This is a genomic window from Nocardioides sp. AX2bis (genome assembly GCF_902506435.1).
Classification (GTDB): domain Bacteria; phylum Actinomycetota; class Actinomycetes; order Propionibacteriales; family Nocardioidaceae; genus Nocardioides.
The window spans coordinates 1,504,544-1,732,600 of sequence record NZ_LR733215.1; the positions used below are offsets into that span (position 1 = coordinate 1,504,544).

General features: G+C 73.4%; 221 protein-coding genes, 7 tRNA genes, 1 rRNA gene, 1 other RNA gene and 2 pseudogenes (1 of these 232 running past the window's edge). 145 read left to right on the forward strand and 87 right to left on the reverse strand.

Annotation, left to right across the window (positions count from 1 at the left end):
* The first annotated feature begins 43 nt into the window (after nt 1-43).
* Nucleotides 44-1,228, forward strand: a complete 1,185-nt coding sequence (locus tag GV155_RS07150; RefSeq protein WP_160006547.1) for a zinc-dependent alcohol dehydrogenase — start codon at nt 44-46, stop codon at nt 1,226-1,228.
* Nucleotides 1,225-2,154 carry an SDR family NAD(P)-dependent oxidoreductase gene (locus GV155_RS07155; protein ID WP_160006549.1) on the forward strand — a complete coding sequence of 310 codons (930 nt, stop codon included), beginning with the start codon at nt 1,225-1,227 and terminating at the stop codon, nt 2,152-2,154. Before GV155_RS07150 ends, GV155_RS07155 begins: the two co-directional genes overlap by 4 nt.
* A 163-nt stretch (nt 2,155-2,317) precedes the next feature.
* Here the strand turns inward: GV155_RS07155 and GV155_RS07160 are convergent, their stop codons facing one another.
* Complete coding sequence (locus GV155_RS07160) at nt 2,318-2,977, reverse strand: response regulator transcription factor (protein WP_160006551.1); 660 nt, start codon at nt 2,975-2,977, stop codon at nt 2,318-2,320.
* Between the two features lie 202 nt (nt 2,978-3,179).
* Nucleotides 3,180-5,393, reverse strand: a complete 2,214-nt coding sequence (locus GV155_RS07165; RefSeq protein WP_160006553.1) for a catalase — start codon at nt 5,391-5,393, stop codon at nt 3,180-3,182.
* 380 nt (nt 5,394-5,773) lie between these two features.
* On the opposite strand from GV155_RS07165, the gene GV155_RS07170 reads away from it, so the two are divergent.
* Nucleotides 5,774-7,045 (forward strand): HNH endonuclease signature motif containing protein, encoded by a 1,272-nt coding sequence (locus GV155_RS07170; protein ID WP_160006555.1) that lies wholly within the window; start codon nt 5,774-5,776, stop codon nt 7,043-7,045.
* A 293-nt stretch (nt 7,046-7,338) separates the two neighbouring features.
* Here GV155_RS07170 and GV155_RS07175 read toward each other — a convergent pair whose 3' ends face one another.
* Nucleotides 7,339-8,004 carry a response regulator transcription factor gene (locus GV155_RS07175; protein WP_160006557.1) on the reverse strand — a complete coding sequence of 222 codons (666 nt, stop codon included), beginning with the start codon at nt 8,002-8,004 and terminating at the stop codon, nt 7,339-7,341.
* A 169-nt stretch (nt 8,005-8,173) separates the two neighbouring features.
* On the opposite strand from GV155_RS07175, the gene GV155_RS07180 reads away from it, so the two are divergent.
* The 3 genes from GV155_RS07180 to GV155_RS07190 are packed head-to-tail and all read left to right on the forward strand — an operon-like array spanning nt 8,174 to nt 10,582.
* Nucleotides 8,174-8,608, forward strand: a complete 435-nt coding sequence (locus GV155_RS07180) for an SRPBCC family protein (protein WP_160006559.1) — start codon at nt 8,174-8,176, stop codon at nt 8,606-8,608.
* Nucleotides 8,605-10,251 carry a phytoene desaturase family protein gene (locus GV155_RS07185; protein WP_160006561.1) on the forward strand — a complete coding sequence of 549 codons (1,647 nt, stop codon included), beginning with the start codon at nt 8,605-8,607 and terminating at the stop codon, nt 10,249-10,251. The genes GV155_RS07180 and GV155_RS07185 overlap by 4 nt, the downstream gene beginning before the upstream one ends.
* A 34-nt stretch (nt 10,252-10,285) precedes the next feature.
* A complete protein-coding gene (locus tag GV155_RS07190) occupies nt 10,286-10,582 on the forward strand; it encodes a hypothetical protein (RefSeq protein ID WP_160006563.1) in 297 nt (98 codons plus the stop codon).
* Between the two features lie 12 nt (nt 10,583-10,594).
* On the opposite strand, the gene GV155_RS07195 is transcribed toward GV155_RS07190, so the two are convergent.
* Both GV155_RS07195 and GV155_RS07200 read right to left on the reverse strand, forming a co-directional pair.
* Nucleotides 10,595-11,689 (reverse strand): NAD-dependent epimerase/dehydratase family protein, encoded by a 1,095-nt coding sequence (locus GV155_RS07195; protein WP_160006565.1) that lies wholly within the window; start codon nt 11,687-11,689, stop codon nt 10,595-10,597.
* Nucleotides 11,686-12,099, reverse strand: coding sequence for a Rieske (2Fe-2S) protein (locus tag GV155_RS07200; RefSeq protein ID WP_201300097.1), 414 nt, complete (start codon nt 12,097-12,099; stop codon nt 11,686-11,688). Before GV155_RS07200 ends, GV155_RS07195 begins: the two co-directional genes overlap by 4 nt.
* A gap of 154 nt (nt 12,100-12,253) precedes the next feature.
* On the opposite strand from GV155_RS07200, the gene GV155_RS07205 reads away from it, so the two are divergent.
* On the forward strand, nt 12,254-12,976 hold the full coding sequence (locus tag GV155_RS07205; protein ID WP_160006567.1) for a GAF domain-containing protein: 723 nt from the start codon (nt 12,254-12,256) through the stop codon (nt 12,974-12,976).
* On the opposite strand, the gene GV155_RS07210 is transcribed toward GV155_RS07205, so the two are convergent.
* Nucleotides 12,969-14,117, reverse strand: coding sequence for a sensor histidine kinase (locus GV155_RS07210; protein WP_160006569.1), 1,149 nt, complete (start codon nt 14,115-14,117; stop codon nt 12,969-12,971). The genes GV155_RS07205 and GV155_RS07210 overlap by 8 nt on opposite strands.
* A 125-nt stretch (nt 14,118-14,242) precedes the next feature.
* Between GV155_RS07210 and GV155_RS07215 the strand changes: the two genes are divergently transcribed.
* Nucleotides 14,243-15,661 carry a sensor histidine kinase gene (locus GV155_RS07215; protein WP_160006571.1) on the forward strand — a complete coding sequence of 473 codons (1,419 nt, stop codon included), beginning with the start codon at nt 14,243-14,245 and terminating at the stop codon, nt 15,659-15,661.
* A gap of 6 nt (nt 15,662-15,667) precedes the next feature.
* On the opposite strand, the gene GV155_RS07220 is transcribed toward GV155_RS07215, so the two are convergent.
* From GV155_RS07220 to GV155_RS20960, 4 genes and pseudogenes are all read right to left on the reverse strand, one after another.
* On the reverse strand, nt 15,668-16,537 hold the full coding sequence (locus GV155_RS07220; protein WP_160006573.1) for an SGNH/GDSL hydrolase family protein: 870 nt from the start codon (nt 16,535-16,537) through the stop codon (nt 15,668-15,670).
* 32 nt (nt 16,538-16,569) lie between these two features.
* Nucleotides 16,570-18,234, reverse strand: coding sequence for a sensor histidine kinase (locus tag GV155_RS07225; RefSeq protein WP_160006575.1), 1,665 nt, complete (start codon nt 18,232-18,234; stop codon nt 16,570-16,572).
* A 222-nt stretch (nt 18,235-18,456) separates the two neighbouring features.
* Entirely contained in the window at nt 18,457-18,708 is a 252-nt protein-coding gene (locus tag GV155_RS20685; RefSeq protein WP_236554464.1) for a fibronectin type III domain-containing protein, read from the reverse strand.
* Nucleotides 18,709-18,750: 42 nt separating this feature from the next.
* Nucleotides 18,751-18,975 (reverse strand): annotated as a pseudogene (locus GV155_RS20960) (fibronectin type III domain-containing protein); the annotation flags it as partial.
* A gap of 99 nt (nt 18,976-19,074) precedes the next feature.
* Here GV155_RS20960 and dnaJ point away from each other — a divergent pair.
* Nucleotides 19,075-20,268 (forward strand): molecular chaperone DnaJ, encoded by a 1,194-nt coding sequence (gene dnaJ, locus GV155_RS07235; RefSeq protein ID WP_160006579.1) that lies wholly within the window; start codon nt 19,075-19,077, stop codon nt 20,266-20,268.
* 11 nt (nt 20,269-20,279) lie between these two features.
* Complete coding sequence (locus GV155_RS07240) at nt 20,280-21,047, forward strand: 16S rRNA (uracil(1498)-N(3))-methyltransferase (RefSeq protein ID WP_160006581.1); 768 nt, start codon at nt 20,280-20,282, stop codon at nt 21,045-21,047.
* Between the two features lie 40 nt (nt 21,048-21,087).
* Here the strand turns inward: GV155_RS07240 and GV155_RS07245 are convergent, their stop codons facing one another.
* A complete protein-coding gene (locus GV155_RS07245; RefSeq protein WP_160006583.1) occupies nt 21,088-22,062 on the reverse strand; it encodes a Gmad2 immunoglobulin-like domain-containing protein in 975 nt (324 codons plus the stop codon).
* Between the two features lie 149 nt (nt 22,063-22,211).
* Here GV155_RS07245 and GV155_RS07250 point away from each other — a divergent pair, with 149 nt between their 5' ends.
* Entirely contained in the window at nt 22,212-22,553 is a 342-nt protein-coding gene (locus GV155_RS07250; protein WP_160006585.1) for an HIT domain-containing protein, read from the forward strand.
* 79 nt (nt 22,554-22,632) lie between these two features.
* Here the strand turns inward: GV155_RS07250 and GV155_RS07255 are convergent, their stop codons facing one another.
* On the reverse strand, nt 22,633-22,929 hold the full coding sequence (locus GV155_RS07255) for a hypothetical protein (RefSeq protein ID WP_160006587.1): 297 nt from the start codon (nt 22,927-22,929) through the stop codon (nt 22,633-22,635).
* A 140-nt stretch (nt 22,930-23,069) separates the two neighbouring features.
* Between GV155_RS07255 and GV155_RS07260 the strand changes: the two genes are divergently transcribed.
* The 8 genes from GV155_RS07260 to era all read left to right on the forward strand — a co-directional run bounded on the left by GV155_RS07260 (nt 23,070) and on the right by era (nt 30,873).
* A complete protein-coding gene (locus GV155_RS07260) occupies nt 23,070-24,110 on the forward strand; it encodes a PhoH family protein (RefSeq protein ID WP_160006589.1) in 1,041 nt (346 codons plus the stop codon).
* Between the two features lie 13 nt (nt 24,111-24,123).
* Nucleotides 24,124-24,609 (forward strand): rRNA maturation RNase YbeY, encoded by a 486-nt coding sequence (ybeY, locus tag GV155_RS07265; protein ID WP_160006591.1) that lies wholly within the window; start codon nt 24,124-24,126, stop codon nt 24,607-24,609.
* Complete coding sequence (locus GV155_RS07270; protein WP_201300098.1) at nt 24,606-25,931, forward strand: hemolysin family protein; 1,326 nt, start codon at nt 24,606-24,608, stop codon at nt 25,929-25,931. Before ybeY ends, GV155_RS07270 begins: the two co-directional genes overlap by 4 nt.
* Nucleotides 25,924-26,313 (forward strand): cytidine deaminase, encoded by a 390-nt coding sequence (locus GV155_RS07275; RefSeq protein ID WP_236554128.1) that lies wholly within the window; start codon nt 25,924-25,926, stop codon nt 26,311-26,313. Before GV155_RS07270 ends, GV155_RS07275 begins: the two co-directional genes overlap by 8 nt.
* Nucleotides 26,314-26,405: 92 nt before the next feature.
* Nucleotides 26,406-27,800, forward strand: a complete 1,395-nt coding sequence (locus GV155_RS07280) for an FAD-binding oxidoreductase (RefSeq protein WP_236554130.1) — start codon at nt 26,406-26,408, stop codon at nt 27,798-27,800.
* Nucleotides 27,797-29,065 (forward strand): class I SAM-dependent methyltransferase, encoded by a 1,269-nt coding sequence (locus GV155_RS07285; RefSeq protein WP_160006593.1) that lies wholly within the window; start codon nt 27,797-27,799, stop codon nt 29,063-29,065. Before GV155_RS07280 ends, GV155_RS07285 begins: the two co-directional genes overlap by 4 nt.
* Before the next feature lie 31 nt (nt 29,066-29,096).
* Nucleotides 29,097-29,906 (forward strand): siderophore-interacting protein, encoded by an 810-nt coding sequence (locus tag GV155_RS07290; protein ID WP_160006595.1) that lies wholly within the window; start codon nt 29,097-29,099, stop codon nt 29,904-29,906.
* Between the two features lie 34 nt (nt 29,907-29,940).
* Nucleotides 29,941-30,873 (forward strand): GTPase Era, encoded by a 933-nt coding sequence (era, locus tag GV155_RS07295; RefSeq protein WP_201300284.1) that lies wholly within the window; start codon nt 29,941-29,943, stop codon nt 30,871-30,873.
* A 22-nt stretch (nt 30,874-30,895) separates the two neighbouring features.
* On the opposite strand, the gene GV155_RS07300 is transcribed toward era, so the two are convergent.
* The 3 genes from GV155_RS07300 to GV155_RS07310 all read right to left on the reverse strand — a co-directional run bounded on the left by GV155_RS07300 (nt 30,896) and on the right by GV155_RS07310 (nt 33,133).
* Entirely contained in the window at nt 30,896-31,744 is an 849-nt protein-coding gene (locus GV155_RS07300; protein WP_160006598.1) for a septum formation family protein, read from the reverse strand.
* The gene (locus GV155_RS07305) at nt 31,744-32,559 is read right to left on the reverse strand and encodes a septum formation family protein (protein WP_236554132.1); all 816 of its coding nucleotides are present in this window, start codon (nt 32,557-32,559) and stop codon (nt 31,744-31,746) included. Before GV155_RS07305 ends, GV155_RS07300 begins: the two co-directional genes overlap by 1 nt.
* Before the next feature lie 85 nt (nt 32,560-32,644).
* Nucleotides 32,645-33,133, reverse strand: a complete 489-nt coding sequence (locus GV155_RS07310; RefSeq protein ID WP_160006600.1) for a flavodoxin family protein — start codon at nt 33,131-33,133, stop codon at nt 32,645-32,647.
* Nucleotides 33,134-33,469: 336 nt separating this feature from the next.
* Here GV155_RS07310 and leuA point away from each other — a divergent pair, with 336 nt between their 5' ends.
* The 4 genes from leuA to GV155_RS07330 all read left to right on the forward strand — a co-directional run bounded on the left by leuA (nt 33,470) and on the right by GV155_RS07330 (nt 37,775).
* Nucleotides 33,470-35,221, forward strand: a complete 1,752-nt coding sequence (gene leuA / locus GV155_RS07315) for a 2-isopropylmalate synthase (RefSeq protein ID WP_236554134.1) — start codon at nt 33,470-33,472, stop codon at nt 35,219-35,221.
* Complete coding sequence (locus GV155_RS07320) at nt 35,214-36,092, forward strand: alpha/beta fold hydrolase (RefSeq protein ID WP_236554136.1); 879 nt, start codon at nt 35,214-35,216, stop codon at nt 36,090-36,092. The genes leuA and GV155_RS07320 overlap by 8 nt, the downstream gene beginning before the upstream one ends.
* 170 nt (nt 36,093-36,262) lie before the next feature.
* Nucleotides 36,263-36,988, forward strand: coding sequence for a DNA repair protein RecO (recO, locus tag GV155_RS07325; protein WP_160006602.1), 726 nt, complete (start codon nt 36,263-36,265; stop codon nt 36,986-36,988).
* Between the two features lie 19 nt (nt 36,989-37,007).
* Nucleotides 37,008-37,775 (forward strand): isoprenyl transferase, encoded by a 768-nt coding sequence (locus tag GV155_RS07330; protein WP_160006604.1) that lies wholly within the window; start codon nt 37,008-37,010, stop codon nt 37,773-37,775.
* Between the two features lie 36 nt (nt 37,776-37,811).
* Here the strand turns inward: GV155_RS07330 and GV155_RS07335 are convergent, their stop codons facing one another.
* The 10 genes from GV155_RS07335 to GV155_RS07380 all read right to left on the reverse strand — a co-directional run bounded on the left by GV155_RS07335 (nt 37,812) and on the right by GV155_RS07380 (nt 46,707).
* Nucleotides 37,812-38,234, reverse strand: coding sequence for a hypothetical protein (locus tag GV155_RS07335; RefSeq protein WP_160006606.1), 423 nt, complete (start codon nt 38,232-38,234; stop codon nt 37,812-37,814).
* A gap of 10 nt (nt 38,235-38,244) precedes the next feature.
* Nucleotides 38,245-39,225: a quinone oxidoreductase family protein gene (locus tag GV155_RS07340; protein WP_160006608.1), complete on the reverse strand. Its 981-nt coding sequence runs from the start codon at nt 39,223-39,225 to the stop codon at nt 38,245-38,247.
* An 80-nt stretch (nt 39,226-39,305) separates the two neighbouring features.
* Nucleotides 39,306-40,868, reverse strand: a complete 1,563-nt coding sequence (locus GV155_RS07345; RefSeq protein ID WP_160006610.1) for an HNH endonuclease signature motif containing protein — start codon at nt 40,866-40,868, stop codon at nt 39,306-39,308.
* Between the two features lie 45 nt (nt 40,869-40,913).
* The gene (locus GV155_RS07350) at nt 40,914-41,321 is read right to left on the reverse strand and encodes a hypothetical protein (protein ID WP_160006612.1); all 408 of its coding nucleotides are present in this window, start codon (nt 41,319-41,321) and stop codon (nt 40,914-40,916) included.
* Between the two features lie 74 nt (nt 41,322-41,395).
* Entirely contained in the window at nt 41,396-42,823 is a 1,428-nt protein-coding gene (locus GV155_RS07355) for a GntP family permease (protein WP_160006614.1), read from the reverse strand.
* A 39-nt stretch (nt 42,824-42,862) separates the two neighbouring features.
* The gene (locus GV155_RS07360; protein WP_160006616.1) at nt 42,863-43,378 is read right to left on the reverse strand and encodes a gluconokinase; all 516 of its coding nucleotides are present in this window, start codon (nt 43,376-43,378) and stop codon (nt 42,863-42,865) included.
* A gap of 60 nt (nt 43,379-43,438) precedes the next feature.
* Nucleotides 43,439-43,867, reverse strand: a complete 429-nt coding sequence (locus GV155_RS07365) for a Fur family transcriptional regulator (protein WP_160006618.1) — start codon at nt 43,865-43,867, stop codon at nt 43,439-43,441.
* Complete coding sequence (locus tag GV155_RS07370) at nt 43,854-44,861, reverse strand: metal ABC transporter permease (RefSeq protein WP_160006620.1); 1,008 nt, start codon at nt 44,859-44,861, stop codon at nt 43,854-43,856. Before GV155_RS07370 ends, GV155_RS07365 begins: the two co-directional genes overlap by 14 nt.
* Nucleotides 44,858-45,727: a metal ABC transporter ATP-binding protein gene (locus GV155_RS07375; RefSeq protein ID WP_236554138.1), complete on the reverse strand. Its 870-nt coding sequence runs from the start codon at nt 45,725-45,727 to the stop codon at nt 44,858-44,860. The genes GV155_RS07370 and GV155_RS07375 overlap by 4 nt, the downstream gene beginning before the upstream one ends.
* A complete protein-coding gene (locus GV155_RS07380; protein WP_160006622.1) occupies nt 45,724-46,707 on the reverse strand; it encodes a metal ABC transporter substrate-binding protein in 984 nt (327 codons plus the stop codon). The genes GV155_RS07375 and GV155_RS07380 overlap by 4 nt, the downstream gene beginning before the upstream one ends.
* A gap of 74 nt (nt 46,708-46,781) precedes the next feature.
* Here GV155_RS07380 and GV155_RS07385 point away from each other — a divergent pair, with 74 nt between their 5' ends.
* The 6 genes from GV155_RS07385 to GV155_RS07410 all read left to right on the forward strand — a co-directional run bounded on the left by GV155_RS07385 (nt 46,782) and on the right by GV155_RS07410 (nt 52,987).
* Entirely contained in the window at nt 46,782-47,102 is a 321-nt protein-coding gene (locus tag GV155_RS07385) for an antibiotic biosynthesis monooxygenase family protein (protein ID WP_160006624.1), read from the forward strand.
* 54 nt (nt 47,103-47,156) lie between these two features.
* Nucleotides 47,157-48,554: a glycine--tRNA ligase gene (locus tag GV155_RS07390; protein WP_160006626.1), complete on the forward strand. Its 1,398-nt coding sequence runs from the start codon at nt 47,157-47,159 to the stop codon at nt 48,552-48,554.
* Between the two features lie 17 nt (nt 48,555-48,571).
* Nucleotides 48,572-49,339, forward strand: coding sequence for a hypothetical protein (locus GV155_RS07395; RefSeq protein ID WP_160006628.1), 768 nt, complete (start codon nt 48,572-48,574; stop codon nt 49,337-49,339).
* Nucleotides 49,340-49,341: 2 nt separating this feature from the next.
* Nucleotides 49,342-50,493: a tRNA dihydrouridine synthase DusB gene (gene dusB, locus GV155_RS07400; RefSeq protein ID WP_160006630.1), complete on the forward strand. Its 1,152-nt coding sequence runs from the start codon at nt 49,342-49,344 to the stop codon at nt 50,491-50,493.
* Nucleotides 50,494-50,723: 230 nt separating this feature from the next.
* Nucleotides 50,724-51,665 carry a hypothetical protein gene (locus tag GV155_RS07405; protein ID WP_160006632.1) on the forward strand — a complete coding sequence of 314 codons (942 nt, stop codon included), beginning with the start codon at nt 50,724-50,726 and terminating at the stop codon, nt 51,663-51,665.
* 68 nt (nt 51,666-51,733) lie between these two features.
* A complete protein-coding gene (locus GV155_RS07410) occupies nt 51,734-52,987 on the forward strand; it encodes a deoxyguanosinetriphosphate triphosphohydrolase (RefSeq protein WP_160006634.1) in 1,254 nt (417 codons plus the stop codon).
* Between the two features lie 10 nt (nt 52,988-52,997).
* Here GV155_RS07410 and GV155_RS07415 read toward each other — a convergent pair whose 3' ends face one another.
* Nucleotides 52,998-53,579, reverse strand: coding sequence for a dienelactone hydrolase family protein (locus tag GV155_RS07415; protein ID WP_160006636.1), 582 nt, complete (start codon nt 53,577-53,579; stop codon nt 52,998-53,000).
* A 56-nt stretch (nt 53,580-53,635) separates the two neighbouring features.
* Between GV155_RS07415 and GV155_RS07420 the strand changes: the two genes are divergently transcribed.
* The 5 genes and pseudogenes from GV155_RS07420 (at nt 53,636) to GV155_RS07435 (ending at nt 58,278) form a co-directional block, all read left to right on the forward strand.
* The gene (locus tag GV155_RS07420; protein WP_160006638.1) at nt 53,636-54,550 is read left to right on the forward strand and encodes a 2-hydroxyacid dehydrogenase; all 915 of its coding nucleotides are present in this window, start codon (nt 53,636-53,638) and stop codon (nt 54,548-54,550) included.
* Between the two features lie 232 nt (nt 54,551-54,782).
* A pseudogene (locus tag GV155_RS21120) lies at nt 54,783-54,968 on the forward strand (CHC2 zinc finger domain-containing protein); the annotation flags it as partial.
* 417 nt (nt 54,969-55,385) lie between these two features.
* Nucleotides 55,386-57,620, forward strand: a complete 2,235-nt coding sequence (gene dnaG, locus GV155_RS07425; protein WP_442938863.1) for a DNA primase — start codon at nt 55,386-55,388, stop codon at nt 57,618-57,620.
* Nucleotides 57,617-58,120 carry a hypothetical protein gene (locus tag GV155_RS07430; protein WP_160006641.1) on the forward strand — a complete coding sequence of 168 codons (504 nt, stop codon included), beginning with the start codon at nt 57,617-57,619 and terminating at the stop codon, nt 58,118-58,120. The genes dnaG and GV155_RS07430 overlap by 4 nt, the downstream gene beginning before the upstream one ends.
* Nucleotides 58,121-58,205: 85 nt before the next feature.
* A tRNA-Asn gene (locus GV155_RS07435) sits at nt 58,206-58,278 on the forward strand.
* 112 nt (nt 58,279-58,390) lie between these two features.
* Here GV155_RS07435 and GV155_RS07440 read toward each other — a convergent pair.
* Complete coding sequence (locus GV155_RS07440) at nt 58,391-63,382, reverse strand: peroxidase family protein (RefSeq protein ID WP_201300099.1); 4,992 nt, start codon at nt 63,380-63,382, stop codon at nt 58,391-58,393.
* A gap of 378 nt (nt 63,383-63,760) precedes the next feature.
* Here GV155_RS07440 and GV155_RS07445 point away from each other — a divergent pair, with 378 nt between their 5' ends.
* Entirely contained in the window at nt 63,761-64,417 is a 657-nt protein-coding gene (locus GV155_RS07445; RefSeq protein WP_160006643.1) for a pentapeptide repeat-containing protein, read from the forward strand.
* A 55-nt stretch (nt 64,418-64,472) separates the two neighbouring features.
* Here GV155_RS07445 and GV155_RS07450 read toward each other — a convergent pair whose 3' ends face one another.
* Both GV155_RS07450 and GV155_RS07455 read right to left on the reverse strand, forming a co-directional pair.
* On the reverse strand, nt 64,473-65,936 hold the full coding sequence (locus GV155_RS07450; protein WP_160006645.1) for a sensor histidine kinase: 1,464 nt from the start codon (nt 65,934-65,936) through the stop codon (nt 64,473-64,475).
* Entirely contained in the window at nt 65,929-66,636 is a 708-nt protein-coding gene (locus GV155_RS07455) for a response regulator transcription factor (protein WP_160006647.1), read from the reverse strand. Before GV155_RS07455 ends, GV155_RS07450 begins: the two co-directional genes overlap by 8 nt.
* A 205-nt stretch (nt 66,637-66,841) precedes the next feature.
* Here GV155_RS07455 and GV155_RS07460 point away from each other — a divergent pair, with 205 nt between their 5' ends.
* Nucleotides 66,842-67,330 carry a hypothetical protein gene (locus tag GV155_RS07460; protein WP_160006649.1) on the forward strand — a complete coding sequence of 163 codons (489 nt, stop codon included), beginning with the start codon at nt 66,842-66,844 and terminating at the stop codon, nt 67,328-67,330.
* Between the two features lie 28 nt (nt 67,331-67,358).
* Here GV155_RS07460 and GV155_RS07465 read toward each other — a convergent pair whose 3' ends face one another.
* A complete protein-coding gene (locus GV155_RS07465) occupies nt 67,359-68,117 on the reverse strand; it encodes a PIG-L deacetylase family protein (RefSeq protein ID WP_160006651.1) in 759 nt (252 codons plus the stop codon).
* 90 nt (nt 68,118-68,207) lie between these two features.
* Between GV155_RS07465 and GV155_RS07470 the strand changes: the two genes are divergently transcribed.
* A complete protein-coding gene (locus GV155_RS07470; RefSeq protein ID WP_160006653.1) occupies nt 68,208-68,582 on the forward strand; it encodes a hypothetical protein in 375 nt (124 codons plus the stop codon).
* A gap of 90 nt (nt 68,583-68,672) precedes the next feature.
* Nucleotides 68,673-68,746: transfer RNA gene (locus GV155_RS07475), tRNA-Ile, on the forward strand.
* Between the two features lie 25 nt (nt 68,747-68,771).
* Here GV155_RS07475 and GV155_RS07480 read toward each other — a convergent pair.
* Nucleotides 68,772-69,362 (reverse strand): DoxX family protein, encoded by a 591-nt coding sequence (locus GV155_RS07480; protein WP_160006655.1) that lies wholly within the window; start codon nt 69,360-69,362, stop codon nt 68,772-68,774.
* A 290-nt stretch (nt 69,363-69,652) separates the two neighbouring features.
* Here GV155_RS07480 and rrf point away from each other — a divergent pair.
* Nucleotides 69,653-69,769: ribosomal RNA gene (gene rrf, locus GV155_RS07485) — 5S ribosomal RNA — on the forward strand.
* Nucleotides 69,770-69,862: 93 nt separating this feature from the next.
* Nucleotides 69,863-70,810 carry a tetratricopeptide repeat protein gene (locus GV155_RS07490; RefSeq protein ID WP_236554140.1) on the forward strand — a complete coding sequence of 316 codons (948 nt, stop codon included), beginning with the start codon at nt 69,863-69,865 and terminating at the stop codon, nt 70,808-70,810.
* Nucleotides 70,811-70,817: 7 nt separating this feature from the next.
* Here GV155_RS07490 and GV155_RS07495 read toward each other — a convergent pair whose 3' ends face one another.
* Nucleotides 70,818-71,342 (reverse strand): hypothetical protein, encoded by a 525-nt coding sequence (locus GV155_RS07495; RefSeq protein WP_160006658.1) that lies wholly within the window; start codon nt 71,340-71,342, stop codon nt 70,818-70,820.
* A gap of 204 nt (nt 71,343-71,546) precedes the next feature.
* On the opposite strand from GV155_RS07495, the gene GV155_RS07500 reads away from it, so the two are divergent.
* Nucleotides 71,547-72,065, forward strand: a complete 519-nt coding sequence (locus GV155_RS07500; protein ID WP_160006660.1) for a DUF3145 domain-containing protein — start codon at nt 71,547-71,549, stop codon at nt 72,063-72,065.
* 46 nt (nt 72,066-72,111) lie between these two features.
* Here the strand turns inward: GV155_RS07500 and GV155_RS07505 are convergent, their stop codons facing one another.
* From GV155_RS07505 to GV155_RS07530, 6 genes are all read right to left on the reverse strand, one after another.
* Nucleotides 72,112-73,563 carry a carboxyl transferase domain-containing protein gene (locus tag GV155_RS07505; RefSeq protein WP_160006662.1) on the reverse strand — a complete coding sequence of 484 codons (1,452 nt, stop codon included), beginning with the start codon at nt 73,561-73,563 and terminating at the stop codon, nt 72,112-72,114.
* Nucleotides 73,563-74,801, reverse strand: coding sequence for a beta-ketoacyl-ACP synthase II (fabF, locus tag GV155_RS07510; RefSeq protein WP_160006664.1), 1,239 nt, complete (start codon nt 74,799-74,801; stop codon nt 73,563-73,565). Before fabF ends, GV155_RS07505 begins: the two co-directional genes overlap by 1 nt.
* Before the next feature lie 63 nt (nt 74,802-74,864).
* Nucleotides 74,865-75,110, reverse strand: coding sequence for an acyl carrier protein (locus tag GV155_RS07515; protein ID WP_160006666.1), 246 nt, complete (start codon nt 75,108-75,110; stop codon nt 74,865-74,867).
* Between the two features lie 83 nt (nt 75,111-75,193).
* Nucleotides 75,194-76,204, reverse strand: a complete 1,011-nt coding sequence (locus GV155_RS07520; protein WP_442938827.1) for a beta-ketoacyl-ACP synthase III — start codon at nt 76,202-76,204, stop codon at nt 75,194-75,196.
* Nucleotides 76,201-77,394: an acyltransferase domain-containing protein gene (locus GV155_RS07525; RefSeq protein ID WP_328820788.1), complete on the reverse strand. Its 1,194-nt coding sequence runs from the start codon at nt 77,392-77,394 to the stop codon at nt 76,201-76,203. Before GV155_RS07525 ends, GV155_RS07520 begins: the two co-directional genes overlap by 4 nt.
* A 101-nt stretch (nt 77,395-77,495) precedes the next feature.
* Nucleotides 77,496-78,722: a PucR family transcriptional regulator gene (locus GV155_RS07530; protein WP_236554142.1), complete on the reverse strand. Its 1,227-nt coding sequence runs from the start codon at nt 78,720-78,722 to the stop codon at nt 77,496-77,498.
* 159 nt (nt 78,723-78,881) lie between these two features.
* Here GV155_RS07530 and GV155_RS07535 point away from each other — a divergent pair, with 159 nt between their 5' ends.
* Nucleotides 78,882-79,841, forward strand: coding sequence for an alpha/beta fold hydrolase (locus GV155_RS07535; protein ID WP_236554144.1), 960 nt, complete (start codon nt 78,882-78,884; stop codon nt 79,839-79,841).
* A 111-nt stretch (nt 79,842-79,952) separates the two neighbouring features.
* On the opposite strand, the gene aceE is transcribed toward GV155_RS07535, so the two are convergent.
* The gene (gene aceE, locus GV155_RS07540) at nt 79,953-82,763 is read right to left on the reverse strand and encodes a pyruvate dehydrogenase (acetyl-transferring), homodimeric type (protein ID WP_160006668.1); all 2,811 of its coding nucleotides are present in this window, start codon (nt 82,761-82,763) and stop codon (nt 79,953-79,955) included.
* 240 nt (nt 82,764-83,003) lie between these two features.
* On the opposite strand from aceE, the gene GV155_RS07545 reads away from it, so the two are divergent.
* The 10 genes from GV155_RS07545 (at nt 83,004) to GV155_RS07590 (ending at nt 90,681) form a co-directional block, all read left to right on the forward strand.
* Nucleotides 83,004-83,444, forward strand: coding sequence for a DUF3052 domain-containing protein (locus tag GV155_RS07545; RefSeq protein WP_160006670.1), 441 nt, complete (start codon nt 83,004-83,006; stop codon nt 83,442-83,444).
* Nucleotides 83,445-83,553: 109 nt separating this feature from the next.
* Nucleotides 83,554-85,194 carry an AMP-binding protein gene (locus GV155_RS07550; protein ID WP_160006672.1) on the forward strand — a complete coding sequence of 547 codons (1,641 nt, stop codon included), beginning with the start codon at nt 83,554-83,556 and terminating at the stop codon, nt 85,192-85,194.
* The gene (locus tag GV155_RS07555) at nt 85,191-85,661 is read left to right on the forward strand and encodes a peroxiredoxin (protein WP_201300101.1); all 471 of its coding nucleotides are present in this window, start codon (nt 85,191-85,193) and stop codon (nt 85,659-85,661) included. Before GV155_RS07550 ends, GV155_RS07555 begins: the two co-directional genes overlap by 4 nt.
* Before the next feature lie 164 nt (nt 85,662-85,825).
* Nucleotides 85,826-85,897: transfer RNA gene (locus tag GV155_RS07560), tRNA-Val, on the forward strand.
* A gap of 106 nt (nt 85,898-86,003) precedes the next feature.
* Nucleotides 86,004-86,258 carry a twin-arginine translocation signal domain-containing protein gene (locus tag GV155_RS07565; RefSeq protein ID WP_160006674.1) on the forward strand — a complete coding sequence of 85 codons (255 nt, stop codon included), beginning with the start codon at nt 86,004-86,006 and terminating at the stop codon, nt 86,256-86,258.
* Entirely contained in the window at nt 86,255-87,682 is a 1,428-nt protein-coding gene (locus GV155_RS07570; RefSeq protein WP_160006676.1) for a DUF4331 domain-containing protein, read from the forward strand. The genes GV155_RS07565 and GV155_RS07570 overlap by 4 nt, the downstream gene beginning before the upstream one ends.
* Nucleotides 87,679-88,086 carry a hypothetical protein gene (locus GV155_RS07575; RefSeq protein WP_160006678.1) on the forward strand — a complete coding sequence of 136 codons (408 nt, stop codon included), beginning with the start codon at nt 87,679-87,681 and terminating at the stop codon, nt 88,084-88,086. The genes GV155_RS07570 and GV155_RS07575 overlap by 4 nt, the downstream gene beginning before the upstream one ends.
* Before the next feature lie 165 nt (nt 88,087-88,251).
* Nucleotides 88,252-88,704, forward strand: a complete 453-nt coding sequence (locus tag GV155_RS07580) for a hypothetical protein (protein WP_160006680.1) — start codon at nt 88,252-88,254, stop codon at nt 88,702-88,704.
* Between the two features lie 28 nt (nt 88,705-88,732).
* A complete protein-coding gene (locus GV155_RS07585; protein ID WP_160006682.1) occupies nt 88,733-89,614 on the forward strand; it encodes a serine/threonine-protein kinase in 882 nt (293 codons plus the stop codon).
* A gap of 539 nt (nt 89,615-90,153) precedes the next feature.
* Complete coding sequence (locus GV155_RS07590; RefSeq protein ID WP_160006685.1) at nt 90,154-90,681, forward strand: HNH endonuclease signature motif containing protein; 528 nt, start codon at nt 90,154-90,156, stop codon at nt 90,679-90,681.
* Nucleotides 90,682-91,041: 360 nt separating this feature from the next.
* Here GV155_RS07590 and GV155_RS07595 read toward each other — a convergent pair whose 3' ends face one another.
* The 3 genes from GV155_RS07595 to GV155_RS07605 form a co-directional block, all read right to left on the reverse strand.
* Entirely contained in the window at nt 91,042-91,713 is a 672-nt protein-coding gene (locus tag GV155_RS07595; protein ID WP_160006688.1) for a response regulator transcription factor, read from the reverse strand.
* A complete protein-coding gene (locus tag GV155_RS07600; protein ID WP_160006691.1) occupies nt 91,698-93,257 on the reverse strand; it encodes a sensor histidine kinase in 1,560 nt (519 codons plus the stop codon). Before GV155_RS07600 ends, GV155_RS07595 begins: the two co-directional genes overlap by 16 nt.
* An 87-nt stretch (nt 93,258-93,344) precedes the next feature.
* Nucleotides 93,345-93,707 (reverse strand): hypothetical protein, encoded by a 363-nt coding sequence (locus GV155_RS07605; RefSeq protein ID WP_160006694.1) that lies wholly within the window; start codon nt 93,705-93,707, stop codon nt 93,345-93,347.
* Between the two features lie 160 nt (nt 93,708-93,867).
* Here GV155_RS07605 and GV155_RS07610 point away from each other — a divergent pair, with 160 nt between their 5' ends.
* On the forward strand, nt 93,868-95,424 hold the full coding sequence (locus GV155_RS07610) for an AMP-binding protein (RefSeq protein WP_160006697.1): 1,557 nt from the start codon (nt 93,868-93,870) through the stop codon (nt 95,422-95,424).
* A 23-nt stretch (nt 95,425-95,447) separates the two neighbouring features.
* Here GV155_RS07610 and GV155_RS07615 read toward each other — a convergent pair whose 3' ends face one another.
* Nucleotides 95,448-95,684 (reverse strand): zinc-ribbon domain-containing protein, encoded by a 237-nt coding sequence (locus GV155_RS07615; RefSeq protein ID WP_160006700.1) that lies wholly within the window; start codon nt 95,682-95,684, stop codon nt 95,448-95,450.
* A gap of 43 nt (nt 95,685-95,727) precedes the next feature.
* Here GV155_RS07615 and GV155_RS07620 point away from each other — a divergent pair, with 43 nt between their 5' ends.
* The 3 genes from GV155_RS07620 (at nt 95,728) to GV155_RS07630 (ending at nt 98,859) form a co-directional block, all read left to right on the forward strand.
* Entirely contained in the window at nt 95,728-96,858 is a 1,131-nt protein-coding gene (locus tag GV155_RS07620) for a Nif3-like dinuclear metal center hexameric protein (RefSeq protein ID WP_160006703.1), read from the forward strand.
* 154 nt (nt 96,859-97,012) lie between these two features.
* Nucleotides 97,013-97,654, forward strand: a complete 642-nt coding sequence (locus GV155_RS07625; protein ID WP_442938864.1) for a zinc ribbon domain-containing protein — start codon at nt 97,013-97,015, stop codon at nt 97,652-97,654.
* Nucleotides 97,651-98,859, forward strand: coding sequence for a bifunctional RNase H/acid phosphatase (locus GV155_RS07630; RefSeq protein WP_160006706.1), 1,209 nt, complete (start codon nt 97,651-97,653; stop codon nt 98,857-98,859). The genes GV155_RS07625 and GV155_RS07630 overlap by 4 nt, the downstream gene beginning before the upstream one ends.
* A gap of 3 nt (nt 98,860-98,862) precedes the next feature.
* Here GV155_RS07630 and yaaA read toward each other — a convergent pair whose 3' ends face one another.
* On the reverse strand, nt 98,863-99,642 hold the full coding sequence (gene yaaA / locus GV155_RS07635) for a peroxide stress protein YaaA (RefSeq protein ID WP_160006709.1): 780 nt from the start codon (nt 99,640-99,642) through the stop codon (nt 98,863-98,865).
* Nucleotides 99,643-99,659: 17 nt separating this feature from the next.
* Between yaaA and GV155_RS07640 the strand changes: the two genes are divergently transcribed.
* Nucleotides 99,660-101,114: an RNB domain-containing ribonuclease gene (locus GV155_RS07640; protein ID WP_160006712.1), complete on the forward strand. Its 1,455-nt coding sequence runs from the start codon at nt 99,660-99,662 to the stop codon at nt 101,112-101,114.
* A 59-nt stretch (nt 101,115-101,173) separates the two neighbouring features.
* Here GV155_RS07640 and idi read toward each other — a convergent pair whose 3' ends face one another.
* Genes idi through GV155_RS07675 form a run of 7 tightly spaced genes read right to left on the reverse strand, consistent with a single transcriptional unit; the run spans nt 101,174 to nt 107,668 of the window.
* Nucleotides 101,174-101,773: an isopentenyl-diphosphate Delta-isomerase gene (idi, locus tag GV155_RS07645; protein WP_160006715.1), complete on the reverse strand. Its 600-nt coding sequence runs from the start codon at nt 101,771-101,773 to the stop codon at nt 101,174-101,176.
* Entirely contained in the window at nt 101,770-102,795 is a 1,026-nt protein-coding gene (locus GV155_RS07650) for an NAD(P)/FAD-dependent oxidoreductase (protein ID WP_160006718.1), read from the reverse strand. Before GV155_RS07650 ends, idi begins: the two co-directional genes overlap by 4 nt.
* A complete protein-coding gene (locus GV155_RS07655; protein WP_160006721.1) occupies nt 102,788-103,348 on the reverse strand; it encodes an isoprenylcysteine carboxyl methyltransferase family protein in 561 nt (186 codons plus the stop codon). Before GV155_RS07655 ends, GV155_RS07650 begins: the two co-directional genes overlap by 8 nt.
* Entirely contained in the window at nt 103,345-104,415 is a 1,071-nt protein-coding gene (locus GV155_RS07660) for a type III polyketide synthase (protein WP_160006724.1), read from the reverse strand. The genes GV155_RS07655 and GV155_RS07660 overlap by 4 nt, the downstream gene beginning before the upstream one ends.
* A 37-nt stretch (nt 104,416-104,452) precedes the next feature.
* On the reverse strand, nt 104,453-105,646 hold the full coding sequence (locus tag GV155_RS07665) for an NAD(P)/FAD-dependent oxidoreductase (RefSeq protein WP_160006727.1): 1,194 nt from the start codon (nt 105,644-105,646) through the stop codon (nt 104,453-104,455).
* An 8-nt stretch (nt 105,647-105,654) separates the two neighbouring features.
* The gene (locus GV155_RS07670) at nt 105,655-106,575 is read right to left on the reverse strand and encodes a UbiA family prenyltransferase (RefSeq protein WP_201300102.1); all 921 of its coding nucleotides are present in this window, start codon (nt 106,573-106,575) and stop codon (nt 105,655-105,657) included.
* The gene (locus GV155_RS07675) at nt 106,565-107,668 is read right to left on the reverse strand and encodes a fatty acid desaturase family protein (protein WP_160006730.1); all 1,104 of its coding nucleotides are present in this window, start codon (nt 107,666-107,668) and stop codon (nt 106,565-106,567) included. The genes GV155_RS07670 and GV155_RS07675 overlap by 11 nt, the downstream gene beginning before the upstream one ends.
* A 276-nt stretch (nt 107,669-107,944) precedes the next feature.
* On the opposite strand from GV155_RS07675, the gene GV155_RS07680 reads away from it, so the two are divergent.
* From GV155_RS07680 to GV155_RS07700, 5 genes are all read left to right on the forward strand, one after another.
* Nucleotides 107,945-109,504 (forward strand): BCCT family transporter, encoded by a 1,560-nt coding sequence (locus GV155_RS07680; protein WP_160006732.1) that lies wholly within the window; start codon nt 107,945-107,947, stop codon nt 109,502-109,504.
* Nucleotides 109,501-110,448 (forward strand): ABC transporter substrate-binding protein, encoded by a 948-nt coding sequence (locus GV155_RS07685; RefSeq protein WP_160006735.1) that lies wholly within the window; start codon nt 109,501-109,503, stop codon nt 110,446-110,448. Before GV155_RS07680 ends, GV155_RS07685 begins: the two co-directional genes overlap by 4 nt.
* Before the next feature lie 28 nt (nt 110,449-110,476).
* The gene (locus GV155_RS07690; RefSeq protein WP_201300103.1) at nt 110,477-110,962 is read left to right on the forward strand and encodes an Hsp20/alpha crystallin family protein; all 486 of its coding nucleotides are present in this window, start codon (nt 110,477-110,479) and stop codon (nt 110,960-110,962) included.
* A 156-nt stretch (nt 110,963-111,118) separates the two neighbouring features.
* Nucleotides 111,119-111,517 carry a VOC family protein gene (locus GV155_RS07695; protein ID WP_160006738.1) on the forward strand — a complete coding sequence of 133 codons (399 nt, stop codon included), beginning with the start codon at nt 111,119-111,121 and terminating at the stop codon, nt 111,515-111,517.
* Nucleotides 111,518-112,126: 609 nt separating this feature from the next.
* Entirely contained in the window at nt 112,127-112,375 is a 249-nt protein-coding gene (locus GV155_RS07700) for an acyl-CoA dehydrogenase family protein (RefSeq protein WP_442938828.1), read from the forward strand.
* 409 nt (nt 112,376-112,784) lie between these two features.
* Here the strand turns inward: GV155_RS07700 and rnpB are convergent.
* Nucleotides 112,785-113,181: RNase P RNA component class A (gene rnpB, locus GV155_RS07705), an RNA gene on the reverse strand.
* Between the two features lie 116 nt (nt 113,182-113,297).
* Here rnpB and GV155_RS07710 point away from each other — a divergent pair.
* A complete protein-coding gene (locus GV155_RS07710) occupies nt 113,298-113,495 on the forward strand; it encodes a hypothetical protein (RefSeq protein ID WP_160006741.1) in 198 nt (65 codons plus the stop codon).
* Nucleotides 113,496-113,503: 8 nt separating this feature from the next.
* Nucleotides 113,504-113,830, forward strand: a complete 327-nt coding sequence (locus GV155_RS07715; RefSeq protein WP_160006743.1) for a hypothetical protein — start codon at nt 113,504-113,506, stop codon at nt 113,828-113,830.
* A 33-nt stretch (nt 113,831-113,863) separates the two neighbouring features.
* On the opposite strand, the gene GV155_RS07720 is transcribed toward GV155_RS07715, so the two are convergent.
* Together GV155_RS07720 and panB are read right to left on the reverse strand one after the other, a co-directional pair.
* Nucleotides 113,864-115,105, reverse strand: a complete 1,242-nt coding sequence (locus GV155_RS07720; protein WP_160006745.1) for a PQQ-dependent sugar dehydrogenase — start codon at nt 115,103-115,105, stop codon at nt 113,864-113,866.
* Nucleotides 115,106-115,159: 54 nt separating this feature from the next.
* The gene (gene panB, locus GV155_RS07725) at nt 115,160-116,053 is read right to left on the reverse strand and encodes a 3-methyl-2-oxobutanoate hydroxymethyltransferase (RefSeq protein ID WP_160006747.1); all 894 of its coding nucleotides are present in this window, start codon (nt 116,051-116,053) and stop codon (nt 115,160-115,162) included.
* A 146-nt stretch (nt 116,054-116,199) separates the two neighbouring features.
* On the opposite strand from panB, the gene fdhA reads away from it, so the two are divergent.
* On the forward strand, nt 116,200-117,411 hold the full coding sequence (gene fdhA / locus GV155_RS07730; protein WP_160006749.1) for a formaldehyde dehydrogenase, glutathione-independent: 1,212 nt from the start codon (nt 116,200-116,202) through the stop codon (nt 117,409-117,411).
* Nucleotides 117,412-117,448: 37 nt separating this feature from the next.
* Here fdhA and GV155_RS07735 read toward each other — a convergent pair whose 3' ends face one another.
* Complete coding sequence (locus GV155_RS07735) at nt 117,449-118,744, reverse strand: competence/damage-inducible protein A (RefSeq protein WP_160006751.1); 1,296 nt, start codon at nt 118,742-118,744, stop codon at nt 117,449-117,451.
* A gap of 41 nt (nt 118,745-118,785) precedes the next feature.
* Nucleotides 118,786-119,259 carry a VOC family protein gene (locus tag GV155_RS07740; RefSeq protein ID WP_201300104.1) on the reverse strand — a complete coding sequence of 158 codons (474 nt, stop codon included), beginning with the start codon at nt 119,257-119,259 and terminating at the stop codon, nt 118,786-118,788.
* A 70-nt stretch (nt 119,260-119,329) separates the two neighbouring features.
* Between GV155_RS07740 and GV155_RS07745 the strand changes: the two genes are divergently transcribed.
* Together GV155_RS07745 and GV155_RS07750 are read left to right on the forward strand one after the other, a co-directional pair.
* Complete coding sequence (locus GV155_RS07745) at nt 119,330-121,381, forward strand: NAD(+) synthase (RefSeq protein ID WP_160006753.1); 2,052 nt, start codon at nt 119,330-119,332, stop codon at nt 121,379-121,381.
* A complete protein-coding gene (locus GV155_RS07750) occupies nt 121,378-122,100 on the forward strand; it encodes a type 1 glutamine amidotransferase (protein WP_160006754.1) in 723 nt (240 codons plus the stop codon). Before GV155_RS07745 ends, GV155_RS07750 begins: the two co-directional genes overlap by 4 nt.
* A 74-nt stretch (nt 122,101-122,174) precedes the next feature.
* Here GV155_RS07750 and GV155_RS07755 read toward each other — a convergent pair whose 3' ends face one another.
* Together GV155_RS07755 and GV155_RS07760 are read right to left on the reverse strand one after the other, a co-directional pair.
* Nucleotides 122,175-122,663: a hypothetical protein gene (locus GV155_RS07755; protein ID WP_160006755.1), complete on the reverse strand. Its 489-nt coding sequence runs from the start codon at nt 122,661-122,663 to the stop codon at nt 122,175-122,177.
* Nucleotides 122,664-122,844: 181 nt separating this feature from the next.
* Entirely contained in the window at nt 122,845-123,063 is a 219-nt protein-coding gene (locus tag GV155_RS07760) for a hypothetical protein (RefSeq protein WP_160006756.1), read from the reverse strand.
* A 190-nt stretch (nt 123,064-123,253) separates the two neighbouring features.
* Here GV155_RS07760 and GV155_RS07765 point away from each other — a divergent pair, with 190 nt between their 5' ends.
* From GV155_RS07765 to GV155_RS07800, 8 genes are all read left to right on the forward strand, one after another.
* Nucleotides 123,254-123,913, forward strand: a complete 660-nt coding sequence (locus GV155_RS07765; RefSeq protein WP_160006757.1) for a Crp/Fnr family transcriptional regulator — start codon at nt 123,254-123,256, stop codon at nt 123,911-123,913.
* Between the two features lie 225 nt (nt 123,914-124,138).
* The gene (locus GV155_RS07770) at nt 124,139-125,086 is read left to right on the forward strand and encodes a hypothetical protein (protein WP_160006759.1); all 948 of its coding nucleotides are present in this window, start codon (nt 124,139-124,141) and stop codon (nt 125,084-125,086) included.
* A 46-nt stretch (nt 125,087-125,132) separates the two neighbouring features.
* Complete coding sequence (locus GV155_RS07775) at nt 125,133-129,038, forward strand: AAA family ATPase (RefSeq protein ID WP_160006761.1); 3,906 nt, start codon at nt 125,133-125,135, stop codon at nt 129,036-129,038.
* 449 nt (nt 129,039-129,487) lie between these two features.
* Complete coding sequence (locus GV155_RS07780; RefSeq protein ID WP_160006763.1) at nt 129,488-130,759, forward strand: HNH endonuclease signature motif containing protein; 1,272 nt, start codon at nt 129,488-129,490, stop codon at nt 130,757-130,759.
* A 406-nt stretch (nt 130,760-131,165) separates the two neighbouring features.
* Nucleotides 131,166-132,503 carry a glutamine synthetase family protein gene (locus GV155_RS07785; RefSeq protein ID WP_160006765.1) on the forward strand — a complete coding sequence of 446 codons (1,338 nt, stop codon included), beginning with the start codon at nt 131,166-131,168 and terminating at the stop codon, nt 132,501-132,503.
* Nucleotides 132,504-132,513: 10 nt separating this feature from the next.
* Nucleotides 132,514-135,528 carry a bifunctional [glutamine synthetase] adenylyltransferase/[glutamine synthetase]-adenylyl-L-tyrosine phosphorylase gene (locus GV155_RS07790; protein WP_160006767.1) on the forward strand — a complete coding sequence of 1,005 codons (3,015 nt, stop codon included), beginning with the start codon at nt 132,514-132,516 and terminating at the stop codon, nt 135,526-135,528.
* Between the two features lie 40 nt (nt 135,529-135,568).
* Nucleotides 135,569-136,252, forward strand: coding sequence for a response regulator (locus GV155_RS07795; protein WP_160006769.1), 684 nt, complete (start codon nt 135,569-135,571; stop codon nt 136,250-136,252).
* A gap of 55 nt (nt 136,253-136,307) precedes the next feature.
* Nucleotides 136,308-137,822, forward strand: coding sequence for a GAF domain-containing sensor histidine kinase (locus GV155_RS07800; RefSeq protein ID WP_160006771.1), 1,515 nt, complete (start codon nt 136,308-136,310; stop codon nt 137,820-137,822).
* 25 nt (nt 137,823-137,847) lie between these two features.
* Here the strand turns inward: GV155_RS07800 and GV155_RS07805 are convergent, their stop codons facing one another.
* On the reverse strand, nt 137,848-138,528 hold the full coding sequence (locus GV155_RS07805; protein WP_160006773.1) for a thymidine kinase: 681 nt from the start codon (nt 138,526-138,528) through the stop codon (nt 137,848-137,850).
* Nucleotides 138,529-138,583: 55 nt separating this feature from the next.
* Here GV155_RS07805 and GV155_RS07810 point away from each other — a divergent pair, with 55 nt between their 5' ends.
* Complete coding sequence (locus tag GV155_RS07810) at nt 138,584-139,681, forward strand: sulfurtransferase (RefSeq protein WP_236554153.1); 1,098 nt, start codon at nt 138,584-138,586, stop codon at nt 139,679-139,681.
* Between the two features lie 421 nt (nt 139,682-140,102).
* On the opposite strand, the gene GV155_RS07815 is transcribed toward GV155_RS07810, so the two are convergent.
* From GV155_RS07815 to GV155_RS07895, 17 genes are all read right to left on the reverse strand, one after another.
* Nucleotides 140,103-140,342, reverse strand: coding sequence for a hypothetical protein (locus tag GV155_RS07815; RefSeq protein ID WP_160006775.1), 240 nt, complete (start codon nt 140,340-140,342; stop codon nt 140,103-140,105).
* Nucleotides 140,342-140,815, reverse strand: coding sequence for a RusA family crossover junction endodeoxyribonuclease (locus GV155_RS07820; RefSeq protein WP_160006778.1), 474 nt, complete (start codon nt 140,813-140,815; stop codon nt 140,342-140,344). The genes GV155_RS07815 and GV155_RS07820 overlap by 1 nt, the downstream gene beginning before the upstream one ends.
* The gene (locus GV155_RS07825; RefSeq protein ID WP_160006781.1) at nt 140,812-141,018 is read right to left on the reverse strand and encodes a hypothetical protein; all 207 of its coding nucleotides are present in this window, start codon (nt 141,016-141,018) and stop codon (nt 140,812-140,814) included. Before GV155_RS07825 ends, GV155_RS07820 begins: the two co-directional genes overlap by 4 nt.
* Entirely contained in the window at nt 141,015-141,152 is a 138-nt protein-coding gene (locus tag GV155_RS07830; protein WP_160006784.1) for a hypothetical protein, read from the reverse strand. Before GV155_RS07830 ends, GV155_RS07825 begins: the two co-directional genes overlap by 4 nt.
* Nucleotides 141,149-141,787 carry a molecular chaperone DnaJ gene (locus GV155_RS07835; protein ID WP_160006787.1) on the reverse strand — a complete coding sequence of 213 codons (639 nt, stop codon included), beginning with the start codon at nt 141,785-141,787 and terminating at the stop codon, nt 141,149-141,151. Before GV155_RS07835 ends, GV155_RS07830 begins: the two co-directional genes overlap by 4 nt.
* Nucleotides 141,784-142,080, reverse strand: a complete 297-nt coding sequence (locus GV155_RS07840) for a hypothetical protein (protein ID WP_160006790.1) — start codon at nt 142,078-142,080, stop codon at nt 141,784-141,786. The genes GV155_RS07835 and GV155_RS07840 overlap by 4 nt, the downstream gene beginning before the upstream one ends.
* Complete coding sequence (locus tag GV155_RS07845) at nt 142,077-142,934, reverse strand: hypothetical protein (protein ID WP_160006793.1); 858 nt, start codon at nt 142,932-142,934, stop codon at nt 142,077-142,079. The genes GV155_RS07840 and GV155_RS07845 overlap by 4 nt, the downstream gene beginning before the upstream one ends.
* Entirely contained in the window at nt 142,931-143,335 is a 405-nt protein-coding gene (locus tag GV155_RS07850; protein ID WP_160006796.1) for a hypothetical protein, read from the reverse strand. The genes GV155_RS07845 and GV155_RS07850 overlap by 4 nt, the downstream gene beginning before the upstream one ends.
* The gene (locus GV155_RS07855; RefSeq protein WP_160006799.1) at nt 143,332-143,505 is read right to left on the reverse strand and encodes a hypothetical protein; all 174 of its coding nucleotides are present in this window, start codon (nt 143,503-143,505) and stop codon (nt 143,332-143,334) included. Before GV155_RS07855 ends, GV155_RS07850 begins: the two co-directional genes overlap by 4 nt.
* A complete protein-coding gene (locus GV155_RS07860; protein WP_160006801.1) occupies nt 143,502-144,698 on the reverse strand; it encodes a recombination directionality factor in 1,197 nt (398 codons plus the stop codon). The genes GV155_RS07855 and GV155_RS07860 overlap by 4 nt, the downstream gene beginning before the upstream one ends.
* Nucleotides 144,699-144,700: 2 nt before the next feature.
* Complete coding sequence (locus GV155_RS07865) at nt 144,701-144,850, reverse strand: hypothetical protein (RefSeq protein ID WP_160006804.1); 150 nt, start codon at nt 144,848-144,850, stop codon at nt 144,701-144,703.
* Nucleotides 144,850-145,788 carry a hypothetical protein gene (locus tag GV155_RS07870; protein ID WP_160006807.1) on the reverse strand — a complete coding sequence of 313 codons (939 nt, stop codon included), beginning with the start codon at nt 145,786-145,788 and terminating at the stop codon, nt 144,850-144,852. The genes GV155_RS07865 and GV155_RS07870 overlap by 1 nt, the downstream gene beginning before the upstream one ends.
* Nucleotides 145,785-146,105: a hypothetical protein gene (locus GV155_RS07875; RefSeq protein ID WP_160006810.1), complete on the reverse strand. Its 321-nt coding sequence runs from the start codon at nt 146,103-146,105 to the stop codon at nt 145,785-145,787. Before GV155_RS07875 ends, GV155_RS07870 begins: the two co-directional genes overlap by 4 nt.
* Nucleotides 146,102-146,260: a hypothetical protein gene (locus GV155_RS07880; RefSeq protein ID WP_160006813.1), complete on the reverse strand. Its 159-nt coding sequence runs from the start codon at nt 146,258-146,260 to the stop codon at nt 146,102-146,104. The genes GV155_RS07875 and GV155_RS07880 overlap by 4 nt, the downstream gene beginning before the upstream one ends.
* Nucleotides 146,257-146,718, reverse strand: a complete 462-nt coding sequence (locus GV155_RS07885; protein ID WP_160006816.1) for a hypothetical protein — start codon at nt 146,716-146,718, stop codon at nt 146,257-146,259. Before GV155_RS07885 ends, GV155_RS07880 begins: the two co-directional genes overlap by 4 nt.
* Nucleotides 146,719-146,806: 88 nt before the next feature.
* Nucleotides 146,807-147,031, reverse strand: a complete 225-nt coding sequence (locus GV155_RS07890) for a helix-turn-helix domain-containing protein (protein ID WP_160006819.1) — start codon at nt 147,029-147,031, stop codon at nt 146,807-146,809.
* Nucleotides 147,028-147,336, reverse strand: coding sequence for a helix-turn-helix transcriptional regulator (locus tag GV155_RS07895; protein ID WP_160006822.1), 309 nt, complete (start codon nt 147,334-147,336; stop codon nt 147,028-147,030). The genes GV155_RS07890 and GV155_RS07895 overlap by 4 nt, the downstream gene beginning before the upstream one ends.
* Before the next feature lie 251 nt (nt 147,337-147,587).
* On the opposite strand from GV155_RS07895, the gene GV155_RS07900 reads away from it, so the two are divergent.
* The 5 genes from GV155_RS07900 to GV155_RS07920 are packed head-to-tail and all read left to right on the forward strand — an operon-like array spanning nt 147,588 to nt 150,366.
* Nucleotides 147,588-148,058 carry a hypothetical protein gene (locus tag GV155_RS07900; protein WP_160006825.1) on the forward strand — a complete coding sequence of 157 codons (471 nt, stop codon included), beginning with the start codon at nt 147,588-147,590 and terminating at the stop codon, nt 148,056-148,058.
* On the forward strand, nt 148,055-148,474 hold the full coding sequence (locus tag GV155_RS07905) for a hypothetical protein (RefSeq protein WP_160006827.1): 420 nt from the start codon (nt 148,055-148,057) through the stop codon (nt 148,472-148,474). Before GV155_RS07900 ends, GV155_RS07905 begins: the two co-directional genes overlap by 4 nt.
* Before the next feature lie 42 nt (nt 148,475-148,516).
* On the forward strand, nt 148,517-148,921 hold the full coding sequence (locus GV155_RS07910; protein WP_160006829.1) for an ImmA/IrrE family metallo-endopeptidase: 405 nt from the start codon (nt 148,517-148,519) through the stop codon (nt 148,919-148,921).
* The gene (locus tag GV155_RS07915) at nt 148,918-149,190 is read left to right on the forward strand and encodes a DUF3263 domain-containing protein (protein ID WP_160006831.1); all 273 of its coding nucleotides are present in this window, start codon (nt 148,918-148,920) and stop codon (nt 149,188-149,190) included. The genes GV155_RS07910 and GV155_RS07915 overlap by 4 nt, the downstream gene beginning before the upstream one ends.
* 51 nt (nt 149,191-149,241) lie before the next feature.
* Nucleotides 149,242-150,366, forward strand: coding sequence for a tyrosine-type recombinase/integrase (locus tag GV155_RS07920; RefSeq protein ID WP_160006834.1), 1,125 nt, complete (start codon nt 149,242-149,244; stop codon nt 150,364-150,366).
* Nucleotides 150,367-150,380: 14 nt separating this feature from the next.
* On the opposite strand, the gene GV155_RS07925 is transcribed toward GV155_RS07920, so the two are convergent.
* The 3 genes from GV155_RS07925 to GV155_RS07935 form a co-directional block, all read right to left on the reverse strand.
* Nucleotides 150,381-150,455 (reverse strand) — tRNA-Val (locus tag GV155_RS07925).
* A gap of 26 nt (nt 150,456-150,481) precedes the next feature.
* A tRNA-Cys gene (locus GV155_RS07930) sits at nt 150,482-150,552 on the reverse strand.
* A gap of 30 nt (nt 150,553-150,582) precedes the next feature.
* Nucleotides 150,583-150,655 (reverse strand) — tRNA-Gly (locus GV155_RS07935).
* Nucleotides 150,656-150,747: 92 nt separating this feature from the next.
* Between GV155_RS07935 and GV155_RS07940 the strand changes: the two genes are divergently transcribed.
* Both GV155_RS07940 and GV155_RS07945 read left to right on the forward strand, forming a co-directional pair.
* Nucleotides 150,748-151,569 carry an aminotransferase class IV gene (locus GV155_RS07940; protein ID WP_160006836.1) on the forward strand — a complete coding sequence of 274 codons (822 nt, stop codon included), beginning with the start codon at nt 150,748-150,750 and terminating at the stop codon, nt 151,567-151,569.
* A gap of 81 nt (nt 151,570-151,650) precedes the next feature.
* Nucleotides 151,651-151,722, forward strand: a tRNA-Val gene (locus GV155_RS07945).
* Nucleotides 151,723-151,759: 37 nt separating this feature from the next.
* Here the strand turns inward: GV155_RS07945 and GV155_RS07950 are convergent.
* Complete coding sequence (locus tag GV155_RS07950; RefSeq protein WP_160006839.1) at nt 151,760-152,479, reverse strand: GOLPH3/VPS74 family protein; 720 nt, start codon at nt 152,477-152,479, stop codon at nt 151,760-151,762.
* Between the two features lie 194 nt (nt 152,480-152,673).
* On the opposite strand from GV155_RS07950, the gene GV155_RS07955 reads away from it, so the two are divergent.
* From GV155_RS07955 to GV155_RS07970, 4 genes are all read left to right on the forward strand, one after another.
* Nucleotides 152,674-156,144 (forward strand): TM0106 family RecB-like putative nuclease, encoded by a 3,471-nt coding sequence (locus GV155_RS07955; protein WP_160006842.1) that lies wholly within the window; start codon nt 152,674-152,676, stop codon nt 156,142-156,144.
* Nucleotides 156,141-156,536 (forward strand): VOC family protein, encoded by a 396-nt coding sequence (locus GV155_RS07960; RefSeq protein WP_160006845.1) that lies wholly within the window; start codon nt 156,141-156,143, stop codon nt 156,534-156,536. The genes GV155_RS07955 and GV155_RS07960 overlap by 4 nt, the downstream gene beginning before the upstream one ends.
* A gap of 85 nt (nt 156,537-156,621) precedes the next feature.
* Entirely contained in the window at nt 156,622-157,506 is an 885-nt protein-coding gene (locus GV155_RS07965) for an alpha/beta fold hydrolase (protein WP_160006848.1), read from the forward strand.
* Nucleotides 157,507-157,636: 130 nt separating this feature from the next.
* On the forward strand, nt 157,637-158,506 hold the full coding sequence (locus tag GV155_RS07970; protein ID WP_160006851.1) for a hypothetical protein: 870 nt from the start codon (nt 157,637-157,639) through the stop codon (nt 158,504-158,506).
* A gap of 11 nt (nt 158,507-158,517) precedes the next feature.
* Here GV155_RS07970 and GV155_RS07975 read toward each other — a convergent pair whose 3' ends face one another.
* Nucleotides 158,518-160,158, reverse strand: a complete 1,641-nt coding sequence (locus tag GV155_RS07975; RefSeq protein ID WP_160006854.1) for an ATP-binding protein — start codon at nt 160,156-160,158, stop codon at nt 158,518-158,520.
* 156 nt (nt 160,159-160,314) lie between these two features.
* On the opposite strand from GV155_RS07975, the gene GV155_RS07980 reads away from it, so the two are divergent.
* The 8 genes from GV155_RS07980 (at nt 160,315) to GV155_RS08015 (ending at nt 165,952) form a co-directional block, all read left to right on the forward strand.
* Nucleotides 160,315-160,473 (forward strand): Ltp family lipoprotein, encoded by a 159-nt coding sequence (locus tag GV155_RS07980; RefSeq protein WP_160006857.1) that lies wholly within the window; start codon nt 160,315-160,317, stop codon nt 160,471-160,473.
* 56 nt (nt 160,474-160,529) lie between these two features.
* Entirely contained in the window at nt 160,530-160,733 is a 204-nt protein-coding gene (locus GV155_RS07985; protein WP_160006860.1) for a DUF2945 domain-containing protein, read from the forward strand.
* A 5-nt stretch (nt 160,734-160,738) separates the two neighbouring features.
* Complete coding sequence (locus GV155_RS07990) at nt 160,739-161,056, forward strand: hypothetical protein (protein WP_160006863.1); 318 nt, start codon at nt 160,739-160,741, stop codon at nt 161,054-161,056.
* A gap of 28 nt (nt 161,057-161,084) precedes the next feature.
* A complete protein-coding gene (locus GV155_RS07995; RefSeq protein ID WP_201300105.1) occupies nt 161,085-161,423 on the forward strand; it encodes a gamma-glutamylcyclotransferase family protein in 339 nt (112 codons plus the stop codon).
* Between the two features lie 78 nt (nt 161,424-161,501).
* Nucleotides 161,502-161,840 (forward strand): hypothetical protein, encoded by a 339-nt coding sequence (locus GV155_RS08000; RefSeq protein ID WP_160006867.1) that lies wholly within the window; start codon nt 161,502-161,504, stop codon nt 161,838-161,840.
* A 294-nt stretch (nt 161,841-162,134) separates the two neighbouring features.
* The gene (locus tag GV155_RS08005) at nt 162,135-162,818 is read left to right on the forward strand and encodes an NADPH-dependent F420 reductase (RefSeq protein WP_160006870.1); all 684 of its coding nucleotides are present in this window, start codon (nt 162,135-162,137) and stop codon (nt 162,816-162,818) included.
* Between the two features lie 123 nt (nt 162,819-162,941).
* On the forward strand, nt 162,942-164,936 hold the full coding sequence (gene thrS, locus GV155_RS08010; RefSeq protein ID WP_160011005.1) for a threonine--tRNA ligase: 1,995 nt from the start codon (nt 162,942-162,944) through the stop codon (nt 164,934-164,936).
* A gap of 14 nt (nt 164,937-164,950) precedes the next feature.
* Nucleotides 164,951-165,952, forward strand: a complete 1,002-nt coding sequence (locus GV155_RS08015; RefSeq protein ID WP_160006873.1) for a hypothetical protein — start codon at nt 164,951-164,953, stop codon at nt 165,950-165,952.
* Here GV155_RS08015 and GV155_RS08020 read toward each other — a convergent pair.
* A complete protein-coding gene (locus tag GV155_RS08020) occupies nt 165,914-167,107 on the reverse strand; it encodes an MFS transporter (RefSeq protein ID WP_160006876.1) in 1,194 nt (397 codons plus the stop codon). The genes GV155_RS08015 and GV155_RS08020 overlap by 39 nt on opposite strands.
* Before the next feature lie 23 nt (nt 167,108-167,130).
* On the opposite strand from GV155_RS08020, the gene GV155_RS08025 reads away from it, so the two are divergent.
* The 6 genes from GV155_RS08025 to GV155_RS08050 all read left to right on the forward strand — a co-directional run bounded on the left by GV155_RS08025 (nt 167,131) and on the right by GV155_RS08050 (nt 172,963).
* Nucleotides 167,131-167,703: a TetR/AcrR family transcriptional regulator gene (locus tag GV155_RS08025; RefSeq protein WP_160006879.1), complete on the forward strand. Its 573-nt coding sequence runs from the start codon at nt 167,131-167,133 to the stop codon at nt 167,701-167,703.
* Nucleotides 167,704-168,146: 443 nt separating this feature from the next.
* On the forward strand, nt 168,147-169,154 hold the full coding sequence (locus GV155_RS08030; RefSeq protein ID WP_160006882.1) for an AurF N-oxygenase family protein: 1,008 nt from the start codon (nt 168,147-168,149) through the stop codon (nt 169,152-169,154).
* A 1-nt stretch (nt 169,155) separates the two neighbouring features.
* Nucleotides 169,156-170,883: an FAD-dependent oxidoreductase gene (locus GV155_RS08035; protein WP_160006885.1), complete on the forward strand. Its 1,728-nt coding sequence runs from the start codon at nt 169,156-169,158 to the stop codon at nt 170,881-170,883.
* 1 nt (nt 170,884) lies between these two features.
* Nucleotides 170,885-171,649: a TetR/AcrR family transcriptional regulator gene (locus GV155_RS08040; protein WP_160006888.1), complete on the forward strand. Its 765-nt coding sequence runs from the start codon at nt 170,885-170,887 to the stop codon at nt 171,647-171,649.
* A complete protein-coding gene (locus GV155_RS08045; RefSeq protein ID WP_236554155.1) occupies nt 171,646-172,215 on the forward strand; it encodes an HIT family protein in 570 nt (189 codons plus the stop codon). The genes GV155_RS08040 and GV155_RS08045 overlap by 4 nt, the downstream gene beginning before the upstream one ends.
* A 55-nt stretch (nt 172,216-172,270) precedes the next feature.
* Entirely contained in the window at nt 172,271-172,963 is a 693-nt protein-coding gene (locus GV155_RS08050) for an HAD family hydrolase (protein ID WP_160006891.1), read from the forward strand.
* A 73-nt stretch (nt 172,964-173,036) separates the two neighbouring features.
* Here the strand turns inward: GV155_RS08050 and GV155_RS20435 are convergent, their stop codons facing one another.
* On the reverse strand, nt 173,037-173,183 hold the full coding sequence (locus GV155_RS20435) for a hypothetical protein (RefSeq protein ID WP_201300106.1): 147 nt from the start codon (nt 173,181-173,183) through the stop codon (nt 173,037-173,039).
* Nucleotides 173,184-173,371: 188 nt separating this feature from the next.
* On the opposite strand from GV155_RS20435, the gene pgsA reads away from it, so the two are divergent.
* From pgsA to GV155_RS08110, 12 genes are all read left to right on the forward strand, one after another.
* Nucleotides 173,372-174,001: a phosphatidylinositol phosphate synthase gene (gene pgsA, locus GV155_RS08055; protein ID WP_160006894.1), complete on the forward strand. Its 630-nt coding sequence runs from the start codon at nt 173,372-173,374 to the stop codon at nt 173,999-174,001.
* Between the two features lie 96 nt (nt 174,002-174,097).
* The gene (pdxS, locus tag GV155_RS08060; RefSeq protein WP_160006897.1) at nt 174,098-175,015 is read left to right on the forward strand and encodes a pyridoxal 5'-phosphate synthase lyase subunit PdxS; all 918 of its coding nucleotides are present in this window, start codon (nt 174,098-174,100) and stop codon (nt 175,013-175,015) included.
* A 130-nt stretch (nt 175,016-175,145) separates the two neighbouring features.
* On the forward strand, nt 175,146-175,760 hold the full coding sequence (gene pdxT, locus GV155_RS08065; RefSeq protein ID WP_236554156.1) for a pyridoxal 5'-phosphate synthase glutaminase subunit PdxT: 615 nt from the start codon (nt 175,146-175,148) through the stop codon (nt 175,758-175,760).
* 101 nt (nt 175,761-175,861) lie between these two features.
* Nucleotides 175,862-176,629, forward strand: coding sequence for a YebC/PmpR family DNA-binding transcriptional regulator (locus GV155_RS08070; RefSeq protein ID WP_160006899.1), 768 nt, complete (start codon nt 175,862-175,864; stop codon nt 176,627-176,629).
* A 166-nt stretch (nt 176,630-176,795) separates the two neighbouring features.
* Nucleotides 176,796-177,335: a crossover junction endodeoxyribonuclease RuvC gene (locus GV155_RS08075; RefSeq protein ID WP_236554469.1), complete on the forward strand. Its 540-nt coding sequence runs from the start codon at nt 176,796-176,798 to the stop codon at nt 177,333-177,335.
* Nucleotides 177,332-177,928 carry a Holliday junction branch migration protein RuvA gene (ruvA, locus tag GV155_RS08080; RefSeq protein ID WP_160006905.1) on the forward strand — a complete coding sequence of 199 codons (597 nt, stop codon included), beginning with the start codon at nt 177,332-177,334 and terminating at the stop codon, nt 177,926-177,928. Before GV155_RS08075 ends, ruvA begins: the two co-directional genes overlap by 4 nt.
* A 49-nt stretch (nt 177,929-177,977) precedes the next feature.
* Nucleotides 177,978-179,063, forward strand: coding sequence for a Holliday junction branch migration DNA helicase RuvB (ruvB, locus tag GV155_RS08085; RefSeq protein ID WP_160011011.1), 1,086 nt, complete (start codon nt 177,978-177,980; stop codon nt 179,061-179,063).
* Nucleotides 179,064-179,167: 104 nt separating this feature from the next.
* Nucleotides 179,168-179,488, forward strand: coding sequence for a preprotein translocase subunit YajC (yajC, locus tag GV155_RS08090; protein ID WP_160006908.1), 321 nt, complete (start codon nt 179,168-179,170; stop codon nt 179,486-179,488).
* Nucleotide 179,489: 1 nt separating this feature from the next.
* A complete protein-coding gene (gene secD / locus GV155_RS08095) occupies nt 179,490-181,370 on the forward strand; it encodes a protein translocase subunit SecD (RefSeq protein ID WP_160006910.1) in 1,881 nt (626 codons plus the stop codon).
* Nucleotides 181,370-182,620 (forward strand): protein translocase subunit SecF, encoded by a 1,251-nt coding sequence (gene secF, locus GV155_RS08100; protein ID WP_160006913.1) that lies wholly within the window; start codon nt 181,370-181,372, stop codon nt 182,618-182,620. Before secD ends, secF begins: the two co-directional genes overlap by 1 nt.
* Nucleotides 182,617-183,165 carry an adenine phosphoribosyltransferase gene (locus GV155_RS08105; RefSeq protein ID WP_160006916.1) on the forward strand — a complete coding sequence of 183 codons (549 nt, stop codon included), beginning with the start codon at nt 182,617-182,619 and terminating at the stop codon, nt 183,163-183,165. Before secF ends, GV155_RS08105 begins: the two co-directional genes overlap by 4 nt.
* Nucleotides 183,166-183,316: 151 nt before the next feature.
* Complete coding sequence (locus tag GV155_RS08110) at nt 183,317-185,554, forward strand: RelA/SpoT family protein (protein ID WP_201300289.1); 2,238 nt, start codon at nt 183,317-183,319, stop codon at nt 185,552-185,554.
* A gap of 268 nt (nt 185,555-185,822) precedes the next feature.
* On the opposite strand, the gene GV155_RS08115 is transcribed toward GV155_RS08110, so the two are convergent.
* Nucleotides 185,823-187,055 (reverse strand): DUF349 domain-containing protein, encoded by a 1,233-nt coding sequence (locus GV155_RS08115; protein WP_160006922.1) that lies wholly within the window; start codon nt 187,053-187,055, stop codon nt 185,823-185,825.
* A 106-nt stretch (nt 187,056-187,161) separates the two neighbouring features.
* Here GV155_RS08115 and GV155_RS08120 point away from each other — a divergent pair, with 106 nt between their 5' ends.
* The 32 genes from GV155_RS08120 to coaE all read left to right on the forward strand — a co-directional run bounded on the left by GV155_RS08120 (nt 187,162) and on the right by coaE (nt 224,022).
* Nucleotides 187,162-187,842, forward strand: a complete 681-nt coding sequence (locus GV155_RS08120; protein ID WP_160006925.1) for an MBL fold metallo-hydrolase — start codon at nt 187,162-187,164, stop codon at nt 187,840-187,842.
* 5 nt (nt 187,843-187,847) lie between these two features.
* The gene (hisS, locus tag GV155_RS08125; RefSeq protein ID WP_160006928.1) at nt 187,848-189,311 is read left to right on the forward strand and encodes a histidine--tRNA ligase; all 1,464 of its coding nucleotides are present in this window, start codon (nt 187,848-187,850) and stop codon (nt 189,309-189,311) included.
* Nucleotides 189,308-191,092, forward strand: coding sequence for an aspartate--tRNA ligase (gene aspS, locus GV155_RS08130; RefSeq protein ID WP_160006930.1), 1,785 nt, complete (start codon nt 189,308-189,310; stop codon nt 191,090-191,092). The genes hisS and aspS overlap by 4 nt, the downstream gene beginning before the upstream one ends.
* Nucleotides 191,093-191,308: 216 nt before the next feature.
* Nucleotides 191,309-192,340: an ABC transporter permease gene (locus tag GV155_RS08135; protein ID WP_160006933.1), complete on the forward strand. Its 1,032-nt coding sequence runs from the start codon at nt 191,309-191,311 to the stop codon at nt 192,338-192,340.
* An 80-nt stretch (nt 192,341-192,420) separates the two neighbouring features.
* Nucleotides 192,421-194,190, forward strand: a complete 1,770-nt coding sequence (locus GV155_RS08140) for an ABC transporter substrate-binding protein (RefSeq protein ID WP_160006935.1) — start codon at nt 192,421-192,423, stop codon at nt 194,188-194,190.
* A gap of 176 nt (nt 194,191-194,366) precedes the next feature.
* Nucleotides 194,367-195,368, forward strand: coding sequence for an ABC transporter permease (locus tag GV155_RS08145; protein WP_160006938.1), 1,002 nt, complete (start codon nt 194,367-194,369; stop codon nt 195,366-195,368).
* A complete protein-coding gene (locus GV155_RS08150; protein WP_160006941.1) occupies nt 195,365-196,474 on the forward strand; it encodes an ABC transporter ATP-binding protein in 1,110 nt (369 codons plus the stop codon). Before GV155_RS08145 ends, GV155_RS08150 begins: the two co-directional genes overlap by 4 nt.
* A complete protein-coding gene (locus GV155_RS08155; RefSeq protein ID WP_160006944.1) occupies nt 196,471-197,715 on the forward strand; it encodes an ABC transporter ATP-binding protein in 1,245 nt (414 codons plus the stop codon). The genes GV155_RS08150 and GV155_RS08155 overlap by 4 nt, the downstream gene beginning before the upstream one ends.
* Before the next feature lie 65 nt (nt 197,716-197,780).
* Nucleotides 197,781-199,148, forward strand: coding sequence for a replication-associated recombination protein A (locus GV155_RS08160; protein ID WP_442938865.1), 1,368 nt, complete (start codon nt 197,781-197,783; stop codon nt 199,146-199,148).
* A 41-nt stretch (nt 199,149-199,189) separates the two neighbouring features.
* The gene (locus tag GV155_RS08165) at nt 199,190-199,768 is read left to right on the forward strand and encodes a hypothetical protein (protein ID WP_160006947.1); all 579 of its coding nucleotides are present in this window, start codon (nt 199,190-199,192) and stop codon (nt 199,766-199,768) included.
* Nucleotides 199,765-200,064 (forward strand): DUF6167 family protein, encoded by a 300-nt coding sequence (locus GV155_RS08170; protein WP_160006950.1) that lies wholly within the window; start codon nt 199,765-199,767, stop codon nt 200,062-200,064. Before GV155_RS08165 ends, GV155_RS08170 begins: the two co-directional genes overlap by 4 nt.
* A gap of 6 nt (nt 200,065-200,070) precedes the next feature.
* Entirely contained in the window at nt 200,071-202,770 is a 2,700-nt protein-coding gene (gene alaS / locus GV155_RS08175) for an alanine--tRNA ligase (protein ID WP_160006952.1), read from the forward strand.
* Nucleotides 202,771-202,774: 4 nt separating this feature from the next.
* Nucleotides 202,775-203,296 (forward strand): Holliday junction resolvase RuvX, encoded by a 522-nt coding sequence (gene ruvX, locus GV155_RS08180; protein ID WP_160006955.1) that lies wholly within the window; start codon nt 202,775-202,777, stop codon nt 203,294-203,296.
* Complete coding sequence (gene mltG / locus GV155_RS08185) at nt 203,293-204,456, forward strand: endolytic transglycosylase MltG (protein WP_160006958.1); 1,164 nt, start codon at nt 203,293-203,295, stop codon at nt 204,454-204,456. Before ruvX ends, mltG begins: the two co-directional genes overlap by 4 nt.
* 11 nt (nt 204,457-204,467) lie before the next feature.
* Entirely contained in the window at nt 204,468-205,319 is an 852-nt protein-coding gene (locus GV155_RS08190; protein WP_160006961.1) for a shikimate dehydrogenase, read from the forward strand.
* Nucleotides 205,316-206,044, forward strand: coding sequence for a prepilin peptidase (locus GV155_RS08195; protein WP_160006964.1), 729 nt, complete (start codon nt 205,316-205,318; stop codon nt 206,042-206,044). Before GV155_RS08190 ends, GV155_RS08195 begins: the two co-directional genes overlap by 4 nt.
* Before the next feature lie 576 nt (nt 206,045-206,620).
* A complete protein-coding gene (aroC, locus tag GV155_RS08200) occupies nt 206,621-207,799 on the forward strand; it encodes a chorismate synthase (RefSeq protein WP_160006967.1) in 1,179 nt (392 codons plus the stop codon).
* A complete protein-coding gene (locus tag GV155_RS08205; RefSeq protein WP_442938831.1) occupies nt 207,796-208,338 on the forward strand; it encodes a shikimate kinase in 543 nt (180 codons plus the stop codon). The genes aroC and GV155_RS08205 overlap by 4 nt, the downstream gene beginning before the upstream one ends.
* Nucleotides 208,335-209,510 carry a 3-dehydroquinate synthase gene (gene aroB, locus GV155_RS08210; protein WP_160006970.1) on the forward strand — a complete coding sequence of 392 codons (1,176 nt, stop codon included), beginning with the start codon at nt 208,335-208,337 and terminating at the stop codon, nt 209,508-209,510. The genes GV155_RS08205 and aroB overlap by 4 nt, the downstream gene beginning before the upstream one ends.
* Nucleotides 209,507-209,935 carry a type II 3-dehydroquinate dehydratase gene (locus tag GV155_RS08215; protein WP_160006973.1) on the forward strand — a complete coding sequence of 143 codons (429 nt, stop codon included), beginning with the start codon at nt 209,507-209,509 and terminating at the stop codon, nt 209,933-209,935. The genes aroB and GV155_RS08215 overlap by 4 nt, the downstream gene beginning before the upstream one ends.
* A gap of 93 nt (nt 209,936-210,028) precedes the next feature.
* Complete coding sequence (gene efp, locus GV155_RS08220; RefSeq protein ID WP_160006975.1) at nt 210,029-210,592, forward strand: elongation factor P; 564 nt, start codon at nt 210,029-210,031, stop codon at nt 210,590-210,592.
* Nucleotides 210,593-210,603: 11 nt separating this feature from the next.
* A complete protein-coding gene (gene nusB, locus GV155_RS08225; protein WP_160006976.1) occupies nt 210,604-211,014 on the forward strand; it encodes a transcription antitermination factor NusB in 411 nt (136 codons plus the stop codon).
* 45 nt (nt 211,015-211,059) lie between these two features.
* Complete coding sequence (locus GV155_RS08230; RefSeq protein WP_160006978.1) at nt 211,060-212,529, forward strand: dihydrolipoyl dehydrogenase family protein; 1,470 nt, start codon at nt 211,060-211,062, stop codon at nt 212,527-212,529.
* 72 nt (nt 212,530-212,601) lie between these two features.
* Nucleotides 212,602-213,435, forward strand: coding sequence for a DUF1206 domain-containing protein (locus tag GV155_RS08235; protein ID WP_160006980.1), 834 nt, complete (start codon nt 212,602-212,604; stop codon nt 213,433-213,435).
* 101 nt (nt 213,436-213,536) lie between these two features.
* Nucleotides 213,537-214,670, forward strand: a complete 1,134-nt coding sequence (locus GV155_RS08240) for a MinD/ParA family ATP-binding protein (protein WP_201300107.1) — start codon at nt 213,537-213,539, stop codon at nt 214,668-214,670.
* A gap of 116 nt (nt 214,671-214,786) precedes the next feature.
* Nucleotides 214,787-215,797, forward strand: a complete 1,011-nt coding sequence (locus tag GV155_RS20965; RefSeq protein ID WP_160006982.1) for an NADPH:quinone reductase — start codon at nt 214,787-214,789, stop codon at nt 215,795-215,797.
* A 277-nt stretch (nt 215,798-216,074) separates the two neighbouring features.
* Complete coding sequence (gene pyrR / locus GV155_RS08250; RefSeq protein WP_160011017.1) at nt 216,075-216,650, forward strand: bifunctional pyr operon transcriptional regulator/uracil phosphoribosyltransferase PyrR; 576 nt, start codon at nt 216,075-216,077, stop codon at nt 216,648-216,650.
* Nucleotides 216,650-217,579, forward strand: coding sequence for an aspartate carbamoyltransferase catalytic subunit (locus GV155_RS08255; RefSeq protein ID WP_160006984.1), 930 nt, complete (start codon nt 216,650-216,652; stop codon nt 217,577-217,579). The genes pyrR and GV155_RS08255 overlap by 1 nt, the downstream gene beginning before the upstream one ends.
* On the forward strand, nt 217,579-218,904 hold the full coding sequence (locus GV155_RS08260; protein ID WP_160006986.1) for a dihydroorotase: 1,326 nt from the start codon (nt 217,579-217,581) through the stop codon (nt 218,902-218,904). The genes GV155_RS08255 and GV155_RS08260 overlap by 1 nt, the downstream gene beginning before the upstream one ends.
* On the forward strand, nt 218,901-221,822 hold the full coding sequence (hrpB, locus tag GV155_RS08265) for an ATP-dependent helicase HrpB (RefSeq protein WP_160006988.1): 2,922 nt from the start codon (nt 218,901-218,903) through the stop codon (nt 221,820-221,822). The genes GV155_RS08260 and hrpB overlap by 4 nt, the downstream gene beginning before the upstream one ends.
* A complete protein-coding gene (gene rpsA, locus GV155_RS08270) occupies nt 221,819-223,324 on the forward strand; it encodes a 30S ribosomal protein S1 (protein WP_160006990.1) in 1,506 nt (501 codons plus the stop codon). Before hrpB ends, rpsA begins: the two co-directional genes overlap by 4 nt.
* 110 nt (nt 223,325-223,434) lie before the next feature.
* On the forward strand, nt 223,435-224,022 hold the full coding sequence (coaE, locus tag GV155_RS08275; protein ID WP_160006992.1) for a dephospho-CoA kinase: 588 nt from the start codon (nt 223,435-223,437) through the stop codon (nt 224,020-224,022).
* 31 nt (nt 224,023-224,053) lie between these two features.
* On the opposite strand, the gene GV155_RS08280 is transcribed toward coaE, so the two are convergent.
* The 3 genes from GV155_RS08280 to GV155_RS08290 form a co-directional block, all read right to left on the reverse strand.
* Complete coding sequence (locus GV155_RS08280; protein WP_160006994.1) at nt 224,054-224,593, reverse strand: GNAT family N-acetyltransferase; 540 nt, start codon at nt 224,591-224,593, stop codon at nt 224,054-224,056.
* Between the two features lie 148 nt (nt 224,594-224,741).
* Nucleotides 224,742-225,716, reverse strand: coding sequence for a sigma-70 family RNA polymerase sigma factor (locus GV155_RS08285; protein ID WP_160006996.1), 975 nt, complete (start codon nt 225,714-225,716; stop codon nt 224,742-224,744).
* Between the two features lie 251 nt (nt 225,717-225,967).
* A protein-coding gene (locus GV155_RS08290; protein WP_160006998.1) for a S9 family peptidase crosses the window boundary here: on the reverse strand, nt 225,968-228,057 show its 3' portion. It continues 49 nt past the right edge of the window; the window shows 2,090 of its 2,139 coding nt (coding positions 50-2,139); the start codon falls outside the window, past its right edge; it ends in the stop codon at nt 225,968-225,970.

Below are 228,057 nucleotides of genomic sequence, written 5' to 3' on the forward strand. Positions count from 1 at the left end.
CCCCCTGACCCGCTCCACCCATCCCCACACCGGAGGCACCCCCATGCGAGCACTCACCTTCCACGGCAAGCGCGACCTGCGCGTCGAGGACGTCCCCGACCCGCGCATCGAGCAGCCCACCGACGCCATCGTCGAGATCACCTCGACCGCGATCTGCGGCTCCGACCTGCACCTGATGGAGGTGCTCGGCCCGTTCATCAACACCGGCGACGTCCTCGGCCACGAGCCGATGGGCCGCGTGGTCGAGGTCGGCCCCGAGGCCGGGAACCTCAAGGTCGGCGACCGCGTCGTCGTGCCGTTCAACATCTCCTGCGGGCACTGCTGGATGTGCCGCAAGGGCCTCTTCGCGCAGTGCGAGACCACCCAGAACAAGGCCACCGGCAAGGGCGCGAGCCTGTTCGGCTACACCCAGCTCTACGGCGGCGTGCCCGGCGGCCAGGCCGAGCTCCTCCGCGTGCCGCAGGCGCAGTTCGGGCCGATCGTGGTGCCCTCCGACGCGCCGGACGAGAAGTTCCTCTTCCTCTCCGACATCATCCCCACCGCCTGGCAGGCCGTGAAGTGGGCCGACGTCGAGGCCGGCAGCACCGTCGTGGTGCTCGGGCTCGGCCCGGTCGGCCAGTTCGCCGCCCGGATCGCGCGCCACCTCGGCGCGGCGCGGGTGGTCGGCGTCGACCGGGTGCCCGAGCGGCTGGCGATGGCCCAGCGCCACGGCATCGAGACCTTCGACGACTCCCGCGTCGACGACGTCGCCCCGGCGCTGCTCGACCTCTTCGACGGCCGCGGACCCGACGCGGTGGTCGAGGCCGTCGGCATGGAGGCGCACGGCTCGCCCTTTGGCAAGGCCGCCCACGCCGTCGTCGGCGCCCTGCCGGACGCGCTCGCCGCGCCGATGGCCGACAAGATGGCGCTGGACCGGATGGGGGCGCTGCACACCGCGATCAAGGCCGTACGCCGCGGCGGCACGGTGTCGGTCAGCGGCGTCTACGGCGGCGAGGTCGACCCGATGCCGATGATGGAGATGTTCGACCGGGGCATCACGATGCGCTTCGGGCAGTGCCACGTGCGGCGCTGGATCGACGACATCATGCCGGTCGTGCTCGACGACGCCGACCCGCTCGGCACCCTCGACATGACCACGCACCACGTGCCGCTCGAGCAGGCGCCGGCGGCGTACGACATGTTCCAGAAGAAGGAGGACGGCTGCATCAAGGTCGTCCTGAAGCCGTGACGGGCCCGCACCCGTCGCCGGGGTCGCGCCGCGACCCCGGTCCCGAGGGCCGGCGGGTCCTGGTGACCGGGGCGTCCTCCGGGATCGGGCGGGCCACCGCGCACCAGCTCGCCGCCCGTGGTGACCGGCTCCTGCTGGCCTCCCGCTCCGAGGACGTGCTGGGCGAGGTCGCCCGGGAGTGCACCGCCCGCGGGGCCGCCGACGTCCTGGTCGTGGCCACCGACGTGGCCGACCGGGCCCAGGTCGAGGCGGCGTTCCGCGCCGCCCACGAGCGGTGGAGCGGTCTCGACGGTGTCGTGCACGCCGCGGCCGTCGTGGCCTACGGCCGCTTCCACGACGTGCCGGCCGACGTCTTCGACGCGGTGATGACCACCAACGTGCTCGGCACCGCCAACGTCGCCCGCGAGTCGCTGCGGCTCTTCGAGGACCAGCGGTCCGGGTCGCTGGTGCTGCTCGGGTCGGTGCTGGCCAAGATCGCCGCCCCGCTGATCAGCCCGTACGGCTCGAGCAAGGCCGCGGTGCACGCCCTGGCCCGCGCGATCCAGGTCGAGGCGCGCCGGATGCCCGGCGTCGAGGTCAGCATCGTCTCGCCGGGCGGGGTGGACACGCCGATCTACGACCAGGCCGCGAGCTACACCGGGCACCCCGGCCACCCGCCGCCGCCGGTCACCACGCCGGAACGGGTCGCCGCGGCGTGCGTACGCGCGCTGGAGCGGCCCCGGCGCGACGTCAACGTCGGCGCCGCCAACGCGGTGATGGTGACCGGGTTCCGGGTGATGGCGCCGGTCTACGACCGGCTGGTCGGTCCGATGATGTCGCTGCTCGGCCAGGGCCGAGGGAGCGTGGCACCGGGTCCCGGCAACGTGCTGGAGCCGCGGCCCGCGCAGGAGACCGTACGCGGCCGCTGGCCGCACGTGTGGGGCTGAGCCCGAGCGAGACCCCGAGCGCGTGGGGGTTGCCCGGGGCCTCGCAGCACCGGCCCCGATGGGGGTGGGACACGGCGCCGTCGAGGATCTTGCGGCACCGCCCGGCCCGGGTCAACTACCGCCCGGCGTGTCCTGGGTCTCGGGACCCTCGGACCGGCACGGGTCAGCGGTCCCGGGCGTCCGAGCGGTCCAGGACGCGGTGCTCGGTCCGGCCCTCGAAGCCGTTCGACATCGCCCAGATCACGGCCTGGGGCCGGGTGGTGACGCCGATCTTGCGGTAGGCCGAGCGGATGTAGGTCTTGACGGTGTTGATGCCGATGTAGGCGCGCTGGGAGATCTCGACGTTGCTCAGGCCCTCGCAGATCAGCGCCAGCACCTCGGACTCGCGCGGGCTCAGGCCGTGCTCGTCGCCGGGCCAGCGACCCAGGACCGGGGCGTCCTCCGGGTCCTCCGCCCCCTCGGGCAGGACGCGCTCGCCGCGGTGGACCCGCTCGATGGCCTCGACCAGCTCGTCGGCGGAGACCGTCTTGGCGACGTAGCCGTCGGCGCCGGCCTCCACCGCGGCCCGGACCTGACGGGGGTCGGTGTCCCAGCTGAAGACCACGCGCCGGGGCGCTCCCGGTCCGCGGTGGGGGCGCGGGTCGCCCATCGGCTGCTCCGGGTTGCCGAAGGTGTCGTGCAGGACGACGTCGACGCCGCCGGTCACCGAGGAGCCGAGCGCCACCTCGGTCACCCGCACCCGGTCGGCGTACGGCTCCAGGACCGCACGCACGCCGGCGACCACCAGCGGGTAGTCGTTGACGACGGCCAGGGTGACGGGCATGGGTGAACCTCTCGGGTCGTGCCCCCAGGGACCGAGATGTCCTGCGGGCGGCCCGATCCTAGATCGCCGGGTCGCACGACGACATCGTGCGCCGGAGGCGGCGCTGGCCGGACGCGACGGTGGTCGGACGCAGCGGTGGCCGGCCCCTGCGTGAGGGACCGGCCACCGGTCTGCGGGGAGCGGGCCCGCGGCCCGCCCGGTGTCACAGCGTCGAGGGGAACCGGTCCCAGCTGCGGTGCCCGGCGAGCCCGACGAGGGTCTGCTCGACCACCGCGTCGGGGGCGTCGTCGACGACGACGCCCGGGCCGGCCCCGATCCCGACGAGGTCGAGGACGGTCGCCCCCGCGCCCCAGGCGCCGATCGACTTGCAGTGCCGGTACGCCTCCTGGACCAGCTGCACCACGCGCGGGTCGACGGACTCGGCGGTGCCACCGGCCGTGGTGCCGGTGCCCGCGAGCAGGTCGGCGCCGGGCGCGGGGCAGCCGACGAGCAGGACGGCGTCGAGCTCGACCGAGCGGACCGTGGCGAAGGTGCGCTGCACCACCAGGCCGTCGCCGACCTGCCCGCCGTGCTCGGCGATCACGAACGCGTTGAGGCCGGCCGAGACGAGCGCGTCCTGGACGAGCCCGGCCTGGCGCAGCGCCTCCGGCTCGCCGGTGGCGTCGACGACCAGGCCCACGATCCGGCCGTCGACCGGCCACTGGCCGCCGACCTGCGACAGCGCCGGGCTGGGGTCGACGTCGGCGACGTCGACCGTGGCGGCCGGCGCGGGCAGGCCCAGGCCGTTCGCCACGATCTGGCAGAGCTCGGTGTCGATGTTGGCCAGCGCCAGCAGCTGACGCTCCTTGATGACCTGCTCAAAGACCTTGCCGAGCTCGAAGGCGTACGCCTGCGCGGTGTGGTGCTGCTCGACCGGGCTCAGGCTGCGCCAGAACATCCGCGCCTGGCTGTAGTGGTCGTCGAACGAGGCAGGGTTCTCCCGCACCTTGCGCGTCGCCGGGATCGTGACCGCGAGGTCCTCGTACGCCGACATGTCGGCGCCGGCCATGAAGGGGCAGCCGCCGTCGATCGTGTTGGGCTGGTACGCCGCCACGCCCCGGTGGTCGGCGCTCTGGTGCATGCCGTCGCGCAGCATGTCGTTGACCGGGACGTGCGGGCGGTTGATCGGCAGCTGGTCGAAGTTCGGGCCGCCGAGCCGCGAGAGCTGGGTGTCGAGGTAGGAGAAGTTCCGCGCCTGCAGCAGCGGGTCGTCCGTACCGTCGATCCCGGGCACGAGGTGGCCGGTGTGGAAGGCGACCTGCTCGGTCTCGGCGAAGTAGTTCGACGCGTTCTTGTGCAGCACCATCTCGCCGACGGGCTGCACGGGGGCGAGCTCCTCGGGGACGAGCTTGGTCGGGTCGAGCAGGTCGATGCCCTCGAAGAACTGCTCGTCGGTGTCGGGGAAGACCTGCAGCCCGAGCTCCCACGAGGGGTAGGCGCCGGCCTCGATGGCGTCGGCCAGGTCGCGGCGGTGGAAGTCGGGGTCGATGCCGTTGGTCAGCAGCGCCTCCTCCCACACCAGCGAGTGCACGCCGAGCTTGGGCTTCCAGTGCAGCTTGACCAGGGAGGTCGCGCCGTCGGCGTCGACCATCCGGAAGGTGTGGACGCCGAAGCCCTCCATCATCCGGTAGCTGCGGGCGATGCCGCGGTCGGACATGTTCCAGATGGTGTGGTGCTGGGCCTCGGTGTGCAGCGAGACGAAGTCCCAGAACGTGTCGTGGGCGCTCTGGGCCTGCGGGATCTCCCGGTCGGGGTGCGGCTTGCCGGCGTGGATGACGTCGGGGAACTTGATGCCGTCCTGGATGAAGAACACCGGGATGTTGTTGCCGACGAGGTCGAAGTTGCCCTCGGAGGTGTAGAACTTCGTGGCGAACCCGCGGGTGTCGCGCACGGTGTCGGCCGAGCCGCGCGAGCCGAGCACGGTCGAGAAGCGGACGAAGACCGGCGTCTCGGCGCCCTTGGCGAGGAAGGCCGCGCGGCTGATGTTGTCGGCGGTGCCGTAGGACGTGAACGTGCCGTGCGCGGCCGCGCCGCGGGCGTGCACCACGCGCTCGGGGATGCGCTCGTGGTCGAAGTGCATCATCTTCTCGCGCAGGTGGTGGTCCTGCAGCAGCGTCGGGCCGCGGGGGCCGGCCTTGAGCGAGTGGTCGGTGTCGCGGACGCGGGTGCCGGTGGCGGTGGTGAGGTACGCGCCGCCCTGCTGGTTCACCTCGGCCGGGTTGCCGGTCTCCTGGCCCGTGGGGCTGACCGTGCGCGGGCCGGCCTGGTCGGGCTTCGGCGGCGGCGTCTCGCGCGGGGTGGTCGGCTGCTCCAGCGTCGGCGGCTCGCTGGCCGGGGCGCCGGGGACGGGCCTGGAATTCTTCTGGTCCGAGGTCATCGGGCTCCTTGTGTGGGGGCGCCAAGGACACCGCCGGGCGGCCGTGCGGGCGCGCTGCGGTGTCGGTGGGCAGGGTGGGGACGGAGGTCGCCGGGCGCGCCGTGGAACGGGTGCGCGGGGGGCGTACGCCTCACTGTGCCCGGCCCGAGGGGGGCTCGTGATCCCTCCCCGGGGGTGGCAGCCTCCCGCCGAGGTGGCGCTTGCGGACAGCCGAGATGACGCTTGCGGCGCATCGAGATGACAGTTGCGGACAGGTACGTCGGGAGGCCGCTCGATGTTACTGAACGTTTGATCGAATGTATCTGTCCTGGGTGGGGATAACCGCCTCTGACCTGTGGAAACAGTCCAGGGCTGTCGGTGGCGAGTGCTTGGATTGATCCATGGCCACCATCAAGGACACCACCACCGGGCACCCCGTCCCGTGCGGTGTCCGCGCGCTGTCGGCGAGCGTGACGGCGTTGGCGGAGAGGTCGTTGTTCGCGTTGGACGCCGCCACCACCCGCGACACCATCCATGCGCAGGCGGTCCTGGAATCCAAGGTCGCCTCTTACAAGCTCGCCGTCCTCGCCCACGCCGACCAGGTCACCGTCGGCGCTGACACCGGGTGCACCTCGACCGGTGTCTGGGCCGCCAACGCCACCCGGTCCCGCAAGAATGTGTGTGCGGCCCAGGTGAAGCTAGCGACCGCGTTGGGGTCCCGGTGGCACCGTGTGCGCGACGCGCTCGCTGCCGGGGTCATGAACCCCGAACAGGTCCGCGTGGTGGTGAACGCGTTGGAGGACCTCCCCGAGGACCTCGACACGGGGTTGGTGGTGCAGGCCGAAGAAGCGCTGGTCGGGTACGCCGCGGACTTCGACCCCGTCGTGCTCCAGCAGCTCGGAACCCACATCCTGACCCTGATCGCACCCGAGGTCGGGGAAGAGATCGACCGCAAGAGGCTCGAGGCAGCCGAGGCGAAGGCGGCGCAGAAGCGGCGGTTGACGCTGTCCTTCGACGGCCACGGCTCCGCTCACGGACGGTTCACCATCCCCGAGGTCCAGGGCAAGATGCTGCAGAAGCTCCTGCACGGCTTCGCCGCCCCCGGCCACGTCAACTGCACCCCCGATGAGTCAGGGGAGAAGCGGGAATGGGTCAGGGGCCGGCCGGGTCCGCAGAAGCTCGGGGAAGCGTTCTGCGAGCTGATCGAGAACTACCCCCGCGACAACGCCCCCAAGCTCGGACGCACCGACGGCACCTTCATCGCCACCACCACCTTCGAGCTCCTGACGACCGCGCTCGGGACCGCCACGTTGGACGACGGCACACCGATGACCGCCGCGCAGGCGATGCGGCTGGCGTGTGAGGCGCGGATCATCCCCGTGGTCCTCGGCGGCAACGGTGAGGTCCTCCACCAGGGCAAGGCCCGACGCAAGTACACCGCTGCGCAGACCTACGCCATGCACGCCCGGGACAAGTCCTGCACCGCCAAGGGCTGCGACTGGCCACCGGGGCTGTGTCACGCCCACCACGACACGATGTTCTCCAAGGGTGGGAAGACGGACATCGAGGACGGACGGCTGCTCTGTCCGCACCACCACGCCCGGGCCCACGACCCCGCCTACGACATGACCATCCACTCCGACAACAAGGTCACCTTCCACCGGCGGACGTAGGCCGATCTGTTCGGCGTACCGGGTCTCGTGACGCTCGCTTCGCTCGCTCCTCGACCACCGGATCGGCGCGCCCTCGACCACCGGGCCTGGTCTCGTGACGCTCGCTTCGCTCGCTCCTCGACCACCGGGGCCTGGTCTCGTGACGCTCGCTGCGCTCGCTCCTCGACCACCGGGGCCTGGTCTCGTGACGCTCGCTGCGCTCGCTCCTCGACCACCGGGGCCTGGTCTCGTGACGCTCGCTGCGCTCGCTCCTCGACCACCGGGGCGCCGGGGCACCGCGCTGGCCGCGAGCGTCAGCTCGGCTGGTGGCGGGTGGGGGCGGGGTCGAGGACGCGGTGCTCGCGGCCGGGCTCGAAGCCGTGCGACATCGCCCAGATGACGGCCTGCGGGCGCGTGGTGACGCCGATCTTGCGGTAGGCCGAGCGGATGTAGGTCTTGATGGTGTTGATCCCGAGGTAGGCGCGCTCGGAGATCTGCTGGTTGCTGAGCCCCTGGCAGATCAGCGCCACCACCTCGGACTCACGACCGCTGAGCCCGTGCTCGTCGCCGGGCCACCGGCCGAGGGCGGCGGTCTCGTCGGTCGGTGCGATCGCGACGGGAACGACCCGTACGCCCCGGTGGACCTGCTCGACGGCCTCCACCAGCTCGGCGGCGGTGACCGACTTGAAGACGTAGCCGTCGACGTCGCCGGCCATGGCCTTGCGCACCTGGTCGGCGTGGGTGTCCCAGCTGAAGACCACCAGCTTGGCGTCGGTCCACCCCATCGCGCGGCGGGGGTCGGGGGAGCGGCCGTCGGCGTTGCCGAAGGTGTCCTGCAGGACGACGTCGACCGGGGTCACGACGGGGGTGTTGACGTCGAGCTCGGCGACGAGCACGCGCGCCTCGTACGGCTCGAGCACGGCGCGGAGGCCCGCCACCACCAGGGGGTAGTCGTTGACCACGGCGATCGTGAGGGGCATCGGACGTCCTTGCTCGATCAGCTGCGGTGGCTCGCGCTGGTTTGCACGACCGGGTACCCCCGGGCAGGTGGCTCCAGTCTAGGCGCCTGTCTGATGGGGTTGATCCACCAGGACGAACGGCTCGACCGGGCGTCAGGACGACCGAACCGCACACGAGGAGCCGAGCCCCATGAGCACGAACGAGCGCCGGATCGATGCGACCCCCGACGAGGTCTGGGCGGTCCTCGCGGACGGGTGGCTCTACCCGCTGTGGGTCGTGGGAGCCACCCGGATGCGGGAGGTCGAGCCGGACTGGCCGGCGAGGGGGTCCCGGATCTTCCACTCCGTGGGCGCCTGGCCCCTGGTGATCGACGACAGCACCTCGGTCGTGGAGTCCGTGCCCGCGGTGCACCTCACGCTGCGGGCCCGCGCCTGGCCGGGTGGCGAGGCGACGGTCGTGATCGACCTCGAGGCTGTGGACGGACAGACCCTGATCCGCATCCAGGAGGACGTCGCGAGCGGACCGGGACGGCTCGTGCCGCCGCCCGTGCGGCACCTGCAGCTGAAGTGGCGCAACACCGAGACGCTGCGGCGTCTCGCGCTCGTCGTCGAGGGCCGCCGATGAGCGGCGCGGGTGGCAGGACCGCGTACGACGCCGTGGTGGTCGGTGCCGGCCCCAACGGCCTGGTCGCGGCCAACCACCTGGCCGACGCGGGCTGGTCGGTGCTGGTGCTGGAGGAGCAGCCCGACGCCGGGGGCGCGGTGCGCAGCGACCGGGAGCTGGACCCCGACTTCGTGCACGACACCTTCAGTGCCTTCTACCCGTTGGCCCTGGCCTCGGCCGCGGTCGTCGACCTGCGCCTGGAGGACCACGGCCTGGAGTGGGCGCACGCCCCGGCCGTCCTCGGCCACGTCATGTCCGACGGGCGGTGGGCCCTGCTGCACCGCGACCGGCACGTCACCGCGGGCCTGCTCGACGACCTCGAGCCGGGCGACGGGGAGGCCTGGCTGGAGCTCTGCGCGACCTGGGACCGGATCGGCGGCCAGCTCGTCGAGGCGCTGACCTCGCCCTTCCCGCCGCTGGGCACGGCCGCCCGGCTGCTGCGGGCGCTGCCGGGGGCCGGCGGCCTGGACCTGGTGCGGACCCTGCTCACGCCGGCCGCCTCGATCGCGCGGCACCGGTTCCGCGGGGAGGCGCCGGGCCTGCTGCTGTCGGGCAACGCCGGCCACGCGGACCTGCCGCTGGACTCCCCGGGCTCCGGCGTCTTCGGCCTGCTGATGACGATGCTCGGCCAGACCGTCGGGTTCCCGGTGCCGGTCGGTGGCGCGGGTGAGCTCAGCGCTGCCCTGGTGCGGCGCCTCGAGTCGCGCGGCGGCGAGGTGCGGACCGGGGCGGCCGTCGACCACGTCGTGGTGGCCGACGGGCGTGCCGTCGCCGTGACCACGCGGGACGGGCAGCGGTACGACGCACGCCGCGCCGTGCTCGCGGCCGTCTCCGCGCCCGCGCTGTTCGAGCACCTCCTGGACCCCGCGGACGTCCCGCCCCGGGTGTCGCGCGGGATGCCCGCGTTCGAGCTGGACCCCGGCACGGTCAAGGTCGACTGGGCCCTCGACGGGCCGGTCCCGTGGGCGAGCACCCCGGCGTACGCCCCGGGCACCGTCCACGTCGGCGACTCCGTCGCGCAGATGACCGAGGCCATGTCGCAGGTCGGGGCCGGCAGCATCCCGGCCGCGCCGTTCATGCTGACCGGGCAGATGACCACGAGCGACCCCACGCGCTCACCGGCGGGCACCGAGTCGTTCTGGGCCTACACGCACGTCCCCCAGCCGGGCCAGACGCGCGGTGACGCCGGCGGGGACGGCCTGGCCGGCCGGTGGGACCGCGACGAGTGCGAGCGGTTCGCGGACCGGATGCAGGCCCGGATGGAGGCCGTCGCCCCCGGGTTCGGCGACCGGGTGCGGGTGCGGCGGGTGCTGGGGCCGCACGAGCTGCAGGCACGGGACGCGAACCTGATCGGTGGTGCGCTGAACGGCGGGACCTCGCAGCTGCACCAGGAGCTCTTCTTCCGCCCGGTCCCCGGCATGCTCGGCCGGCCGGGCACCGGCGTACGCGGCCTGTTCCTGGCCTCGTCGTCGGCCCACCCCGGCGGCGGGGTGCACGGGGCCGCCGGTGCCAACGCCGCGCGCGCCGCGCTGGCGCACCATCCGCTGGAGGGGGCGGCCCGCCGGGTCCGGCAGGTCGCTGGGCGGCGGGGCGACCGGCGTTGAACCACCGGGGGCCGGGGTGCCAGAATCCCGCGTCGTGAGCTTCGTCCCCATCGACCCGACCAGTGCCGTGGACGCCGTCGTCCTGCCCCTGAGTCACGACGAGGCCCTGGTGCTCCTGGACTGGCTGGTCAACCTGGACCTCGAGGCCGTGCCGGTCCGGCACCCCGCCGAGAAGCAGGCCCTGCTCGAGCTGCTGCTGCGCCTCGACGCCCAGGTCGCCCCGGCCACGCTGACCGAGGCCGACGTGGAGAGCGCGCGACGCCGGCTCGGTCAGGTGCAGCCCGAGATCGACCGGGCCGCCGACCGGCGCGAGACCGGCACCGACGGCTGAGGCCGCACCGGGTCAGGGCCGGCGGCGCCCCGCGACCGGGCCGCTGCCGAGCCGGTCGCGCAGGTTGCGCACGACGCTGCGCGGGCGCAGTGCCGCCGTGGACCCGGCGGCGGAGTCGCGCATCCCGGCGACGGTCTCCTCGAGGACGGAGACGGCCGTACGGCTCGCCGACCAGCCGAGCTCCTCGCGCGCCCGGCGGGTGTCCATCAGCGGCACCTCGAGGGCCAGGTCGATCCAGCCCGGGTCGAGCGGCTGGACGTGGGCCTGCCAGCTGGCGCTGACCGCAGCGCGGAGCAGTCGGCCGGGCGCGTGGACGTGGCGAGCGCCGAGCGCCGAGGCGATGTCGATGGCGGTGACGGGGGTCGGAGCGGCCAGGTTGAAGGCGCCGGTGGCCCGCTGGTCCAGGACCCGGCCGACCGCGTCGGCGACGTCGGCGGCGTGCACCATCGGGACCAGCAGGGACCGGTCGAGGGGGAGCACCGGCAGCAGGGTCACCGCGCGGCCGGGCACCAGCCCCGGCAGGCCGTAGCGCAGCAGGGCGCTGCCGGCGTCGCGCTGGCCGACGATCCCGGGCCGGAGCCGGGCCACCGAGGGCCCGGTGACCCGGCCCGTCGCGACGGCAGCGTCGTGCTCGTCGAGCAGGGCCTCGGCCGCGGCCTTGTGGCGGCTGTACATCGAGGAGCGGATGCCGTGGGTCGGGAAGTCCTCGCCCACGGGGACGTCGTCGGTGCGCGGCGAGTACGCCCCGACCGAGGACATGTGGACCAGGTGCGGGACCTGCTCGGCGGTGGCCGACTCCAGCACCCGGCGGGTCCCGCCGACCCCCAGCGCCTCGAGGTAGTCGGGGTCGCGCGAGGGCTGGAACCCCCACGCCAGGTGCACCACGGCGTCGGCGCCGCGCAGGGCGACCCGCAGCGCGGGCAAGCAGGCGTCGTCGCTGAGGTCGAGCCCGGCCCAGGTCAGCCTGCCCGGGTACGCGTCGTCGGCCGTCGCTGCGGGTACGCGGCGGGCCAGCCCGACGACCTCGAGGTCGTCGCGGGTGGCGAGGAGGTGCTCCAGGACGGCGGTGCCGACGTTGCCGGTCGCGCCGGTGACCACGACCCTCACGAGTTGCCCCCGTCGGCGCTGTCGGCGCTGTCGGTGCCGACGGACACGCGGTCGCCCCGGACCGAGGTGGGGCGTCGGCGCAGCGGCAGGAACCGGGCGTACGCCTTGACCAGGTCGCGGTAGCCACGGCTCGGGCCGTGGTAGCCGAAGAACCCGCGGGGACCCTGCACCATCCGGCCGTCGCGGACGTCGTAGCGCGCGCCGTGCCACGGGCAGACCAGGCAGCCGTCGGCGTCGACCGAGCCCTTCGACAGGTCGGCCAGCTGGTGGCGGCAGCGCGAGTCGACGGCGAAGGGCTCGTCGCGGCTGAGCCCGACGGTCCAGGCGCCGACGCGGCGTACGGCCCCTCCTGCCAGCGCGGAGAGCGGGACGGACGTGCCGGGCGTCGGGGTCTTCGCGTCGTCGTCCACCCCCCGAGTGTGTGGCCCGCGGGCAGGGGCCTGTCACCACCCCGCGGGGGCAGGCGGGACGCGGATCCGCCCGACGTCATGCCTGCGGGTGGTGCACCGGTCGTACGGCGCGCGGATGCTGGTCGTCACGACCATCACGAGGAAGGACCACGGGATGGACCCGACCCCCGAGACGGCCCGGACGCTGAACCAGCTGGAGCCCGTGCTCGGCGAGTCCGACGACGCCCTGCTCGACCACTTCCGCGATGCGGGACGGTCCGTGCTCGCTGTCGTGCCGGACTGCGTGGGCTTCAGCCTGTCGCGGCTCGAGGACGACCTCGTCTTCACGATGCTGTCCACCGCCGAGGACATCGCCCTGCTCGACGCGACGCAGTACCTCGACGACGGCCCCTGCCTGGCAGCGGTACGGACCGACGCCGTCGTCGGGACGTGGACCGACGATCCGCTCAGCGAGGACCGGTGGCTGCTCTTCGCGACGACCGCCAGCGAGCTCGGGGTGCGGAGCACCCTGACCCTGCCCATCCACCAGGGGGACCAGGTGAGCGGCAGCGTCAACCTCTACGCGGCGAGCCCGGAGGCGTTCGTGGGTCACCACGAGGACCTCGCGCAGGTCTTCGGGGCCTGGTCCGCCGGAGCCGTCACGAACGCCGACCTGTCGTTCGACTCGCGGCGACAGGCCGAGCGCGGGCCGCAGGTCGCGGCGGACCTCAGCCGGATCCAGGTCGCCATCGGCATCGTCGCGGCCACGTTGGGCACCGACGTGTTCACCGCCGAGAAGCGGCTGCGGCGTGCCGCGGACCTGGCCGGCCTGCCCGAGGCCACCCTCGCCACGAGCCTGATCGCGCTCGTGCACCCGCCCGACGACGACGTCAGGTGACCGGGTCGCGGGAGTCGTCGGGGACGACCGGCTCGACGGGCATCGTGACGAAGAAGGTGCTGCCCCGGCCGGGGGCGCTGGCGAGGGCGATGTCGCCGCCGCTGATGCTCACCAGCTGCTTGACCGTGGACAGGCCCAGGCCCGTACGGGTCCCGCCGCCGGCCCCGCCCGTGGCCGGGTCGCCCTGGTGGAAGGCCTCGAAGACCTGCTCCTGCTGGGCGAGGTCGATGCCGACGCCGGTGTCGCTGACCCGGTAGAGCACCCCGGGGCCGGCGCTCGCCGAGGTCGTGGTGCTGACGGTGAGCCCGACCCGTCCGAGGGGGGTGTGCTCGATGGCGTTGTCGAGCAGGTGGGCCAGGATCTGCGCGGTCCACCTCGGGTGGTCGCGGACCAGGCGCGGCACGTCCTCGGCGACGTCCAGGTCGACCTGGAGGCCCTTGCGGTGCGCCCGCTCGGCGACCCGCGCGACCGCGTCCCGGGCGGTGGCGTGCAGGTCGACCACCTCCTGCTCGGGGCGCGCGGTCCCGGCCGCGGCGAAGTCGAGGACGCCGTCGACCAGGGTGCGCAGGCGGCTGCCGGCCCGCTGCAGGACCGCCATCAGCTCGTCCCGCTCCGTGGTGTCGTCGGTCGTGGTGAGCAGCTCGACGGTGGCCAGGATGCTGGTCAGGGGGGTGCGCAGCTCGTGGCTCATCCGCGCCGCGAAGTCGGTCTTGGCCTGGCTGGCCTCGGCCGCGAGCTGCTGGGTGACGACCAGGTCGCGCGCCACCTGCTTGCGCTCGGTGACGTCCTGGGCCACCCCGTAGACGCCCCGGACCTCCCCGTCGACCAACCACCGGATGCCGGAGACGTCGATGTCGAGGACGCGGCCGTCCCGGTGCCGCACCGCCAGCTCGACGCGGGGCAGCTCGTCGCGCAGGGCCCTGGCGAACGCCTCCTCGGCGCGGACGACGTCCCCGGGCTCGACGAGGTCGGCGAACCGGCTGCCGAGCAGGTCCTCCACGGTGCGCCCGCTGATCCGCGCGCACGCCGGGTTCACCTCGGCGAAGGAGCCGGTGAGGTCGAGCAGGAAGACCGCGTGCGGGTGGTGCACGAAGAGCGAGCGATAACGCTCCTCGGGATGGGCGGGCTTGCGGTCGGGCACCGTCCACGGTAACCGCCACAGCCCCGCAGCGGAGACGAAGCCGGCAACGGGGACCACGACGGAGACAGCAACGGAGGCCGCGAGGGAGGCGGCGCGCTCCGGGGCTGGGCCCTACTGTCTCCTGCGTGAGGACGTCCTGGTTCGGCTCGATGCGGGTACGGATCCTCGCCGTCGTCATCTTCCTGCTGCTCGTCTCGGCCGTCGGGTCCGTGCTCGTCCTGAGGGCCGCCCTGCTGGCGAACCTCGAGGACGAGGTCGCCGAGTCCCTCGAGCGGGAGGCCGAGGAGTTCCGGCTGCTGGCCGCCGGCACCGACCCGCGGACGGGCGAACCGTTCGCGGGCGACCTCGAGGCGGTCTTCGACGTCTACTTCGCCCGTGAGGTGCCCGACGAGGGCGAGACGCTGCTGGCCTTCGTCGACGGGGCCGTCTACGAGTCCCGCCGGGCGACGGGGGCCGCGGAGCCGGGGGAGCTCACGGAGGCCACCGAGCTCTGGCTGGCCCTCGAGGCGGACCGGCGCGGCGTGCTGGACACCCCGGTCGGCGAGGCCCGGTACGTCGCCCTGCCGCTGGCCGGCGCGGACGGGCGCGACGGGGTCTTCGTGGTCGCCAACTTCGCCGAGCTCGAGCGGGACGAGATCGAGGAGTCCGTCCGCACCCAGCTGCAGATCACCCTGGTGGCGCTGGTCCTGGCCTCGATCGTCGGCGCGCTGCTGGCCGGGCGGGTGCTGCGCCCGCTGGTGAGGCTGGCGCACACCGCACGGACCATCTCCGACACCGACCTGACGCGCCGGATCCCGGTCCACGGCCGCGACGAGGCCTCGATGATCGCCCTGGCGTTCAACGACATGCTGACCCGGCTGGAGCACGTGTTCGCGACGCAGCGTGCCTTCCTCGACGACACCAGCCACGAGCTGCGGACGCCGCTGACGATCATCCGGGGCCAGATCGAGCTGCTCGCGCTGGACGACACCGAGGAGGCCCGGGCCGAGACGATCGAGCTGGTCATGGACGAGGTGGACCGCCTCAGCCGGATGGTCGACGACCTGTTCCTGCTGGCGCGCGCCGAGCACCCCGACTTCCTGCGGCCCGACGACCTCGTCGTCGACGAGCTGGTCGAGGGGCTGCACCGCACCCTGGCCGCCCTGGCGCCGGTACGCGTCCGCATCGAGACCCCGCCCGGTCTCGTCGTGCACGCCGACCGGCAGCGGCTGACGCAGGCCGTGGTGCAGCTGGTGTCCAACGCGCTCCGGCACGCAGGGCCGGACGCCATGATCGAGGTCGTCGCCCGCACCGACGCCTCGGAGCTGGTCCTCACGGTCGGCGACGACGGCCCGGGCGTCCCGCGGGAGGAGGCGGAGTCGATCTTCGACCGCTCCGTGCGCGGGGGGTCCGCCGGTGCCGGCGGCGCCGGCCTCGGGCTGTCAATCGTCCGCGCCATCCTGGTCGCGCACCGCGGGTCGGCGAGGGTGCTGCCGACGCCCGGGCCGGGTGCGACGTTCGAGCTGCGGCTGCCGCTGGGCAGCGACGTCACCGCCGGGGTCTGAGACCCCTCAGCCCAGGACGCCCTCGGTGGTGAGCAGAGCCCGTACCCGGGTCGCGATCACGCCGTGGCCCAGGTTGGTGGGCAGCACCGCGTCCTCCGCCACCGCCGCCGGGTTGTCCTCGGGCAGCCAGGCCGGCTCGGCGAGCGGGTCGGCGTACGCGACCCCGGCGTCCTCGGCCGCGGCCTGCACGGCCGCGCGGACCTCGGGGCCGCCGGTGGTCGGCGGGGAGAGCGCCGGCCACAGCGGTCCGACGACGACCACGGTGACGTCGGGCAGGCCGTCGGTGAGGACGGCGAGGGTACGGCGTGCGGCCGCCTCGACGGCGGCGGGATCGGTGGCCGCGTCGCTGCGGCTGCCCATCACCACCACGGCGTCCTCGGGACCGCCCGCGCCGGCACCGGTCCAGTCGGCGACCAGCTCCTCGGCGCGGTCGACGTACGTGGTGCCGGGCGGGCCGGCGACGTAGCCGCTGCCGGTGACGGCGTACGGCGTGACCTCGGTGTCGGCGCGCTTGCCGAGCACGGCGGTCCAGCTCTTCTCGCCCTCGCCGCCGAGGGGGGAGCCGGTGGTGTAGCCGTCGCCGAGGACCGCGACCTGGATCGCGTCGTCGCCGTCGTCGTCGCTCTCACCGCCGTCGCTCTCGTTGCCGGCGGTGGGCTGGTCCTGGCCCGTCGCGCTGGGGGACCGGTCGGGTGACTGGTCGGGGGAGGAGGCGCCGGACGGGTCGAGCGCCTCCGCCGGGAGGTCGGCCGGAGGCGGGTACGAGACCACCAGCCAGCCCGAGAAGGCGATCACGACGACCGCCATGACGACGGCCACGACCGCCAGCAGGGGGCTCCCGCCCCCGCTGGTGCGTCCCCCACGTAGACCCAGCACGCGACGACCCTAGCGACCCGAGGGCGTCGGGGTCAGACCTCGGCCACCGGGACGGTGGTGGGCACCTCGGTGCTCAGGGAGGCTACGGTGGGTCGGTCGGGGAAGAACAGGTCGAAGCCGCCGCGGGCCCGGTCGTAGGAGACCGTGCCGCCGTGGGCGTGGACCAGGTCGCGCACGACCGAGAGACCCAGGCCGGACCCGGCGGCGTCCTCGTGCTCGGGGGCACGGGAGTACCGGTCGAAGAGGTGGTCGACGAAGGTCTCGGGCACGCCGGCGCCGGCGTCGTCGACGGCGATCGCGACCCCGCCGTCGGCGGCCTCGGCACGCAGGCGGACCGGCGGGGCGCCGTACTTCACCGCGTTGGTGACCAGGTTGTCGAGGACCTGCTGCAGGCGCAGCGGGTCGGCGACGAGCGGCAGGGCGAGGTCGCCCTCGAGGTGGATCTCGGCGTCGGGGAACGCGGCGGCGACCTCCTCGAAGACGCTCCCGACCCGCAGCGTGCGGGGGTGGATCCCGAGCACGCCCTGGTCGGACTTCGCCGCGGTGAGCAGGTCCTCGATCATCAGCGTCAGCCGCCGGGTCAGCTCCTGGCCGCGGTGGACCATCCGGGTGGCCTGGTCGCGCGGCAGGTCGGCGTCCTCCAGCAGCTCGAGGTAGCCCGCGATCCCGGTGACCGGGATGCGCATGTCGTGGGTCACGACGGCGGTGAGGTGGTCGCGCGCGGCCTGGGCCTCGCGCAGGTCGGCGTTCTGCGCGGCCAGGCGTACGGCGTCGTGGCGCACCCGGCGGTGCAGGGCGGTGATCTCGCGGAGCAGGGCGAGCAGCACGACGACGGCGGCGGCGAGGGCCAGGGAGCGGGCGGCGTACCAGCCCAGGGTGAAGCGGTCGCCCGCGAGCAGGGTCAGCGCGACGTCGCCCCCGGTCGCGACGACGGCGACCAGCGCCCAGCCCTCGGGGCCGAGCCGGCGGCGGGCGGCGAACCCCCGCAGCGCGAGGCCCAGGGAGACCAGGACGACCGCGGCCATCGGCAGGCCGACGGCGCGGCTCAGTGCGGTGTAGTCGGCGCCGTCGAGCACCGCCGGGACGGTGGCCGAGCCGATCGTCGTCCAGACCACGACGGTCAGGGCGACCAGCACGACCGTGCCGTGGGTGGTCAGGATCCGGCGGGACCGTGCCTCGGGGCGGACCAGGAGGTCGTGCACCGCGCGGGGCCAGGGCACGAGCGCGAGGCCGAGCAGCAGGGCGAAGCCGGCGTGCCACGACGTCCACAGCCAGGCCGCGCTGCTGGGCGCGGCGTTCATCAGGCCCTCGGGGGCGAGCACGCCGGGGAAGGTGAGGCCGTGGAAGAACACGGTCACCGAGGAGAAGGTGTAGGCCCACGACAGCACCAGCAGGCGGGGTCCCGCGCCGGTGCGGTACTGCTCGGTCAGCAGGACCGCGGTGAGCAGGTCGATGCCCAGGACGAGGGTGAGGAAGGCCGGCAGGAACGCCGGGACCTCGCCGAGCGGCTGGCGGGCGACGAGCAGGAGCGCCAGGACGACGGGGACGAGGGCGGCGGCGACGAGGAGGACCGTACGGCGGGCCGTGTCACCGGGCCGCCCCTCACGCCCGTCGACGCGGCCCTCGTCGCGGCCGTCGTCGCGGCCTGTCGACGCAGGAGTGTGCGGCTGCGGGGAGATCAGGCGCGCGGCAACCACGTCCTCATGATCGGTCCCGTGGGCTGGACTCTGCAGGACATTCCGGGAAGAGGACCCCCGGCCCCCGCCGAGATGACGCTTGCGGCGCGTCGAGATGACGGTTCCGGCGCGCCGAGATGACGCTTGCGGCGCGCTGAGATGACGGTTCCGGCGCGCTGAGATGACGGTTCCGGCGCGCTGAGATGACGCTCGCGGCGCGCCGAGATGACGGTTCCGGCGCCCTCAACGCACCCGGATTTTGGTGACGGCGCTCGGCGGCGAGGTGCCGACGGCGTTCGTCGCCGTGACACGGACGGTGTGCCGGCCGCGGGAGATCCCCTTCACCACGACCTTCCGCTTCGTCGCCGGCACGGTCCTGCTGCGCTCGCCGCTGACCAGGACGGTGTAGCCGGTCACCGGCGACCCGTTTGCCACGGCCGGCCGCCAGGTCACCGTGGCGGTCGTCCTGCGCACTGACACCGTGGGCCGTGCCATCCGGCCCGGCGCTGCGGCCGGGGTCACCGCGTTCGACGGCGCGGAGGCTGGCGAGCTGCCGATGGCGTTCACGGCGGTGACCACGAAGCGGTACGGGGTCCCGTTGCTCAGCCCGCTCAGCGTGGCGGAGGTCGAGCCCGCGCCCACGGTGGTGGTCACGCCGCCGTCGGTGGTCGTGACGGTGTAGCCGGTGAGGGGGGAGCGGCCGTCGTCGGTCGGCGCGACCCACCGTACGGTCGCCTGCCCCGGGCCCGGCGTCGCGGTGACGCCGGTAGGGGCGCCGGGGGGGGCAGGTCAGGGGTACGGCCGCGCCCGTACCCCTGACCTGCCCCCAGCCCCCACGGACCGAAGGACGATGATCCCAGCGTGAGCCAGGACCTCTACGCGATGCTCGGCGTCGAGCGCGACGCCGACAGCGACACCCTCAAGAAGGCCTACCGCCGCCTCGCCCGCCAGCTCCACCCGGACGTGAACCCCGACCCGGCGACGCAGGAGCGGTTCAAGGAGGTCTCGGCGGCCTACGAGGTGCTCTCGGACCCCCAGAAGCGGGCGGCCTACGACCGCGGCGGCGACCCCTTCGGCGGCGCCGGTGCCGGCGGCTTCGGCCAGGGCGCCGGGTTCTCCTTCACCGACATCATGGACGCCTTCTTCGGCGGCCAGGGTGGCGGCGGCGGTGGGGGCCGGGGACCCCGCCCCCGCAGCCGACGCGGCCAGGACGCCCTGATCCGGCTCGAGATCAGCCTCGCCGAGGCCGCCTTCGGCGTCACCCGGGACCTCAAGGTCGACACCGCGGTGCTGTGCACGACCTGCGACGGCGCCGGTGCCGCGCCGGGCACGCAGCCGGTGGCCTGCGAGACCTGCCGCGGGGCCGGCGAGGTGGCCCAGGTGCAGCGGTCCTTCCTCGGCGAGGTGCGCACGCTGCGGCCCTGCCCGGCCTGCCGCGGCTTCGGCTCGATCATCCCCGAGCCCTGCCGGACCTGCGCCGGCGACGGCCGGGTCCGCTCGCGTCGCTCGCTGACGGTCAAGATCCCGCCGGGGGTCGACACCGGCACCCGCGTCCAGCTGACCGAGCAGGGCGAGATCGGGCCGGGCGGCGGCCCGGCCGGCGACCTCTACGTCGAGATCAACGTCGGCGCGCACCCGGTCTTCACCCGCCACGGCGACGACCTGCACTGCGTGGTGACCGTGCCGATGGCGGCGGCCGCGCTGGGCACCACCCTCACCCTGCCCACCCTCGAGGCGGACGTCGTCGACCGTCCCGAGGAGGAGGGCCCGCTGGTCGACCCCGAGCTGTCCACCTCGCACGACCTGGAGATCAAGCCGGGCACCCAGTCGGGTGTCGAGCAGGTCCTGCGTGGTCGTGGCGTGCCCGGCCTGCGGGGCGGGCGCGGCGACCTGGTGGTCAGCATCAGCGTCGAGACCCCGACCCGGCTGGACGCCCGGCAGACCGAGCTGCTCGAGGAGCTGGCCGCGATCCGCGGCGAGCAGCGCCCCGACGGCCAGGTCAAGCCCCGTCAGTCGTCGGTCTTCGGGCGGCTGCGCGACGCCTTCAACCACTAGGGCACGGCGCGGTGAGCCTCCCGGTGCACCTCGTGCCCACCTTGGCCGGCTCCGGGGTGGGCGGCACGGTCGTCGTCGAGGGCGACGAGGCCCACCACGCGGTCGCCGTACGACGGCTCCGCGTCGGTGAGCAGGTCGTCCTGACCGACGGCGTCGGGGCCCGGGTGGTGGCCGAGGTGGCGGAGACCGGCAAGCGGAGGTTCGCCGCCACCGTCGTCGAGCGCGAGGACCTGGCGCGCCCCGACCCGGAGCTGGTCGTGGTGCAGGCGCTGCCGAAGGGGGACCGGGGCGAGCTGGCCGTCGAGGTGCTCACCGAGGTCGGCGTGGCGCGGGTCGTGCCCTGGGCCGCGGAGCGCAGCGTCGCCGTCTGGCGCGGCGAGCGGGCCACGAAGTCGCTGGCCCGCTGGCGCGCGACGGCCCGGGAGGCCGCCAAGCAGGCCCGGCGCCCCTGGCACCCCGAGGTCGACGAGCTGGCCCGCACCGAGCAGGTCGTCGCCCTGGCCGCCGCCGCGGACCTCGCCGTGGTGCTGCACGAGGACGCCACCGAGGCGCTCGCCGACCTCGACGTCCCGACGACGGGGACGGTGGTCGTCGTGGTGGGCCCCGAGGGCGGCCTCACCGACGCCGAGGTCGCCGCCCTGGTGGCGGTCGGGGCGGTCTCGGTACGCCTGGGCGCCGAGGTGCTGCGTACCTCGACCGCCGGCGTCGTCGCCTGCGCGGCCCTGCTGGCCCGCACCCCCCGCTGGCGCCGAGATGACGCTCGCGGACAGCCGAGATGACGCTCGCGGCGCCTCGAGATGACGTTTCCGGCGCCCCGGCTCACTCCACCCGGATGGTCTTGGTGTCCTCGGTCGGCCCGGCACCCTCGCCGCCGGAGGGGTCGGAGGTCATCGCCACGAACGTGTACGTCCCCGGGTCGAGGTCGGACACGTCGACCTCGGCCGACCACGGGTAGAGGCGGTCCAGGTAGCCGTCGGCGGTGGCGAACCCGTCCTGGACGACCTCGCCGCCGCTGCGCACCTCCCACGGCACGGTGCCCTCGAAGGAGCTGGCCACGCCGGTGGCGGTGAAGCTGTCCTTCACCACGGTGGCCTCCTCGGGCATCGTGACGTTGACCAGGCCCAGGGTCTGCAGCTGCGGCGCCGCCTTGACCCCGTTGGCGGTGGGCACGCCGAACAACGTGGTGGCCTCCCCGCCGTCCTCGGTGAACGCACGCAGCGGCTGGCGCTCCTGGGCGACGCCCTGGAGCGTGTAGACGACCTGCTGCACGGCCAGCGCCGCCTGCGCGGCGGTCATCCCGTCGGGGCGCTCGGTCCACGACGCGTCCTCGAGCACGACCTCGAAGCCGTCCTCGCCCTGACGGACGTCGGTGAACGACCCGGTCGGCAGGAGGCTGTCGTAGTCCGGGTCCAGGGTGCTGCCGCCCGTGAGCATCTCCCCGGCGGCGACGAGCGGGTCGGAGGCCTCGACGGAGCGGAACTCGCGGAACAACCGCTGTCCCTGCGGGGTGTCCCCGACGACGTAGACCGGGACGGTCGTGGTCGACGTCGGCTCCTCGGTCTCCTCCGTCGGCTCGTCCGTCGGCGTGGCGGACGCCTCCTCGGAGGGCTCCGCGTCGTCGGAGGGCGTCGCCGACGCCTCGTCGGACGAGGTGGACCCGGGGTCCTCCGCGTTCTCGGCGGCGTCGTCCCCGCACCCGGCGAGCGCGGCGAGGGACAGTCCGCCGGCGAGCCCGAGAGCGACCGCGCGGTGGCGACGGTGACGGCGGTGGGGGGCAGCAGAGAGGGACCACATGAGTCCCATCATCCCCTCCCGTCCCAGCGGTACGGCGCCCCGCCGCCGCGTGTCGGTGGTCCGGGCCCGTGGGCGGTGGCCGGTCCGCGGCCGGTCGTGACAGCATCCGGGCGACGGGCGGCACGCGCCCGGCGAGGAGGGGGAGCCCCGTGGACGACTGCTTGTTCTGCTCGATCGTGGCCGGGGACGTGCCGGCGGAGGTCGTGCACGTGACCGAGCGCACCGTCGCCTTCCGCGACATCAACCCCCAGGCGCCGACCCACGTCCTGGTCGTGCCGCGCGAGCACCACCGCGACGCCGCCGCCCTCGCCGCCGCCGACCCGCAGGCCAGCGCCGAGCTGGTCTCCACCGCCGCGGCGGTCGCCGCGGCCGAGGGGCACGGGGAGGCGTACCGGATGGTCTTCAACACCGGCGCCGGCGCCGGTCAGACGGTCTTCCACGCCCACCTGCACGTCGTCGCCGGCCGCGACCTGGGCTGGCCGCCGGGCTGAACGGCCGTCGCGCGCGCCGGAATCGTCACCTCGAGGCGCCGCGAGCGTCATCTCGGCTGTCCGCGAGCGTCATCTCGGCTCAGCCGGGCAGGACCGCCTGGACGAGCCGCACGACGTACATCAGCACCGGGAACGCGAAGACCACCAGCAGCACCCAGGCGGTGACGCGGTGCTTGGTCTTGGTGGCGTCGAGCCGCCCGGCGAAGTCGAGCAGCGCGCCGTCGGGGACGTGGTTGGTCAGGCCCATCCGCTGCGCGTCGTAGGGCAGGTGCTGGCCGGCGAACCACGCCGGCGGGCTGTCGTCGTCGTGGTCGAAGTCGGTGTCGAACGGGTCGCGGGGGAGCTCGTCGTCAGCGCGTCCGCTGCTGCCCGTCATGCGCCCACCGTACGACCACCCGTGGCGGGGGCGCGGCGACGCGCGCCCGGCGTACGATTGCCGTGCAGCACGGAGCCTGATCCAGGACCCGGACCGCACCCCTCCCTCCCGCACAGGAAAGGTCGCCCACCCGGGCCTCCATGACAGACAGCGTGCCCGTCCAGCCCACCAAGCACACCGTGGTGGTCCCCAGCAGCATCGACATGGTCACCCTCCTCGGCCCCGGCGACGAGCACCTCGCGATGATCGAGCGCAGCTTCGACGCCGAGGTCCACGTCCGTGGCAACCGGATCAGCCTGACCGGCGAGCCGGCCGAGATCGCCATGGCCGAGCGGCTGCTGGACGAGCTGGTCACGATCATCCGCACCGGTCAGGGCGTCACCGCCGAGATCGTCGAGCGGGTGATGACGATGCTGCGGGCCGCGACGCCCGAGAGCCCGGCCGACGTGCTCTCCCAGAACATCCTGTCCAACCGCGGGCGCTCGATCCGGCCCAAGACGGTCAACCAGAAGCGCTACGTCGACGCGATCGACGAGCACACGATCACGTTCGGCATCGGCCCGGCCGGCACCGGCAAGACGTACCTGGCGATGGCCAAGGCCGTCCAGGCGCTGCAGGCCAAGGCGGTCACCCGGATCATCCTGACCCGCCCGGCGGTCGAGGCGGGGGAGCGGCTGGGTTACCTGCCCGGCACGCTGAGCGAGAAGATCGACCCGTACCTGCGCCCGCTCTACGACGCGCTGCACGACATGATCGACCCCGAGACGATCCCCAAGCTGCTGGCGGCCGGGACGATCGAGGTGGCGCCGCTGGCGTACATGAGGGGCCGGACCCTGAACGACGCCTTCATCATCCTCGACGAGGCCCAGAACACCTCGCCGGAGCAGATGAAGATGTTCCTGACCCGGCTCGGGTTCGGCTCCAAGATCGTGGTCACCGGCGACGTCACCCAGGTCGACCTGCCCAAGGGCACGAAGTCCGGCCTGCGCGTGGTCGAGGACATCCTCGACGGCGTCGACGACCTGTCCTTCAACCGGCTCGGCAGCGCCGACGTGGTGCGGCACCGGCTGGTCGGCAAGATCGTCGCGGCCTACGACCAGCACGACGCCGACCGCGAGTCCAGGCTCCAGCGCGAGCAGGGCCAGCCCGCCCAGCCCGCCGCCGTCGGCGACCGGTCCTGAGCGGGTGGGGACGATGAGCATCGAGATCCTCGACGAGTCCGGCCACGGCATCGACGCCGCGCACCTGGCCCGGCTGTGCCGGTTCGTGATGGACCGGATGCGGGTGCACCCGCAGGCCGAGCTGTGCCTGAAGGCGGTCGACCGCGACACCATCGCCGAGCTGAACGAGCGGTGGATGGAGAAGGTCGGACCGACCGACGTGCTGGCCTTCCCGATGGACGAGCTGCGCCCCGGCATGGTCGACGAGGACCCCGAGGAGGGCGTCCTGGGCGACCTCGTGCTGTGCCCGGAGATCGCGGCGGCGCAGGGCGAGGAGGCCGGCCACGGCACGCTGGCCGAGATCGAGCTGCTCACCACCCACGGGATCCTGCACCTGCTCGGCTACGACCACGCCGAGCCCGACGAGCACCGCGAGATGTTCGGGCTGCAGGACGAGATCCTCGCCGCCTGGCGCGCCCGCCCCACGGAGCCGGACCAGCCCGCCCAGGACGGCGCGTGACCGCCGACGTCCTGCCGTTCGTGGCGGCGGCCGTCCTGGTGGTGGCGGCCGGCGTGCTGAGCGCCGTCGACGCCGCGCTGGCGCAGTTCTCCCGCGCCCGCGCCCAGGAGCTGGTGGCCGAGGGCCGTACGGGCGCCAAGCGGCTGCTCGCCCTGCTCGACGACCCGCCCCGCTACCTCAACACCGCGCTGCTGCTGCGTCTGGCTGCCGAGATCACCGCGATCGTGCTGGTGACCCTCGAGCTGAGCCAGGCGCTGGACCGCAGCTGGGGCCTGACCGTCGTGGTGGCCACGCTGCTGATGCTGGTGGTCTCGTTCGTCGTGATCGGCGCCGCCCCGCGCACCCTGGGTCGGCAGCACTCCGAGAGCGTCGCCGTGTGGTGCGCGGCCCCGCTGGCCGCGGCGACCCGCGTGCTGGGCCCGCTGCCGCGCCTGCTGATCCTGGTCGGCAACGCGATCACCCCGGGCAAGGGGTTCCGCGAGGGCCCGTTCGCCTCCGAGACCGAGCTGCGCGAGATGGTCGACATGGCCGAGGCGTCCTCGCTGATCGAGTCCGAGGAGCGACGGATGATCCACTCCGTCTTCGAGCTCGGCGACACCACCGCCCGCGAGGTGATGGTCCCGCGCAACGACGTGGTCTACGTCGAGCGCCACAAGAACCTGCGCCAGACCCTGTCGCTGTTCCTGCGCAGCGGCTACTCCCGGGTGCCCGTGGTCGGGGAGAACCTCGACGAGGTGGTCGGCTTCGCCTACCTCAAGGACATCGTCCGCCGCGACTTCGAGGCGCCCGACGCCGAGTTCACCGAGCGGATCGAGGCCCTGATGCGGCCGGTGCACTGGGTGCCGGAGTCCAAGCCCGTCGACGACCTGCTGCGCGAGATGCAGGCCGACCGCACCCACGTCGCGATCGTGGTCGACGAGTACGGCGGCACCGCCGGGCTGATCACCATCGAGGACGTGCTGGAGGAGATCGTCGGCGAGATCACCGACGAGTACGACGAGGAGCAGCTCGACCTCGAGGTGCTCGAGGAGGGCCGGGAGGTCCGGGTGTCCTCGCGCTGGCCGGTCGACGACCTCGAGGAGGTCTTCGGCTTCGACGTCGAGGAGGAGGACGTCGACAGCGTCGGCGGCCTGATGGCCAAGCACCTCGGCCGCGTGCCGATCCCCGGCTCCCACGTCGAGGCGCACGGCCTGCGCTTCGACGCCGAGGACGCCACCGGCCGCCGCAACAAGGTCAGCACCGTACGCATCCGGCTCCTCGCCCCCGCGAGCACGACCGAGCCGGCCGGCACCGACGAGACGATGGCGAGCACCCGTGACTGACCAGGACCCCTCGACCGACCTCACCGACCTGGCGCCCGCGCCGGACCCGCTGTCCGCCGAGGACGCCAAGCTGGTCACGCTCGCGCGCGCCACCAGGGCCCGTACGGGTGCCGCGGAGGGTGCTGCCGTGCGCGACTCCGACGGGCGGACCTACGCCGCGGCGACGGTCGACCTGCCGTCCCTGCAGGTCTCGGCCCTCGGGGTCTGCGTCGCGATGGCCGTCGCCTCCGGCTCCGCGGGCCTCGAGGCCGCGGTCGTGCTCGGCGCGGCCGGCGGCGTCGCGGTGGCCGACCTCGCCGTCGTCCGGGACTTCGGCGGGACCGGCGTGCCCGTCCACGCGGGTGACGCACGGGGCACGCTGGGCGGCACCGCCACCAGCTGAGGGGCGGGCCGGGGTGGCGCCCGCCACACTGGTTGAGTTCTGCAACCACCCCGGGTTCCCGTCGGGGCCGCGCAGGAGTAATTTCACCTGACGTGACAGACGTCGGTATCCGCGATCCGCAGGTCCTGCCCGGCTGGGACGCCCACCGGCGTGGCGTGGCGCGGCTGCGCGCGTCGTACGACGCGATCCCGGCCGGCGAGCCGGTCCGGCTCGCCAAGACGACCTCGAACCTCTTCCGGGCCCGCAGCACGACGACGGCGCCCGGGCTGGACGTCTCCGGCCTGACCGGGGTGATCGGCGTCGACCCCGCCACGCGGACCGCGCAGGTCCAGGGCATGTGCACCTACGAGGACCTGGTCGCGGCGACGCTGGTGCACGGCCTGGTCCCTCTGGTGGTGCCTCAGCTCCGCACGATCACCCTCGGCGGCGCCGTCACCGGGCTCGGCATCGAGTCCACCAGCTTCCGCCACGGGCTGCCGCACGAGTCGGTGCGGGAGATGGACGTGCTCACCGGGGACGGCCAGGTCGTCACCACCCGGCCCGGCGACCCCCTCTTCGACGCCTTCCCGAACTCCTACGGGTCGCTCGGCTACGCCACCCGGCTCGAGATCGACCTCGAGGAGGTGCCGGCGTACGCCGCCCTGCGCCACGTCCGCTTCCACGACGCGGCCGCGCTGTCCGCGGCCGTCGCGACCGTCGTCGCGACCGGGGAGCACGACGGGGAGCGCGTGGACGGGCTCGACGGCGTCGTCTTCGCCCCCGACGAGCTCTACCTGACCCTGGCCCGGTGGACCGACCGCAAGCCGGTCGACGGCGAGCCGCTCTCGGACTACGCGGGCCAGCAGGTGTTCTACCGCTCGATCCAGGAGCGCACCACCGACCTGCTGACGGTCGAGGACTACCTCTGGCGCTGGGACACCGACTGGTTCTGGTGCTCGGGCGCCTTCGGGGCGCAGCACCCGGTCCTCCGCCGGCTGTGGCCGCGGCGCTGGCGCCGCTCGGACGCCTACCACCGGCTGCTCGGCCTGGACCAGCGCTTCGGCATCGCCGACCGCCTCGACCGGAGGGCCGGGCGCCCGCAGCGCGAGCGGGTGGTCCAGGACGTCGAGGTGCCGCTGGACCGGCTGGGGGAGTTCCTGTCCTGGTTCGACGAGCACGTCGGCATGCGGCCGGTGTGGCTGTGCCCGCTGGTGGCGCGCCGCGACTGGCCCACCTACCCGCTCGCGCCCGGCGAGACCTACGTCAACGTCGGCTTCTGGGGCACCGTGCACGTCGGCCCCGACGCCCCCGACGGTCCGACCAACCGGGCGATCGAGGCCCGGGTGCACGAGCTCGGCGGCCACAAGTCCCTCTACTCCGAGGCCTACTACGACCGGGCGACCTTCGACTCCCTCTACGACGGCGCCACCCTGGCGGCCGTCAGCACGGTCACCGACCCCGACGGTCGGCTGACCTCCCTCTTCGACAAGGCGGTGCGCAACAGATGAGCACGATCCCGATCGGCGACGCGGTCGCCGGGCTGATGCGAGACGGGCTGCCCGTGCGCTTCGAGGCCTACGACGGCAGCACGGCCGGCCCGGCCGACGCCTCGGTCACGCTGCGCCTGCGCAACCGGCGCGGGCTGGCGTACCTGATGACGGCACCGGGCGACCTCGGCCTGGCCCGGGCCTACGTGGCCGGCGACCTCGAGCTCGAGGGCGCCCACCCCGGCGACCCGTACGACGCGATGACCCTCATCCTGAACCACACGAAGTTCCGGCGTCCCTCGGCCAAGGAGATCGTCGAGCTGGTCCGGGGGCTCGGGCTGTCGAACCTCAAGCCGCCCCCGCCGCCGCCGCAGGAGCACCTCCCGCGCTGGCGCCGGGTGATGGAGGGCATGCGGCACTCCGTGGCCCGCGACGCCGACGCGATCGCGCACCACTACGACGTGTCGAACGCGTTCTACGAGATGGTGCTGGGCAGCTCGATGACCTACACCTGCGCGGTCTACCCCGAGCTGGACGCGACCCTGGAGCAGGCGCAGGCCGAGAAGTACGACCTCGTGTGCCGCAAGCTCGGCCTCGAGCCGGGCATGCGGCTGCTCGACGTGGGCTGCGGGTGGGGCGGGATGGTCCGCCACGCCGCCCGCCACTACGGGGTGAAGGCGCTCGGCGTGACGCTGTCGCGCGAGCAGGCCCACTGGGCCAAGGAGGCGATCGACCGCGAGGGCCTCGGCGACCTCGCCGAGGTGCGCCACAGCGACTACCGCGACGTGCTCGAGGGCGACTTCGACGCCGTCAGCTCGATCGGGCTGACCGAGCACATCGGGGTCCGGCAGTACCCGGCGTACTTCTCGTTCCTGCGCGACCGCCTGCGCCCCGGTGGCCGCCTGCTGAACCACTGCATCACCCGTCCGCACAACCGTCCGGAGGAGACCGGCGCGTTCATCGACCGCTACGTCTTCCCCGACGGGGAGCTGACCGGGTCCGGGACGATCGTGGGCGCGATGCAGGACGTCGGGCTCGAGGTCGCGCACGAGGAGAACCTGCGCCACCACTACGCGATGACGTTGCGCGACTGGTGCGGCAACCTCGTCGAGCACTGGGACGAGGCGGTGGCCGAGGTGGGCCTCGGCACGGCCCGGGTGTGGGGGCTCTACATGGCCAGCTCGCGGATCGCCTTCGAGCGCAACGAGATCCAGCTGCACCAGGTGCTCGGCGTGCGCACGACCGACGACGGCGTCGACGGCCTGCCCCTGCGCCCCACCTGGTGAGGAGCGGCCCGGCACCCGCGATGATGGCCCGATGAGCACCCGGGCCGGCCTGCACACCGCGACCGTCGTCGCGCGCGAGCAGGTCACGCCGCACCTGGTCCGGCTGCGCCTCGGCGGCGCCGGACTGGCCGGGTTCACCTCGACCGGGGTGCCCGACGAGTGGGTCTCGCTGGTGGTCCCCGGGCAGTTCCAGGGGCGCTACTACACGGTGCGCGCGTGGGACGGCGCCGAGCTGGTGCTCGACGTGGTCGTCCACGACGAGGGCCTGGTGACCGAGTGGGTCGCCCGTGACTGCACCGGCGAGGAGGTCGTGGTCTCCGACCCGCGGGGCTCGTACGACCCTCCGCCCGGCTCCGGGTGGGTGGTGCTGGTCGGGGACCTCACCGCGCTGCCGGCGATGGCGCGCGTGTGCGAGACCACCGACCTGCCGGTGCGGGTGTGGGCCGAGGTCCCCGACGACCCGCGCCTGCTGGGCGAGTACCTGCCGACGGCCGGTGCGGACGTGACCTGGGTGCCGAGCCCCGGTGACGGCACCAGCGGCCTGGCCGCGGTCGTCGAGGAGCTCGTCTGGCCCGACGGCCCGGGGTACTTCTGGATGGCGGGGGAGTCCTCGCAGATGAGGGCGATCCGCAAGCAGGTGATGCGCGAGAAGCGCCTGGCCAGCCACGAGTACGACGTGATGGGCTACTGGCGGGCGAACGCGCGCCGGCAGCCGCGCAGCGTCGACCCGGGACCCATCTGGCGCGCCGGCAAGGCGGCAGGCAAGACTGACGAGCAGATCTGGGCCGACTACGACGCGGCGCAGCAGCGACAGCAGCAGGACGAGGCGAACGATGGCTGACCTTCCCCCTCCCTCCCCGCCCCCGGCGACCCTGATGTCGCACGAGTGGGCCGAGGGCCACCGCAGCGGCTTCGCGTCCTTCGTCGGCCGGCCCAACGCCGGCAAGTCGACGCTCACGAACGCGCTGGTCGGCACCAAGGTGGCGATCACCTCCGACAAGCCGCAGACCACCCGCAGCGTGGTGCGCGGCATCGTGCACCGCGACGACGCCCAGCTGGTGCTGGTCGACACCCCCGGCCTGCACCGCCCCCGGACGCTGCTCGGCGAGCGGCTGAACGACCTCGTGCGCACCACCTGGGCCGAGGTCGACGTCGTCGCGGTCTGCTTCCCCGCCGACGAGAAGATCGGCCCGGGCGACCGGTTCATCGTCACCGAGCTCGCCAAGGTCCGGCGCACCGTCAAGGTCGCCGTGGCCACCAAGACCGACCTGGCCACGCCCGAGCAGATCGGGCAGCACCTGATGGACATCGAGCGCCTGGGTCGCGAGACCGACACCGACTGGGCCGAGATCGTGCCCGTCTCGGCCGTCGCCGGCGACCAGGTGAAGCTGCTCGAGGACCTCCTGGTGGCGCAGATGCCGGAGGGCCCGCCCCTCTACCCGGGCGGCGAGCTGACCGACACCCCGGACGAGACCCTGGTCGGCGAGCTGGTCCGCGAGGCCGCGCTCGACGGGGTGCGTGACGAGCTGCCCCACTCGATCGCCGTGGTCGTCGAGGAGATGGTGCCGCGCGAGGGCCGCCCCGCCGACCGTCCGTTGCTCGACGTGCACGCGAACCTCTTCGTCGAGCGCGACTCCCAGAAGGGCATCGTGATCGGCCGCAAGGGCGCCCGCCTCCAGGAGGTCGGCACCAACGCCCGCCAGCAGATCGAGGCGCTGCTCGGCACCCCGGTGCACCTCGACCTGCGGGTCAAGGTGGCCAAGGACTGGCAGCGCGACCCGCGCCAGCTGCGCCGGCTCGGCTTCTAGGGCTCCTGGCCGGGCGGTCGGGTCAGTCGGGCGCCCAGCAGCGCCCGTACGTCTGGCCAGCCGCCCACTGCTCGGCGTCCGGCCACTCGTAGCCCCACTCGAACTCGGCGGGGTCGGCGGCCACGGCCTGGCCGGCGTCCTCGCAGGGCACCTGGCCGGCCTCGCGGGCGGCGGACTCGCCGGGGTAGTCCCCGTCGGGCAGCTCCACCACCGAGATCGCGCGCCAGCTGTGCTCGCGGGCGCAGACGACCCGCTCGAAGGCGTCGTCGTCCGGGGCCGCGGTGCCGCACATGCCGTACCGGTCGGACCCCTCGTCCGTGGCGAGCGTGCCCTCGAGACCGGGCCCGAGGTCGGCCAGCTCCTCGTCGGCGCCCACGGCGATCACGTCGCAGCGGAACCACTCCGCGCCCCGGTCGCTCTGGGCCACGGTGGGGGTGAACCACACGGTGCGCAGCATGCTGAGGCGGCGCGCCTCCTCGGTCCCGCCGAGGAAGTCGCCGAGGCGGCCCTGGCACTCCTGCTCGGGCTGCGCGCGCACGAGGGCGGAGTCGACGGCGAGCAGGTGGCCGTCGACGACGGTGTCGAGCCGGCCGGTGGCGAAGGTCTGGGCGGTGTGCTCCCGGTCGCAGGCGCCGGCCCGGGTGCTGATCGTCGGCGCGAGCGCGTCGGCGTAGCTGAGGTCGTAGCAGGCGCCCTCCTCCGGGGAGGGGACCTCGTCGGCGCGCGGCGGAGGCGTGGCCGAGGGCGACGGGGCCGACGTCGACGACTCCGCGGGCGCGGGGTCCGGCGAGGGGCCCGACCCGCCCGAGCAGGCGGTCGCCAGCAGCAGCGCGGCCGCGGCCGGGACGGTGACGAGCCGGGGGCGCCGCATCAGTCGGGCGTCCTGGCCCAGCACACCGAGCGGCGGTTGCCGGCGTCCCACTCCGCCTCGTGGAAGTAGGTGTAGGCGTACTCGAAGTCGACCGGGTAGTTCAGCCAGGCGCCCACGGAGTCGGAGCAGAAGTCGCGGGTGGTGACCTCGACGACCCGGTCCCCGGGGTAGGCCTCCTCGTCCTCACCGACCTTGATGGTCGTCACCGCGCGCCACTGGTGCGGCTCGGTGCAGGGCACCTTGGGGGAGCCGGCCACCACCTCGCCGTCGGCGCAGACCATCCACCGGTCGTCGGGACGGCCGAGCAGGAGGCCCTTGGCGGACCCGGGCAGGGGGACGTACGACGTGCTCTCGGCGCCGCCGCCGACCACGTCGCAGCGGTACCAGCGCGCGCCCTCGGCCCACGCCTCCTCGCTGGGGCGGAACCAGGCCCAGCTCACGATGGTGCGCATGGCCAGGGACTCGTCGGCGCCCAGGAACGCCTCGAACTTCGTGGCGCAGGTCCGGTAGGCGTAGTCGCTGACCTCGGGGGCGTCGTAGGCCGCCGTGTCCAGCGCGTCCGGCATCTCGCCGATCGCGTAGGTCTCCGCGGTGTGCTCCTGGCCGCAGCGCACCGTCTCGGTGGCGTTGCTCGCGGCGACCACGTCCTCGGGGGTCAGCACCCGACAGGCCCCGAGCTCGGGCGTCTCGACCGCGTCGACCTGGTCGGGGTCGGTGTTCACGCCCTGGGGCTCGCTGGCCCCGCACCCCGACAGCACCAGCACCGCCGGGGCGGCCACCCCGGCGAGCACGCGCAGGGCGGCAGACCTCAGCACAACGGACCCCCACACGACTCGGATCGACCTCCACGGACAGGGACTCAGGGTAGGCGATGCGCGGTGCCCGGTCGGCGACCAGGGCTCAGTCGGAGAGGAGGGCGGCCAGGGTGGCCCCGAGCTCGTACGCGGCGCTCCGGTCCGGTTCGCCCACGTCGCCGAGCACCTCGAGGACTGGCGCGGCACGGGTCCACGGGAGCGCTGCGACGATCCCCTCCACGGCCCGGACGGCGCCGACGGTGTCGTACCGGCCGTGCACCCACAGGCCCCACGGCCTGCGTCCCGCGGCCGGCGCGCCGGCCGCCGAGCCGTCGTCGGAGAGCGCGCCGCCGACCTCGAGGAAGACGGTGTCGAAGAAGTGCTTCAGCGCGCCGCTCATGTAGCCGAAGTTGGCCGGCGTCCCGAGCAGGACGCCGTCCGAGCCGAGCACGTCGTCCGCCGTGGCCTCCAACGCCGACCGCTCGAGCACCTCGACGCCCTCGATCGCCTCGTCCCGGGTCCCCGCCAGCGCGGCCTCGGCCAGCGCGGCCGTCCCGCGGGTGGGGGAGTGGTGCACCACCAGCAGCCTCGTCACCCGACCGACCGTAGCGCCGGTCGGCCGCACGCCGACGGAAGAACGTACACAAGGCCCGTCGCGGCCGTCCTGCCTCCGAGCACAAGCCCCTGACCTGCGACGACGCGGAGCGCCCCGAGCAGGATCCGGGAACTGTACGTTCTTCCGTCGCCCGCAGGCCGGACACGCCTGCCGACTCGCGCCGCGGTCGGTTAGAGTCCTGGCCATGTCGTGCGCGCTGCTCCTCCTTGGCCGCCGCAGCGAGGTCTGAAACCGGACCCCCTCGCTGCGGAGGTTCGTGCTGTGCCCGGTGACCACCACCCGCCACACCTCGCGAGGACCCCGATGAACCAGCAGATGAGCACCCGTTCGGTCGTCAGCTTCGACACCAACCCGCAGCAGCCCAGCGGGATGCCGCACCAGCGCTACGAGCCCTTCGTGCCGGTCGTCCTCGACGACCGCACCTGGCCGACGAAGTCGATCACGCAGGCACCCCGGTGGTGCGCGGTCGACCTGCGCGACGGCAACCAGGCCCTGATCGATCCGATGTCGCCGACGCGCAAGCGCGCGATGTTCGACCTGCTCGTGGGCATGGGCTACAAGGAGATCGAGGTCGGGTTCCCCAGCGCCAGCCAGACCGACTTCGACTTCGTGCGTCAGCTGATCGACGAGGGCGCGATCCCCGACGACGTCGTGATCCAGGTGCTGACGCAGGCCCGCGAGGAGCTGATCGAGCGCACCTTCGAGTCGCTGCGCGGCGCGAAGCAGGCGATCGTGCACCTCTACAACTCCACCTCGACCCTGCAGCGCCGGGTCGTCTTCGGCCTGGACCAGGACGGCATCCGCGACATCGCCGTCCAGGGCGCGCGGCTGTGCAAGAAGTACGAGGAGAGCATCCCGGAGACCACCGTCTTCTACGAGTACTCCCCGGAGTCCTACACCGGCACCGAGCTCGAGTTCGCCGTCCGCGTCTGCAACGACGTGCTGGAGGTCTTCGAGCCGACCGCCGCGAAGCCGGTGATCATCAACCTGCCGGCCACGGTCGAGATGACCACGCCCAACCTCTACGCCGACTCCATCGAGTGGATGGACCGCAACCTGGCCCACCGTGAGCACGTCGTGCTCTCGCTGCACCCCCACAACGACCGCGGTACGGCCGTGGCCGCCGCCGAGCTCGGCTACCTGGCCGGCGCGGACCGGATCGAGGGATGCCTGTTCGGCAACGGCGAGCGGACCGGCAACGTGTGCCTGGTGACGCTGGGGCTGAACCTGTTCACCCAGGGCGTCGACCCGCAGATCGACTTCTCCGACATCGACGAGGTCCGCCGCACCGTCGAGTACTGCAACCAGCTGCCGGTCGCCGAGCGCCACCCGTACGGCGGGGACCTCGTCTACACCGCCTTCTCCGGCAGCCACCAGGACGCCATCAAGAAGGGCTTCGAGGCCCTGGAGCGCGACGCCGCCGCGGCCGGTCACGGCGTGGACGAGCACCCGTGGGCGGTGCCGTACCTGCCGATCGACCCCAAGGACGTCGGCCGGTCCTACGAGGCCGTGATCCGCGTCAACAGCCAGTCCGGCAAGGGGGGCGTGGCCTACATCCTCAAGACCGAGCACAAGCTGGAGCTGCCCCGCCGCGCGCAGATCGAGTTCAGCCGGACCATCCAGGCCCGCACCGACGCCGAGGGCGGCGAGGTCACCCCCGGCGAGATCTGGGCGGCCTTCCGGGCCGAGTACCTCGACCGGACCAGCCCGCTGCGCCTGGACTCGGTGCACACCTCGTCGGCGGCCGGCGAGCGCGACGCGCTCACGGTGGGCGTCGAGGTCGACGGCGAGCTGCGCCGCCTCGAGGGCACCGGCAACGGCCCGATCGCGGCCTTCGTGACGGCCCTGAACAGCCTCGAGCACGACCTCGACGTGCGGGTGCTGGACTACCACGAGCACGCCCTGTCGGCCGGCGGCGACGCGATCGCCGCGGCGTACGTCGAGTGCACCGTCGGCGACGAGGTGGTGTGGGGCGTCGGGCTGGACGCCAACATCGTGACGGCGTCGCTGCGGGCCGTGCTGAGCGCGGTGAACCGCTCGAAGCGTGCCGGTGCTGCTGGTGCCTGACGCCGAGCGGGTCCTCGTCTCCGAGCGGATCGGGCAGCTCTTCCACGAGGGTGAGGGCAGCCGGGACCGCCTGGAGTTCACCGAGTACGGCGGGGGCGACCGCTGGGTGGTCCTGCTGCACGGCCAGCTGATGCCGCGCCGGATGCACCAGCACCTGGCCCGGGCGCTGGCCGCCGGCGGGATGCACGTGGTGACCCTCGACCTGCTCGGGCACGGCCGCTCGGACCGGCCGGCCGATCCGCTGATGTACTCCATGACGGCCTTCGCCGAGCAGGTGGTGGCGCTGCTCGACCACCTCGGCGCCGAGCAGGCGGTCGTCGGCGGCACGTCGCTGGGCGCCAACGTCTCGCTCGAGGTCGCCGTGATGGCCCCCGACCGGGTCCGCGGGCTGCTGCTGGAGATGCCGGTCCTCGACAACGCGCTGGAGGCCGGGATCCTGGCCTTCGGCCCGCTGCTCTTCGCGGCGCGGTTCCTGCCGGTGAGCATCAGCGCCCTCCGGCTGCTGACCCGCCCCGTCCCGCGCGGGCTGGTGCCGTTCTGGGTCGGGATCGGGCTGGACACCCTCGACCAGCGGCCGGGGCCGATGGCTGCCGTCGTGCACGGGCTGTTCTTCGGCCGGATCGCGCCGGCCCGGCGGATGCGGCGTGCGATCGCGACCCCGGCGATGGTGGTCGGGCACCCGGCCGACCCGATCCACCCGGCGGCCGACGCGCACATGCTCGCCGGGGAGATGCCGGACGCGCGCTTCGTCCGGGCGCGCAGCATCCTCGAGTGGCGCGTGTCGCCGGCCCGGCTCGACGGTCTCGCGCTCGACTTCGTACGCGAGTGCTGGTCGGCGCCGGTCCCAGCGGACGACCCGCGGACTGCCTGACGCCTCCCCGGTGGTCGAGGAGCGAGCGCACGGTCCCCGGTGGTCGAGGAGCGAGCGCAAGCGAGCGTCACGAGACCACGACCCGGTGGTCGAGGAGCGAGCGCAAGCGAGCGTCACGAGACCCGCCCGGCCTCACGCTCCGGCGACCGGGGCTGGGGGATGATCGGGGGGTGCCGACCTACCGTGACGAGGCCGTCGTCCTGCGCACCCAGAAGCTGGGCGAGGCCGACCGCATCATCACGCTCCTGACGCGCTCCCACGGCCGGGTGCGGGCGGTGGCCAAGGGCGTGCGCCGCACGTCGTCGCGGTTCGGGTCGCGGCTCGAGCCGTTCACCTACGTCGACCTCCAGCTCTACGAGGGTCGCAACCTCGACACGATCACCCAGGCCGAGACCAGGGCGGGCTGGTACGCCGAGATCGGGCTCGACTACGAGCGCTACACCGCCGGCACCGTGATGCTGGAGACCGCCGAGCGGCTGGCCTCGGAGGAGCGCGAGCCCGCGGTGCAGCAGTTCCGGTTGCTGGTCGGGGCGCTGCACGCCCTGGCCGGGGGTCGCGCGCCCGGGCAGGTCCTGGACTCCTACCAGCTGAGGGCGCTGGCCACCGCCGGCTACGCGCCCGCCTTCGACCACTGCGCGCACTGCGGTCTCGTCGGGCCGCACCGGTGGCTGAACCCCTCGATGGGCGGGGCGCTGTGCACGACCTGCCGGATCCCGGGCTCGGCCAGCCCGGCGCCGGAGACGATGACGCTGCTGGCCGCGCTGCTCGTGGGCGACTGGCCGACCGTCGAGGCCGCCGACCCGCGGCACGCCAAGCAGGCCGCCGGCCTGGTGTCGGCGTTCGTGGCCTGGCACCTCGAGCGGCAGCTGCGCTCGCTGGAGCACCTCGAGCGGTGACGCCCGTAGGCTGCGCGCCGTGAAGCGTGCCGTCCGTCGTCCGACCCCCCACCCCTCTGGCGCGACCCCGCCGCCGGTCCCGCCCGAGCTGGTGCCACGCCACGTCGCGGTGGTGATGGACGGCAACGGACGCTGGGCCAAGGAGCGCGGCCTGCCCCGCACCCGCGGCCACGAGCAGGGCGAGGCGGCGCTGTTCGACGTGGTCGAGGGCGCCATCGAGATGGGAGTCAAGGCGATCTCGGCCTACGCGTTCTCCACCGAGAACTGGTCCCGCTCGCCCGAGGAGGTCCGCTTCCTGATGGGCTTCAACCGCGACGTCATCCGACGCCGCCGCGACGAGATGCACGAGCTGGGCGTCCGCGTACGCTGGGCCGGACGTGCGCCGCGGCTGTGGCGGTCGGTCATCAAGGAGCTCCAGGTCGCCGAGGAGCTGACGCGCGACAACGACGTGCTGACCCTGACCATGTGCGTGAACTACGGCGGACGTTCCGAGATCGCCGACACCGCCCGCGCGATCGCCCGCGAGGTCGCCGCCGGCCGGCTGAACCCCGAGAAGGTCGACGAGAAGACCTTCGCGCGCCACATGTACGTCCCCGAGCAGTCCGACGCCGACCTGGTCTGGCGCACGTCGGGCGAGCAACGGCTGAGCAACTTCATGCTGTGGCAGTCGGCGTACGCCGAGCTCGTCTTCACCGACGTGCTCTGGCCCGACGTCGACCGGCGCGAGCTGTGGAAGGCGATCGACCTCTACGCCCGGCGTGACCGGCGGTACGGTGGAGCGCGGTAGCCGTCCGCCCAGTGGCGGGGGCGGTCGGCGTTCCGGTCAGCAGCGGCCGATGTAGCTCAACGCGTCGGTGTCGCCCAGCCCGCCGTCGGGCGTGCTGAGGCCGTAGCCGAAGACGTGGGTCCGGGGGTCGGGCACTCGCAGCACCCGGACGGCCGTCGTCTGGCCGGCCTCGGTGGAGAACCGTGTGCGGTCGACGAGCGACCCGCCGCGCCGCACGGTGAACGTGGCGTCGGCCGTCTGGGGCGACTGGTTCACGAGTCGCACCCGGACCTTGACCGCGCGGCCCTCCTCGGCCGGGACCTTGCACGCCTGGGGGCGCGCTCCGTCGACGTCGGCCAGGGTGGTCCAGGACGCCGCGGCGGCCGGTGCGACGACCGCGAGGGGCAGCAGCATCCCGGCGGACGCAGCGGTGACGGCGAGGGCGGCGAGGCGATAGGCGGGGCGTCGGGGGGTGCGCATGCGGGTGACCCTAGTGGCGGGGGTCCACCAGGATCTTGCCGGAGGACCCGCGGCTCTGCAGCAGCTGCTGCGCGGCGGCGGCCTCCGCGAGCGGGAAGGTGGCGGCGACGGTGACCACCATCGAGCCGTCGCGGACCGCGGCGAAGACGCGCTCGCAGCGCTCGAGCAGCTCGGCCCGGTCGACGACGTGGTCGACGACGGTCGGACGGGTGAAGTAGAGCGAGCCGCGCTTGTTGAGGTCCGGTCCGCTGACCGGGTCGGGAGCACCGCTGGCCTGGCCGAACAGCACGTACGTCCCGCGGCGCCGCAGGCTGTCGAGGCTCGCGTCGCGGGTGCTCGCGCCGACCCCGTCGTACGCGACGTGCACCCCGCGGCCGTCGATCAGCCGGCGGACCTCCGCGGCCACGTCGACACCGTCGCCGTACTCGATCGTGGCCACGGCCCCGGCGGCCTCGGCCGCGCGGCACTTCTCGGCCGTCGAGGCGGTGCCGATCACGCGGGCTCCGAGCCGGGTGGCTGCCCGGGTCAGCAGGAGGCCGGTGCCGCCGGCGGCGGCGTGGACGAGGACGTCGTCACCGGGGGAGACGGCGTAGGTCGACCGGGTCAGGTAGTCGACGGTGACGCCCTGCAGCATCACCGCGGCGGCGTCGGCGTCTGACAGGTCCCCCGGGACGGGGACGCACCGCTCCGCGGGGACGACCACGCGCTCGGCGTAGCCGGCGCCCGGCACCATCAGCCAGGCAACCCGGTCACCGACCGCGACCTCCGTGACGCCGTCTCCGAGCTCGACGACCCGACCGGCGCCCTCGGACCCGGCGGTGAACGGCGTCGGGGCCTGGTAGACGCCCTCGCGCTGGTAGAGGTCGATGTAGTTGACCCCGGCGGCGGCCACCTCGACGACCACCTCGCCCGGTCCGGGCCGGGGGTCCTCCAGGTCCACCAGGGCGAGGACCTCGGGCCCGCCGAACTCCGTGACCTGTACCGCGCGCATGGTGCCTCCTGTGGTTCGCCGTCCTGACGGGGCCACTGTGCCGCACGGTGTGCACCGGGACGTGGTCGGTCAGCGGTCGGTCAGTCCTCGGCGAGGTGGGTCGTGCCGTCGGGCGTGCGGAGGAACCGCTCGCCGTGGGGTGAGCGCCAGAGGAAGACAGGTCGCGGCCCGGTGGGGTCGATCGCGCTGTAGGACCAGCCGGCGCGGGTCTTGAGCTGGTGGTGGTGGCCGCACAGGGGAGCGAGGTTGGTCTCGCTGGTCTGGGGCTGGTCGTCCGGGTCGGTTCCTGATGGTGGGTCCGGGTCGCTGTCCCGGTCCTCCGGCGGAGGGTCGGGGTGCTCGTAGGCCACGACGTGGTCGAGCTGGAGCGCGCGGGAGGGGCGCTCGCACCAGGGGAAGACGCAGGTGGGGTGGCGGAGCAGGACGCGCTCGCGCAGGCCCTCGCCGGGGGCGTAGGCCGAGGTGGCGTGGTCGGCGGGGTCGTCGTTCAGGTCGACGACCGGTGTGACGCGGAGGTAGGTGTCGGTGCGGCCGCACCAGGCGCGGACCTGCGACTCGATGACCTGCCGCAGCGTGGTGCCGTCCCGCACGAACATCTCCAGGCCGGCGAGGTGCTCCGGTGTCAGGTGGAGGTAGCCGACGATCTCGCGCCTGGGCGCCGGGAGCGGCACGGTGCCCCCGGGTGCCGCGGTCGCGACTGAATCGGGCTGCAGGAGGGCCAGTGCGCGGGCCGGGTCGGCCAGGACCCCCACGGCCCGGGCCCGGCGCACGTCGAGGGAGTCGTGCGCGTCGGGCGAGCCGCTGGCGGCGTCGGCGGCCTGCAGCGCCGCCGCGACCACGGAGAGCACGGCATCGAAGTCGTCGAGGTCGGCCCAGTCGCCGCGCAGCGTCATCTCGACGATCCCCGTGTGGTTGATCCCGGACCGGTGGAGCGTGGCGTGGCGCGCGTCGAGGGCGTCGAGCTGGTCCATCTCGCGCTCCTCGGGGTGCAGCTCGAGCATCGCCTCGTCCAGCAGCGCGTCGAGCCGGCGGTGACCCACGGTGGCGACGACCCGGTGGGCCCGGTCGTCGACGTAGGCCACGACGTCGGGCGGGGCGCCGAGGACGACCTGGGCGACGCTCCGGGCCCGCCAGGCCGGCACCCCGCCCTGCAGGACCCGGGCCCAGGTGCGGGGGAGCCGGTGCTCGAGCACCAGGGCGTCCCGGATCAGCGCCTTGCCGGAGGTCGTGGTCATCCGGTGCGCAGCGGCGAAGGCGGCGGGGGCGTCCCAGCGCACCGGTGGGATCCCGAACCACTCGGGGTCGACCCCCTCCCCGCCGTTGACCTCGTCCAGGTCCACGCCTCCCGCCGCTGCTGCCTCGAGCCCCTCGAGGTCGAGGCCACCGTCATCGGCGGCGGAGCGTGCTCCGGCCCTGACGGGGACCCACCAGCGCGACATGGGCCCGTCCACGTCGGCGGGGTGTGCGTCGGCCCAGGCCACGGCCAGCACCAGCAGGTCGACGCCGGCACGCTCCTCGGCGGCGTGCGCCTCCCGCACCAGGGCAAGCAGGTCGGCCGGGGTCGTCACCCCGCCGGTGACGCGCTCCTCCCGGGCGGTGACCGCGGCTGCGGTCCGCTGATCCGGCGTCGCGAATGGCTTCATGGAACTACTATACTAGAACAGGTGTTCGAAAGGCAAGTGAGATTGCTAGCTGTCAGTCCGCTGCCCGGTCGTCACGAGCCTTCCCGCGAGCAGCAGCGCCGGCGCCGTCACGGCCACGCACGGCGTGGCCATGACGATCCCGACCATGAACAGGCCGGTCTCGTCCTCCGCCGACCACCAGGCGAACAGGGTCAGCACGGTCGAGACCACCGCGACGGTGCACAGGCCCACCACGTGACCCGTGCGCGGCCGCGCCACGGCCCCCGCGACCACGCAGGCCGCCGCGACACCGGCGAACCAGGCCACGTGGGCATGGTCGCTCGGCTTGCCGTCCGCCCACGAGACGAACGCCAGCCAGGCGACCGCCGGGGCGAGCACCACCAGGGCGTACGCCGCCGTCGTCCGTCGCCACGTCGTGCCACTCGTGCCGGTCCGCGCCCTGTCAGGTCCCATGACCCGATCGTGGACCGGGGGAGGGTCCGGTGTCGTGAGCAGGACTGCTCAGACCGGAGTGCCGTTCGGTCGCGCTAGGAGACCGCCCCCGCCAGCGGCCACAGGGCCGCGGCCAGCGCGAACGCGCTGAGGCCCAGCGTCGTCTCCATGACCGTCCAGGTCTTGAAGGTGGTCTTCTCGTCCATCCCGAAGAACCGGCTCACCAGCCAGAAGCCGGAGTCGTTGACGTGCGAGAGCACGGTCGCCCCGGCGGCGATGGCCACCACGACGAGGGCGACCTGCAGGTCGCCGAGGTCGGCGGCCTGCGAGGCCACCAGTCCGGCGGCGGTGGTCAGGGCCACGGTGGCCGAGCCCTGGGCCACGCGCAGGGCGGTGGCGATCAGGAAGGCCTGGAGGAGCAGCGGGACGCCCAGGTCGCCGAGCGAGGTCGTCAGCGCCTCGCCGATGCCGCTGGTGCGCAGCACGCCGCCGAACATCCCGCCCGCGCCGGTGATCAGGATGATCGAGCAGATCGGTCCGAGCGCGTCGTCGAGCAGGCCCTGGGTCTCGTCCAGCGTGCGGCCACGGCGCCCGATGGTGACGATGGCCGCCAGCACGGTGATCAGCAGCGCCACCGGGGTCTGGCCGATCAGGACCAGGGCGTCGGTGACCGCGCTCGACCCGACGACGTCGGCCTCGATCAGGGTGGTCGCGACGGTGTTCGCGCCGATCAGGACCATCGGCAGCAGGAGCAGGGTCAGCACCAGGCCGAACGCCGGCGGCGCGACCGTACGGGTGTCGGTCGCCGTCGTGCCCGCACGGTCACCGGGGGCGTCGCCGTGGGCGTCGCGCTGCTCCCCGAGCAGCAGGTCCGGCATCGCCACGTCGACCCGGGCGCCGATCCAGCGCGAGAACAGGTAGACCCCGACGTACCAGGAGACGAGCGCGACCGGGAGACCCACGAGCAGCAGCACGCCGATGTCGCCGCCGAGCAGGGTGCCGGCGGCGACGGGACCCGGGTGCGGCGGGACCAGCGCGTGCATGGCGGCGAAGGCGCCCGCGGCCGGCAGCGCGTAGTAGAGCAGCGAGCCGCCGAACCGGCGGGCGACGGTGAGGATGATCGGCAGGAAGACGACCAGGCCGGCGTCGAAGAAGATCGGGAAGCCGAAGACCAGGGCAGCGACCCCGAGCGCGAACGGCGCCCGCTTCTCGCCGAACCGGGAGATGAGGGTGTCCGCCAGCACCTGGGCGCCGCCGGTGGCCTCCAGCAGCCGCCCGAGCATGACGCCGAAGCCGACCAGAAGTGCCACCGTCCCCAGGGTGGTGCTGAACCCGCTGACCAGGGCTTCGGGCACGTCGGCCAGCGGGATGCCGGCGGCGATCGCCGTGAGCAGGCTGACCAGGACGAGCGCGAGGAACGCGTGGAGGCGCACCACGATGATCAGCACGAGCAGCAGCGCGACCGCGGCGGCCGCGATCAGCAGCAGCACTCCGGTGCCGTAGGCGGGGGCGAGGGCGTCCATCGGAGCTCCTGGTGCGGTCGGGGGTGTGTGGGTGAGAGGTCAGGCGCCCAGGCGGGCGCGGACAGCGTCGAGCGCGTCGCCGACGACCTCGGCGGCGCCGGGGGCCACGTCGACCACGGTGCCGTCCTCGTCGTCGCCGAGCAGCTCGAGGGTGTCGAACTGCGAGCGCAGCAGCCCGGTCGGCATGAAGTGCTTCTCGCGCTGCTCCATCCGCGGCTCGAGGACGGCGTAGTCGGCATGCAGGTGCACGAAGAACATCGCGTCGACGCCGTCGGTCAACCGGTCGCGGTAGGACCGCTTCAGCGCCGAGCAGGTGATGACGCTGCTGCGGCCGTCGGCCGAGTGCTCCCGGGCCACGCGGTTGATCTCGTCGAGCCACGGGGCGCGGTCGGCGTCGGTGAGCGCGTCACCGGACTCCATCTTCGCGACGTTGCTGCGGGGGTGGAGGTCGTCGCCCTCGACGAAGGTCCAGCCGAGCTCGTCGGCCAGGCGGCGACCCACGGTGGACTTCCCGGTCGCCGAGACACCCATGACCACGACCTGCAGCGACGACATGTCGCCGCACGCTACCCGTGTCGACCGGGACCTCCGGCCCTGCCCTCGTGCCGGTCCGGGTCAGGAGCCGGCGGCGGACGCGGAGGTGCAGTCGCGGCAGGACCCGAAGATCTCCAGCGTATGGCTGACCTCGGCGAAGCCGTGCTCCTCGGCGATGGTCCGGGTCCACCGCTCCACCGCAGGCCCCTCGACCTCGACCGCGGCGCCGCAGGAGCGGCAGACGAGGTGGTGGTGGTGGGTGGCCGAGCACCGCCGCCACAGCGCCTCGCCGTCCTCGGTGCGCAACGCGTCGACGTCGCCGGACTCCGCCATCCGCTGCAGCGTGCGGTAGACCGTGGCCAATCCGACCTTCTCGCCACGCTGGCCGAGCAGCGCGTGGATCTCCTGCGCCGAGCGGAAGTCGGTGAACGAGTCGAGGGCCCGGGCGACGGCCGTGCGCTGGCGGGTCGGACGCATCTCCGTGGCCGTCTCGCGCTCAGTGCTCGTCATAGTGCCCTCCGTGGGGAGCGTGCCGGTGGCCGTCGTGAACGTAGTCGAGGTGGTCGCCGTGCGGCACCGCCGGGTGACCGCAGTCCTCGCCGTGCGCGTGGTCGTCCTCGTCGTGGGCGTGCGCGTGGTCGGCGGGCACCTCGTCGTCGAACGGCACCCGGGCCCGTTGCCGTCGCCGCAGCCAGACCCCCAGCGGCCAGGTGAGGACGAACACGGCCAGCGACAGCAGCACGATCGTGGCGCCGGGCGCGACGTTCGCGCGGAACGACGCGAGCGCCGCGATGACCAGGCCCCCGAGCGAGGCCAGGACGCCCAGGCCCATCGCGGCCACCAGCGTCGTGCGGAACGACCGGGTCACCTGCTGCGCGGTGGCCACGGGCACGACCAGCAGTGCCGAGACCAGCAGCAGCCCGACGGTCCGCATCGCGACCGTCACGCTGAGCGCGGCCAGCACCGCGACGAGCAGGTTGTAGGCCCGGACGTTCAGCCCGGCCACCCGGGCGAACTCCTGGTCGTGGGAGACCGCGAACAGCTGCGGTGCCAGACCGAGGCAGAGCACGGCCACGACCGTGGCCAGCACCATCGTGACGAGCACGTCGGGGATCGTGATGGTCAGGATCGAGCCGAAGAGGAAGCTCTGCAGGGTGCTGGCGTTCTCCCCGCCCAGGCCCGTGATCAGCACCCCGCCGGCGAGTCCCCCGTAGAAGAACAGCGCGAGCGCCACATCGCCGTTGGTGTGCCCGCGCTCGCGGATCAGCTCGATCAGGGTCGCGCCGAGCACCGCCACCACGACGGCGGTCCAGGTGGGGGAGGTGCTGGTGACCAGCCCGATCGCGACGCCGGTGACGGCCACGTGGCCGATCCCGTCGCCCATCAGCGCCAGCCGGCGCTGCACGAGGTACGTCCCGATCGCCGGCGCGGCGATCCCGACGAACACGGCCGCGATCAGCGCCCGCTGCATGAACGGCAGCGCGAAGAGGTCGGCCGGGGTCATCGCCGACCCCCGCGGTCGTCATGGCGGTGGTCGTGGCGGTCGTGGGCGGTCAGGGGAGCGCTCACCGACGGCACGTGGTCGTGGCGCGAACGGTGCTCGTGCGCGGTGTGGTGGTGGGAGTGCGCCTCGCCGAAGTCGGGGTGGTGCACCTCGTGGTCGGCCAGCGGGGGACCGTCGTAGGCGACCCGGCCGTCGCGCATCACCACGGCCCGGTCGACCAGCGGCGCCAGCGGGCCGAGCTCGTGGGCGACCAGGACGATCGTCGCGCCGCGCTCGCGCAGCTGCCGCAGGCTCTCGGCCAGGGCGTGCTGGTTCGGCAGGTCGACGCCGGCGGTCGGCTCGTCGAGGAAGAACAGCTCGGGCTGCCCGGCCAGCGCCCGGGCGATCAGCACCCGCTGCTGCTGGCCGCCGGACAGCGACGAGACGCCGTCCTTGGCGCGGTCGGCGAGGCCGACCACCTCCAGCGCGTCGGCGATCGCGGCGCGGTCCGCCCGGCCGAGCGGTCGCAGCAGGCGCCGGCGGGTCAGCCGGCCCGAGGCCACGACCTCCCACACCGAGGCCGGGACCCCGGACCCGGCGCCGGTGCGCTGGGGGACGTAGCCGACCCGCTCCCACGACCTGAACTCGTCCAGCGGCGTCCCGAACAGCTCCAGGCGCCCCGCGGTGAGCGGTCGCAGCCCGGTCAGGGCCCGGACCAGCGTGGACTTGCCCGACCCGTTGGCGCCCATCAGCGCCACGAAGTCGCCGGCGCCGACCGTGAGGTCGACGTGGCGGAGCACTGGGCGTCCCTCGATGGAGACGGCACCGTCCTGCAGCCGGACCGGCAGCAGCGGGTCGGCGGGCAGGGGGTCGGGGGGCTGCGTCACGAGCAGCCGTTGGCGGCGCGCAGCGCCTCGAGGTTGGACCGCATCAGGGAAAGGTAGTCCTCGTCGGCGGTCTCCCCGGTCAGGCCCTCGATCGGGTCGAGCACCGCGGTCTCCACGCCCGCGTCCCGAGCCAGGGACTCGGTGAGCGCAGGGCTGGCCAGCCGCTCGGAGAAGACGGTGGTGATGCCGTCGGTGGCGATCAGCTCCTGGAGCCGACCCAGGTCGGCCGGGGTGGGCTCGGCGTCGGGGGAGAGGCCGGCCACCGCCTCGATGTCGAGGCCGTAGCGGTCGAGGTAGCCGAACGCGTCGTGGCTGACCACGATCGTGTCCCGCTCGCAGGAGGCCAGGCCGGCCTCCAGGTCGGCGTCGAGAGCCTCGAGGTCGGTGCGCAGCGCGGCCGCGCCGGCGGCGTACTCCTCGGCCCCGTCGGGGTCGACCTCGGCCATCGACTCGGCCACGGCGTCACCGGCGTCGGCCATCAGCGTCGGGTCCAGCCAGAAGTGCGGGTCCAGGTCACCGAGATCGGCGTGCTCGGCGTGCTCCTCGTCGGTCTCGCCCTCGTGGCCCTCCTCCTCGGCGTGGTCGTGCTCCTCGTCCAGGGTGGTCAGCTCCACCACGTCGGTCACGTCCAGGACCTCGCCGGGGGCGTTCTGCTCGACGGCCTCGTCGACGGCGGCCTGCAGCCCGCCCTCCAGCACGACCAGGTCGGCGCCCGCGACGGTCGCGTTGTCGGCGACCGACAGCTCGAGGTCGTGCGGCTCCTGGCCGGGCGCGGTGAGCGAGGACACGTCGGCCCGGTCGCCGGCGACGCGGGAGGCGACGTACTCGAGCGGGTAGAACGCGGCGACGACCTGCGGCGTGCCGCCGTCGTCCGCGCCCCCGGCGGTGCCGTCGGAGAACGCGGCGCAGGAGCTGAGGCCCAGGCTGGCCAGGGCGACGGTGGCGAGGACGGGCAGGGTGCGGAGACGACCGGGCTTCATGACAACGATTCTCACCCGCAGTGAGAACGATTGTCAAAACTCCTCGCTCGTCGAGTCGGGCCTAGGGTGGCTGCGTGCTCGTCGTCACCCGCTTCCGCGTCCCCGCCGCCGAGGCGCCGGGGTTCCGGCTCGACCTCGACCGGGCCCGCCAGGCGCTCTCCGAGCGGCCGGGCTACCTCGACGGCACCGTGGGCCGCAACGTCGACGACCCCGACCTGTGGGTGCTGACCACGCGCTGGGAGCACGTCGGGGCCTACCGTCGTGCGCTGTCGTCCTACGACGTGAAGCTGCACGCCGTCCCGGTGCTCGGTCGGGCGCTCGACGAGCCGAGCGCCTACGAGGTCGTCGAGCCCGGCACCGTGCTCAACGAGGGGTCCGCGCGGTCGTTAGGCTGAGCGCTTCGCGACCGGCAGCCGGCCGGCCGTGACCCTGCCGAGGAGCTGTTGCCCGTGGCCAAGCCACCGCCGTCCACCGTCGATCTCGTCGTCTCGCTGGCCAAGCGCCGCGGCTTCGTCTTCCCCAGTGGCGAGATCTACGGCGGCACCCGCTCCGCGTGGGACTACGGCCCGCTCGGCGTCGAGCTGAAGGAGAACATCAAGCGCCAGTGGTGGCGCTCGATGGTCCAGATGCGCGACGACATGGTCGGCCTCGACTCCGCGATCATCCTGCCCCGGCGCACCTGGGAGGCCAGTGGCCACGTCGCGACCTTCTCCGACCCGCTGACCGAGTGCCAGTCCTGCCACAAGCGCTTCCGTGCCGACCACCTCCAGGAGGAGCACGCCGAGCGCAAGGGCCTCGAGGACCCCGACGCGGTCGACCTCACGAAGCTGGCCTGCCCCAACTGCGGCACCCGCGGCGCCTGGACCGAGCCGCGCCAGTTCTCCGGGCTGCTCAAGACCTACCTCGGCGTGGTCGAGGACGAGTCCGGCCTGCACTACCTGCGCCCCGAGACCGCGCAGGGCATCTTCCTCAACTTCGCCAACGTGGTGACCAGCAGCCGGATGAAGCCGCCGTTCGGGATCGCCCAGATCGGCAAGAGCTTCCGCAACGAGATCACCCCGGGCAACTTCATCTTCCGCACCCGCGAGTTCGAGCAGATGGAGATGGAGTTCTTCGTCAAGCCCGGCGAGGACGAGGAGTGGCACCAGTACTGGATCGACCAGCGCACCCAGTGGTACGTCGACCTCGGCATCGACCCCGCCAACCTGCGCCACTACGAGCACGCGCAGGAGAAGCTGAGCCACTACTCCAAGCGGACCGTCGACATCGAGTACCGCTTCCGGTTCGCCGGCTCCGAGTGGGGCGAGCTCGAGGGCGTCGCGAACCGCACCGACTTCGACCTCTCCACGCACGCCGAGGCCTCCGGCCAGGACCTGTCGTTCTTCGACCAGGCCGCCGGGGAGCGCTACACGCCGTACGTCATCGAGCCGGCCGCCGGCCTCTCGCGGAGCCTGATGACGTTCCTGGTCGACGCCTTCCGCGAGGACGAGGCGCCCAACACCAAGGGCGGCGTGGACAAGCGCACCGTGCTCGGCCTCGACCCGCGCCTGTCGCCGGTCAAGGTCGCGGTGCTGCCGCTGTCGCGCAACGCCGACCTCACGCCCAAGGCCAAGGACCTGGCCGCCGAGCTGCGCCGGAACTGGAACGTCGACTTCGACGACTCCGGCGCGATCGGTCGTCGTTACCGCCGCCAGGACGAGATCGGGACGCCGTACTGCGTGACCGTGGACTTCGACACCCTCGAGGACCAGGCCGTCACCGTCCGCGAGCGCGACACGATGAGCCAGGAGCGGATCGGGCTGGACCGGCTCACCGGCTGGTTCGCCGAGCGGCTCGTCGGGTGCTGACCGTGCACAATGGAGCGGTGAACGGGCTCAGCACACGCACGCGTCGTCGTACCCGCCTCGGCGCTGGCCTCGCGGTCGTCGTCCTCGGTGCCTCCGCGCTCGCCGGCTGCTCCGGCGGCTCGGAGGAGGCGGCGGACGCCGCGCCGTCCGAGGACTCCTCGGCCAGCAGCGAGGAGTCGTCGGAGGCCACCGACGCGCCCAGCGCCGAGCCCTACCTCCCGGTGCCCGACGGCGTCGAGCTCACGCCCCAGGGGAGCCTGCTCGGTGTCGGCGACGAGGCCGTCGTGGCCTACGAGCCGCGCCAGGACCGGGTCGGCGTGCTCGGCATCACCGTGCGCGAGCTGCGCGAGACGACCTTCGAGGAGTCCTTCGAGGGCTGGCAGCTCGACGACCGGACCCGCGCCTCCACCCCGTACTTCGTCGACGTCTCCGTCACCAACGAGGGGCGCACCGACCTCGGTGGCCGTCCGGTCCCGCTCTACCTGCTCGACGACGCCAACACGCTGATCGAGGCCTCCACCTTCGCCGGTGACTTCGAGCCCTGCCCGAGCGCCCCGCTGCCGAAGACCTTCGCCAAGGGCGACACTACCCGGGGCTGCCTGGTCTTCCTGGCCCCCGAGGGCCAGGAGCTGGCCGGCGTCAGCTTCCGGCCCGACCAGGACTTCGACGCGATCACCTGGGCCGGCGACGTGCAGCAGCCGGCCGGGAGCGGCGGCGGGAACCAGGGCGGCGGCAACAGCGGCGGGAACCAGGGCGGCGGCAACGGCGGCGGGGGCAACGGCTGAGCATGCCGACCTCCACCGCCACCCTCCCCGGGCCGCTCCGCCTCGGTGACCTGACCGTCGAGACGCCGGTCGTGCTGGCCCCGATGGCCGGGATCACCAACGCGGCCTACCGCCGGCTCTGCGCCGAGCACGGGGCCGGGCTCTACGTCTGCGAGATGATCACCAGCCGTGGCCTGGTCGAGGGCGACCGGCACACGCTGGACATGCTGGTCTTCGACGAGGCCGAGCAGGTCCGCTCGGTGCAGCTGTACGGCACGGACCCGACCTACGTGGCCCGCGCCACCGAGATCCTCTGCGCCGAGCACGGCGTGGCCCACGTCGACCTCAACTTCGGCTGCCCCGTGCCGAAGGTGACCCGCAAGGGCGGCGGCGGGGCGCTGCCGTGGAAGCGCGGCCTGCTCGCCGACATCCTCGAGGGTGCCGTCGAGGCCGCAGCCCGGTACGGGGTGCCGGTGACGATGAAGACGCGGCTCGGGCTCGACCGCGACCACCTCACCTACCTCGACGCCGGTCGGATCGCCCAGGAGACCGGGGTCGCGGCGATCGCCCTGCACGGCCGCACGGTGGCGCAGGCCTACTCCGGCCAGGCCGACTGGGACGCGATCGGCGAGCTCGCGTCCAGCGTCGACATCCCGGTCCTGGGCAACGGCGACATCTGGGAGGCCGCGGACGCGGTCCGGATGGTCGAGCAGACCGGTGCCGCCGGCGTCGTCGTCGGTCGCGGCTGCCTCGGGCGGCCCTGGTTGTTCCGCGACCTCGCCGCTGCCTTCGCCGGCGAGGAGACCGCCACCCTGCCGCGGCTGGGCGAGGTGTCGGCGATGATGCGCCGTCACGCCGAGCTGCTGTCGCGTCACATGGGGGAGGAGCGGGGCTGCCGCGAGTTCCGCAAGCACGTGTCCTGGTACCTCAAGGGCTTCGCCGTCGGCGGCGACCGACGTCGGGCGCTCGGGCTGATCGACACCCTGGCCGGCCTCGACGACCTGCTCGCCGACCTCGACGTCGACGAGCCGTACCCCGTCTCCGAGCTGGGCGCCCCGCGCGGACGCCAGGGGTCGCCCCGGGGGCGCGTCGTGCTGCCCGAGGGGTGGCTGGACGACACCGACGGTCGTTCGACGGTGCTGGTCGAGGCCTCGGACGAGGCCACCGGCGGCTGACGGGCCCGGTTGGCGAGCGCCGGACGTACGTCCGTGGGACTCGGGACCAAGGTCACGAAAAGGTCACGAACGAGTCACGGAAGGGTGACGGGACCCACGTCCCGGATCCTCGTGGCGATTGTCCAGCGTCGCAGACCGTGTGCTTGACTCCTCGACTGTGCCGTGATGGGGACGCGATCGTGCGAACCCGTCCCACTTGTCCTGACCTCGATCAGCAAAGGATCTGCGCTGTGGCCGAATCCAGCCACAAGCGGGACACCAATGCCCGCCGCCTGCCCCGACCCAGCGTCCTGGCCGGCTCCGTCGCCGCTCTGGCGACCCTCTCCGTCGTCTCCGTCGGAGTGCTCAGCTCCTCCCCGGCAGCCTCGGTCCTGATGGCCGACGACCCCTCCGACACCGGCTCCGGCCAGGTGGCCGCCGCCCCCGAGGTGGAGCTGGCGGCCGACCGTGGCCTCGCGCCGCTCTCGCGCTCGGCGGTCCGCGGGACCACGCTCGAGGAGGTGCCGACCGCCCTCGAGCGCGTCACCGCCCCGGCGGCCGTCGACCGTGCCGTCGCCGCCGCCGACGACCAGCGGTGGTCGACCGCCGACCTGAACCTGTGGTCCGGCCCGTCCGACGCCGCGGCCAACGTCGGCCTGCTCGAGTCCGCCGACAAGGTGCTGGCCACCGGCCGCACCTTCCTCGGCCGCGACGAGGTCGTCGTCGACGGTGCGTCCCGCTGGGTGACCGCGGGCTACCTCGCCGACGAGAAGCCCGAGCCCGAGCCGAAGCCCGAGCCCGAGCCGGAGACCGCCACGGCGTCCGGCAGCGCGGTCGACACGAGCGGCGGCTGCACCAACGGCACCTCGGTGCCCTCCGGCGTCAGTGCCAACATCGTCTCGGTGCACGCCGCGGTCTGCGCCGCGTGGCCCGAGATCAGCACCTACGGCACCTTCCGCAGCGACGGCGAGCACGCCCAGGGCCTCGCGGTCGACATCATGACGTCGGGCCAGACCGGCTACGACATCGCCGACTACCTGCGTGCGAACGCCGGCTCGCTGGGCATCAACTACATCATCTACTCCCAGCAGATCTGGTCCGTCGACCGCGCGGCCGAGGGCTGGCGGGGCATGGAGGACCGCGGGTCCACCACCGCCAACCACTACGACCACGTGCACGTCACCACGTACTGAGCACCACCACGCCCGGTCCTGGGGACCGGACGGCACCGGCGTCCGTCGGCGCGGCTAGTCTCGCGCCGATGGACGCCGACCTGCTCTACGACGAGGGTGACCGCGAACGCCTCGTCGAGGAGCCTCCGAAGCGGGTCGACGCCCCGGTCCGCACCGCCTTCGAGCGCGACCGTGCCCGGCTCGTGCACGCCGCCTCCTTCCGGCGGCTGGCGGCCAAGACGCAGGTGGTCGGGCCGCACAGCCACGACTTCGTGCGCAACCGGCTGACCCACAGCCTCGAGGTGGCCCAGGTCGCCCGTGACCTGTCCCGGGCGCTCGGCAGCCTGCCCGACATCGCCGAGACCGCGGCGCTCGCCCACGACCTCGGGCACCCGCCGTTCGGGCACAACGGGGAGCGGGTGCTGGCCGAGGTGGCGGAGGCCTGCGGCGGCTTCGAGGGCAACGCCCAGACCCTGCGGCTGCTGACCCGCCTGGAGTCGAAGACCGCCGACGCCGAGGGGCGCTCGGTGGGCCTGAACCTGACCCGGGCCACGCTCGACGCCTGCACGAAGTACCCCTGGCGCCGCGACGCCGGACCCACCGGGACCCCTGCGGGGAAGTTCGGCGTCTACGCCGACGACGAGCCGGTCTTCACCTGGCTGCGCGGGACCGACCGGGGGCACCGGCGCTGCCTGGAGGCGCAGGTGATGGACCTCGCCGACGACGTCGCCTACTCCGTGCACGACGTGGAGGACGGCACCGTCGTCGGTCGCGTCGAGCTCGCCGGTCTGGGGCGCGGGGAGGACCGGGCCGAGGTCTGGTCGACGGTGCGCGGGTGGTACCTCCCCGAGGCCGAGGACGACCTGCTCGACGACGTCCTCGCCGGGCTGCGGGCGGTGGAGAGCTGGCCGACCCGCGCCTACGACGGCACCCGCGGCAGCCAGGCGGCGCTGAAGAACCTCACCAGCGACCTGATCGGCCGCTTCTGCGGGGCCGTCCAGCACGCGACCCGGTCCGCCCAGGACGGACCGTTCGTGCGCTACCGCGCCGACCTGGTCGTCCCGGAGCGCACCCGGCTGGAGATCGGGCTGCTCAAGGGGGTCGCGGCGCACTACGTGATGCAGGCCGAGGACCGGGTCCGTGACATGGAGCGTCAGCGCGAGCTGGTCCACGAGCTCGTCGCGGTGCTGCTCGAGCACGCCCCGGCCGGGTTGGACCCGGCGTACGCCGCCGACTGGCACGCCGCGGCCGACGACGACGCGCGGCTGCGGGTCGTGGTCGACCAGGTCGCCTCGTTCACCGACGCCGGCGCCGTCGACCGGCACCGCACGCTGACCACCTGACGGGCCGCCCTCAGCCCACGCGGCGCAGCAGCGTCAGGACCCGCTGGGTGAGCAGGGCGGTGGCGGCGTCGTCGTACGACGGGAGGCTGTCGTCGGAGAAGAGGTGCTCCCCGCCGGGGTAGACGAACAGCTCGGCGTCGTCGGCCACGGCCACCAGGTCGCGCGCGGCGTCGAGGTCCTCGCCGGCGAAGAACGGGTCGGCGTCCATCCCGTGCACCTGCACCGGGACCCCGGCCGGCCAGGTGCCGTCGCCGAACTCCTGACGCGGGATGCAGCCGTGCAGCAGGAGCGCGCCCCGCACCGACGGGCTCGTCTGGGCGAGCTCCTGCGCGGGCATCGCGCCGAGCGAGAGCCCGGCGACGACGAGGTCGCGCGTGCCGAGGTCGGCCGCCGCCCGGAGGCCGCGGGCCGCGACCTCGCCGAACCCCACGGAGCGGGCGTGGTCGAGGCCCTCCTCGAGGTCCTCGAAGACGTGGCCGGTGTAGAGGTCGGGGGTGTGCACGACGTGCCCGGCGGCGCGGAACCGGTCGGCCAGGTGGGAGACGCCGGCCGTCAGGCCCTGGGCGTGGTGGAACATCAGGATCTCGGTCATCGGCACAGCATGGACCCCGACGCCGACGGCGTCACGGGATCGCTAGCCTCGCCCGTGTGAGCGAACCGCTGGTCTGGCTGCCCTTCGACCCCTCCGAGCTCGGCGACGTGCCTGCCGGCCTGCGCTACGAGGTGGTGCCGACCCTCGACGAGGTGCCGGCGTCGGTCGGCGAGGTCGAGCTCGTCGTGACGCCCTACGACCTGGGCGACCAGCTCGGCGAGGCCGTCAAGGGCATGGAGCGGCTGCGGGTCGTGCAGACCCTCACGGCCGGGGTGGACGCGGTGCGCGCGAGCGTGCCCGCCGACGTCACCCTGTGCAACGGGCGCGGCATCCACGACACCTCCACCGCCGAGCTGGCCTTCCTGCTGGTGCTGGCCGGCCTGCGCGACCTGCCCCGGTTCGTCCGGGCCCAGGACCGCCGGGAGTGGAGCCCGGCCTGGCGCGGGGCGCTGGCCGGCAAGCGGGTCGCCGTGGTGGGTGCCGGGTCGATCGCCTCGGCCCTCCAGCGTCGGCTCGAGGCCTTCGAGGCCGAGGTGACCATGGTCGGGCGCACCGCCCGCGAGGGCGTCCGCGCCACCGACGAGCTGCCCTCGCTGCTGCCCGAGCAGGACGTCGTCGTGCTGCTGGTGCCGCTCACCGACGCCACCCGCGGCCTGGTCGACGCCGACTTCCTGGCCGCGCTGCCGGACGGCGCCCTCCTGGTCAACGTCGCCCGGGGCGCCGTGGTCGACACCGACGCCCTGCTCGCCGAGCTCGGCACCGGCCGGCTGCGGGCCGCCCTCGACGTCTTCGAGACCGAGCCGCTGCCCGACGACAGCCCGCTGTGGGACGCCCGCGGCCTGATCCTCACCCCGCACGTCGGCGGGCTCAGCGACGCGATGTGGCCGCGGGCCTACCGCCTCGTGCGCGAGCAGCTCGAGCGCTTCGCCGCGGGCGAGCCGCTGGAGAACGTCATGGACGGCGACTACTGACCGACCTGCGGTCAGGTCGGGTGCGTCCCGCGTAGTGATCGGCCGCGGATCGCACGCGGGACTCGTCCACACCTCGCTGACCTGGGGTGACGCGCTGCCGTTTGCCGTCCGGCGCCGTTCACTACGCAGGACGACCGACGCCGAGAGGCACAGGTGGTCCACCGGGACGCCGTTCTCCCCAGGCCGCGCCGCCCGGCCGACGGACGTCGGCGTCCGCCCGTAGACTCCGAGCGTGGCAGGACGGATCCGCGAGGACGACATAGCGACGGTGCGCGAGAAGGCCCGCATCGACGACGTCGTCTCCTCCTACGTCACCCTGCGCAACGCCGGCGGCGGTTCGATGAAGGGGCTCTGCCCCTTCCACGACGAGAAGTCGCCGTCCTTCAACGTCAACCCCCAGCGTCAGTTCTGGCACTGCCTGGCGGGGGAGACCCGCGTCCTCACCTCCGAGGGCGCTCGGCCGATCTCCGAGCTGGCGGGCGGGGAGCACACGATCCTCGGTGCCTCGGGACAGTGGGTCTCCGCGCCGTTCCGCAGCTACGGACAGCAGCGCCTGCATCGGATCACGCTGACCCGCAACCGTCAGGTCAAGGAGGTCTACGCGACCGACGGCCACCGGTGGTTCGTGCGGTCCGGCGCGGGGCGGAGCGGGCGTCGCGAGGTCCTGACCACCGACCTCAAGCGCGACGACCGCTTGGTCACCGTCTTCCCGAGATCACTCATCGGCCGGACGACGCCGTCACCGTTCGGGATCGCGCACGGGTTCACCTACGGCGACGGCACCAGGTCAGGCACGGGGTCGTTGGCCCTGATCTGTCCGCCGAAGGACCTGGCGATGCTCAAGTGGTTCCCCAACAGTCACACCACGGCCTCGGGTGACAACCTGCTCGTCCACCACCTCCCTCGCTTCTTCAAGTCCCTGCCCCCGCGTGACGAGTCCGTCTCCTACCTCTACGGCTGGCTCGCCGGCTACGTCGCCGCAGACGGGTGCGTGGCGGAGGACGGCACGGTGATGCTGAACTCAGCGTCACGCACCGACCTGGAGTTCGTGCGGGACATCTGCACCCGTCTCGGTATCGACACCTACGGCATCACCACCCAGGTGCGGGAGGGCTTCCCAGGCAGGGAGCCCTCCGAGGTGCACAGGGTGCACTTCGTCACCGACACCTTGACCGAGGCCTTCTTCCTCCTCGACCACCACCGGGAGAGGTTCCTCGCTGCCGAGAAGTCGTACGCGCGCCGTGGGTGGACCGTTCGTTCGGTCGAGGCCACGGACCGCGTCGAGGAGGTGTTCTGCGCGGAGGTGGAGGACGGACACGCCTTCGTGCTGGAGGACAACCTCCTCACCGGCAACTGCTTCGGTTGCGGAGAAGGCGGGGACGTCCTGTCCTTCCTGATGAAGATCGACGGGCTGTCCTTCGTCGAGGCCATCGAGCGGCTGGCGGAGAAGTACGGCGTGCCGCTGCGCCGCGAGGACGGCGACGACGACCGGCCCAAGGGGCCCGGGCGCGGTCGGCTGGTCGAGGCGCACAAGGCCGCCCAGGAGTACTACGCCGAGCAGCTCGGCACCCCGGCCGCCCAGCAGGCACGCGACTTCCTGATCGGGCGCGGGTTCGACCAGGACGCGGCCCGGACCTTCGGCGTCGGGTTCTCCCCACGCGACGGGGAGGCGCTGCTCAAGCACCTCCGTGGGCGCGGGTTCAGCCAGGAGGAGGTCGTGGCCGGTGGGCTGGTCGCCGTGGGGCGCTCGGCGTACGACAAGTTCCGCGGCCGCCTGATGTGGCCGATCCGCGACGCCGGTGGCGACACGATCGGCTTCGGTGCCCGGCGGATCTTCGACGACGACCGGATCGAGGCGAAGTACCTCAACACCGCCGAGACGCAGATCTACAAGAAGAGCCAGGTGCTCTACGGCCTCGACCTCGCGCGCCGCGAGATGGCGCGCTCGTCGCAGGCCGTCGTGGTCGAGGGCTACACCGACGTGATGGCCTGTCACCTCGCCGGCGTCGGCACCGCCGTGGCCACCTGCGGCACCGCCTTCGGCGACGACCACACCCGGGTGCTGCGCCGGTTCCTGCACGACCACGAGGAGTTCCGCGGCGAGGTGATCTTCACCTTCGACGGCGACGCCGCCGGCCAGAAGGCGGCGCTCAAGGCCTTCGAGGGCGACCAGAACTTCGTCTCCCAGACCTATGTCGCGGTCGAGCCCACCGGCCTGGACCCCTGCGACCTGCGGGTGCAGCAGGGTGACGCCGCGGTGCGCGAGCTGGTCGCGAAGCGGCTCCCGCTCTACCGCTTCGTGCTGTCCAACGTCGTCGGCAAGTACGACCTGGACCGTGCCGACGGCCGCGTCGACGCCGTGCGCGAGGGCGCCCGGCTGGTCTCCAGCATCCGCGACCGCTCGAAGGTGGACGCCTTCGCCCGGGAGCTCGCCGGCATGGTCGGCGCGGACCCCGACGACGTGCGCGCCGAGGTGCGTCGTGCCGCCGGGCGTCCGGCGCCGACCCAGCGCGGCGGCCGCCCCGAGCGCGACCGGCGGGGGGACCGCGAGACGGCCACGACCGCCGAGCGGCCGGCCCGCAGCGCCGTCCCCGACCTGCGCGACCCACGGTTCGCGATCGAGCGGGAGACGCTCAAGCTCGTCGTCCAGCACCCGATGGCGATCGGGCGCACCACCGCCGACATCGGCGCCAACGACTTCACCCACCCGACCTACCGGGGCGTCTGGGCGGCCGTGTCCGCCGCGGGCGGGCCCTCGGCCGCGGCCGGCGACCCGTCGTGGGGCACCCGCGTCCGCGACGCCGCCGCCGACCCCGCGATCTCGTCGGCGATCAGCGCGCTGGGCGTCGAGCCGCTCAAGACGGCCAAGGAGCCGGACGCCCCGTACGTCCTGCTGCACGTGGTGCGGCTGATGGAGCTCACCGCGGCCCGGCGGATCGCCGAGGTGAAGTCGCGTCTGCAGCGCACGAACCCCGTCGAGCAGCCCACCGAGTACAACCGGATGTTCGGCGAGCTGGCCGCGCTCGAGCAGCACCGCCGCCTGCTGCGCGACCGGATGGCGGGGCTGTGAAGGGCTTGCGCCGGCGCGACCCGATGCCGCCCGTCGACGTCGCGCCGGGGGAGCGGGTCCTGGCCTGGACCACGGCCGCCGAGGGTGGCGTGCTCGCCGGCACGCGCGACGCGGCGTACCTTCCCGGCGGTGTGCGCCTGCCGTGGGAGCAGGTCGAGAGCGCCGACTGGGACGTCGACGAGGAACGCTTCACGATCGCCGAGGTCGGCACCTGGGGCGAGGTGCGGGCGGTCCACGAGATGGCCGTCCCGGACCCGCGCACGCTGCTGGAGCTGGTGCGCGAGCGGGTCACCGCGAGCATCGTGCTGCAGCGGCACGTGGCGGTGCACGGCAAGCGCGGCGTCCGCGTGATCGGCCGGCGCGCGCCCTCGGGCCGTCACCCGATCGTGTGGCTGACCGAGTACGACACCGGGGTCGAGCCCGACGACCCCGCCGTCGAGAGGGCGGCCGCCGCCGCTCTCGCCGCCGCCCGGGACGAGGTCGGCGACACCACCCCCTGAGCAGTCGGCCGGGCCGGCCGCCATGGGCGGGGACCGATTTTCACCCCGGTCCGGACGCTTGCTAATGTGTGCGCGCTGCACCCGATCCCCTGTAGCTCAATTGGCAGAGCATTCGGCTGTTAACCGGAGGGTTGTTGGTTCGAGTCCAACCGGGGGAGCAGTGGAACCCCGTCTGACCCGCACGAGCGGGTCAGGCGGGGTTCTGTCGTCCTGGGCCGTGCCGGTGCCCGCAGCCCAGGGACTGCGGACACCGGACGGATGCTGCCGCCGCTACCTCCCTGCGACCAGGTTGGACCTCGGCGACTGCGCGCTGTTCCCGACCGCGTTGATGGCCTCGACCGTGAACCGGTAGTTGCCGGCGGCGGGGAGCGTCATCTGCAGCGACCGCGCCGTGGCGGGCTGCACCGCCGAGGTCGTCGTGGAGAGCACGATCCCGAGGAGGCCGATCCGCAGCGCCCGGATCCGGTAGCCCGTGATGGGCGAACCGCCGGTGTTGGTGGCCGCGGGCCAGTTGGCTGTCGCCGTGACGGCACCTCCTGCGACCCCGGCCACCGCAGTACCGATCGCCGGCCTCCCCGGGACTGTCACGGCTGCGGGTGTGACCACGTTCGAGGCCGCCGAGACCGGCCCGACCCCCACCGCGTTGACCGCGACGACACGGAAGTTGTACGCCGTGCCGTTCGTCAGCCCGGTGACGATGCTGCTGGTCGCCGTGGGTGCGATGTTGCCGATGGTGCGCACGATCGTCGCGCCCGTGCGGACCTGGATCCGGTAGGACGTGATGGCCGACCCACCGTCGCCGGGTGTGACCCAGCTGACCGTCGCCGAGGCGCTGCCGGCCGTGGCGCTGACGCCCGTCGGAGCGGCCGGAACGGTGGCGACCTGCGCCGGGGTGACCGGGTTGGAGGCCGCGGACAGCGCCCCGGCGCCGGTGTCGTTCACGGCGCGCACCTGGAGGGTGTACGTCGTGCCGTTGGTCAGCCCCGTGATGGTCCCGCTGGTGGCGGTCGGCAGGATGCCGGTCGCCGTGACTGCGGTGCCGGTGGTCGGCGTGGCGACGATCTCGTAGCCGGTGACCGCCGAGGACCCGTTGGGTGCCGGAGCGGCCCAGGTCACGATCGCCGAGGCACTGCCCGCGGTCGCGGCGCCGATGGTCGGCGCGGCAGGAACGGCGACCGTGATGGTCCGGTCGGAGAACTGCAGCTGCTCGACGTTGCGGAGGGTGTCCGTCCCGTCGGCACCCGCACCGCCGTCGTGCGCCACCGTGACCGCACTGCCGTCGGTGGTGATGGTGTAGTCCGCACGAGCGCCGCTGAACACCGCGGTGTCCGTGCCGCCGGAACCGGTCAGCACCTCGCGGACCGCCACGATGTTGCCCGGGTCGACCCGGCCTGCGAACACGGCCTCCTGCAGCGTCGGACCGGTGAGGGCTCCGGCGCCGTCCCGCAGGTACTGGCTGGTCATGGCGCTCTGCCCAGGTCCTTCGATGCTAGCGCTGCCGATCTCGGTGGACGGGTCGTCCGGGTTGGTGCGCACGCTCAGGCGGACGCTGAGGTACGCGTCACCGTCCGCGACGTCGTCGGCCCCGCGACCCTCGATGAGGTCGCTGCCGGCGCCACCGAGCAGGATGTTGCCGGCGCCCCACACGTTCGGACCGCTCAGGACCGGGCAGTCCTGGGACGCCGACTGGGCGACCACGTCGGTCAACGGCGTGTCCAGGGTCGGCACGAGCGCGTCGAGTCCGGCGATGCGGTCGAGCCCGGACTGGTCCAGCACGTCGCACCCGACGAACCCGGCACCTCCGACGGTGGCCGGGACGACGTCGTCGCCTCGGAGCACGTCGTCGAACTTCCAGCCGGACAAGGCCTCGGCCTCGTTGAACTTGTCGCGCACGCCTACCTGCAGGATGCCCAGCGGAGGGATCGGGAGCGCGAGGTCCAGGTCCTGCCGTTGCGGCTCACCCTGGCCGATCTCCCAGTCGAAGCCCGAGGCTCCGGCCACCTTCTCGATGCCGGCTCCGCCGACGCCGATGTCGTCCCCGCCTTCCATGTCGTAGTCGTCGTCGCCGCCCTGGCCGACGAGGATGTCGTGACCTGGCAGCTGGGAGTCGTCGAGGAAGAAGAGATTGCCGCTGTCCCCCTGCATGAGGTCCGGCTGGTCGCCGCCCTCCTCCCAGTCGTCCCCGCTGTCACCGAAGGCGGCGTCGAGGCTCTGCCCGAGGAGGACGAAGTCGTCGCCCGCCCCCGCGAAGGTCTCGTTGGCGTTGGCTCCACCGTTGCTGAAGTCCTTGCCGTTGCCGCCCATGAGGATGTCGAGCCCGATGCCGGCGTCGATCGCGTCGTCGCCGGGACCACCCTTGGGGACGTCGTCCCCGGCGGTGTCGGTGATGATGTCGTCACCGTCGCCTCCGAGTGCGACGTCGGCTCCGGCGCCGCCCTCGATGACGTCGTTCCCGAGGTCGCCCCAGAAGGTGTCGTTGTCGTTGCCGCCCCACACGCGGTCGACACCGGGGGTGCCGTTGTAGACGCTCTGGCCGTTGATGCCGGCCGGGTCGACGGAGTTGAACTGGCGGTACTGGATCGTGCCGTCCGACTTCTTCAGGAGCAGCCTGTTCTCGTTGCACTCGGTCGACGGGTCGTCGTTGATCGACGTCGGGCCGACGGCGAAGCTGCCCGCCGCCGCGGGGGAGGTGAGGTTGCCCAGCTGGAACTTGCAGTCGGCCGTCGCGAACACGTCCGCCTTGAGGGTGTTCGTGCCCTCGGTGTTGCGCTCGATGAGCTCCGCGAACGAGTTGCCCTCGAGCTGGGCGCGCAGGTTCATGCCCGGCGTACGGGCCAGGTAGTAGAGCCGGTCACCGTTCTGGAGGTCGGTCATCTGGTTCTCGAACACGTAGTTGAAGGTGGTGCCGAGCAGACCGCCGAACGGGGTGGTGTTCTCGGCCAGACCGCCGACCCAGAGGTCGATGTCGTCCAACCCGGTGGTCGAGGTGGTGCCGGTGTCGGCCCACGCACCGGTGCTGTTCATGAAGTCGTCGGCGTCCGCGGGGACGTCGGGGTCACCCAGCACGGGGTTGACGATCCGCCTGGCTGCTTCTCTCCTCGACGCCAGCGTCGCCGGTCCGCCCCCTGGAGCGTTGAGGATGGTGGGGTGGCGGCCGTAGGCCGCGACGAAGTTGACGAGCGACTCCGGGTGCTTGATGTTCTCCCCGAAGTCCACCCAGCTGATATAGGGCTTGAGCTGACCGTCGTTGGTCCGGTTGTAGAGCTGACGGCGGAAGACGTTCAGCGGGGGCACCCCTTCGGACCGCGCTCGGGTCATGTTGATCGTCGCCAGGTCGAGGGGGAGGCCCAGCAGGTTGTTGCGGAGCGTGTCCGTGACGAACTCGTCCAGCTCGTTCCCGGTCTGGTCGGACATGCCCATGACGACGCTGCCCGCTGCCTGGGCGGGAGTCAGCTCCCCCGCAGGACCGCCATCGGTGTACGAGGGAGGGTTCAGGAACCCGTCGAGGAGCGAGATGTCGTTGCTCGACCCGTTCGCGTTGGTGCGGGAGATCGTCTCGGTCAGCATGGAGTGGCCGAAGCGGTAGACGGCGTGGGCGAACTCCGCCCTGATCGCCGGGTTGAGGTCGGTCTGGGTGAAGGCGAACGGCTCGAAGGGGTTGATCGCAGGCTGGACCTTGCGGGCGAACTCCTCGAACACGAGGTGCTGGTACTCCATCTCCGTCACGAAGCGTGCCGCCTGGAAGAGACGCTCCCCGTAGGTGAAGGTAGAGGCGCTGACAGCCTCGAAGCGTGTCTTGAGCGCCGCGTTGGCCGGCAGGTCCAGGGTGGTCTGGATGTCCTCGACCAGGCGGTCGTGCTCGGAGTGGAAGACCTGGTGGATGGCGGTCAGGCCGATGTTTTCGTTGACCCGACCGTCGCCGGCGATGAAGTGGGCGTCGAGCATCTCGTCGTCGTAGGTGCCGGCCGGCTGCGCCGCGAAGTCGGCGGACGCCGTGGTGTCGGCATCCGGCTCGAGGCCGGCCTTGGGCTCCGCGTTGTGCGCGATGTCGGTGAGGAAGGGGGTGTCGATGTGCTGGACGTCGGCCGGGACCGGGACCGGGGCGCTCGTGTCACCCTCGACCAGTCCGGAGTCGGTCACGTACTGCGGCAGTCCCCGGAGCGGTCCGGGCACGAAGTTCCCGTAGGCGTCCACCGCGAGCATGGGGACGTCGAGGACGTCGGCATCGGTGAGCTCGAGTCCCAGCAGGACCGCAGCCTGCTCCTTCGTGGTGGCCCAGGTCGCCATGCCGGTGTCCTGGTCGGCAGGAGCACCGACCGCGCCGCCGAGCAGGCGGCCGGTCGCGACCGGACGGCCGGCGGAGCTGTTCGCGTACTCCCGCAGGAATGCCTGGTGGGAGGCGTGCGAGGTGTAGGTCTGGCTCTGGTCGACCCAGGGCGAGTCGGTGTTCTTGGCCTCCTGGACGTCGTCCGAGGTCCCCAGGACGTTGTCCGGGCCGGGCTGGTTCCTGGCGCGGGTCATCACCATGAACCGCAGGTTGGGGTCCAGGTCGTCGGCGTTGCCGAAGACGTGGTCCGCGCCCGCCACGAGCGGGTCGTCGTCCTTCAACGGCACGAAGACGGTGCCGCTGCCGCCCTTGACCGTCTGGTCCACGCCGTGGTCGAAGAACTGACCGAACAGCGTGAACATCGAGTTGTAGGGCGGGGAGAGACCCACGTCGGTGGTGACGTTGGGGATGAACAAGGTCTCGTGCGACGGGGTGCAGTTCGCCGGGACCGCGACCACCGGGGGATCGGCCAGCGGGTCAGGGTCCGTGGTGCACGGCTGGACGCCCTCGTTGCCCTGGGTCCTGACGGGGAAGCCGGCCGCCGCGACGGCGGCGGGGTTGGTGGACGTCTGGTCCACGATCAGGTTGCTCACCGTGCGGGGCCGCGTGTCGAAGACGTTGCCCGACTTCTGGGCGTAGGTCGTCGTCCCGCCGGGCCCGAACCCGGGGGGCACGTCCTCGGCCGCCAGGTACCGGGAGTCGGCGAGCCGGGGGAACAGCTCGTCGGTGGCGCCGTTCCTCTCCTGGCCGGCGACGAGGTTGTTGCAGGAGCCGTCGACCGTCCGCAGCCCGAAGGACAGCAGGGGGCTGGAGAGCTGGTTGGGTCCGGTGCCGAGGAGCGCACCGCAGGGGCCGGTGGCCGGGGTCGTGCCGGCGACGTGCGCCTCCGCGACCCTGATCTGCTTCAGGATGTAGGAGAGGTCGGACGGGCTCACGGTGAAGCCCTGACCCACCGGCGCCGCGGCCGCGGCAGCCACCGCCCCCGTGAGAGCGGGCGGAGCACTGGTGGCCGGCACGCCAGCAGCCTGGGCGAAGAGGACCGCCGGCACGGTCATGGTGGTGAGCAGGGCTGTGAGACGACGGCCGCGGCTTCGAGCTGCTCGGGGACGGTGGTCACCTGGCGGGGGAGCAGACCGAGCCGCGGCTCCCCTGGACGCCGAACTTCGTTCTCTGAGCTTCATGGCAACCCCGCTTCTCTAGGACGATTGCCGCCACCTTGAACGCAGGACCTTGTGGGTTCCTTGCGCGCGGGGACCCCGGCGGCGCCCTGCCAGGCCCTCGGTGCGTCCAGGGTCGTGTGCCAGGCTCGGCCGGTGCGTACCCCTGCGAGCACCAAGCCGCCCCAGATCGACACGATCCGTCTCGGGGACCTCACCCCGGGCGACGCGGACGACCTCGTCCGGAACGCCGACCTCGACTCCGTCCTCTACGCCGACCTGGCGCTCGCCGAGCTCAGCGTGCCCGGGGCCTTGATCGCCTCGGCCCGGTTCGCCGACGTTTCCGCCGACGAGACCGACCTCCGGGGGGCTCGGTTGAACGAGGTCGAGCTCGACCGGGTCAACCTCCCGGTCGTCCGTGCCGCCCGCAGCCAGTGGCGCGACGTGCGGGTCACCGGGCGGCTCGGGTCGCTGGAGGCCTACGAGGTGCAGTGGCGCTCGGTCCACTTCGTCGGTTGCAAGCTGTCCTTCGTCAACCTGCGCGGGGCGGAGCTGGTGGACGTCGCCTTCACCGACTGCATGATCGAGGAGCTCGACCTCGGCAGCGTGGTGGCCCGACGGGTGGGGCTCCGAGGGACGCGGATCGGTGCTCTCGACGTGCGGCAGGCCGAGCTGCACGACGTCGACCTGCGGGGCGCGACCTTCGACGGCCTCGACGGGCTCACCAGCCTGGGGGGCGCCACGATCGGTCCGGACCAGCTGATGCTGCTCGCACCCCTGATGGCGGCCGGCCTGGGACTCCGGGTCGAGTAGCGGAGCTTCCTCCGGGCTGGTGCTCCTGGCGGTCGCCCTGGTCCCGGAGGACGACTCAGCCGGGCGGTGAGGTCGCGGCCGGCAGCGAGAACCTGAAGCGCGCCCCCCTGCCGGGGGAGGGACGTGGCACGCAGACCAGGTCGCCGCCGTGGGCGCGAGCGATCCCCCGCGCGATCGGCAGGCCCAGGCCGGAGCCCGGCCCGCGGGGGTCGAGGCGCACCAGGCGCTCGAAGACACGCTCCCGCTCGCCGTCGGGCACGCCCGGCCCGTCGTCGTCGACCTCGACGACCACGTCCGGGCCGGTCTGCGACAGGTGCACGTCGACCGTGCCCCGGCCCCCCGTCGCGGCGACGGCGTTGTCGACGAGGTTCCCGACGACCTGCGCGAGCCGGTCCGGGTCGCCGTCGACCGCGGGTGCCGAACCGTGCCTCCGCAGGGTCGCCCCCGGATGGGAGTGGCGTCGGGCGGCCAGGACCCCGTCGACGAGGGCCACCGGGTCGACGACCCCCCGGCGCAGGTCCAGCCCGCGATCCACCCGGGCCATCGTCAGCAGGTCGTCGACGAGGCGCCCGGCGCGACGGGTCTCCCGGACCAGGGTCAGCAGCGCCGCCTCCCGTTCCGCGCGACCGGGGTCGTCACGGAGCAGGTGCTCGGCGGTGGCCTGGATGCCGGCGACCGGCGTCCGCAGCTCGTGCGCGGCGTCGCCGACGAAGTCGCGCAGCCTCGCCTCCGACGTCGTCGCCCGTCGCTCCGCCCCGACGACGGCGTCGAGCATCTCGTCGAACGCCTCCGCGGTGCGGCCGAGCTCGGTGGAGGGGTCCTGCGGGCGGATCCGGCGGGCCCGGTCGCCGCCCGTGATGGACCGGGCGACGGCGGTGATCCGGTCCAGCGGGCCGAGGGCCCGGCCGACCACGACCGGCACCACCAGCACCGTGCCGAGCAGCACCAGCAGCGCGGCGACGACGAGCACGACCAGCACCTGCGCCACGGTGGACCTCGCTCCCCCGGCGTCGGCGAGGAGGACGACGGTCCTCCCGTCGGGCAGGTCGGCGGAGACGGACAGGAGGTCGCCGCTCTGCTGGACACCTCCCCCCGGCGTGGGGAGCGCAGGTAGCGAGGTCTCGCCCCGCGGTCCTGGAGGGGCATTGCCCGGCTCGACCTCGGCGTCGTCGACGGCGGCGGCGGGCGGGTCCGCAGCTCCGGCCAGCGGACCCTCCGCGTACCGCTCGCCGCCGGCGGTGGTGAGCACCACCGAGACGCCCTCACCCTCCAGACGGCGGGCCAGGTCACGGTCCTCGACCTGGTCGGCGAGCGCGGTGGCGACGTCGGCCCGGTCCAGGAGCCGCTGCCGCAGCTGGGAGTCGAACCGCTCGCGCAGCGTCAGCCCGGTCGCGGCGACGAGGACCAGCAGCATCACGGCCATCAGGACGGTCACCACCACGGTCACCCGGCGCCGCAGCGACGGCGTACGCAGGGCGTCGGTCGGCCCGGGCGGCCTGCCCGCCCGCGGCTCAGCCACGGGGAGCGCGCAGCACGTAGCCGAGTCCGCGCTCGGTGTGGATCAACCGGGGCCCGTGGACCTCGATCTTGCGGCGCAGCGCGCTGAGGTGGACCTGGACCAGGTTGTCGGCGTACTCGTCGTAGCCCCAGACCTGGCTCAGGATCTGGGCGTTCGACAGGACCCGGTCGCGGTGCTGTGCCAGGAAGACCAGCAGCCGGAACTCCGTGGCCGTCAGCGGCACGTGGTGGCCGGCCCGGGTCGCCCGGCCCGCGCCCTCGTCGACCTCGAGGTCGTCGACGACCACCGTGGTGGCGATCGCACCCGTCCGGCGCAGGACCGCGCGCACCCGGGCCAGGAGCTCCTCCACCACGAACGGCTTTGCCAGGTAGTCGTCGACGCCCACGTCGAAGCCGAGCAGCCGGTCCTCGACGGCCTCGCGCGCGGTCAGCATCACGATCGCCGCGTCGCTGCGTCGCCGCACCACCTCGACCAGCGCCGGCCCGTCGCGGCCCGGCAGCATCCAGTCCAGGACGACCAGGGCGGGGGAGAAGCCAGTGACCTCGGCCTCGAGCGCCTCGCCGTCGGGCAGGCCGCGTACGGCGTACCCGGCGCCGGCGAACGAGTGCTCGAGGGCGGACCGGATGGCGTCGTCGTCCTCGACGACCAGGATCCGGGGGCCCGCAGCGTCGCGGGTCGTGGTCGCGGACGGGGGAGGCACGGGGCCAGTCTGCCGCCGCCTGGCTGAAGTCCACCTGAAGAAGCGTGCTGGGGGGTCCGTTCTTCAGGTTCCCCGCAGGTGGGGGCAGCAGGTTCGTCCTCGTCACACCTCGACCGGCGGACCCGCCGGCGAGGACACCGCAGGAAGAACCGTGATCGGTCTCCCGTCCCTGACCCTCACGACCTGCCCCGTCCCAGGAGGACCGATGAAGAACCTCTTCCGCCGCCCCACCCGTGCGACGACCCGGCCGGCCGACCCCTCGTCCGTGCTCGCCACCAGCCGTCCGCGCAGGCGGCGCCCGGCCACCGGCCTGGTCGTCGGCCTCGGGGTCGGCGCGCTCGCCGGCATGGCCATGGCCCTGACCGTGCCGGCGCTGGCCGACTCGGGCACCCCGGGCACGGAGCCGGCCGGGTCCTCCGCCGAGGCCTCCGTCTCGGGCGGGGGCGGCGCAGGGACGGCGGACTGTCCGGCGACACCCGACCCGCTCCCCGAGGGGGAGTCCCCGGTGGTGCCCGTCCCGCGTGCCGACGCCGGAGCGCCCGCGCCGACGCCTCCTCCCTGCTCGCCGCTCGTGCCGGCACCGCCGAAGGGTGAGGGGCCGGAGGCGGTCCCGGCCCCGCCGGGGTGCGCCCCGCACGGGAAGCGGCACGCTCCCGCGATCCCGGACGGCGCGATCCCGACTCCCGCCGCCTGAGGGTCCGGTGATCAGGGCTGGGGCGGCCTCAGCCGCCCCAGCCCATCGGGAACTCCTCGAACGAGGTCGCCAGGGCGACCCCCATGCGTTGCCCGGTCGGGCGGGCCATCCCCTCGAGGAACTCCCTCGGGTCGAAGTGCTCCCAGCCCAGGCCGTCGATGTAGGCGTGGTGGGCCTCCAGCGAGGCGACGCCGGCGTCGAAGGTCGCGGTCACGTCGACGCCGTGCTCGGCCAGCGGGGACCCGTGCGCCCAGACGGCACCGACCCCGCCCCACGGCTCGAGGCCGTCGACGAGCTGCTCGGCGAAGACCCAGCGGTTGCCGGCGTCGCGGACGGCGTCGAGGGTGGCGCGGCCGACGGCGATGTGGTCGGCCTGGTTGAGGTTCCGTCCGCCCCAGGTGTCGCGGGGGTTGTTGGTCAGCACGACGTCCGGCCGGTGCCGACGCACCACCTCGGCGATCGCGCGGCGCAGGGGCACGCCGTACTCCAGGACGCCGTCCGGCAGGCCGAGGAACTCGACGTCCTCCACGCCGACCAAGCGGGCGGAGGCGACCTGCTCGGCCTCGCGGACCCGCCGGCACTCGTCGGGGTGCAGGCCGTCGATGCCGGCCTCGCCGGAGGTCACCATGCAGTACACGACCCGCTTGCCCTGCCCGGTCCACCGCGCGACGGCCGCGGCGGCGCCGAACTCCAGGTCGTCGGGGTGGGCGACGACGCACAGCGCGCTCGCCCAGGTCTCGTCCAACGGCTCGAGGGGGTCCAGGGATGCTGCCGGCTGCTCGGTCATGACCCGAGCGTGCCACGACTCTCACCGGCGCCGTCGGGATCGACCCCCGAGGGTGACTCGGGCCCACGCGGGCGCGGGTAGACAGGACGCATGACCTACAAGCTGAGCCGCCTCATGTCCACCGCCACCGCCGGGTACGGCGTCTTCGCCCTCGTCCAGCCCGCCCACCTCGGCAAGGCCGTCGAGGCGCCGTCGTCCGAGATAGGCGCGTGGGAGGTCCTGGCCCGCACCTATGCCGTGCGCGACCTGGCGATCAGCTCCTTCGGCATGTTCGGCCGCTCGGGTCGCACCGTGCGCACCGCGATGAAGCTGCGCATCCTCAACGACGTCGGCGACGGCCTCGTCCTCGCCGCCCGCACCTCCGACCCCGACGTGCGTCAGAAGGTGCTCGCCGTGACCATGGGCTGGGCGGCGCTCAACACCGTGGCCCTGGTCGTCGACTCGCGCCGCAACGACGACGACTGACCCGCGACGGGGACGCCGGCGACGCCCCGTCGCGGGGCCGATAGGGTCACCGCGGTCGGTGCGGCGTCCGACGGACGTGCAGCGGCACTCGGGGCGGTAGCTCAGTCGGTTAGAGCAGAGGACTCATAATCCTTGGGTCGTGGGTTCGAGCCCCACCCGCCCCACCGCGCTCGTCCGGACCCGGTCGGCTCAGCGGAGCCAGCTGTCGCCGACCCGCTCGCCCCACCAGCGCCCGAGGCCGAGGGCGTCGCCGGACCGGGTGAACCAGATGACCGCGATCGCCAGTGCGTCGACCCAGTGGTCGTCGAGCACCGGGTTGGTGTAGGTGCCGGCCTCGGCGCCGACAGGGAACTCGGCGAGGTACATCAGGCCCAGCAGCGCGCCACCGGCGACGGCGGTGATCTTGAGCCCGCACCCGGTGATGAGGGCGAGCCCGATGGCCAGGAGACCGGCCATGAAGGCGACGTCGGCCCAGGGCCCCGAGATCGCGCTGAAGAAGCCCGCGAACGGGCCGGAGGCGTTCGACATGAAGCCCTGGGCGGGGGTGCCGCCGTCGATCATCCCGCTGCCGGAAGCGGTCATGAACCCCAGGCCGACGAGCTTGTCGACGAACGCCCAGAGGAAGTACCACCCGAGCACGATGCGCAGGGCCCCGAGCACGAGTCGGGCTGGTCGCGAGTGGACGAGGTCGGTCTGGAAGGTCGCAGCCGGCCCGGCGACGAGGGTCCGGCCGGGTGTCGTGCTCGGACGGGGGATCGGTGCGACGCTCTGGGCGGTCATGGCGTTCCTCTGGGTAGGTCCTCCAGGACCCGTGGCGGGGCCCTGAGCACGACCTTGTTCCCGATGAGGCTCCGCGGACAGGGACCTTGTCCCTCAGCTGGTGGTCCTCCGGCGCCAGAGGCGCCGACGAAGACGAACGCCCCCGCCGGTCCTGGGGGGAGGGTGGCGGGGGCGTCCGGGAGACCGGCGGNCCCTAGTGACCCGGGTCCTCGCGTCCACACAATCCACCCCCCACCACCACCATCAGGAGCACAGCTGCTGGGTGCGTGTGTGTGGAGGGGTCATAGAGTTACGGCGGCCATAGCGAGAGGGAAACACCCGGTCCCATCCCGAACCCGGAAGTTAAGCCTCTCAGCGCCGATGGTACTGCAACCGCGAGGCTGTGGGAGACTAGGACGCCGCCGGACAACTTTTTGCAAGAGGCCATCGGGCAACCGATGGCCTCTTCGCATTTCGGCACATCTGGACACAGCAGCACCCAACATCACAGAGGAGACGTCGTGGTCGAGCAACGACGCGGCCCGCGATCGGGCAGTACGAACTCCGGCGCACGGACCGGACGAGGATCCGACGACCGCCCGGGGCGGGGATCCGACGACCGACGTGGTCGGCCCAGCGACGACCGTCGTGGCGGCGGCCAGCGCCCCACCGGCAACCGGGACAAGCGGTCCGACGACCGCAAGAAGCCCGAGGAGAAGCCGGCACGCATCCGGCGCACCCCCGAGGACCAGGCGATCTACGACGGTCCCGACCTGCCTGACGTCGTGACGGGCAAGGAGCTGGACCGGTCGGTGACCGGGCAGCTGAAGGGTCTCCCCGAGAAGCTCGCGGCCCGGGTGGCACGCCACCTCGCCGCCGCCGGGATGGTCATCGACGACGACCCCGAGCTGGCGTACCGGCACGCTCTCGCAGCCCGTGCTCGGGCGCCCCGGATCGCCGTCGTGCGTGAGGCCGCCGGTGAGGCGGCCTACGCCGCCGGGCACTACGCCGAGGCGCTCTCCGACCTCCGCGCGGCGAAGCGCCTCAACGGTGCGACCGCGTACCTGCCGATCATGGCCGACTGCCACCGCGCCCTCGGCCAGCCGGAGCAGGCGCTGAAGCTCTCGAAGAGCCCCGGCGTGGCGAACTTCGCCCCCGAGGCGCGTGCCGAGATGACGATCGTCGAGGCGGGAGCCCGTCGCGACATGGGTCAGCTCGACGCCGCCCTCCGGGTGCTCGAGCAGGCGCCGATCAACTCGCAGAACCGGTCCGCCTGGGTCGTGCGCCTGCGGTACGCCTACGCCGACACCCTGGTCGCCGCCGGGCAGCAGCGGGAGGCGCTCGAGTGGTTCCACCGCACCCACGCGATCGACGCCGACCAGCTCACCGACGCCGAGGCGCGTGCCGCCGAGCTCGAGCGCCGGCGTGACGACGAGACCGGGCGTCCGCCGGTGGCGACCGAGGACTGACCGGAGGTCAGCGCGGTGTCCCGGGGGGCAGCACCCGGACCCGGACGGGTGCGCCCGCCTGCCGGGCGCCGCGGCGCACGCCCTCGGTGAACGTGATCCTCACGGGGTCGATCAGGGCGACGGTGGCGCCGCTTCCGGTGACCTGGAGCATCAGCTCGTCCTCCGGTCCGAGGTCGGTTCCGGCCGGGTCGACGATGTCGCGGCACGACCCGTCCGGCGCGGTGGTGACGTCCACGTCGCCACCGACGCACACGAGGGGCTGGACGGCGATCTCGCGGGTGCTCGTGACATCGACCTGGACCCCGCGCACGTCCAGCGACCGGCCGGCGTCCTCGTCGAGGGTGTACACGCCGAGGTAGACCGGTTGTCCTGACGGCACCGTGGCCGTCACGGGCGTCTCCTGGACCGCCAGTGGCGGGGGAGTGGTGACGTAGTAGCCGGCGGACGTCGCCAGCGCCACCACCAGCATCGGCAGCACGACCCCCAGGGTCTGAGGGCGGCGTGAGAGCCGCAGCGACGGGGACGGGGCCACAGCACGCAGGGTAGGCCACGGTGTCGGTCCCAGGACGTCGACGCGTACTGGTCGAGACCACTGGCGCGCACGGGGCGCATGGGACACAATGGACCCACAACTACATGGTCGTCATTCGAACCACCAGGTCGTGCGAGTCCGCTGGGGAAGGCGTTCCTCGCGCCGAGGTGGGAGATCTCCCACCGTGACCGATGGAGGACAGCGATGACGACATCCAGCTCAGTGCGGGTGCCTGCCCGAGGCGTGCTCTACGTCCACTCGGCGCCCTCGGCACTGTGCCCCCACATCGAGTGGGCCGTCGGAGGCGTGCTCGGTGTTGCGGTCAACCCCTCGTGGACCCCGCAGCCCGCCCAGGCCGGGAGCCACCGGGCAGAGCTCTCGTGGACCGGCGACGTCGGTGCCGCCGCGCGGATGGTGTCGGCGCTGCGGGGGTGGGACCACCTCCGCTTCGAGGTCACCGAGGACGCGACAGCGGGTGGTGAGGGTGCCAGGTACTCCTCCACGCCGTCCCTCGGCGTCTTCCACGCCGTCACCGGCGTGCACGGCGACATCCTCATCCCCGAGGACCGGCTCAAGGCCGCCGTGGTGAAGTCCTCGCTCGGTGAGACGACGCTCGAGCTCGAGGTGGACAAGCTGCTCGGGAAGCCGTGGGACGACGAGCTCGAGACCTTCCGCCACGCCGGCGAGGGAGCTCCCGTCCGCTGGTTGCACCAGGTCGTCTAGTCGCCTCCCTGGGCCGCCGCGCCGGCGGCCCAGGCAAGCCGCTCGTTCAGAGCGGGATGTTGCCGTGGTGGCCGCGGCGGACGCCGTCGGTCTGCACCGCCTCGTCGATGGCCTTCGCGATGGACGACCTCGTCAGCGCGGGGTCGACGACCTCGTCGACGACCCCGATCTCCACGGCCCGCTCGACGCCACCCGCGAGGCGCTCGTGCTCGGCGGCCAGCTCGGCCTCGACCTGGGCGCGCAGGTCCGGGGCGACCTCGGCGAGCTTGCGGCGGTGCAGGATCCGTACGGCGGCCACCGCGCCCATCACGGCCACCTCGGCCCCGGGCCAGGCCAGCACCCGGGTGGCGCCGAGGGAGCGCGCGTTCATGGCGATGTAGGCGCCGCCGTAGGTCTTGCGGGTCACCAGGGTGACCCGGGGGACCACGCACTCAGCGAAGGCGTGCAGGAGCTTCGCCCCGCGCCGGACGACGCCGTCCCACTCCTGACCGACGCCGGGCAGGTAGCCGGGGACGTCCACCAGCACGACGAGCGGCACGCCCAGCGCGTCGCACAGCCGCACGAACCGCGAGGCCTTCTCGGCCGACAGCGAGTCCAGGCAGCCGCCGAGGCGCAGCGGGTTGTTGGCCACGACGCCGACGGTGCGGCCGCCGAGTCGGCCGAGGGTGGTCACGATGTTCGGTGCCCAGCGCGCGTGCAGCTCCTGCGCGGTCCCCTCGTCGAGCAGGCCGTCGACGAGCGGGTGCACGTCGTAGGCCCGCTTGCGCGACTCCGGCAGCAGGGCCTCGAGGTCGCGGTCGACCACGTCGGTGAGGCGCAGGCTGCCCTGCGTGCCGAGCAGGTGGGCGATGGTGCGCGCCTTGTCGAGCGCCTCGCGCTCGGACTCGGTGAGGACGTGCACGACGCCGGAGCGGCGACCGTGCGGCTCGGGCCCGCCGAGACGGAGCATGTCGACGGCCTCGCCGGTGACCGAGCGGACCACGTCAGGGCCGGTCACGAAGATCCTGCCCTCGGGCCCGAGGATCACCACGTCGGTGAGCGCCGGGCCGTACGCGGCCCCGCCGGCGGCCGGGCCGAGGACGACCGAGATCTGGGGGATCACCCCGGACGCCTGCGTCATCACCGCGAAGATCCGGCCCACGGCGTGCAGGGACAGCACGCCCTCGGCCAGGCGGGCGCCGCCCGAGTGCCAGAGCCCGATGATCGGCACGCCGTCGGTGATCGCCCGGTGGTAGGCGTCGACCACGACGCGGCAGCCGTCGTCACCCATGGCGCCGCCCATCACGGTGGCGTCGGAGCAGAAGGCGACGACGTCGGTGCCGTCGACGCGCCCGCGAGCGGCGAGCATGCCGGACTCGTCGAACTCGGAGAGGAGCTCGCACGTCCCGTCGTCGAGCAGCGCCTCGAGGCGCAGGAGCGGGTTGCGGGGGTCCTCCTCGCGCGGCAGCTTCGGCGGCTTGCCGCTCGGGGCGGGTGCGGGGTTCGCGACCTGCGTCATCAGACGCTCCCGAAGACCACGGCGACGTTGGCGCCGCCGAAGCCGAAGGAGTTGTTCAGCGCCGCGGCGTCGCCGACGGGCAGGTCGCGCGGCTTCGTGGCGATGTCCAGGTCGACCTCGGGGTCGAGGTCGTCGAGGTTGATCGTCGGCGGGACGGTGCGGTGGCTCAGGGCGAGCACGGTGGCGATCGCCTCCAGCGCGCCGGCTCCGCCCAGCAGGTGGCCGGTCATCGACTTCGTGCTGGTCACGACGACCTCGGAGGCGTGCGCGCCCAGGGTGGCGTGCAGCATCAGGCCCTCGGCGATGTCGCCCTTGGGCGTCGAGGTGGCGTGCGCGTTGACGTGCACGATCGACTCGGCGTCCACGTCGGACTCGTGCAGCGCGCGGAGGATGGCGCGCGACCCGCCCCGACCGGCCGGGTCGGGCTGCGCGATGTCGTGGGAGTCGGCGGTGATGCCGGCGCCGAGGACCTCGGCGTAGATGCGGGCGCCACGGGCCTTGGCGTGCTCCTCGGACTCCAGCACCAGCACGCCGGCGCCCTCGCCGAGCACGAACCCGTCGCGCCCGGTGTCCCAGGGCCGCGAGACCGTGGTGGGGTCGCCCGCGTTCTTCGACAGCGCCATCATGTTCGCGAAGGCGGCCATCGGCAGCGGGTGGATGGCGGCCTCGGTGCCGCCGGCGAGGACGACGTCGGCACGACCCAGACGGATCTGGTCGACCGCGAGGCTGATCGCCTCGTTGCCGGAGGCGCACGCCGACACGGGGGTGTTCACCGCGGCACGGGCGCCGACGTACAGGCTGATGTTGGCAGCGGGCGCGTTGGGCATCAGCATCGGCACGGCCAGCGGCGACACCCGTCGCGGGCCCTTCTCGATCAGGCTGTCGTAGTTGGAGAGCAGGGTGTTGACCCCGCCGATCCCGGAGGCCATCGCCACGCCGAGCCGGTCGTGGTCGATCTCGGCACCCTCGAGGCCGCTGTCGCGCCAGGCCTCCATCGCGGCGACCATCGCCAGCTGGGTCGAGCGGTCGTAGCGGCGCGCCTTGACGCGCTCCAGGACCTCGGTCGGCTCGACCGCGACGCGCGCGGCGATCTTGACCGGGAGGTCCTCGGCCCATTCCTCGGTCAGGGCGCGGACGCCGGACCGCCCCGCCAACAGACCCTCCCAGGTGGAGGCCACGTCACCGCCGAGGGGACTGGTGGTCCCCATCCCGGTGACCACGACACGTGTGCGGCTCATGGTTGGTCGACTCCTCGTGGTGCTGTGCTGGTGAGAGGGTGGTGGGGGCGGTCCGGCAGGGCCTCAGCCCTGGGCGCGCTCGATGTAGGCCACGGCGTCGCCGACGGTCTTGAGGTTCTTGACCTCCTCGTCGGGGATGGTCACCCCGAACTTCTCCTCGCAGGCCACGACGATCTCGACCATCGAGAGCGAGTCGACGTCGAGGTCGTCGATGAAGGACTTGTCCAGCTGGACGTGGGCGGTGTCGGTGCCGGCGACCTCGTTGGTGATCTCGGCGAGGTCGGCGCGGATCTCTTCGGTGGTGGCCATCTCTGGTGTCTCCTTCGTGGTGGGGGTCGTGCGGGAACTCGGTGGGTCGACGCGGGTCGCGCCGAGGGGTCGGCCGGCGCCGGTCAGGGCAGCCGGACGACCTGGGCGGCGTAGGCCAGGCCTGCGCCGAAGGCGATGAGCAGGGCGAGGTCGCCGCTCTTCGCGTCGCCCTCGTCGTACATCCGGGCCAGGGCGAGCGGGATCGAGGCCGCCGAGGTGTTGCCCTGCTCGGCGATGTCGCGCGCGATCCGTACCCCGGCGGGCAGCTTCATCGCCCGTGCCATGGCGTCGGTGATGCGCATGTTGGCCTGGTGGGGCACGAAGCAGTCGAGCTGGTCGGGGGTGACCCCCGCGCGGTCCATGGCCTCGCGGCCGATCTTGGCCATCGCGAAGGAGGCCCAGCGGAAGACCGCGTTGCCCTGCATCACCAGGTGCGGGATCACGGGCTCCTCGGCCACGAGCACGTCGCGCCAGTCCTCGCGCTGCCGGATCAGGTCGTACTGCTCACCGTCGGAGCCCCAGACGACCGGACCGACGCCGGCGACGTCGCTGGGTCCCATCACCATGGCGCCGGCGCCGTCGGCGAAGATGAAGGCGCTGCCGCGGTCGTCGGGGTTGGTGATCTCGGAGAGCTTCTCCACCCCGATCACCAGCACGTGGCGGGCGCTGCCGGCCCGGATGAAGTCGGCAGCCATCGCGACGCCGTGGCAGAAGCCGGCGCAGGCCGCGGACACGTCGAACGCGGCCGCCTGCTCGGTGCCGAGCTCGTGGGCGATCAGCGTGGCGACGGCAGGGGTCTGCATCATGTGGCTGATGGTGGCCACCACGACGCAGTCGATCTGGGCGGCGTCGATCCCCGCGCGCTCCAGGGCCACGCGGCTCGCGGCGACCGACATCGACTGCACGGTCTCGTCCTCGGTGGCCCAGCGACGCTCCCGGATGCCCGAGCGCTGCTGCACCCACTCGTCGGTGGAGTCGATGCGCCCGACGATCTCGGAGTTGGGCACCACGCGGGAGGGCCGGTAGGCGCCGAGCCCCAGGATGGCGGCGTGGGGGGCGCCCTGGCTGCTGCGCAGCTCCACGGGGCCGCTCACGAGGCGCTCCCGGTCGGGTGCAGGCGCAGCAGCGGCTGGCCGGGGGCGACCGGGTCGCCGTCCTCGACGAGCCACTCGACGACCTGGCCGCCGTGGGCGGCGGGCACGTCGACGGAGTCGCGGGTGCTGGCGACCCGCCCGATCACGGTGCCCGCGGCGAGGTGGTCGACGTCGGCCTCCGGCGCGCGGTGGAACATCCCCTTGCTCGGGGAGACGACCATCCGCCAGGTCGGGGTCGAGGCGATCAGCGACCCCTCGCCGTGGCGGGCGCAGAAGGCGCGGGCGTCGTCGAGCTGGTCGGGGGTCTTGAGCGCGAAGGTCTCGACGCCCTTCAGGTTGCGCTTGACGATCCCGGTCAGGGTGCCGGCCGGCGGCATCTCCAGGACGCCGGTGACGCCGAGGTCGCTCATCGTCTCCAGGCACAGGTCCCAGCGCACGGGGCTGGCGATCTGGCCCACGATGCGGCGCAGCACCTCGGTGCCGTCGTGGACGACCTGGCCGTCACGGTTGCTGATCACCGCGGTGCGCGGGTCGTGGACCGAGACCGAGCGGGCCAGGTGCGCCAGCCGGTCCACGGCAGGAGCCATGTGGTGGGTGTGGAAGGCGCCGGCGACCGACAGCGAGGTCAGGCGCGCCTTGGTCGGCGGGTCGTCGGCGAGGGCGGCCAGCTGCGCGGCGGTGCCGGCGGCGACCACCTGCCCGGGGCCGTTGTCGTTGGCGGGGGTGAGGCCGTGCCGCTCCAGCGTGGCCAGGACGTCGTCGCGGTCGCCGCCGAGCACGGCGGTCATCCCGGTCGGGGTGGCCGCGGCCGCCTCGGCCATGGCCAGGCCGCGCTCGCGGACCAGGACCATCGCCTGCTCCGCCGTCATCACGCGGGCGCCGGCCGCGGCGGCGAGCTCACCCACGCTGTGGCCGGCCACGGCGCCGATCTGGTCGAAGGCGTCGTGCGGGTGCGGGAAGAGCTCGAGGGCGGCGACCAGTCCGGTGCCGACGAGCAGCGGCTGGGCGACCCGGGTGTCACGGATGGCCTCGGCGTCGGCGTCCGTGCCGTAGTGGGCGAGGTCGAGCCCGGCCACCACCGACAACCACTCCAGGCGCGACGCGAAGGTCGGGTCCTCGAGCCAGGGGCGGAGGAAACCGGGGGACTGGGCTCCCTGGCCGGGGGCGACGATGACGAGCACGAGGTCCACTGTCCCCTCATCCGGCGCAGGTGTCGCCTCCGGCGCGAACCAATCTCACCGGGGGACCTTTGTGGGGTTCCCACAACTTCTGGACATCCGGGGCCAGGGTGTCAGCCCGCCTGCCGCCCCAGCACGAGGGCGAGCTGCAGGGTGAGGGCGTCCCGGGGGTCGTGCGGGTCCAGGCCGGCCACCTCGGCCACCTGTCGCAACCGGTAGCGCACGGTGTTGGGGTGGACGAAGAGCCCGCGCGCGGTCGCCTCCGTGGAGCCGGCGTGGGCGAACCAGGCGGCGAGCGTGGACACCAGGATGTCGCGCTCGGCTGCGAGCGGGCGGTAGACGTCCTCGACCAGGTGCCGGCGGGCGTGGCCGTCGCCGGCCATCACCCGCTCCGGCAGCAGGTCCACGCTGGGCACCGGGCGGGGCGCCTGGGGCCACCCGGTCGCGGCCCGGTAGCCGGACAGGGCTGCCCGCGCCGACAGGTGGGCCCGGGTCAGGTCGGTGACGACGGGGCCGACCACGACGGGCCCCGGGCCGAAGGTCGGCGCCACCGCGGCCGCAGCGGTGCGGGCCTCGCGGACACCGCCGAGCAGCACGACGAGGCGCTCGCCCTGGACCGCGCACAGCGCGTCGAGGCCGGCCGCACGGGCGCACCGGCGCACCTCCTCGAAGAGCCCGGTCTCGGCGGCCGGGTCACCGACGCCGGCCGCGACGTCGCCGAGGACCACGGCGACCTCGCCCCGGGCCTCCCAGCCGACCGCGCTGGCCCGGGACAGCACGGTCTCGTCGGCCTCGGCGCGGAGCACGGCGTCGACGACCAGGGCCTCGAGCCGGGCGTCCCAGGCCCCGCGCGCCTCGGCGGCGCGGGCGTAGACCTCGGCGGTGGCGAAGGCGACCTCGCGGGCGTAGCGCGAGACCGCCACCTGCAGGTCGGGTGCGTCGGCGGGGTCGACCATGGCGTCGACGTTGCTCTCGACGACCTCGATGGTGAGCCGGACCAGGTCGACGGTCTGGGCCAGCGTGATGATGCCGGCCAGGGTCCGCGGTGCGGCCCCGAAGACCGACGCGGCCAGCGCCGGACCGTGCCCGCCGTGGTCCGGCGCGCCGGAGGTGGCCTCGCCCCGCCGCAACCAGTCGGCGAACCCGCGCACACCGGCCTGGAGGATCAGGCCGACCCAGGACCGGTTCTCGGCGTCGAGGTCGGAGAACCAGGCGTGCTCGGCCTCCATCCGGGTGACCGCGGCGCTGCTCAGGGAGCCGGTGGACCGCGACACCGCGCTCGCGCAGCGCTCGCGCCACTCGGTACGCCGCGCGGTGGCGGGCCCCTGCGGTGCTGGCACCCCGCGACCCTAGCCCTCCGGGGCGGCCGGGGAGCTGTCGACCCGGATCCGGCACACTGGACCGTCGGCCACCGCCGGCAGGAGAGAATCGGCGAACTGCAGGATCCCGCAGGGCCGGCGTGGTTGAATCCGAGACCAGTCCCCTCCCAGGAGGCCCCGGTGCCCCAGACCCAGCACGCCTCGCGCCACGAGGTGCAGTTCGTGACGGTGCACGGTCACCGGCGCGCGTACGTGAAGGTCGGCTCGGGACCCGTGCTGCTGCTGCTGCACGGCCTCGGCTGCGACCACACCACCTGGGAGCCGGTGATCGACCGGCTGGCCGAGCGCTACACGGTGCTGGCCCCCGACCTGCTGGGCCACGGGCAGTCGGCCAAGCCCCGGGCGGACTACAGCCTCGGCGGCTACGCCAACGGCATGCGCGACCTGCTCACCGTCCTCGGCATCGACAAGGTGACCGTGGTCGGGCACAGCTTCGGCGGCGGCGTGGCGATGCAGTTCTCCTACCAGTTCCCCGAGCGCACCGAGCGGCTGCTGCTGGTCTCCTCCGGCGGCCTGGGCCCCGAGGTCAGCCCGGTGATCCGGGCCATCACCACGCCGGGCTACCACCACGCGATGGGCGTGCTGACCATGCCGGGCGTACGGCACGTCGGCAAGGCCGGGCTGCACCTGCTGAGGGCGACCGGCTCGCGGCACACCCGCGACCTGGCGGAGGTGGCGGCGATCTACGAGACCTTCACCGACCCGAACGCCCGGCACGCGATCCGGCACGTCGTGCGTGCCGTGGTCGACTGGCGCGGGCAGATCGTCACGATGGCCGACCGGGCCTACCTGACCGACGCGATGCCGATGGCGGTGGTCTGGGGCCGCGACGACCACGTCATCCCCGTGCTCCACGCCGCCAACGTCGCCGCCCTGGCTCCCAAGGCGCGCGTCGAGGTCTTCGAGGACGCCGGGCACTTCCCGCACAAGGACCATCCCGAGCGGTTCGCCCGCTCGGTCGACGAGTTCGTCCGCGGCACCCGGCCCGCCACCTACTCGCGGGCCAAGTGGCGCGCCCTGCTGCGCGGCGGCCTGGACGCCGCGCCGCCGCCGACGCTGACCAGCGTCGAGACCGCCTGAGCGACGGCCGGGCGACCGGCCACCTGCCGCAGCCTGACGTACGACGCACGACGGCCGGGCCCCCTCGCGGGGACCCGGCCGTCGTGGCGTGCGGCGCGTCGGCGCCACCGATCAGGCGTCGCCGCCCTCCTGCTTCACGTCGGACACCGCGGTGGGGTCGTCGATGCGGTACTCGGCGAAGGCCTTCTCGACCTGGCCGCGGTCGACCTGGCCGGCGTCGGCGAGCGCCTGCAGCGTCTGCACCACGACCGACTCGGCGTCGACGTGGAAGAAGCGCCGGGCGGCCGGGCGGGTGTCGGCGAAGCCGAACCCGTCGGTGCCCAGGACGCGGTAGTCACCGGGGACCCAGCGCGCGATCTGCAGCGGCACCGCGGCCATGAAGTCGGTGACCGCGACGGTCGGCATCGAGGAGTCGCCCAGCTTGGCGGTGACCCACGGCGTACGCCCCTCGTCGCCGGGGTGCAGCAGGTTGTGCTCCTCGGTGGCGACGGCCTCGCGGGCCAGCTCGTTCCAGGAGGTCACCGACCACAGCTCGGCGGTCACGCCCCAGTCCTCGGCGAGCAGGCGCGCGGCCTTCTCGATCCACGGGTAGGCGATCCCGGAGGCCATCAGCCGCACGCTCGGCCCGTCGCCCTCGGCGGCGGAGATGCGGTGCATGCCCTTGAGCAGGCCCTCGTGGTCGAGGTCCTCGGGCTCCTTGGGCTGCGAGACCGGCTCGTTGTAGACCGTCATGTAGAAGATGACGTTCTCGCCGTCGGGGTGCTCCTCGGTGCTGCCGTACATCCGCTCGAGGCCGCTGCGCATGACGTGCGAGACCTCGTAGGCGAACGCCGGGTCGTAGTGCACGACCGCCGGGTTGGTCGCCGCGAGCAGCGGCGAGTGGCCGTCCGCGTGCTGCAGGCCCTCGCCGGTCAGCGTGGTGCGGCCGGCGGTGGCGCCGAGCAGGAACCCGCGCGACATCTGGTCGGCCATCGCCCAGATCGAGTCGCCCGTGCGCTGGAACCCGAACATCGAGTAGAAGATGTAGAACGGGATCATGTGCTCGCCGTGCGTGGTGTAGGCCGACCCGGCCGCCGTCGCCGAGGCCATCGCGCCGGCCTCCGAGATGCCCTCGTGCAGCATCTGGCCCTGCTTGGACTCCTTGTAGGAGAGCAGCAGCTTGCGGTCCACCGACTCGTAGCGCATGCCGCCGGGGTTGTAGACCTTCGCGCTCGGGAACATCGAGTCCATCCCGAAGGTGCGGTACTCGTCGGGGGCGATCGGGACGATCCGCTGACCGATCGCGGGGTCCTTCATCCAGTCCTTGAGCAGGCGCACCGAGGCCATCGTGGTGGCGACCTTGTTCTTGCCGGAGCCCTGCTTGAGCTCGGCGTACATCGCGTCACCGGGCAGGTCGAGCATCGTCGCGCGGTTGACCCGGCGCGGGACGGAGCCACCGAGGGCCTTGCGGCGCTCGAGCATGTACTGGATCTCGTCGGAGTCCTTGCCGGGGTGGAAGAACGGCGCCGCACCGGTCTCGTCGTAGGACCGCTCGAGGTCGCGGTCCGAGATCGGCAGGTAGAGCCGGTCCCGGAACTTCTTCAGGTCGTCCGGGGTCAGCTTCTTCATCTGGTGGCTGGCGTTCTTGCCCTCCAGCCCGTCGATGGTCCAGCCCTTGACCGTCTTGGCCAGGATCACCGTCGGCTGCCCGGCGTGCTTCTTGGCCGCGTCGAAGGCCGCGTAGACCTTGCGGTAGTCGTGGCCGCCGCGGGGCAGCTTCTGGATCTGGCCGTCGCTCATGTGCTCGACCATCTTGCGCAGGCGGGGGTCGACGCCGAAGAAGTTCTCACGGACGTAGTCGCCGGTCTCGACCGAGTACGTCTGGAAGGCGCCGTCGGGCGTGCTGTTCATCCGGTTGACCAGGACGCCGTCGACGTCGCGGGCCAGCAGCTGGTCCCACTCGCGGCCCCAGACGACCTTGATGACGTTCCAGCCGGCACCGCGGAAGGTCGACTCCAGCTCCTGGATGATCTTGCCGTTGCCGCGCACCGGGCCGTCGAGCTGCTGCAGGTTGCAGTTGATGACCCAGGTGAGGTTGTCGAGCTCCTCGCGCGCGGCCACGCCGATCGCACCCAGCGACTCGGGCTCGGCCATCTCGCCGTCACCGAGGAACGCCCAGACGTGCTGCTGGTCGGTGTCCTTGATGCCGCGGTTGTGCAGGTAGCGGTTGAACCGGGCCTGGTAGATCGAGTTGATCCCGGTGAGACCCATCGAGACCGTGGGGAACTCCCAGAACTCCGGCATCAGGCGGGGGTGCGGGTAGGAGGGCAGCCCCTGGCCCTTGCCGTGCTGCACCTCCTGGCGGAAGCGGTAGAGCTGCTGCTCGTCGAGGCGGCCCTCGAGGAAGGCGCGCGCGTAGACCCCCGGGGAGCCGTGGCCCTGGATGTAGACCTGGTCGCCGCCGCCGGGGGCGTCCTTGCCCTGGAAGAAGTGGTTGAAGCCGACCTCGTAGAGGGAGGCGGAGGACTGGTAGGTGGCGATGTGGCCGCCGACCTCGAGGCCCTTGCGGTTGGCGCTGGAGACCATGACGGCGGCGTTCCAGCGGATGAACGCGCGGATCCGGCGCTCGGCCTCCTCGTCACCGGGGAACCACGGCTCCCGCTCCGGCGGGATCGAGTTGATGTAGTCGGTGCTGCGCAGCGCCGGCACGCCGACCTGCGTCTCGCGGGCGCGCTCGAGGAGGCGCAGCATCACGTAACGGGCACGGTCGCGGCCGCGCTCGTCCAGCATGGAGTCGAAGGAGTCGATCCAGTCCTGGGTCTCCTCCGGGTCGATGTCGGGGAGCTGGGTGGGCAGGCCCTCGTGGATCACCGAGACCCGCTCGGGGCGCGTGGTCGCCCCCGGTGCCGTGTCGGTGTCAGGGGTCGTCTTCTGCTCGGTCACGCTCCCATCGTCGCACGCGCGCGGGGTGCACGGAATCTACCCGCGAGTACGCCGGCAGCGCCCGCGCGGCGCACGTCACGGCAGGTCAGCGGCGCGCGGGGTTGCGCGGCCGGGCCAACTCCGCTGGACTGTCCATCGGACCGGGCCGAGACCCGCGTCCTCGACGACACCGGACGCGCGCTGCAGCCGCGACCATCACGCACCACACGTAGGACGGCACCACGCCGACAGGAGGCACCAGTGAGCTCGACCGCGGGTGGCGGGTCCACCCAGACAGGCCCCACGACCGGACCCGCCGAGAGGCTGGGTCTGAAGTCCGGGATGGTGGTCCAGGAGCTGGGCTGGGACGACGACGTCGACGAGGAGCTGCGCGCCTCGATCGAGGACACGCTGGACGCCGACATGGTCGACGGCGAGTACGGCAACGTGGTCGACACCGTGCTGCTCTGGTGGCGCGACGACGACGGGGACCTCGTCGACGGGCTCGTCGACTCCCTCACCGACCTGGTCGGCGGCGGCGTGATCTGGCTGCTCACCCCGAAGGTGGGCCGCCCCCGGTCGGTGGACGCCGCCGACGTCGCCGAGGCAGCCCCGATCGCCGGCCTCGCCCAGACCACCTCGGTCACCGTGAGCCGCGACTGGGCCGCGACGCGGCTCGTCGCGCCCAAGCCCCCGGCCTGAGGGACTCGGCCCACACGCCACCGGCCCCGCGCGGGGGGACGCGGACGTCGTCCGGGACGTGGCAGGCTCTGCTGCTGCTCCCTCCTTCCGACGACGTCAAGGACCGCCCGTGCTCCAGAACCTCGCCCTCCGTGCCGGCAACGCGGCCGTCAGCCTCAAGGTGCTTGCCGGCGCCGGCGTCATCAAGCCGTACTCGCCGGTGGTGCTCGCCCGGCTGCTCACGACCCTGAAGGGGTGGGGGACCGGCCCGGCCGGTGGCTTCGCCACCCTGGCCCTGCGCGAGCCGGACAGCGTCGGTCTCGTCGACGAGCTCGGCTGCCTGACCTTCGACGAGATCCACCGCCGCTCCAACGCGCTGGCCCGCGCCCTGCGCGCCCGTGGCGTGGGGGAGGGCGACTCCGTCGCGCTGATGTGTCGCAACCACCGCGGCTTCGTCGACGCCACCGTGGGGGTGGCCAAGCTCGGCGCCGACATCCTCTACCTCAACACCGCCTTCGCCGGCCCGCAGCTGGTCGAGGTGCTCGAGCGGGAGAGCCCGGTCGTGGTCATCCACGACGAGGAGTTCACCGAGCTCCTGGCCGAGGCGCACGTGGAGAAGCGGGTGGTGGCCTGGGTCGACGGCGACCCCGACGACCTCGGCGGCGCCGACGTGCTGGAGCGCCTCATCACCGGCGAGGACGACCACGACCTCGAGCCGCCCCAGCGGCACGGGCGCATCGTGATCCTGACCTCCGGCACCACCGGCACGCCCAAGGGAGCCCCGCGCAACGAGGCCGGCGTCGACGCCGCCGTCTCGCTGCTAAGCCGGATGCCGCTGCGCCGGGGCTGGCGCACCCACATCGCCGCCCCGCTGTTCCACACCTGGGGCTTCGCCCACTTCGCCCTGGCCATGCTGCTCGGCTCCACCGTCGTGCTGCGCCGCTCCTTCGACCCCGAGCAGTGCCTGCGCACCACCGAGGAGGAGCGCTGCGACTCCCTCGTGGTCATCCCGGTGATGATCCAGCGGATGCTCGGCCTCGATCAGCAGGTCCGCGCCCGCTACGACCTGGCTCGCGTCAAGGTCGTGGCCGCGTCCGGCTCGGCGCTGCCCGGCGACCTGGCCACCACGTGGATGGACGAGTTCGGCGACAACCTCTACAACATCTACGGCTCCACCGAGGTGGCCTGGGCCTCCATCGCCACGCCCGAGGACCTTCGCGAGGCACCGTCGTCGGCCGGTCGCCCGCCGCACGCCACCGTGGTCAAGATCCTCGACCAGGACGACCAGGAGGTGCCGCACGGGGAGTCCGGGCGGATCTTCGTCGGCAACGGTCTGCTCTTCGAGGGCTACACCGGCGGCGGGCACAAGGACGTCGTCGACGGGTTGATGTCCAGCGGCGACGTCGGACGCTTCGGCGACGACGGCCGGCTCTACGTCGAGGGCCGGGACGACGAGATGATCGTCTCGGGCGGCGAGAACGTCTTCCCGCAGGAGGTCGAGGGCTGCCTGACCGACCACGCCGACGTGACGGAGGCCGCCGCGATCGGGGTCGACGACGAGGACTTCGGCAAGCGGCTCAAGGCGTACGTCGCGCTGCGCGACGGGGCGACGACCACCGAGGACGACCTCAAGGCGTGGGTGAAGAAGAACCTGGCGCGCTACAAGGTGCCGCGCGAGATCGTCGTGATCGACGAGCTGCCGCGCAACGCGACCGGCAAGATCCTCAAGAAGGACCTCGCCGGGATCGGCGAGGAGGACGGGGACACGTGAGCGAGCAGGGTCTGCGCATCGGCGGACCGGCCCCCGACTTCACCCTGCGCGACCAGTTCGGGCAGGACGTGACCCTGTCGTCGTACCGGGGTCACAAGTCGGTGGCGATCCTGTTCTACCCGTACGCCTTCTCGGGCGTCTGCACCGGGGAGCTGACCGCGGTGCGCGACCGGCTGGCGGAGTTCGTCACCTTCGACTCCGAGGTGCTCGCGATCTCCTGCGACCCGCTCTACGCCCTGCGGGCCTTCGCCGACACCGACGGGCTCAACTTCCCGCTCCTGTCGGACTTCTGGCCGCACGGCGAGGTCGCCCGCGCCTACGACGTCCTGGACGAGGCGCGGGGGGCGCCCCGGCGCTCCTCCTACGTCATCGACCGCGCGGGGACGGTGCGCTGGTCGGTGCACAACGCGATGCCCGAGGGCCGCGACCTCGACGAGCACCTGCGCCAGCTGCACGCGCTGGACTAGGCCGGGACTACCGCGCCCTGGCCACCCGACCTACGCTCGTCCCTGATGGACCGCTGGCGACCCGAGACGCCGGCGGTCCGTCTCTGTCTTCCCGCCCGCGTGCTCCCGCCCGGCAGGGGTTAGTCTGTCGGCGCCCGTCGGCCGCCACGCGCAGGCCCGGGCCGGGGCGTATAGCTCAGCGGTAGAGCGCTTCCCTTACAAGGAAGATGTCGGGGGTTCGATCCCCTCTGCGCCCACGTCGGAAATTAGTTCCGTCCCAGACCAATCCGGTCCGCCGTCGGTGTCGAAGGCCGCGTGATGCGAGTCACTCGCAGCCACCCTCCTCCAGGACGGACACCCAGCATGAGCGACACCAGCAGAAGGAAGTTCCTCGCCGCCACCGGCGTCACCGCAGCCGTCGGGGGCGCCGCTCTCGTCGGCACCGCGTCGGCCGCCTCGGCCAAGCCCAGCGCGCGCGCCGCGCGCGAGCGCGTGCTCGTGCTCGTGGACGACCCCAAGAGCGACGTCGTCACGCTCCTCGTGGGCGAGGACGAGGTCGTCGTGCGCGACCGCGACCTCGTGACCCGCATCCTCAACGCCGCAGGAGGCACCCGATGAGCAGCCACCGCGAAGCACCGGAGATCTCCAAGGACCCGGTCGCCGACGGCACCGACGTCTACGCCTTCCGCAACCCGAACCGCCCTGACAACGTGGTCCTGATCGCGAACTTCCTGCCGCTGCAGCAGCCCAACGGCGGCCCGAACTTCTACGAGTTCGGCGACGACGTCCTGTACGAGATCAAGGTCTCGAACCGCAACGACAACAAGCCGGCGGTCACCTACGAGTTCAAGTTCACGACCGAGGTCAAGGGCGAGTCCTTCCTCTACAACACCGGCCCGATCGAGTCGGTCGGCAGCGAGAACTGGAACCGCCCGCAGTTCTACAGCGTCACCCGGGTCAAGAACGGTCGCCGGCGGGTCCTCGCCGAGCGGCTGCCCACCCCGCCGGTCAACGTGGGGACGCGGAGCACCGGTGACTACGCCGCGCTCGCCGAGGAGGCCACCCACACCCGTCGTGGTCGCCGCTTCTTCGCCGGCCAGCGCGCCGACGCCTTCCACGTGGACCTCGGCAGCATCTTCGACCTCGGCGCGCTGCGTCCGTTCAACGAGAACCACCTGGTCCCGCTCGCGAACATGGACGGCATCAACTCGGTGCAGTCCTACAACGTCCACTCCATCGCCCTCGAGGTCCCGATCAAGGAGCTCACGCGCGACGGGTCCACGCCCACGAACCCGGCGGCACGCAAGTCCGTCATCGGCGTCTGGGCGACGGCGAGCCGTCGTCGTGCGCGCACCTGGAACCCCCAGACCGGCTCCTACGAGGGCACCGGTCCCTGGGTCCAGGTCTCGCGCCTGGCCAACCCGCTGTTCAACGAGGTCATCGTCCCGATGGGGGAGAAGGACCGCTGGAACGCCGTGGCCCCCTCGCAGGACGCGCCGTTCCGCAAGTACGTCCAGACCCCGGAGCTCGCCGGCCTGCTGCCGGTGCTCTACCCGGACGTCTTCCCCAACCTCGAGGCGTACGACAAGCCCCGGGCGGACCTCGACGCGATCCTGCTGACGGGCATCCCGTCCGGCGTGGTCCCCGGGTTCCAGAACTACACCGGGCCCAACCCCGCCGACCTGCTGCGTCTGAACGTGGCGATCCCGCCGAAGGTGCAGGGCGACGAGGGCTACAGCAACTTCGGTGTGGTCGGGGGCGACCTGTCGGGCTTCCCCAACGGTCGCCGCATCGACGACGAGGTCGTGGCCATCGAGCTGCGGGCCGTCGCCGGGGTCACCATCCCGCTGGTGGACCCCTCCTTCACGCCGGACGGCGCCGCCGGCCAGCTCACCGACGGCACGGAGAACACCAACGCCGACCTGCTGGACGACTTCCCGTTCCTCGGCCTGCCGGGCGGCGGCTACCAGACGGTGCCCGGTACGACCACCGCCGAGCCGACCAACCCCGACGGTGGCCAGGGCACGGCGGCGCGGCGTTGACCGAGCACCCGCGCCCTCCGGACTCCCCGGAGAACCCCGACGCCGGGCAGGGCATGGTCCTGCTCGACATCGGGGGTGACGTGGGTGCCCTGATCGTGGTGATGCCGACCGACCTGGTCGGTCACGAGGTCGAGGTGCTCGCCGAGGGCGAGCACCCGTCCGGGCCCCAGGCCGAGCACGGCCACGGTCACGGCCACGGTCACGGTCACGGGCACGACGACGGAGCACCGCAGCACGTCGCCGTCGTACGCCGTCCGCTGGGGCCGGGGCGTGAGGTGCCGGCCCTGGTCTACCCGGCGCTGCGCGAGGGCGCCTACCGCCTGGTGCCGAAGGGCTCGACCACGGTCGTGCTCGAGGCGACGGTCCGCGGTGGCGAGGTCACCACGCTCGACTGGCCCGTCTGAACCCTCCGTCCCACCTCCATGAGAGGTCTCCCACCGTCGCCCGTCGACGGTGAGAGGCCTCTCATCGGTGTCTCACGCCGGCTTCACCGCGGGCCAGCACAGTGGTGTCCACACCCGGGGAGGAACCCTCCGTACCCGGGTCCCACCCCGCGAGAGGACACCACCATGAAGCGCTCCACCCTCACCGTCGGCACCACCTTCACCGCCGGGCTCGTCGCCGCCGGCGTGCTCGCCTTCCCGCTGTCGGGTGCGGCCTCCGCCGCCGCTGACGACCTCCTCAAGCGCGACGAGGAGACCGCCGACGTGGTGCTCGTCGACGACGAGGACGACGACGACACCGGTGACCGCGACCTCACCCAGCTCACCCGCGACGACGTCGCGGACGACGGCTCCGAGGTCCCGACGAACGACCGGACCATCGGCGCGACCAGCGACCAGACCAACGGCGACCAGACCAACGGCGACCGGACGAACGCCGACCAGACGAACGGCGACCAGACGAACGCCGACCAGACGAACGGCGACCAGACGAACGACGACGCCGACGACGTCACGAACGATCAGACCGGCGACGACGACCAGACCGGCGACGACGACCAGACCGGCGACGACGACTGACGGCCGCGGGACGGCGGAGGACGACGACGTGACCGGGCGCGACGGGCGCTGGCGCTTCCGCGACGGTGACCGGATCACCGACGCGCTGACCGCGGTGCGGCTGCTCGGCGGCGGCTCGGCCTACGAGGCGTACCTCGCCTTCGACGAGATCACCTACGGCCCGGTCGTGGTCAAGGTCGTCCGGCCGGACCAGGTCGCCGACCCGCACAGCCTGCGTGGGCTGCGGCGCGAGGTCGACACGCTCGCGCTGGTGAACCACCCGGCGGTGGTCCGCGGCCTGCGCCACGAGCTCGCCGGGGAGCGCCCGCACGTCGTGCTCGAGCACCTCGACGGGCCCCGCCTGTCCAGCCTCGTCCGGCGGTACGGCCCGCTGCAGGAGGCGCAGTACCTGCCGCTCGCGGTGGAGATGGCCTCGGCGCTGCACTACTTCGGCCACGTCGACGTGGTGCACCTCGACCTCAAGCCGAGCAACATCATCATGGGCGCCCCGGCGCGACTGATCGACCTCTCGGTCGCGCGCTCGACGGCCGCGGCCGCGGCACTGACCGGGCGGATCGGGACCGACGCCTACATGTCTCCCGAGCAGTGCGCCCCCGGCTCGCGCGGTACCCCGGGTCCGGAGAGCGACGTGTGGGGGCTCGGCGCGACCCTCTTCGAGGCCGTCGCCGGCCACCGGGCCTTCGCCGACCCCCGGCCGTCGGCCGGCGAGCCGGAGGAGCAGTACCCCCAGCTGGTCGACCGCCCCTCCCCGCTGCCCGACCGGGTCCCTGCTGCGGTGGCCACGATCATCCAGGCGGCGCTCGAGCAGCGCCCCGCCGACCGCCCCGCGCCCCACGAGGTCGCCGCCGCGCTCGAGCCGGTGCTGGCCGCGCAGCCGGCAGCCCGCCTGACCTTCTCCGTCCGCGGCTGAGGCGCGAGCGACGACGATAGGCGTGGAGGGGCGAGCGCAGGGCCTCGGTGGTCGAGGAGCGAGCGAAGCGATCGTCACGAGACCAGGACCCCGCCGGTGGTCGAGGAGCGAGCGAAGCGAGCGTCACGAGACCCAGAACCACGGTGGTCGAGGAGCGAGCGCAGCACCCGCGGTGGTCGAGGAGCGAGCGCAGCGAGCGTCACGAGACCAGGACCCCGCAGGTCGAGGAGCGGCCGCGCCCCCAGTGGTCGAGGAGCGAGCGAAGCGAGCGTCACGAGACCCTTACCCGCAGGTGGTCGAGGAGCGAGCGAAGCGAGCGTCACGAGACCCAGGACCCCGCTGGTCGAGGAGCGAGCGAAGCGAGCGTCACGAGACCCAGAACCCCGCTGGTCGAGGAGCGAGCGCAGCGAGCGTCACGAGACCCACACAGCGACTGTTACTGAACGTTTGATCGAATGCGACCGCTCTGCTTGTGCAGAACCGCCTCTGACCTGTGGAAACAGCCAAGTACTGTCGGCGGCGAGTGCTTGAATTGATCCATGGCCACCACCGAGGACACCACCACCGGGCACCCCGTCCCGTGCGGTGTCCGCGCCCTCGCGGCGAGCGTGACGGCCTTGGCCGAACGGCCGTTGTTCGCGTTGGACGCCGCGACCACCCGCGACACCATCCAGGCGCTGGCGGTCCTGGAATCGAAGGTCACCTCCCTCAAGCTCGCCGTCTTCGCCCACGCCGACGAAGTCCAGGTCGGCTGTGAGGCGCGGATCATCCCCGTGGTCCTCGGCGGAAACGGTGAGGTCCTCCACCAGGGCAAGGCCCGACGCAAGTACACCGCCGCGCAGACCTACGCCATGCACGCCCGGGACAAGTCCTGCACCGCGAAGGGCTGTGACTGGCCACCGGGGCTGTGTCACGCCCACCACGACACGATGTTCTCGAAAGGTGGGAAGACAGACATCGAGGACGGACGGCTGCTCTGCCCGCACCACCACGCCCGCGCCCACGACCCCGCCTACGACATGACCATCCACGCCGACAACAAGGTCACCTTCCACCGCAGGACATAGGCCGAGGGTCTCGTGACGCTCGCTTCGCTCGCTCCTCGACCACCGGGTGCTGCGCGCCGTAGACCACCGGGTGCTGCGCGCCGTCGACCACCGGGTCCGCGCGCCCTCGACCACCGGGTCCGCGCGCCCTCGACCACCGGAACGCCGGGGGCGCGCCGCGCGTCGATGTGTGGATCGCGCTCACCTGGTGGATGCAATCCACACATCGACCCCTTGCCCGGTCTCGTGACGCTCGCTTCGCTCGCCCACCGGGGCCACCGCCCTGTCCGAAATCGTCATCTCGAGGCGCCGCGAGCGTCGTCTCGAGGCGCCGGAAGCGTCATCTCGGCTGTCCGCGAGCGTCATCTCGGCGGGGCGGTGTCAGGGGTTGAAGCGGTAGCCCATCCCGCGGACGGTGCTGATCACCTGGGTGCCCAGCTTCTTGCGGAGGTAGCCGACGTAGACGTCGACGACGTTCGAGCCGGGGTCGAAGTCGAAGCCCCAGGCGTGGTCGAGCAGCTGCTCGCGCGAGAGCACCTGGCCGGGGTTGAGCATGAAGATCTCGGCGAGCAGGAACTCGCGGGCCGAGAGGTCGATGGCGCGGCCGTGGACGGACGCGCGGCGGGTGCGGAGGTCGAGGCGGACGTCGCCGGCCTCGAGGGCCTCCTCGCGGGGGCCGGCCGCGGCGTCGTTGGCCTGGCGCAGGCGCAGGCGTACGCGGGCCAGCAGCTCGGCGAAGCGGAACGGCTTGGCCATGTAGTCGTCCGCGCCGCCCTCGAGCGCCGAGACGGTGTCGTTGACCGAGTCGCGGGCGGTCAGCACGATGACCGGGACGCGCGAGCCCTGGGCCCGCAGCTGGTCGAGCACGTCGATGCCGTCGAGCCCGGGCAGGCCCAGGTCGAGCACCACCAGGTCGTGGTCGTCGTCCAGCGCCAGCTCCAGGGCCTGCTTGCCGTCGCCGACGACCGTCGTCAGGTGGCCCTCGGCGCGCAGCCCCTTGTCCAGGAACGAGGCGATCCTCGTCTCGTCCTCCACGATCAGGATCCTCGCCATGTCTCCTCGGTCTCCTTGCTGTGCTGGGTGGGGTCGGGGGTGGTCGGGGGGAGGGCCTGTGCGAAGGGTGCCCTGTCGGTGGTGTCCACGCCGTCGCTGGTCGCCTCGGTCCGGGTGTCGCCGGTGTGGTCGCGGCTGTCGTCGCCGTCGCCGTCGGGCTGCACGAGCGGCAGCGTGATCACGAAGCGGGCGCCGCAGGGCGCGCCCTGATCGTCCGTGCCGTCCTCGACGTGCGCGGAGCCGTGGTGCGCCGCGGCGATCGCTCCGACGATCGACAGGCCGAGGCCGAACCCCTCGTCGCCCCGGGGGACGACGGAGCGACCGAACCGCTCGAAGATGCGGCCCCGGTCCGCGGCCGGGACGCCGCGCCCGGTGTCGCGCACCCACAGCCGGGCACGGTCGCCGTCGGTGTCCGCGCCGAGCGCGACGACCTGGCCGGGGGCGGTGTGCTTGACGGCGTTGTCGGCCAGCTGGAGCAGGGCCTGCGCGATCCGCTGCTGGTCGAGCACGACCTTCTCCCGGCTGCTGGCGTCCAGCCGCCAGTCCCGGGGCCCCATCGCGGTGGCCTTGGCCAGGGTGCTGGAGACGAGCCGGTGCAGGCGTACGGGCTCGGGGTGCAGGAAGTCGGGCCGCTCGCTCTTGGCCAGCAGCATCAGGTCGCGCACCAGGCGGCTCATCCGGTCGATCTCGTCGAGCAGCAGCTCCTGCGTCTCCCGGACCTCCGCCGGGTCCTCGGGGTCGAGCAGCTCCAGGTGGCCCGAGAGCACGGTCAGCGGCGTCCGGAGCTCGTGGCCGGCGTCGTCCAGGAACTGCCGCTGGGCGACGAAGGCGGTCTCCAGGCGGCCGAGCATCCCGTTGACGGTGCGGGTGAGGGCGGTGATGTCGTCGTTGCCCCGCTCCGGGATGCGCTGGGACAGGTCGGTCTCGCCGATCGACTCGGCCGCCGTGCGCAGGGTGCGCAGCGGCGCCAGCAGCCGCCCGGAGAGCCACGCGGCGACCGCGGTCACCAGGAGGAGGAGGACCAGCGCGACCAGGGTGTAGGTGCGCATCGTCTCCAGCAGACCGGACCTCGCGCGGTCCAGGAAGGTGCCGACGACGAGCGCGCCCTCGCCGCCGTCGGCCCCGAAGCGGACGGTCTGCACGTCGAGCTGGAGGCGGCCCTCCGGGGTCTCGATGACGGTCGTCCCGTTGTCGGCCAGCAGCGGGCCCACCGCGGCGTCGAAGGACGGGTCCATGACGATCTCGTCGTTGCCGAAGGAGAAGCTCCGGGTGGAACCGTCCCACCAGCCGGCGAGCAGCTCGGTGTCGTCGGGGACGTTGCGGGCCAGGAAGGTCCGCAGGAGCTGCTCAGGGCTGACGAACGGTTCTCTGGTCTCGGGGTCGAGGCCACCGCGCAACCCGTCGAGCTCGGCGAACTCCTGGTCGATCTCCGCGGTGATCTCCTCGGCACGACGCTGGTCCTCGAAGGTGTAGACCAGCAACCCGGCCGAGGCCAGCGACAGGGCGACGAGCAGAGCGGTGGCCACGGTGAGACGGGTGCGCACGGAGACACCCGGGCGCCTCGCCCGGGTGTCGTCGTCGGGACCCGCCGTCGTCACCGGCGCGGCTCGGTCGTCGGCTCAGGTGTCGGGTCAGTCGTCGTCATCGTCCCCGCCGTCGTCGTCATCGTCGTCATCGTCGTCGTCCACGTCCACGGGCTGCGGGATGACCGGTTCGGGTCCGTCATCGTCGTCATCGTCCTCCTCCACCACCGGGGGGACCGGTGTCGGGCGGGGCGTGGGTGCCGGCTCGGGGACGAAGCGCTGCCCGGGTCGTACCTCGGTGCCGGTCACGGTGGTCGTCTCCGGCCCGGCGCCTCGGTCCGCGCTCTCGCTGATCACGATGGTCTCCCGCGGGCTGCCCGAGGTGTCGTTGGCCGCGAGCGAGCCCGCGACGAAGCCCCCCACCGGCAGCAGCACGGCGAGGGTGATCAGGACCTTGAGCATCGCGGACACGGTCCGAGCATCATGGCCGATCGTGGGTGTGGTGTGAGAGCCCGATGAGAGGGCTCTCATCTGCGCCTCCCTCCGGCGGACGACCAACGCCGCACCAACGCTCACCCGACTAAGGTGACGCGGGTCACCGCACCCTGCCCGCTGCCCGCCAGGAGGACCTGTGCTCGTCCCGTTCAGCGTCAACGACTTCATCGACCGCGCGGTCCAGGTGTACGGCGAGCGGGTCGGCGTGGTGGACGAGCCGGACCAGCCGGCGCCCAGCCTCGGCTCGCCGACGTACGCCGAGATCGGGGAGCTCGCGCGGCGGCAGGCCGCGAAGCTCGACGAGCTGGGGATCGCCGTGGGGGAGCGGGTCGCGGTGGTCAGCCACAACAGCGCCCGCCTGCTGGCCGCGTTCTTCGGCGTCTCCGGCTCCGGCCGGGTCCTGGTCCCGGTCAACTTCCGGCTGCGCCCCGACGAGGTGTCCTACATCGTGGCCCACAGCGGTGCCCGGGTGCTCTACGTCGACCCCGAGCTCGACGAGGCCCTGGCCGACGTCACGGCCGAGCACCGCTTCGTGCTCGGCCAGGACGAGCACCTCTACGCCCCGGCCGACGTCGCGGACCCGGTGCCGTGGGAGCCCGACGAGAACGCCACGGCCTGCATCAACTACACCTCCGGGACCACCGCGCGGCCCAAGGGCGTCCAGATCACGCACCGCAACATCTGGGTCAACGCCACGACCTTCGCGCTGCACACGGCCGTCACCGACCGCGACGTCTACCTCCACACGCTGCCGATGTTCCACGCCAACGGCTGGGGCATGCCGTTCGCGATGACCGGGCTCGGGGTCAAGCAGGTCGTGATCCGCAAGATCGACGGCGCCGAGATCCTGCGCCGCGTCGCGGAGCACGGCGTCACCGTGATGTGCGCGGCGCCCGCCGTGGCCGCCGCCGTGCTCGACGCCGCCCAGGACTGGGAGGGCGAGATCCCGGGGCGCGACAAGGTCCGGATCATCATGGCCGGGGCGCCGCCGCCGACCAAGACCGTGGTGCGGGTCCAGGAGGAGCTCGGCTGGGAGTTCATCCAGATCTACGGCCTCACCGAGACCTCCCCGCTGCTGACCGTCAACCGGACCCGCGCCGAGTGGGACGACCTCCCGGCCGAGGAGCGTGCCGCCCGGCTCGTGCGCGCCGGCGCGCCGGCGATCGGCGTACGCCTGTCGATCTCGGAGAGCGGTGGCGAGGAGGGCACCGGCGGCGAGGTGCTGGCGCGCTCCAACGTGGTGCTCGAGGGGTACTGGGACCAGCCGGACGCCTCGGCGGTGGCGCTGGCCGACGGGTGGTTCCACACCGGCGACGGCGGCACGATCGGCGAGGACGGCTACCTGACCATCAGCGACCGCAAGAAGGACGTGATCATCACCGGCGGCGAGAACGTCTCCTCGATCGAGGTCGAGGACGTGCTGTTCTCCCACCCGGCCGTCTCGGAGGTGGCGGTGATCGGCGTCCCGAGCGAGAAGTGGGGCGAGACGATCAAGGCGCTCGTGGTCCTCGTCGAGGGCCAGGAGGCGACCGAGGCCGAGCTCGTGGCGTGGTGCAAGGACAAGGCGGCCGGCTACAAGGCGCCGACGTCGATCGAGTTCCGCGACGAGCTGGCGCGCACGGCGACCGGCAAGCTGCAGAAGTTCAAGCTGCGCGCGCCGTACTGGGAGGGCCGGGACCGGCAGGTCAACTAGCCGGTCGACGGTCGGCGCGGGCCTCAGCCGCGGCGCTGCATCTCCTCGGCCTCGCGCTCGTCGACCCGGCGCTGCAGCCCGCACCAGGTGCAGTCGACCTGGTAGCGGGTGCCCGCCGGCACCAGCGGCACCCAGAACAGCGTGAACCTGCGCCTGATCCGGGTCAGCCGCTGCGCGGCGAGCTCGTGGCCCTGCGGGCACGGCACGCGGAGCATCGCGAGGACGGAGGCGTAGGACTTGAACCCGAAGATGAGCAGCACGCCGGGAGCGTACGGCGGGAGGCCCTCACCCTAGGCTCGCCCCATGCCCGTGCTCTCCGAGGTCGTCGCCCTGCTCGACGCGTGGTACCCGCCCGGCACGGCCGACTCGTGGGACCGGGTCGGCCTGGTCACCGGTGACCCGGACCAGGAGGTGCGGCGGATCCACCTCGCCGTCGACCCGTCCCCGGCCGTCGTCGCTGAGGCCGTGGGCGCCGGCGCGGACCTGCTGCTGGTGCACCACCCGCTGCTGCTGGCCGGCGTCCACGGCGTCGCGGCGACCACGCCCAAGGGCCGCAGCGTGTCCGCCCTGGTGCGCGCCGGGTGCGCTCTGCTGACCGCCCACACCAACGCCGACCAGGCGTACGCCGGGGTGTCCCACGCCCTGGCCGACGCGCTCGGCCTGCGCGACCAGCAGCCTCAGCGACCGCTGCCCGCCCCCGCCCTGGACCAGCTGACCGTCGCCGTCCCGGCGCCCGAGGCGGCCGCCCTGCGGGCAGCGCTGGCCGCCGCGGGGGCGGGTCGGATCGGTGACTACGACCAGGCGTCGTTCTCCGCCGCCGGGACCGGCCGGTTCCGGCCCCTGGACGGGGCGACGCCGACCATCGGGACGGTCGGCACGCCCGAGGAGGTCGACGAGGAGCAGGTCCAGGTGGTGCTCCCGCGCCGCGACCGCTCCGCCGTGGTCGCAGCGATGGTGGCCGCGCACCCGTACGAGGAGCCGGCCTACGCCCTGGTCGAGCTCGCCGACCCCGGCCTCGGGTCGACCGGCACCGGCCGCGTCGGTGACGTGGCGCCGACGACCCTGGCGGAGTTCGCGGCCACCGTGGCCGCCGCCCTCCCGGCGACCGCGCACGGCGTCCGGGTCGGCGGGGACCCGGACCGGGTGGTGCGCCGGGTGGCGCTCTGCGGCGGCGCCGGGGACTTCCTGCTGGACTCGCTGCGGTCCGGCGACGCCGACGTCTACGTCACCAGCGACCTGCGCCACCACCCCGCCTCGGAGTTCCTGGAGCACGACGGCCCGGCGCTGGTCGACGTGGCCCACTGGGCCGCGGAGTGGACCTGGCTCCCGGTCCTGCAGCGGCGGCTGGCCGAGGCGCTGGGCGGTACGGTGGACACCCACGTCAGCACCCTGGTCACCGACCCCTGGACCTTCCGGGTCGACGCCCCGCACTGACGTCCGTCCGGCCCCAGCACGACCCCGCACCACCGAACCGCACCAGGAGACCGCCCTGAAGGCCGACCCGTCCGCCCAGGTCAAGCTGCTCGAGCTCCAGGAGCTCGACGCCAAGACCGACCAGCTCGCCCACCGCCGCACGCACCTGCCCGAGATCCCGGACCTCGTCGCGCTCGAGGCCTCCCGGGCCCGGCTCGTCGACGTCGCCCGCGACGCGCGGATCGAGGTCGCGGACCTGACCGCGGAGCAGCAGAAGATCGACGCCGACGTCGAGCAGGTCAAGGCGCGCCGCGCCCGCGACCAGCAGCGGATGGACGCCGGCAGCGTGAGCCCGAAGGACCTCGAGCGGATCCAGCACGAGCTGGTGTCGCTCCAGCGTCGGATCTCCTCGCTCGAGGACGACGAGCTGGAGGTGATGGGCCGTCTCGAGGACGCCCAGGGCCGCCTCGACCACGTCGAGCAGGAGCTCGAGGGCACCGAGCGCCGCGCGGCGGAGCTGCGCGAGTCGCGCGACGCGACCTGGGCCGAGATCGACGGCCAGACCGCGGACGTCGCCGGCACCCGCGCCTGGGCGGCCGAGGACGTCCCGGCCGACCTGCTGAAGGTCTACGACCGCGTCCGCGCCCAGCGCGGCGGGATCGGCGCCGCCCTGCTGCGCCAGCGCCAGTGCACCGGCTGCCGGCTGGGCATCGACAACCTCGAGCTGGCCCGGATCGCCGCGCTGCCGGCCGACGAGGTCGTCCGTTGCGAGGAGTGCACGCGGATCCTGGTGCGCACCGACGAGAGCGGGCTGTGAGCGCGGCTCCTCGGTCGGTGCTCGTCGAGGCCGACGGCGGCTCGCGGGGCAACCCCGGGCCGGCGGCCTACGGCGCGGTGCTCAAGGACGCCGACACCGGCGAGGTGCTCGCCGAGGACGGCACGACGATCGGGCGGGCGACCAACAACGTCGCGGAGTACCGCGGCCTGATCGGGGGGCTGCGGCTGGCCGCCGACCTGGCGCCCGACGCCACGCTGGAGGTCCGGATGGACTCCAAGCTGGTCGTCGAGCAGATGGCCGGGCGGTGGAAGGTCAAGCACGCCGGGCTGGTCCCGCTGGTCGAGGAGGCCCGGGCGCTGGCCCCGGCCGGCACCACCTGGACCTGGGTGCCGCGGGCGCGCAACGCCTACGCCGACCGGCTGGCCAACGAGGCGCTCGACGGCACCCGGGACGGCGTGACCGTCATGGGGTCGAGCGACCCGGCCGACGACCCGGCCGACGACCCGGCCGACGACCCGGTCGCCGACCCGGTGGCGGCCCCGGCGCCGAGGCAGGGCTGGAGCGGGCACGCGCTCCAGGAGCCGACGACGCTGGTGCTGGTGCGGCACGGCGTGACGCCGATGACCGCGGAGAAGCGGTTCTCGGGCGGCCTGGGCGGCAGCAACCCCGGGCTCACCGAGGAGGGCCGTGACCAGGTGCGGGCGACCGCGGACTGGCTGGCCCCGCTGGCGGAGACCGTCGACGTCGTCCTGGCCTCCCCGGTGCGCCGCACCCGCGAGTCCGGCGACCTCGTCGGGGAGGTCCTCGGGGTCCCGCTGCGTGAGGAGGCGGCCTTCGCGGAGATGGAGTTCGGCGCCTGGGACGGGATGACCTTCGGGGAGGTCCGCGAGCGCCACGGTGAGGAGCTCACCACCTGGCTGGGCTCGACCGAGGTCGTCGCCGGCGGCGGCACGGGGGAGTCGATGCGGGGGGTGCAGGACCGGGTGCTGGCCGGCCTCGACCGGGTGCTGGCCGAGCACGCCGGCCGCACGGTCGTCGTGGTCAGCCACGTGACGCCGATCAAGGTGCTCCTCGCCCACGCGCTCGGGGCGCCGCTCGAGGCGCTGTTCCGGATGGAGCTCGCCCCGGCCTCGGTCAGCGTCACGGCCTGGTGGCCGCACGAGGACCCCGAGCAGGGCCACCGCGGCTCGATGCGGCTGTTCAACGCACGCCCGCCCGAGGCCGGCGGCCCCGCCGGCTGGTAGCGCTCAGAGCGCCCGGACGACCACGTCGAGCCGGGTGCCCCGGGTGCCCTGGTCGTGCTCCTCGACGGCCCAGCCGAGGTCGCGCAGGGTGCCGGCGAGGGCGGCGGGCGTCCGCGGGTCCGCACCCTGCTCGAGCAGGGCGCGGACGATCCGGCCCTTGGTGGCCTTGTTGAAGTGGCTCACCACCGAGCGGCGGCCGTCCTGCTCGTGGAGCACCCGTACGGTCGCCGTCCGCGCCGCGAGGTCGGGCTCCGGCCGCCAGAAGGCGGCGTAGGCCGAGCTGCGGAGGTCCACCAGCAGGCCGCTGCCCAGGGCGTCGCGGACGGCCGGGCCGAGCGCCTCGCGCCACTGCCCCGCGACGGGTCCGAGGCCGGGCAGGAGGCTCTGGCCCGACAGGCGGTAGGCCGGCACCCGGTCGCCCGGGGCGACCAGTCCGAGGAGTGCCGAGACGATCGCGACCCGGCGCCCGGCCCGCCGCTTCGCGCCCGCGTCGAGCGAGGCGAGGTCCAGCGCGTCGTAGAGCACCCCGGTGTAGACGCGGTCGGCGCGGGCCGTCGGGGCCGTGGGCAGACCGGCGTTGCGGGAGACCAGGTCGCGCTGGGTGGGGCCGAGGTCGAGCGCCGCGGCGGCGGCGTCCGGGTCGTCCCGGCACACGGTCACCAGGGCGTCGAGGACACGGCGGCGCGCCGGGCCGAGCGAGGGGGAGCGGAGGGCGTCGAGGTCGAGGGGCGCGCCGCGGCGGGGCGCGTACTTCCCCTCGCTGGGAGGCAGCAGGACGAGCACGGGCCTAGGCTCCCACCATGGCGAGCAGTCGCGTGGTCCGGGTCCGGCCGTCCTCGGGGGGCACGCACGACCTCCTGCGCGAGGGCGTACGACGTCTGCAGGAGGAGCTGGAGGTGTCGCCGGGCTTCCCCGCGGAGGTGGAGCACGCGGCGCGGGAGGCGGCCGCCGCGCCCCGGCTGCCCGACCTCGACCGCACCGACGTGCCGTTCGTGACGATCGACCCGCCGGGCGCGCGCGACCTCGACCAGGCCGTGCACCTCGAGCGCGACCCGCAGGACCCGTCGGGCTACGTCGTGCGGTACGCCATCGCCGACGTGGCCGCGTTCGTCGCCGCCGGGGACCCGGTCGACGTCGAGGCGCACCGGCGGGGTGAGACCCTCTACGGCGCCGACTCGAAGGTCCCGCTGCACCCGCCGGTGCTGTCGGAGGACGCCGCCTCGCTGCTGCCCGACCAGGTGCGGCCGGCGCTGCTGTGGACGATCCGGGTCGACGCGACCGGCGAGGGCACCGACGTCGCCGTCGAGCGGGCGCTGGTGCGGTCGCGGCGCCAGCTGACCTACGACGAGGTGCAGGCCGCCGTCGACGACGGCACGGCCGACGAGCCGCTGCGGCTGCTGCGCGAGGTCGGCGAGCTGCGGCTGGCCCGCGAGGCCGCCCGCGGGGGCGTGTCGCTGCCGCTGCCCGAGCAGGAGGTGGACGTCGCCGGCGACACCTGGACCCTGGCCTTCCGCCGCCAGCTGCCGGCCGAGCAGTGGAACGCCCAGGTCTCGCTCCTGACCGGCTTCGGCGCCGCGTCGCTGATGGTCTACGCCCGGGTGGGGCTGCTGCGCACCCTGCCGCCGGCGGACCCCCGCGACGTCCGCCGCCTGCACCGCACCGCCCGTGCGCTGGGCATCGACTGGCCGGCCGAGCTGCTCTACCCCGACTTCATCCGCGGCCTGGACCCGTCGGTGCCGGCCGAGGCCGCGATGGTCGTGGCCTGCACCCGGCTGCTGCGCGGCAGCGGCTACGTCGCCTTCGACGGCGAGGTGCCGGCCGACCCCGACCACGCGGCCCTGGCCTCGGAGTACGCGCACGTGACGGCGCCGCTGCGCCGCCTCGGCGACCGGTACGCCGGGGAGGTGTGCGTGGCGCTCTGCGCCGGGGAGCCCGTACCGGCGTGGGTGCTCGAGGCGCTCCCGGACCTGCCGGTCGCGCTGAAGCGTTCCGGGCAGCTGGCGCGGCGCTACGAGAACGCGGTGCTCGACCTGGTCGAGGCCGGCCTGCTGTCGCACCGCGTGGGGGAGACCTTCGACGCCGTCGTGGTCGAGGTGGACGACGACGACCCGACCACGGGCACGGTCACCGTGGCCGACCCGGCCGTCGAGGCGCGGGTGACCGGCACCGGCCCGCTGCCGCTGGGCGAGGAGGTGCGCGTGCGCCTGGTCGAGGCCTCCGTCGCCGACCGCCGCGTCCGCTTCGAGCCGAGATGACGCTCGCGGACAGCCGAGATGACGCTCGCGGCGCGTCGAGGTGACGGTTGCGGCGCGAGTCAGCCCGGCGGGCGGGCCGCCGGTGGCAGGGTCGCGGGATCCTGGTCCGCGGCGGCGAGCGGGTCGGCCGGCAGCGCCTCGACCTGCTGGACGCACCACGGGCTGACCTCGCGCCGCCCGGAGAGCACCTCGGCGCGGAACTCCGCCCAGTCGACCCACACCGCGGCGTCGACCTCGTCGGGGTCGGCTCGCGGCTCGTCGTCGGTGACGGCCACGGTGACCGGGCACATCTCGTTCTCGACCGTGCCGTCGGCCATCACCGCGCGGTAGCGGAACGCCGGCAGGACCAGCCGCAGCTCGGCGAGGTCCAGCCCGAGCTCCTGGCCGACGCGGCGGCGGACGCCGGAGAGGAACGGCTCGTCCGGTGCGGGGTGGCCGCACGCGGAGTTGGTCCACACCGCGGGCCAGGTGCGCTTCGACGCGGCGCGCTGCGTCAGCAGGAACCGCCCCTGCCGGTCGAAGACGTAGCAGGAGAACGCCAGGTGCAGCGGGGTGTCCTGGTGGTGCACGGTGGCCTTGTCGGCACGCCCGACCGCGCGTCCGTCCTCGTCGAGCAGGACGACCTGCTCGACACCCCCGTCGGTGCCGACGCCGCTCACGCCGGCCTCGCCAGCTGGTCGACGGCCAGGCCGAAGAACGCCGGTACGGCGCTCGCCGCCGGCACCAGCGCGCGCCGCAGCAGCGGCCGACGGGTCGCGCCGAGCAGGCCGCGGGTCAGCAGCTCGTGCCGCCGCCGCAGCCGGCTCCAGCTGCGCTCGTACGACCCGGGGTCGCCCGCGACGACGGCGGCGACGACGGCCTCCGCCTCGGCCAGGCCGAGCGCGATGCCCTCCCCGGTCAGGGCGTCGACGTAGCCCGCGGCGTCACCGGCCAGCAGGACCCGGCCCGCGACCCGGCGGGTGGAGCGCTGCCGCAGCGGGCCCGCGCCGCGCACCGCGGTCCGGTCGGCCCCGGCGAGGCGTTCCTCCAGCGCCGGGAAGTCGCCGAGCACCCGGGCCAGCGGGCCCTTCTCGGCGCTGAGCACCGCCACGCCGACGAGGTCGGGGGCGACCGGGGTCACGTACGCCTCCGCGCGCGGGCCCCAGTGCACCTCGACGAGGTCGCTCCACGGCGCGGTCGCGACGTGGAGGCGCTGGCCGTAGCGGCGCCCGGCAGCGGGGCCGGGGTCGTCGAGGCCGAGCGAGCGGCGCAGCGGGGAGTGCAGGCCGTCGGCGGCCACGAGGTGACGGGCGGGCTCGCCGTCGACGAGGACGTGGTCCTCGCGCTGCTCGACGAGGTCGACGCGGCGCTGCTCGACCGGCACGCCGGCGGCCTCGACGCGGTCGGCCAGGGCGGCGTGCAGCGTCGTACGACGGACCCCGCGACCCGGCCCCGCGCGGAACCGGGCCACGGCCTCGTGGCGCGGGTCGAGGTAGCGGATGCCGTGCAGGTCGACCCCGGCAGGGTCGACGCCGAGGGCGGCGAGCCGGGCCAGGGCCCCGGGCATCAGGCCCTCGCCGCAGGCCTTGTCGACCGGGCCGGTGCGCGGCTCGCGGACGACCACGTCGAGCCCGGCGGCCGCGGCGTGGAGCGCGACGGCGAGGCCGACCGGCCCACCCCCGGCGACGACGAGGTCACGCACGGCGACCCCCCGCGGTCGTACGCCCGGCGCCGGGCGCCGGCAGCGTGGCCAGCGCCTCGTCCTCCACGCGCAGCCGGACCCGCAGCAGCGCGGCGTTGAGCACGGTGAAGACCAGCGCGGTCACCCAGGCGCCGTGGACCAGCGGCAGCGCCACGCCCTCGACGACGACGGCGACGTAGTTGGGGTGGGAGAAGAACCGGTACGGCCCGCCGGTCACCGGGGCGAGCCCGGGCACCACGATCACGCGGGTGTTCCACCGGCGGCCCAGCGTGCTGATGCACCACCAGCGCAGGCCCTGGGCGGCGAGGACCAGGACGAGCATCGACCAGGCGAGCGCGCCCGGGACGTCCGGGCGCACGACGAACGCCTCGACCAGCATCGCGACCAGCAGCCCGGTGTGCAGCACGACCATGAACGGGTAGTGGCCCTGCCCCGTCTCGCGGCCGCCACGCTCGGCGCTCCAGGCGGCGTTGCGCTTCGAGACGACCAGCTCGGCGAGCCGCTCGAGGGCGACCAGGACGACCAGGACGGTGAAGGCGGTCAGCGACGTCACCGGGCGTCCTCCGCGCGCAGCAGGACCAGCTCGGAGCAGAAGCCGGGGCCCATCGCCATCAGCACGCCCAGCGAGCCGGGGACCGGCGGGCGGTCGCGCAGCGTGTCCTCGAGGACGTGCAGGACCGAGGCCGACGAGAGGTTGCCGACCCGGGCCAGGGAGTCCCAGGTGAGCTGCAGCGCCTCGCGGGGGACCTCGAGCGCGGCCTGGAGGGCCTCGATCACCTTCGGGCCGCCGGGGTGGCAGACCCAGAACCCGATGTCGTCCCGGGCGAGGCCGTGGTCGGCCAGGAACCCGTCGACGTCCCCGCGCAGGTGGCGCTCGACGAGCGCGGGCACCTCGGCGTCGAGGACGATCCGCAGGCCGCCGCCGGTGACGTCGAAGCCCATCGTGCGCTCGGTGCCGGGGTACAGCCGGCTGCGGCTGTCCAGGACGCGGACGGGGGAGGCGTCCGGGGTGGTCCGGCGGGCGCCGGCGGCCACGACCGCGCTGGCGCCGTCGCCGAAGAGGCCGCTGGCCACCAGGTTCGGTACGGAGGTGTCGTCGCGCTGGACGGTCAGCGAGCAGAGCTCGACGGCCACCAGCACCGCGACGTGGTCCGGGTGGCCGAGCAGGTAGTCGTGCAGCCGGGCGACGCCCGCGGCGCCGGCGACGCAGCCCAGGCCGACCAGCGGCATCCGCCGCACGTCGGGCCGCATCCCGGTGACCGCGGCGATCCGCGCGTCCAACGACGGCACCGCGAGCCCGGTGACGGTGGCCGAGATGACGAGGTCGACGTCGCTGGGGGTCAGCCCGGCGTCCTTGAGGGCGTCCTCGACGGCGCGCGCGCCCAGGCGTACCGCCTCGGCGATGAAGGTGTCGTTGGCCTCGGTGAAGCCGTCGAGGGTGCCGTACCGCTCGAGCGGCATCGCGAGGTGCCGGTGCCCGACGCCGGCGTTGGCGTGGAAGCGGCGCAGGACGCGCTCGTCGAGGCGGCCCTGGGCGATGACCTCGGAGAAGGCCTGCGTGATCTCGTCCTGCGGGTAGCGGTGCTCCGGCAGGGCGCCGCGGGCGGTGAGGATCTGCATGGTGGTCCGTTTCGTCGGGCGGTCTGGGGGAAGGCTGTCAGGTGGTCGGGCGGACGAGCGGGCGGGTCAGCTCCACGACCAGCGAGCGGCCCAGGCGCGGGGTGATCCGCCCTCCGCCGAGGCCGATCTCGACCAGGTCGTCGAAGACCCGCTGGTCGCCGCGGGCGGCGCGGACGCCGGCGGCCACGACCCCCCGGCGCTGGGCGAGCGTGCCGGCGGTCCAGGTGTGGCGCAGGTGGCCGGCCAGCAGCCGGCGGACGTCTCGGCGGTAGCGGCGCCCGGCGCTCCCGGGCCTCCCGTCGGCGACGGCCGCGGCGGCGGCCCGTCCCGCCAGGGACCCGGTCGCGACGGCGTAGTAGATGCCCTCGCCGGTCATCGGGTTCACCAGGCCGGAGGCGTCGCCGGCCAGCAGGCAGCGCCCGTCGGGCTGCTGCCAGCGGAACCCGGAGAGGGGCAGCGGGTGTCCGCGCCAGTCCGTGGCGTCGCCGACGAGGCCGGGCAGCAGGCCGTCGAGCGCGTCGAGCATCCGGGCGCGGGTGGGTCCGGGGCCGTCGTCGACCAGCTCGCCGTACCCGATGTTGGCCAGGCCGTCGCCGCGGTCGAAGGCCCAGGCGTACGACGGCTGCCGGCCCGGCCCCCACCGGATGACCTGGCGGCCGGCCAGCCAGTCCGGCGTGGGGGTGTAGCCGCGCAGGGCGAGCGCGCGGCGGGGGCTGGTGAGGTGGTGGCGGTCGGTGAGGGCCGTGCGGACCCGGGAGTGCGCGCCGTCGGCGCCGAGCACGACGGCGCCGGCCACCTCCCCGTCGCCGGTGTCGAGGACCACCGCGTCGGTGCGGACCTCGACCCGGCGCACGCGGGCCCGCCGCAGCTCGGCCCCGCGGGCGACCGCGTGCTCGACCAGGCGCGCGTCGAACGCCCGACGCGGCACGACGTGGACGTCGCGCGACATCCGGCCGTCCACGACGGTGTCGCCGGCGGCCAGCTCGAGGCGTCGCAGGGGCGTCCAGCCCTCGACGGCGTCCTGCATCCCGTGGGCACGGAGCACGTCGACGGCCTGCGCCGCGATGCCGTCGCCGCAGCACTTGTCGCGCGGGAAGTCGGCGCGGTCCAGCAGCAGCACCCGCAGGTCGGGGCGGGCGTCGAGCGCCGCCACGGCGGCCGTGGCGCCGGCCGGGCCCGCGCCGACGACCACCAGGTCGTAGGCCCCGCTCGCGTCCGCCGCGCGGCTCATCGGGCGGCTCACCGTGCGGCCGCCAGCACGACGACGTCGACCACGGCGATGCCGACGGCGGCCCGGAAGCCCTGGCGGCCCGGGGCGCGCACGGCCACGACGGCCAGGCCGACGGCCAGCAGCAGGGCCCCGAGCCGGACGGCTGACGGGAGCGTGGTCGTGGCGGCGACGAGGACCGTGGAGGCCAGGACCAGGAGCAGGGCGGCCCCGATCCGGGACCCGCGCTCGCCGAGACGGTGCGGCAGGCCGCGGACGCCGGTGGCGGCGTCGTCGGCGAGGTCGGGCACGGCGTTCAGCAGGTGCGCGCCGGTGCCGAGCAGGGCGCCGGCCAGCACGACCCAGGCCGGCGCGGCGGCGTCGCCGGCGGCCCAGACGAAGGCAGGCAGTGCCCCGAAGGCGACGGCGTAGGGGACCCCGGAGGCGGCGGTCGACTTGAGGCCGAGGTTGTAGGCCCAGCCCGCGGCGACCACGACGAGGTGGAGCAGCCCGGCGAGGAGGCCGCAGGCGAGGGAGAGCACGACGGTGGCGAGGAGCGCCCCGGTCGTGGCGGCGCGGACCAGCGGGACCGACAGCGCGCCCGAGGCCAACGGCTTGTCGGTGCGGCCGACGGCGCGGTCACGGGCCAGGTCGAGCAGGTCGTTGGACCACCCGATCGTCAGCTGCCCGGTCAGCACCGCCAGCACGACCAGGACGGCGCGCCCGGGAGAGAGGTCGGCGGGCAGGCAGAGCAGCGCCGCGAGCAGCGTGACGGCCAGGGCCGGGCCCGGGTGGGCGGCCCCGAGCAGCGTGCGTACGACGCGCGTGGTCCCCGCCTCCTCGTGGCCGGTGGGCCGTGAGGAGGCGGCCCGGGCGTGGACCTCACCGTAGCCGCGGGACACCAGGGCGGTACCCCCGGCGGAGGGGTGGGGCCCGGGGACGTCAGCCGGCACCAGGCGGACCGGACTCGCGCAGGGCGGCGGACAACGGGCACTGGAACGGGTCGCGCGCCCGCAGCCCCACGTGGTTGAGGTAGTCGACCACGATGGCGTACGACTCGAGCAGCCCGACCTCGGTGTAGGCGATGTCGTGGCGGGCGCAGTGCTCGCGGACCAGCGGCCGCACCCGTCGCAGGTTCGGACGCGGCATGCTCGGGAACAGGTGGTGCTCGATCTGGTAGTTCAGCCCGCCCATGACGACGTCGACCACGGGGCCGCCCCGGACGTTGCGCGACATCAGGACCTGGCGTCGCAGGAAGTCCAGGCGCGCGCCGCGGGGGACGATCGGCATCCCCTTGTGGTTGGGCGCGAAGGAGCCGCCGAGGCACACCCCGAAGACGGCCATCTGCACGGCCAGGAACGCCACGGCCTTCCCCGGGGGCAGGAGGAGGAGCAGCCCCGCGACGTACCCGCCGAGGCGGGTCGTCAGCAGTGCGAGCTCGCTCCAGCGGTGTCGTACGGGGGCCCGCCCCAGGAGGGTGCGCACGCTGGCCCAGTGCAGGTTGAGTCCCTCCAGCGTCAGCAGCGGGAAGAACAGCCACCCCTGGTGCCGGACGAACCACCCGGCCGGTCCGGTGTCCCGCGCGGCCGCGATCTCGGCGGTGAAGGCGAGCAGGCCGGGGGCGATGTCGGGGTCGCGGCCCTCCTGGTTGGGCGCGGCGTGGTGCTGGTTGTGCTTGCCGCGCCACCACCCGTAGCTCAACCCGGCGCCGCCGCCGGAGAGCAGCCGCGCGGCCCAGTCGTTGGGGCGAGCGCCCACGAAGACCTGCCGGTGCGCCGCGTCGTGCCCGAGGAACCCCAGCTGCGTCACGACCAGGCCCAGGAGGGCGGCCGGGACCAGCTGCCACCACGTGTCGCCCAGCCCGACGACGAGGACCGCGAGACAGACCAGGGCTCCGACGCACCCGGTGACCATCGCGGCGTAGTAGCCGTAGCGGCGTCGCAGCAGCCCGCTGGCGCGCACCTCCGCAGCCAGGGCGGTGAACGGCGCGGCGGTGCCGCGCGGCACCCGGAGCGGGGCGACGGCGGAGTGCTGGTCAGCGGTCATGCGTGGTCCTCGGACTCGGGTGAGTCGTCGGGGTCCGGGACGACGGGAGGGGTGGCCGGACGGCACCGTCCTCATGGCTGACGCTAGCGCGGCACCCGGCACGCAGGGGTGGGGACGGTGGACGCGGGGGCGAGGGGTCCGTACCGTCGGGGCCCGTCCGCTGCTCGCCGGAATCCTGGGACGTACGACCCGTCCTGTCGCGCGACGCAGGGAGGACTTTGGTCTACCTTATCGATCGACAAACATCACCTACGGTGGAGGCACGACGTGAACCGCGTGATCAAGGGAGTCGACCCCGGGGTGTTCTGGGGCTCGGCGCTGGTCGTGTCCGCCTTCGTGGGCTGGGGACTGCTCGCGCCGAAGAGCCTCGGCGGGGTGATGAAGCCGGGCCTGGGCTGGGTGATCGGCACCTTCGGGTGGGCCTTCGTGCTGCTGGCCTTCGCCTCGCTGGCGTTCTGCGTCTTCCTCGTCCTGCACCCCTGGGGTCGCACCCGGCTCGGTCCGGACGACTCACGCCCGCAGTTCGGCACGTTCTCCTGGGTCTCGATGATGTTCGCGGCTGGGCTGGGCGCCGGGCTGCTCTTCTACGGCATCGCCGAGCCCGTCTCGCACTGGAGCGCCCCGCCGCACGGCCTGGCGGAGCCCCGCAGCGAGGAGGCCACCCTGGTCGCGCTGCGGTACACCTACTTCCACTGGGGCTTCAACGGCTGGGCGATGTACGCGATCGTCGGCGGCGCGATGGCCTACTTCACCTACCGCAAGGGCCTGCCGACCCTCGTCAGCTCCACCCTGAGCCCGCTGCTCGGCCCGAAGGCGCACGAGACGCTCGTCGGACGGGTGGTCGACGCGCTGGCCATCGTGGCGACGCTGTTCGGCACCGCCACGGCGCTCGGCCTCAACGGGCTGCAGCTCAACAGCGGGCTCGACTACCTCTTCGGGGTGCCGAAGTCGAACGCGGTGGCCGTGGTGATCATCGCCGTGGTCACCGGGCTGTTCCTGCTGTCGGCGACGTCGGGGGTCGAGAAGGGGATCAACTTCCTGGCCAACCTGGGGTCGCTGGCCACGATCGGTCTCTTCCTGTTCTTCCTGGTCGTCGGGGGCTCGACGGTGCTGGTGATCTCGAACGGCATCGAGTCGATCGGCGACTACGTCCTGCAGGTGCTCCCGATGTCGCTCGAGACCGGCGTCGGCGACGAGCAGTGGATGGCGAGCTGGACGATCTTCTACTGGGCGTGGTGGGTGTCCTGGGCGCCGTTCGTCGGGATGTTCGTGGCCCGGATCTCCCGGGGCCGCACGATCCGCGAGTTCGTGCTCGGCGTGGTCGCGGCACCGACCGGCTTCGGCTTCCTGTGGTTCGCCATCGTCGGCGGGGCCGGGATCGAGCTCCAGCGCAGCGGACGCGCCGACGTGATCGGCACGCTCGCCACGCCCGAGCTGTCGCTCTTCGTCGCCCTGGATGCGCTGCCGCTGCCGCTGGTCAGCTCCGCGCTGTGCATCGTGCTGATCGCGCTGTTCTTCATCAGCGGCGCCGACGCCGCCAGCGTCGTGATGGCGACGATGGCCTCGAAGGGGTCGCAGGGGCCCTCACGGGTCGTGGTCGTCGTCTTCGGCATCCTGATCGGCGCGATCGCCTCCGCCATGCTGCTGGTCGGGGGGCTCGTGGCGCTCCAGCAGGCGGCGGTGCTGGGGTCGGTGCCGTTCGCGGTGGTCCTGGTCCTGGTGGCGTACTGCTGGATCAAGGCGCTGCGCGAGGAGGCGCGCGACCAGCGCGCGGAGGCCGGGTCCGGGACGCGTACCGCGGTGGCCGCGACCAGCGAGCCGGGAGGCCCGCGGTGAGCCGGCGGGTACGCACCACCGCGACGCTCGCGGTCGCCGCGACCTGCGCGGTGCTCACCGCCTGCGGTGTCAGCTCCGAGCGCGACGCCTCCCAGCAGCCCCAGGGCGCGACGCTGAGGATCACGATCGGCACCCAGGAGTTCCCCGAGGGGCGGGTGGTCGGCGAGCTGTGGCGACAGGCCCTCGCCGTCAACGGCTACACCGTCGACCTGCGCAAGGCCGTCGGTCCTGCCGAGGACCTCGACGCCGCGCTGAAGGCCGGGGAGGTCGACGGCTACGTCGCCTACACCGGGACCGTGCTCTCCGTCGTGGCCGGCGAGGAGGTGTCCGGGCTGGACCCCGAGGAGACCTACGCACGGGCCGAGGAGTTCTACGCCGGCCAGGACATGGTGATGAGCGAGATGACGCCGTTCCAGAACAAGGACGCCGTCGCGGTCACCCGGGACCTCGCCCAGGGCGAGGACCTGACCACCGTGGCCGACCTCGCGGACCTGGCCGGGAGCGACCCGCTCCGCCTTGGCGCCCGGCCGGAGTTCGAGTCGCTCTACCTGGGCCTGGAGGGCCTGCAGGACGTCTACGGGCTCGACGCGTCGTTCGTCCCGCTCGAGCTCGGCACCCAGTACGACGCCCTCGACGCCGGGGAGGTCGACGCGGTGGACGCCTTCACCACCGACCCCCAGCTGTCGTCGGGCGACTACACGGTGCTCGAGGACCCCGAGCTGCTGTTCGGCTCGCAGAACGTGGTGATGGTCGTGGGCCAGGAGAAACTGGACTCGATCGACGCCGAGGCCTTCACCACGGTCGTCGACGCCGTGAACCGCACCCTCGACGAGGACGCGGTGGTCGCGATGAACGCCGCCGTCACCGACGGCCAGGACGAGGAGGACGTGGCGGCCGAGCACCTGCGCGACGTCGGTCTCTCCACCCCGCTCGACCTCGACTGAGCCTGCCCACCACCCCTAGGAGCGACCCGTGCCGACCTCCCGCCGCAACCCCTTCGAGGGCGTCACCGACTTCGTCAGCGAGCTCGGCCGGATGCGCACCCTCGGCATCCACGGCGGTGAGCACGGCGGCGAGAGCGCCGAGCGCACGCACGCCTCCGCGTGGGTGCCGGCCACCGACATCCTCGCCCGCGGCGACGACCTGGTGATCCGCATCGAGCTCGCCGGCGTCGATCCCGAGGACGTCGAGCTGCTCTTCCACCACGGGGTGCTCACCGTGTCGGGCACCCGGGCCTCGCTCGACCCGACGGCCGACGACGGGGTGGAGTTCTACGTGAGGGAGCGGTTCTACGGCGCCTTCCGCCGGGTGATCACGTTGCCGGAGGGCACGGAGGCGGCCCACCTCGACGCCGAGTTCGACGACGGGCTCGTGGAGATCACCGTCCATGGTGCGGTGCACCCCGTGGAGACCACCCGGATCGCGATGGCCGACAGGTCGCGCGGCGCGACCTCGTGACGGGTCGCCGAGGACGGCTGAGGCCGGCCGGTGGGCAGCCGTCCCGTCCGTGGCGGACCGCCCACCTGCCCGACCGATCAGGTCCGCCGGCCCGTGGTCGTTGATAGGAACGAGGCGCAGCCCCTCGCACCGTCGCGACGACCCCTTGGAGACCTCATGCCCGCGTTCCCCCCGATCGGCCACGCCGCCCTCACCGTCACCGACCTGGAGGCCAGCACCCGCTGGTACACCGCGCTGCTGGGCCTCGAGCCGGTGCTCGACGAGGACGAGACCACGGGTGGCTACCACCACACGGTGTGGGCCTTGGAGAGCGGCCAGCTGTTCGGGATCCACACCCACCCCGATCGCGCGGAGGGTGGCTTCGACGAGCGGCGTACGGGCCTGGACCACCTCGCCTTCGGCTGCGCCGACCGCGCCGAGCTCGAGACCTGGGCGTCCCGGCTCGACGAGCTCGGCATCACCCACGGCGGCGTCGTCGACGCGCACTACGGCAGCGGCCTGTCCTTCCGCGACCCCGACGGCATCGCGCTGGAGTTCTTCGCCCCTCCCGCCTGACGAGCGCGGGCCCCGGTGGTCGAGGAGCGAGCGCGAGCCCCGGAGGTCGAGGAGCGAGCGTGAGCCCCGGTGGTCGAGGAGCGAGCGCGAGCCCCGGTGGTCGAGGAGCGAGCGCAGCGAGCGTCACGAGACCGGTCGCGGTGGTCGAGGAGCGAGCGCGAGCCCCGGTGGTCGAGGAGCGAGCGCGAGCCCCGGTGGTCGAGGAGCGAGCGCAGCGAGCGTCACGAGACCGGTCGCGGTGGTCGAGGAGCGAGCGCGAGCCCCGGTGGTCGAGGAGCGAGCGCAGCGAGCGTCACGAGACCAGCGCCCCAACGTGGGCGCCGCGCCGCGGGCCGGTGGAGTCGCGATCCGGTGTCACCAGGTGGCACCAGATCACGACTCGAGAGCGTGCTGGGGGCGGACGGGCTGGCCTGTAGGCGACCGTTTCCAGACGCCGATCAGTGGTCATCGACTTCTACAGCACCTGCATCATCGACGGCCTACTGGAGCATCTACCGGCCGACTACGTCCGCCGCCCTCACGTGCCTCCCGAGTCGCCGACCCTCGGGCTGTCCGACCCGCCATTCGCGGCAGTGCCGACTGGGAGGGCGCCCACCCGCCCACGCCTGGATGGCCGACAACCGCGAGCCCAGTTCGCTCGAGGCGCCGATGGCCAAGGCCGAGGCCGGCCGCGTGGTCTCAGACATCGCCCTCAGCTGCGTGGAACTCACCGGCTCGATCGGCTACAGCGGGGTCGAGCTGCTCGAGAAGTGGGCCCGCGACTCCAAGATCCTCGACATCTTCGAAGGAACCCAGCAGGTCCAGCAGCTGATCGAGGCACGACGTATCCGCAGGCTCTCCAGCGCCGAGCTCACCTAGCCGCAGGCGGGTCCTGCTTGGCCAGCGGCTCCCCGAGCGGGGCGTCGGGCTTCTTGCCCGACGCCTTGAAGGGGTCGCCCCCGGTCTTGGCGGGGCCCGCCACGGGCACCGGCTTGGCGTCGCGGGAGGCAGGGGCCGCCGACGGGGTCGGGGCCGGGTCTCGATTCGGATGCGGATTCGATGCAGCGTCCGGGCTGGCCACGGGGGCTCCTTCGGGTCGTGGTCGCAGGGTCACGACCATGCCCAGGCTGTCACGGGCACCAAACGTCAGCGAGCGCCACCTCAGGACCCGGGCTTCGTCGCGGTCCGCCTCGGCCGATCGCTCGTCGGGCAGCACGAAGGACCGCGTACGCGAAGACGTCACCGAGAGCCCTTCGAGTCACGTCTTCGCAGGTCAGATGCGGTGAAGCGGACGGGCTGGCCTGTAGGCCGGGTTCTGTCCCTCGGCATCGCTGCCTCGGGGGCGACCATCCATCTACGGCTGCCGTTGCCGACAGCCTCCAGCGGTCTACCCGTGCGCTCGGGCGGGCCGCCCTCGAACGCGCACGCACTGCTCCGGAGAGCAGCTTCTTGACCTTGCTCCAGGTGGGGTTTGCCGAGCCGGTCCGGTCACCCGGACCGCTGGTGGTCTCTTGCACCACCGTTTCACCCTTACCGCCCCGGCCGGAGCCGGGGAGGCGGTCTGTTCTCTGTGGCACTATCCCGCAGGTTGCCCCGGGTGGGTGTTACCCACCACCTCGCCCTGTGGAGCCCGGACCTTCCTCGGGGACCGGTCTCCCGGTCCACGCGGTCGCCCAGCCAACCCGTCCGCGGGGCAGCCTACCGGCTCGTCGGGCCGGCCGGGTCGGCTCGACGCCGGCGCGCTCGTGGCGGTGCGGGCGCCGCGGCCGACGCCGGCGGGTCGAGGTGTAGTTTCCGCCCCATGAGCGAGTTCTGGTACTGCCTGAACCACAAGAAGGTCGAGGGTCGCGACGGGTGCCGCAACCAGGACCGTCTCGGCCCGTACGACTCCGAGGCGGAGGCCTCCCGGGCCCTCGAGAAGGCCGCCGAGCGCACCGAGGCCTGGGACCGCGACCCCGACTGGAACGACGACCAGGCGCCCGAGCCGACCGAGGACTGACCGCACCCGTGGCGCGCCGCCGCAACGCGGCCCGCGAGGCCCGTCGGGCGGCCCGTCGGACCCCCAGGCCCCCGGACGCGCCGTCGCCGTGGCCGTTCGTGGGGATGGGCCTGATGGCGGCCTCGTTGTTCCTCCACGGCGCGAGCGTCCTGGTCGCGCCGTGGTGGGGGGTCGTGCTGCTGCTCGCCCTGTGGGTCGTGGCCTTCGTGGTGTGCGTGCGGTGGTGGACGCCCCACCCGCGCCGGCTGCCGGCGGTGGCGGCGGTCTCGGTCCTGGGGTGGTTCCTGGTCCTGCTGGCCGGGGCCGTGCTCGGCGGCTGGGGCCAGGGAGCCTGACCCGGCCGGTCGACGGCCAGGTCAGCGCCGAGGTCAGCCCCGCGCCGGCTCCACCCGCAGCACGCGGTCGTTGCCGCCGCCGTTGTCGGTGGTCACGACGAGCGCGCCGTCGGCGAGCTGGGTGACCGAGCGCAGCCGGCCCTGCTCGCGCAGCACCGGCGGCACCTGCACGTCGCGGAGCCGGCCCTTGCCGTCGTAGGCCTGGAACATCATCCGGGTGCCGCCGAGCACGGCGACGGCGAGCCGGCCGCGGTAACGGCCCCACTCGGCACCCCGTACGAACGTCGCGCCCGACGGGGCGATGGTCGGGTCGCCGGAGCGCCAGCGGGCGGCGCGCTGCTTGCCGGGCAGCGAGAAGTCGGTCATCGGCACGGACTCGTCGTACCCGGGGCGCGGGTCCCACCCGTAGTTGCCACCGCGGCGGAGCAGGTTGACCTCGTCGTCGCGGAAGGTGCCGTGCTCGACCGACCAGAGCGAGCCGTCGGCGCGCTGCGCCAGGCCCTGCAGGTTGCGGTGGCCGTAGGTGAGCACGTAGCGGCGCTTGCGCTGGTCCGACCCGGCCCAGGGGTTGGCCGGCGAGGGGCGGCCGGTCCGCGGGTCCAGCCGCAGCACCTTGCCGTTGAGCGAGGAGCGGTCCTGCGGGTTGGCACCGACCGCGGCGTCGCCGGTGCCGACCAGCATCGCGCCGCCCTTGGTGATCAGCAGCCGGCAGCCGCCGTGGCGGCCGCTGGTGGCCTGGATGCCCTTGAGCAGCACGTCGGCGCCGCCGACGGTCGTGCCGTCCTGGCCGAGCCGCCAGGCCATCACGCGCACGTCGTGCCGGTCGCCGGCGGCGTTGCCGCCCTGGCAGGTGTAGAAGCGGCGGTTGTCGGCGAAGCCGGGGTCGACGGCCAGGCCCATCAGGCCGGTCTCGCCCGAGACCCAGACCCGCCCGGAGGGGAAGTCCAGGGTGCGGGTGCCGCCGTCGTCGACGATGCTGAGCCGGGCGCGGTCGCGCTCGCTGACCAGGAGGCCTCCGCCGGGCAGCTCCTGGACGTCCCAGGCGTGGTCGAGACCGCTCGCCAGGGTGGTGACCTCCAGCGCCGGGAACGGCTTCGGTGCGCGGGCGGTCACCGGCGACGGGAAGGCCGTCATCGGCGCCGTCGGGCCGACGGCCGAGGTCCCGCCCTCCGCCGGCACCGCCGGCTCCGCGCCGGCCCCGGTGGCCGGGAGCAGCGCCGCGGTCAGCGCCAGCAGGGACGAGGCGGCGAGGGAGGCGACGAGGGGGGCGCGCATGCACTCACGCTAACCCCGGGGAGCCTCCGCCGGGAAGGAACGCCCGGCCTGGTCTCAGAACGTGTGCTCGGGGCCGGGGAACGCGCCGGTACGGACCTCGTCGGCGTAGGCCCGGGCACCCTCGAGGAGCACCGAGCGCACGTCGGCGTACTGCTTGACGAAGCGGGGGAGCCGCCCGGTGCGCAGCCCGAAGGCGTCCTGCCAGACCAGCACCTGCCCGTCGCATCCAGCGCCGGCGCCGATCCCGATGGTGGGGATCGTGAGCTCGGCGGTGACCCGGGCGGCGGTGTCGCCCGGCACCATCTCCATCACGACCGCGAACGCGCCGGCCGACTCGACCGCCCGGGCGTCGGCCAGCACCCGCTCCGCGGCGTCGCCGCGGCCCTGGACGCGGTAGCCGCCGAGGGCGTGCTCGGACTGCGGCGTGAAGCCGATGTGGGCCATCACCGGGACGCCCCCGCGCGAGAGCCGCTCGATCTGCCCGACCATCTCGACGCCGCCCTCGAGCTTGACGGCCTGGGCGCGGCCCTCCTTCATGAAGCGCGCCGCGGTCAGGTACGCCTGCTCCGGCGAGGCCTGGTAGGAGCCGAACGGCAGGTCGCCGACCACGAGCGCGCGGCGCGCCGAGCGGGCGACCGCGGCGGTCAGCGGCAGCAGCTCGTCGACCGTGATCGGCAGCGACGTGTCGTGGCCGAGCACGTTGTTGCTCGCGCTGTCGCCGACCAGGAGCACCTCGACACCGGCCTCGTCGAAGATCTCGGCGGCGTACTGGTCGTAGGCGGTGAGCATCGAGAACCGCTCGCCGCGCTCCTTCATCTCGCGCAGGTGCGCGGTCCGGACCCGGCGCGGTCGGGCCGGCTGCACGGACTGCCCGGTCGGGGTGCCGGTGGGTGCGTCGGAGGGCGCGCCGGAGGCGTACGGGGGAGTCTCCTCGGGGCTGGTGGTCACCGCTCCAGGCTAGTGCGCGGCGGGCCGCTCGCCACCAGATGGGACGTAGGCCATGTGGGGTGTGACGTAGGCCACGCGACGTGGGACGGTGGGTCGTCAGGTACGCCATGCCACGCCCCGCGACGCGGGGAAGAGGGAGGACCACCATGTCCGGAAACCGCATCGTCACCTACCAGGGCCCCGGCGAGGTCAGCATCGAGACCGTCGACTACCCGAAGCTGGAGATCCCGAAGGAGGTGGCCGACGCGATGGGCGTCAAGCAGGCCGCCCCGCACGCGGTGATCCTCAAGCTCGTCACCACCAACATCTGCGGCAGCGACCAGCACATGGTCCGCGGCCGCACCACCGCCCCGGTCGGCCAGACACTCGGCCACGAGATCACCGGCGAGGTGATCGAGGTCGGCGACGACGTGCTCTTCGTCAAGGAGGGCGACATCTGCTCGGTGCCCTTCAACATCGCCTGCGGCCGCTGCCGGATGTGCAACGAGGGCAAGACCGGCATCTGCCTCAACGTGAACCCGGCCCGCGCCGGCGCCGCCTACGGCTACGTCGACATGGGCGGCTGGCTCGGCGGCCAGGCGCAGTACGTGATGATCCCGTTCGCCGACTTCAACCTGCTGAAGTTCCCCGACCGGGACGCCGCGCTGGAGAAGATCCTCGACCTGACGATGCTCTCCGACATCTTCCCGACCGGCTACCACGGCGCCTACACCGCCGGGGTCACCACCGGCTCGACGGTCTACGTCGCCGGCGCCGGCCCGGTCGGCCTCGCCGCGGCGTTCTCGGCGCAGCTGCTCGGTGCGTCCCGGGTGATCGTCGGCGACATGCTGGGCGACCGCCTGCGCCAGGCCGAGACGTTCGGCTGCGAGACCGTCGACCTCTCGACGGACGGCAGCCTGGCCGACAAGATCGCCGAGCTGCTCGGCGAGCCCGAGGTGGACGCCGCGGTCGACGCGGTGGGCTTCGAGGCCCGCGGCCACGGCGCGGGTGCGGCCGAGGCCCCGGCCACGGTGCTCAACGACATCATGACCGTCTCGCGCGCCGGTGCCTCGCTCGGCATCCCGGGCCTCTACGTCACCGGTGACCCGGGCGCCGTCGACGACGCCGCCAAGCAGGGCCAGATCGGGGTCAAGCTCGGGCTCGGCTGGGCCAAGTCGCACGCCTTCACCACCGGTCAGTGCCCGGTCAAGCAGTACAACCGCCAGCTGATGAACATGATCCTGGCCGGCAAGGCCGACATCGCCAAGGCGGTCAACGCCAAGACGATCGGTCTCGACGACGCCCCCCGCGGCTACCAGGAGTTCGACGCGGGCGCCGCGACGAAGTACGTCATCGACCCGCACGGCATGGTCGCCTGACGGATCCCTCCCGACGGATCTCCCTCCCGACGGAGGCTCAGGCGGGCCCGTCCGTCGTCAGCAGCTCGCGCAGCAGGTGCAGGCAGCTGACGACGGTGCGGGCCCGTACGTGCGTCCGGGAGCCCCCGAGGCGCAGCTCGCGCGGCTCGTCGCCGTCCGGTCCGCTGACGCAGACGTGCACCAGGCCGACCGGCTTCTCCGCGGTGCCGCCGTCCGGTCCGGCGACGCCCGTGACGCTGATCCCGAGCGTGGTGCCGAGGCGCTCGCGGGCGCCCCGGGCCATCGCGACCGCGACCTCCTGGCTGACCGCCCCGACCCGCTCGAGCAGGGCCGGGTCGACGCCCAGCTGGGACGTCTTCACCTCGTTCGCGTAGGTGACGAACCCGCCCAGCAGGTAGGCCGAGGACCCCGGCCGGTCGGCGATCCGTCCGGCCAGCAGGCCCGCGGTGCAGGACTCCGCGGTGGCCAGGGTGGCTCCCTGGTCGCGCAGCAGGTCGGCGACCACCTCGTCCACGGTGCGGCCGTCGTCGGAGAAGACCTGGGCGCCGAAGTGGGCGTGCAGCGCCGCGAGCAGGGCGTCGTACGCCGGCTGCGACCCGGGCGCGTACCGCGTCACCACCTCCAGCTCGCCGTCGCGCAGGCAGGTGGTGACCTCGAGGTCGGCGAAGCCGTCGGCGCCGGGGCCGTCCTCGTGGGTGCGCAGCACCTCGGCGAGCTCGGCCTCGGGCGGCCCCCACAGCCGTACGGTCGCCTGACGCAGCTCGACGGCGCCGGCCAGCGCGGCCCGGACGAGGTCGTCGGTCACCGCGTCGTCCCACATCGGGCGCAGCTCGCCCGGGGGACCGGGCAGCACCACGACCGGGGGGCCGTCGCCGGTCGCCGGCGGCACCACCAGACCGGGGGCGGTGCCGACCGGGGGGAGGACGTGGGCGCCCTCGGGCACCATCGCCTGCTTGCGCACGCCGACCGCGGCGGCCCGGCCGGGCTCGCCCCAGCCGCGCTGGGCGTGCAGGGAGGCGACGACCTCGGTGATCCGCTCCTCGAGCGCGGCGTCGAGGTGGGCGCGGCGGCCCTGGACCTCGGCCACGACCTCGGCGGTCAGGTCGTCGGCGGTGGGACCGAGCCCGCCGGTCGTGATGACCAGCGCGTGGTCGGCGGCCAGGAACCGGATGGCGCCGGCGAGGTCCTCACGGCGGTCGCCGACGACCACGATCCGACCGACGTCGACGCCGAGCAGCCGCAGCCGCTCCGCCAACCAGGGCCCGTTCGCGTCGGCCACCCGCCCGGTGAGGACCTCGGTTCCGGTGACGACCACTCCCGCGCGCACGACCATGCCGCGATCGTAGGCCGGGCGGCCGACACCCCCGTGGTCGGTCAGCCCGCGGCGTCGGCGGCCGCCTCGAGGTCGGCGACCACGATCCGCGACATCGTGAGCATCGCCTGCATGGCGGCCTGTGCGCGGGCGGGGTCCGGGTCGCCGAGGAGGTCGTAGAGCCGCTGCGGGACGATCTGCCACGACAGCCCGAACCGGTCCTTGAGCCAGCCGCACCGCGACTCCTCCCCGCCGTCGACCAGCGCGTCCCAGTAGCGGTCGACCTCCGCCTGGTCCGCGCACCGCACCGAGATCGAGACGGCCTCGGTGAAGTGCGCGTGCACCGGCCCGCCGTTGATGCCCCGGAACGGCATCCCGTCCAGCACCCACTCGGCGCCGAGCACCGTGCCGTCGGAGTTGCGGGCCATCGCCCCGGCGGAGGACCGCGGGAAGATCGACGTGTAGTGGGCGACGGCCTCCTCGAGCCGGTCGTCGAACCACAGGCAGGTGCTCAGGGGCGTGTCGATGCGCGTCATGGCAGGACCGACCGTGCGGGGCCGCCGGACTCATCGGCGGACGACCCGTACCGGTCCCTAGAGTGAGCGCGTGGACTTCTTCTCCGCCTACGCCCACGGCTTCGCCCGGGTCGCGGCCTGCACGCTGCCGGTGGCGCTGGCCGACCCCGCGGAGAACGCCCGGCGGGTGCTCGCGCAGGCGCAGGAGTGCGACGCCGACGGCGTCGCCGTCGCGGTGTTCCCCGAGCTGTGCCTGACCGGCTACTCCGTCGACGACCTCTTCCTCCAGGACACCCTGCTGGAGGCGGTCACCGACGCGGTCGAGCACCTCGTCGAGGCCAGCCGCGACCTGCTGCCCGTCCTGGTCGTCGGGGCCCCGTTGCGCGACGGCCACCGGCTGCTCAACGCCGCCGTGGTGATCCACCGCGGGCGGGTGCTGGGGGTGGCGGCGAAGTCCTACCTGCCGACCTACCGCGAGTTCTACGAGCGCCGCTGGTTCGCCCCGGCCGACGACCGGCGCGGCGCGACCACCCGCCTGGCCGGCCAGGAGGTCCCGCTCGGGCCCGACCTGCTCTTCGCCGCCACCGACGTGACCGGGCTGGTCCTGCACGTCGAGGTGTGCGAGGACATGTGGGTGCCGGTCCCGCCGTCGGCTGAGGCCGCCCTGGCCGGGGCGACGGTGCTGGCCAACCTGTCCGGCAGCCCGATCACGGTGGCCCGGGCCGAGGACCGCCGTCTGCTCGTGCGGGGCGCCAGCCAGCGGTGCGCCGCGGCGTACGTCTTCGCCGCCGCGGGCCAGGGCGAGTCGACGACCGACCTGTCGTGGGACGGCCAGACGATGGTCTACGAGGTCGGCGACCTGCTGGCGGAGTCCGAGCGGTTCCCGGAGGGCCCGCGGCGCAGCGTGGCCGACGTCGACCTCGACCGGCTGCGCCAGGAGCGCCTGCGGCAGGGCACCTTCGACGACAACCGGCGCACCCACGCCGACCGGGTGGCCGGCCTGCGCACGGTGCCCTTCACGCTGGGCGCGCCCACCGGGGACGTCGGGCTGCGGCGCACGGTCCACCGGTTCCCGTTCGTGCCCGACGACCCCGAGCGCCTCGCGCTGGACTGCTTCGAGGCCTACAGCATCCAGGTCGCCGGCCTGGAGCAGCGGCTGCGGGCGATCGGGCAGCCGAAGGTGGTGATCGGCGTCAGCGGCGGCCTGGACTCCACGCACGCGCTGATCGTCGCCGCCCGCGCGATGGACCGCCTCGGCCGCCCGCGCACCGACATCCACGCGGTCACGATGCCGGGGTTCGCCACGGGCGGGACCAGCAAGTCGTACGCGACCCGCCTCGCCACGTCGCTGGGCGTGCACTTCGAGGAGCTCGACATCGTGCCCGCCGCGCGGCAGATGCTCACCGACCTCGACCACCCCTTCGCCGGGGGCGAGCCGGTCTACGACGTGACCTTCGAGAACGTCCAGGCCGGGCTGCGCTACGACTACCTCTTCCGGCTGGCCAACCACCGCGGCGGGATCGTGGTAGGCACCGGCGACCTGTCCGAGCTGGCGCTGGGCTGGTGCACCTACGGCGTGGGCGACCAGATGTCGCACTACAACGTCAACGCCGGCGTCCCGAAGACGCTGATCCAGCACCTGATCCGCTGGGTCGCGGACTCGTCGCAGTTCGACGACGAGACCGGGGCGGTGCTGCGCGAGGTGCTCTCGCAGGAGATCACCCCCGAGCTGGTGCCGCACGCCGAGGGCGAGCAGCCGCAGTCGACCGAGGCCACGGTCGGGCCGTACGCGCTCCAGGACTTCACGCTCTACCACGTGCTGCGGCGCGGCTACCGGCCCAGCAAGATCGCCTTCCTGGCCTGGCACGCCTGGCACGACGAGACCGCGGGGGAGTGGCCGCCGGGCTTCCCCGAGGAACGACGCACGGCCTACGACCTGGCCACGGTGCGGGCCTGGCTCGAGGTGTTCTGCCGACGGTTCTTCGCCAGCCAGTTCAAGCGCTCGGCGCTGCCGAACGGCCCCAAGGTGAGCTCCGGCGGCACGATGTCGCCGCGGGGGGACTGGCGGATGCCCTCCGACGTCGGGCCCGCCGCCTGGCTGGCCGAGATCGAGGCGCGGGTGCCCTCCGGGGACGAGCGGTGAGCGCAGGCGCGGCCGTCCGGGTGCTGGTCGTCGAGCACGAGGACGACGCCCCCGCCGCCTGGGTCGGGCGGTGGCTGGTCGACGCCGGCGCCGAGCTGGACGTACGACGGCCCTACCTCGGTCAGGCGCTGCCGGTGGACCTGGCCGACCACGACGCGCTGCTCGTGCTCGGCGGCGAGATGGGGGCCACCGACGACCACGTCCCGTGGATCGTGCCGACCAAGGAGCTGATCGCGCGGGCGGCGGCCGACGGCGTCCCGACGCTGGGCATCTGCCTGGGCCACCAGCTGTGCACGGTCGCGCTCGGCGGCGCGGTGGCCCGCAACCCGCGCGGCCAGCAGATGGGCGTGCTCGACGTCGCGTGGGCCGAGGACGCCTCCGCGGACCCGCTGCTCGGCGCGGTCGCCGACGCCGCGCTCGCCGTGCACTGGAACAGCGACGTCGTCACCGACGTGCCCGAGGGTGCGCGGGTGCTGGCCCGCTCCCCGGGCGGTGAGGTGCAGGCCGTACGCCTGGCTCCGTCGGTGTGGGGCGTGCAGCTGCACCCGGAGGTCGACGAGCAGATCGTCGCTACCTGGGCGCCCTCCTCCCGCGAGGTGCACGGGGACGGGCCGGTCGACGAGGCCCTGGCCGGCGTCGCGGCCGCGCGTGAGGAGCTGCACGCCTCCTGGCGCCCGCTGGCCGGGGCGCTGGTGGCGCTGGCCGCCGCACGGCGGTAGCGCCGGTCCGGTGGCGCCGGTCTGTGAGCGCCGGGTGGGCGCCTGCCGTCCCCCCGCGGCAGGCGCCCGGTCTCTCAGCAGATGACCCGGAGCAGGTAGTTGCCCTCCGCGGACCCGAAGGAGTCCACGGCGATCCGGTAAGTGACGCCCCGGATCGCGTCGAAGGCGACACGACTGGCGAGGCCGTCGCCGCTGTCGTCGTCCGCCGCGATCGGGGACAGCTGCGTCAGACGCCCCCCGCGGTAGACCGCGAGGACGGTGTCGAAGTCGCTGCCGTTGGTGTTCATCACGACGGTACGGCTCCGCGGGGCCTGCCAGGTCGTCCAGACCGACTGCACCGGCAGCGACCCGGCGCTGTAGTGAACCGGCTCGCCGGTCTGGCCGGTGGCCTGGGTGTTGCGGCCCTCGGCGGAGGCGTCGCAGCGCTGGGGGGTGAGGTTGTCGGCCCGGCTGTACAGGTCGTTGCGCGGCTCGGCGGCGTGGGCGGGCACGGTGGCGAGCCCGCCCAGCAGGCCGGCAGCGAGGACCGGGGTGGCGAGGGCGCGGACGGTGGTGCGGTTCATGGTGATCTCCTGGTGGTGTGGTCGCCGCGGGTGCGGCGGGACGGGTGGTGCGGGTGACGGGCGGTGCGGTGGTGCAGGTGGTGCGGGTGACGGGCGGTGCGGTGGTGCAGGTGGTGCGGGTCGTACGGGTGGTCACGGGTGCGGGAGCCGAGGAGGCGCGCGGCCCCGTCCGGCCCGACGGCTAGCCACGGGACGGCCGGGTGTCGACGGCGTCGGCGGCGAGGCGGAGCACCGCGGCGCACTCGCGGTGACCCGCGACCGAGTCGGGGCAGGGCTGCCAGTAGCGGACCGTGGCCGCGACGTCCGCCGCGGTGTCCTCCTCGGCCCGGGCCAGCCGGAGCAGCTCGGTGCGCAGGTGCCGGCGCACCAGCACGGTGAGGTCGTGGGTCAGGGTGTCCATCTCAGCTCCGTCCGGGTCCGTGTCGGGTGCCTCCCGAGGTGGTGGGGCACGACATCGATGCTGTGACGACGGCGGCCCGGGCGGTGTCCGGGCGCCGACAGCGCGGGTGTCGGGTGCCCGACACCCCGGCGGTGCCGACGGCTGTCGGCGGGGACCTTGACGGGAGCCGGTGCGGTGGTTCACTGGCGAGGTGGAGTGGCCACTGTTCGACGGGCTCCCCGAGGCCCAGCGACGCGGCCTCGCGGAGGCCAGCCGCCGGCGCAGGTTCGCGCGCGGCGAGGTGCTGTTCCACGAGGGCGACGCGGCCGACTCCCTGCACCAGGTGAGCAGCGGCGCCGTGGCCGTCCGGGTCACCACGGCCGCCGGCGACCTGTGCATGCTGGACGTGATCGGGCCGGGCCGGGTCTTCGGCGAGCTCGGCCTGCTGGTCACCCACCGCACGCGGACAGCGACGGCGGTCGCCCTCGCCGCCACCGAGACGCGGTCGCTGCCCTACTCCGCCTTCGACGGGCTCCGCCGCGCCGACCCGTCGGTGGACCGGCTGCTCACGCAGCTGCTCGCCGACCACGTCGACCGGCTCAGCCACCGGCTGCTGGAGGCGTTGTACGTCAGCGTCGACCGCCGGGTGGCACGGCGGCTCCTGGACCTCGTGGAGGTCTACGACGACGGCGGGGACGGGCCCGTACGGATCCCCCTCGCGCAGCGCGAGATCGCCGAGCTCGCCGGCGGGTCACGGGCGACCGTCAACGAGGTCCTGGGCCGGTTGGCCGACCAGGGAGCGGTGTCGCGGGGACGGGGGGAGCTCGCGGTGCTCGACCGGGCGGTGCTGACCCGCCGGGCCGGGCTGTAGCCGGAGGGACCGTCGCGTGTCTCGTCCCGTGTCGTCGGGCGGACACCGGAGGTGTCGGCTCGGCGACAGACCGTGGCCGCGGGTGCTGGCAACGTCCGGCACCACCGGAGCCGGCTCGCCGGCCGGCTCCGGGTCGTCCGTCCGCCACAGCGTTGACCTCCCGTCCCGACCGGCCTAGGTTCGATCGTGGGAAGGTCGTCGTGCCCGACCCCCAGGAGTTCCGCCATGAAGCTCGCCCGCAGGACCCTCATCCCCGGTGCCGTCGTCGCCGCGCTCACCGCCGCGCTCGCCGCGGCCTGGACGGGCTCGGCCCCGTCCGCCGAGGCCCGGTGGACCTTCCACAACGACGCCGTGGGCGAGGTCGTCTCCGCACCCGACGGCGGCACCCGGTCCGACACCTGCCGGGGTCGGCTGCGCGCGGTCGCCGGGTGGGGGACCTTCGTCGACGTCGAGAACGGGGAGGACCCCGCGGCGGTCCCGGTCCCGCCGGACGCGCTGACGTCGGTGCGGTACCAGGTCTGGAAGGCACCGGCCGGGATCGACAGCTTCGCCTCGGCGTTCGAGGACCCGGAGACGGGGGCGCTGGTCCTCGTGGCGCCGGACGGCACCCTGCGCGAAGCCGCACTCGCGGGCGCCGCGACCACGCCCGCCCGCAGCCTCGTGGAGACCCCGCGACCGGCGGGGGGTGACCCGGGGCGGAGCGGCAGCTTCGTCTTCGCGACGGCGCCGTTCTCGGTCGAGCTGACCGGGGTCCGACCCGGCGACCTCCTCGGTCTCACCCCGCGCAGCTCGGGCGGGATCTTCGTCGGGCTGCGCGCGATCGACTGCGGGTTGCCGGTCCTCGGCGCGCGGGTCGACCTGCTGCCAGGCGCGGCGGGGAACGTGGTCAGTCCGCACGACGACGCCCAGCTCGTGCCGGTCCGCGTCTTCGGCGGCCGACGCGTCGACGTCCGCCACCTCGACCGGGTCCGTCTCGGCGAGGCCGCTCCGGTCGAGGTGCGCGCCCCCCGTGACCACGACCGTGACGGGAGCCCCGACCGCGTCTACGTCTTCCGCCAGGGTGACACCGACATCCAGTGCCTCGACGGCCGCGTCACGGTGACCGGCCGTACCGCCGAGCCGGCGCGCATCTCGGCGCGCGCCCCGATCTCCACCACGGGGTGCGCGGGCTGACCCCCCGGGTCGGGCACCGCCCGTCGACATGCGGGGAGCAGCAGGGGTGGACGCCACGGCGATGGCGCCGGTGCGGTGCTTCACCCACGACCTGTTCGCCGACGGTGCGACGCTGGTGCAGGACGCGACCACGATGGCCGTCGACCTGGCCGGGTTCACCTCGCTGACCGACCGTCTGTCGGCGTGGGGGAGCCGTGGCACCGAGCAGCTCAGCCAGGTCCTTCGCTCCTACTTCGAGGGCGTGACCGACCTCGTCGTGGCAGCGGGCGGCGACGTCGTCGCGTTCGGCGGCGACAGCCTCTCGATCCTCCTCGACGGACCGCCGGCGCCGACGCTCCGGGCCGCGCTGGGCGTCGCGACGAGGATCCAGGAGCTGACGGCCGCGACCCAGGCGGTCCCCGTGCCTGACGGCGTGACCACCCTCGGCGTGCGGGTGGGGGTGGCTCGCGGCACCGTGGCGACCGCGGTGGCGCGGTCGGGCGGCCGGCTGCTCCCGGTGCACGTGGGGCCCGGGCTGGACCTGGCGCACGCGGCCCAGGAGTCCGCGGGCACGGGCTCGGTCGCCGTGGACGGGTCCGCGGTGCCACGGTCCTCCGGAGCCGGTGGCACCGCCCCCCGTCAGAGGTCGGTGCCGGTGTCGGTACCGGTGCCGTGGTCGACGGGCAGGGTCCCGGTCGCGCTGCGCGGCGACGTGGACGGGCTGCTCCCGTCGGCCCTGCTGGAGCGCCTCCACCGCGGCCGCGAGCCCGAGGAGAGCCACCGGACGGTGACCGTGGCCTTCGTCCGCTACCCACCCGTGGACCCTGCGGACCTGCGGCCCTTCCTCGACCGCGTGGGCAGCCTCCTGGACCTGGTCCTCGCCTCCGGCGGCGAGGTGGTCCAGGTCTCCGGTGGCGACAAGGGGGTGCTGGCCATGGTCGTCCTGGGTGCGCCGGTCGCCCACCCCGACGACCCGGTGCGTGCCGTGCACGCCATGGTCGAGCTGCGGCGCCTCGAGCCCCGCGTCGCCGTCGGGATCGCCACGGGACCGGTCTTCGCGGCGGTGCTGGGATCGACGACCCGGTTGTTCCCGACCCACACCGGACTGGCCGTCAACGTCGCGGCCCGGCTCGCCCAGCACGCCGGGGACGGGTGCGTCCTGGTCGACGACCGGACCTGGGAGGGCGCCGCGCGGCACCTGCGGCTGGACGGGCGTCCCCGGCGGCTCTCGGTCAGGGGGTGCGACGCCCCGGTCCTGGTGCGCGGGGTCGCGGGCCGGCGCCGGGCCCCGGCCCGACCGGCGTCCGCCGCGGTGCCCCTGCTCGTGGGACGTCGGAGCGAGCTGGCGCGCGTCGAGCAGCTCCTGGACGCGGTCGCGACCGGGCGGGGCGGCGTCCTCACGCTCCACGGGCCGCCGGGCATCGGGGCGTCCCGGATCTGCCGGGAGGCGGTCGAGGGGGCGCGGACCCGTGGGTTCGGGACGGTCTGCGTCGACGTGGCCGACCATCCGCGGGGCCGGGCGCCCGGCGTGTGGCGCGAGGTCGTCGGGGCGCTGCTGGGCGTCCCGGCCCGGGCGGCGCGCCGGGTCTGGCTGGACGCGCTGGCGGTCGCGCTGCCGGACGTACCGGACCTCGTGGTGGTCCTCGGCCCCCTCCTCGGGCTGGGCGACGGGCCGTCACGGCGGTCGCTCGATCCCGGGGTCGAGCAGCTGGCCGCCGAGCTGGCACGGACCGCGCTCGGCCGGCTGCTCGTGCACGGAGCGGGGCGCGAGCCCGTGCTCCTGGTGGTCGAGCACGCCGACCGCCTCGACGGGACCTCGGCCGACCTCCTGCGGCACCTGGGTGCCGCGGCCTCCCGGTGCGCCGCCGGGGTGGTGCTCACCTGGGGCCCGGAGGGGGGCCCGGGCCGAACGGCACCCCCGGCCGGCGCGGTCGTGCTGGCCCCGCTCGGCCCGGACGACACCGGGCTCCTGGCGGAGGAGGCCTGGCGACGCGCGGGCGGTGGGACGCCCCCCTCCTGGCTCGCGGGCCTCGTCGTCCCCTACGCGGGAGGCCACCCCGTGGTCGCCCAGGCGGCGGTCCACGACCTGCTCGCGCGGTGGCGGCCGGGGGAGCCGCCACCGGCCCCGGGCGCCCTCGCCGGCCCCGCCACAGCCCTGGTGTCCTCCCAGGTCGACCGCCTGCCGGTCGACGCGGTCGAGCTGCTCACGGTGCTGGCGGTGGCGCAGCGACCGTGCGCGCCGCAGGTGCTGGTCGACCTGCTCCCCACCGGGCACGACCTGAACTCGGTCCGCCGGACGGCGAGCGCGCTCGAGGACGAGCACCTGGTGACCCACGGCGACGGCTCCGAGGAGACCTACCGGATCCCGCACGAGCTGGCGCGCCGTGTGGTCTACGACAGGGCCAGCCATGCCGTGCGGGAGCGCCTGCACCGCAGCCTGGTCGAGCGGCTCGCCTCGACCGGTGCGGACCCGGTCGAGGCCGCCGAGCACGCCCATGCGCTCGCCGACCCCGCGCTGGGGCGTCGGTGGTTCCCCCTGGCTGCGCAGGCGGCACGGGACGGGTGGGACCTCGACGGCGCGCTGGGCTGGCTGGAGCGGCTCCGGCCGCTGGTGCACGGCGCGGAGCGAGAGCGGGTGGAGCTGGAGGAGCTCGAGGTGCTGCTGGTGGCCGGCCGGGCCGTCGACGTCCTGGAGCGGCTCGAGCCTCCCGCGGCCGCGGGTCCGACATCGCGCGACCGCAGCCTCCTCGCCCGGCGCCTCCTCGTGCTCGCGGAGGCCGCCTACGGCTGCGGGAGGCCGGAGCGCACGGAGGAGGTCGCTGCCGAGGTGATGCGGCTGGTCGGCACCACCGACGAGCCGCGCTACCAGCGAGCCGGCGAGCTGCTCACCCTGGCGCGGTGCCACCGGGGCGATCTCGAGGGTGCCCTGGTGTCGGGTCGTGCGCTCGTCGCCCGCGCCGCGTCCGGCGAGGACGCCGCGGTCCGGGCGACCGCCTCGGCGGCCCTCGCCGTGGTCCTGGTGCTGTCCGGCCGGCCGGGGGACGCGGAGGGGCACTACCGCGCTGCGCTCGCCGCGGCCACGGAGGCCGGGGACGTGGTCCGGCAGGTGCACGTGCTCAGCGACCTGGCCGGGTGCGCGTACCTGCAGGGCAGGCAGGAGGCGTGCGTGGAGCTGATGACGCAGGCACGGGGGAGGGCCGAGACCATCGGCTACCAGCGCCACCTCGCGCTCAGCCTCAACAACGAGGCGCAGCTGCGCGTGGCGCTCGGCGACCGGTACGGACCCGCGTGCGCCTCGGCGTCGGTCCAGCGGAGCCTGGAGCTCGGCGACCTGGCGCAGGCCGCGGACGCCCTCCAGTCCTGGCTGGGCGCGACCCCGGCGCTCAAGGCCGACGCCGGGCTGTGGGGCCGACTGGTGCAGGTCGACCTGCGGCTGGGCCGCTCGCTCGAGGCCGCCGCCGGGCGGGCCGAGCTCGCGGTCGTGCTCGCCCGGTCGGGCCGGTACGCCGCCGCTCGCCGGGCGGCGACGGAGGCCGATGGGGACGATCCGGCCCACAACCCAGACGACGTCCGCCGCCGCGCGGCCCTCGCCCGGCTGCTGGCCGACGCCGGTGACGGTGCGGGCGGGGACGGGGACCACGTCCGTACCGGCCTGGACCTGCTGGCGGACGACCCGGACCTGGAGCCCCGCGAGCGCGCCGAGATCGCCCTGGAGCAGTGGCGGCTGACCCGGACGCCCGGGTCCCGGGCCGCTGCGGCGGCCTCGGTGGGCGAGGCGTACGCCGCCGAGCCGTCCGCGGTCGTGCGCTCCTGGCTCCGGCTCCTCCGGGAGCCCGTGCCGGCGGCCACCGACCGGCTGCCGCCACCGGTGGGGATCACCCGCGTCCGCTCCGGCCGCCGGGAGCTCGAGCAGGCGTTCGCCGACGTCGAGGCCGCCGTCGCCGCCGCGGCCCCCCCGGTGGTCGAGGAGTGAGCGAAGCGCCCCCGGTGGTCGAGGAGCGAGCGCAACCCGGGGGTCGAGGAGCGAGCGCAGCGCCCCCGGTGGTCGAGGAGTGAGCGCAGCGAGCGTCACGAGACCAGGAACCCGCCGGTGGTCGAGGAGCGAGCGCAGGGCCCACGGTGGTCGAGGAGCGAGCGAAGCGAGCGTCACGAGACCCAGGACCCGGTGGTCGAGGAGCGAGCGCAGCACCCCCGGTGGTCGAGGAGCGAGCGCAGCGAGCGTCACGAGACCCAGGACCCGGTGGTCGAGGAGCGAGCGCAGCACCCCCGGTGGTCGAGGAGCGAGCGCAGCGAGCGTCACGAGACCCCCACCGCGACTGTTACTGAATGTTTGATCGAATGTGCCTGTCCTGGGTGTGCAGAACCGCCTCTGACCTGTGGAAACAGACAAGGGTTGTCGGTGGTGAGTGCTTGGATTGATCCATGGCCACCACCGAGGACACCACCACCGGGCACCCCGTGCCCTGCGGTGTCCGCGCGTTGTCGGCCTCGGTGACGGCGTTGGCGGAGCGGCCGTTGTTCGCGTTGGACGCCGCGACCACCCGCGACACCATCCAGGCGCTGGCGGTCCTGGAATCGAAGGTCACCTCCCTCAAGCTCGCCGTCTTCGCCCACGCCGACGAAGTCCAGGTCGGCTCCGACACCGGCTGCACCTCGACCGGCGTCTGGGCCGCGAACGCCACCCGGTCCCGCAAGAACGTGACCGCGGCCCAGGTACGTCTCGCGACCGCGTTGGAGTCCCGGTGGCAGCGTGTGCGCGACGCGCTCGCTGCCGGGGCGATGAACGCCGAGCAGGTCCGCGTCGTGGTCAACGCACTTGAGGACCTCCCCGACGACCTCGACGCCGCCCTGCTCATCCAGGCCGAAGAAGCACTGGTCGGCTACGCGGCCGAGTTCGACCCCACCGCGCTCCAGCAGCTCGGCGCACACATCCTGACCCTGATCGCACCCGAGGTCGGCGAGGAGATCGACCGCAAGAGGCTCGAAGCAGCCGAGGCGAAAGCCGCGCAGAAGCGGCGGCTGACCCTGTCCTTCGACGGCCACGGCTCCGCCCACGGCCGCTTCACCATCCCCGAGGTCCAGGGCAAGATGCTGCAGAAGCTCCTCCACGGCTTCGCCGCACCCGGCCACATCAACTGCACGAATGATGCCGAGGGCGAAAAGCGGGAATGGACCAAAGGGCGGCCGGGTCCGCAGAAGCTGGGTGAGGCGTTCTGTGAGCTGATCGAGAACTACCCCCGCCACAACGCCCCCAAGCTCGGACGCACCGACGGCACCTTCATCGCCACCACCACCTTCGAGCTCCTGACGACCGCCCTTGGGACCGCCACGTTGGACGACGGCACACCGATGACCGCCGCCCAAGCCATGCGGCTGGCCTGTGAGGCGCGGATCATCCCCGTGGTCCTCGGCGGCAACGGTGAGGTCCTCCACCAGGGCAAGGCCCGACGCAAGTACACCGCCGCGCAGACCTACGCCATGCACGCCCGCGACAAGTCCTGCACCGCCAAAGGCTGTGACTGGCCGCCCGGGCTGTGCCACGCCCACCACGACACCATGTTCTCCAAAGGTGGGAAGACGGACATCGAGGACGGACGGCTGCTCTGCCCGCACCACCACGCCCGCGCCCACGACCCCGCCTACGACATGACGATCCACGCCGACAACAAGGTCACCTTCCATCGGCGGACGTAGGCCGATCTGTTCGGCGTACCGGGTCTCGTGACGCTCGCTTCGCTCGCTCCTCGACCACCGGGTGCTGCGCGCCCTCGACCACCGGGCCTGGTCTCGTGACGCTCGCTGCGCTCGCTCCTCGACCACCGGTTCCGCTGCGCTCGCTCCTCGACCACCGGTTCCGCTGCGCTCGCTCCTCGACCACCGGTTCCGCTGCGCTCGCTCCTCGACCACCGGTTCCGCTGCGCTCGCTCCTCGACCACCGGTTCCGCTGCGCTCGCTCCTCGACCACCAGTTCCGCTGCGCTCGCTCCTCGACCACCAGGGCGCCGCCCTGTCCGCAAGCGTCACCTCGAGGCGCCGCAAGCGTCATCTCGGCTGTCCGGGAGCGTCATCTCGGCGGGGCCGGGTGCCCTAGGCTCGCAGCCATGGGCAAGCAAGAGGAGTTCGTACTGCGGGCGCTCGAGGAGCGCGACGTGCGCTTCGTACGGCTGTGGTTCTCAGACGTGCTGGGGTCGCTGAAGTCGGTGGCCGTCGCGCCGGCCGAGCTGGAGTCGGCCTTCGAGGAGGGCATCGGGTTCGACGGGTCGGCGATCGAGGGCTTCGCCCGGGTGTACGAGGCCGACATGCTGGCCAAGCCGGACCCCACGAGCTTCCAGATCCTGCCGTGGCGCGACGAGGGGCCCTCGACCGCGCGGATGTTCTGCGACGTCGTGATGCCCGACGGGTCGCCGTCCTACGCCGACCCGCGCAACGTGCTGAAGCGGAACCTGGCACGGGCCTCCGAGCTGGGGTTCAGCTTCTACACGCACCCCGAGATCGAGTTCTACCTCTTCAAGAACGCCCCTGAGCCCGGCGTCGACCCGATCCCGGTCGACCGCAGCGGCTACTTCGACCACACCGCGCAGTCGATGGGCGCCGACTTCCGTCGCGAGGCGATCACGATGCTCGAGGCCATGGGCATCTCGGTCGAGTTCAGCCACCACGAGCACGGCCCCGGCCAGCAGGAGATCGACCTGCGCTACGCCGACGCGATGAGCACGGCCGACAACATCATGACCTTCCGCACCGTGGTCCGCGAGGTCGCGCTGAGCCAGGGCATCTGGGCCTCCTTCATGCCCAAGCCCTTCACCACCCACCCCGGGTCGGGCATGCACACGCACCTCTCGCTGTTCGAGGGCGACCAGAACGCCTTCTACGAGGCCGGGGCGGAGTACCAGCTCTCGCGCACCGGGCGGCAGTTCATCGCCGGCATCCTCAAGCACGCGCCCGAGCTGAGCCTGATCACCAACCAGTGGGTCAACAGCTACAAGCGGATGATGTTCGGCACCGAGGCGCCGTCCTACATCTGCTGGGGCCACAACAACCGCTCGGCCATGGTCCGGGTGCCGATGTACAAGCCGCTCAAGGGCCAGTCCACCCGCGTCGAGCTGCGCACGCTCGACCCGGCCTGCAACCCCTACCTGGCCTACAGCGTCGTGCTCGCCGCCGGGCTCAAGGGGATCAAGGAGGACTACGAGCTCCCCCGCGAGGCCGAGGACGACGTCTGGACCCTGACCGACCGCGAGCGGCAGAGCCTGGGCATCGACCCGCTCCCGGAGAGCCTCAAGGAGGCGATCCTGATCGCGGAGGACTCCGAGCTCCTCGCCGACGCCCTCGGCGAGCACGTCTTCGACTTCGTGCTGCGCAACAAGCGCGCGGAGTGGGCCGACTACCGCGGGCAGGTCTCGGCCTACGAGCGCGACACGATGCTGCCGGTCATCTGAGCCGGCCGAGATGACCGCACCCACGGGCCGTACGCCGGGCGGGCGCGGGTCGCTGGCACGCCTCGGGTTCAGCGACCTCGAGGCCGGGCGCCGCGACCTCGCGGCGCTCGAGCGGTACGGCCCCCCGCCGCCCGACGCGCTGCTGGCCATCCTGGGGCGCGCCGCCGACCCCGACGCCGCGACCGCGGCGCTGCTCCGGCTGCTCGAGGCGGCCGAGGAGGCACGGGGCGACGGGGGGCGGGTGCTGCTGGGCGAGCTCCTCGAGGACGAGGGCTTCGCGATGCGGCTGCTCGGCGTCCTCGGGGCCAGCGAGGCCCTGGCCGAGCACCTCGGGCGGCATCCCGAGCACGCTCGGGAGCTCACCGACCCGACGCTGGGCTCGACCCGCCCACCGGCCTGGGCCGTGCGCGCGGACCTGCTCCGGGCGGTCGGCGCCGACCCGGCGGACGACCTCCCGGTCTCGGCCGGCCCGGACGCCGGGGCCGTCGACGCGCTGCGGGTGGAGTACCGCCGGCTGCTGCTGCGCCTGGCCGCACGCGACCTGACCCACGACGTCGCCGTCGACGACGCGGCCGCCGAGCTGGCCGACCTCGCCGCCGGCACGCTCGACGCCGCGCTGGCCGTGGCCCGCTCCCGCGTCGGCGAGCAGCACGCCCTGGCGCGGCTCGCCGTGGTGGCGATGGGCAAGTGCGGTGGCCACGAGCTGAACTACGTCTCCGACGTCGACGTCGTCTTCGTCCACGAGCCGGTCGAGGGCGCCTCTCCCGACGCCGCCCTCCGCGCTGCCACCCAGGTGGCCTCCCAGATGATGCGGATCTGCTCCGAGCAGACCGGCGAGGGCACGATCTGGCCGGTCGACGCCAACCTGCGCCCCGAGGGCAAGTCCGGCCCGCTGACCCGCACGCTGGCCAGCCACGAGGGCTACTACGAGCGCTGGGCGAAGCCGTGGGAGTTCCAGGCGCTGCTCAAGGCCCGTCCGGTCGCAGGCGACCTGGCGCTCGGCCGGGAGTACCTCGACGTGGTCACGCCCTTCGTCTGGACCGCCGCCGACCGCGACGGGTTCGTCGAGGAGGCGCGGGCCATGCGCCGCCGGGTCGTCGAGCACATCCCGGCCCGCGACGCCGAGCGTCAGCTCAAGCTCGGCTCGGGCGGGCTGCGTGACGTCGAGTTCGCTGTCCAGCTCCTCCAGCTGGTGCACGGCCGGGCCGACGAGACGATCCGGGCCCCCACCACCCTCAGTGCCCTGGCCGACCTGACCCGGGCCGGCTACGTCGGCCGGGAGGACGGCGAGCAGCTGCACCGGGCGTACTCGTTCCTGCGCACCCTCGAGCACCGCATCCAGCTGCACCAGCTCCGCCGCACCCACGTCGTGCCGGACGAGGAGGTGGCGCTGCGCCGGCTCGCGCGCAGCATGGGCTACTACAACGACCCGTCCGCGAGCCTGGTCAAGGCCTGGCAGGGGCACCGCCGCGAGGTGCGCCGGCTGCACGAGAAGCTGTTCTACCGCCCGCTGCTGACCGCCGTGGCGCAGGTGCCCGGCACCGAGGTCCGGCTCTCCTCGGCCGCGGCCCGCACCCGGATGACGGCGCTCGGCTACGACGACCCCGAGGCGGCGCTGCGCCACCTCGAGGCGCTCACCGACGGCGTCTCGCGCACGGCCTCGATCCGGCGGACGCTGCTGCCGGTGATGCTGCACTGGTTCGCCGAGGGCCCCGACCCCGACGCCGGGCTGTTCCGCTTCCGCCGGATCAGCGAGGCGCTGCGGGAGTCCCCGTGGTACCTCACCACCCTGCGCGACGAGGGCGAGGTCGCCGAGCGGCTGGCGCACGTGCTCTCGACGTCGCGGTACGCCACCGACCTGCTCGAGCGGGAGCCCCGGGGCGTCCGGATGCTGCTCGAGGACCTGGCGCCGCGCTCGGCGGAGGACGTCGGGCACGAGATGGCGGCGACCGCGTCACGCCAGGACAGCCGCGAGAAGGCGGTCCGCGCCATCCGCGTGGTCCGGCGTCGCGAGCTCTTCCGGATCGCGGTGGGCGACCTGCTCGGCCTCACCGACGTCGCCGACGTGGGTCGCGGGCTCTCCCGGCTCACCGACGCCACCCTGCAGGCCACGCTCGACGTGGTCGCCCGGGGGGTCGCGGCGCAGCGTGGCCTCGACCAGCAGCCCGCCCGCCTGGCCGTGGTGGCGATGGGCCGCTACGGCGGGTTCGAGCTGTCCTACGGCAGCGATGCTGACGTGCTGTTCGTCCAGGAGCCGGTGCCCGGCGCCGACCCCGCGGCCGCGGCCGGCTTCGCGCAGGCGGTCGCCCACGACGTACGCCGGCTGCTCGCCGAGCCGGGAGCCGACCTGCCCCTCGTCGTCGACGCCGACCTGCGCCCGGAGGGCCGGCAGGGCGCCCTGGTGCGCACCATCGGCTCCTACGCCGCCTACTACGCCCGGTGGTCGCAGACGTGGGAGGCGCAGGCGCTGCTGCGCGCCGACGCGGTCGTCGGCGACGAGGGGCTGCGGGAGCGGTTCCACGCGCTGATCGACCCGGTCCGCTACCCCGCGGCCGGGATCAGCGACGAGGGGGTGCTCGAGGTCCGTCGGATGAAGGCACGCATCGACCACGAGCGCCTCCCGCGCGGCGCCGACCCCCAGCTGCACCTCAAGCTCGGACGGGGAGGGCTGGCCGACATCGAGTGGAGCGTCCAGCTGCTGCAGATGCGGCACGCGGGACGGGTCGAGGCGCTCCGCACGCCGCAGACCCTGGCCGCGCTCGAGGCCGCGGGCGCGGCCGGCCTGGTCGACGCGGAGGACGCCGCGGTGCTCGCCGACGGGTGGCGTCTGGCCAGCCGGACCCGCAACGCGGTGACGCTGGTGCGGGCCAAGGGCGGCGACGAGCTGCCACGCGACGTGCGCGAGCGGGCCGCCGTCGCGGCGGTCCTGGGCTACCCGCCGGCCTCGACGGACGCGATGGTCAACGACTACCTGCGCAGCGCGCGACGCGTGCGGGCCGTGGTCGAGCGGGTCTTCTGGGAGTAGTTCCGCTGTCAGGAGGGTCGGGTGGGGCTATCGTGACGACGTGGCCGAACCCGATGTGACCGTCCCGGAGACAGGATCGCCGCGACCCGTCCGCGTCTTCCTGCTCGACGACCATGAGATCGTCCGTCGCGGGATCCGCGACCTGCTGTCCTCCGAGCCCGGTATCGAGGTCGTGGGGGAGTCCGGCTCGGCGGTCGACGCGGTCGAGCAGATCCTGGCCCTGGCCCCCGACGTGGCCGTCCTCGACGGTCGCCTGCCCGACGGGTCCGGCGTGGACGTGTGCCGCGACGTGCGCTCGGCCAACCCCGACATCGCCGCCCTGATCCTCACCTCGTTCGACGACGACGAGGCGCTGTTCTCCGCGATCATGGCCGGCGCGGCCGGCTACGTGCTCAAGCAGGTGCGCGGCAACGAGCTGATCGACACCGTGCGCCGGGTCGCGGCCGGGCAGTCCACGCTCGACCCCGCGGTCACCACCGCCGTCCTCGAGCGGCTGCGCACCGGCGCCCAGCAGGCCTCCGCGATGGACCAGCTGACCGGCCAGGAGCAGAAGATCCTCGCCCTGATCGGCGAGGGCATGACGAACCGCCAGATCGCCTCGACGATCTTCCTGGCCGAGAAGACGGTCAAGAACTACGTGTCCTCGCTGCTGGCCAAGCTCGGCCTCGACAGCCGCACGCAGGCGGCCATCTTCGCCACCAAGAACCTCCCCGACCGGGCCTGAGCGGCGCGGGCGACGGGTGGACCACGGACTGGACCAGGGCTTGGACCGGGAGGGCGTGACGGAGGGCCGTCCGCACCGGTGGAGCCTGCTGCTCGAGGCCGTCGTCGGCCTGGCGCGCACCGGTCAGGTCGACGACCTGCTGGCCCGCCTGGTGCACCTCGGGGCGTCCCTGGTCGGAGCCCGGTACGTCGTGCTCAGCGTGGTGGGCCCGGACTCGGTCGAGCCGTCGCGGCTCTTCATGGAGCACGGGACCGCGCCCGGACCCCAGGAGGACCTGCTGGCGCCGGGGGCGTGGATGGAGGTCCCGGTCCGCGTGGGCGACCAGGTCTTCGGGCACCTACGCCTGGTGGCCGCGACCACGTTCGACCAGGAGGACGAGGAGATCGTCGTGGCGCTCGCCGCGGCGGCCGGCGTCACCATCGAGAACGCGCGCCTGCACTCCGAGGCGCGTCGCCGCGAGCGGTGGCTCGCCGCGACCGCCGAGATCACGGCGCGCCTGCTGGAGCAGACCACCGAGCTCGACGCGCTGCAGCTGGTCGCCGACCGCGCCCGTGAGCTCGCCGGGGCCACGGTGTCCTGGGTCATCTCCGGTGTCGACGAGGACACGCTCGAGCTGCGCGTGGTCTCCGGGGCCGACATCGACATCGAGTACATGCGGACCCTCCCGCTGGACCAGTCCATGGCTCGGAGCGTGCTGAGCTCCGGTCAGCCGCTGCGCCTCGACGACCTCGCGCACGACCAGCGGATCTCGCGGCACGGGCTGATCCCCGGCTGGCCGCGGCTCGGACCGGGGATCGTGGTGCCGCTGCAGGCCGACGGGGCGCGCGGCGCGCTCGGCCTGGGCTGGGAGCCGGAGGACCGGGACCGGTTCGACCGCCTCGAGTCCGCCCTGCCGGCCGGCTTCGCCCAGCAGGCCTCGCTGGCGCTGAAGGTCTCCCAGGCCCAGGCCGACCAGCGTCAGCTGGCCGTGCTCCGCGACCGGGACAGGATCGGCCGCGACCTGCACGACGTGGTCATCCAGCGTCTCTTCGCGGTCGGCCTCGGCCTGGAGTCGATCGGTCGTCTCCCCGCCGAGCAGCACGCGCAGCGGCTCGACGACGCGGTGGAGCAGATCGACGAGACCATCCGCGACCTGCGCTCGGCCATCCACCAGCTCCGTCGTGCGGGCCAGACCCGCGACGTCCACGAGCAGGTGTGCGACGTGGTCGCGTGGTCCGAGCCGGTGCTGGGGTTCCGGCCGTACCTCCGGTTCACCGGCCCGGTGCGCACCGGCATCCCCGACGCGGTCGTGCCGGACCTGCTCGCCGTGCTGACCGAGGCGATCAGCAACGCCGGCCGGCACGCGCGGGCCCGGTCGCTGCGGGTCGAGGTGTCGGTGCAGGACGACGCCGTGACGCTCGTCGTGCGCGACGACGGCCAGGGCATCGGCGACCCCTCGCGCGACAGCGGGCTGGGCAACATGCGTCACCGCGCGCTGCGCCACGGTGGTCGGCTCACCCTCGGCGGCGGGGTCGGGCAGGGCACCGAGGTCCGGTGGGAGGTCCCGCTCCCACCCCGGGCCACGGCCTGAGGTCCGGTCCGGTCCGGGAGGCTGCTCAGCCGAACGGCAGCGGGTCGACGCCGAGGCTGACCGCGCGGGCCCGGGCGGCGGTCAGCCGCCGCCGGTGGTGCTGGCGGCAGAGCACCTCGTAGGCCACCTCGGGCTCGCCCGCGTCGCCGGGCCCGCCGGGGACGGGGGTCGCGTCGCCCTCGACGTCGCCGACCACCACGACGTCACCCTCGAGGACCATCACGCCGTCCTCGGTGCGGGCGTTGTGGGTGGCGCGCTTGCCGCACCAGCACAGCGCCTCGACCTGGAGCACGTGGGTGCGGTCGGCCAGCTCCACCAGTCGGGCGCTGCCCGGGAAGAGCGAGGTGCGGAAGTCGGTCAGGATCCCGAAGGCGAAGACGTCGACCTGCAGCTCGTCGACGACCTTGGCGAGCTGCTCGACCTGCAGCGAGGTGTAGAACTGGGCCTCGTCGCACACGAGGTAGTCGATCCGGCCGCCCCGGGTCAGCGAGTCCACGACGTAGCGCCAGAAGTCGAAGTCGGCCTGCACCTCGATCGCCTCGTGCGTGAGCCCGAGCCGGCTGGACAGGGTGGCCTCGCCGGCCCGGTCGTGCGCGGTGAAGATCCGACCGGCGCGACCCCGGGCGGCGTGGTTGTGGTTGGTCTGCAGCGCGAGCGTGCTCTTGCCGGAGTCCATCGTCCCGGTGAAGAAGTGCAGTTCGGCCACGGGCGGGATCGTCCCACGGACCGCCCGCGCGGGCCGACTCGGGCAGGATGGTGCGGTGCCCCCGACCCCGCTGCTGGACGTCACCGCGCTGCAGGCGCTGCTGGCCCGCGACGACCCCCGCCGCCGGGGGCCGCGGGGCCCGACCGTGCTCGACGTGCGCTGGCGGCTCGGGGACGCCCACGGCGCCGCCGCCTACGCCGCCGGTCACGTCCCCGGGGCGGCGTACGTCGACCTCCCGACCGACCTGGCCGGGCCGGCCGCGCCCGACGGGCGCGGAGGGCGGCACCCCCTGCCGGACCCCGACCGGCTCGCCGAGGCGCTGCGCCGCGTGGGCGTCGACGACGGCCGCCCGGTCGTGGTCTACGACGACTGGGGCGGGCGCGCGGCGGCCCGGGCGTGGTGGCTGCTGCGCTGGCTCGGCCACGACGACGTGCGCGTGCTCGACGGCGGATGGTCGGCGTGGGTGGCCGCCGGGGCCGCGGTCGAGGAGACGGCCACGGCCGAGCGGCCCTCGCGGCGAGGGACCTTCACGCCGCGTCCCGGGTCGATGCCCGTCGTCGATGCCGCCGGGGTCGCAGCGGGCGCCGCAGCGGGGGCCGCAGCGGTGCTCGTCGACGCCCGGGACGCGCCGCGCTACGCCGGCGAGCACGAGCCGGTCGACCCCGTGGCCGGGCACGTCCCCGGGGCGGTCAACGTCCCGACCGGCGCCAACCTCGACGACACCGGGCGGTTCCTGCCCGCGGGGCGGCTGCGGGAGACGTACGCCCGGGTCGGTGCCGTGGCCGGCACGCCCGTGGTGGCGTACTGCGGCTCGGGCATCACCGCCTGCCACGACGTGCTCGCCCTGGAGGTCGCCGGCGTCCCCGCTGCGCTGTACGCGGGCAGCTGGAGCGACTGGGTCAGCGACCCGTGGATCTCGTGGACCAGGTGCAGGGCCTCGAGGGCCGCGATCGCGCTCGTGCGCAGCGTGCGGACCAGCAGGACGGGGTGGTGGTCGGTGGCGCGCAGGAGGCGGGTGACGTGCTGGACCTGGGCGTCGAGCTCGGCGGCTGGTGTCCACTCGTCGGGGCCGAGAAGGGGGGTGGTGGTGTCCACCCGGTTGTCCGCCACGTCCGTAGTCCGGTCGCCCGGGCTGACCTGGAACGTTGCGTGATCTCGGCTCTGTCCTGAGGGGGCGTGGTCGCCCGGGTTGGCCGTCTTGGTGTCCACGTCGATGTCCGACGGGGTGTCCACTCCCGTGCCCGCTGCAGCGTGGTCAGCGGACGACCGAGGGGGTGTCGGCGGCTTGGGTGCTCGAGCGGGCTTCGGAGCCGGCTTCGGGGTCGGCTTGGGTGCGTCGGCGTCGGCCTGGTCGGCGAGACGACGTCGCTCGGCTGCTGCGGCACGACGCTCGGCCATCGGCGCGCAGGTGGGGCAGCGGCCGTTGCCGTCGAGCTGCTCGGCATCGTGGGCGCGCTTGCAGTCAGTGCACCAGGGCCGGTGGGCGCGTCGCACGCCAGCGGCCGCGTCGGCGCGCGGCAGCGGCCGGTGTCCGCCGGCGGTGTGCGCGATCGCGTTGCCCTGGATCTCGACCATCAGGTGTCCCTCCCCATGAGCTCGTCGATGCGGAACCCGTCGACGGCGGAGACCTGGTCGGCGGGGTCGGGGGTGACGTGGTCGCGCTGGTGGGCGGTGCCGGCGACGTCGGCGAGGAGCCGGGTGGGGCGGAGGATCCGCCAGCGGCAGTCGCGGGCGTTGCAGGTGGCGGTCCACCCGCCGGCCTCGGTGGGTGCGACGCGGACGGTGGCGATGCGGTTGCTGGTGCTGGTGGCCATCAGGGGCACTCCTCGAGGACGATGTCGACGCCGGCCTTGACGGGTGCGAGCTCGTGCTCGCCGGCGTAGAACTTGCGGGCGCGGACGTCGACGACCTGGCCGTCGTCGCCCCAGACACCGGCGTCGGTGAGGGCGTCGAGGACGGCGCGGGTGAGCTTGTCCAGGTCGTTCTTGTTGGTCGGGTAGAGCGGTGCGCTGTTCTTGAGCAGGTGCGCGTTGCGGCCGGTGCGGTAGTGGCTGGCCGGTCGGTCGAAGGCGAAGCGGAGCCAGATCCGGACGGGGCCGATGAGCTTGTCCTGGTAGCGGTGGGCGTCGCGGGCGTGGGCGGTGACGTGGGCGCGCCAGGGCTTGAGGCGGGTGGCGTTGGCGTCGCGGACGCCGTTGCCGTAGCGGTTGGCGGTCTTGGAGCCCTGGGGGATGGGGGTGCCGGTGACGCGGATGGCGACCCGGTCGGGGGTGAGGAGGTCGCTCATGCGGCGTCACCGCCCTGGTCGGCGTAGGCCTCGGGGCAGTGCTCGTCGTGGCGGCCGACGCAGACGCAGGAGGCCTGGTCGCCGTCCCAGTGGGGCTCGACCGTGGGCTGCGGCGTCGGCTGGGGCGCGGGCCGGTTCTCCCAGATCCGCATCAGCGCGACGACGTCGTGGTTCGGCATCTGCCCGGGGTGTGGCTCGGTCATCGGGCACCTCCGGTGCGACGGGCCCGGCGGGGTGCGAGCACCAGGTCGAGGGCGGACAGGAACGCGCGGCAAGCGCGGGCCAGGGCGTGGTGCAGGACCCAGCCGGCGCGCTCTCGGCGTGTGGTGGTCGTCATCGGGCCACCCCCAGCGCACGTCCGGCGAGCTCGACCTGGTCCCAGGCGCTCTGGTCGCCGCCGCGGCGATCGGGGTGGGCCGCGGCTCGGGCCTTGCGGTGCAGTTCGGCGTCGTCGGCCCAGTCGGCGTCCTCGCCGACGATCGCGATCAGCACCTGCAGCGCCTCGTCGTCGGTCATCGGGGCGGGCCCGGTGGCGATCGCGCTGCCGCCGCCGATGGCCTTGAACCCGGTGTACTGCTGACCCGAGGTGACGCCGTACCGGTCGACGAGCCGCAGCGCCTCGAGGGCCTTGGCCATCGCGTAGACGTTGTGCTGCCAGTCCTCCATCATCCGGAAGCGGGATCCGGGCTGGCGGACGAACCGGTCGGTGGCGTACACCAGCGCGCCGTGTCGGGAGTCGAAGGCGAGGCGGGCGCGGCCGGAGGCGGCGCGGGTGTTGGCGCGGACCTGGCCGTCCATGCGGATGTCGCGTTCGCGGACGTCGAGTTCGAGCACGATGTCGGTGGCCTTGAGCATGTCGAGCTCGCGCTCGAGCAGGGTGACGGCGTCGGACCAGGTGGTGGTGAACTGCGAGGCCTGGCGGGTGCCGCCGAAGCCGGTGACGTCGCTGGTGGGACGGACGGTGTACTTCATGCGGTCCTCCGGTGGTCGTGCAGGCACTCGGTGCCAGCGCAGTGCGCGGGCGCGAAGTCGAGGTCGAGCACCTCGGTGACGGCGCGCCCAGCGGCCCGGTGCACGTGGCGGCGGGCGCGGAACCGGGCGAGCGCTTCGGCCGACAGCGACCGCTCGAGCGGGGACGCGGTGCGCCGGCCGGGGCAGGTGCCCTCGGTGGTCTCGTGCCGGCCGTGCTCGAACGCCCGCGAGCAGCGGGGCTCGACGTCGGGCAGGTCGAGCTGCTCGGGCTGGGTGGCGGTGGTGGTGCTCATGCCACGGCCCCCGTACCGGTGCCGGCGGCCAGGTCGGCGGCGAGGCCGGTGTGGATCGGCCAACCCGGGTCGACGCCGTCGTGCTCGATGCCGGCCTTGTCGAAGTAGGCCCGCAGGGAGTCGGCCTGCTCGCGACGCCACCCGATCTGGTGGGAGTGCAGCGTCTGCAGCTTCAGCCGCGCCGTCGCCGGCCACGCGACCATGAGCTTGCTGGCCAGCCGGATCGTGGCCAGGGCGTCCCCGGCGGCATCGTGCGCCCCGGTGTGGACGACCCCGTAGTGCGCGCAGAGACTGGTGAGGGTCTTGTCGGTCGACCCGCAGCCGCCGCACTTGACCTTCCCGCCGCGGCACCCGCCCTTGACCTTGCGCCAGGGGTCGAAGGCCTTCTCGATCACGAACGGGTCGACGACGCCGCGGATCCCGTTGGGTCGCGACGACAAGGTGGGGACGTCGTGGCGGCCGAGCTCGGTCTCGAGCATGGTGAGGTCGTAGGTGGCGTTGTGGACGATGAGCGCGAACTCGTTCTGCATGGCCATGCCGCACTGGGCGGCGATCTCGAAGAGCGCGGCCTCGCGGGGGAGCGGGGCGGTGCCCTTGTTGCTGATTCGCATGGCCTGGGCGCCTCCCAGGCGCTGCTCGAGGCGGTCGTTGGTCCACCCGTGCACCTGTGCGGCCTCGTCGGGGATGTCGATGCCGGGGTTGATCAGCCAGGTGATGTTGGTGGGTCGCTGGCCGGGGGTGGCGTGGACGATGGCGGCGGTGACGATGCGGTCGACGCGCGGGTTGATCCCACTGGTCTCCAGATCGAACGCCAGGACGCTGTCCTCGTGCCACTTCTGCTGCGCGGTGCTCATGCTGCGTCTCCCTTCGGCAGGAACCGGCCGGACTCGGGGTCGTGGACGGTGCCGGCGTACGCCGTGTCGCGGCGGTTCTGGGCCTGCTGGGAGGCGGTCGCCCAGCGGCAGTTCTCGGGTGTGTAGGGGCCGTCGTTGTCGGTCCGGTCGAGGCTGTAGAGGGGCCGGCCGCCGGGCGTCTTGCCGTCGGGGCGCGGGCCCATGTCGGCGACGAACGCCCAGAAGTCGGTGCGCCACCGGTCGCAGACGGTGATGCCGCGGCCGCCGTAGTTGGCCCACCGGGTGTGGGTGGGCCGGTGGCAGCGGCCGAGCATGTCGTTGTAGATCTGGTAGAGCGGGTGGCTGTACTTGCCGCCGCGCCAGTTGCTGTTGGCCGACCCGGGGTGGCTGTAGGCGCTCACGCCGCACCCCCGACGCCCTTGACGGTCCAGACCTGGGTCTTCGACTTCGGGTAGTTCTGCACGTTGGTGACGTGGGCGGAGCCCTCGACGATCACGAGGACGTCGTCGGTGAGTTCGGTGGTCTCGGTGTCCCCGGTGGCGGTGTCCTCGACGGTGATCCTGATCGTCATGCGGGCACCTGCTCCCCGGCGGTGAGAAGGCCGAGGTAGTGCTGCAGCTCGGCAGCGGACGCGGTCGAGGAGGTGACGCCGCCCATGCGGCGGGCGAAGTCGTCCTCGACGTCGGGGAGCTGCATGCCCTGCTGGCCGGAGGCGGCGAGGATCTGCTGCCAGAGCGCGTCCTCGCTGACCGGGGCGGCCTCGGCCGGAGCAGCGGCCGGCTGGGTGGCGGGTGCCTGGTCTTCGACGATGTCGGCGTCGACCGCGCCGTCGGCGTCCGGGGCCGGGGCGGCCTCCTTGGCGTCCTGGATCTGGTGCGCGCGGGCCTTCCACGCTTCGACGTACCGCTGCGCGCCCTCGGGGCTGGCAGCCGGGTTGCCCCGGGCGGCCTGGCCGATGAGCTCGTCGCTCTTCATCGAGTCCCAGGCCTGGACGAGGCCGTCGTGGGTGTCGATGCCCGTGAGGTCTGCCGTCGGCCCGGCGTACGGGTCAACGTTGGGCTCGGCCGGGGCGCCGGCGGGCAGCGCGGCGTGCTCGGCCGGTACGGGCCCGGCGAGCTCGGCGGCACCGGACTTCGCGGCGACGACCTCACGGAGCCGGGCGGCGCCGATCTGCAGGTCGAGGACCGGGACGACGAACCGGGAGGTCTTGCCGTCGCGCACGCTGCGCCGCTCGACCATGTTGAGGTGCGCGGGGACAAGGTCGCCGACGAACTGGGCGAGCTCGGCGACCGCGGGGATCTCGGCGGCGGCGTTCCAGCCGTGGGACTCCATGCGCCAGGCGCCGATGGCCTCGAGCTCGGGGAGCATCAGCGAGAGGCGGGTGGTGGGCTTGGCGTCGACGTGGGCGCGGTCGTCGGGGTTGCAGCGCTCGCCGGTGAGGACGTTGGTCTCGCCGTCGCAGCGGTGGACGCAGCCGCCGCCGGACCAGGTCTCCATCCACTGCGACAGACCGCCCTTCATCGCGATGACGGGGATGGAGGTCGAGTCGGTGAAGACCTCGTGCTCGGGCTTGCCGTTGTTGTCCCAGGGGCGGGCCTCGCCGCCGTAGAGGGTGGCGAGGTCGGCGATGTAGCGGGGGTTGGGGCTGGTGAAGCGGAACGCGGCGAGCTTCATGGGGCGGCCCTTGCCGCCCTCCTTCGCGCCGAGGCGGATACGGCCGAGCTCGGCGAAGCGGCGCTGCAGCGTGGCGGGTGAGATCGGCATGGTCAGGAGTCCTTCGAGTCGTCAGTCGGAACCGGGAAGTTGTGGCCGGAGGCGGCGCGGCAGTGGATGCGCGGGCCGGGGCCGTCGGTGTGCGCGGCGTGGCAGACATAGGCCGGCGAGTCGCACATCGGGCAGGTGAGGTCGTCGGTCATCAGGCGACCGCCTTCGGCTCGACGACCGGCGGCGCGTCGACGCGCTCCCACGCCTTGACGTCCTGGCCGTGGAACAGCCGCTGCAGCTCGACCGCACCGAGGAACGCCTTGAACACGTCCCGGCCGGTCGGCTGGGGGATCAGGGCGTGCGCGTCGCGGCGCCAGTTCAAGATCGCGGCACCCTCGAACCGCGGCACCTTCACCACCGACTCGTCGGGCAGCACCGCCTCCTCGGCGAACCGCAGCCCGGCCAGCTGCAGCGGCTGGTCGGCGTACACCGTGCCGACTGGCTTCTTCATCGACGACTTCCCGTCGAGCAGCCACAGCCGCCGGCGGTCCCACCCGGTGAAGGTCGTGCGCCCGGTGGTCGCGTCGTAGGCCAGCGGCAGGTGCAGCCACAGGTCACCGGTGCCGGCGTACCCGTGCTTGCGCGAGACCACGGTTAGCTCGGCGGCCTCGACGTGGCGGTCGAGGTCGATGCGCCACGCCTCGAGGAACGCCACGTGCTGGGCGACGAACGGGGCGACCTCCTCGTCGTACGGCAGCGCCCCGCCGAGGACCTCAGCGTGGGCGTGGGCGTGGACCCGGGTGCCGAGGTCGGCGGCCTTCTCCCACTCGTTCTTGTGCGCGGCCTTGATCTGCGCGGTGAGGCAGAACCGGCAGATCCCGCACCGGTCGGCGACCCGGCGGCGGGCGCACGGCCCCTCGGGGGACTGGCGGGAGGTGGCGACCATGGCCGGGAGCAGGTCCCAGGCGGCGGCCGCGGTGGACTTCGCGGCTGCCGGGACGAGGGCGGGCTTGGCGATGACGGACTGGGCGTTGGTCACCGAGATGAGGCCGGGGGCCTCGATGTCGGTCAAGGGGCAGCCGTCGTTGCCGCAGGGGCCGTAGTAGCGCCCGATGCCCTTGATGTCGCGGGAGTGCGCGGGGGCAGTCATGCCGGGCCTCCGTTCTGCAGGTTGCAGGCGGTGCAGTCGGACACCGCGGCGGGGTCGCGGGGGTTGTCCTGGATGGACCCGGTGTCGCCGCACGCCCAGCAGGCCGGCGGGAGGGTGAAGTACGGGTCGCGGGCGTCGGGGCCCATCTCGTCGACCAAGCCGTCGAGCTCGTCGCGTGCCTCGGCTCCGAGGTCGGAGATCGACGGGGCGGCCGCGTCGGGGATGAGCGCGAGCTCGCGCTCGTACTGGCGGACGGTCTCGAGCACTCGGAGCGCGTGGGCCTCGCGGTGCTCGGGGGTGACGTCGAGGGTGCTCACCGGTCGACACCGCCTTCGAACTCCGTCATGCCCGGGGTGGTGGCCACGTGGGTCTCCCAGGCGGCGGCGCGAGCCATGGCCTGGTCGAGCGCGATCAGCGCCCAGATCAAGGCGGACCCGATGACGACGGTCAGCACGAAGGTGGAGTCGCTCATGCCGACACCGCCTGGTCCTGGTCGGCCAGGAGGGACCCGCAGTCCCACTCGACGAGGTCGCGGGTCTCGGTCCGCTCGGGCACGGCTGCGGCGGCGGGGCGGGCGGGGATGGTGACGGTCTCGGTGCCGACGACGCGGCGGGTGCAGACCTGCTCGCGCTGCACGGAGACCTCGAGGCTGAGCCCGTTCCACCGTCGGGTGAAGCGCGCGGTGTCGTCGGTCCTGTTGAAGTCCTTCGACCAGGTGCCGCCGAGCGCGGTGATGATGGCGCGGGCCTTGTCGCCGGCGTTGGCCGGGTCACGGTGGGCGAGGTGCAGGTACCAGTGCAGGTCGGCGGTCTCCGGCCGGTGGTCGTAGAGCGAGGTGAACGGGACCGGGAGGTCCGGGTGGGCCTCGATGAGCTCGGCGACCGCGCGGAGCGTGTCGGCCGCGGTGCGGGTCGTGGTGCTGTCGTTCATGGGAAGATGCCTCTCGTTCGTGAGGTCCGGGACTGCTGCCAGGCGGGTGCCGGGCCTCGCGTCTTTCGGTGGGGTGTGCTGGTGCCGGTCAGGCCGTGCGCGCGGTGCGGGTGTGGGCCTCGACGAATGCCGTCAGGTCCTCGGCACGGATGCGGGTCTTGGGGCGCTTCGCGCCGGCGATCGCGATCTCGACCGCACGCAGCTGGCCGAGCGCGACGAGGTTGTAGACGTGGCCCCGCGAGCACGACAGGCGCGCGGCGGCGTCGGTGACAGTCAGCAGCTCGGGGAGCGCCGGGAGCGACTGGGCTCTCATGCTGCGTCATCACCATCCACACGCGAGGCAGTAGCAACGCGGGGCGTGCGAGAGACCTCGCGGGCCTCGAAGTAGTCCTCCAGGTCGACGTCGAGCGCCTTACAGATCCGTAGTGCGACGTCCTCGGAGCAGTCGCGGTCGCGGCCCGACTCCAGGAGCGAGACGTACTGCTGGGTGCAGCGGGTCATCACGGCCAGCTGGAACTGGGTCATGTCGCGGGCCTTGCGTCGGCGGCGGAGCTTGGCCGGGTCCTTGATGTGCATCCACACCTCGCGGGTAGGGGGCCGGTAGCGGGTCCGGTTCATGGGTGGTTCCTTCGTCTCGGTGATTACAACTGACGCCCGTGACGGTAGCAACCGCTTGTGAGTTGTACAAGCGCATCGGTAGGAATGTTGTCGCTGGTCAACGCCCCGCGACCGGAACCTCAGAAACCTGTGACTTGTGATCACACGGATGTGGTTCACGCCGGGTCGTTGTACAACCTCTCGACGGAAGGCCCACCTTGAGCGACGTGACCGAGACGCTCCAGGACCTCATGGAGCGTCGCCTCCGAGAGATGGGTAAGAGACGTGGCCGTGGCGAGAGCATCAGCCTGCGAGAGGCGTACACACGCCTGGTCAACCAGCACCCGGACGAGCCGAGGCCGACGTACGAGGTGTTCCGCCGGATCCGCAAGGACGGCCACACGAACATCAGCGACGAGACCGCGGGCGCGGTCGCCACCATGCTGGACGTCCCGCTCGCGGACGTCCTAGCAGCTGCCGGCATGCCGCCGCGGCTGGGCAGGTTCGAGCTGCCCGGTCGCGCGGACTCCCTCAGCAGGGAGCAACGCGACGTCGTGCTCGGTGTCGTCGACGCGATCCTCGACGCCGGCGCCGACTCCGCCCAGAAGCCGGTGGCACCGGCAAGACACCTCGCGCCCGCCGCGCGCACCATCAAGGGCCGCACGCCCACCCAGCAGCTGCGCGCGAACATCGACGCCGCAGACCAAGAGACCCAGGACCCCGGGGGAGTAGAGCCGTCGTGACGGAGAAGAAGCCCAGCGAGATGACACCGGCCGAGCGCCAGGACTGGGCGATGCGAAACATTCCGCTCTCCGACGGCTCGGCCCCTGCCGAGACCGAGGTCAAGCCGGCCACGCAGCCGGTCGGATCGGCTCAGGGCGGCGACATCGTGTTCGAGACGATGCCGGACATGCCCGCCAGTCCCTACGTCGTCATCATCACCGGTTACCTCATCGTGCTCATCGCGGGCATCGGCGCCGGCCTGTTGGCGGAGATTGAAGCGGGCTCGGTCGCCGTATTCATCGCAATCGCCGTGGCGGTTGCTGGATCGATTGCGGTCTCGGTCGGCACGATTGGGGCCGGTGTCCGCTTTGGCATGCGCCACTCTCGGTGGGAAACGGAGCGCGAGCGTCGCATCGAGGTCGCTCGGGGCCTGTGATGGTCGGGGGCGTTGTCGGACCCGGGACCTACGGTCCACCGCATGCTCCCTCCACACCCGTGGCGGCGCCTACGCGCCCTCACAAACTGGACCCTGCGGTTCGCCGTCCTTCCGACCGGCACCCTCGGACTCACCGACCACCACGCCCGCACCATCACCCTGGCCGCCGGCATGGGCCAAGCCGAACGCCGCTGCACCCTCGCCCACGAGCTCGAGCACGTCGCCGGCCACCAGCGCGAAGACGTCTGCGACCGCAACGCAGCCCGCTCGCTCCTCCCTGACCTGCACCGCATCGGCGAAGCCCTCGCCTGGGCTCACCACATCACCGAGGCCGCAGACGAGCTCTTCGTCGACGTCCCCACCCTCCGCGTCCGCCTCGAGTGCCTGCACCCCGCCGAGCGGCACTACCTGCGTCGACGCCTCGAGCAAGGAGATACCCGCCCATGAGCCACATCGACCCGCACCCCGGCCTCACCGCCGAGCACGCCGCCGTCCTCACCTTCGAGACAGCCTGGTGGAAGTACGCCGGCGCGAAGGAGACCGCCATCCGCGAGCAGTTCGCCATGTCAGCCACCGACTACTACCAGCTGCTCAACCACCTCATCGACCAGCCGGCCGCACTCGCCTACGCCCCGATGCTCGTACGCCGCCTCCGCAGGCTCCGCGAGCGCCGTGCCGCGCAGCGATCCGCGGCCCGCGCCGGCCGGGCCGGGTAGCACCCGGTGGCGTCGTACCGGAAGCTGCCGTCAGGGAAGTGGCAGGCAGCCGTGAAGCACCCCTCGGGCAAGCGGTACACCCGCACCGACGCGCTCAAGCGCGTCGTCGTCGAGTGGGCCAACGACCTCGAGACCCAGATCCGCCGCGGCGACTTCGTCGACCCCAACGCCGGCCGCATGACCCTCGCCGACTGGTGGGGACGCTGGTCCGAGACCCGGGTCGTGCAGCGCGCCACCGCCTCGAAGCGCGAGTCGCTCTGGCGCGTCCACGTCGCCCCCGCCTTCGGGACCTGGCCCCTGGCCACCATCCAGTCCTGGGACGTCGAGGCCTGGCTTGCCGACATGGCACGCCGCGACGTCGGGGGAGAGGCCGCCGCGTCCGCGTTCCGACTCCTCAAGCAGCTCCTGGCCGAGGCCACCCGCCACAAGCTCATCCGAGGCAACCCCGCCGAGGTCGTGAAGACCCCGAAGACCACCCGCCACGTCGACCGCACGCTGTCCGGCGCCGAGATCACCACCCTCCTGGAGAACGTCACCCGGCCAGGAGACCGCCGCGGCGTACCCCGCAACGAACCCGCACCCCGGGTGCCCGACCCGGCCAACCAGCTCTTCGTGACGCTGATGCTCGACGCCGGGCTGCGGTGGCAGGAGGCCGCCGGGCTGCACGCCTTCCGGGTCGATCTCATGCGGCAGCGCGTCCGGGTCCAGGAGGTCGTCGAGCGCGGCCGCCGCATCAAGCCGCTGCCGAAGTCGGACGCCGGCGCCCGCGAGGTGCCCCTGACCGACGACCTGGTCGCCGACCTGTCGGTCCTCATGGCAGGTCGGGCCCGTGACGAGCTGCTGTTCGCTGAGGCCGACGGGCGGCCGCTGGACTACTCGAACTGGCTCAAGCGGGTCTGGAACCCCGCGGTCGCCGCGGCCGGTCTGTCCGAGCCGTTGCCGACGCCGCACGACTGTCGACACTCCTACGGTTCCTGGCTGGCCGACGAGGGTGTGCCGGTGCACGAGATCGCGGCGCTGATGGGCCACGCGTCGCTGCGCGCGGTGGAGAGGTACACGCACGCCTCGGAGGCGCGAATGGGGAGGGCCCGTGAGGCTGTGGGCGCGCGCAGGGCGCACGGTGGTCGGGGACAGCGAAAAGGCCCCGCCTCCACCATTAGTGGAAACGGGGCCTGACCTGCGGTGGAGCGTGGTGGGCGATACTGGGTTTGAACCAGTGACCTCTTCCGTGTCAAGGAAGCGCGCTACCGCTGCGCCAATCGCCCGGGTGTGGAGTTGTTAGGTGGTGTCGAGGTGGGTACGGGATTTGAACCCGTGTACACGGATTTGCAGTCCGTTGCCTCGCCTCTCGGCCAACCCACCATGGAGGCCAAACCATGAGGTACCTCTCCGAGCGGACGACGAGGCTCGAACTCGCGACCTCAACCTTGGCAAGGTTGCGCTCTACCAACTGAGCTACGTCCGCCTGCACCTCAGGCTGACCTGCGGTGCGGTCGAAACATTAGCCCACGCCCACCGGAGGGCAAAACCGACCCCCCGCTACCTAGGGTTCATCTCATGCACACCTGGATCGACGGCGAGCTGCTCGCCGACTCCGAGGCCCCCGTCGTCCCCGTCACCGACCACGGGTTCACCGTCGGCGACGGCGTCTTCGAGGCCGTCAAGGTCGTCGACGGTCAGCCGTTCGCGCTCGGGCTGCACCTGGACCGCCTGGTCCGCAGCGCGGAGGGTCTCGGCCTGGCGACGCCCGACCTCGACGCCGTACGCGCCGGCGTGCGCGCCGTACTCGGAGCCGAGCACCTCCCGCTGGGACGGCTGCGGGTCACGCTGACCGCCGGGTCGGCGCCGCTCGGGTCCGGACGCAGCGGGGGAGCGCCCCGCCTGGCGGTGGTCGCCGTCCCGATGGAGCCGACCCCCGACGTCACCGCTGTGGCCACCGTCCCGTGGCCGCGCAACGAGCGCGGCGCCACCGCCGGGCTGAAGACCACGTCGTACGCCGAGAACGTCGTCGCCCTCGCCGAGGCGCAGCGGCGCGGGGCCAGCGAGGCGATCTTCGCCAACACCCAGGGCCACCTGTGCGAGGGGACCGGCACCAACGTCTTCTACGTCGTCGACGGCGAGCTGCGCACGCCCACCCTGGCCAGCGGCTGCCTGGCCGGCGTGACCCGCGGGCTCGTGCTCGACTGGGTCGGCGGCCGGGAGGTCGACGAGCCGATCGAGGTGCTGGCCGAGGCCAGCGAGGTCTTCCTCGTCTCCACCACCCGCGACGTGCAGGCCGTCTCGTCCTGGGACGACCGCGTCCTGCCGGCCCCCGGACCCGTCACCCGGGACGCGCAGGCGATCTGGCAGCGCCGCGAGCCCGAGATGCTGGGCCGGTAGCACCCGGTCCGCCGAGGCTGATGTGAGCCCCAGGCGCCCCATGGGCTAGAGTCTGCGACCGCACCGGCTCACGCCGGAGACGGGCGATTGGCGCAGTGGTAGCGCGCTTCGTTCACACCGAAGAGGTCACTGGTTCGAACCCAGTATCGCCCACCGTCACTGCTTCCCCCTTGGGTCATCTCGGCTCGGCCTAGCCTCCGCCGCCGCCCGTGTCGCCACCGCCCTCGCTGCGGGCTCGCGCCGCCCGCACCGCCGAGATCAGGGCCTTTTCGGCCTCACCGATCCCCGCGGCGATCTCCCTCATCCGGCGGTCGGCTTCCTTGGCCCTGTCCTTCGGCACGAGGAGCTTCGACGGCATCCCGACATGGAGCGCCGCGACGAGCAGCGCCGTTCGCTCGTCGGGAAGGGCCTCGCCGAGCAGGATCGAACGGACCCGAGCAGCCGGCGCCTGGCGGCCCGCCGCCGTGAGGTGCAGGCGGGGACGCGTGAAGAGCACCCCGGCCTTGCGCTCTTCTACGAGCAGGCCGTCGGCGACCAGCCGCTCGATCAGGTAGTCGGCGTGCGGCAGCGAGTCCACCTGGCCCATCGTCTTGCGACCCGGCCGGTAGAGCTCCAGGCGCGTCAGGGCCTTGTCGAGGTCAGGGTCCCCGAGCAGGGAGGAGCCGATCAGGGTGTGGCGGGTGGCTTTCCCGGACCCGGTCACCTGCAACCGCCCCTCGTGCGCGAGCTCGATGAGGAGTGCCGCCGACCAGATGTGCCGGGTGTGGTCCCACAGCTTGCCGTTGACCGGGTTGATGCAGATCAGGAGCGCCTCGTGGGCCAGGGAGGGCGTCGTACGGGCCGGGACCGGCGCGTGGATGACGGCGGGCCCCTCCGGGACGCCGAGCGCCTTGAGCAGCCGCTGGAACATGTGAGTGCCCTCCGATTCGGACCTGATGAGTCTGCTGGTCCCGCCCTCTGTCGTCGGCTACTCCACCACCCCGTTCCTCCCGGGACACCCCGAACCCGCCGAGTCCCTGTGACAACGTCTCCACACCTTGCAGACTGACCGCGCCTGCGGCCCCGGTCCGCCGGTGAACCACGCCCGTGACCCCGAGGAGTGCTGTGTTCCAGAACGAGACCGGGGTGCACTGGAGCGCTTCCGACCTGGCCTCCGCCGCGACCTGCGAGTACGCCCTGCTGCGCGCGTTGGACCGCCTGGAGGACCCCGAGGACGTCTCCGACGCGAGCCCCAGCCCGCTGCTCGACCAGCTGGCCGCCGCCGGCAACCGCCACGAGCGGCAGGTCCTGGACGCTCTCGCCGCGACCCACGGCGACGGCGTCGTCACCGTCGCCCGTGCCACCGGCAAGGCCCCCGCGGACCTCACCGACCTGGTGCGCCGCACCACGGACGCGCTCGGCTCAGGGGCCGACGTGGTCTTCCAGGCGGGGTTCGCCGATGGGGAGTTCCACGGGTACGCCGACTTCCTGCTCGCCTCCCCGGACGGCTGGGTCGTGGCCGACTCCAAGATCGCGCGGCGCGCGAAGACGACCGCGCTGCTGCAGGTCGCGGCGTACGCCGACCAGCTCGAGGCCCTCGGGTCCGACGTCGCCCCGGAGGTGAGGTTGATCCTCGGCACCGGCGACACCGTCTCGTTCCCCCGTGCCGACCTGATGGCGGTCTTCCGTGAGCGACGAGCGCGCCTGCGTGAGCTGATCGCGGACCACCGCGCCACGCCGGGCAAGGCAGCGTGGGACATCCCGGGGCTGGTCTTCTGCGGGTCCTGCGACGACTGCTTCACGGCCGTGACCGACACCGACGACCTCCTGCAGGTCGCCAACCTCCGCCGCTCCCAGCGCGCCCGTCTCAAGGACGCCGGGATCCACACGATGACCGCCCTCGCGGACGCCACGACCTGCCCGACCGGGATGAACCGCGGTGTCTTCGACCGTCTGGTCGCCCAGGCGGCGCTCCAGGCCGCGCAGCTCGCCGACGAGGAGGTCCGGGCGGACGTCTTCGACCCGCTGCCGATCCTCGCGCTGCCGGAGCCGACGCCGGGCGACCTGTTCTTCGACTTCGAGGGCGACCCGATCCACCACGAGCCGGGCAGCGAGCGGTGGGGCCTGGAGTACCTCTGGGGCGTACAGACCGCGCGGAACACCGACGGGTCGCTGGGGGAGTTCTGGCACCTGTGGGCCGACGACCGGGCGCAGGAGAGGACCGCCCTGGTCACGTTCCTGGACACGGTGGCCGCGCTGCGCGAGGCGTACCCGGGGATGCACGTCTACCACTACGCGGCCTACGAGGTCTCCGCGCTCAAGCGCCTGGTCGCCGAGTTCAAGACGCGCGAAGAAGAGCTCGACGACCTGCTCCGCCACGGCGTCTTCGTCAACCTGTACGCCACCGTGCGCGGCTCGGTCCGGGTCTCGCAACCGTCCTACAGCATCAAGAAGCTCGAACCGCTCTACATGGACCACGAGCGTGAGGGGCTGGCCGCCGGGGACGACTCGATCGTCCAGTACGGGATCTACCGCGAGAAGCTCGCGCTCGACGACGCCAGTCGTACCGACGAGCAGGACAACCTGCTGCAGTACAACCGTTACGACTGCGAGTCGACCCTGGAGCTGCGGGACTGGCTGCTGCGCCAGCTGCCACCGGGGGCTCACGCCGCGGGGCCGGACGAGGAGGTCGAGCTGACCGAGCAGGTCGTCCGCGAGCGGCCACCGGAGCGCGTCGCGCTCTCCCGCGACCTCCTGGCGCGCGCCGGGCCCGAGCTGCGCTCCGAGCGGACCGACGAGGAGCAGGCGTGGGCGCTGCTCGAGGGTGCCTTGGACTACCACCGGCGCGAGGACAAGCCGTTCTGGTGGGCGCACTTCGATCGGCTGATGCACGAGCCGGACGAGTGGGCCGACACCAAGGACGTCGTCCTGGTGCAGACCGCCGAGGTGGTCGAGGACTGGGGCACCACCGGGAAGCAGAAGAACGCGCGGCGCACGCTGCGCCTGACCGGCCGGCCCGGACCGGGCAGCACCCTGACCGCACCGGGCTCGGTCCGGTGCGTGTACGCCGCCCCCGCCCCGGACGGCGTCGTCGTCCCGGCCCGTGGGCTCCACGGGGCGACCGACAACCAGGACCTCACCACCGTCGAGCAGCACGCCGACGGCACCGTGACCGTGACCGTCCGCGAGGTGGTGAAGACGGGGCAGAGCACCTGGGAGGCGCTGCCGCTGGCCCTCACGCCGACGCCTGGGCCCAGGACGGCACAGATCGCGGACGCGATCGCCTCGCTCGCCCAGCAGGCAGCCGACGCCGGCGCCCTGCCCGCGCAGCCGGCGGTGGACGTCCTGGCCCGGCGGGGGCCGCGGCTGGTCGGTCTCCCCGGCGTCGCCCGGACGGGGGACCGCGAGCGCGACCTCGTGTCCACGCTGCTGGCGCTGGACCGGTCGTACCTCGCCGTCCAGGGCCCGCCCGGGACCGGCAAGACCTACCTCGGCTCGCTCGTCATCAAGCGGCTGGTGGAGGAGCACGGCTGGCGGATCGGGGTGGTCGGCCAGTCGCACCCCGTCGTCGAGAACCTCCTCGACGCCGTCGTCGGCAAGGGATTGCCTGCTTCGCTCGTGGCCAAGGTCAAGAAGCGGAATCCGAACGCGGAGTGGGTCGAGAAGAAGGACCCGACCGCCCTGGGGAAGTGGAAGGCCGAGCAGACGGCCGGGTACGTCGTCGGCGGCACCGCCTGGTCCTTCACAGGGTCCGGCATTGAGTCGGGCGCTCTCGACCTCCTGGTGATCGACGAGGCCGGTCAGTTCTGCCTGGCCAACACGCTCGCCGTCTCGACCGCCGCGAAGCGGCTCCTCCTCCTCGGCGACCCCCAGCAGCTGCCCCAGGTCAGCCAGGGGTTCCACGGCGAGCCGGTCGACGACTCGGCGCTGAGCTGGGTGATCGGCGAGCACACCACGCTCCCCGAGGACCTCGGCTACTTCCTCGAGACGTCCTACCGGATGCACCCGGCCGTCTGCGAGGTCGTGTCGCGCCTGTCCTACGACGGCAAGCTGCAGGCCGCCGGCGCCGCGAGCGCTCGGTCGCTCGAGGGCGTCGAGCCCGGGGTCGAGGTCGTGCTCGTCGACCACGTCGGGCGTGGCGTGTCGAGCCCGGAGGAGGCGGCGGAGGTCGTCGACCAGGTCCGCCGGCACGTCGGCGCCCGGTGGCAGGACGGCGCCGCGTCGCGGACGCTCGGGCCGGCCGACGTGCTGGTGGTCGCGCCGTACAACGCCCAGCGGGTCCTGCTGGGCGAGCGGCTGGCCGAGGCCGGGCTGGGCGCCGTACGGGTCGGCACCGTCGACAAGTTCCAGGGCCAGGAGGCCCCGGTGGTCGTCGTGTCGATGACGGCGTCGTCGCAGGAGGACGTCCCGCGGGGGATGGAGTTTCTGCTGAACCGCAACCGCGTGAACGTCGCGGTGTCCCGGGCGCAGTGGAAGGCGGTCGTCGTGCGGTCGAGGTCGCTGACGGCGTTCATGTCGACGAGCACGCACGGCCTGCTCGAGCTCGGTGGGTTCCTCGGACTGGGGGAGCCGGTGGCTGCCACGATGACGCGATGACGGCCCGCATCTCGCACCTCAGCATCGACTGCGTCAACGCCTACGAGCTCTCGCAGTGGTGGAAGCAGGTCCTCGGTTTCGTCGACGTCGAGGAGGACCCCAACGCCCCCGGTCACGAGGAGTGCATGATCCTCTCCCCGACGACGGGGGAGCACGTCCTCTTCCTCGAGGTGCCGGGCTTCGACACGTCCATCCCGAAGCGGATCCACCTCGACCTGCGCCCCACCGAGCGCACCCGCGACGAGGAGCTCGAGGTGCTCCTCGGCCTCGGCGCGACCGAGATCGCCGACCACCGCGGGATCTACGGCCCGGGGACCGGCTGGGTCGTCATGGCCGACCCGGAGGGCAACCAGTTCTGCATCCTGCGCGGGGACCACGAGCTCGCCGACTGACGTCAGCCGGGACCAACAGCACGCTTCCGTTGACGCGTCTGCGGGACGGGAGCAGCATCACCCTCCCCAGACCACAGGAGACGCGATGAGCAACGAGGCCCAGACAGTCACCGTCCCGCACCTCGGCGGGTCCACCATCGGCTACCGGCTCGGGAAGCCGTACGACCCCGCGCTCCCGACGCTGGTGATGGTCAACTCGTTCAGCACCTCGGTGGAGCTCTACCGGCCGCAGTTCGCGCACGCCGGGCTCGGTGAGGCCGCCAACCTGCTGGCCATCGAGCTGTACGGCCACGGTGCGACGCGCGCGGGGTACGCGCAGTTCACCTACTGGGACAGCGCGATCGCCAACCTGCAGGTCCTCGGGGCCCTCGGCATCCCGCGCGCCTTCGTGCTGGGCACCTCGCAGGGCGGCTGGGTGGCCACCCGGATGGCCATCCTCGCGCCCGACGTGATCCAGGGGATCGTCCCGCTCGGCACCTCGATGGACTACGAGAGCCAGCGCAGCCGCGACCTGGGGTGCTGGGACGGCCTCGACTTCTGCACGCCCTCGATCGACGCCCTGGCCGAGCCCGTGGGCGACGACTGGGTCGTCCCGGGGGAGTTCGTCGACGCCGTCCTCGGCGCCGGTCTCGGCGACGCAGTCTCCGACGACGAGCGCGCGTTCTGGCACAGGACCTACGCGCAGAACTACACCGGGGACGCCGGACGTCACCGCCTGCGGGTCGCCACCATCAACCTGCGCGACCGCGACGGCCTGCACGGCCGGCTGGACGGTGTGCGCTGCCCGGTGCTGTGGATGCAGGGGACCGCCGACGCGGTCTACTCGGTGGCCAACGCCGAGGACGAGATCGGCCGGTTCGTCAACGCCGCCGACACCGACCTGCGGATCGTCGAGGGCGGGCAGCACTTCCTCAGCGCCTCCAACCCTGACGAGGTCAACGCGGCGACGGTGGAGTTCCTTCACCGCTGAGGCACGGCGCCGCGTCTGTTCGACACGGGCATTCGCAGGCGTGCCCAATCACCGAGTACCCGGCCTCGGTCGTTGTTACGCTCGCCGCCGTCCGCGAGCGATGAGTGAAGCCGGGAGCCAGAGAACCTGCATGGTCCAAGACGACGTGCGGTACGAGACCAAGTCCGTGAAGGCCGTCCGCGGCCTTGAAGCCAGGACCATCGCGAAGTGGGCACAGGAGGGCTGGGAGCTCGAGACCCAGACACCCGGCAGGGTGCGGACCGAGCTCCTGTTCCGGCGCCCGAAGAAGGCGATGCCGAAGGGTCTGCTGATCGGGATCGGTGGCCTGGCCGCACTGGTCGTGGTCGGCGGCATCACCGGCGCTGTCCTGATGAGCGGAGGTACGCCGACCGAGCCGACTGCCGCGCCGGGAAGCCCGACACCCTCGACTGAGCCGAACGCGATGCCTAGCGAGCCGAGCGGGGTGCCCAGCGAGCCCAGCCCCACGCCGCAGACAGCGTCCGATGCGCCGGAACTCACCTCAGAGAAGCCGGAGCAGCCCACGGCTGTCGCGGAGGAGCCGTACGCCTACGCGGGCCCGCAGTACGACGTGGTGGTGGTCGATCGGAATCAGGGGCCGGCCCGGCTGACCTCCTACTGGGTGTCGACGCAAGAGTTCGACTACTCGACCGAGGACTACAAGGAGCAGGTGAAGCTTCTCGTTGCGGACGTCGCCCGCGCCGAAGGAGCCGCCGAGCTGGTGGTTCAGGTCGTGACAGACCAGGACATCGCGCTGGCGGAGTCGCCCTCGACGTATCAAGCCTTCGCCGCTGAGCGTGGCAACGACTACGTCATCAACACGATCCCGCAGAAGGAGAAGTCGGGCTGGGTCGCCACGTACACCGGGGGGTTTGACTACAACACCGGGAAGGCGAGCAGATCAGCCAGGGCTTACGAGGTCGTGTGGCGTCCCTACGCCACCTCAGAGCTGGAGACCTGGAAGCCCACCCTCACCGACTGAGCCTCGCGGCCTCAGGCCGGCAGCACGACCCGTACCGTCGTCCCCCGGCCGACCTCGGAGTCCAGCAGCACGTGCCCGCCGTGGGCCTCGACCACCCGCTTGACCACCGTCAGCCCCACGCCCGAGCCCGGGGTGGCCTTCTCGTGGGTGTCGCGGGTGCGGAAGAACGGTTCGAAGACGTCTGCCTGCTCGTCCGCGGCGATGCCGCGGCCGGTGTCGGAGACCTCGAGGACCACGCCGGCCTCGTGGGGGCGTACCGCGAGCCTGACGGCACCGCCGTCCGGGGTGAACTTGACGGCGTTGGTGAGCAGGTTCAGCAGCGCCCGCTCGAGCTGCACGGGGTCGCCCATCACGACGACGTCGACGGGCTCGACCTCGAGGACGGCCTCGAGGGCGCGCGTGCCGAGCTCGGGCTGGATGCTCTCCCAGGCGCGGACGGCGAGCGGAGCGATGGCGACCGCCGTACGGACGTCCGGGATGGTCGCGTCCAGGCGCGCCAGGTTGAGCAGGTCCTCGGTCAGGTGCAGCAGCCGACGGCTGTTGCGGCCGATCCGGTCGACGAGGTCGCGCTGGGGCGGGGTGAGTTCGCCGACGACGCCCTCGGTGAGGAGCTCGGTGAAGCCGTTGATGCTCGTCACCGGTGTCCGCAGCTCGTGGCTGGCGGTGGCGATGAAGTCGCTGCGGGCGGTGTCGAGCGCCTCGAGGCGGCGTACGGCCTCGGCCTGCCGCTCGACGGTGTCCTGCAGCACCCGCTCGGCGCGCCGGTGCGCGCTGACGTCGTCGCCGACCAGGACGTAGCCCTCGACGTCGCCGTAGTTGTCGAGCAGCGTGCTGACCCTCACCGAGATGACGCGCTGCCGGCCGTGGCTCGTCCTCACGGTCCAGTCCTGCGACTCACCCGGGTCGGCCGGCCGGGTGCCGGGCTCGGCGAGGCTCGCCAGGTCCGCGAGGGTCCACGAGCCGACGAACGACGACGCGTCACGACCGAACAACGTGGCGACGTGCCGTTTCATCGTCGCGATCACGCCGTCCGAGGAGGCGATGACGACCATCGTGTTCGCGGCCCCGTCGAGCACGTGCATCAGCCGCTCGCGGTCCAGGTGGGTCTCTCGGCGGCTCAGGCGCAGCGCGATCTTGGTCTCGGCCGCGGTCGCGAGGTCACGCAGCCCGTCGAGGTGCTTCTCGGTCCAGTGCCGCGGCACCACGTCCGTCACGCACAGCGCACCCAGCACCTGACCGGCCGGGTCGTGCAGGGGCACCCCGGCGTACGCCACCGCGCCGCCCTCGGTCGTGCCCGGGTGCTGCGACAGGTCGGGGTGGGTGCGGGCGTCCTCGACGACCAGCGGGGCGTCGTTGGCGACGACGTACTTGCAGAACGACATCGCCAACGGCGTCTCCGCGGGACTCTCATCCGCGCCCTCGGGTCCGTGGTGGTGGCTGGGGAAGACCTGCCGCTCGGCGTCGACCAACGACACCAGGGCGGTGGGGGAGTTGGTCGCGAAGGCGGCGAGGCGGGTGATCGCGTCGAGGGCCGGCTGGTGGCAGGTCGTCAGCAGGCCGGTGCTGCGCAGCGACCGCAGCCGGGCGGCGTCGAGCACGTGCCGGCTGGGGTCGTCGAAGGAGAAGGGGCGGGCGGCGGCCATCTCGACCATGGGGGGGATGCCGATCTGTAGCCGGGGGGACGGCAAGGGGAACACAGATCCGGCCGGTCGCCGGACGAAGCGCAGCCCTGGTCGCCCCCACGCCTCAGATGAGCGCGGACACCCGCTCCGCGTGCTCTCAGGGGCGAGACCGGACCGGCGCCTCGCGTGCCCCACGACGCGCCCCGCCGCGTCCTCAGGCACACGGGGCCAGCCGCCGACCTGCCCTACACGTCGTTCTCCCGGACCGGGCTGATCGAGCAGCTGCAGTGCGAGGGTCACACCCTCGAGCAGGCGACCTACGGCGTGAACCAGACGGGGCTCTGACCCGGTCACCCCGACGGGCGGGGGCCCCGGCCCCCGCCCGACCTACTCTCCGACCCATGGCTATCAGCAAGGGCGACAAGGTCACCTGGAACACCCCGCAGGGCAAGACCGAGGGCAAAGCGGTCGAGAAGAAGACCTCCGAGTTCCAGCACGACAACCAGAAGTTCAAGGCGAGCGATGACGAGCCGTACTGGATCGTCGAGTCGTCGAAGTCCGGGTCGAAGGCGGCCCACAAGGAGTCCACCCTGGACGAGGCCTGAGCGTCGTGGCCGAGGGCAGGCACCAGCCGCCGAAGGGCGTGCAGGAGACCGCCGAGCGCGCCGTGTCCTGGATCGAGGACGGCAAGGCCGGCAAGGGATTCACCGACACCGGTGAGCACCGCGCCCGGCAGCTCGCCGCCGGGGAGAAGCTCACCGACGAGCAGGTGACCAAGATGCAGGCCTACTTCAAGCGGCATGCGGTGGACAAGGACGCGAAGGGCTTCACCGGCGGTACGGACGGGTTCCCCTCGCCCGGCCGCGTGGCCTGGGACGCGTGGGGTGGCGACGACGGCGAGCGCTGGGTGGGTGGGATCGACCTGTAGGCGTTCCCTCAGGTCTATCCTCGGCGCCGTGACCGACCGCCTCTTCGTCTACGGCACCCTGGCCCCCGGCCAGCTCAACGAGCACGTCCTGGCCGGCATCCCCGGACGCTGGGAGCCGGGCGCCGTGACCGGTCGGCTGGTCGACGAGGGCTGGGGTGCCGCGTCCGGGTACCGCAGCGTGGTCCTCGAGACCGCGGGCGAGCCCGTCCGAGGGTCCGTCCTCACCTCGCCCGCCCTCCTCGACCACTGGTCGCGTCTCGACGAGTTCGAGGGGGAGGGGTACGAGCGGGTGCCCGCCGAGGTCGCCCTGGCCGACGGCTCCTGGGTCACCGCCCAGGTGTACGCGGCCCGCTCTACCGACGGCTGACCGGCTGGACCGGCCGGGCGGGTGGACCGCCCGCAAGGGTGGCAGGGGGGTGACCGCGGGCGCCCGTACCGTCGCAGCATGCGAATCGCCCTCGGTATCTCCGCCCTCGTCCTCGCCGCTACCGGTGTCGCCTGCTCGGACCAGACCGAGAACAACGAGTCCGGCACCGCCGGTCGTGCCGACGAGCTGGGGGAGTGCGCCGACGTCTGGATCGACGGCGAGACCCTCGACGCGGGCTACCAGGGCTGCAGCGTCGACGGGCAGCCGGAGCTGCCGAGCGTCGTGACCTGCGAGTCCGGTGACCAGTTCACGACCTACGACGACGCGTTCTACGCCGTGCTCGGCGGGGAGATCGTCGAGGCGGGGGTCGGGTCGGCCGAGTACGAGGCCGCCGTCGAGGAGTGCAACGCCGCCTGAGCCTGACGAGACGACGATGCCCCGCCACCTCACGGTGACGGGGCATCGAGCGTCAGGGGTGGATCAGAGCAGGAAGAACAGCAGCAGGATCACGGCGATGACAAGGGCCGCGATGGCGATGGTCCGGGTGTTCATCTGGGTACCTCTTCGTGGGGTCGGCGATGTGGGTCGGACCACCTTGGCGTGAGGTCGCACCCACGTCCACCACCCGCGCCGTCGGCGGGTCGACCGGTCCCGCCGGACCCTCGTCGGACGTCGCAGGAATGACGGCGGCGGGAGGTCCGTTCCCCTCCCATGACCACCATCGGAATCATCGGAGCAGGCAACATCGGCAGCAACGTCGCGAAGCTCGCGATCGCGGCGGGTCACGAGGTCGTGATCGCCAACTCCCGCGGGCCGGAGACGCTCGCCGACCTGATCGAGCAGCTGGGCCCGCGCGCCCGCGCCGCCACCGCGACCGAGGCGGCCGAGGCCGCCGAGCTGGCCGTCGTGACGGTGCCCCTCAAGGCCCTGGCCGACATCCCCGCGAAGCCGCTGGCCGGCAAGATCGTGATGGACACGCTGAACTACTACCCCGAGCGGGACGGCCAGATCGAGGCGCTCGACGAGGAGACCACGACCACCAGCGAGATGGTCCAGGCCCACCTGGCCGAGAGCCACGTCGTGAAGACCTTCAACAACATCTACTTCGAGCACCTCGGCACCAAGGCCCGCCCGGCCGGCGACCCCGAGCGCGCGACGCTGATGATCGCCGGGGACGAGATGCCCGCCAAGCGCGAGGTCGCCACGTTCCTCGACTCGCTCGGCTACGACGCCTACGACGCCGGCACCTTGGCGGAGTCCTGGCGCTTCCAGCGCGACACCGCCGCCTACGCCGGCGTCTACACCGAGGGCGGCGACTTCTCGCGCTTCGTCCCGGCCGACGCCGACCGGATCCGCGAGAAGCTCGCCCAGTCCAAGCGCTACCGCGACATGTGAGGCAAACCGGGGCGCGCGGCGTCGGCGGTCCTCGTTACGATCGACCGGCGGCGCGCCCCTGCGCCGTGCCCCCGCCCGGGCAGACCGTCCGGGCAGTCGACCGAGGAGCACCCGGTGCCAGAGATCCACGTCGTCCGCGCCCACGCCGAGCGTGAGGGCCAGCGGGAGACGACCACCACCCAGGTGGACGACGGCACCAAGGCCTGGCAGCTGTTCGCCGACGAGCCCGAGGTCATCGCCGCGCGGGTCGGCGGCGCGCTGAAGGACCTCGCCCACGACCTGGTCGAGGGCGACGAGGTCGAGCCGGTCGCGATCGACAGCCCCGACGGGCTCGACATCCTGCGCCACTCCACCGCGCACGTGATGGCCCAGGCCGTGCAGGACCTCTTCCCGGACGCCAAGCTCGGGATCGGCCCGCCGGTCGTCGACGGCTTCTACTACGACTTCGACGTCGAGACCCCGTTCGTGCCGGAGGACCTCGCCAAGATCGAGACCCGGATGCGCAAGATCATCAAGGAGGGCCAGCGGTTCTCCCGGCGGGTCACCACCGACGCCGACGCGCTGAGCGAGCTGGCCGAGGAGCCGTACAAGGTCGAGCTGATCGGCCTCAAGGGCAGCGGGAAGAGCGACGACGCCGCCGAGGGCGCGTCGGTCGAGGTCGGCGCCGGCGAGCTGACGATCTACGACAACGTCAACCGCAAGGGCGAGACCGCCTGGAGCGACCTCTGTCGCGGGCCGCACCTGCCCACCACCAAGCGGATCCCGGCCTTCACCCTGATGCGCTCGGCCGCGGCCTACTGGCGCGGCGACGAGAAGAACAAGCAGCTGCAGCGCATCTACGGCACCGCGTGGCCCTCCAAGGAGGAGCTCGACGCCCACCTGCACCGCATCGAGGAGGCCGAGCGCCGCGACCACCGCAAGCTCGGGCGCGACCTCGACCTGTTCAGCTTCCCCGACGAGATCGGCTCCGGCCTGCCCGTCTTCCACCCCAAGGGCGGGGTGATCAAGCGGGAGATGGAGGACTACGTCCGCCGCCGGCACATCGAGGAGGGCTTCGACTACGTCGGCACGCCCCACATCTCCAAGGAGGGGCTCTTCCACACCTCCGGGCACCTGCCGTACTACGCCGAGGGGATGTTCCCGGCCTTCGGCCTCGACGGCAACGAGTACCGCCTCAAGGCGATGAACTGCCCGATGCACAACCTGATCTTCCGCTCCCGCGGGCGCTCCTACCGCGAGCTGCCGCTGCGGCTCTTCGAGTTCGGGCACGTCTACCGCTACGAGAAGTCCGGCGTCATCCACGGCCTGACCCGCGTGCGCGGGTTCGCCCAGGACGACTCGCACTCCTACGTCACCCCCGAGCAGGCCCCCGGCGAGATCAAGCACCTGCTCGACTTCGTGCTGAGCCTGCTGCGCGACTTCGGCCTCGACGACTTCTACCTCGAGCTGTCCACCCGCGACGACTCCAAGCCCGACAAGTTCGTCGGCGACGAGGTCGAGTGGGCCAGGGCCACCGAGGTGCTCGCCCAGGTCGCCACCGACACCGGGCTCGAGCTCGTGCCCGACCCCGGCGGGGCGGCCTACTACGGCCCCAAGATCTCCGTGCAGGCCCGCGACGCCATCGGGCGCACCTGGCAGATGTCGACCATCCAGTACGACTTCAACCAGCCCCGCGGCTTCGAGCTCGAGTACCAGGCCGCCGACGGCTCCCGCCAGCGCCCAGTGATGATCCACTCGGCCAAGTTCGGCTCCATCGAGCGGTTCCTCGGCGTGCTCGTCGAGCACTACGCCGGCGCCTTCCCCCCGTGGCTGGCCCCGGTCCAGGTGCAGGGCATCGCGATCGCCGAGCGGCACGCCGACCACCTGTACGACGTGGCGCGGCAGATGAAGGCGCGCGGGATCCGGGTCGAGGTCGACGACTCCGACGACCGGATGCAGAAGAAGATCCGCAACGCCCAGCTGCAGAAGGTGCCTTTCATGGTCATCGCCGGCGACCAGGACGTGGAGGCGGGCGCGGTCTCCTTCCGCTACCGCGACGGCCACCAGGACAACGGCGTGCCGATCGAGGAGGCCATCCAGCGGGTCGTCGACGCGGTCGCCTCCCGCGCGCAGGTCTGACCCGGCGCGTGCAGGTGTCGTACGCCCGGGGGGTCGCCGTCGCCGTGTCGGCGGCGGCGCTCCTGCTCGCCGGGTGCGGGTCGTCGGAGGGGGAGCCGTCGCCCGAGGAGGTCGTGTCGTCCGCGCCGGCCGTCGAGGACGACCGGCCCGGCCCGGCGCCCGACGACGGGGCGTCCGCGGCGCCGACGCAGATCCCGGAGTCCGCGCCGTCCATCGACGAGGACGCGCTCGGCGACCTCGCCGAGCTGGCCGAGCAGAGCGCCCGCGAGCAGGACGACCTGGCCCGCACCGGGATCGTGCTCGGCTCCGACATCTCCTGGCCGCAGTGCCCCAAGGGCCTGGGCATCCCGGAGCGGCCGACCCTCGGGCTGCCGCCGCCGCTGCCGGAGGCGGAGTACGTGATCATCGGCCTGACCAACGGGCCCGCCTTCACCCAGAACCCGTGCCTGGCCGACCAGGTGGAGTCCGTCCGCTCCTCGGGGCGGCTGCTCGCGTCGTACGCCGTGACCAGCTATCCCGACGACGAGGCGCTCGAGGCGGTCGGTGACGACGGGCCGTACGACGGGTCGACCCCCGGCGGGGCGCTGGCCAACACCGGCTACCAGCAGGCCGCCTTCGGCGTCGCCGAGATGGAGCGGACCGGCCTGGAGACCCCGGTGGTGTGGGTCGACGTCGAGCCGGTCAGCGACTTCGAGTGGAGCAGCGACCTGGAGGCCAACGCCGCCGTGGTGCGCGGGGTCGTGCGCGGCTACGAGGACGCGGGCTACGAGGTCGGGATCTACTCCACGGCCTACCTGTGGGCCGAGATCGTCGGCGACCTGGAGCTGGGCCTGCCGGAGTGGCGCGCGGCGGGGGAGACGTCCCGGGCCGAGGCGCTCGCGCGGTGCGGCCCGGACTCCTCGATCCAGGGCGGGGAGCCGGTGATGGGGCAGTGGCTGGCCGACTCGCGCGACCACAACGTGACCTGCCCCGGCGTCTCAGCCGACCTGGGCCGCTGGTTCGCCGACCCGAGCTGACGCCTCCCGGCTGCGGGTGCGGTCGCGGGGGCGGGTGACGGCCGAGAGCGTGCCGAGCAGCGTCGCCGCCGCGGCCGCGCCGAAGGCGGTCCCGGGACCGGTCTCGAGCAGCCGGCCGACCAGGGGCGCGCCGGCGGCCTGGCCGAGCAGCGCGGCGACGAAGAACGCCGACGCCGCCGGCCCGGGGGTGCGGGAGACCTGCACGGCGTAGGCGATCAGCACGGTCGTGCCGGCGTTGAACCCGAGCCCGAACAGCAGGGTCGCCGCCCACCCGGTCCACCGGTCGTCGGCCACGGCGAGCAGGACGGTCGCGGCCGCCGTGAGCGCCAGGCACGCCACCCAGCCCCGGTGCGGTCCGCGGCGCAGCAGCCAGGGCGCGACGGGTGCCGACAGGGCGGCGCCGACGCCGAGCGCGACCCAGGCCAGGATCGCGTCGGTCGGCGCGACCCCGGCGTCCTGCAGCACGGTCCGGCCGTAGGTCCACACCGCCGCGCTGCCGACGCCGAAGGCGAACGCGCCCAGGGCCGGGGCGATCCAGGCGGGGGAGAGGTCGACGGCCTCGCCGTGCTCCTGCTTGTGGCCGTCCTCGTCGGGTGCGGCCAGGTGGCGGGAGGCGTGCAGCGTCCAGGCGGTGGCCAGGGCCGTGACCACGGCGGCGACCACCCACGCTGTACGCCACTGCTGGCCGACCGCCAGCGCCAGCAGCCCGGCCACGACGAGGCCTGGGCCGGGGCCGGCGTTGACCAGCGACTGCGCGCCGGCCGAGCGGGCGCCTCGGACCGCCCGGGCGACCAGGACCACGAGGGCGGGGGAGACGGCACCGGCGCCGCCGCTGCCGAGGACGACCGACGCGGCGAACCAGCCGACGGTGGGGGCGGCGGCCACGCCGGCCGCGCCGAGGGTGCCGGCCACGCCGGCGGTCAGCACGACGGCGCGCGGGTGGCGCTGGCAGGTGAGCAGGGAGAGCGACGCCGCGACGCAGTAGGCCAGCGAGGTCAGGCCCGACACGACCCCGGCGTCGACCGAGCTGAGTCCGAGGTCCTGCTGGACGGCCGGGAGCACCAGGCCGTACGCCCCCCGGACCAGGCCGTAGGTGGCCGCGACCAGGGCGGTGCCGGCGAGGACGAGGGGCAGTGATTGAAACGGTCGTTTCATAGAACGCACGTTACAGTCGAGTCATGGCCACCCGCTCACCCGCCCACGACCGGCTCCTCGACGCCGCCGACGACCTCGTCGCCACCCGCGGCTGGGCGGCCACGCCCGTCGACGTCGTGCTGGCCCGGGCCGAGGTCGCGCCGGCGACGCTCTACGCCCACTTCGGCAGCAAGGACCGCCTGCTCGCCGCGACCCTCGACCGGCGGCTGGCCCGATGGGACGAGGCCTGGGCGGCGGCGGTCGCCGCGGCCGACGACGACCGCGGCCGGCTGCTCGCCGTCTTCGACGCGCTCGCCTCGTTCGGCGAGGCCTACGGGCGGACCCGCTGGTGCAGCTTCCTGGGCGCCGCTGCCGAGGGCACGACCTCGGAGGAGGCGGTGGCCGACGCCGTGCGCCGCGACTCCACCCTGCTGCGCGACCGGCTGGTCGCGCTCGCCGGTCCGGTGGCGGGGGAGGGTCGTGCGGAGGAGCTGGGTGCCCACCTGCTCGTCGTGGTCACCGGCTGCCTGGCGATGCGCCTGCGCGACCCCGACGACGACCAGCTGGCCCGCGCCCGCGCCACCGCGGCTCTGGTCGTCGACGCCTTCACCGCCTGACCGTCCGGCCGGCCCGCGCCGCGCCCACGAAACGCTGCCCGCGGACCGCCCGTCTTCGCCCTGGACGGTTGCTCGTGCGTAGCAAGGTGTTGCGACCGACTGCGTGGACCACGTCGCCGCAGGTCAGCGGCCTGCCCCGCCGGGTGCGCCGACGGTTGCTACGTAGGAGCAACGAAGGGTGGCGAACGTCCGAGCCAGCGCCAGCCGCAGGACGCGCCCAGCCAGATAGTCCCTGACGAAATCGTCGCGGATCGGCCCGGGACGCGACGATTTCGTCAGGGACTATCCGCTCGCGGGCGGACGAGCGGGCGGGCGGACCGGAGGGTGCCGACAAAGGTGGTCCAGATGTCGCGACACGCTGTCGCACTCAACCCTTTACACGTGACAAGGCGTCGCACTAACCTGAGTGACCAGCACCACACTCCCCGGCGAGAGGTACGGCGATGACGCTCACGCAGCACTCGCAGCACGCCCGGCAGGACCTCGAGGCCGACGCGCGCCGGGCGGCGTACGAGGCCCGCCTCCGCACGCTCAGCGAGGCGTCGGTGACCCAGCACTTCGACGCGTTCACCGACATCGCCTGGGACGCCCCGGAGAACGAGGTCCGCCCCGACGACCCGCGGTGGGTGCTCCCGGCGATCGACACGCTGGGCAGCCACGAGTGGTACCAGGCGCTGCCGCACGACCGGCAGGTCGAGGTCGGCCGCTACCGCCAGGCCAACGTCGCCAAGGTGGGGCTGCAGTTCGAGCAGATCCTGGTCGCCGGGCTGATGAACTACTCCTTCACCCGGCCCAACGGCTCGCCCGAGTTCCGGTACGCCACCCACGAGGCGACCGAGGAGTGCCACCACACCCAGATGTTCCAGGAGCTGGTGAACCGCACCGGCGTCGACGTCACCGGGGGCACCTGGGGCTTCCGGATGCTGGCGCCGTTCCTGCCGCTGTTCGCGCGCTGGCTGCCGGTCGCGTTCTTCGTCGGCGTGCTCGCCGGCGAGGAGCCGATCGACCACGTGCAGAAGTCGATGCTGCGCTCCGGCGACGACCTGCACCCGCTGCTGCGCCGCGTGATGCAGATCCACGTCGCCGAGGAGGCCCGCCACATCGGCTTCGCCCACGAGTTCATCACCCACAAGGCCCCGCAGCTCGGCTTCGTCCAGCGGTTCTGGCTCTCGCTGGCCTTCCCGGTGATCATGCGGGTGCTCTGCGACCAGATCATCGTCCCCAGCCGCCGTGCGCAGCGCGAGATGGGCATCCCGCGCCACGTCGTCAAGGACCTGTGGTGGCGCCGGCCGGAGTCGCGCAAGCTGCTGCGCGACCTGTTCGCCGACGTGCGGATGCTGGCTGAGGAGGCCGGGCTGACCAACCGCCTCTCGCGGGTGCTGTGGCGGCTGCTGAAGATCGACGGCCGCTCCTCGCGCTACCGCAGCGAGCCGGCCTCCGCCGCGCACTGACGTGCCCTACGTCGTCACGCAGTCCTGCTGCGCCGATGCCTCGTGCGTCGTGGCCTGCCCGGTCAACTGCCTGCACCCCGCCCCCGGCGAGCCCGGCTTCGCCGAGGCCGAGATGCTCTACGTCGACCCCGACTCGTGCGTCGACTGCGGCGCCTGCGCGACGGCCTGCCCGGTCGACGCGGTCGTCCCGCACACCGCGCTGACGCCCGACCAGGAGCCGTTCCGCCAGCTCAACGCCGACTACTTCGCCGTGTTCCCGCACCGCGACCGCACCCCGCTGGCCGTCGTGCCCCGCCAGCGCCGGCTGCGTGCGAGCGGGCCGTTCGCGGTGGCGGTCGTCGGTGCCGGACCGGCCGGGCTCCAGGTCGCCGACGAGCTGCTGCGCCATCCCGAGGTCACGGTCGACGTCCTCGACCGGCTGCCCACGCCGTACGGGCTGGTCCGCTCCGGCGTCGCGCCCGACCACCAGGCGACCAAGCAGGTCGAGCGGCTGTTCGCGATGATCGAGGACCAGCCGGGCTTCGGCTACCTGCTCGGGGTCGAGGTCGGCCGCGACGTGCGGCTGGCCGAGCTCGCCGGGGCGTACGACGCGGTGGTCTACGCCGTGGGCGCCTCGGCCGACCGGCGCCTCGACGTGCCGGGCGAGGACCTCGCCGGCTCGGTCGCGGCGACCGACCTGGTCGGCTGGTACAACGGCCACCCCGACCGCCGCGCCCTGGCCGTCGACCTGTCCCACGAGCGTGCGGTGGTGGTCGGCAACGGCAACGTCGCCCTCGACGTCGCCCGCGTGCTGACCCTCGACCCGGCCGTGCTGGCCGGCACCGACGTCTCGACCGAGGCCCTGGCCGTCCTGCGCACCGGCGGGGTGCGGGAGGTCGTCGTCCTCGGCCGGCGGGGACCGGCGCAGGCCGCGTTCACCGTGCCGGAGCTGGTCGGGCTGCGCGGGCTGGCCGAGGCCGGCCGGCTCGAGGTCGTCGTCGACACCGGGGGAGAGGCGCTCGGGACGACCCCGCGCGAGCGGGTGCTGGCCGAGATCGCCGCCCTGCCCCGCCCGGCGGCCGGGACGCCCCGCGTGGTGCTGCGGTTCCTGACCCGGCCCGTGGAGGTGCTGGGCGACGCCGCCGGCGAGCGGGTGACCGGCCTGCGGGTCGAGCGCACCCGCCTGGTCGAGGTGGACGGCCGGGTCACCGCCGTCGCGACGGGGCTGACCGAGGACCTGGCGACCGGGCTCGTGGTGCGCTCGGTCGGCTACCGCGGGCACCCGGTGACCGACCTGCCGTACGACGACGTGACCGGCACCGTCCCGCACGAGCGCGGCCGGGTCCGCACCGGCGTCTACGTCGCGGGGTGGGTCAAACGGGGCCCGACCGGGTTCATCGGCACCAACAAGACCGACGCCCAGGAGACCGTCGAGGTGCTGCTCGACGACCTCGACGTGGGCCACCGCGCCGACGCGGTCGACGGGCCCGCGGCCCGGGCCCGGCGTACCGACCTGCGACGCCGGCTGCGCCGCGAGTCCGGCGCGCTCGACCTCGCCGCGTGGCGCCGCCTCGACGCCGAGGAGCGCCGCCGCGGCGAGGTGCTCGGGCGGCCGCGGGTCAAGGTGCTCGACCCGGGTGAGGCGGCGGCCATCGCCAGGGGCGGTCGCGACCGGTCCCTGCGCGACTACGCTGTGCGGACTCCCGGGGCGGTCGTCGCCCGGGGGAGACGAGCAGCGAGACGGGGATGACATGGCGGGCACGGGGGGCAAGGGCACCGACGGGCGCCAGGCCCGGTGGGACCGCCACAACCTCGTCCGCCGCCAGCACATCCTCGACGCCGCCCTCGACGTGCTCGAGGAGGTCGGCCCCGGCGTCGAGGTGAAGGTGCAGGAGGTCGCCGTGGCGGCCGGGCTGAGCCGCACCGTCGTCTACCGACACTTCGACGACCGCGCCGACCTCGACGGCGCGGTGCGCGAACGGATCGTCGAGCAGATCCGCGACGAGGTCCAGCCCGTGGTGTCCCTCGACGGGACGCCGCTGGACATCGTGAAGCGGATCATCGCGGCGTACGTCGGCTGGGCCGCGGCCCACCCCGCGCTGCACCGCTTCGCCGAGCAGGAGCCGCCCAACGGCGGCGGGTCCCACATGGAGGCCGCGATCGCGCAGATCGCCCAGCAGATCGAGGACCTGTTCTCGATGGCCGTCCAGGTCCTCGGGGTCCGCCTCGACGACGACGACCGCCAGTCCCTGGACCCCCTGGTCTTCGGGATGGTGGGCGCGGTGTTCACCGCCGTACGCCGGTGGATGGGCCGTGCGGTCCGCGAGCCCGCCGCCCCCGCCTTCGTCGAGCGCCTCAGCGAGGCGATCTTCCACCAGATCGCCGGCCTGGCCGCGACCCGCGGGGTGGTGCTGGAGCGCGACGTGCCGGTCGAGGTGCTGCTGGCCGACGCCTTCGACGAGCCGGCCCCCAGCGGGACGCCCGCGATGAGCACCGACGACGAAGGAGAACAGTGAGCACGCCAGACGGCACCACCGGCACCGACGGCACCGAGGTGCTGCGCCAGGACGGTCTCGGCGAGCCCGACGGCCTCGAGCGCCTGTGGACCCCGCACCGGATGGCCTACATCCGCGGCGAGAACAAGCCCGAGGACGACACCGCGGGCACCTGCCCGTTCTGCCGGATCCCCTCCCAGCCGGACGACGAGGGCCTGGTCGTGCACCGCGGCGAGCTGGTCTTCGCCGTGCTGAACCTCTACCCGTACGCCCCCGGGCACCTCCTGGTCTGCCCCTACCGCCACATCGCGGACTACACCGAGACCACCGACGCCGAGGCCGCTGAGATGGCCGACCTGACCCGCACCGCGATGCGGACCCTGCGGCGGGTCTCGAACGCCGCCGGCTTCAACGTCGGCATGAACCAGGGCGACATCGCCGGGGCCGGGATCGCGGCGCACCTGCACCAGCACGTCGTGCCGCGGTGGCCCGGCGACCAGAACTTCATGCCGGTGATCGGGCGCACCAAGACGCTGCCCGAGCTGCTCACCGACACCCGGGGCCTGCTGGCCGACGCCTGGGGCTAGGACCCTGCTCGATCGCGGACGTCCTCGTCCCGCCCGACCACCGGAGCCACCCCACGTGCTGAAGGCCGTGCTGTTCGACCTCGACGACACCCTCGTGGACCAGGAGGGTGCAGCTGACGCTGCGGTCGTCGCCTTTGCGGCCGAGCACGGTATCCACGACGTCGAGGTCCGTCGGCGTTGGTCGGCCATCTCCGCGGTCCACTACGGGCGCTATCAGCGTCGCGAGGTCACCTTCGCCGAGCAGCGACGGGCCCGGGTGCGCGAGCTCCTGTCGCTCGACGTCAGCGACGACGACGCGGACGATCTCTTCGGCGGTTACCTCAGGCGGTACGAGGCCGGCTGGACGCTGTTCGACGACGCCGTGCCGGCGCTCCGACGCGCCCGGTCCGCCGGGCTCGCGGTCGTGGTGCTCACCAACGGTGACGAGGAGCAGCAGCGACGGAAGCTCCGCCTGCTCGGGCTGGAGGACGAGGTCAGCACCCTCGTCGCGTCCTCGTCGCTCCCGGCCGGGAAACCGGATCAGCGCGCCTTCCGTGGGGCGCTCGCACGGGTCGGCGTACACGCCTCGGAGGCGTTGATGGTCGGCGACAGCCTGGAGGACGACGTACGCGGCGCGCTGCGTGCCGGTCTTGGAGCGGTCCTCGTCGACCGGACCGGAGACGGCCGGGCCGGACACGGCCGGACGAACGGTGTCCGTACCGTGTCGAGCCTCGACGACGTGACGTTCGGCGACACTCCCCGCCCTTGACGCTGGATCGACACCCGGGGCCTGCTGGCCGACGCCTGGGGCTAGGACCCCTGGGCGCCGGCCCGGGCGCGGGCTACTTCTTCTTCTTGCTCACGACCTTCTCGACGGCGCTGATGGCCTGCGAGGCGGCGTCGGACTTGTTGCGCTTGGCCTCGCGCTTCTCCTTGAGGGAGGCGCCGGACTTCTTGGACATGGCTTGGCGCGGTGACTTGTCGCTCATGGCTGTCCTGTCGTGGAGGGCCTGGATGGCCCCGTGCACCGACACTACGCCTGCTGCATCGAGCCGGGCGGCGCCCGCGCGCGGGCCGCTCGTCCGGCCGGCCCGCGCCGGCACTGTGCCCTTGCTATGCGCGACCGCGCGGGCCGCCGGTCCGTACGGGCTCGGGGGACCGCTAGCCTGCGGTCACCATGTTGGAGCGGTTCAAGGGTTTCTGGCAGGGCGTCGTGCTGATGCCGTTCGTCCGCCTCTTCCTGCGCCTGGGCATCAGCCCGGACGCGGTGACGCTCGTGGGGACCCTCGGGGTCGCCGCCGGGGCGCTGATCTTCTTCCCGCAGGGCATGCTGCTGACCGGGGTCCTGGTCATCACCGCGTTCGTCTTCAGCGACCTCGTCGACGGGCAGATGGCGCGGCTGTCGGGACGTACCTCGAAGTTCGGCGCCTTCTGGGACTCCACGCTGGACCGGATCGGCGACGGCGCCGTCTTCGGGGGCCTGGTCCTCTACTTCGCCGGGCCCGGCGACAACTACCTCTACCTGTGCCTGTCGCTGTACTGCGTGGTGATGGGCGCGGTCACCTCCTACGCCCGGGCCCGCGCCGAGTCGCTGGGCATGGACGCGCGCGGCGGCGTCGCCGAGCGCGCCGACCGGCTGGTGCTGATCCTGGTCGCGACCGGCCTCGGTGCGATCTTCGGGCTCGAGTGGTTCACCTACGTCGCGCTGTGGATCCTGGCCGTGGCGAACACCGCGACGGTGGTCTTCCGGATCCGCAAGGTGCACCGCCAGGCCGTGGCGGCCGACGCCGGTCCCGCGACCGTCTGACCCGCGTCTGACCCGCGTCTGACCTGCGGATCCCGGGCGTCTGGGACCTCTGGCCCGGTGGGGTCGGGGGTGGGGCGCCGGACGTACGATCGGGGCATGTCCGAGACCCAGCACGACCCCGCCGCCACGACCCCCACGACCGGCTCCGACCGCGTCAAGCGCGGGATGGCGGAGATGCTCAAGGGTGGGGTGATCATGGACGTGGTCACCGCCGACCAGGCGAAGATCGCCGAGGACGCCGGCGCGGTCGCGGTGATGGCGCTGGAGCGCGTGCCGGCCGACATCCGCGCCCAGGGTGGCGTGGCCCGGATGAGCGACCCCGACATGATCGAGGGCATCCAGGCCGCCGTGTCGATCCCGGTGATGGCCAAGGCCCGGATCGGGCACTTCGTCGAGGCGCAGGTGCTGCAAAGCCTGGGCGTCGACTACGTCGACGAGTCCGAGGTGCTGACCCCCTCCGACTACACCCACCACATCGACAAGTGGGCCTTCACCGTCCCCTTCGTCTGCGGGGCGACCAACCTCGGCGAGGCGCTGCGCCGGATCAACGAGGGCGCGGCCATGGTCCGCTCGAAGGGCGAGGCCGGGACCGGCGACGTCTCCAACGCGGTCATGCACATGCGCACCATCCGCGGCGAGCTCCGCCGGCTCGCCGGGCTCGACGAGCAGGAGCTCTACGTCGCCGCCAAGGAGATGCAGGCGCCGTACGCCCTGGTCCGCGAGGTCGCCGAGCGCGGCTCGCTGCCCGTCGTGCTCTTCACCGCCGGCGGCATCGCCACCCCCGCCGACGCCGCGATGATGATGCAGCTCGGCGCTGACGGCGTGTTCGTGGGCTCGGGCATCTTCAAGTCCGGCAACCCCGCCGAGCGTGCGGACGCGATCGTGAAGGCCACCACCTTCTACGACGACCCCGACATGATCGCCAAGGTCTCCCGCGGGCTGGGCGAGGCGATGGTGGGCATCAACGTCGAGGAGCTCCCCGAGCCGCACCGGCTCGCCCAGCGCGGCTGGTAGCCGGCCCCGGGCTCGTCCCGCCAGCCCCACCGGGAAACGCCCACCCAGTCCGCCCGGGACCCGCGCCCGGTGCCGTGAGCAGCCGGGACCGGGCCCGGGTACTCGGCGGAACGCCTCCTAGGATCGGCCAGTGACCCAGCCCCCCGCGCCCTCCTCCACCCCGGGCCCGACCGTCGGCGTGCTGGCCCTGCAGGGCGACGTGCGCGAGCACGTTGTGGCTCTGGAGGCGCTCGGCGTGGCCGCGGTACGCGTGCGCCGCGTCGAGGAGCTCGACCGCTGCGACGCGCTGGTCCTGCCCGGTGGCGAGTCCACGACCATCGCCCGGCTGGCCCGCACCTTCGGCCTGCTCGAGCCGCTGCGCGAGCGCATCGCGGCCGGGCTGCCCGTGCTCGGCACCTGCGCCGGGATGATCCTGCTCGCCGACCGCGTCCTGGACGGCGAACGCGGCCAGCAGACCTTCGGCGGGCTCGACGTGACCGTGCGCCGCAACGCCTTCGGTCGCCAGGTCGACTCCTTCGAGACCGAGCTGACGATGACCGGGCTGGCCGACCCGGTGCACGCCGTCTTCATCCGCGCGCCGTGGGTCGAGGAGGTCGGCCCGGACGTCGAGGTGCTCGCCCGGGCCGCCGGCCACGCGGTCGCCGTACGCCAGGGCCCGTTGCTGGCCACCTCGTTCCATCCCGAGGTGGGGGCGGACCTGCGGGTGCACCGGCTGTTCCTCGACGGGGTCACCGCTCTGGCCTGACCGCCCGTCAGAGGTAGGCTCGGGGCCCGGCCTCCGGGCCGCCATCGTCATCGCACGAGCCGTACGAGCCGTCACCGCACCGAGGACTGAAGAGGGACCGCATGTCAGGCCACTCCAAGTGGGCGACCACGAAGCACAAGAAGGCCATCGTCGACGCCAAGCGCGGCAAGATGTTCGCCAAGCTGGTGAAGAACGTCGAGGTCGCGGCACGGATGGGCGGCGGTGACCTGTCCGGCAACCCGACGCTCTACGACGCGGTCCAGAAGGCCAAGAAGGCCTCGGTCCCCAACGACAACATCGACCGCGCCCTCAAGCGCGGCTCCGGCGCGGAGACCGGGGGAGCGGACTACCAGACGATCATGTACGAGGGCTACGGCCCCGGCGGCGTCGCGATGCTCATCGAGTGCCTGACCGACAACAAGAACCGGGCCGCGATGGAGGTCCGCACCGCGATGAACCGCAACGGCGGCTCGCTGGCCGATCCCGGTTCGGTGTCGTTCCTGTTCCACCGCAAGGGCGTCGTCGTGGTGCCGGTGCACCAGGAGGGCCGCGAGGTCGACGAGGACACCGTCCTGGAGGCGACCCTCGAGGCCGGCGCCGAGGACGTCGCCGACCTCGGCGAGGTCTTCGAGGTGCTCTCCGAGCCCACCGACCTGATCGCGGTCCGCACCGCGCTGCAGGCAGCCGGCGTCGACTACGACTCCGCCGAGGCGGAGTTCCGCCCCGACATGCAGGTGGAGCTCGAGAGCGATGCCGCCGGCAAGGTGCTGCGCCTGGTCGACGTGCTCGAGGACCTCGACGACGTGCAGAACATCTACGCCAACTTCGACATCGCCGACGAGGTCATGGAGCAGCTGCAGGACGCCTGAGCCCCGCCCGGGCCATCCCTGGGCCTGGCCGGCGGCCCGCCGCGGGCGTGTCGGCGTACGACCTGTCGGCCCCGCCGGATAGCGTGCCGTGCGAACACACGTTCGGACGGCAGGAGGTGGGCAGGTGCGGGTGCTCGGGATCGACCCCGGCCTGACGCGCTGCGGGATGGGCGTCGTCGACGGCGAGACGGGCCGGCCGCTGACCCTGGTCGACGTCAACGTGCTGCGCACCTCCTCGGACCTCGCGGTGCCGCAGCGCCTGGTCACCATCGAGCGCGGCGTCCAGGCCTGGATCGAGGAGCACCGCCCCGACGCGGTCGCCATCGAGCGGGTCTTCGCCCGCTCCGACGTCAGCACCGTGATGGGCACCGCCCAGGCCAGCGGCATCGCCATGGTCGTCGCGGCCCGGATGGGCCTGCCGGTCGCGCTGCACACCCCGAGCGAGGTCAAGGCGGCGGTCTCCGGCAACGGTCGCGCGACCAAGCAGCAGGTCGGGCTGATGATCACCCGGATCCTGCGGCTGGACGCCCCGCCCAAGCCCGCGGACGCCGCCGACGCCCTGGCGCTGGCCGTCACCCACATCTGGCGCGGGGGCGCCCAGGCCCGCCTGGCGGCCGCCGCCGCTGCGGCCGCGACGGCCACGGCGGCCGCCCGCACCCGCACCCCCGCACGCACCACCGCACGAGCACCCGGGAGGACCCGTTGATCGCCTTCGTCCGTGGCCAGGTGGCCGAGGTCGGCCTGACCAGTGCCGTCCTCGAGGTCGGCGGGGTCGGCCTCGAGCTGATGTGCAACCCCGGCACGCTCGCCGGGCTGCGCACCGGCCAGACCGCCCACCTGCCGACCTCGATGGTGGTCCGCGAGGACTCCCTGACGCTCTTCGGGTTCGCCGACGCCGACGAGAAGCAGGTCTTCGAGCTCGTCCAGACCGCCTCCGGCGTCGGCCCCAAGCTGGCCCAGGCGATGCTCGCCGTGCTCGCCCCCGACGACCTGCGCCGCGCCGTGTCCACCGAGGACGTCAAGACCCTGACCCGGGTGCCCGGGATCGGTCAGAAGGGCGCCCAGCGGATCATCCTGGAGCTCAAGGACCGCCTCGGCGGCCCCACCGGCGTACGCCCCGCGCTCACCCCCGCACCGGCCGAGGCCTGGCGCGAGCAGGTGCACCAGGGCCTGGTCGGGCTCGGCTGGCCGGCCCGCGACGCCGACGGTGCGGTCGACGCGGTCGCCCCCGAGGCCGGGCCGCAGGCCGACGTCGCCGCCCTGCTCCGCGCGGCCCTGCGCACCCTGAGCAGGGCCTGACGTGGGGGAGGACGAGCTCGGGGCGCTCGAGGAGGCCCACCTGCAGCGGATGACCGGCGGGTCCGCGCTGACCGCGGCGGAGGCCGAGGGCGACGAGCGCGCCGTCGAGGCCGCGCTGCGGCCCCGCTCGCTGGACGAGGTCGTCGGCCAGGCCCGGGTGCGCGAGCAGCTCGGCCTGGTCCTCGAGGCCGCCCGGATGCGCGACAAGCCCCCCGACCACGTCCTGCTCTCCGGACCGCCCGGCCTGGGCAAGACGACCCTGGCGATGATCATCGCCCACGAGATGTCCTCGCCGCTGCGGCTGACCAGCGGGCCGGCGATCACCCACGCCGGCGACCTCGCCGCGATCCTCTCGGGCCTCAACGAGGGCGACGTGCTCTTCGTCGACGAGATCCACCGGATGTCGCGCCCGGCCGAGGAGATGCTCTACATGGCGATGGAGGACTTCCGCGTCGACGTGGTCATCGGCAAGGGCCCCGGCGCCACCGCGATCCCGCTGGAGATCCCGCCCTTCACGCTGGTCGGCGCCACCACCCGCGCCGGCCTGCTGCCCGGACCGCTGCGCGACCGGTTCGGGTTCACCGCCCGCCTGGAGTTCTACGAGCCCGACGAGCTCGACCTGATCCTGCGCCGTTCGGCCGGCCTGCTCGGCGTCGAGCTGGCCGGCGACGGCTCCGCCGAGATCGCCTCGCGCTCCCGCGGCACCCCCCGGATCGCCAACCGGCTGCTGCGCCGGGTGCGCGACTACGCCCAGGTCCGCGCCGACGGCGTCGTCACCCACGACCTCTCCCGGCGGGCGCTGGACCTCTACGAGGTCGACGAGCTCGGCCTCGACCGCCTCGACCGGGGCGTCGTCGACGTGCTGTGCCGGCGCTTCGGCGGGGGACCGGTCGGCGTCTCCACCATCGCGGTCGCGGTCGGGGAGGAGCGGGAGACCGTCGAGGAGGTCGCGGAGCCGTTCCTGGTCCGGATCGGGTTCCTGGCCCGTACGCCCCGCGGGCGCGTGGCCACCGCCGCCGCCTGGCGGCACCTGGGCCTGGTCCCCCCGGCCTCGAGCCTGCCCGAGGCCGTCGAGGACTCCCCGGGCACGGCCGGGACCGGCCCGGACGGCTCGCCGACACTCTTCGAGGACTGATGGGTCACCCGTCGGGGTGCTCCCGTTAGAGTGACCTGTCGGCCCTCGGCGCCCCTCGGCGCGGGTCGGACCATCCGTACCCGACGACCTCGAGAGGTTGTGCTGTGTCACAGCTCGTCAACCTGTTGCCGATCGTGGGGCTCGTCCTCATCTTCTGGCTGCTGATCCTGCGCCCCGCACAGAAGCGCCAGAAGGAGATGCGCAGCCTCCAGGCGTCGCTGACGCCCGGCGACGAGGTGCTGCTCGGCTCCGGCCTGATCGGCACCCTGCGCTCGCTCGACGACGACCGCGCCCGGGTGGAGGTCGCCCCCGGCGTCCAGGTCACCGTGGTGCGCGGCTCCATCGCGGCCCGCACCACCGCCACGCTCGACGGCCCCCCGCACGACGGCTCCCCGGACCACGACGCCCGACCCGAGGACGTCTGAGGTGGCGCGCCGCAGCCCGAAGCCCGGCCGCACCCTGCTGATCTTCTTCGTCTTCGTCGGCCTCTCCTACGCCCTCGTCGCGGCCACCGCCAGCTGGAGCCCGCGCCTGGGCCTGGACCTGCAGGGCGGCACCCAGATCACGCTGCAGGCGCAGGGCGACCCCACGGGTGACAGCCTCAGCGAGGCCCGCGCGATCATCGACCAGCGCGTCAACGGCTCCGGCGTCGCCGAGGCCGAGGTGACCACCCAGGGCGGCGACCAGATCGTGGTCGAGGTCCCGGGCGAGAACGAGCGCGACCTCGTCGAGACCGTGAGCCGTCAGGCCCAGCTCCGCTTCCGCCTGGTGGCCTGCTCCGACTCCACCCCGTGTGCCGGCTCCGCCACCAGCCCGGTCCCCGGCGGCGCCGACTCCCTGATCCCCGACACCGCCACGGGCGGCGGCGACACCGGTGGCGGCAACGGCGGCGGCACCGGCAACGGTGGCGGCGAGAACGGTGCCGGCAACGGCGGCGGCGCGGGCAACGGTGGCAGCGGTGGCAACGCCAACCGCGCCCCGGTCGGCTTCACCGACACCACCCCGGCCCCCTCCGACAGCGCCAGCCCGTCCGAGGCCCCCTCCGACGACGCCTCGGGCGCCCCGTCCGAGAGCCCGTCCGAGAGCCCGTCGGACGCTGCCTCGGAGGATCCGGCCGCCTCGAACGCCGTCCAGGGCGTCGAGGAGGCCCTGGCCTTCATGAACAGCCCGACGCCCGCAGCGGTCGAGGAGTTCAACTCCTACACCTGCCGCGACGACGGCGTCCTGCTGAACTCCGACGGCGAGCCCACCCGGCTGCCCGACGACTCCACGAAGCCCCTGGTCTCCTGCTCCGAGCCCGAGGGCTCGGTCGGCAGCACCGACTACATCCCGGCGCAGAAGTACCTGCTCTCCGAGGCCGTCATCCAGGGCACCTCGCTGACCGAGGCGTCCGCGGGCATCCCGCAGGGCCAGCTCCAGTGGGTCGTCAGCCTGCAGCTCGGCGGCGACTCCGTCGACACCTTCGCCACCATCTCGCGCGAGCTCGTCGGCACCGGCCAGCAGTTCGCGGTCGTCCTCGACGGGACGGTCATCTCCGCCCCGACCATGGACGGGGTCATCCCCAACGGCCAGGCCCAGATCAGCGGCAACTTCAACGAGGTGACGGCGACGAGCCTGACCACGAGCCTGCAGTACGGCGCCCTGCCGATCTCGTTCGGCGACGACCCCAACGTGGTCAACGTGGGCCCGACCCTGGCCGGCAACCAGCTCGGCGCCGGCATCCTGGCCGGGCTGATCGGTCTCGGCCTCGTGGTCGTCTACTGCATGTTCTACTACCGCGGCCTCGGGCTGGTGATCGTCGCCTCGCTGGCCGTGGCCGGCGTGGTGACCTACTCCAGCGTGCTGCTGCTGGCCGAGGCGGCGGGCTTCACGCTGACCCTGCCCGGCATCGCCGGGCTGATCGTGGCGGTGGGTATCACCGCGGACTCGTTCATCGTCTACTTCGAACGCATCCGCGACGAGATGCGCGACGGGAAGTCGATGCGGGTCGCGGTCGAGTCCGGCTGGAAGCGCGCTCGCAACACCTGCGTGGCCGCCGACATGGTTTCGCTGCTGGCGGCCGTGGTGCTCTACATCTTCGCCTCCGGCGTCGTGAAGGGCTTCGCCTTCGCGCTGGGGCTGTCCACCCTGATCGACCTGGTCGTGTTCTTCTACTTCACCAAGCCGCTGGTCTCCAGCCTGGCCCGCGTGAAGTTCTTCAACTCCGGGCACCGCTTCTCCGGGCTGTCCCCGGAGACGCTGGGCGTCGACGAGATCACCACCACCGCCACGCCGCGTGAGCCTGCGGCCGTGGGAGGGAGAGCCTGATGGGCAAGTTCTCGCGTCTGGGCCACGACCTCTACACCGGTCGCCGCTCGTACGACTTCGTGGGCCGCAAGTGGCTCTGGTACGCCATCTCCTCGGTCGTCCTCGCGATCGCCATCGGCGGGCTGCTGGTGCGGGGGCTCAACCTCGGCATCGAGTTCACCGGCGGCGCGCAGTACACCGTCTCGCTGCCGGCGGCCGAGGCCACCCAGGACACCGCCGACGAGCTGCGCGAGGCCGTCGCCGCGACCGACATCCCCGCGGCGTCGTCGCCGATCGTGACCACGTCGGGCGACCAGGCCGTCCAGGTGCAGACCGAGACGCTCACCGACGAGGAGAGCGCCGAGGTCGTCCAGGTCGTCCTGGACACGACCGGCACCAACCCCGCGGACATCTCCCAGGAGGAGATCGGGCCCAGCTGGGGTGCCGACATCGCCGAGCGCGCCCTGCTCGGGATCGCGGTCTTCCTGGTGCTCGTGGCGCTGATGATCTGGGCGTACTTCCGTGAGTGGAAGATGTCGCTGGCCGCGCTGGTCGCGCTGGTCCACGACGTCGTGATCACCATCGGCATCTACGCCATCGTCGGCTTCGAGGTCACCCCGGCCAGCGTCACCGGCCTGCTGACCATCCTCGGCTTCTCGCTCTACGACACCGTGGTGGTCTTCGACAAGGTGCGGGAGAACACCCGCAACCTGCCGGCGCTGAAGATGTCGTTCAGCCAGGCCGCCAACCTGGCCGTCAACCAGACCGTGGTGCGCTCCATCAACACCTCGATCGTGGCCCTGCTGCCGGTCGGCGCGATCCTCTACATCGGCGCCATCCAGCTCGGTGCGGGCTCGCTGAAGGACCTCTCGCTGTCGCTGTTCATCGGGATGGCGGTCGGTGCGTACTCCTCGATCTTCATCGCCACCCCGCTCGCGGTGCACCTGAAGCAGAACGAGCCGGACGTGCTGCAGGCCGAGCGTCGGGCCAAGGCCCGCGCCCGCGCCGCCGACCCGTACGCCACCGTGCCGTCCTACGCCGACGACATGCCGGTCGCCGACGCGCCCGAGGACGACGACCTCGGCGAGCCCGCGGTCGGCGGCCAGGAGGCCGCCGGCGCTGCCGCCGGGCCGCGCACCGCACCCCCGCGCCGCCCGGAGGCGGCCGGCAAGGGCCGTACGGTCCCGCCGTCCCGCGGGCCCGTCTCCGAGGGCGGCACCTCCGGTCGGCCCCAGCCCACCCGTCGCCCGCGATCGAAGCGCGACACATGAGCGCCGTCGAGCGCGGCGGGGAGGCCCTGGACCGGCTGATCGTCGACGTGGCGGACTACCCGCAGCCGGGGATCGTCTTCAAGGACATCACCCCGGTCCTGGCCGACCACGACGCGCTGGTCGCGGTCGTGGGCGGCCTGGCCACGGCCGGGCGCGACGCGACCGGTGCGGTTCACGTCGACAAGGTGGTCGGGATGGAGGCGCGCGGGTTCATCCTCGGGCCCCCGGTCGCCCTCGACCTCGGTGTCGGGTTCGTCCCGGTCCGCAAGGCCGGCAAGCTCCCGCGCGAGGCGCACGCCGTGACCTACGCGCTGGAGTACGGCGAGGCGACCCTCGAGCTGCACCGCGACGCCGTACGCCCCGGCGAGCGCGTGCTGCTCGTCGACGACGTGCTCGCCACCGGCGGCACCGCCGCGGCGACCCGCGACCTGGTCGAGCGGTGCGGGGGAGTGGTGGTCGCGGTGGCCGTCCTGCTCGAGCTGACCTTCCTGCCGGGTCGCGAGGCCGTGGCCGGCGTCCCGGTGACCGCGCTCCGTCCGGTCTGAGGCCCGCACCCGCACCCCCTAGGATGGGGTGATGGACGAGGAGCAGACCGTCACGCGTGACCGCGCCGACGGCTCTGCCCCGGACCCGGCCCGGCCGTCGGTGCGTCCCGAGGGCGGCAGCGTCACGGCCGCCCCGCCGTCGGCACGCGGGATGCGTGCCCGGCTGGCCCGGATGGGCACCCGCAACCAGCCCGGCAACCCGGTCCTCGAGCCGCTGCTGCGCGCGGTGCGGGCCAACCACCCGAAGGCCGACCTGGCGCTGATCGAGCGGGCGTACACGACCGCCGAGGAGCTGCACCGCACGCAGACCCGCAAGAGCGGCGACCCGTACATCACGCACCCGCTCGCGGTGACGACCATCCTCGCCGAGATCGGGATGACGGAGCCGACGCTGTGCGCGGCGCTGCTGCACGACACGGTCGAGGACACCCCGTACACGCTCGAGCAGGTGACCAAGGACTTCGGCGAGGAGGTCGCGCGCCTGGTCGACGGCGTGACCAAGCTGGACAAGGTCAAGTACGGCGACTCGGCGCAGGCCGAGACCATCCGCAAGATGATCGTCGCGATGTCGCGCGACATCCGGGTGCTGGTCATCAAGCTCGCCGACCGGCTGCACAACATGCGGACCCTGCGCTACGTGCGCCAGGAGACCCAGGAGCGGGTCGCGCGCGAGACGCTCGACATCTACGCCCCGCTGGCCCACCGGCTGGGCATGAACACGATCAAGTGGGAGCTCGAGGACCTCGCGTTCGCGACCCTGCACCCCAAGATCTACGACGAGATCGTCCGGATGGTCGCGGTCCGCGCGCCCTCGCGCGACCAGTTCCTCTCCGAGGTGATCAGCCAGGTCGAGACCGACCTGCGCGAGGCCAAGGTCAAGGCGACCGTCACCGGCCGGCCGAAGCACTACTACTCGATCTACCAGAAGATGATCGTCGGGGGCCGCGAGTTCTCCGACATCTACGACCTGGTCGGCATCCGCGTCCTGGTCGACGAGGACCGCGACTGCTACTCCGTGCTCGGCGTGCTCCACTCGCGCTGGAACCCGGTGCTCGGGCGGTTCAAGGACTACGTCGCGATGCCGAAGTTCAACATGTACCAGTCGCTGCACACCACGGTGATCGGGCCGTCGGGCAAGCCGGTCGAGATGCAGATCCGCACCTTCTCCCAGCACCGCCGGGCCGAGTACGGCGTCGCGGCGCACTGGAAGTACAAGGAGGACGGCCGCGCCGGCCTGGAGACCGAGAAGCGCGGCGACATGGACGACATGTCCTGGGTGCGCCAGCTGCTCGACTGGCAGAGCGAGGTCGAGGACCCGGGCGAGTTCCTGGAGTCGCTGCGCTTCGAGATCAACCGCGCGGAGACGTACGTCTTCACCCCTCGTGGCGACGTGATCGCCCTGCCGGCCGGGGCCACCCCGGTCGACTTCGCCTACGCCGTGCACACCGAGGTCGGCCACCACACCATCGGCGCCCGGGTCAACGGCCGGCTCGTGCCGCTGGAGTCGACGCTGGACAACGGCGACGTGGTCGAGGTGTTCACCTCCCGCTCCGCCGACGCCGCCCCGTCGCGCGACTGGCTCGGCTTCGTGAAGTCGCAGCGCGCCCGCTCCAAGATCCGGCAGTGGTTCACCAAGGAGCGCCGCGAGGAGGCCATCGAGCGCGGCAAGGACCAGCTCGCGCGGATGATGCGCAAGGAGGGCCTGCCCCTCAAGCGGCTGCTGACCCACGAGTCGCTCGGGGCTGCCGCCGGGCACTTCAACCTGGCCGACGTCTCCGCGCTCTACGCCGCGGTGGGGGAGAACAACATCTCCGCCCAGGCCGTCGTGCGCTGGGTGGTCGACCTGCACGGCGGCAACGACGGCGCCCAGGAGGACCTCGCCGAGGCCGTCACCATCACCGGGCGTCGTGGCCGCGGCCGGGCCAAGGCCTCCAGCGGCGGCGACTCCGGCGTGGTGGTCAAGGGCGCCGCCGACGTCTGGGTCAAGCTCGCGAAGTGCTGCACCCCCGTGCCGCCCGACGAGATCCTCGGGTTCGTCACCAAGGACAGCGGCGTCTCGGTGCACCGCCAGGACTGCCCCAACGCCTCGTCGCTGCGCAAGCAGCCGCAGAAGGTGCTCGAGGTCGAGTGGGCGCCCACGGCGCAGTCGATGTTCCTGGTCAACATCCAGGTCCAGGCGCTCGACCGGGCCCGGTTGCTCTCCGACATCACGATGGCGCTCTCGGACGCCCACGTGAACATCCTCTCGGCCACGCTCAGCACCGGCCGCGACCGCGTCGCCACCTCGCGGTTCACCTTCGAGATGGCCGAGACCAAGCACCTCGACCAGGTGCTGCGCACTGTGCGTACGGTCCCCGGCGTCTTCGACGCCTACCGCGTCACGCAGTAGCGCCCGTACGCGCCGGCGACGGCGGCCTCCGCCGGGATAGTCCCTGACGAAATCGTCGCGTCCGGGCCGCATCGACGACGATCTCGTTAGGGACTATCTCGCTCCCACGCCCGGCCCGGGCTGCTGGGTCGACGTCGACGTCGGCGTCGGACTTGTCGGGCAAGTTTCGAACTTGTCGGCCTTTGCAAAGGCCGACAAGTTCGGAAGTCCCCGGCCGACCGGGGACTTCGCGGCCCACCCGGACGAGCCGAGGCCGGCCTCGGACGCGTCAGCCGGAGTAGTCGGCGGCGGCGCGGCGGGCCATGTCGAGGAACGCCTGGCGGGAGGCGAGGTCGTCCTCGAGACGCTTCGTACGCTTGTCGTCGCCGGCCGCGCGGGCCTTCTCCAGATCGGCCTCGACGCCGGCGATCGCGGCCTCGAGCTTGGCGACCATGTCGTCGGCGCGGGCGGACTTCTCGGGGTCCGAGCGCTTCCACTTCTCGTCCTCGACCGAGCGGATGGCCTGCTCGACCTTGCGGATGCGGCCCTCGAGCTCCTGGACCCGGTCGCGGGGGACCTTGCCGGCCTCGTCCCACTTGTCGGCGATGTCGCGGAAGGCGCGCTTGGCGGCCTCGGCGTCGGTGACCGGCAGCAGCGCCTCGGCCTGGACGATCAGCTCGTCCTTGACCACGGCGTTGGCGGCGTACTCCTGGTCCAGCTCGGCGTTGGCCGCGTCGCGGGCGCCGAAGAACTGGTCCTGCGCGCCGCGGAAGCGCTTCCACAGCGCGTCGTCGACCGACTTCGGCGCGGGGCCGGCGGCCTTCCAGTCGCGCATCAGGTCGCGGTAGCGGCCCGAGGTCGGGCCCCACTCGGTGCTGGTGGCCAGCGACTCGGCCTCCACCACGAGGCGCTCCTTGACCACCTGGGCGCCGCCGCGCTTCTCGTCCTGCTCGGCGAAGTGCTGCTTGCGGCGCTTGCCGTACGCCGACCGGGCCGCGGAGAACCGCTTCCACAGGGCGTCGTCGGAGGGGCGGTCGATGCGGGGCAGGGCCTTCCACTGCTCCAGCAGGTCGCGGAGCCGGGTCGAGCCGTGGCGCCAGTCGTTGCCGGCCGCGACCTTCTCGGCGATCTCGACCAGGTCCTCCTTGGCCTTCTTCGCCTCGGCGTTGCGCTGCGCCTTCTCGGCCTTCTTGGCGCTGCGCTGCTGTGCGAGCACGGGGCCGAGGGAGTCCAGGCGCGCGGTCAGCGAGGCCAGGTCGCCCACGGCGCTGGCCTCGACCAGCGACGCGCGGACGGTCTTGACCCGCTCGGTCGCCTCCTCGGGCGACAGCACGCCGGAGCGGACCCGCTGGTCCAGGAGGTGCACCTCGGTCTCCAGGGCGGTGAAGCGCTCCCCGTAGAAGGCCAGCGCCTCCTCGGGGGTGCCCTCGGGGTACTGGCCGACGGCACGCTCCTCGCCGGTCACTGTGCGCACGTACACGGTGCCGGTGTCGTCGACCCGGCCCCACTCGCTGCTCGTCACTGCCGTTCCTCTTCGTCGCGGTCGTCTCGTGCTGGCGTCGCCGGTCAGTATGCTAGTGGTCGCACCGCCGGGGAGCGGGCCCGGCGGGGGACGCTAGCCTGCGGGGGTGTTGATCGCAGGCTTCCCCGCAGGTCCCTGGGGCACCAACTGCTACGTCGCGGCCACCGGTCCCGGCAGCGAGTGCGTCATCGTCGACCCCGGGATGGACGCCACCGCCGGGGTCGTCGAGCTGGTGCGCGAGCACCGCCTCAAGCCCGTCGCGGTGCTGGTCACCCACGGCCACGTCGACCACATGTGGTGCGTGGCCCCGGTCGCCGGCACCTACGACGCCACCGCCTGGGTGCACCCCGCGGACCGGCACCTGCTCACCGACCCGATGGCCGGCATGTCGCCCGAGACCACCCAGATGCTGCTCGGCGGCGACCACGAGTGGGCCGAGCCCGACGACGTGCGCGAGCTCGCCGACGGCCAGGACCTCGAGCTGGCCGGGATGCGGTTCGTCGTCGACCACACCCCCGGACACACCGCCGGGTCCGTGACGTTCCGGGCTCCGTACGACGCGGCGGACGTCTCCGCGGTGATGTTCGCCGGCGACCTGCTCTTCGCGGGGTCCATCGGGCGCACCGACCTGCCCGGCGGCGACCACCCCACGATGATGCGCAGCCTGACAAGCAAGGTGCTCACGCTGCCCGACGACGTCGTGGTCCTCCCCGGACACGGCGAGCAGACCTCGATCGGCCGCGAGCGCGCCACCAACCCGTACCTGCTCGACCTCCAGGAGCGCTGAGCCCCGTGCCCAAGCCCACCCCGCTCAGCGGGTTCCCCGAGCTGCTGCCCGCCCAGCGCGTCGTCGAGCGCGAGGTCGTCGCTGCGCTCTCGCGCGTCTTCGAGCTGCACGGCTTCGCCAACATCGAGACCCGCGTCGTCGAGCCGCTGGACGTCCTGGCCAAGGGTGGTGAGATCGACAAGGAGATCTACGTCCTGCAGCGCCTGCAGGCCGGACCCGACCAGACCGCTGCCGACGCGACGCTCGGCATGCACTTCGACCTCACCGTGCCGTTCTCGCGCTACGTGCTGGAGAACGCCGGTCACCTGGAGTTCCCGTTCCGGCGCTTCCAGGTGCAGCCGGCCTGGCGCGGCGAGCGGCCCCAGGAGGGCCGCTACCGCCAGTTCACCCAGGCCGACATCGACATCGTCGGCCGCGACGAGCTCGGCTTCCACCACGACGTCGAGGTCGTCCGCGTGATGGTGGAGGCGCTCGGTGCCCTGCCGCTGCCGCCGCTGACCTTCTGCGTGAACAACCGCAAGCTGATCCAGGGCTTCTACCGCGGCCTCGGGATCGAGGACGTCACCACCGCCATCCGCGTCATCGACAAGCTCGACAAGCTGCCCGCCGACGTCGTCGCGGCCCAGCTGGTCGAGCAGGCCGGCGCCACCGCGGAGCAGGCGCAGCGCTGCCTGGAGCTGGCCACCATCCGCGTCGCCGACACCTCCTTCGTGGAGCGGGTCCGTGCGCTCGGCGTCACCGACGAGCTGCTCGAGACCGGCCTGGCCGAGCTGGCCGCGGTCGTCGAGGGCTGCGCCGACCTGGTCTCCGACCGGGTCTCGGTCGAGGTCGACCTGCGCATCGCCCGCGGCCTGGACTACTACACCGGCACCGTGCTCGAGATCTTCATGGCCGGCTACGAGCGGCTGAAGTCGGTCGGCGGCGGCGGCCGGTACGACGCCCTGGCCAGCGACGGCCGCACCACCTACCCCGGTGTCGGCGTCTCCTTCGGCGTCTCGCGCACCCTGCTGCCGCTGATGGCCGACGGCGTCCTCGCCGGCAGCCGTCCGGTGCCCAGCGCCGTGCTCGTCGCGCTGACCGACGAGGAGTCCCGGCCCGGCGCCCAGCGCGTCGCCACGGCCATGCGCGCCCGGGGGATCGCCTGCGAGGTCGCCCCCACCGCTGCGAAGTTCGGCAAGCAGATCCGCTTCGCCGAGCGGCGCGGCATCCCGTACGTCTGGTTCCTGCCGCGCCCGGCCGCAGCCGACACCCGAGATCCCGACGGCGCCGACCCCGCTGCGGAGCCGATCGAGCCGACCCACGAGGTCAAGGACATCCGTTCCGGCGAGCAGGTCGCCGCCGACCCCGCCACCTGGACACCCCCCACCGAGGACCTGCGCGCGCGGGTGGTTGGTCTCGAGACGCTCGCTGGCGCTCGCTCCTCGACCACCGGTGCTCACGCCTCGACCAACGACACGGAGACACCATGATCCGCACCCACGACGCCGGCGCCCTGCGCGCCGAGCACGTCGGCCAGACCGTCACCCTCGCCGGCTGGGTCGCCCGCCGCCGCGACCACGGCGGCGTCGCCTTCCTCGACCTGCGCGAGGCCAGCGGCGTCTGCCAGGTGGTCGTGCGCGACGAGGCCGTCGCCCACACCCTGCGCAACGAGTACTGCCTCAAGATCGTCGGCGAGGTGTCGCTGCGCCCCGACGGCAACGCCAACCCGAACCTGCCCTCGGGCGACATCGAGGTCATCGCGACCGAGGTCGAGGTGCTCAACGCCGCCGCGACCCTGCCGTTCCCGATCGACGAGTCCGGCCACGGCGCCGGCGAGGTGGGGGAGGAGGCGCGCCTGCGCCACCGCTACCTCGACCTGCGGCGCGCCGGCCCGGCCGCGGCGCTGCGCCTGCGCAGCAAGGTCAACAAGGCCGCCCGCGACGTGCTGGACCGCCACGACTTCGTCGAGGTGGAGACCCCGACGCTGACCCGCAGCACGCCCGAGGGCGCCCGCGACTTCCTGGTGCCCGCGCGTCTGCAGCCCGGCAGCTGGTACGCCCTGCCGCAGAGCCCGCAGCTGTTCAAGCAGCTGCTGATGGTCGCCGGCATGGAGCGCTACTACCAGATCGCGCGCTGCTACCGCGACGAGGACTTCCGCGCCGACCGGCAGCCGGAGTTCACCCAGCTCGACATCGAGCTGAGCTTCGCCGACCAGGAGGACGTCATCGCCCTCATGGAGGACGTGCTCAGTGCGATGTGGGCCCTGATCGACGTCGAGATCCCGCGCCCGATCCCGCGGATCACCTACGCCGAGGCGATGGCGCGCTTCGGCTCGGACAAGCCCGACCTGCGGATGGGCCAGGAGCTCGTCGAGTGCACGGAGTACTTCGCCGAGACCCCCTTCCGCGTCTTCCAGGCCGACTACGTCGGCGCCGTGGTGATGCCCGGCGGCGCCAGCCAGCCGCGCAAGGTCCTCGACGCGTGGCAGGAGTGGGCCAAGCAGCGTGGCGCCAAGGGCCTGGCCTACGTCCTGGTGCAGCCCGACGGTGAGCTGACCGGCCCGGTGGCCAAGAACCTGTCGGAGACCGAGAAGGCCGGCCTGGCCGCCCACGTGGGCGCGGAGCCCGGTGACTGCGTCTTCTTCGGCGCCGGCGCCCCCAAGTCCAGCCGGGCGCTGCTCGGGGCCGCCCGCCTCGAGATCGGCCGCCGCGGCGGCCTGATCGACGAGAGCGCGTTCGCCTTCACGTGGGTCGTCGACGCCCCGATGTTCGAGCCGGCCTCCGAGGCGGTCGCCAGCGGCGACGTGGCCGTCGGCTCCGGCGCCTGGACCGCGGTGCACCACGCCTTCACCGGCCCGAAGCCCGAGTTCGCCGACATCTTCGACACCGACCCCGGCAGTGCGCTGGCCTACGCCTACGACATCGTCTGCAACGGCAACGAGCTCGGCGGCGGGTCGATCCGGATCCACCAGCGCGACGTGCAGGAGCGGGTCTTCGCCGTCATGGGGCTCTCGCCCGAGGAAGCGCAGGAGAAGTTCGGCTTCCTGCTGGACGCCTTCGCCTTCGGCGCACCGCCCCACGGCGGCATCGCGGTGGGCATGGACCGGATCTGCGCGATCCTCGCCGGCAGCGACTCGATCCGCGACGTGATCGCCTTCCCGAAGTCCGGCGGCGGCTTCGACCCGCTCACCGCGGCGCCCGCTCCCATCACGCCGGAGCAGCGCAAGGATGCCGGTGTGGACGCCCGTCCGGGCAAGGACGTCCCGGCCTGAGGTCCGACGGCCGCGGACCTTCCGGTCCGCGGCCGCCCACCTCGAAGGGTGTTCCGCAACCAAACCGTTACGGCGCGCTGATCGGTTCCGGTCCAGACCTGACATAGGCTCCCGTGCGGTGCGGGTCACACGAACGCGGTGTGCACGCGCTGTCAACGCCTTTTGCCGGACCCCGGTCCGGCGCAGTCCTTTCCCCCGACGGAATTAGAGGTGGGCATGACCCTGCAGCCAGGTCTCGAGCCCGGCGTCGTCGCCGAGCGCGAGGACGCGAGCCGGGAGAACGACCCGCAGTCGTCGAAGAAGCTGGCCAGCAAGTCGCCCACCCAGATCGCGCTCCAGCGGCTGCGCAAGGACAAGGTCGCGGTCGTCTGCGGCTCGATCCTCCTGCTCCTGATCGTGCTGGCGCTCGCGGCGCCGCTGATCACCCGGGCGATGGGGATCTTCCCGGAGATCAACTCACCCGGGGCGGGCAACCTGGGGGCGGACCTCGACCAGTTCGGCTACCCGGAGATCGGCCCGCCGTACTACGGGTTCACCTGGGAGCACCCGCTGGGCATCGCGCCCAGCCGCGGTGTCGACAACCTGGCGAACCTGCTCTACGGCCTGCGCACCTCGCTGCTGGTGGCGACCCTGGCGACGATCATCTCCACCTTCGTGGGCATCACGATCGGCCTGATGGCCGGCTTCTCCCGCGGCTGGCTCGACCGGTTCCTGTCCTTCGTGATCGACCTGTTCCTGTCGTTCCCGTTCCTGCTCGGTGCGCTGACGCTGGCCCCGATCCTCACCTCCCGCTTCTCGACCGACCTCGACGCGCTCGACCGGGCGCAGCTGCTCGGCCTGGTCGCGGTGCTGGTCATCTTCGGCTGGATGTCGCTGGCCCGCCTGATCCGCGGCCAGGTGCTGTCGCTGCGCGAGCGCGAGTTCGTGCAGAGCGCCCAGGTGATCGGCGTGCCGACCCGGCGGATCCTGTTCAAGGAGCTGCTGCCGAACATGGTCGCCCCCATCGTGGTCGCCACCTCGCTCTCGCTGCCGGCCTACGTGGCCGCCGAGGCCGGGTTGTCCTACCTGGGCATCGGCCTGACCGGGCAGCCCTCGCTGGGCCAGACGATCCTCCTGGCCACGGAGTACTACTCCACCTACGGCCTCTACCTGTGGGTCCCGGTCGGCGTCGTCGCCGTGCTGGTGCTCGCCCTCAACCTGCTCGGCGACTCGGTCCGAGACGCCTTCGACCCCCGCACCCGCCGGTGATCCTCACCGGCAGGTGGCACGACCCCGACGGTGACCCCCACCCGAGGAAGCACGACCCATCTAGGAAGGGTGGACACACGATGCGGTTCAAGAAACCGTTCATTGCGTTGACCAGCGCGAGCCTGCTGTCCCTGGCGGCCTGTGGCGGCAGCGGCGAGGGGCCGAGCACCGGCTCCGAGAACGTCGACACGGAGAACCTCGCCAACACCGGCGACGCCACCGACCCCGACCGGGAGGGCCCGGCCGTGATCGACGGCGCCACCGAGGGCGGCACGGTCGACGTGCTCAGCGTCGACGGCGCGAACAGCCTGGACCCGTCGGAGGCGTACTACACGAACACCTCCTCGATCCTCCAGGGCCTGGTCACCCGCTCGCTGACGCAGCTGACCTACGACCCCGAGTCGGGCCAGCAGGTGCTGATCCCCGACCTCGCGACCGACCTCGGCACGCCCAACGAGGACTTCACCGAGTGGACCTTCACGATCCGCGACGACGTGAACTACGAGAACGGCGACCCGGTCACCCCCGAGGACATCAAGTTCGGGATGCTCCGGTCGATGGACCGCACCGCCTTCCCCGAGGGCCCGGCGTTCTCCAACGACTACTTCGAGGGCGGTGACGAGTACGAGGGCCCCTACACCGGCGGCAACACCGACTTCGACGCCATCCAGATCGACGGCCAGGACATCACCATCACGATGTCGAGCCCCTTCCCCGACATGCCCTACTGGGGCACCTTCCCGGCGATGGGCCCGATCCCCGAGGGTCCCGACACCACGCCGGCCAAGTACGCCCAGCGGCCGCTGGCCACGGGTCCGTACATGTTCGACGAGTACAACCCCGAGCGCAGCCTGACCCTGGTCCAGAACCCCGAGTGGGACCCGGCGACCGACCCGGGCCGCACGCAGTACCCCGACGAGTACACCTTCGACTTCCAGCGCGACAGCGCCCAGATCGACGAGGTCCTGCTCAACGACTCCGGTGACGGCCAGACCACGCTGACCTACGACAACGTGCAGGCCTCGAACTACCCGACGTTCCAGTCGGAGTACGCCGACCGCCTGGTCGAGGGCGGTGCGCCCTGCACCTACTACATGGCGCCCGACTACCGGAAGATCCAGAGCAAGGAGGTCCGCGAGGCCCTCCTGTGGGCCATCCCCTACGAGGACATGGCCACCGCGATGGGTGAGATCGCCGGGGTCACCCGCATCACCGACGCGACCAACCTGATGCCCCCGGGCATCCCCGGTCGCGAGACCTACAACCCGGTCGAGGAGCACGAGCCCGGCACGACCGACCCCGAGCGCGCTGCTCAGATCCTCGAGGAGGCCGGCGAGACCGGCTACGAGCTGAAGTTCCTCTTCGCCAACGACGACCCGAACGCCGTGGCCAAGAAGGACGTGCTCGTCCGTGCCTACGAGGAGGCCGGCTTCACCGCCACCCCGGTCGCCACGACCCTGGCCGAGCTCTCCACCCTCCGGGCGGACCCGGACGCCGACATCAACCTGCGTGACGCCGGCTGGTGCTCCGACTGGCCGTCCGGTGGCTCCTGGTTCCCGCCGGTGCTGCAGTCGACCAACCTGAACGCCGAGGGCCTCGGCTCGAACTACGCGGCCTTCAGCGAGCAGGACGTCGACGACCGCATCGACGAGGTCGTCTCGTCCCCGGTCGAGGACCAGCCCGCGATGTGGAACGAGCTGGACGAGTACATCGCCACCGAGTACCTCCCGGTGATCCCGTACCACTACACGGGTGTCGCGATGGCGCACGGCTCGGCCATCGAGGGCTTCAACGTCGACCAGAACCTCGGCATGCCCACCTGGAAGGACATCTGGGTCAACCAGGGCTGACGCCCTCGTGATCCGGACCTCCGTCCGATCCTGACGAGCTGATGGGGCGGGTCCACCCGGACCCGCCCCATCGGCCCGCCCGTTCCACCCGGGCCCCGGTCGAGCCCCGCTCCCGCAGCCCCCTCCCGCAGCCCGCCCCCACTCTTGCCTCGACTCTCGCTACGAAAGGTGCCCCGATGCTGGGCTTCATCGTGCGCCGGATCCTGACCGCGATCCTGGTGGTCTTCCTGACCTCGATCTTCGTCTTCGTCCTGCTCTACAAGGGCGTGGCCAACCCGGCCGGCCCGGTCTGCGACGCCCAGGGGCGCTGCACCGCCGAGCGGCTGGCCGCCATCGAGGCGTCGATGGGTCTCAACGACCCGATCCTGCAGCAGTACGGCGAGTTCGCGGGCGGCGTCTTCACCGGCCGCACCGTCAGCTTCGGCGAGACCGAGTACGACTGCCCGGCCCCGTGCCTGGGCGTCTCCTACGGCACCCGCGGCCTGATCACCGACGAGCTGGTCGACCGGCTCCCTGCGACGATCTCGCTGGCGGTCGGCGCCTCGATCATCTACCTCGTCGTCGGGGTCACCCTCGGGGTGCTGGCCGCGAAGAAGCGCGGCACCGCCACCGACCGGGTCCTGGTCAGCTCCAGCCTGGTCGTCAGCTCGATCCCGTACTACCTGTTCTGCCTGCTCGCCTACATCTTCCTGGTCCTGAAGTACCCCGTCTTCGACGAGACCGGCTACCTGCCGATCACCGAGGGCGTCGGGGCCTTCTTCCTGGCGATGCTGCTGCCGTGGCTGGTCCTGGGCCTGTTCTCGTCCTCGAACTACGCCCGGTTCACCCGCGGCCAGATGGTCGAGACCCTCGGCGAGGACTACATCCGCACGGCCTCGGCCAAGGGCGTGAGCGGCAACAAGGTCGTCTTCGGCCACGCCCTGCGCGCCGCCATCGTGCCGATCGTGACGATCTTCGGCCTCGACTTCGCCGCGCTGCTCGGCGGCACGATCTTCACCGAGCAGATCTTCCGCATCGACGGCATCGGGCTGTGGGCGCTGGACGCCGTCACCCGGCCGCCGCTCGACTTCCCGGTGGTCATCGCCACCGTCCTGGTGGTGGCCGTGATCATCACGATCGCCAACCTGGTCGTGGACATCGTCTACGGCTTCCTCGACCCCCGAGTGAGGATCTCGTGACCAGCACCCCGACCCACGCTTCGGCCGCCCCGGGCGCCCCGCTGCTCGAGGTCAGCAACCTGTCCGTGCGCTTCCCGACCCACGACGGCCTGGTCCAGGCCGTCAGCGACCTGAGCTACACCGTGCGCCGCGGCCAGACCCTCGGCATCGTGGGGGAGTCCGGCTCCGGCAAGAGCGTCTCGTCCATGGCTGTCCTCGGGCTGCACGACCCGAAGCAGACCCGTCTCGAGGGGTCCATCCGGATCAACGGCCGCGAGATCATCGGCGCCTCGGAGTCCACGCTGCGCGAGATGCGCGGCAAGGAGGTCGCGATGATCTTCCAGGACCCGCTGACCGCGCTGCACCCGTTCTACTCGATCGGGCGCCAGATCATCGAGGCCTACCGGATCCACCACAAGGTCTCGAAGTCGGTGGCCCGCAAGCGCGCCATCGAGGTGCTCGACCGGGTGGGGATCCCGCAGCCGCAGTCGCGCGTCGACGACTTCCCGCACCAGTTCTCCGGCGGCATGCGCCAGCGCGCGATGATCGCGATGGCCCTGGTCAACGACCCGACGCTGCTGATCGCCGACGAGCCGACCACGGCGCTCGACGTGACCGTGCAGGCCCAGATCCTGGACCTGCTCCAGGACCTCCAGCGCGAGTTCGACTCCGCGATCGTGATGATCACCCACGACCTCGGTGTGATCGCCGAGATCGCCGACGACGTCCTGGTGATGTACGGCGGCCGTGCGGTGGAGAAGGGTCCCTGCAAGGAGATCCTCAGCCACCCCGAGATGCCGTACACGTGGGGCCTGCTCTCGAGCATCCCCGAGGTCACCGGCGACGTCGACGTGCCGCTCGTCCCGATCCCGGGCACCCCGCCCAGCCTGCTGAACCCGCCGTCGGGCTGTGCCTTCAACCCGCGCTGCACCTTCCGCGACCAGGTCCCCGGCGACCTGTGCCGCACCGAGCTGCCCCTGCTGGTCCCCGGCGGGCGCGGCCCCGGCCACGAGAAGCGCTGCCACCTGCCCGACCCCGACGCCGTCTTCCAGGCCAAGCAGGCCGAGATCCTCGTCGAGGCCGGCCTCGACCCCCACGCCCCCACCACCGGAGAGGACGCGCGGTGACCGACGCGACCCCCAGCCCCCGCGGCGCGACCGGCAGCGGCCCGAGCACACGGACCGTCTCGACCGCCGCGCACCACGCCACGACCGACGGCAAGCCGCTGCTCGAGGTGCGTGACCTGAAGAAGTACTTCCCGGTGCAGTCCTCGGGGCTCCTGCGCCGCACGGTCGGCAACGTGCAGGCCGTCGACGGCGTGTCCTTCACCGTCGAGTCCGGGCGCGCGCTGGGCCTGGTGGGGGAGTCCGGCTGCGGCAAGTCCACGCTGGGCCGCCTGATCACCCGGCTCTACGAGCCCACCGCCGGCACCATCGAGTTCGAGGGCCAGGAGATCGGGCAGCTCTCCAACAAGCAGATGCTGCCGATCCGGCGCGAGATCCAGATGATCTTCCAGGACCCGTACTCCTCGCTGAACCCGCGGCACACCGTCGGCACGATCGTCGGCACGCCGCTCGAGGTCCACAAGGTCGTCGCGAAGGACAAGATCCTGCCGCGGGTCCAGGAGCTGCTCGAGATCGTGGGGCTCAACCCCGAGCACTACAACCGGTACCCCAACGAGTTCTCCGGCGGTCAGCGCCAGCGGATCGGCATCGCCCGTGCCCTGGCCCTGCAGCCCAAGTTGCTGGTGGCCGACGAGCCGGTCTCCGCCCTCGACGTCTCGATCCAGGCGCAGGTGATCAACCTGCTCCAGGACGTGCAGCGCGAGTTCGGGATCGCCTTCCTCTTCATCGCCCACGACCTCGCCGTCGTGCGGCACTTCTGTCCCGAGGTCGCGGTGATGTACCTCGGGCGGATCGTCGAGGTCGCGGACCGCGAGACGCTCTACCACCGCCCCCACCACCCGTACACCCAGGCGCTGCTCTCCGCGGTGCCCGAGGTCTCGCAGCTGACGACCGGGACCCGCCGCGAGCGGATCCGGCTCGAGGGCGACGTGCCGAGCCCGATCAACCCGCCGTCCGGCTGCTCGTTCCGGACCCGCTGCCGCCTGGCCAAGGACATCTGCGCCCGCGTCGAGCCGCCCCTGCTGCAGGTCGGGCCGACGCACAAGGTCGCCTGCCACTTCCCCGGCGAGCTCGGCAAGGCCCCGGACCGCCCGGTCACCGCGCGCCTGCTCGGCACCGACGACGCCGGTGCCCCCGACCCCGGGGCCACCCCGGCCGAGATCGACTCCCGGCCCGGCTTCGGACCCACGTGGTACGACCTCGAGGCCCGCACGGTCACCAGCACGCCCCGCCCGGGCGCGTAGCCTCGTCCCCCGTGGACGACCCCGGCGACGACCCCGACGGCCTCTTCGCGGCCCCGGCGGCCCCCGTGGCCCCGGGGGCCGCAGCGCCGGCGCACTCCCGCACCCCGTCCGCCCCGGTCGGGGGCGGGAGCCTGGCTGGCAACGACCACGCCTCCGCGCCGCTGGCGGTCCGGATGCGGCCCCGCCGGCTCGAGGAGCTGGTCGGCCAGGAGCAGCTCCAGGCGCCGGGGTCGCCGCTGCGCCGGCTGGTCGAGGGCGACCAGTCGATGTCGCTGCTGCTGTGGGGCCCGCCCGGCACCGGCAAGACCACGATCGCCTCGATCGTCTCGATGCAGACCGACCGGGTCTTCGTCGAGGTCTCCGCGGTCTCCGCCGGCGTCAAGGAGGTCCGTGCGGCCATCGACGCGGCCCGCCGCCGGCTGGTCACGGAGTCGCGCGAGACCGTGCTGTTCGTCGACGAGGTGCACCGCTTCAGCAAGGCCCAGCAGGACGCGCTGCTGCCCGGCGTGGAGAACCGGTGGGTGACCCTGGTCGCAGCCACCACCGAGAACCCGTTCTTCTCGGTCATCTCCCCGCTGCTCTCCCGCAGCCTGCTGCTGCGCCTGGAGTCGCTGACCGACGACGACGTACGCCGGGTGCTGCTCGCCGCGGTCGCCGACGAGCGGGGGCTGGCCGGCGCGGTCACCGTCGACGAGGACGCCCTGGACCACCTGGTCCGCCTGGCCGGCGGTGACGCCCGCCGGTCCCTGACCTACCTCGAGGCCGCCGCCGGTGCGGCCGCCTCCCAGAGCAGCGACGTCGTCGACCTGGCCACCGCCGAGCTCGCCGTCGACCAGGCCGCGGTGCGCTACGACCGGCAGGGCGACCAGCACTACGACGTGACCAGCGCCTTCATCAAGTCCGTGCGCGGCTCCGACGCCGACGCGGCGCTGCACTACCTGGCGCGGATGATGGAGGCAGGGGAGGACCCGCGGTTCATCGCCCGGCGCCTGATCATCCTGGCCAGCGAGGACATCGGCCTGGCCGACCCGACCGCGCTGACCACCGCCGTGGCCGCGGCCCAGGCCGTCGCCCTGATCGGGATGCCGGAGGGCCGGCTGACCCTGGCCCAGGCCACCATCGCGCTGGCCGTCGCCCCGAAGTCGAACGCGGTGACCACGGCGATCACCGCCGCGTCCGCGGACGTGCGGGCCGGCAAGGTCGGGCCCGTGCCGTCCCACCTGCGCGACGCGCACTACGGCGGTGCGAAGGACCTCGGCCACGGCAAGGGCTACGTCTACAGCCACGACGCACCGTTCGGCGTGGCCGCGCAGCAGTACGCCCCCGACGTGGTCGCCGACGCCACCTACTACCAGCCGACCCGGCTCGGCGCCGAGGGCCCCGTCCGCGAGCGCTGGGAGCGGGTGCGCCGACTGATCCGGGGGCAGGGGTAGCGGCCGCCCGCACCCGCGCCCGGCAGGTAGGGTCGTGACCCATGACGCAGCAGTGGACCCTCCCGGCCTGGGCAGTCCTGCTGCCCGCCGCGGTCGGGCTCGTCCTGCTGGTGGTCGTCCTGCTGGTCGCTGCCCGGGTCGGTCGGACCGAGCGGCGCCTGGTCGCCACCGGCGCCGAGGTGGACGCGCTGCGCGACGTGCTGGCCGTCCTCGAGCAGCAGCAGCGCGCCCCGACCACGTCAGCGGCCACGTCAGCGGCCACGTCACCGGCCGCCGCGCCGACGGCCGTGTCGGACTACGTGATCACCCGGGTCGGTGACGAGCCGGAGGACGACGACACCACGGCGGTCGAGCCCGCCCGCGTGGTGGCCGCCCCGCTGTTCGCCGACCTCGTCCTGCGTGAGTCCGTCGTCCAGGCCGCCTCCCTGGCCGCCGGCGTACGCCGCGCGCTGGCGCCCGAGGTGCGGCACCGTGTGCGCCTGGAGATGAAGCGGGACGTGAAGCGCGCCCGCAAGCAGCGCCGGGCCGACCTGCGTGCCGCCCGCCGCGACTGGGAGGCACGGCGACGCGCCGAGGTCGACCTGGACGATCCGGCCCTGGACGAGGGCAGCGCGGCATGAGCCGCGGGCTCTGGTTCGTGGCCGGGGCCGGCGCCGGGATCTACGGGATGGTCCGTGGGCGCCGTGCTGCCGAGGCGCTGACCGCCGACGGCCTGCGCGACCGCGTCCACGCCGCCGTCCTGGGCGCCCGGATGATGGGCGCCGAGGTGGCCGCGGGCAAGGCCGAGCGGGAGGGCGAGCTGCGCGAGCAGATGCACGACCGGTCGCTGCGCAGCACCACCGCCCGACCCGCGCTCGCCGCATCCACCGACCCGACAGAGCAGCACCCCGAGCAGCACCCCGAGCAGGAGGACTGAACCCCGATGGACACCGCCGCGATCCGCGCCGCCTTCACGGCCCACTTCGAGGCCGCCGGACACACGGTGGTCCCCTCGGCGTCCCTGCTCGCGGCCGACCCCACGCTGCTGTTCGTCAACGCCGGCATGGTGCCGTTCAAGCCGTACTTCCTGGGTGACGAGACCCCGCCGTACGACCGGGCGACCAGCATCCAGAAGTGCGTGCGCACGCCCGACATCGAGGACGTCGGCAAGACGACCCGGCACGGCACGTTCTTCGAGATGTGCGGCAACTTCTCCTTCGGCGACTACTTCAAGCAGAAGGCGATCGAGCTGGCCTGGGACCTGGTCACCAAGCCGCTGGCCGACGGCGGCTGGGGCCTGGACGAGTCGCGGCTCTACCCGAGCGTGTTCGTCGACGACCCCGAGGCCGTCGACCTGTGGCGCCAGGTGACCGGCCTGCCGACCGAGCGGGTCGTCAAGCTCGGCGCGAAGGAGAACTACTGGTCGATGGGCGTCCCCGGGCCCGGCGGCCCGTGCTCGGAGATCCTCTACGACCGCGGACCGGCGTACGGGCCCGAGGCGGACTTCACCGCCCTCGGCCCGGACATGCCCACCGAGCTCGAGGACCGCTACGTCGAGATCTGGAACCTCGTCTTCATGCAGGACGAGCTCTCGGCCGTGCGCAGCAAGTCCGACTTCGACATCGCCGGGTCGCTGCCGCAGCGCAACATCGACACCGGGATGGGCCTGGAGCGCGTCGCGATGCTGCTGCAGGGCGTCGAGAACATGTACGAGATCGACGTGATGCGCCCGGTCATCGACCGCGCCGCGGAGCTGGCCGGCAAGACCTACGGCGCCGACCCGGTCGACGACGTACGGCTGCGCGTGGTCGGCGACCACGTCCGCAGCTCGATGATGCTGATCGGCGACGGCGTCGTGCCCGGCAACGAGGGCCGCGGGTACGTCCTGCGCCGGCTGCTGCGCCGCGCGGTCCGCTCGGTGCGCCTGCTCGGCTACGAGGACCCCGCGCTGCCCGAGCTGATGCCGGTCAGCCGCGACCGGATGGGCGAGACCTACACCGACCTGGTCCGCGACTGGGAGCGGATCTCCTCGGTCGCCTACGCCGAGGAGGAGGCGTTCCGCTCGACGCTGCGCGCCGGCACCACCATCTTCGACCAGGCCAGCGCCCGGCTCCGCGGCAGCGGCGCGACGCAGCTGCCCGGCGACCAGGCCTTCGCGCTGCACGACACGTACGGCTTCCCGATCGACCTGACCCTGGAGATGGCCGCCGAGCAGGGCCTGGCGGTCGACGAGGACGGCTTCCGCCGGCTGATGGCCGAGCAGCGCGACCGGGCCAAGGCCGACGCGCGGTCCAAGAAGGGCGCGCACCGCGACGCCACCGCCTACCGCGCGGTGGCCGACGACCTGGGCCGCCCGGTCGAGTTCGTCGGGTACGCCGCCACGGTCGCCGAGGGCACCGTGCGCGGGCTGATCAGCGCCGGCGGCGCGGTCGGCTCCGCCGCCGTGGGCGAGGAGGTCGAGGTCGTCCTGGACCGCACCCCGTTCTACGCCGAGGGCGGCGGGCAGCTGGCCGACGAGGGCATCGTCGAGCTCGACAACGGCGCCCGGCTGGCCGTGCGTGACGTGCAGAGCCCGGTGACGGGGCTGGTCGTCCACCGCGCCACCGTGCTGGCCGGCGAGGTCAGCATCGGGCTGGGCGCCCACAGCACCGTCGACCTCGAGCGACGACGGTCCATCTCGCGCGCCCACACCGCGACCCACATGGTCCACAAGGCGTTCCGCGAGGCGTTGGGGGAGACCGCGACCCAGGCCGGGTCCGAGAACGCCCCCGGCCGCTTCCGCTTCGACTTCTCCGCCACCGGCGCCGTCCCGGCCTCGGTCCTGGCCGACGTCGAGGCCCGCGTCAACGACGTCGTGCTCGACGACCTCGCGGTCGAGGCCGAGGTGATGACGCAGGCCGAGGCGGTCGCCTCCGGCGCGATGGCGCTGTTCGGCGAGAAGTACGGCGACCAGGTGCGCGTCGTGTCGGTCGGCGACTGGGCCCGCGAGCTCTGCGGCGGCACCCACGCCGGCCGCTCCGGCCAGCTCGGCGTCGTCAAGCTGCTCGGCGAGAGCTCGATCGGCTCCGGCGTGCGTCGGGTCGAGGCGCTGGTCGGCGGCGACGCGTACCGCTTCCTGGCGCGCGAGAACGTCCTGGTCAACCAGCTCACCGACGCGCTCAAGGTGCGCCGCGAGCAGCTGCCCGAGCGCGTCGAGGACCTGGTCACCCGGCTGCGCGCCGCGGAGAAGGAGATCGACAAGGTCCGCGTCGGGGCCCTGCTGTCCTCCGGCGGCGAGCTGGCCGCGGCCGCCGAGGACGTCGCCGGTGTGCAGGTCGTCGCGCACCGCGTCGACGGCGCGGCCGCCGGCGACGTGCGCCAGCTCGCGCTCGACGTCCGCGGACGGATGCCGGCAGCGGTGCCCGGCGTGGTCGTCGTGGTCGGCGTCGACGGCGGCAAGGTCGCGGTCGTGGCCGCCACCACCGACGAGGCCCGCGCCCGCGGGCTCTCGGCCAACGACCTGGTCCGCGCGGTCGGCCCGTTCGTCGACGGGCGCGGCGGCGGCAAGGCCGACGTCGCCCAGGGCGGGGGCGCCGACGCCACCCGCGTCGACGAGGCGCTGGCCGAGGTGCGCCGCGTGGTCTCCGCCGCGGTCGCGGGCTGAGCGGGTGCGCCACGGCGTACGGCTCGGCCTCGACCCCGGCGACGCCCGGATCGGGGTGGCCCGCAGCGACCCCTCCGGCATGCTCGCCACCCCGCTCGACACGGTCCGCCGCGGCAAGGACGACGTCCGCCGGATCCGCCGGCTGACCGAGGAGGCGGGGGCGGTCGAGGTCGTCGTCGGCCTCCCGCGCTCGCTCTCGGGCCGTGAGGGACCCGCCGCGGTCAAGGTCCGCGAGTTCGCCGACCGGCTGGCCCGTAGGCTCAGCCCCGTGCCGGTCCGCCTCGTCGACGAACGGCTGAGCACGGTCAGCGCCGAGGCGACGCTGCGCTCGCGCGGGCGTCACGGCCAGGACCGCCGCTCCGTGGTCGACATGGCCGCCGCGGTCGTGATCCTGCAGCACGCGCTCGACACCGAGCGCGGGACCGGCCAGGCTCCCGGTGAGCTGGTGGTGGTCCCCACCGACGCAGAGACCCCCGCAGGAGCCGTGGCACCCGCCGCGGCAGCCGACGAGAAGGAGACTCGATGAGCCAGCCCGAGGGGGACCTCGAGCAGATCACCCGGGCCGAGCCGGCCCGTGGTGGGACGCGTCGCAAGCGCGGTCCGCGGTTGTCGGGCTGCCTGCCGGTGCTGGTGGTGCTCGCGATCATCGTCGGCCTGGGCTACGTCGGGGTGACCAAGGGCCAGCAGGCCATCGAGGACTACTTCGCCGACCCGGCCGACTACAGCGGTCCCGGCCGCGGCGAGGTCGCCTTCGAGGTCGCCGAGGGCGACACCGTGGCCGAGATCGGGCGCAAGCTCAAGGACGAGGATGTCGTGGCCTCGGTCGAGGCGTTCATCGACACCGCCAACGGCGACGACCGGTCGACCGGCATCCAGGTCGGCTTCTACGAGCTGCGCCAGAAGATGTCGTCCACCGACGCGCTGTCGGTGCTGGTCGACCCGGGCAACCTGGTCAACACCACCGTGACGGTGCCCGAGGGGCTGCGGGTCGTCGACGTGGTCGACATCCTGGCCGACGACACCGAGTTCCCGCGGGAGCGGTTCGAGGCCGTCCTCGCCGAGCCCGGGCGGATCGGGCTGCCGGCCTACGCCGGGGGCGACCCCGAGGGCTACCTGTTCCCGTCCACCTACGCCTTCAGCCCCGACGACACCCCGGTCTCGATGCTGACCGCGATGGTCGACCGGTGGCGCCAGGCCGCCGAGGACGCCGACCTCGAGGCCGCCGCCGAGTCGCTGGGCTACACCCCCCACGAGCTGATGACGGTGGCCAGCCTGGTCGAGGCCGAGGGTCGCGGCGACGACATGCCGAAGGTCGCACGGGTGATCTACAACCGCCTCGAGAACCCCGACACGTCGGGCACCAACGGGCTGCTGCAGATCGACGCCGCGGTCAACTTCGCGCTCGGCCGGGAGCCGATCGCACGCCTGACCACCGAGGAGATCGAGTCGGTGTCCGACTCGCCGTACAACACCTACACGCAGCCGGGCCTGCCTCCCGGGCCGATCGAGGCCCCCGGGGACGCCGCCATCGCCGCGGCCGCCGCACCGTCGGACGGGCCCTGGTACTACTACGCGACGGTCAACCTGGAGACGGGCGAGACGAAGTTCACCGAGAGCTACGAGGAGTTCCTCGGCTTCCGTGCCGAGCTCGACGAGTACTGCGCGACGCAGTCCGACCGCTGCTGAGGGCGGTCGACGTGCGCTGCGCCGTCGTCGGGGACCCCGTCGACCACTCCCTGTCCCCGGTGCTGCACGCCGCGGCGTACGACCGGCTCGGCCTGTCCTGGACCTACGGCACCCTGCGGGTGCCGGTCGGGGACCTGGCCGGGACGGTCGCCGGGCTGCGCGCCGGCGACGGCGGCCCGGCCTGGCGGGGCCTGTCGGTGACGGCACCGCTGAAGCGGGAGGCCCTGGCCCTGGCCGACCGGTCCACCGACCGGGCGCGGCTGGCCGGAGGTGCGAACACCCTGGTGCTCACCGACGAGGGCGTGCACGCCGACAACACCGACCTGCCCGGCGCCTCCGCCGCCGTCCGGGAGCGGTACGACGGCCCGGTCGCCGACGTGGTCGTGCTGGGCGCCGGCGCCACGGCGGCCTCGGTGCCCCTGGCGCTCTGCGACCTCGGGGCGCGCCGGGTGACCCTGCTGGCCCGCGACCCCGCGCGCGGCGCCGCGACGGTGGAGACCGTACGACGCCACCCCGGCGCCCCCGAGGTGCGTGCGCTCGGCCTCGACGCCGAGCCCTGGGCCGCCGACGTCGTCGTGGGGACCGTGCCCGCCGCGGCCCAGGACGACCGGCTGGTCGCGGCCTGGTCCGGCGCGCCCCTGGTCTTCGAGGCGGTGTACGACCCGTGGCCGACCCCGCTGGCCGCCGCCGTGCTCGAGCGGGGCGGTCCGCTGGTCTCGGGGCTCGACCTGCTGGCCCACCAGGCCGTGCTCCAGGTCCGCGCCTTCACCGGTCTCGACGTCGACGTCGACCTGCTGCGCCGGGCCGGCGAGCAGGCGCTGGCGGCTCGTGCGGCGCGGGCCGCACGGACAGCGCGCCCTTGAGCCTGCTGCTCGTCCTGGCCTGCGCCCTGCTCGGCGGCGCCGGGGGAGCCGCCGTACCGGCGCTCGTCCGGCGGCTGCCCCAGCCCGACCCGGCGTCGCTCCACCTGCCCGAGGGCGAGGAGCCGCCGCCGACCTACGCCGCGGTGGCGGCTGCGCCCGGTCTGGCGCTGCGTACGGCCCTGCTGTCCGCGCTCGCCGCCGGGCTGCTGGCCTGGTCGGTCGGCGCGGAGCCGGCCCTGGTCGGTCTGGTCGGGGTCGTCCCGGTCGCGGTCGCGCTGGCCGCGGTCGACCTGCGCACCCGGCTGCTGCCCAAGGTCCTCGTCCTCCCGGCCACCGCCTGGCTGGTGGCCGTGGCCGCGGTCGCCGCCCTGGTCGGCGGTCCGGCCGAGACCGACGCCCTGGTCCGCTCGGTGGTCGGCCTGGTCGCGGCGCGCACGGCGTACTGGCTGCTGTGGTTCGTCCGCTCGGCCGGCCTCGGCTTCGGCGACGTCCGGCTGGCCGCGATGGTCGGGGCCGGCCTGGGGCAGCTGGGCTGGGCCGAGCTGCTGGTCGGGCTCTATGCGGGCTTCCTGGTGTTCGGGGTGCCCGGGACGCTGTGGGCGCTGGTGCGCCGCGACCGCTCGCTGCTCCGCACGGCGTACCCCTTCGGCCCGTTCCTGCTCCTCGGCGCGCTCCTCGGCGTCCTGCTCGGCGACGTGGTGGCCCGGGCGCTCGGCTGGGCCTGAGGGACGCCCGCCCCGGTGGGGTCGTGTGCCTCACGCCGGTCCCCGGACCGTTCCCAGGTACACGACTCCCGCCCGGGCCGCTCACCGCCGCCCCCCGGCGGGGTCGTGTGCCTCACGCCGGTCCCGGGACCGTTCTCAGGCACACGACTGCTCCGGACGGCCCCAGGCCCCGACGCCGCCGGCCGGGTCGTGGGTCGATGGACTCGCCGGGGCGCGTCGCCTGACCCACGACGCACGCGCTGGTCGGTCGATGGGTGGATCGCGTGCACCTGGTGCGCGCAATCCGACCCATCGACCTCGTCGGTCGTGCTGCTGGTCCGGGTACGGCGTGCGGCATCGCCCCCGGCGGGGTCGTGTGCCTCACGCCGGTCCTGGGACCGTTCTGGGGCACACGACTCCTGCCCGGGCCGCTCACCGCCGCCCCCCGGCGGGGTCGTGTGCCTCACGCCGGTCCCGGGACCGTTCTCAGGCACACGACTGCTCCGGGCGGCCCGAGGCCCCGACCCCACCGCCCGCCCACCGCCCGCGCGCCGGGCGGGTCGCCGGCGGCCGTGGGCCGGGTGGGACACTAGGGCCATGTTGCGCTGGCTGACCGCGGGTGAGTCCCACGGCCCCTCCCTCGTCGCGATCCTCGAAGGTCTGCCCGCCCACGTGGCGGTGACCAGCGAGGACGTCGCCGACGCCCTGGCCCGTCGACGGCTGGGCTACGGCCGCGGGGCCCGGATGAAGTTCGAGCAGGACCAGGTCACGATCACCGGGGGAGTGCGCCACGGGCTCACCCAGGGCGGGCCGGTCGCGATCGAGGTCGGCAACACCGAGTGGCCCAAGTGGGAGCAGGTCATGTCGGCCGACCCCGTCCCGGCCGAAACGCTCGAGGGCCTGGGCCGCAACGCCCCGCTGACCCGCCCGCGCCCCGGGCACGCCGACCTCGCCGGCATGCAGAAGTACGACTTCGAGGACGCCCGACCGGTGCTCGAGCGGGCCTCCGCCCGTGAGACGGCCGCCCGCGTGGCGCTCGGCTGCGTCGCGACGGCCTTCCTCCAGCAGGCCACCGGCGCCCGCGTGGTCTCCCACGTCGTCGAGCTCGGCGGCGTGCCGGCCCCGGCTGGGTCGGTGCCGGAGCCGGACGACGTGGGGCGGCTCGACGCCGACCCGGTGCGCTGCCTGGACCCCGAGGCGTCGGCGGCGATGGTCGCTCGCGTCGACGAGGCCCACAAGGACGGCGACACCCTGGGCGGCGTCGTCGAGGTGGTCGTGCACGGCCTCCCGCCGGGCCTCGGGTCCTACGTCCACTGGGACCGCCGTCTGGACTCCCGCCTGGCCGCCGCCCTGATGGGGATCCAGGCGATCAAGGGCGTCGAGGTCGGCGACGGGTTCGTCACCGCCGCCACGCCCGGCTCCCAGGCGCACGACGAGATCGTCACCGGTCCCGACGGCATCCGCCGCTCCACCGGTCGTTCCGGCGGGACCGAGGGCGGGATGACCACCGGCGAGGTGCTGCGCGTACGCGCGGCGATGAAGCCGATCGCCACCGTCCCGCGCGCCCTGCGCACCGTCGACGTCGCCACCGGCGAGGAGACCCGCGCGCACCACCAGCGCTCCGACGTCTGCGCCGTCCCGGCCGCCGGGATCGTGGCGGAGGCGATGGTCGCCCTGGTGCTCTCCGACGCCGTCATCGAGAAGTTCGGCGGCGACGCTGTCCACGAGACCCGGCGCAACGTGCAGTCCTACCTCGAGGCGCTGAGGTACCGGTGAGCGGCTCTCCCCGCCACGCCCCGCACGTCCGGCCCCGCGTCGTGCTGGTCGGGCCGATGGGCGCCGGCAAGACCACGGTGGGCCGGCTGCTCGGCGCACGCTGGGGCGTCGCGGTCCGCGACACCGACGCCGACGTCGAGGCCACGACCGGACGCAGCGTCTCCGACGTCTTCGTCGAGGACGGCGAGGAGCACTTCCGCGCGCTCGAGCGCAACGCCGTCGCGCTGGCCCTGGTCGAGCACGACGGCGTCCTGTCGCTGGGCGGCGGCTCCGTCGTCGACCCCGGCACCCGCGAGGTGCTCGCCGGGCACCGGGTCGTCTTCCTGCGGGTCGGGCTCACCGACGCCGTGAAGCGGGTCGGGCTCGGCGCCGGCCGGCCGATGCTGCTGGGCAACGTCCGCTCTCGGATCAAGGCGCTGCTCGACGAGCGCACCCCGGTGTACGAGTCCGTGGCCCGCCACGTCGTCGACACCGACGGCCGTACCCCCGAGGACGTCGCGGACGAGGTCGACGCCCTGCTCGCCGAGGACGACCAGTGAGCGGCGCGGTCGCCGCGCCGGCCCGCACGATCGCGGTGCGCGGCGCCTCGCCGTACGACGTCGTGGTCGGTCGTGACGTCCTCGACCGGGTCGCGGACCTGCTCGGCGACGGCCCCACCCGGGTCGCGCTGCTCTTCGCCGGCGAGCTCGGCGAGCAGGCCCAGGCGCTGGCCGAGCAGCTCGTCGAGCGCTACGACGTCCTGGCCCTCGGCCTGCCCGACGCCGAGCAGGCCAAGACCGCTGCCGTCGCCGCCGACTGCTGGGAGGCGCTGGGGGAGCGGGGCTTCACCCGCTCCGACGCCGTGGTCACCCTGGGCGGCGGCGCCACCACCGACCTCGGCGGCTTCGTCGCCGCGTCCTGGCTGCGCGGGGTGCGCGTCGTGCACGTGCCGAGCACGCTGCTGGGCATGGTCGACGCCGCCGTCGGCGGCAAGACCGGGATCAACACCGCCGCCGGCAAGAACCTCGTCGGCGCCTTCCACGAGCCGGCCGGGGTCGTCTGCGACCTGGCCCTGCTCGACACGCTCCCGCGCGCCGACCTGGTCGCCGGCCTCGGCGAGGTCGTCAAGTGCGGCTTCATCGCCGACCCCGAGATCCTCCGCCTCGTCGAGACCACCGACCCCGCCGACCTCACCCCGACCTCGCCGGTGCTGCGCGAGCTGGTCGAGCGCGCGATCGAGGTCAAGGTCGACGTCGTGGTCGCCGACCTCAAGGAGACCGGCGGCCGCGCCGACCAGCCCGGCCACCCCGGCCGCGAGGCCCTGAACTACGGCCACACCCTGGCCCACGCCATCGAGCGCGCCGAGGGGTACGCCCTGCGCCACGGCGACGCCGTCGCGGTCGGCTGCGTGTTCGTCGCCGAGCTGGCCCGCCGTACCGGCGCGATCGACGACGCCCTGGCCGACCGGCACCGCGACGTCCTGGCCCGGGTGGGGCTGCCCGTCGGCTACGCCGGCGCGGACTTCGAGGACCTGCTCGCCGCGATGCGCTTGGACAAGAAGGCCCGCGGCTCGCAGCTGCGGTTCGTGGTCCTCGGCGGGCTGGGTCGCCCGCAGGTCCTCGCCGGTCCCGACGAGGCCGACCTCCGCGCGGCGTACGACGTGGTGCGCAGCCTCCAGCCGACCCTGGTCGGCCCCGGCGACCCGCGGACCGACGAGGACCCGCAGCCGTGAGGGTGCTGGTCCTCAACGGCCCGAACCTCGGTCGGCTGGGACGCCGGCAGCCCGAGGTCTACGGCACCACGACCCACGCCGAGCTCGCCGAGCGCTGCGTCGCGTGGGGCGCCGAACTGGGCCTCGAGGTCGAGGTCCGCCAGACCAACCACGAGGGCCAGATGCTCGACTGGCTCGGCGCAGCCGCCGACGACCGCACCCCGGTCGTGCTGAACGCCGCCGCGTGGACGCACTACTCCTACGCCGTCTTCGACGCCTGCGCGATGCTCGAGGCGCCGCTGGTCGAGGTGCACCTCTCCGACCCCCTCCAGCGGCCCGAGGAGTTCCGCCACCACTCGGTGGTGACCCCGCACGCCGCCCTGGTGGTCTCCGGGCAGGGCGTCGAGGGCTACCGCGTGGCGCTCGCCCACCTCGCGAACGGCTAGACTCGGGCGCTGGCACCCCGCGCCCCGGCCTCCGCCGGGACGGCCCGGGTGGTGCCGCACCCCGTCTCCGACCACGAAGGCTGACACGCGCGCATGGCAACGACCAACGACCTGAAGAACGGCATGGTGCTCAACCTCGACGGCCAGCTCTGGCAGGTCATCTGGTTCCAGCACCACAAGCCCGGCAAGGGCGGCGCCGTGGTGCGCTCGAAGCTGAAGAACGTCGAGTCCGGCAAGACCGTGGACAAGACCTTCAACGCCGACGTGAAGGTCGACGTGGCCTCGGTCGACAAGCGCAACATGCAGTACCTCTACAACGACGGCACGTCCTACGTCTTCATGGACACCAGCGACTACGAGCAGCTCGAGGTCGCGCCCGAGATCGTCGGGGACGCCGCCAACTTCCTGCTCGAGCAGCAGGAGGCGCTCGTGGCCACGAACGAGGGCCGCGTGCTCTACATCGAGCTCCCGGCCTCGGTCGAGCTCGAGATCACCTTCACCGAGCCCGGCGTCGCCGGCGACAGCGCGACCGGGCGTACCAAGCCGGCCACGCTCGAGACCGGGCACGAGATCCAGGTGCCGCTGTTCATCACGCAGGGCGAGAAGGTGCGGGTCGACACCCGCGAGTCCTCCTACCTCGGCCGCGTGAAGAGCTGAGCGGGCGCCCGGTGGGAGCCCGGTCCAAGGCCCGCAAGCGGGCCCTCGACGTGCTGTACGCCTCCGACCTGCGCGCCGAGGACGCCGTGGTCGCCCTGGACCGCGCGATCGACGCGGGGGAGGGCCCGACCAACGACTACACCGCCACGCTGGTGCGCGGCGTGGTCGAGCACCGCACCCGCATCGACGAGCTGCTCTCCACCTACTCCACCGACTGGACCCTGGACCGGATGCCCGCGGTCGACCGCAACGCCCTGCGCCTGGGCGTGTGGGAGCTGCTGTGGGCCGAGGACGTGCCCGACGAGGTCGCGGTGAGCGAGGCCATCGCGCTGGTGCGTGACCTGTCCACCGACGACTCCCCGCAGTTCGTCAACGGCCTGCTCGCGCGGATCGCGCGCGAGAAGGAGACGCTCACCCGCTAGTCCGACCCGCCCTCCGGGCGAGCCGCGGGGTGGCACCCTGGGGTGGTGAGCACCCCATCGAGCAGCCCCGACCCGCAGCACCAGGACGTCACCGAGGTCGACCTCGTCGTGGTCGGCGCCGGACCCGGCGGGGAGGCCCTCGCCTCCGGGGCCGCCGCCGGCGGCCTGTCGGTCGTCGTGGTCGACCGCCACCTCGTGGGCGGGGAGTGCCCCTACTACGGGTGCATCCCGTCGAAGATGATGGTGCGCGCGGCCGACGCGCTGGCCGAGGCCTCGCGCGCCGGGACGCTGGCCGGCGACGTGGCCGTCACCCCGTCCTGGACGCCCGTGGCCACCCGGATCCGGGACGAGGCCACCACCGACTGGGACGACGACATCGCCGTGCGCCGCCTCGAGGACGCCGGGGCGACCGTGCACCACGGCGTCGGCCGTCTCACCGGCCCGCGGGCCGTCGAGGTGACGCTGCCCGACGGGTCCGTGATGGCGTACGCCGCCCGCGTCGGCGTCGTGCTCAACCCCGGGACGCGCCCCGCCGAGCTGCCCGTGGCCGGGCTGGCCGGGACGCCGTACTGGACCAACCGGGAGGCCGTGCAGGCCACCGGGGTGCCCGCGACCCTGGTCGTGGTCGGCGGTGGGCCGATCGGGTGCGAGATGGCCCAGGTCTTCGCCCGCTTCGGCGCGCGCGTCACGATCCTCCAGCACGGGCCGCGGCTGCTGCCCGGCGACGAGCCGGAGGCCGGCGAGATGCTCGCCGACGTGCTGGCCTCCGAGGGGCTGCGGGTGATGACCGGCGCCGACCTGCGCGAGGTCGCCCACGCCGACGGCACCTTCACCCTCACCGTCGACACCGGCAACGACACCGGCGACGACACCGGGGAGGGCACCGAGACGCTGCACGCCGACCAGCTGCTCGTGGCCGCCGGCCGCACGCCCAACCTGGACGACCTCGGCCTCGAGGCCGTCGGCCTGGACCCGGCCTCCCGCACGATCGAGGTCGACGAGCGGATGCGCGCCACCGTCGACGGGGAGCCCGTGGAGGGCCTGTGGGTGGTCGGGGACGTCACCGGCAAGGGGGCGTTCACCCACGTCTCGATGTACCAGTCCGGGGTCGCGCTCCGCGACGTGCTGGGCCAGGACGGTCCCGCCGCGGCGTACCACGCCGTCCCGCACACGACCTTCACCGACCCGGAGGTCGGCGGCGTCGGGATGACGGTCCGGCAGGCGAAGGACGCCGGGCTGCGCGTCCGGGTCGGACGCACCGCGACGGAGACCTCCTCGCGCGGCTTCACCCACGGCCCGGGCGCCCGCGGGCTGATCACCGTGGTCGAGGACGCCGACCGCGGGGTCCTCGTCGGCGCGACGGCCGCCGGACCCGGCGGCGGCGAGGTGCTCGGCCTGCTGGCCCTCGCGGTGCACGCGGCGGTCCCCGTCGACACGCTGCGCACGATGATCTACGCCTACCCCACCTTCCACCGCGCGATCGAGACCGCGCTGGGGGAGCTCGCCGAGGAGTGAGGCCGGAGCGGCCCCGGCCGCTACCCCCCGGGGGTCGGGGCGGGCCGGGCCCCCGGGCCCTACTCTCCTCAGATGAGCACCGGTGGCACGTCCGAGCGAGCCCCGAGGTCCCTGGCCGAGGCCGAGGACCACTCGTGGGTCGACCACGCGGTCCGCTTCGGGATGGTCGCCTACGGCGTGGTCTACCTCGTCGTCGGCTGGCTCGCGCTGCAGCTGGCCCTCGGCCAGGGCAGCGGCGAGACGAGCGCGGGCGGCGCGATGACCGAGCTGTCCCAGCAGCCGTTCGGGCAGGTCGCGCTGTGGCTGGTGGTCCTCGGGATGCTGATGCTGGTGGCCTGGCGTGTGCTCGAGGCCGTGGCCGGCCACCGCTCCGAGAGCGGCTCGGACCGTCTCAAGAAGCAGGTCGTGTCGGTCCTCAAGGCCGTGCTGTACGCCGTGGTCGGCTTCAGCGCCTTCCAGGTGGCGACCGGCAGCGGGAGCAGCGGCAGCAGCGACGGGACCGACGGGCCCACCGCGCAGGTCCTGCAGCTGCCCGGGGGCCAGCTGATCGTCGGCCTGGTCGCGCTCGGGATCCTCGGCTACGCCGTGGTCCAGGCCAAGCAGGCCGTGACCGAGGACTTCCGCGAGCACCTCACCGCCGAGGGCAAGCAGGGCACCTCGGGCCGGTTCTACGTCCTGGCCGGCAAGCTCGGCTACGCGGCGAAGGCGGTGGCCGTGGCGATCGTCGGCGGGCTGTTCGCCTACGCCGCGATCACGCACGACGCCTCGAAGTCCGGCGGCATGGACCAGGCGCTCCTCCAGGTGCTGCAGCAGCCGTACGGCCGCTACCTGCTCGGCCTGGTCGCGATCGGGATCGCCGGGTACGGCGTGTTCTGCCTGGCGCGCGCCCGCCACCTCTCCCGCTGACCCGGGGGTCCCAGGACCATCGGACAGGCGCCCGTGGCACGTCTCGACCCCCGGGCCGTGGGAGGGTGGGGCCCGATCTGACCGCACCCCGACGGAGCGCCATGACCAGCCACGACCCGTACCCCGATGCCCTGAGCTCGGACGGCACCCCCCCGACCTCCCCGGGTCGACGGGTCCAGCAGCCCGCGTCCCCCGAGCAGCCGCCCGCGGTGCAGGAGGTGCCCGCGGGGCGTCGGGTCGCCCCGGCCCCGGCGGAGCAGCAGGTCGGGACCGCCGTCGAGCCGGTCGAGCCACGCCGCTTCGTGACCGCCACCGACTTCCTCGAGCGGCGGCGCCAGGAGCAGGAGCCGGGCCCTGCGACCTGGGGCTGGCGCGGCGCGCTGAACAAGCTCAGCGGCGGCGCGCTGCGGCTGCGCGCCGGCGGGGCCGAGCGTGCGCACGAGCAGCAGCGGTTGTCGATCCAGCGTGACTTCGAGGGCCCACGCACGATCGTGTTCGTGAACCCCAAGGGCGGTGCGGCCAAGACCACCGGCGTCCTCGCTGCCGGCCACACCTTCGGCACCGTGCGCGGCGGCGGCGTCGTGGCCTGGGACAACAACGAGACCCGCGGCACGCTCGGCATCCGGGGGGTCCGCGGCGAGCACCGCAACACGACCCGCGAGCTGCTGGAGGACCTTGGTCGCTTCAGCGACGTCTACCAGTCGCGGATCGGCGACCTCGGGGCGTTCGTCCGCTCCCAGGGCGACGCGCACTTCGACGTCCTGGCCTCCGACGAGCGGCCCGACGTCACCGGCACCATCCACGCCGACGACTTCGCCTCGGTGCACGCCCTGCTGGAGCGGTTCTACCGGCTGGTGCTCGTCGACACCGGCAACAACATGCGCGCCGAGAACTGGCTGGCCGCCGCCGAGCAGGCCGACCTGCTGGTGGTCACCACCACCGTCCGCGAGGACACCGGCTACAGCGGCCTGTGGATGCTCGACGCCCTCCAGGACGCCGGCTACGCCGACCTCAAGCGCCGCACGGTCACGGTGCTCTCCGACCCCGCGCCGAAGGTCGACGAACGGCTGGCCCGCGACCTCACCGAGGTCTACGAGCAGCGCACCCGCGCGGTCTACCGGGTGCCCTACGACCCGGCGCTGGTGACCGGCGCGGTCGTGCCGTACTCCCAGCTCTCCGGCGAGACCCGCCGCGCCTGGCTGCAGGCGTGCGCGGGGATGACCGACGCGCTGTAGCGGCGCCGGGACCTGCGGGACGTCATACGTCCCGAGGACACCTGTCCTCAGGACGTATGACCTCCTCGGCAGGGAGGGTGACCAGCGCGCGTACGACGGCCGTTAGCGTCGCCGGCATGCGAGCAGTCGTCTACTCCCAGACCGGTCCGTCATCCGTCCTGCAGCCCGTCGAGCGCGACCTGCCGGAGCCCGGGCCGGGTGAGGTCCGGGTACGCGTGGTCCGCTCCGGGGTGAACCCCACCGACCACAAGTTCCGCGCCGGGGCGATGCGCGGCCACGACGAGGTCAGCCCGGGGATGGACGGCAGCGGCGTCGTCGACGCCGTCGGTGCGGACGTCGAGCACCTCGCGGTGGGCGACCGGGTGTGGGTCTACCTCGCCCAGCACGGCCCGGCGTACGGCACCGCCACCGAGCACACCGTGCAGCCCGCCGACCGCGTCGTGCACCTCCCGGAGCAGGCGTCGTACGACCTGGGGGCCGCCCTCGGCGTGCCTGCGATCACCGCGCACCGGGCGCTGACCTCCGGCGAGGTCAACCGGCTCGCGCCGGGCACGCTCGACGACCACGTCGTGCTGGTCGCCGGGGGCGCCGGTGCGGTGGGCAACGCCGCGATCCAGCTCGCCCGCTGGGCCGGCGCGACCGTGATCACCACCGTCAGCAGCGAGGAGAAGGCCGTCCTGGCGCGCGCCGCGGGCGCCCACCACGTCGTCGACTACGTGCACGGCGACGCCCAGGCCGAGATCCTCGGCATCGCGCCGGACGGGGTCGACCTGGTCGTCGAGGTCGCCCCGGCGCCGAACCAGGCGCTCGACCTCGCGGTGACCCGGGTGCACGGCACGATCGCGGTCTACGCCAACAACGGCGGGGAGCAGCTCACGCTGCCGTTGCGCGAGACGTTCAGCCGCAACCTGCGCTACCAGTTCATCATCCTCTACACCCTCGACCCGGCGCTGCTCTCGCTCGCCGTCACCGACGTCAGCGCGGCCGTGCTCGACGGGGCGCTGCGGGTGGGCGAGGACGCCGGGCTCCCGCTGCACCACTACCCGCTCACCGACGTCGCCGCCGCCCAGGACGCCGTCGAGGCCGGGCTCGTGGGCAAGGCGCTGCTCGACGTCGCGGACGCCTGAGCGCCGGCCCGCCGGGCGCCCGCCCGCCGCGGCGACCACGCGCTGTCACGCTGTGTTACTTCCTCAGGTGCGGCGTCACGACGCTGCACCGGATGAAGTAACACAGCGTGACAGCCGGCGTCGTGGCCTCGCGGCGGCGCCCGGTGCGGGCGCCTGGCGGCGCTGCTAGGGTCGCCGCGATCGACATCCTTTAACGAGCCGTCCCGTGAGGCGGAGAAGGAGGTCCGGCGCCCTCGTGCCCACCCCGCAGACCCCCGACGACCGCGACGTCCCCACCGTGGACGCACCCGCGGACGCCCCCGCCGACGCAGCCGGCCGTGTCGTGCTCGACGCCCGTGACATCTCCCGGGTCCTCACCCGGATCTCCCACGAGATCCTCGAGCGCAACAAGGGCCCGCAGGACCTCGTCCTGCTCGGCATCCCGACCCGGGGCGTCGGCCTGGCCCGTCGGATCGCCGCCCGGATCGCCGCGACCGAGGGCGTCGAGGTGCCGGTCGGCGCGCTCGACGTCACCTTCTACCGCGACGACCTGCGCCAGCAGCCGACCCGCGGCCCGCAGCGCACCCAGGTCCCGCCCGGCGGCATCGACGGCCGCACGGTCGTGCTCGTCGACGACGTGCTGTTCTCCGGGCGTACGGTCCGGGCGGCGCTCGACGCGATGAACGACCTCGGCCGCCCCGAGGTCGTCCGCCTGGCCGTGCTGGTCGACCGTGGCCACCGGCAGCTGCCGATCCGGGCCGACCACGTCGGCAAGAACCTGCCCAGCGCCCGTACGGAGCGGGTGATGGTGCGCCTGGAGGAGCTCGACGGCCGCGACGAGGTCCGCATCGCCGGGCCGGGGGAGGAGCGCTGATGCGCCGCCACCTGCTGTCGGTCGACGACGTCGACGCCGACGAGATCGCCGCCCTCCTCGCCACGGCCACCGAGATGCACGACGTGCAGCGCCGGCAGGTCAAGAAGCTGCCCGCGCTGCGTGGGCGCACCGTGATCAACCTGTTCTTCGAGGACTCCACCCGCACCCGGTCCAGCTTCGAGATCGCCGGCAAGTGGCTCTCGGCCGACACCGTCAACATCACCGGCAAGGGCAGCTCGGCCTCCAAGGGCGAGAGCCTGCGCGACACCGTGCGCACGATCGCGGCGATGGGCGTCGACGCGCTGGTCATCCGGCACGGCGCCAGCGGCTCGGCCCAGCAGGTCGCGCAGTGGGTCGACGCGTCGGTCGTGAACGCCGGCGACGGCACGCACGAGCACCCCAGCCAGGCGCTGCTCGACGCCTACACGCTGCAGCAGCGGATGGGCCCGCTCGAGGGCCGCCACGTCGTGCTGGTCGGCGACCTGACCCACAGCCGGGTCTTCCGCAGCAACGTCAAGTGCCTGACCAAGCTCGGGGCCGAGGTCACCGCGGTCGCGCCGCCGACGCTGATGCCCAGCGGCGTCGAGGCGTGGTCGCGCGAGGCCGGGTTCGCCACGTCCTACGACCTCGACGAGGTGCTCCCGAAGGCCGACGCGGTGATGATGCTGCGCGTCCAGCGCGAGCGGATGGCCGGCGGGTACTTCCCCAGCGCGCGGGAGTACACCGTCGGCTACGGGCTGACCCGCGACCGGCTCGACGTGCTCGGGCCCGACGTCCCGATCTGCCACCCCGGCCCGATGAACCGCGGCCTCGAGATCGCCGCCGACGCCGCGGACGCCGCCCAGTCGCTGGTCCTCGACCAGGTCTCGGCCGGGGTCGCGGTACGGATGGCGATCCTCTACCACCTGCTCGCCGGAGAGGACTCCTGATGACCGAGCCCGCCCCCCGTCCCGTGCTCGTCCGCGGCGCCTCGCTGCTCGGCGAGCGCACCGCCGACCTGCTGCTGCGCGACGGCGTCGTCGCCGAGGTCGGCGAGCGCGGCTCGCTCGCGGCCGGCGACGCCCGGGTGGTCGACGCCGACGGCCTGGTGGCGCTGCCCGGTCTCGTCGACCTGCACACCCACCTGCGCGAGCCCGGCCGCGAGGACGCCGAGACGGTGCTCACCGGGTCGCGCGCCGCCGCCGCCGGCGGGTTCACCGCCGTCCTGGCGATGGCCAACACCAGTCCGGTCACCGACACCGCCGAGGCCGCCGAGCGGGTCCTCGACCTGGGCCGGGCCGCCGGGCTGGTCGACGTGCAGCCGGTCGGTGCGGTCACCCACGGCCTGGCCGGCGAGGAGCTCGCCGAGCTCGGCCTGATGGCCCGCTCGCGGGCGCGCGTCCGCGTCTTCTCCGACGACGGCCGGTGCGTGGCGAACGCCCGCGTGATGCGTCGTGCGCTGGAGTACGTCAAGGCGTTCGGCGGCGTGGTCAGCCAGCACGCGCAGGACCCCGACCTCGCCGGGCCGGCCTCCTGCTGCCACGAGGGCGAGCTCTCCGGCCGGCTCGGGCTGCCCGGCTGGCCCGGTGTGGCCGAGGAGGTCATCGTCGCCCGCGACGTCATGCTCGCGCGGCACGCCGGCTCGCGGGTCCACGTCGCCCACGCCTCCACCGCCGGCACCGTCGAGGTGCTGCGGTGGGCCCGGGCGCAGGGGATCGCGGTCACCGCCGAGGTCACCCCGCACCACCTGCTGCTGACCACCGACCTGCTGTCCGGCTACGACCCGACCTTCAAGGTCAACCCGCCGCTGCGTCCCGACGAGGACGTGGAGGCCCTGCGCGCGGCGCTGGCCGACGGCACCATCGACGCGGTGGCCACCGACCACGCCCCGCACGCCCGGCACGACAAGGAGCACGCCTTCGTCGACGCCGCCTTCGGGATGGTGGGCCTCGAGACGGCGCTGCCGGTCGTGGCCACGACCATGGTCGCGACGGGCCGGATGACCTGGGCCGACGTCGCCCGCACCATGTCGACCACGCCGGCCGCCATCGCCGGCCTCGCCGGGCACGGCGCCGCGCTGGTCGTCGGCGCCCCGGCCAACCTCACGCTGGTCGACCCGACGGCGACCCGGGTCGTGGACCGCGACGCCTCGGTCTCGCGGTCGCGCAACAACCCCTGGCACGGACGCGAGCTGACCGGGGCGGTCCGGGCCACCGTCCTGCGGGGCCGACCGACCCTGCTGGACGGGGAGCTGGTCGACCCGGCCGTCGGGTGAGCGGGCCGACCGGGACGCGCGGCCCGGGGGAGGACGCCGTACGCCGGCTCCTCGCCGACCCGCCCGACCTCCCGGTCCGGCACGGCTTCGACGCCCTCCGGGCCGCCCTGCGCGAGCGGGGCGCTGCGGTGCTCCAGGCGCCGCCCGGCTCCGGCAAGACCACGCTGGTGCCGCCGGTGCTGGCCGACCTCCTCGGCCCGGACGGCGGGCGGATCGTGGTGACCCAGCCGCGGAGGATCGCGGCGCGGGCCGCCGCCCGTCGCCTGGCCCACCTGCTCGGCGAGCCGGTCGGCCGCAGCGTCGGCTTCGTGGTGCGCGGCGAGCGGGTCGTCGGCCCGGAGACCCGGGTCGAGGTGGTCACCACCGGGATCCTGCTGCGCCGGCTGCAGCGGGACCCGGACCTGCCGGGCGTCGGCGCCGTCGTCCTCGACGAGGTCCACGAGCGGGCCCTGGACGCCGACCTCGCGCTCGCCCTGACCGTGGACGTGCGCTCCGCGCTGCGTCCGGACCTGCTGCTGGTCGCGATGTCGGCCACCGTCGAGGCCGAGCGCACCGCTGCCGCCCTGGCCGGGGGCGAGGACCCGGTCACGGTGGTCGACGTCCCCGGCGCCCTGCACCCGGTCGAGCGGCGGTGGGTGCCGCTGCCGGGCGGGGTCAAGCGGCTCGACGACCGGGGGACCACCCCGGCCTTCCTCGACCACGTCGCCGCCACCGCCCGGGCCGCGCTGGCCCGCGACCCCGGCGACCTGCTGGTCTTCCTGCCCGGCGCCGGGGAGGTCGACGGCGTCGTCCGACGCCTGCGCGGGACCGTCGACGCCGCCGTGCACCCGCTGCACGGCCGGCTCCCGTCGGCCGAGCAGGACCGGGCCCTGGCGCCGGCGGCACCGGGGGAGCGGCGCGTGGTCGTGTCGACGGCCGTGGCCGAGTCGTCCCTGACGGTCCCGGGCGTACGCCTCGTGGTCGACGCCGGGCTGTCCCGCGAGCCCCGCACCGACCACCGCCGCGGCCTCGCCGGGCTGGTCACGGTCCGGGTGAGCCGGGCCGGCGCCGACCAGCGCGCCGGCCGGGCCGGTCGTGAGGGTCCGGGCGTGGTCCACCGCTGCTGGTCGGAGTCCGAGGAGCCGCACCTGCCCGCGCACCCCGAGCCCGAGGTCGTGACCGCGGACCTGACCGGCTTCGCGCTCGAGCTGGCGGTGTGGGGCGCGCCGGACGGGGCAGGGCTGGCGCTGCTCGACGCCCCACCGGCGCCGGCCCTCGCCGCGGCGCGGGCGGTGCTCGCCGACCTCGGCGCCGTCGAGCCGCCGGAGGACGGTGGCGCCGTCACCGCCCGGGGCCGGGCCCTGGCGCAGGTGCCGACCGACCCCCGCCTGGCCCGGGCGCTGGTCGACGGGGCGCCGCTGGTCGGGGCGCGTCGCGCCGCCGAGGTGGTGGCCCTGCTCGCCGAGGACGTCCGCGCCCCCGGCGCCGACCTGGTCGCGGCCCTGCGGGCGGTACGCCGCGGCGGGCCCGGTGCCGCGACCTGGAAGGCGACCGCCCGACGGCTCGAGACGCTGATAGGGAGGTCGGGTCCGCCGTCGGAGCAGCTGACCGACGACGTCGCGGTCGGCCTCGTGGTCGCCCTGGCGCACCCCGACCGGGTGGCGCGCCGCCGCCCGGGCGGGACGTCGTACCTGACCGTCGGCGGCACCGGCGCCGCCCTGCCCCGCGCCGGCGACCGCGACGCAGGCACGACCGGGTTGGGCGCGCTGGAATGGCTGGCCGTCGCCGACCTCGACCGCCGTCCAGGCGCCGGGGACGCGACCGTCCGGTCCGCCGCGCCGCTCACCGAGGACCTCGCCCTCGAGGCGGCCGCGGCCCGCTGGCGGGAGACCGACGACGTCGGCTGGCGAGGCGACCGCGTGGTGGCCCGCCGGGTCACGAGGCTCGGCGCGATCAAGCTCTCCTCCGCCCCGCTCAGCACCCTGCCGCCCGGCGCGATGGCGACCGCCTGGCGCGAGCGGCTGGCCCGGGAGGGACTCGACGCGCTGCCGTGGGGCGAGGCCGCCCGGTCCCTGCGCCGCCGGCTCGACTTCCTGCACCGCACCCTGGGCGACCCGTGGCCCGACGTCTCCGACGCCGGCCTGGCCGCCACGGCCGAGCGGTGGCTGGGCGCCGACCCCCGGCGTACGGACCTGGTCGCCGCCCTGCGCGGCCTGCTGCCCTGGCCCGAGGCCGGCCGGGTCGACGAGCTGGCCCCGGAGCGGGTGAGGGTGCCCAGCGGGTCGAGCGTGCGGGTCGACTACGCGGGCGACCAGCCCGTGCTGGCCGTACGCCTCCAGGAGGTGCTCGGCTGGGAGGCCTCGCCGCTGCTCGCCGACGGCCGGGTGCCGCTGCTGCTCCACCTGCTCTCCCCGGCGCAGCGCCCGCTCGCGGTCACCGCCGACCTGCGGTCGTTCTGGGACGAGGTCTACCCGCAGGTGCGGGCCGAGATGCGCGGGCGCTACCCCCGCCACCCCTGGCCCGAGGACCCGTGGACGGAGGGGGGAGGGGAGGAACGCGGAGGGAGGCTGGTGGAGCACGGGCTGGGACGCCCGGCGAACCCGTGGGACGGGCCGCGTCACCTTGATATCGCGGTACGGGGAGGTGGGCGCCGGGTCGGACGAAAGTTCTCGCGGCCGAGACACCGACCGGCAGGCGTCGCCCCCACCAGTCCGCCACCGCCACCGGTTGGACCTGCCACGAGGGCAGGCGTACGCTCCACTACGCGAGTGGAGTCCGCCGGGTCCCATACCGAGCGGACGAGGATCGTTATCGATCGACACCCTCCGTCGGCCCGTCAGAGGCCGCAGGGTGCCAGCCGGTCAGCCGGAGGTAGCGAACAAGGACTTCACGCGTCGCCGTACGACTCCATCCGACCGAAGGTTCCACTACCCCTATGACGAGCACCATCATCCCTCCCGCCGATGCCGCGCCGCAGGTCGCGATCAACGACATCGGGTCCGAGGAGGACTTCCTCGCCGCGATCGATGCCACCATCAAGTACTTCAACGACGGTGACATCGTCGAGGGCATCATCGTCAAGGTCGACCGGGACGAGGTCCTGCTCGACATCGGTTACAAGACCGAGGGCGTCATCCCCTCCCGCGAGCTGTCGATCAAGCACGACGTCGACCCCCACGAGGTCGTCGAGGTCGGCGACGCGGTCGAGGCCCTGGTCCTCCAGAAGGAGGACAAGGAGGGTCGCCTGATCCTGTCCAAGAAGCGCGCCCAGTACGAGCGCGCCTGGGGCACGATCGAGCAGGTCAAGGAGGAGGACGGCGTCGTCGAGGGCACCGTCATCGAGGTCGTCAAGGGCGGCCTCATCCTCGACATCGGTCTGCGCGGCTTCCTGCCGGCGTCGCTGGTCGAGATGCGCCGAGTGCGCGACCTCCAGCCCTACGTCGGCCAGAAGCTCGAGGCGAAGATCATCGAGCTCGACAAGAACCGCAACAACGTGGTCCTGTCGCGCCGTGCCTGGCTCGAGCAGACCCAGTCCGAGGTCCGCCACAGCTTCCTCACCCAGCTCCAGCGCGGCCAGATCCGCAAGGGCGTCGTGTCCTCGATCGTCAACTTCGGTGCGTTCGTGGACCTCGGCGGCGTCGACGGTCTCGTCCACGTCTCCGAGCTGTCGTGGAAGCACATCGACCACCCCTCGGAGGTCGTGGCCGTCGGTGACGAGGTCACCGTCGAGGTGCTCGACGTCGACATGGACCGCGAGCGGGTCTCGCTGTCGCTCAAGGCGACGCAGGAGGACCCCTGGCAGCACTTCGCCCGCACCCACCAGATCGGTCAGATCGTGCCCGGCAAGGTCACCAAGCTGGTGCCCTTCGGCTCGTTCGTCCGTGTCGAGGAGGGCATCGAGGGCCTGGTGCACATCTCCGAGCTGGCCGAGCGCCACGTGGAGATCCCCGAGCAGGTCGTGCAGGTCGGCGACGACGTCATGGTCAAGATCATCGACATCGACCTCGAGCGTCGCCGCATCTCGCTGTCGCTGAAGCAGGCCAACGAGAACCCGGCCGCCACGGACGTCGAGGACTTCGACCCCACGCTCTACGGCATGACGGCCACCTACGACGAGCAGGGCAACTACGTCTACCCCGAGGGCTTCGACCCCGAGACGGGCGAGTGGCTCGAGGGCTACGACGACCAGCGCGCCGTGTGGGAGCAGCAGTACGCCACCGCTCACGAGCGCTGGGAGGCCCACGTCAAGCAGCAGGCCGAGGCCGCCAAGGCCGAGGTCGAGGCCGGCGAGGCCACGTCCTACTCCTCCGACGGCGGCAACACCGCCTCGGGCTCCACGCAGCAGGCGTCCTCGGGCGCCACGGAGAGCACCGGCGGCTCGCTGGCCTCCGACGAGGCCCTCCAGGCCCTGCGCGAGAAGCTCACCGGCGGGGGCGCCTGACCCGCACGCAGCACCCACGACGACCCGTCGCGACCTCGGTCGCGGCGGGTCGTCGCCGTTCGCGGACCGGTCGGCCGGGCCCGGGCGCGCCGGTCCACTAGCCTGGGCCGATGCGCGTCGGACTGACCGGTGGGGTCGCCTCAGGCAAGAGCACGGTCTCGGCGGTCCTCGACGAGCTGGGGGCGGTGGTCGTCGACTCCGACGTGATCGCCCGCGAGGTCGTCGCGCCCGGCACCCCGGGCCTGGCGGCCGTGGTCGGCGAGTTCGGGCACCAGGTCCTGGCCCCCGACGGCTCGCTGGACCGCCCGGCGCTGGGCAGGCTGGTCTTCGGCGACGACGAGGCCCGACGCCGGCTCGAGGGCATCGTGCACCCGCTCGTGCGCGCCCGGGCCGCCGAGGTCGAGCACGCCGCCCCCGCCGGCTCCCTGGTCGTCCACGACATCCCGCTCCTGGTCGAGACCGGCCAGGGGGACCGGTTCGAGGTCGTCGTCGTGGTCGACGTGCCCGAGGACGTCCAGATGACACGGATGGTCGGTGACCGCGGCTGGACCGAGGAGGACGCCCGGGCCCGGATCGCCGCCCAGGCCTCGCGGGAGGACCGTCTGTCCGTCGCCACGCACGTGCTGGACAACACCGGGTCGGTCGACGACCTGCGGCGAGCGGTCGAGGAGCTCTACGCCGGACTGGCGTCCGGGTGAGCGCCCCGGACGGACACGCGTGGCCGGCGCCTCAGGTCGCCGGCAGCGCGCGCGTGTAGCGCGTCTCGGCCAGGTCGACGGGGTCCGGGCCCCCACGACGGTCGACGCGGGTCGCACCGTCGACGCGCCACCCCTGGCGCTCGTAGAAGGCCCGCGCCCGGGTGTTGGTGCTCAGCACCCACAGCGTGGCCGTCGTCGTCCCGGTGCGGGCCAGCCCCTCGACCGCCGCCGCGTCGAGCGCCCGTCCGGTGCCCCGCCGCCAGCGGTCCGGGTCCACGTAGAGCGCCCACAGCTCGCCGGTCAGGGGCGCGGCGTCGGGGTCACGCGAGGGCCCCACGGAGGAGAAGCCCAGCACCTGGTCGGCGACCACGGCGACCGAGGTCGCCGCGCCCCCGGGGTCGGGGTGGGTGAGCCGTTCGCGCCAGCCGACGGTCCGCTCGGCCACCGAGAGGGAGTCGAGGACCGCGTCCGGCAGGAGCCCGCGGTAGCCCACCTGCCACCCGCGCACGTGCACCCGCGCGATCCCGGCCGCGTCGTCGGGCTCGGCGCGGCGTACGACCGGCGCGTCCATGCCGCGATCGTGCCAGGTCCGGCGCGGGACCGCGGTCCGACCGGCCCGACCCCGCACGCACGACGACCCCGACCAGGTCTCGGGTCCTGGTCGGGGTCGCCTGCTCGGGGGCGTCGCACCCGGTCTCGGGTCGGGCGCGACGCCGGTCTCAGGCCGCCAGGTCGGGGTCGCCCAGGCGGCGCAGCTTCTGCAGCGCCTCCCGCTCCAGCTGGCGCACGCGCTCCGCGGAGATGCCGTGCTTGGTGCCGATGTCGGCCAGCTTGTGCTGGCGTCCGTCGACCAGGCCGTAGCGGGAGCGGATGATGTCGGCCGCGCGGTCGTCGAGGTTGCCGACCAGGGCGTTCAGCCGCTCACGCGCCTCGGTGTCCAGGACCGTGAGGTCCGGGCCGGGGGCGGTCTCCTGGGCCATCAGGTCACCCAGCGAGGTGTCGCCGTCCTCGTCGACGGGGGTGTCGAGGCTGACGTGCTCGCGGCCCCACGCCATCAGGTCCAGGACCCGGTCGACGTCGAGGCCGAGCTCCATCGCGATCTCCTGCGGGTCGGGGTCGCGACCCAGCTGGCGCTCCAGGGTGCGGCGGGCGCCGCCGACCTGGTTGAGCTCCTCGACGACGTGCACCGGCAGGCGCACGACCCGGGCCTGCTGCGCGATGCCGCGCGTGATCGCCTGGCGGACCCACCACGTGGCGTAGGTCGAGAACTTGTAGCCCTTCGTGTAGTCGAACTTCTCGACCGCACGGATCAGGCCGGTGTTGCCCTCCTGGATCAGGTCGAGCATCGGCATCTGGGCCCGGCCGTACTTGCGCGCGATGGAGACCACCAGGCGCAGGTTGGCGGTGATGAAGGTCTGGACCGCCTTCTCGCCCTCGGCGGCGAGCCACTCGAGCTCGGCGAGGTTGGCCGACATCGGGGCACCGCCCTTGCGGCGGCCCACCCGGCCCTCGTCGAGCAGGGCCTGGGCCATCAGGCCGGCCTCGATGGTCTTGGACAGCTCGACCTCGGTGACGGCGTCGAGGAGGGGCGTGCGCGCTATCTCGTCGAGGTAGAGCCCGACGGAGTCACGTCCCTCGATCTCGCGTCCTCCAGAGCGTCGTGCCGCGGCGCGGGTGGTGGTGCTGGTCGCCATGCGAACCCCTCCTCTTGTCATCTGTCACAACACGGGGGAGTGGCCACCGATTCCCCAGCAGGTCACCCCTGCGGGGTGGGGGTGGCGGAGGGCCGATTCCCTGTTGCCTTCATCTAGGACGACGTCCCGCGAGGCTGCAGAGTTGCGTAGGAGCAGACTTCTCAGAAAGTTCTCAGACCACCACGCCCGCCGGGGTGGCGGTTCCCGGCGGGCGGTGGCGCCCGTGGTCGTACGGGCGGTGCGGGCGGTGCTCAGGCGTCGGCGAGGCCCATCCGGTCCAGGATCCACGCCAGGCTGAAGGCGCGGTCGTGCCAGGCGCGGTAGCGGCCCGAGACCCCGCCGTGCCCGGCCTGCATCTCGCAGCGCAGCAGGACGTCGGCGTCCGCGACCGCGCGCAGCCGGGCCACCCACTTGGCCGGCTCCACGTAGAGCACCCGGGTGTCGTTGAGGGAGGTCTCGGCCAGGATCGCCGGGTAGTGCTGGGCGGCGACGTTCTCGTACGGCGCGTACGCCGCGATGTCGGCGTAGGCCTGCGGGTCGCCGGCGGGGTCGCCCCACTCGTCGTACTCGGTGACCGTCAGCGGGAGGCTCGCGTCGAGCATCGAGGTGAGGGTGTCCACGAACGGCACGCCGGCCACCAGCGCGCCGAAGGCGTCGGGGGCCTGGTTGGCGACCGCGCCGATCAGGAGCCCACCGGCCGAGCCGCCCTCGCCGACGAGGTGCTCGACGGTGGTCCAGCCGGTGTCGACGAGGTGGCGGGCGCAGGCGGCGAAGTCGTCGAAGGTGTGCTGCTTGTGGTGCAGCTTGCCCTCGTCGTACCACCGGCGGCCCATCTCGCCGCCGCCGCGGACGTGCGCGATCGCGAAGGCCGCGCCCCGGTCGAGGACCGAGAGCCGCGCGACCGAGAAGCCCGGGTCCATCGACGCCTCGTAGGCGCCGTAGCCGTAGAGGTGCAGCGGCACCGGGCCGGCGCCCTCGCGGGCGGGGCTGGCGTCACGGCGCACGACCAGCGAGATCGGGACCTGCTCACCGTCGGGCGCGGTGGCCCAGAGGCGGTGCTCCTCGTAGTCGTCGGGGTCGAAGTCGCCGAGCACGGGCTGGCGGCGCAGCAGGGTCAGCTCGCGGGTGCGCACGTCGTAGTCGTAGACCGACGACGGCACGGCCAGGGAGGTGTAGCCGAGCCGGATGACCGGCTGGTCGAAGCCGGGGTTGCTGCCGGCGCCGACGGTGGCGAGCTCCCGGTCGAAGGTGACCAGGTAGTCGTCGGTCGGGCCGTCGGGGCCGAGCTCGATGACCCGCAGCTGGGTCTGGCCCGCACTGCGCTGCTCGACGACGAGGTGGCCGGCGAACGCGGCGACGTCCTCGAGGCGGACGGCCGGGTCGTGCGGCACCAGGGGGGTCCAGTCCTCCGGCGCGGTCGGGGCGATCGGCGCGGTGGCGATCTCGTAGTCGGGACCGGTGCCGTTGTGGTGGACCAGGAAGACGTCCTGCCCGGCGATCACCGCGTGCTCGAGGTGGTGGTCGAGGTCCGCGCGGCGCGGGCTGAAGAGCTGCCAGCCGGCGCCCTCGTCCTCGGTGTCGAGGAAGCGGTACTCCGAGGTGGTCTTGGAGCCGCTGGCCACCATCAGGAAGCGCTCGGAGCGGGTCCGGCCCAGGCCGGTCCAGAACCGTTCGTCGGTCTCGTGGTGGACCAGTGCGTCGTCGGCCTGGGCGGTGCCGAGCCGGTGCTCCCAGATCTTGTCCGGCCGCCAGGACTCGTCGACGGTGGCGTAGTAGCAGCGCTCGCCGTCGGGGTGCCAGGTGACGCCCCCCATCACGTCGGTCAGCACGTCGTCGCGCAGCGCCTCGCCGGCCAGCTCGCGGAAGCGGACGGTGTAGCGCTCGTCGCCGGTGGTGTCGACGGCGTAGGCCAGCAGGGTGTCGTCGGGGCTGATCGCGGACCCGCCGAGGGAGAAGAAGTCGTGGCCCTCGGCGAGGGCGTCGAGGTCGAGGAGCACCTGCTCGCCGGGCAGCGCCGGCTGGTCGGGGGCGGCGTCCTCGGCGGGACGAGGCGGGGACCAGTCGGCCGGGTCGGCGACCGGGACACGGCACGAGGCGCCGTACTCACGGCCCTCGAAGGAGCGTCCGTAGTACCAGTGGCCACGCTTGCGGGTGGGCACGGAGAGGTCGGTCTCGCGGGTGCGGGCCTTGATCTCGTCGAAGAGGCGGGCGCGCAGCGGGGCCAGGTGCTCGGTCCGCGCCTGCGTGTAGGCGTTCTCCGCCTCGAGGTGCGCGAGGACCTCGGGCGAGTCCTTGTCGCGCAGCCAGTCGTACTCGTCGACGCGCTCGTGGCCGTGGTGGG

Coding starts and splice junctions, on each gene's coding strand:
- GV155_RS07290 (WP_160006595.1), top strand. CDS start 29,097: ATGAGCACCCGGGCCGGCCTGCACACCGCGACCGTCGTCGCGCGCGAG.
- GV155_RS07900 (WP_160006825.1), top strand. CDS start 147,588: ATGGGTAAGAGACGTGGCCGTGGCGAGAGCATCAGCCTGCGAGAGGCG.
- GV155_RS08165 (WP_160006947.1), top strand. CDS start 199,190: ATGACGCAGCAGTGGACCCTCCCGGCCTGGGCAGTCCTGCTGCCCGCC.
- GV155_RS07835 (WP_160006787.1), bottom strand. CDS start 141,787: ATGAAGTACACCGTCCGTCCCACCAGCGACGTCACCGGCTTCGGCGGC.
- GV155_RS07345 (WP_160006610.1), bottom strand. CDS start 40,868: ATGAAGCCATTCGCGACGCCGGATCAGCGGACCGCAGCCGCGGTCACC.
- GV155_RS07780 (WP_160006763.1), top strand. CDS start 129,488: ATGGCCACCACCGAGGACACCACCACCGGGCACCCCGTGCCCTGCGGT.
- aroC (WP_160006967.1), top strand. CDS start 206,621: ATGTTGCGCTGGCTGACCGCGGGTGAGTCCCACGGCCCCTCCCTCGTC.
- GV155_RS07760 (WP_160006756.1), bottom strand. CDS start 123,063: ATGGACACCCTGACCCACGACCTCACCGTGCTGGTGCGCCGGCACCTG.
- GV155_RS08240 (WP_201300107.1), top strand. CDS start 213,537: ATGACCAGCCACGACCCGTACCCCGATGCCCTGAGCTCGGACGGCACC.
- GV155_RS07790 (WP_160006767.1), top strand. CDS start 132,514: ATGACCGCACCCACGGGCCGTACGCCGGGCGGGCGCGGGTCGCTGGCA.
- GV155_RS07160 (WP_160006551.1), bottom strand. CDS start 2,977: ATGCCCGTCACCCTGGCCGTCGTCAACGACTACCCGCTGGTGGTCGCC.
- GV155_RS07695 (WP_160006738.1), top strand. CDS start 111,119: ATGCCCGCGTTCCCCCCGATCGGCCACGCCGCCCTCACCGTCACCGAC.
- coaE (WP_160006992.1), top strand. CDS start 223,435: ATGCGCGTCGGACTGACCGGTGGGGTCGCCTCAGGCAAGAGCACGGTC.
- GV155_RS08280 (WP_160006994.1), bottom strand. CDS start 224,593: ATGGACGCGCCGGTCGTACGCCGCGCCGAGCCCGACGACGCGGCCGGG.
- GV155_RS07970 (WP_160006851.1), top strand. CDS start 157,637: ATGGTCCAAGACGACGTGCGGTACGAGACCAAGTCCGTGAAGGCCGTC.
- GV155_RS07170 (WP_160006555.1), top strand. CDS start 5,774: ATGGCCACCATCAAGGACACCACCACCGGGCACCCCGTCCCGTGCGGT.
- GV155_RS07245 (WP_160006583.1), bottom strand. CDS start 22,062: ATGTGGTCCCTCTCTGCTGCCCCCCACCGCCGTCACCGTCGCCACCGC.
- GV155_RS07940 (WP_160006836.1), top strand. CDS start 150,748: ATGCACACCTGGATCGACGGCGAGCTGCTCGCCGACTCCGAGGCCCCC.
- GV155_RS07335 (WP_160006606.1), bottom strand. CDS start 38,234: ATGCGCACCCCCCGACGCCCCGCCTATCGCCTCGCCGCCCTCGCCGTC.
- GV155_RS07580 (WP_160006680.1), top strand. CDS start 88,252: ATGAAGCGCTCCACCCTCACCGTCGGCACCACCTTCACCGCCGGGCTC.
- GV155_RS07785 (WP_160006765.1), top strand. CDS start 131,166: ATGGGCAAGCAAGAGGAGTTCGTACTGCGGGCGCTCGAGGAGCGCGAC.
- GV155_RS07410 (WP_160006634.1), top strand. CDS start 51,734: ATGGACGCCGACCTGCTCTACGACGAGGGTGACCGCGAACGCCTCGTC.
- GV155_RS07300 (WP_160006598.1), bottom strand. CDS start 31,744: ATGCGGCGCCCCCGGCTCGTCACCGTCCCGGCCGCGGCCGCGCTGCTG.
- GV155_RS08105 (WP_160006916.1), top strand. CDS start 182,617: ATGAGCGCCGTCGAGCGCGGCGGGGAGGCCCTGGACCGGCTGATCGTC.
- GV155_RS07415 (WP_160006636.1), bottom strand. CDS start 53,579: ATGACCGAGATCCTGATGTTCCACCACGCCCAGGGCCTGACGGCCGGC.
- GV155_RS07910 (WP_160006829.1), top strand. CDS start 148,517: ATGCTCCCTCCACACCCGTGGCGGCGCCTACGCGCCCTCACAAACTGG.
- mltG (WP_160006958.1), top strand. CDS start 203,293: ATGAGCCAGCCCGAGGGGGACCTCGAGCAGATCACCCGGGCCGAGCCG.
- GV155_RS07840 (WP_160006790.1), bottom strand. CDS start 142,080: ATGAGCACCACCACCGCCACCCAGCCCGAGCAGCTCGACCTGCCCGAC.
- GV155_RS07260 (WP_160006589.1), top strand. CDS start 23,070: ATGACAGACAGCGTGCCCGTCCAGCCCACCAAGCACACCGTGGTGGTC.
- GV155_RS07960 (WP_160006845.1), top strand. CDS start 156,141: ATGACGGCCCGCATCTCGCACCTCAGCATCGACTGCGTCAACGCCTAC.
- GV155_RS07175 (WP_160006557.1), bottom strand. CDS start 8,004: ATGCCCCTCACGATCGCCGTGGTCAACGACTACCCCCTGGTGGTGGCG.
- GV155_RS08235 (WP_160006980.1), top strand. CDS start 212,602: ATGAGCACCGGTGGCACGTCCGAGCGAGCCCCGAGGTCCCTGGCCGAG.
- efp (WP_160006975.1), top strand. CDS start 210,029: ATGGCAACGACCAACGACCTGAAGAACGGCATGGTGCTCAACCTCGAC.
- GV155_RS08140 (WP_160006935.1), top strand. CDS start 192,421: ATGCGGTTCAAGAAACCGTTCATTGCGTTGACCAGCGCGAGCCTGCTG.
- GV155_RS07500 (WP_160006660.1), top strand. CDS start 71,547: ATGACGACATCCAGCTCAGTGCGGGTGCCTGCCCGAGGCGTGCTCTAC.
- GV155_RS20435 (WP_201300106.1), bottom strand. CDS start 173,183: ATGAGCGACAAGTCACCGCGCCAAGCCATGTCCAAGAAGTCCGGCGCC.
- era (WP_201300284.1), top strand. CDS start 29,941: ATGTCGCACGAGTGGGCCGAGGGCCACCGCAGCGGCTTCGCGTCCTTC.
- GV155_RS07480 (WP_160006655.1), bottom strand. CDS start 69,362: ATGACCGCCCAGAGCGTCGCACCGATCCCCCGTCCGAGCACGACACCC.
- rpsA (WP_160006990.1), top strand. CDS start 221,819: ATGACGAGCACCATCATCCCTCCCGCCGATGCCGCGCCGCAGGTCGCG.
- GV155_RS20685 (WP_236554464.1), bottom strand. CDS start 18,708: ATGGCACGGCCCACGGTGTCAGTGCGCAGGACGACCGCCACGGTGACC.
- GV155_RS07825 (WP_160006781.1), bottom strand. CDS start 141,018: ATGACCGAGCCACACCCCGGGCAGATGCCGAACCACGACGTCGTCGCG.
- GV155_RS07975 (WP_160006854.1), bottom strand. CDS start 160,158: ATGGTCGAGATGGCCGCCGCCCGCCCCTTCTCCTTCGACGACCCCAGC.
- GV155_RS07890 (WP_160006819.1), bottom strand. CDS start 147,031: ATGAGAGCCCAGTCGCTCCCGGCGCTCCCCGAGCTGCTGACTGTCACC.
- GV155_RS07350 (WP_160006612.1), bottom strand. CDS start 41,321: ATGGGACCTGACAGGGCGCGGACCGGCACGAGTGGCACGACGTGGCGA.
- GV155_RS07255 (WP_160006587.1), bottom strand. CDS start 22,929: ATGACGGGCAGCAGCGGACGCGCTGACGACGAGCTCCCCCGCGACCCG.
- GV155_RS08005 (WP_160006870.1), top strand. CDS start 162,135: ATGACCACCATCGGAATCATCGGAGCAGGCAACATCGGCAGCAACGTC.
- fabF (WP_160006664.1), bottom strand. CDS start 74,801: ATGAGCCGCACACGTGTCGTGGTCACCGGGATGGGGACCACCAGTCCC.
- GV155_RS07735 (WP_160006751.1), bottom strand. CDS start 118,744: ATGGTCGTGCGCGCGGGAGTGGTCGTCACCGGAACCGAGGTCCTCACC.
- GV155_RS07895 (WP_160006822.1), bottom strand. CDS start 147,336: ATGAACCGGACCCGCTACCGGCCCCCTACCCGCGAGGTGTGGATGCAC.
- GV155_RS07590 (WP_160006685.1), top strand. CDS start 90,154: ATGGCCACCACCGAGGACACCACCACCGGGCACCCCGTCCCGTGCGGT.
- GV155_RS07565 (WP_160006674.1), top strand. CDS start 86,004: ATGAGCGACACCAGCAGAAGGAAGTTCCTCGCCGCCACCGGCGTCACC.
- GV155_RS07570 (WP_160006676.1), top strand. CDS start 86,255: ATGAGCAGCCACCGCGAAGCACCGGAGATCTCCAAGGACCCGGTCGCC.
- GV155_RS07845 (WP_160006793.1), bottom strand. CDS start 142,934: ATGAGCACCGCGCAGCAGAAGTGGCACGAGGACAGCGTCCTGGCGTTC.
- GV155_RS08170 (WP_160006950.1), top strand. CDS start 199,765: ATGAGCCGCGGGCTCTGGTTCGTGGCCGGGGCCGGCGCCGGGATCTAC.
- GV155_RS08000 (WP_160006867.1), top strand. CDS start 161,502: ATGCGAATCGCCCTCGGTATCTCCGCCCTCGTCCTCGCCGCTACCGGT.
- GV155_RS07865 (WP_160006804.1), bottom strand. CDS start 144,850: ATGACCGACGACCTCACCTGCCCGATGTGCGACTCGCCGGCCTATGTC.
- dnaG (WP_442938863.1), top strand. CDS start 55,386: ATGCTCAAGTGGTTCCCCAACAGTCACACCACGGCCTCGGGTGACAAC.
- GV155_RS07755 (WP_160006755.1), bottom strand. CDS start 122,663: ATGAACCGCACCACCGTCCGCGCCCTCGCCACCCCGGTCCTCGCTGCC.
- GV155_RS07205 (WP_160006567.1), top strand. CDS start 12,254: ATGGACCCGACCCCCGAGACGGCCCGGACGCTGAACCAGCTGGAGCCC.
- GV155_RS07360 (WP_160006616.1), bottom strand. CDS start 43,378: ATGTCGTCGCTGCAGGTCGTGGTCATGGGTGTCTCGGCGACCGGGAAG.
- GV155_RS07870 (WP_160006807.1), bottom strand. CDS start 145,788: ATGACTGCCCCCGCGCACTCCCGCGACATCAAGGGCATCGGGCGCTAC.
- GV155_RS08260 (WP_160006986.1), top strand. CDS start 217,579: ATGACCGAGCCCGCCCCCCGTCCCGTGCTCGTCCGCGGCGCCTCGCTG.
- GV155_RS08145 (WP_160006938.1), top strand. CDS start 194,367: ATGCTGGGCTTCATCGTGCGCCGGATCCTGACCGCGATCCTGGTGGTC.
- alaS (WP_160006952.1), top strand. CDS start 200,071: ATGGACACCGCCGCGATCCGCGCCGCCTTCACGGCCCACTTCGAGGCC.
- GV155_RS07460 (WP_160006649.1), top strand. CDS start 66,842: ATGAAGAACCTCTTCCGCCGCCCCACCCGTGCGACGACCCGGCCGGCC.
- GV155_RS07885 (WP_160006816.1), bottom strand. CDS start 146,718: ATGAACGACAGCACCACGACCCGCACCGCGGCCGACACGCTCCGCGCG.
- GV155_RS08075 (WP_236554469.1), top strand. CDS start 176,796: ATGGGCGTCGTCGACGGCGAGACGGGCCGGCCGCTGACCCTGGTCGAC.
- GV155_RS07150 (WP_160006547.1), top strand. CDS start 44: ATGCGAGCACTCACCTTCCACGGCAAGCGCGACCTGCGCGTCGAGGAC.
- GV155_RS07665 (WP_160006727.1), bottom strand. CDS start 105,646: ATGAGCCGCGCGGCGGACGCGAGCGGGGCCTACGACCTGGTGGTCGTC.
- GV155_RS07740 (WP_201300104.1), bottom strand. CDS start 119,259: ATGACGCGCATCGACACGCCCCTGAGCACCTGCCTGTGGTTCGACGAC.
- leuA (WP_236554134.1), top strand. CDS start 33,470: ATGAGCACCCGTTCGGTCGTCAGCTTCGACACCAACCCGCAGCAGCCC.
- GV155_RS07675 (WP_160006730.1), bottom strand. CDS start 107,668: ATGACCGCTGACCAGCACTCCGCCGTCGCCCCGCTCCGGGTGCCGCGC.
- GV155_RS07815 (WP_160006775.1), bottom strand. CDS start 140,342: ATGGCCACCAGCACCAGCAACCGCATCGCCACCGTCCGCGTCGCACCC.
- GV155_RS07465 (WP_160006651.1), bottom strand. CDS start 68,117: ATGACCGAGCAGCCGGCAGCATCCCTGGACCCCCTCGAGCCGTTGGAC.
- GV155_RS07700 (WP_442938828.1), top strand. CDS start 112,127: ATGGCCGACAACCGCGAGCCCAGTTCGCTCGAGGCGCCGATGGCCAAG.
- GV155_RS07770 (WP_160006759.1), top strand. CDS start 124,139: ATGAAGCTCGCCCGCAGGACCCTCATCCCCGGTGCCGTCGTCGCCGCG.
- fdhA (WP_160006749.1), top strand. CDS start 116,200: ATGTCCGGAAACCGCATCGTCACCTACCAGGGCCCCGGCGAGGTCAGC.
- GV155_RS07285 (WP_160006593.1), top strand. CDS start 27,797: ATGAGCACGATCCCGATCGGCGACGCGGTCGCCGGGCTGATGCGAGAC.
- GV155_RS08070 (WP_160006899.1), top strand. CDS start 175,862: ATGTCAGGCCACTCCAAGTGGGCGACCACGAAGCACAAGAAGGCCATC.
- GV155_RS08025 (WP_160006879.1), top strand. CDS start 167,131: ATGGCCACCCGCTCACCCGCCCACGACCGGCTCCTCGACGCCGCCGAC.
- ruvB (WP_160011011.1), top strand. CDS start 177,978: ATGACCGGCGGGTCCGCGCTGACCGCGGCGGAGGCCGAGGGCGACGAG.
- GV155_RS07830 (WP_160006784.1), bottom strand. CDS start 141,152: ATGACGACCACCACACGCCGAGAGCGCGCCGGCTGGGTCCTGCACCAC.
- GV155_RS07595 (WP_160006688.1), bottom strand. CDS start 91,713: ATGGCGAGGATCCTGATCGTGGAGGACGAGACGAGGATCGCCTCGTTC.
- GV155_RS07515 (WP_160006666.1), bottom strand. CDS start 75,110: ATGGCCACCACCGAAGAGATCCGCGCCGACCTCGCCGAGATCACCAAC.
- GV155_RS07365 (WP_160006618.1), bottom strand. CDS start 43,867: ATGACGAGCACTGAGCGCGAGACGGCCACGGAGATGCGTCCGACCCGC.
- GV155_RS07985 (WP_160006860.1), top strand. CDS start 160,530: ATGGCTATCAGCAAGGGCGACAAGGTCACCTGGAACACCCCGCAGGGC.
- GV155_RS07965 (WP_160006848.1), top strand. CDS start 156,622: ATGAGCAACGAGGCCCAGACAGTCACCGTCCCGCACCTCGGCGGGTCC.
- GV155_RS20965 (WP_160006982.1), top strand. CDS start 214,787: ATGCGAGCAGTCGTCTACTCCCAGACCGGTCCGTCATCCGTCCTGCAG.
- pgsA (WP_160006894.1), top strand. CDS start 173,372: ATGTTGGAGCGGTTCAAGGGTTTCTGGCAGGGCGTCGTGCTGATGCCG.
- GV155_RS07860 (WP_160006801.1), bottom strand. CDS start 144,698: ATGCCGATCTCACCCGCCACGCTGCAGCGCCGCTTCGCCGAGCTCGGC.
- GV155_RS07620 (WP_160006703.1), top strand. CDS start 95,728: ATGCCCGTGCTCTCCGAGGTCGTCGCCCTGCTCGACGCGTGGTACCCG.
- GV155_RS08285 (WP_160006996.1), bottom strand. CDS start 225,716: ATGGCGACCAGCACCACCACCCGCGCCGCGGCACGACGCTCTGGAGGA.
- GV155_RS07370 (WP_160006620.1), bottom strand. CDS start 44,861: ATGACCCCGGCCGACCTCTTCGCGCTGCCGTTCATGCAGCGGGCGCTG.
- GV155_RS07855 (WP_160006799.1), bottom strand. CDS start 143,505: ATGACGATCAGGATCACCGTCGAGGACACCGCCACCGGGGACACCGAG.
- GV155_RS07720 (WP_160006745.1), bottom strand. CDS start 115,105: ATGCGCGCCCCCCTCGTCGCCTCCCTCGCCGCCTCGTCCCTGCTGGCG.
- GV155_RS07185 (WP_160006561.1), top strand. CDS start 8,605: ATGAGCGGCGCGGGTGGCAGGACCGCGTACGACGCCGTGGTGGTCGGT.
- GV155_RS08110 (WP_201300289.1), top strand. CDS start 183,317: ATGCGTGCCCGGCTGGCCCGGATGGGCACCCGCAACCAGCCCGGCAAC.
- GV155_RS07660 (WP_160006724.1), bottom strand. CDS start 104,415: ATGCAGATCCTCACCGCCCGCGGCGCCCTGCCGGAGCACCGCTACCCG.
- GV155_RS07380 (WP_160006622.1), bottom strand. CDS start 46,707: ATGAAGCCCGGTCGTCTCCGCACCCTGCCCGTCCTCGCCACCGTCGCC.
- dusB (WP_160006630.1), top strand. CDS start 49,342: ATGCCGACCTCCACCGCCACCCTCCCCGGGCCGCTCCGCCTCGGTGAC.
- GV155_RS07505 (WP_160006662.1), bottom strand. CDS start 73,563: ATGACGCAGGTCGCGAACCCCGCACCCGCCCCGAGCGGCAAGCCGCCG.
- GV155_RS07180 (WP_160006559.1), top strand. CDS start 8,174: ATGAGCACGAACGAGCGCCGGATCGATGCGACCCCCGACGAGGTCTGG.
- GV155_RS07880 (WP_160006813.1), bottom strand. CDS start 146,260: ATGAGCGACTCCACCTTCGTGCTGACCGTCGTCATCGGGTCCGCCTTG.
- secF (WP_160006913.1), top strand. CDS start 181,370: ATGGGCAAGTTCTCGCGTCTGGGCCACGACCTCTACACCGGTCGCCGC.
- GV155_RS07470 (WP_160006653.1), top strand. CDS start 68,208: ATGACCTACAAGCTGAGCCGCCTCATGTCCACCGCCACCGCCGGGTAC.
- ybeY (WP_160006591.1), top strand. CDS start 24,124: ATGAGCATCGAGATCCTCGACGAGTCCGGCCACGGCATCGACGCCGCG.
- GV155_RS08135 (WP_160006933.1), top strand. CDS start 191,309: ATGACCCTGCAGCCAGGTCTCGAGCCCGGCGTCGTCGCCGAGCGCGAG.
- GV155_RS08040 (WP_160006888.1), top strand. CDS start 170,885: ATGGCGGGCACGGGGGGCAAGGGCACCGACGGGCGCCAGGCCCGGTGG.
- GV155_RS07820 (WP_160006778.1), bottom strand. CDS start 140,815: ATGAGCGACCTCCTCACCCCCGACCGGGTCGCCATCCGCGTCACCGGC.
- aspS (WP_160006930.1), top strand. CDS start 189,308: ATGATCCGCACCCACGACGCCGGCGCCCTGCGCGCCGAGCACGTCGGC.
- GV155_RS07950 (WP_160006839.1), bottom strand. CDS start 152,479: ATGTTCCAGCGGCTGCTCAAGGCGCTCGGCGTCCCGGAGGGGCCCGCC.
- GV155_RS08255 (WP_160006984.1), top strand. CDS start 216,650: ATGCGCCGCCACCTGCTGTCGGTCGACGACGTCGACGCCGACGAGATC.
- GV155_RS07165 (WP_160006553.1), bottom strand. CDS start 5,393: ATGACCTCGGACCAGAAGAATTCCAGGCCCGTCCCCGGCGCCCCGGCC.
- GV155_RS07640 (WP_160006712.1), top strand. CDS start 99,660: ATGGCGAGCAGTCGCGTGGTCCGGGTCCGGCCGTCCTCGGGGGGCACG.
- GV155_RS07340 (WP_160006608.1), bottom strand. CDS start 39,225: ATGCGCGCGGTACAGGTCACGGAGTTCGGCGGGCCCGAGGTCCTCGCC.
- GV155_RS08020 (WP_160006876.1), bottom strand. CDS start 167,107: ATGAAACGACCGTTTCAATCACTGCCCCTCGTCCTCGCCGGCACCGCC.
- GV155_RS07355 (WP_160006614.1), bottom strand. CDS start 42,823: ATGGACGCCCTCGCCCCCGCCTACGGCACCGGAGTGCTGCTGCTGATC.
- GV155_RS07915 (WP_160006831.1), top strand. CDS start 148,918: ATGAGCCACATCGACCCGCACCCCGGCCTCACCGCCGAGCACGCCGCC.
- GV155_RS08030 (WP_160006882.1), top strand. CDS start 168,147: ATGACGCTCACGCAGCACTCGCAGCACGCCCGGCAGGACCTCGAGGCC.
- GV155_RS07710 (WP_160006741.1), top strand. CDS start 113,298: ATGAGCGAGTTCTGGTACTGCCTGAACCACAAGAAGGTCGAGGGTCGC.
- pdxS (WP_160006897.1), top strand. CDS start 174,098: ATGTCCGAGACCCAGCACGACCCCGCCGCCACGACCCCCACGACCGGC.